The organism is Companilactobacillus muriivasis (genome assembly GCF_036246245.1).
In the GTDB taxonomy this organism is placed as follows: Bacteria; Bacillota; Bacilli; order Lactobacillales; family Lactobacillaceae; genus Companilactobacillus; species Companilactobacillus muriivasis.
In genome coordinates, this window is the sequence record NZ_BTTQ01000004.1 from 1 (window position 1) to 210,196 (window position 210,196).

General features: G+C 37.1%; 170 protein-coding genes, 5 tRNA genes, 1 pseudogene and 1 other annotated feature. Of the genes and pseudogenes, 44 read left to right on the forward strand and 132 right to left on the reverse strand.

All coding sequences use genetic code 11. From position 1 onward, the window contains the following. Positions 1-116: pseudogene (locus AAA923_RS12355) on the forward strand (IS982 family transposase); the annotation flags it as partial. A 388-nt stretch (positions 117-504) separates the two neighbouring features. Here the strand turns inward: AAA923_RS12355 and AAA923_RS05815 are convergent. The 16 genes from AAA923_RS05815 to pth all read right to left on the reverse strand — a co-directional run bounded on the left by AAA923_RS05815 (position 505) and on the right by pth (position 17,633). After that, positions 505-576 (reverse strand) — tRNA-Gly (locus tag AAA923_RS05815). A 10-nt stretch (positions 577-586) separates the two neighbouring features. Continuing rightward, a tRNA-Thr gene (locus tag AAA923_RS05820) sits at positions 587-659 on the reverse strand. Between the two features lie 63 nt (positions 660-722). Next, positions 723-805: transfer RNA gene (locus AAA923_RS05825), tRNA-Leu, on the reverse strand. Positions 806-843: 38 nt separating this feature from the next. After that, positions 844-916, reverse strand: a tRNA-Val gene (locus AAA923_RS05830). A gap of 614 nt (positions 917-1,530) precedes the next feature. Continuing rightward, the gene (gene lysS / locus AAA923_RS05835) at positions 1,531-3,021 is read right to left on the reverse strand and encodes a lysine--tRNA ligase (RefSeq protein WP_338215694.1); all 1,491 of its coding nucleotides are present in this window, start codon (positions 3,019-3,021) and stop codon (positions 1,531-1,533) included. 75 nt (positions 3,022-3,096) lie between these two features. Continuing rightward, the gene (gene dusB, locus AAA923_RS05840; RefSeq protein ID WP_338215416.1) at positions 3,097-4,101 is read right to left on the reverse strand and encodes a tRNA dihydrouridine synthase DusB; all 1,005 of its coding nucleotides are present in this window, start codon (positions 4,099-4,101) and stop codon (positions 3,097-3,099) included. A gap of 363 nt (positions 4,102-4,464) precedes the next feature. Further along, the gene (gene hslO / locus AAA923_RS05845) at positions 4,465-5,346 is read right to left on the reverse strand and encodes an Hsp33 family molecular chaperone HslO (RefSeq protein ID WP_338215418.1); all 882 of its coding nucleotides are present in this window, start codon (positions 5,344-5,346) and stop codon (positions 4,465-4,467) included. Positions 5,347-5,403: 57 nt separating this feature from the next. Then, positions 5,404-7,599: an ATP-dependent zinc metalloprotease FtsH gene (gene ftsH / locus AAA923_RS05850; protein ID WP_338215420.1), complete on the reverse strand. Its 2,196-nt coding sequence runs from the start codon at positions 7,597-7,599 to the stop codon at positions 5,404-5,406. 82 nt (positions 7,600-7,681) lie between these two features. Beyond that, on the reverse strand, positions 7,682-8,227 hold the full coding sequence (hpt, locus tag AAA923_RS05855) for a hypoxanthine phosphoribosyltransferase (RefSeq protein ID WP_338215422.1): 546 nt from the start codon (positions 8,225-8,227) through the stop codon (positions 7,682-7,684). Continuing rightward, positions 8,224-9,558 carry a tRNA lysidine(34) synthetase TilS gene (gene tilS, locus AAA923_RS05860; RefSeq protein WP_338215423.1) on the reverse strand — a complete coding sequence of 445 codons (1,335 nt, stop codon included), beginning with the start codon at positions 9,556-9,558 and terminating at the stop codon, positions 8,224-8,226. Before tilS ends, hpt begins: the two co-directional genes overlap by 4 nt. 60 nt (positions 9,559-9,618) lie before the next feature. Next, positions 9,619-10,035, reverse strand: coding sequence for a S1 domain-containing RNA-binding protein (locus AAA923_RS05865; RefSeq protein ID WP_041501312.1), 417 nt, complete (start codon positions 10,033-10,035; stop codon positions 9,619-9,621). Positions 10,036-10,058: 23 nt separating this feature from the next. Further along, on the reverse strand, positions 10,059-10,451 hold the full coding sequence (locus AAA923_RS05870) for an FtsB family cell division protein (protein ID WP_338215424.1): 393 nt from the start codon (positions 10,449-10,451) through the stop codon (positions 10,059-10,061). A 639-nt stretch (positions 10,452-11,090) separates the two neighbouring features. Continuing rightward, positions 11,091-11,330, reverse strand: coding sequence for an RNA-binding S4 domain-containing protein (locus AAA923_RS05875; RefSeq protein ID WP_041501310.1), 240 nt, complete (start codon positions 11,328-11,330; stop codon positions 11,091-11,093). 2 nt (positions 11,331-11,332) lie between these two features. After that, positions 11,333-12,898 (reverse strand): putative polysaccharide biosynthesis protein, encoded by a 1,566-nt coding sequence (locus AAA923_RS05880; RefSeq protein WP_338215427.1) that lies wholly within the window; start codon positions 12,896-12,898, stop codon positions 11,333-11,335. A gap of 1 nt (position 12,899) precedes the next feature. Further along, positions 12,900-16,424, reverse strand: coding sequence for a transcription-repair coupling factor (gene mfd, locus AAA923_RS05885; RefSeq protein WP_338215428.1), 3,525 nt, complete (start codon positions 16,422-16,424; stop codon positions 12,900-12,902). A 651-nt stretch (positions 16,425-17,075) separates the two neighbouring features. Continuing rightward, a complete protein-coding gene (pth, locus tag AAA923_RS05890; RefSeq protein WP_338215431.1) occupies positions 17,076-17,633 on the reverse strand; it encodes an aminoacyl-tRNA hydrolase in 558 nt (185 codons plus the stop codon). 585 nt (positions 17,634-18,218) lie between these two features. On the opposite strand from pth, the gene AAA923_RS05895 reads away from it, so the two are divergent. Beyond that, on the forward strand, positions 18,219-19,202 hold the full coding sequence (locus tag AAA923_RS05895; RefSeq protein ID WP_041501306.1) for an L-lactate dehydrogenase: 984 nt from the start codon (positions 18,219-18,221) through the stop codon (positions 19,200-19,202). 117 nt (positions 19,203-19,319) lie between these two features. Continuing rightward, positions 19,320-19,982 (forward strand): cyclic di-AMP binding protein CbpA, encoded by a 663-nt coding sequence (gene cbpA / locus AAA923_RS05900; protein ID WP_338215434.1) that lies wholly within the window; start codon positions 19,320-19,322, stop codon positions 19,980-19,982. An 813-nt stretch (positions 19,983-20,795) separates the two neighbouring features. Here cbpA and ald read toward each other — a convergent pair. From ald to AAA923_RS05925, 5 genes are all read right to left on the reverse strand, one after another. Then, the gene (gene ald / locus AAA923_RS05905) at positions 20,796-21,914 is read right to left on the reverse strand and encodes an alanine dehydrogenase (RefSeq protein ID WP_338215435.1); all 1,119 of its coding nucleotides are present in this window, start codon (positions 21,912-21,914) and stop codon (positions 20,796-20,798) included. A 424-nt stretch (positions 21,915-22,338) separates the two neighbouring features. Further along, complete coding sequence (gene alr / locus AAA923_RS05910; protein ID WP_338215437.1) at positions 22,339-23,451, reverse strand: alanine racemase; 1,113 nt, start codon at positions 23,449-23,451, stop codon at positions 22,339-22,341. After that, complete coding sequence (gene acpS, locus AAA923_RS05915) at positions 23,452-23,811, reverse strand: holo-ACP synthase (RefSeq protein WP_041501301.1); 360 nt, start codon at positions 23,809-23,811, stop codon at positions 23,452-23,454. Positions 23,812-24,527: 716 nt separating this feature from the next. Beyond that, complete coding sequence (gene cshA / locus AAA923_RS05920; RefSeq protein ID WP_338215439.1) at positions 24,528-26,078, reverse strand: degradosome RNA helicase CshA; 1,551 nt, start codon at positions 26,076-26,078, stop codon at positions 24,528-24,530. A gap of 83 nt (positions 26,079-26,161) precedes the next feature. Further along, entirely contained in the window at positions 26,162-27,526 is a 1,365-nt protein-coding gene (locus tag AAA923_RS05925; RefSeq protein WP_338215440.1) for a UDP-N-acetylmuramoyl-tripeptide--D-alanyl-D-alanine ligase, read from the reverse strand. Between the two features lie 90 nt (positions 27,527-27,616). Here AAA923_RS05925 and AAA923_RS05930 point away from each other — a divergent pair, with 90 nt between their 5' ends. Next, a complete protein-coding gene (locus AAA923_RS05930; RefSeq protein ID WP_338215441.1) occupies positions 27,617-28,849 on the forward strand; it encodes a multidrug efflux MFS transporter in 1,233 nt (410 codons plus the stop codon). Between the two features lie 23 nt (positions 28,850-28,872). Here AAA923_RS05930 and AAA923_RS05935 read toward each other — a convergent pair whose 3' ends face one another. The 7 genes from AAA923_RS05935 to AAA923_RS05965 form a co-directional block, all read right to left on the reverse strand. Further along, positions 28,873-29,121 (reverse strand): type B 50S ribosomal protein L31, encoded by a 249-nt coding sequence (locus AAA923_RS05935; protein ID WP_041501298.1) that lies wholly within the window; start codon positions 29,119-29,121, stop codon positions 28,873-28,875. A 429-nt stretch (positions 29,122-29,550) separates the two neighbouring features. Next, positions 29,551-31,005, reverse strand: a complete 1,455-nt coding sequence (gene abc-f / locus AAA923_RS05940; protein WP_338215444.1) for a ribosomal protection-like ABC-F family protein — start codon at positions 31,003-31,005, stop codon at positions 29,551-29,553. A 137-nt stretch (positions 31,006-31,142) separates the two neighbouring features. Then, on the reverse strand, positions 31,143-32,639 hold the full coding sequence (abc-f, locus tag AAA923_RS05945) for a ribosomal protection-like ABC-F family protein (RefSeq protein WP_338215445.1): 1,497 nt from the start codon (positions 32,637-32,639) through the stop codon (positions 31,143-31,145). Positions 32,640-32,885: 246 nt separating this feature from the next. After that, positions 32,886-34,166, reverse strand: coding sequence for a UDP-N-acetylglucosamine 1-carboxyvinyltransferase (gene murA, locus AAA923_RS05950; protein ID WP_041501296.1), 1,281 nt, complete (start codon positions 34,164-34,166; stop codon positions 32,886-32,888). Between the two features lie 40 nt (positions 34,167-34,206). Then, entirely contained in the window at positions 34,207-35,820 is a 1,614-nt protein-coding gene (pyrG, locus tag AAA923_RS05955; RefSeq protein WP_338215448.1) for a CTP synthase, read from the reverse strand. Positions 35,821-35,985: 165 nt separating this feature from the next. Continuing rightward, on the reverse strand, positions 35,986-36,639 hold the full coding sequence (gene rpoE / locus AAA923_RS05960; protein ID WP_338215450.1) for a DNA-directed RNA polymerase subunit delta: 654 nt from the start codon (positions 36,637-36,639) through the stop codon (positions 35,986-35,988). Positions 36,640-36,685: 46 nt separating this feature from the next. Next, positions 36,686-37,126 carry a YwiB family protein gene (locus AAA923_RS05965; protein WP_338215452.1) on the reverse strand — a complete coding sequence of 147 codons (441 nt, stop codon included), beginning with the start codon at positions 37,124-37,126 and terminating at the stop codon, positions 36,686-36,688. A 734-nt stretch (positions 37,127-37,860) separates the two neighbouring features. Here AAA923_RS05965 and AAA923_RS05970 point away from each other — a divergent pair. From AAA923_RS05970 to mscL, 4 genes are all read left to right on the forward strand, one after another. After that, the gene (locus tag AAA923_RS05970; RefSeq protein ID WP_338215453.1) at positions 37,861-38,673 is read left to right on the forward strand and encodes a lipoate--protein ligase family protein; all 813 of its coding nucleotides are present in this window, start codon (positions 37,861-37,863) and stop codon (positions 38,671-38,673) included. Then, positions 38,673-40,016, forward strand: coding sequence for an HD domain-containing protein (locus AAA923_RS05975; protein ID WP_338215455.1), 1,344 nt, complete (start codon positions 38,673-38,675; stop codon positions 40,014-40,016). Before AAA923_RS05970 ends, AAA923_RS05975 begins: the two co-directional genes overlap by 1 nt. A 442-nt stretch (positions 40,017-40,458) precedes the next feature. Further along, complete coding sequence (locus tag AAA923_RS05980; RefSeq protein WP_338215457.1) at positions 40,459-42,159, forward strand: glycerol-3-phosphate dehydrogenase/oxidase; 1,701 nt, start codon at positions 40,459-40,461, stop codon at positions 42,157-42,159. Positions 42,160-42,867: 708 nt separating this feature from the next. Beyond that, a complete protein-coding gene (mscL, locus tag AAA923_RS05985; protein ID WP_041501290.1) occupies positions 42,868-43,278 on the forward strand; it encodes a large conductance mechanosensitive channel protein MscL in 411 nt (136 codons plus the stop codon). Positions 43,279-43,861: 583 nt separating this feature from the next. Here mscL and AAA923_RS05990 read toward each other — a convergent pair. From AAA923_RS05990 to AAA923_RS06040, 11 genes are all read right to left on the reverse strand, one after another. After that, the gene (locus tag AAA923_RS05990) at positions 43,862-44,896 is read right to left on the reverse strand and encodes a hypothetical protein (RefSeq protein ID WP_338215460.1); all 1,035 of its coding nucleotides are present in this window, start codon (positions 44,894-44,896) and stop codon (positions 43,862-43,864) included. A 338-nt stretch (positions 44,897-45,234) separates the two neighbouring features. Next, complete coding sequence (locus AAA923_RS05995; RefSeq protein ID WP_041501288.1) at positions 45,235-46,218, reverse strand: ribose-phosphate diphosphokinase; 984 nt, start codon at positions 46,216-46,218, stop codon at positions 45,235-45,237. Positions 46,219-46,232: 14 nt separating this feature from the next. Next, complete coding sequence (gene glmU, locus AAA923_RS06000) at positions 46,233-47,621, reverse strand: bifunctional UDP-N-acetylglucosamine diphosphorylase/glucosamine-1-phosphate N-acetyltransferase GlmU (protein ID WP_338215463.1); 1,389 nt, start codon at positions 47,619-47,621, stop codon at positions 46,233-46,235. A gap of 74 nt (positions 47,622-47,695) precedes the next feature. Beyond that, positions 47,696-48,538: a pur operon repressor gene (purR, locus tag AAA923_RS06005; protein ID WP_041501286.1), complete on the reverse strand. Its 843-nt coding sequence runs from the start codon at positions 48,536-48,538 to the stop codon at positions 47,696-47,698. 781 nt (positions 48,539-49,319) lie between these two features. Next, entirely contained in the window at positions 49,320-49,613 is a 294-nt protein-coding gene (locus tag AAA923_RS06010; protein ID WP_041499861.1) for a Veg family protein, read from the reverse strand. 75 nt (positions 49,614-49,688) lie between these two features. Next, positions 49,689-50,570, reverse strand: coding sequence for a 16S rRNA (adenine(1518)-N(6)/adenine(1519)-N(6))-dimethyltransferase RsmA (gene rsmA / locus AAA923_RS06015; RefSeq protein WP_338215466.1), 882 nt, complete (start codon positions 50,568-50,570; stop codon positions 49,689-49,691). After that, positions 50,557-51,138 carry a ribonuclease M5 gene (rnmV, locus tag AAA923_RS06020; RefSeq protein WP_041499858.1) on the reverse strand — a complete coding sequence of 194 codons (582 nt, stop codon included), beginning with the start codon at positions 51,136-51,138 and terminating at the stop codon, positions 50,557-50,559. Before rnmV ends, rsmA begins: the two co-directional genes overlap by 14 nt. Before the next feature lie 2 nt (positions 51,139-51,140). Beyond that, positions 51,141-51,902: a TatD family hydrolase gene (locus AAA923_RS06025; protein WP_338215469.1), complete on the reverse strand. Its 762-nt coding sequence runs from the start codon at positions 51,900-51,902 to the stop codon at positions 51,141-51,143. Then, positions 51,902-53,920 (reverse strand): methionine--tRNA ligase, encoded by a 2,019-nt coding sequence (gene metG, locus AAA923_RS06030; RefSeq protein WP_338215471.1) that lies wholly within the window; start codon positions 53,918-53,920, stop codon positions 51,902-51,904. The genes AAA923_RS06025 and metG overlap by 1 nt, the downstream gene beginning before the upstream one ends. A gap of 458 nt (positions 53,921-54,378) precedes the next feature. Next, on the reverse strand, positions 54,379-55,080 hold the full coding sequence (locus tag AAA923_RS06035; RefSeq protein WP_435890166.1) for an NAD-dependent protein deacylase: 702 nt from the start codon (positions 55,078-55,080) through the stop codon (positions 54,379-54,381). Between the two features lie 145 nt (positions 55,081-55,225). Then, positions 55,226-56,182 (reverse strand): hypothetical protein, encoded by a 957-nt coding sequence (locus AAA923_RS06040; RefSeq protein ID WP_338215475.1) that lies wholly within the window; start codon positions 56,180-56,182, stop codon positions 55,226-55,228. A 30-nt stretch (positions 56,183-56,212) separates the two neighbouring features. Here AAA923_RS06040 and AAA923_RS06045 point away from each other — a divergent pair, with 30 nt between their 5' ends. Then, positions 56,213-56,719, forward strand: coding sequence for a YbhB/YbcL family Raf kinase inhibitor-like protein (locus AAA923_RS06045; RefSeq protein ID WP_338215477.1), 507 nt, complete (start codon positions 56,213-56,215; stop codon positions 56,717-56,719). On the opposite strand, the gene AAA923_RS06050 is transcribed toward AAA923_RS06045, so the two are convergent. From AAA923_RS06050 to AAA923_RS06065, 4 genes are all read right to left on the reverse strand, one after another. Next, positions 56,720-57,643: a Ppx/GppA phosphatase family protein gene (locus AAA923_RS06050; protein ID WP_338215479.1), complete on the reverse strand. Its 924-nt coding sequence runs from the start codon at positions 57,641-57,643 to the stop codon at positions 56,720-56,722. It lies immediately after the preceding gene. A 346-nt stretch (positions 57,644-57,989) separates the two neighbouring features. Next, positions 57,990-58,754 carry an ABC transporter permease gene (locus tag AAA923_RS06055; RefSeq protein WP_338215481.1) on the reverse strand — a complete coding sequence of 255 codons (765 nt, stop codon included), beginning with the start codon at positions 58,752-58,754 and terminating at the stop codon, positions 57,990-57,992. Then, the gene (locus tag AAA923_RS06060) at positions 58,747-59,391 is read right to left on the reverse strand and encodes an ABC transporter ATP-binding protein (protein WP_338215483.1); all 645 of its coding nucleotides are present in this window, start codon (positions 59,389-59,391) and stop codon (positions 58,747-58,749) included. The genes AAA923_RS06055 and AAA923_RS06060 overlap by 8 nt, the downstream gene beginning before the upstream one ends. A 551-nt stretch (positions 59,392-59,942) precedes the next feature. Further along, positions 59,943-61,031, reverse strand: a complete 1,089-nt coding sequence (locus tag AAA923_RS06065; protein ID WP_338215485.1) for a hypothetical protein — start codon at positions 61,029-61,031, stop codon at positions 59,943-59,945. Between the two features lie 40 nt (positions 61,032-61,071). On the opposite strand from AAA923_RS06065, the gene AAA923_RS06070 reads away from it, so the two are divergent. The 4 genes from AAA923_RS06070 to AAA923_RS06085 all read left to right on the forward strand — a co-directional run bounded on the left by AAA923_RS06070 (position 61,072) and on the right by AAA923_RS06085 (position 65,233). After that, positions 61,072-62,841: an SLAP domain-containing protein gene (locus tag AAA923_RS06070; RefSeq protein ID WP_338215488.1), complete on the forward strand. Its 1,770-nt coding sequence runs from the start codon at positions 61,072-61,074 to the stop codon at positions 62,839-62,841. 165 nt (positions 62,842-63,006) lie between these two features. Beyond that, on the forward strand, positions 63,007-63,780 hold the full coding sequence (locus AAA923_RS06075) for an ABC transporter ATP-binding protein (RefSeq protein WP_338215489.1): 774 nt from the start codon (positions 63,007-63,009) through the stop codon (positions 63,778-63,780). Between the two features lie 2 nt (positions 63,781-63,782). After that, positions 63,783-64,517: a multidrug ABC transporter permease gene (locus tag AAA923_RS06080; RefSeq protein ID WP_338215491.1), complete on the forward strand. Its 735-nt coding sequence runs from the start codon at positions 63,783-63,785 to the stop codon at positions 64,515-64,517. Then, entirely contained in the window at positions 64,517-65,233 is a 717-nt protein-coding gene (locus AAA923_RS06085; protein ID WP_338215493.1) for an antibiotic transporter permease, read from the forward strand. The genes AAA923_RS06080 and AAA923_RS06085 overlap by 1 nt, the downstream gene beginning before the upstream one ends. A gap of 331 nt (positions 65,234-65,564) precedes the next feature. Here AAA923_RS06085 and AAA923_RS06090 read toward each other — a convergent pair whose 3' ends face one another. From AAA923_RS06090 to trpS, 4 genes are all read right to left on the reverse strand, one after another. Next, entirely contained in the window at positions 65,565-66,296 is a 732-nt protein-coding gene (locus AAA923_RS06090) for a DUF4811 domain-containing protein (RefSeq protein ID WP_338215495.1), read from the reverse strand. Continuing rightward, on the reverse strand, positions 66,296-67,798 hold the full coding sequence (locus AAA923_RS06095; protein ID WP_338215496.1) for an MDR family MFS transporter: 1,503 nt from the start codon (positions 67,796-67,798) through the stop codon (positions 66,296-66,298). The genes AAA923_RS06090 and AAA923_RS06095 overlap by 1 nt, the downstream gene beginning before the upstream one ends. A gap of 26 nt (positions 67,799-67,824) precedes the next feature. Then, entirely contained in the window at positions 67,825-68,262 is a 438-nt protein-coding gene (locus AAA923_RS06100) for a MarR family winged helix-turn-helix transcriptional regulator (RefSeq protein WP_338215498.1), read from the reverse strand. 671 nt (positions 68,263-68,933) lie between these two features. After that, on the reverse strand, positions 68,934-69,950 hold the full coding sequence (gene trpS / locus AAA923_RS06105; RefSeq protein ID WP_338215500.1) for a tryptophan--tRNA ligase: 1,017 nt from the start codon (positions 69,948-69,950) through the stop codon (positions 68,934-68,936). 332 nt (positions 69,951-70,282) lie between these two features. On the opposite strand from trpS, the gene helD reads away from it, so the two are divergent. Continuing rightward, positions 70,283-72,556, forward strand: a complete 2,274-nt coding sequence (gene helD, locus AAA923_RS06110; protein ID WP_338215502.1) for an RNA polymerase recycling motor HelD — start codon at positions 70,283-70,285, stop codon at positions 72,554-72,556. Between the two features lie 188 nt (positions 72,557-72,744). Here helD and AAA923_RS06115 read toward each other — a convergent pair whose 3' ends face one another. The 3 genes from AAA923_RS06115 to AAA923_RS06125 all read right to left on the reverse strand — a co-directional run bounded on the left by AAA923_RS06115 (position 72,745) and on the right by AAA923_RS06125 (position 74,634). Beyond that, on the reverse strand, positions 72,745-73,095 hold the full coding sequence (locus tag AAA923_RS06115; RefSeq protein WP_338215504.1) for a bacteriocin immunity protein: 351 nt from the start codon (positions 73,093-73,095) through the stop codon (positions 72,745-72,747). Positions 73,096-73,234: 139 nt separating this feature from the next. Beyond that, positions 73,235-73,882, reverse strand: a complete 648-nt coding sequence (locus AAA923_RS06120) for a helix-turn-helix transcriptional regulator (protein ID WP_338215506.1) — start codon at positions 73,880-73,882, stop codon at positions 73,235-73,237. An 86-nt stretch (positions 73,883-73,968) separates the two neighbouring features. Beyond that, entirely contained in the window at positions 73,969-74,634 is a 666-nt protein-coding gene (locus AAA923_RS06125; RefSeq protein WP_338215508.1) for a CPBP family glutamic-type intramembrane protease, read from the reverse strand. Positions 74,635-75,208: 574 nt separating this feature from the next. On the opposite strand from AAA923_RS06125, the gene AAA923_RS06130 reads away from it, so the two are divergent. Then, positions 75,209-76,282 (forward strand): acyltransferase, encoded by a 1,074-nt coding sequence (locus tag AAA923_RS06130; protein ID WP_338215510.1) that lies wholly within the window; start codon positions 75,209-75,211, stop codon positions 76,280-76,282. Positions 76,283-76,344: 62 nt separating this feature from the next. Here the strand turns inward: AAA923_RS06130 and AAA923_RS06135 are convergent, their stop codons facing one another. From AAA923_RS06135 to AAA923_RS06145, 3 genes are all read right to left on the reverse strand, one after another. Then, positions 76,345-77,697 carry a collagen-binding domain-containing protein gene (locus AAA923_RS06135; protein ID WP_435890164.1) on the reverse strand — a complete coding sequence of 451 codons (1,353 nt, stop codon included), beginning with the start codon at positions 77,695-77,697 and terminating at the stop codon, positions 76,345-76,347. 95 nt (positions 77,698-77,792) lie between these two features. Next, complete coding sequence (locus tag AAA923_RS06140) at positions 77,793-78,221, reverse strand: hypothetical protein (RefSeq protein ID WP_338215512.1); 429 nt, start codon at positions 78,219-78,221, stop codon at positions 77,793-77,795. A gap of 474 nt (positions 78,222-78,695) precedes the next feature. Beyond that, positions 78,696-79,565 carry a DegV family protein gene (locus tag AAA923_RS06145; RefSeq protein ID WP_338215514.1) on the reverse strand — a complete coding sequence of 290 codons (870 nt, stop codon included), beginning with the start codon at positions 79,563-79,565 and terminating at the stop codon, positions 78,696-78,698. A 488-nt stretch (positions 79,566-80,053) separates the two neighbouring features. On the opposite strand from AAA923_RS06145, the gene AAA923_RS06150 reads away from it, so the two are divergent. Further along, positions 80,054-80,431 (forward strand): DUF1828 domain-containing protein, encoded by a 378-nt coding sequence (locus tag AAA923_RS06150; RefSeq protein ID WP_338215516.1) that lies wholly within the window; start codon positions 80,054-80,056, stop codon positions 80,429-80,431. A gap of 333 nt (positions 80,432-80,764) precedes the next feature. Here the strand turns inward: AAA923_RS06150 and AAA923_RS06155 are convergent. Then, a tRNA-Thr gene (locus tag AAA923_RS06155) sits at positions 80,765-80,838 on the reverse strand. A gap of 53 nt (positions 80,839-80,891) precedes the next feature. Further along, the gene (locus tag AAA923_RS06160) at positions 80,892-81,413 is read right to left on the reverse strand and encodes an HdeD family acid-resistance protein (protein ID WP_338215517.1); all 522 of its coding nucleotides are present in this window, start codon (positions 81,411-81,413) and stop codon (positions 80,892-80,894) included. A 116-nt stretch (positions 81,414-81,529) separates the two neighbouring features. Here AAA923_RS06160 and AAA923_RS06165 point away from each other — a divergent pair, with 116 nt between their 5' ends. Further along, a complete protein-coding gene (locus AAA923_RS06165; RefSeq protein WP_338215519.1) occupies positions 81,530-82,180 on the forward strand; it encodes a metal-dependent transcriptional regulator in 651 nt (216 codons plus the stop codon). 611 nt (positions 82,181-82,791) lie between these two features. Here the strand turns inward: AAA923_RS06165 and AAA923_RS06170 are convergent. From AAA923_RS06170 to AAA923_RS06185, 4 genes are read right to left on the reverse strand one after another with little or no spacing between them, the layout of a single operon-like run. Beyond that, the gene (locus tag AAA923_RS06170; protein WP_338215521.1) at positions 82,792-83,595 is read right to left on the reverse strand and encodes a DUF975 family protein; all 804 of its coding nucleotides are present in this window, start codon (positions 83,593-83,595) and stop codon (positions 82,792-82,794) included. A gap of 57 nt (positions 83,596-83,652) precedes the next feature. After that, positions 83,653-84,585 (reverse strand): DUF4097 family beta strand repeat-containing protein, encoded by a 933-nt coding sequence (locus AAA923_RS06175; RefSeq protein ID WP_338215523.1) that lies wholly within the window; start codon positions 84,583-84,585, stop codon positions 83,653-83,655. Next, positions 84,578-85,240: a DUF1700 domain-containing protein gene (locus tag AAA923_RS06180; protein WP_338215525.1), complete on the reverse strand. Its 663-nt coding sequence runs from the start codon at positions 85,238-85,240 to the stop codon at positions 84,578-84,580. Before AAA923_RS06180 ends, AAA923_RS06175 begins: the two co-directional genes overlap by 8 nt. After that, complete coding sequence (locus AAA923_RS06185) at positions 85,230-85,547, reverse strand: PadR family transcriptional regulator (protein WP_041499815.1); 318 nt, start codon at positions 85,545-85,547, stop codon at positions 85,230-85,232. The genes AAA923_RS06180 and AAA923_RS06185 overlap by 11 nt, the downstream gene beginning before the upstream one ends. 762 nt (positions 85,548-86,309) lie before the next feature. Then, positions 86,310-86,530, forward strand: a binding site (T-box leader). Positions 86,531-86,701: 171 nt separating this feature from the next. Between AAA923_RS06185 and AAA923_RS06190 the strand changes: the two genes are divergently transcribed. The 3 genes from AAA923_RS06190 to AAA923_RS06200 are packed head-to-tail and all read left to right on the forward strand — an operon-like array spanning position 86,702 to position 88,880. Next, positions 86,702-87,355 carry an amino acid ABC transporter permease gene (locus AAA923_RS06190; RefSeq protein WP_338215527.1) on the forward strand — a complete coding sequence of 218 codons (654 nt, stop codon included), beginning with the start codon at positions 86,702-86,704 and terminating at the stop codon, positions 87,353-87,355. A gap of 12 nt (positions 87,356-87,367) precedes the next feature. Beyond that, positions 87,368-88,006, forward strand: coding sequence for an amino acid ABC transporter ATP-binding protein (locus AAA923_RS06195; protein ID WP_338215529.1), 639 nt, complete (start codon positions 87,368-87,370; stop codon positions 88,004-88,006). A gap of 19 nt (positions 88,007-88,025) precedes the next feature. After that, the gene (locus tag AAA923_RS06200) at positions 88,026-88,880 is read left to right on the forward strand and encodes an amino acid ABC transporter substrate-binding protein (RefSeq protein ID WP_338215531.1); all 855 of its coding nucleotides are present in this window, start codon (positions 88,026-88,028) and stop codon (positions 88,878-88,880) included. Between the two features lie 618 nt (positions 88,881-89,498). Here the strand turns inward: AAA923_RS06200 and AAA923_RS06205 are convergent. Then, a complete protein-coding gene (locus tag AAA923_RS06205; RefSeq protein WP_338215533.1) occupies positions 89,499-90,452 on the reverse strand; it encodes an ADP-ribosylglycohydrolase family protein in 954 nt (317 codons plus the stop codon). Positions 90,453-91,464: 1,012 nt separating this feature from the next. Here AAA923_RS06205 and AAA923_RS06210 point away from each other — a divergent pair. From AAA923_RS06210 to AAA923_RS06220, 3 genes are all read left to right on the forward strand, one after another. Beyond that, positions 91,465-91,938 (forward strand): nucleoside 2-deoxyribosyltransferase, encoded by a 474-nt coding sequence (locus tag AAA923_RS06210; RefSeq protein WP_338215535.1) that lies wholly within the window; start codon positions 91,465-91,467, stop codon positions 91,936-91,938. Positions 91,939-91,948: 10 nt separating this feature from the next. Continuing rightward, positions 91,949-92,500: a TetR/AcrR family transcriptional regulator gene (locus AAA923_RS06215; RefSeq protein WP_041499805.1), complete on the forward strand. Its 552-nt coding sequence runs from the start codon at positions 91,949-91,951 to the stop codon at positions 92,498-92,500. Between the two features lie 508 nt (positions 92,501-93,008). Next, positions 93,009-94,187 carry a CynX/NimT family MFS transporter gene (locus AAA923_RS06220; protein ID WP_338215538.1) on the forward strand — a complete coding sequence of 393 codons (1,179 nt, stop codon included), beginning with the start codon at positions 93,009-93,011 and terminating at the stop codon, positions 94,185-94,187. 43 nt (positions 94,188-94,230) lie between these two features. Here AAA923_RS06220 and AAA923_RS06225 read toward each other — a convergent pair whose 3' ends face one another. The 6 genes from AAA923_RS06225 to AAA923_RS06250 form a co-directional block, all read right to left on the reverse strand. After that, positions 94,231-95,466: a PTS galactitol transporter subunit IIC gene (locus AAA923_RS06225; RefSeq protein ID WP_338215540.1), complete on the reverse strand. Its 1,236-nt coding sequence runs from the start codon at positions 95,464-95,466 to the stop codon at positions 94,231-94,233. A gap of 16 nt (positions 95,467-95,482) precedes the next feature. Next, positions 95,483-96,484 (reverse strand): 2-hydroxyacid dehydrogenase, encoded by a 1,002-nt coding sequence (locus AAA923_RS06230; RefSeq protein WP_338215542.1) that lies wholly within the window; start codon positions 96,482-96,484, stop codon positions 95,483-95,485. A gap of 26 nt (positions 96,485-96,510) precedes the next feature. Beyond that, complete coding sequence (locus AAA923_RS06235) at positions 96,511-97,272, reverse strand: SDR family NAD(P)-dependent oxidoreductase (protein WP_338215544.1); 762 nt, start codon at positions 97,270-97,272, stop codon at positions 96,511-96,513. Positions 97,273-97,290: 18 nt separating this feature from the next. Continuing rightward, complete coding sequence (locus AAA923_RS06240; protein WP_338215546.1) at positions 97,291-98,853, reverse strand: FGGY-family carbohydrate kinase; 1,563 nt, start codon at positions 98,851-98,853, stop codon at positions 97,291-97,293. A 21-nt stretch (positions 98,854-98,874) separates the two neighbouring features. Beyond that, positions 98,875-99,423, reverse strand: coding sequence for a glycerol-3-phosphate responsive antiterminator (locus tag AAA923_RS06245; protein ID WP_338215548.1), 549 nt, complete (start codon positions 99,421-99,423; stop codon positions 98,875-98,877). A gap of 82 nt (positions 99,424-99,505) precedes the next feature. Next, positions 99,506-100,315 carry a class I fructose-bisphosphate aldolase gene (locus AAA923_RS06250; protein WP_338215549.1) on the reverse strand — a complete coding sequence of 270 codons (810 nt, stop codon included), beginning with the start codon at positions 100,313-100,315 and terminating at the stop codon, positions 99,506-99,508. A gap of 407 nt (positions 100,316-100,722) precedes the next feature. Here AAA923_RS06250 and AAA923_RS06255 point away from each other — a divergent pair, with 407 nt between their 5' ends. The 5 genes from AAA923_RS06255 (at position 100,723) to AAA923_RS06275 (ending at position 104,069) form a co-directional block, all read left to right on the forward strand. Continuing rightward, the gene (locus tag AAA923_RS06255) at positions 100,723-101,376 is read left to right on the forward strand and encodes an HAD hydrolase-like protein (protein WP_338215551.1); all 654 of its coding nucleotides are present in this window, start codon (positions 100,723-100,725) and stop codon (positions 101,374-101,376) included. Continuing rightward, positions 101,369-102,160, forward strand: coding sequence for an ElyC/SanA/YdcF family protein (locus tag AAA923_RS06260; protein WP_338215553.1), 792 nt, complete (start codon positions 101,369-101,371; stop codon positions 102,158-102,160). The genes AAA923_RS06255 and AAA923_RS06260 overlap by 8 nt, the downstream gene beginning before the upstream one ends. 122 nt (positions 102,161-102,282) lie before the next feature. Then, on the forward strand, positions 102,283-102,732 hold the full coding sequence (locus tag AAA923_RS06265; RefSeq protein WP_338215555.1) for a PTS sugar transporter subunit IIA: 450 nt from the start codon (positions 102,283-102,285) through the stop codon (positions 102,730-102,732). Between the two features lie 450 nt (positions 102,733-103,182). Continuing rightward, positions 103,183-103,626: a MarR family winged helix-turn-helix transcriptional regulator gene (locus AAA923_RS06270; protein ID WP_338215556.1), complete on the forward strand. Its 444-nt coding sequence runs from the start codon at positions 103,183-103,185 to the stop codon at positions 103,624-103,626. 8 nt (positions 103,627-103,634) lie between these two features. Next, a complete protein-coding gene (locus AAA923_RS06275) occupies positions 103,635-104,069 on the forward strand; it encodes a GNAT family N-acetyltransferase (RefSeq protein ID WP_338215557.1) in 435 nt (144 codons plus the stop codon). On the opposite strand, the gene AAA923_RS06280 is transcribed toward AAA923_RS06275, so the two are convergent. The 12 genes from AAA923_RS06280 to AAA923_RS06335 form a co-directional block, all read right to left on the reverse strand. Next, positions 104,066-104,554, reverse strand: coding sequence for an NUDIX hydrolase (locus tag AAA923_RS06280; RefSeq protein ID WP_338215559.1), 489 nt, complete (start codon positions 104,552-104,554; stop codon positions 104,066-104,068). The two genes, AAA923_RS06275 and AAA923_RS06280, sit on opposite strands and share 4 nt — an antisense overlap. A 136-nt stretch (positions 104,555-104,690) precedes the next feature. Further along, positions 104,691-105,479, reverse strand: a complete 789-nt coding sequence (locus tag AAA923_RS06285) for a hypothetical protein (protein ID WP_338215561.1) — start codon at positions 105,477-105,479, stop codon at positions 104,691-104,693. Between the two features lie 29 nt (positions 105,480-105,508). Beyond that, a complete protein-coding gene (locus AAA923_RS06290; RefSeq protein WP_338215563.1) occupies positions 105,509-106,633 on the reverse strand; it encodes an AI-2E family transporter in 1,125 nt (374 codons plus the stop codon). 726 nt (positions 106,634-107,359) lie between these two features. Next, positions 107,360-108,223, reverse strand: a complete 864-nt coding sequence (locus AAA923_RS06295; protein ID WP_338215564.1) for a helix-turn-helix domain-containing protein — start codon at positions 108,221-108,223, stop codon at positions 107,360-107,362. A gap of 223 nt (positions 108,224-108,446) precedes the next feature. Next, a complete protein-coding gene (locus AAA923_RS06300; RefSeq protein ID WP_338215565.1) occupies positions 108,447-109,352 on the reverse strand; it encodes a glycine betaine ABC transporter substrate-binding protein in 906 nt (301 codons plus the stop codon). 13 nt (positions 109,353-109,365) lie between these two features. Beyond that, a complete protein-coding gene (locus AAA923_RS06305) occupies positions 109,366-110,226 on the reverse strand; it encodes an ABC transporter permease (protein WP_174795712.1) in 861 nt (286 codons plus the stop codon). Further along, on the reverse strand, positions 110,219-111,430 hold the full coding sequence (locus AAA923_RS06310; RefSeq protein ID WP_338215568.1) for a quaternary amine ABC transporter ATP-binding protein: 1,212 nt from the start codon (positions 111,428-111,430) through the stop codon (positions 110,219-110,221). Before AAA923_RS06310 ends, AAA923_RS06305 begins: the two co-directional genes overlap by 8 nt. 927 nt (positions 111,431-112,357) lie before the next feature. Then, positions 112,358-113,626, reverse strand: coding sequence for a D-alanyl-lipoteichoic acid biosynthesis protein DltD (gene dltD, locus AAA923_RS06315; protein ID WP_338215570.1), 1,269 nt, complete (start codon positions 113,624-113,626; stop codon positions 112,358-112,360). Between the two features lie 3 nt (positions 113,627-113,629). After that, a complete protein-coding gene (gene dltC / locus AAA923_RS06320; RefSeq protein ID WP_338215572.1) occupies positions 113,630-113,869 on the reverse strand; it encodes a D-alanine--poly(phosphoribitol) ligase subunit DltC in 240 nt (79 codons plus the stop codon). An 11-nt stretch (positions 113,870-113,880) separates the two neighbouring features. Continuing rightward, on the reverse strand, positions 113,881-115,092 hold the full coding sequence (gene dltB / locus AAA923_RS06325) for a D-alanyl-lipoteichoic acid biosynthesis protein DltB (protein ID WP_338215574.1): 1,212 nt from the start codon (positions 115,090-115,092) through the stop codon (positions 113,881-113,883). Then, complete coding sequence (dltA, locus tag AAA923_RS06330) at positions 115,085-116,605, reverse strand: D-alanine--poly(phosphoribitol) ligase subunit DltA (protein ID WP_338215575.1); 1,521 nt, start codon at positions 116,603-116,605, stop codon at positions 115,085-115,087. Before dltA ends, dltB begins: the two co-directional genes overlap by 8 nt. A 20-nt stretch (positions 116,606-116,625) precedes the next feature. After that, on the reverse strand, positions 116,626-116,775 hold the full coding sequence (locus tag AAA923_RS06335; RefSeq protein ID WP_041499761.1) for a teichoic acid D-Ala incorporation-associated protein DltX: 150 nt from the start codon (positions 116,773-116,775) through the stop codon (positions 116,626-116,628). A 1,304-nt stretch (positions 116,776-118,079) separates the two neighbouring features. Between AAA923_RS06335 and AAA923_RS06340 the strand changes: the two genes are divergently transcribed. The 3 genes from AAA923_RS06340 to AAA923_RS06350 all read left to right on the forward strand — a co-directional run bounded on the left by AAA923_RS06340 (position 118,080) and on the right by AAA923_RS06350 (position 121,062). Next, a complete protein-coding gene (locus tag AAA923_RS06340; protein WP_338215577.1) occupies positions 118,080-118,907 on the forward strand; it encodes a WxL domain-containing protein in 828 nt (275 codons plus the stop codon). 155 nt (positions 118,908-119,062) lie between these two features. After that, positions 119,063-120,124, forward strand: coding sequence for a GDSL-type esterase/lipase family protein (locus AAA923_RS06345; RefSeq protein WP_338215579.1), 1,062 nt, complete (start codon positions 119,063-119,065; stop codon positions 120,122-120,124). A gap of 215 nt (positions 120,125-120,339) precedes the next feature. After that, positions 120,340-121,062: a GntR family transcriptional regulator gene (locus AAA923_RS06350; protein ID WP_338215580.1), complete on the forward strand. Its 723-nt coding sequence runs from the start codon at positions 120,340-120,342 to the stop codon at positions 121,060-121,062. A 610-nt stretch (positions 121,063-121,672) separates the two neighbouring features. Here the strand turns inward: AAA923_RS06350 and AAA923_RS06355 are convergent. Next, positions 121,673-122,404, reverse strand: coding sequence for a GntR family transcriptional regulator (locus tag AAA923_RS06355; protein ID WP_338215582.1), 732 nt, complete (start codon positions 122,402-122,404; stop codon positions 121,673-121,675). A 69-nt stretch (positions 122,405-122,473) separates the two neighbouring features. Then, positions 122,474-124,132 carry an alpha,alpha-phosphotrehalase gene (locus AAA923_RS06360; RefSeq protein ID WP_338215584.1) on the reverse strand — a complete coding sequence of 553 codons (1,659 nt, stop codon included), beginning with the start codon at positions 124,130-124,132 and terminating at the stop codon, positions 122,474-122,476. Positions 124,133-124,661: 529 nt separating this feature from the next. Here AAA923_RS06360 and AAA923_RS06365 point away from each other — a divergent pair. After that, on the forward strand, positions 124,662-125,204 hold the full coding sequence (locus tag AAA923_RS06365; protein ID WP_338215585.1) for a GNAT family N-acetyltransferase: 543 nt from the start codon (positions 124,662-124,664) through the stop codon (positions 125,202-125,204). 54 nt (positions 125,205-125,258) lie between these two features. Here the strand turns inward: AAA923_RS06365 and AAA923_RS06370 are convergent, their stop codons facing one another. Then, a complete protein-coding gene (locus AAA923_RS06370) occupies positions 125,259-125,942 on the reverse strand; it encodes a GTP pyrophosphokinase (protein WP_338215587.1) in 684 nt (227 codons plus the stop codon). A gap of 378 nt (positions 125,943-126,320) precedes the next feature. Continuing rightward, the gene (codA, locus tag AAA923_RS06375) at positions 126,321-127,553 is read right to left on the reverse strand and encodes a cytosine deaminase (RefSeq protein WP_338215589.1); all 1,233 of its coding nucleotides are present in this window, start codon (positions 127,551-127,553) and stop codon (positions 126,321-126,323) included. A gap of 203 nt (positions 127,554-127,756) precedes the next feature. Between codA and AAA923_RS06380 the strand changes: the two genes are divergently transcribed. Then, on the forward strand, positions 127,757-129,112 hold the full coding sequence (locus AAA923_RS06380; protein WP_338215591.1) for a cytosine permease: 1,356 nt from the start codon (positions 127,757-127,759) through the stop codon (positions 129,110-129,112). Positions 129,113-129,523: 411 nt separating this feature from the next. Here AAA923_RS06380 and AAA923_RS06385 read toward each other — a convergent pair whose 3' ends face one another. Further along, a complete protein-coding gene (locus AAA923_RS06385) occupies positions 129,524-130,942 on the reverse strand; it encodes an MFS transporter (protein ID WP_338215593.1) in 1,419 nt (472 codons plus the stop codon). Positions 130,943-131,012: 70 nt separating this feature from the next. Between AAA923_RS06385 and AAA923_RS06390 the strand changes: the two genes are divergently transcribed. Further along, complete coding sequence (locus AAA923_RS06390; RefSeq protein WP_338215595.1) at positions 131,013-131,537, forward strand: PadR family transcriptional regulator; 525 nt, start codon at positions 131,013-131,015, stop codon at positions 131,535-131,537. A 159-nt stretch (positions 131,538-131,696) separates the two neighbouring features. Here the strand turns inward: AAA923_RS06390 and AAA923_RS06395 are convergent, their stop codons facing one another. From AAA923_RS06395 to AAA923_RS06445, 11 genes are all read right to left on the reverse strand, one after another. Continuing rightward, on the reverse strand, positions 131,697-132,545 hold the full coding sequence (locus tag AAA923_RS06395; protein ID WP_338215597.1) for a DegV family protein: 849 nt from the start codon (positions 132,543-132,545) through the stop codon (positions 131,697-131,699). Positions 132,546-132,550: 5 nt separating this feature from the next. After that, the gene (locus tag AAA923_RS06400; RefSeq protein ID WP_338215598.1) at positions 132,551-133,084 is read right to left on the reverse strand and encodes a DUF1836 domain-containing protein; all 534 of its coding nucleotides are present in this window, start codon (positions 133,082-133,084) and stop codon (positions 132,551-132,553) included. 661 nt (positions 133,085-133,745) lie between these two features. Beyond that, positions 133,746-135,374 (reverse strand): APC family permease, encoded by a 1,629-nt coding sequence (locus AAA923_RS06405; protein WP_338215600.1) that lies wholly within the window; start codon positions 135,372-135,374, stop codon positions 133,746-133,748. Positions 135,375-135,689: 315 nt separating this feature from the next. After that, positions 135,690-137,312 carry an APC family permease gene (locus AAA923_RS06410; protein ID WP_338215602.1) on the reverse strand — a complete coding sequence of 541 codons (1,623 nt, stop codon included), beginning with the start codon at positions 137,310-137,312 and terminating at the stop codon, positions 135,690-135,692. 665 nt (positions 137,313-137,977) lie between these two features. Beyond that, a complete protein-coding gene (locus tag AAA923_RS06415) occupies positions 137,978-138,586 on the reverse strand; it encodes an NAD-dependent epimerase/dehydratase family protein (RefSeq protein WP_338215604.1) in 609 nt (202 codons plus the stop codon). Positions 138,587-138,614: 28 nt separating this feature from the next. Next, entirely contained in the window at positions 138,615-139,535 is a 921-nt protein-coding gene (locus AAA923_RS06420) for an aldo/keto reductase (protein ID WP_338215606.1), read from the reverse strand. A gap of 117 nt (positions 139,536-139,652) precedes the next feature. After that, positions 139,653-140,762, reverse strand: coding sequence for a DMT family transporter (locus tag AAA923_RS06425; RefSeq protein ID WP_338215608.1), 1,110 nt, complete (start codon positions 140,760-140,762; stop codon positions 139,653-139,655). Positions 140,763-140,986: 224 nt separating this feature from the next. Next, a complete protein-coding gene (locus AAA923_RS06430; RefSeq protein WP_338215610.1) occupies positions 140,987-142,873 on the reverse strand; it encodes an LTA synthase family protein in 1,887 nt (628 codons plus the stop codon). Between the two features lie 369 nt (positions 142,874-143,242). Beyond that, complete coding sequence (locus AAA923_RS06435; RefSeq protein ID WP_338215611.1) at positions 143,243-145,126, reverse strand: LTA synthase family protein; 1,884 nt, start codon at positions 145,124-145,126, stop codon at positions 143,243-143,245. 358 nt (positions 145,127-145,484) lie between these two features. Further along, the gene (locus AAA923_RS06440; protein WP_338215613.1) at positions 145,485-146,072 is read right to left on the reverse strand and encodes an NAD(P)H-dependent oxidoreductase; all 588 of its coding nucleotides are present in this window, start codon (positions 146,070-146,072) and stop codon (positions 145,485-145,487) included. A gap of 225 nt (positions 146,073-146,297) precedes the next feature. Next, complete coding sequence (locus tag AAA923_RS06445) at positions 146,298-147,149, reverse strand: YitT family protein (protein ID WP_338215615.1); 852 nt, start codon at positions 147,147-147,149, stop codon at positions 146,298-146,300. Between the two features lie 468 nt (positions 147,150-147,617). Between AAA923_RS06445 and AAA923_RS06450 the strand changes: the two genes are divergently transcribed. After that, entirely contained in the window at positions 147,618-148,481 is an 864-nt protein-coding gene (locus AAA923_RS06450; protein WP_338215616.1) for an NAD(P)-dependent oxidoreductase, read from the forward strand. A 162-nt stretch (positions 148,482-148,643) separates the two neighbouring features. On the opposite strand, the gene AAA923_RS06455 is transcribed toward AAA923_RS06450, so the two are convergent. The 3 genes from AAA923_RS06455 to AAA923_RS06465 are packed head-to-tail and all read right to left on the reverse strand — an operon-like array spanning position 148,644 to position 152,651. Continuing rightward, complete coding sequence (locus tag AAA923_RS06455; protein WP_338215618.1) at positions 148,644-149,573, reverse strand: sce7725 family protein; 930 nt, start codon at positions 149,571-149,573, stop codon at positions 148,644-148,646. Then, entirely contained in the window at positions 149,570-150,286 is a 717-nt protein-coding gene (locus tag AAA923_RS06460) for a hypothetical protein (RefSeq protein WP_338215619.1), read from the reverse strand. Before AAA923_RS06460 ends, AAA923_RS06455 begins: the two co-directional genes overlap by 4 nt. Next, positions 150,276-152,651, reverse strand: a complete 2,376-nt coding sequence (locus tag AAA923_RS06465; RefSeq protein ID WP_338215621.1) for an ATP-dependent DNA helicase — start codon at positions 152,649-152,651, stop codon at positions 150,276-150,278. The genes AAA923_RS06460 and AAA923_RS06465 overlap by 11 nt, the downstream gene beginning before the upstream one ends. A 609-nt stretch (positions 152,652-153,260) precedes the next feature. On the opposite strand from AAA923_RS06465, the gene AAA923_RS06470 reads away from it, so the two are divergent. Continuing rightward, the gene (locus tag AAA923_RS06470) at positions 153,261-153,815 is read left to right on the forward strand and encodes a TetR/AcrR family transcriptional regulator (protein ID WP_338215623.1); all 555 of its coding nucleotides are present in this window, start codon (positions 153,261-153,263) and stop codon (positions 153,813-153,815) included. Between the two features lie 147 nt (positions 153,816-153,962). Here AAA923_RS06470 and AAA923_RS06475 read toward each other — a convergent pair whose 3' ends face one another. The 7 genes from AAA923_RS06475 to AAA923_RS06505 all read right to left on the reverse strand — a co-directional run bounded on the left by AAA923_RS06475 (position 153,963) and on the right by AAA923_RS06505 (position 158,431). Beyond that, entirely contained in the window at positions 153,963-154,796 is an 834-nt protein-coding gene (locus AAA923_RS06475; protein WP_338215625.1) for a methyltransferase domain-containing protein, read from the reverse strand. A gap of 6 nt (positions 154,797-154,802) precedes the next feature. Next, positions 154,803-155,369, reverse strand: a complete 567-nt coding sequence (locus tag AAA923_RS06480; protein ID WP_338215627.1) for an SOS response-associated peptidase — start codon at positions 155,367-155,369, stop codon at positions 154,803-154,805. A 216-nt stretch (positions 155,370-155,585) separates the two neighbouring features. Beyond that, positions 155,586-156,008 (reverse strand): DUF805 domain-containing protein, encoded by a 423-nt coding sequence (locus AAA923_RS06485; protein WP_338215629.1) that lies wholly within the window; start codon positions 156,006-156,008, stop codon positions 155,586-155,588. 12 nt (positions 156,009-156,020) lie between these two features. Then, positions 156,021-156,365 carry a fluoride efflux transporter FluC gene (locus AAA923_RS06490; RefSeq protein ID WP_338215630.1) on the reverse strand — a complete coding sequence of 115 codons (345 nt, stop codon included), beginning with the start codon at positions 156,363-156,365 and terminating at the stop codon, positions 156,021-156,023. Beyond that, positions 156,362-156,781, reverse strand: coding sequence for a fluoride efflux transporter FluC (locus AAA923_RS06495; protein WP_338215631.1), 420 nt, complete (start codon positions 156,779-156,781; stop codon positions 156,362-156,364). Before AAA923_RS06495 ends, AAA923_RS06490 begins: the two co-directional genes overlap by 4 nt. Before the next feature lie 60 nt (positions 156,782-156,841). Further along, a complete protein-coding gene (gene gnd, locus AAA923_RS06500; RefSeq protein ID WP_338215633.1) occupies positions 156,842-157,744 on the reverse strand; it encodes a phosphogluconate dehydrogenase (NAD(+)-dependent, decarboxylating) in 903 nt (300 codons plus the stop codon). Between the two features lie 123 nt (positions 157,745-157,867). Continuing rightward, the gene (locus AAA923_RS06505; RefSeq protein ID WP_338215635.1) at positions 157,868-158,431 is read right to left on the reverse strand and encodes a MerR family transcriptional regulator; all 564 of its coding nucleotides are present in this window, start codon (positions 158,429-158,431) and stop codon (positions 157,868-157,870) included. A 224-nt stretch (positions 158,432-158,655) separates the two neighbouring features. On the opposite strand from AAA923_RS06505, the gene AAA923_RS06510 reads away from it, so the two are divergent. Beyond that, positions 158,656-160,044 carry a hemolysin family protein gene (locus AAA923_RS06510; protein ID WP_338215636.1) on the forward strand — a complete coding sequence of 463 codons (1,389 nt, stop codon included), beginning with the start codon at positions 158,656-158,658 and terminating at the stop codon, positions 160,042-160,044. 216 nt (positions 160,045-160,260) lie between these two features. On the opposite strand, the gene AAA923_RS06515 is transcribed toward AAA923_RS06510, so the two are convergent. The 6 genes from AAA923_RS06515 to AAA923_RS06540 form a co-directional block, all read right to left on the reverse strand. After that, complete coding sequence (locus AAA923_RS06515) at positions 160,261-161,016, reverse strand: class I SAM-dependent methyltransferase (RefSeq protein WP_338215638.1); 756 nt, start codon at positions 161,014-161,016, stop codon at positions 160,261-160,263. Positions 161,017-161,484: 468 nt separating this feature from the next. Next, a complete protein-coding gene (locus AAA923_RS06520) occupies positions 161,485-163,194 on the reverse strand; it encodes a putative glycosyltransferase family protein (protein ID WP_338215639.1) in 1,710 nt (569 codons plus the stop codon). Between the two features lie 49 nt (positions 163,195-163,243). Further along, positions 163,244-164,914, reverse strand: a complete 1,671-nt coding sequence (locus AAA923_RS06525; RefSeq protein ID WP_338215641.1) for a putative glycosyltransferase family protein — start codon at positions 164,912-164,914, stop codon at positions 163,244-163,246. Positions 164,915-165,041: 127 nt separating this feature from the next. Further along, complete coding sequence (locus tag AAA923_RS06530) at positions 165,042-165,389, reverse strand: iron-sulfur cluster biosynthesis family protein (protein ID WP_338215643.1); 348 nt, start codon at positions 165,387-165,389, stop codon at positions 165,042-165,044. A gap of 253 nt (positions 165,390-165,642) precedes the next feature. Continuing rightward, positions 165,643-166,458: a hypothetical protein gene (locus AAA923_RS06535; protein WP_338215645.1), complete on the reverse strand. Its 816-nt coding sequence runs from the start codon at positions 166,456-166,458 to the stop codon at positions 165,643-165,645. A gap of 6 nt (positions 166,459-166,464) precedes the next feature. After that, positions 166,465-167,127 carry an HAD hydrolase-like protein gene (locus AAA923_RS06540; RefSeq protein WP_338215646.1) on the reverse strand — a complete coding sequence of 221 codons (663 nt, stop codon included), beginning with the start codon at positions 167,125-167,127 and terminating at the stop codon, positions 166,465-166,467. 318 nt (positions 167,128-167,445) lie between these two features. Here AAA923_RS06540 and AAA923_RS06545 point away from each other — a divergent pair, with 318 nt between their 5' ends. Continuing rightward, positions 167,446-169,779 carry an HAD-IC family P-type ATPase gene (locus AAA923_RS06545; protein ID WP_338215648.1) on the forward strand — a complete coding sequence of 778 codons (2,334 nt, stop codon included), beginning with the start codon at positions 167,446-167,448 and terminating at the stop codon, positions 169,777-169,779. A gap of 269 nt (positions 169,780-170,048) precedes the next feature. Here the strand turns inward: AAA923_RS06545 and AAA923_RS06550 are convergent, their stop codons facing one another. From AAA923_RS06550 to AAA923_RS06565, 4 genes are all read right to left on the reverse strand, one after another. Further along, a complete protein-coding gene (locus AAA923_RS06550; RefSeq protein WP_157492446.1) occupies positions 170,049-170,204 on the reverse strand; it encodes a hypothetical protein in 156 nt (51 codons plus the stop codon). A gap of 11 nt (positions 170,205-170,215) precedes the next feature. Further along, positions 170,216-170,380: a hypothetical protein gene (locus tag AAA923_RS06555; protein WP_171000486.1), complete on the reverse strand. Its 165-nt coding sequence runs from the start codon at positions 170,378-170,380 to the stop codon at positions 170,216-170,218. Between the two features lie 96 nt (positions 170,381-170,476). Further along, positions 170,477-172,600, reverse strand: a complete 2,124-nt coding sequence (locus AAA923_RS06560; protein WP_338215652.1) for an SLAP domain-containing protein — start codon at positions 172,598-172,600, stop codon at positions 170,477-170,479. Between the two features lie 427 nt (positions 172,601-173,027). Next, the gene (locus tag AAA923_RS06565; protein ID WP_338215654.1) at positions 173,028-174,470 is read right to left on the reverse strand and encodes a glycoside hydrolase family 1 protein; all 1,443 of its coding nucleotides are present in this window, start codon (positions 174,468-174,470) and stop codon (positions 173,028-173,030) included. 281 nt (positions 174,471-174,751) lie between these two features. Here AAA923_RS06565 and AAA923_RS06570 point away from each other — a divergent pair, with 281 nt between their 5' ends. Next, positions 174,752-175,126, forward strand: a complete 375-nt coding sequence (locus tag AAA923_RS06570) for a hypothetical protein (protein WP_338215655.1) — start codon at positions 174,752-174,754, stop codon at positions 175,124-175,126. Positions 175,127-175,594: 468 nt separating this feature from the next. Here AAA923_RS06570 and AAA923_RS06575 read toward each other — a convergent pair whose 3' ends face one another. From AAA923_RS06575 to AAA923_RS06585, 3 genes are read right to left on the reverse strand one after another with little or no spacing between them, the layout of a single operon-like run. Next, positions 175,595-175,876 carry a SemiSWEET family transporter gene (locus AAA923_RS06575; RefSeq protein WP_338215656.1) on the reverse strand — a complete coding sequence of 94 codons (282 nt, stop codon included), beginning with the start codon at positions 175,874-175,876 and terminating at the stop codon, positions 175,595-175,597. A 10-nt stretch (positions 175,877-175,886) separates the two neighbouring features. Continuing rightward, positions 175,887-177,356 carry a glycoside hydrolase family 1 protein gene (locus tag AAA923_RS06580; RefSeq protein ID WP_338215658.1) on the reverse strand — a complete coding sequence of 490 codons (1,470 nt, stop codon included), beginning with the start codon at positions 177,354-177,356 and terminating at the stop codon, positions 175,887-175,889. Next, a complete protein-coding gene (locus tag AAA923_RS06585) occupies positions 177,356-178,276 on the reverse strand; it encodes an ROK family protein (protein WP_338215660.1) in 921 nt (306 codons plus the stop codon). The genes AAA923_RS06580 and AAA923_RS06585 overlap by 1 nt, the downstream gene beginning before the upstream one ends. A 374-nt stretch (positions 178,277-178,650) precedes the next feature. Between AAA923_RS06585 and AAA923_RS06590 the strand changes: the two genes are divergently transcribed. After that, the gene (locus AAA923_RS06590; RefSeq protein WP_338215662.1) at positions 178,651-179,763 is read left to right on the forward strand and encodes a helix-turn-helix domain-containing protein; all 1,113 of its coding nucleotides are present in this window, start codon (positions 178,651-178,653) and stop codon (positions 179,761-179,763) included. Between the two features lie 328 nt (positions 179,764-180,091). On the opposite strand, the gene AAA923_RS06595 is transcribed toward AAA923_RS06590, so the two are convergent. The 5 genes from AAA923_RS06595 to AAA923_RS06615 all read right to left on the reverse strand — a co-directional run bounded on the left by AAA923_RS06595 (position 180,092) and on the right by AAA923_RS06615 (position 186,793). Then, the gene (locus tag AAA923_RS06595) at positions 180,092-180,955 is read right to left on the reverse strand and encodes an alpha/beta hydrolase (protein WP_338215664.1); all 864 of its coding nucleotides are present in this window, start codon (positions 180,953-180,955) and stop codon (positions 180,092-180,094) included. Positions 180,956-180,967: 12 nt separating this feature from the next. Continuing rightward, positions 180,968-182,179 (reverse strand): MFS transporter, encoded by a 1,212-nt coding sequence (locus AAA923_RS06600; protein WP_338215666.1) that lies wholly within the window; start codon positions 182,177-182,179, stop codon positions 180,968-180,970. A 2-nt stretch (positions 182,180-182,181) separates the two neighbouring features. Further along, the gene (locus tag AAA923_RS06605) at positions 182,182-184,986 is read right to left on the reverse strand and encodes a family 78 glycoside hydrolase catalytic domain (RefSeq protein ID WP_338215668.1); all 2,805 of its coding nucleotides are present in this window, start codon (positions 184,984-184,986) and stop codon (positions 182,182-182,184) included. Between the two features lie 431 nt (positions 184,987-185,417). Beyond that, positions 185,418-186,398, reverse strand: a complete 981-nt coding sequence (locus AAA923_RS06610) for a ribose-phosphate diphosphokinase (RefSeq protein WP_338215670.1) — start codon at positions 186,396-186,398, stop codon at positions 185,418-185,420. Positions 186,399-186,412: 14 nt separating this feature from the next. Beyond that, the gene (locus tag AAA923_RS06615) at positions 186,413-186,793 is read right to left on the reverse strand and encodes a YueI family protein (protein ID WP_041501647.1); all 381 of its coding nucleotides are present in this window, start codon (positions 186,791-186,793) and stop codon (positions 186,413-186,415) included. Between the two features lie 644 nt (positions 186,794-187,437). Between AAA923_RS06615 and AAA923_RS06620 the strand changes: the two genes are divergently transcribed. After that, positions 187,438-187,677, forward strand: coding sequence for a hypothetical protein (locus tag AAA923_RS06620; RefSeq protein ID WP_137611264.1), 240 nt, complete (start codon positions 187,438-187,440; stop codon positions 187,675-187,677). Between the two features lie 45 nt (positions 187,678-187,722). On the opposite strand, the gene AAA923_RS06625 is transcribed toward AAA923_RS06620, so the two are convergent. From AAA923_RS06625 to pglZ, 6 genes are all read right to left on the reverse strand, one after another. After that, positions 187,723-188,685 (reverse strand): helix-turn-helix transcriptional regulator, encoded by a 963-nt coding sequence (locus AAA923_RS06625; protein ID WP_338215674.1) that lies wholly within the window; start codon positions 188,683-188,685, stop codon positions 187,723-187,725. A gap of 238 nt (positions 188,686-188,923) precedes the next feature. After that, positions 188,924-189,589 carry a type 1 glutamine amidotransferase gene (locus AAA923_RS06630; RefSeq protein WP_338215676.1) on the reverse strand — a complete coding sequence of 222 codons (666 nt, stop codon included), beginning with the start codon at positions 189,587-189,589 and terminating at the stop codon, positions 188,924-188,926. 70 nt (positions 189,590-189,659) lie between these two features. Beyond that, a complete protein-coding gene (locus tag AAA923_RS06635; protein ID WP_338215678.1) occupies positions 189,660-190,469 on the reverse strand; it encodes a MerR family transcriptional regulator in 810 nt (269 codons plus the stop codon). 24 nt (positions 190,470-190,493) lie between these two features. After that, positions 190,494-192,266: a GmrSD restriction endonuclease domain-containing protein gene (locus AAA923_RS06640; protein WP_338215679.1), complete on the reverse strand. Its 1,773-nt coding sequence runs from the start codon at positions 192,264-192,266 to the stop codon at positions 190,494-190,496. A gap of 214 nt (positions 192,267-192,480) precedes the next feature. Continuing rightward, positions 192,481-194,523: a protease Lon-related BREX system protein BrxL gene (gene brxL / locus AAA923_RS06645; protein ID WP_338215680.1), complete on the reverse strand. Its 2,043-nt coding sequence runs from the start codon at positions 194,521-194,523 to the stop codon at positions 192,481-192,483. Between the two features lie 15 nt (positions 194,524-194,538). Then, on the reverse strand, positions 194,539-197,067 hold the full coding sequence (gene pglZ / locus AAA923_RS06650; RefSeq protein ID WP_338215681.1) for a BREX-1 system phosphatase PglZ type A: 2,529 nt from the start codon (positions 197,065-197,067) through the stop codon (positions 194,539-194,541). A gap of 121 nt (positions 197,068-197,188) precedes the next feature. On the opposite strand from pglZ, the gene pglX (AAA923_RS06655) reads away from it, so the two are divergent. Further along, positions 197,189-199,330 carry a BREX-1 system adenine-specific DNA-methyltransferase PglX gene (gene pglX, locus AAA923_RS06655; RefSeq protein ID WP_435890165.1) on the forward strand — a complete coding sequence of 714 codons (2,142 nt, stop codon included), beginning with the start codon at positions 197,189-197,191 and terminating at the stop codon, positions 199,328-199,330. Continuing rightward, a complete protein-coding gene (locus AAA923_RS06660) occupies positions 199,323-200,414 on the forward strand; it encodes a tyrosine-type recombinase/integrase (protein WP_338215683.1) in 1,092 nt (363 codons plus the stop codon). The genes pglX (AAA923_RS06655) and AAA923_RS06660 overlap by 8 nt, the downstream gene beginning before the upstream one ends. 65 nt (positions 200,415-200,479) lie before the next feature. On the opposite strand, the gene pglX (AAA923_RS06665) is transcribed toward AAA923_RS06660, so the two are convergent. Genes pglX (AAA923_RS06665) through AAA923_RS06680 form a run of 4 tightly spaced genes read right to left on the reverse strand, consistent with a single transcriptional unit; the run spans position 200,480 to position 208,995 of the window. Then, entirely contained in the window at positions 200,480-204,037 is a 3,558-nt protein-coding gene (gene pglX, locus AAA923_RS06665) for a BREX-1 system adenine-specific DNA-methyltransferase PglX (protein ID WP_338215684.1), read from the reverse strand. A gap of 50 nt (positions 204,038-204,087) precedes the next feature. Beyond that, positions 204,088-207,768, reverse strand: a complete 3,681-nt coding sequence (gene brxC, locus AAA923_RS06670) for a BREX system P-loop protein BrxC (protein ID WP_338215687.1) — start codon at positions 207,766-207,768, stop codon at positions 204,088-204,090. A 17-nt stretch (positions 207,769-207,785) separates the two neighbouring features. Continuing rightward, on the reverse strand, positions 207,786-208,367 hold the full coding sequence (locus AAA923_RS06675; protein ID WP_338215688.1) for a DUF1788 domain-containing protein: 582 nt from the start codon (positions 208,365-208,367) through the stop codon (positions 207,786-207,788). 1 nt (position 208,368) lies between these two features. Next, complete coding sequence (locus AAA923_RS06680; RefSeq protein WP_338215691.1) at positions 208,369-208,995, reverse strand: DUF1819 family protein; 627 nt, start codon at positions 208,993-208,995, stop codon at positions 208,369-208,371. A 271-nt stretch (positions 208,996-209,266) separates the two neighbouring features. Here AAA923_RS06680 and AAA923_RS06685 point away from each other — a divergent pair, with 271 nt between their 5' ends. Next, on the forward strand, positions 209,267-210,061 hold the full coding sequence (locus AAA923_RS06685) for a hypothetical protein (protein ID WP_338215693.1): 795 nt from the start codon (positions 209,267-209,269) through the stop codon (positions 210,059-210,061). Positions 210,062-210,196 lie beyond the last annotated feature (135 nt).

Consider the following 210,196-nt stretch of genomic DNA (forward strand, 5'->3'; position numbering starts at 1 on the left):
TTTCTCGTTGGGGAAATATTTTCGATCTGGAAAGAAACAGGGCTCGTTCCCTAGATGGTTTTCAAACAAGAATTGAACAATGTTTATTAGTAGATACTTTAAAACAAATCAACTAGCACCACGAGTACATATCATAGAAGAAAATAAACTAGCCGGAGGTTGTGAGATATAGAGTTATGCAGTGATAGTGGTGTTAGGACGGCGATTTTTCGTTCTTACAGCACAGGACGTCTTTTGAAATTCGCGTACTGTGCGAAGTTCAAAAGCGAGGGTCGAGACCGTTCTTTGGCTCGAGCCGGTCCCACAGCACAACTCTATATCTCACAACCGGAGGCGGCAAAACAAAGAAATAATTGCCTTCTTTAAGAATCGTACCACATTCAAGGAATTAATATACTCAATTAAGATAGACATATATGCTAGATTTATTTTTAGAGAACGAAAAAAAAGTAATCAATCCTAATCTTAGAATTAATTACCTTTTTTATTTATCAAATTCTCTAAAGCGGAAGACGGGATTCGAACCCGCGACCCCCACCATGGCAAGGTGATGTTCTACCACTGAACTACTTCCGCATTATGACGATGCCGACTAGAGGATTCGAACCTCCGACCCCCTGTTTACAAGACAGGTGCTCTGCCAACTGAGCTAAGTCGGCATTATGTCAACAACAATTAACATAATACATAATAATTAATCATTTTGCAAGACTAATTATTAATACGGGTGAAAGGACTTGAACCTTCATGTCCACTGGACACTAGAACCTAAATCTAGCGCGTCTGCCAATTCCGCCACACCCGCAAAAAACTTAAGATATTTCCACTAAGCATTTTGCTTAATGGAGGATACAGGGATCGAACCTGTGACCTCCTGCTTGTAAGGCAGATGCTCTCCCAGCTGAGCTAATCCTCCATATGTGTTTCGTTTGAAACAACTATATTAGTATACCTTTTGAGAAATAAATCTGTCAACAAAATTTTTTATTATTTTTTCTTTTTCCGTCTCCGGTTGCTAGAAGAATGTACCTACCGTGTGGACCGGTGCGAGCCAAGGTCTCGCGCCTCGATTTGAAGCCTTGCAAGTTCGGCAAGTCTCCAAAGTCGTCCGTGCTGTAAGAACGGCATAAAACGCCGTCCTAACACCACCTTCACGGTGGATACATTCTTCTAGCAACCTCCGACTCTTTTATCTGTGCGTTGTATTAGTTGGGAACAATTGTTATTTAATACTAAAAATACTAAGAGGAAAATCAAATAACAAAATACCTTCAGTATATCCAAAAAACTAGCCGGAGGGTGTGCGAGATGCAATAATGCCGTGATTGTGGTGTTAGAATAGCGATTTCCCATTCTTACAGCACGGACGTATTTTGAGATTTGCGGTTTTTGCAAAGCTCAAAATCGAGATTCGAGACCGCTCTTTGGCTCGAATCGGTCCCACAGCATTAATTGCATCTCGCACGCCCTCCGGCGGCAACACCCCAAAGAAAAAAGAGCTAGAACTTTTCGTCCTAACTCTTAATTATTTTATTCTTCGTTATCAGCATTATCTTCTGGTCTCATTGTTGGGAACAGAATAACGTCACGGATTGAAGGTGCATCAGTCAATAGCATAACTAAACGATCAATACCGATTCCTAGTCCACCTGTTGGTGGCATACCATATTCCATGGCTTCAACGTAATCGTTATCGATATGTTCAGCTTCGTCATTACCCTTTTCACGTTCAGCAGCTTGTGCTTCAAAACGTTCTTTTTGATCAATTGGATCATTCAATTCAGTAAAGGCATTACCGTATTCGTGACCTAAGATATAAACTTCAAATCGATCTGTAAAGTTAGGGTTATCCTTGCTCTTCTTAGCTAATGGTGAAACTTCAAGTGGATATTCATAAATGAATGTTGGTTCTTGTAAAGTATCTTCAACAAATTCTTCGAAGAATTCAGCGATGATGTGACCAACACCCCAGAAGTCTTCGTAATGAACGCCCTTTTCGTCTGCTAACTTACGAGCTTGTTCAAGATCCATATCTTGGCTAAAGTCGATACCTGTTTGTTCCTTAATGGCATCAACCATCTTGATACGTTTGAAAGGCTTGCTCAAATCAATTTCTTTGCCTTGATAACTAACAATTTGCGAATTATTAGCTTTCTGGGCAGCATGTCTGAACATTCCCTCAACTTCCTTCATAACGTCTGTCATATCCCAATAAGCGGCATATGTTTCCAATGAAGTATATTCAGGGTTATGTTGTGGATCCATACCTTCGTTACGGAAAGCACGACCAATTTCATAGACACGTTCAAAACCACCAACAATTAATCTCTTCAAAGGTAGTTCCAAGGCGATACGAAGATACATCGTCATATCCATCGCATTGTGGTGTGTGATAAATGGACGGGCACTAGCACCACCGGCTTGAGTATTTAAGACAGGAGTTTCAACTGACATGAAACCTTCACCATCCAAATATTCACGAACAGCTGAAATAATCTTAGTACGCTTCTTGAAACGGTCAAAACTATCTTGGTTAGCAATTAAGTCCAAATATCTTTGACGATAAATTTGTTCAACGTTTGTTAAACCATGGAATTTATCAGGCAATGGACGTAGTGATTTAGAAAGCATTGTAACGTGGGTTGCTTTAACAGTTAATTCACCCATATCTGTCTTCATAATTTCACCATGGATACCTAGGTGATCACCAATATCTGAACGCTTAAAGATGTGATAATTTTCTTCACCGACAACATCTTTACGAACGTAAATTTGAATCTTGCCACTTCTATCACGTAGATCAGCAAAACCAACTTTACCTTTACCACGTTTTGTCATCATACGACCAGCAATTACAACAGGCAAATCTTGTTCTTCAAGAGTTTCCTTGTCCTCGTCACCGTACTTGTCGTGAATGTCTTGAGCCAAAGCAGTTCTTTCGAATCTTGAACCGAATGGATCAACGCCTTCATCATATAATTCTTGAAGTTTATCACGTCTAACCCGTAGTTGGTCATTCATGACTCTTGTCTTCTTTATCTCTTCTTTAGTTGGTTGCTTCTTCTTATTTTCGTTACTCAAAATTTTTCCCCCTGTCTACGAAATTTTTGATGATCTCGCTTCTCGTTGTTCGTAACTTTCAACAAATTGATCTAACGTGTCAAAAACTTCTTGCATTGAATCTTCATTCATTACTTTAGCACGAGTTCTGACTGCATGGGGAATCCCCTTTAGATAATATGCTGCCTGTTGACGAAATTCTGGAACACCAACATGCTCACCTTTTAAGTCTACCAGACGTTGGAGTTGAAGTTTAGCTATATTAATTTTTTCTCCAACACTTGGTTCAGGAAGTATCTCGCCAGTTTCCAAATAATGATTCATTTCATTTAAACGCCAGAGATTGCCAAGCACTGCCCGACCAACCATTACAGCATCAGCTCCAACGTCTTCAATCATTGTTTTAGCATCTTGAGGCGTCTTCACATCGCCATTTCCAATGAAAGGAATGGTTAAATGTTGAGCCACTTCATGTAAGAGTTCCCAGTCGGAATGTCCGGTATACATCTGTGCCTTCGTTCGTCCATGCATAGCCACAGCAGCTGCTCCAGCTTCTTGAGCCGCCAAAGCATTTTCAACTGCCAAAATATGATCACTGTCCCAGCCAGTCCGCATTTTAACGGTAACTGGTTTGTCGACTGCTGAGCTGACTTCTTTGACCATGTTGTACAACTTATCAGGATCACGGAGCCAACTTGAACCAGCACCAATTTTGGTAACTTTTTTGACCGGACAGCCCATATTAATATCAATAATATCGGCGCCAGTATTTTCAGATACATATTTAGCTGCGTTAACGAGTGATGCCGTTGTGCCACCAAATATCTGAATGCTGACTGGATGTTCTTTCGGATCAACGAACATCATGCCCAAAGTTTTCAAATTACCGTATTTAATACCTTGATCACTGATCATTTCACAGACAACTAAGCCAGCGCCAAATTCTCTGGCTGTAACTCGAAAGGACGAATTAGTAATACCTGCCATAGGCGCAACGACAATCTGATTGGGGATTGTGACGTTGCCTATTTTCCATTCCATACTTTTTACCTCTTATTATTCGATTACAACTCGTAATAATAACAAATTTTCTATCTAAAAGGCAATGGTTAACTGCTGCCGCCTCCGGGAGCAAGGAAAATTCCATCTGCTGTGCGACCGGTGCGAGCCAAGGTCTCGCGCCTCGATTTTGAGGTTTGCATAAACCGCAAATCTCAAAATACGTCGGTGGGGTAAGATCTTACGACCTAACGTCACCTGCACTGCTGATGGATTTTTCTTGCTCCCTCCGGCTAGTGTTTCTGTGATAAATAATTTTTTGTTACATCTGATTACTACCATTCAAGCCTAGAACGAATTCACTCACGTACAAACTAATAACCCACCTTCGGCGGCCATCTTCAATTAATCTTTGTTAGCAACGATATCCTTTAATTCAGCTTCAGAAAATTGATACTTGTTGCCACAGAACTTGCATACTGTTTCGGCTCCATGATTTTCTTTGATCATTGCTTGTAGTTCTGCTCTTGATAATGTTGCTAGAGCTTTTGAAAATCTTTCTTTTGAACAGTCACATTGGAACTTAACTGGCATATCTTGAAGATACTTCATTCCAATACCGTTCATAATCTTTTCCATGACATCTTTGTTGCTCAAGCCTTCTTTAAGCAAAGTTGACATATTTGGCACAATCTTTAAATTGGCTTCAATTTTATCAATGTCTGCATCTGTTGCTCCTGGCAATGTTTGAATCAAGAATCCACCAGCTGCTCCGATTGTTTCGTTAGGATTTACAAAAACTGATACACCGATTGCTGAAGGGATTTGCTCTGATTTAGCCATATAGTAGGCAAAGTCCATGCCGATTTCACCGGAAACTAATGGTACTGAACCAGTAAATGGTGCCTTTAAATGTAAATCTTTAGTGATACTTAATGTACCTTTAGTACCAACAGCTGCTTTGACGTCAATGTGACCGTCTTCTCTAGCCTTCAAAGCAACGTGTGGATTAGAAATATATCCTTTGACGTCACCCTTGGCATTAGCATCAACAACAATTGTGCCAACTGGTCCATCGCCCTGTACTCTTGTCGTCAAAACTTCATCTTCTTTCAAAGTTGAAGTGGCAACTAGTAGTGAGCCAACCATAGTTCTACCTAAAGCGGCACTAGAGTTTCTCCATGTATCGTGGCGTTTTTGGGCTTCCTGAATCATTTCTGTAGCGTTGACGACGTAAGCACGAAACTTACCATCGGTTGAAACGGCTTTAGTTAAAGTATCAGTCATATTTGATTCCTCCGTTCAAAAAAGCGACTCTCACGAGTCGCTTTTTCTGATTAATTATTATTCTTGATTGTTATTATCATCATTCTTGTCACTATTTGAATCTTCAGAATTATCATTCTTAGATGCATCAGTATCAGACTTTGTATCGTCAGCTGGTTTATCTTTGCTTTCTGAAGGATACGTTGTTTCATCAACATCAGTATCATCTGATTTTGGTGAATCATCCTTAGTTAATTCTTCTGATTTTTGTTTAGCAGCATCTTTGGCTTCAGCAGCCTTCTTAGCTTGTTCAAATGTTGCAGCACTTTCACTTGGGAATTGTTGATTTGCATCGTTAGCAGGCATTGCTCCTGTGTTATACAAACTCAAGATTTCCTTTTCATCAAGTGTTTCATACTTCAACAAAGCTTCGGCAATAATCTTGTGTTGTTCACGATGTGATTGAAGAATTTCTCGAGCACGTTCGTGATCTTCATCGATAATGCGTTTAACTTCTTGATCAATAGCCATGGCAGTATCTTGTGAATATGCTGGTTCAGCACGATAGTTACCACCACTAAATGGTTGACCATTCTTTTCAAGTTGAACAGTACCTAAGCGGTCTGTCATACCATATTCTGTAACCATTGTACGAGCAATCTGAGTTGCTTGTTCAAAGTCATTTGAAGCACCTGATGATGGTTGACCGACAATAATTTCTTCGGCTGTACGACCACCAAGTAATCCAGTAATTTGTTCGTTCAATTCCTTCTTAGTAGCAAGGTTTTGATCGTCCTTAGGAAGCATGATAGCGTAACCACCGGCACGTCCACGAGGCACGATAGTAACCTTTCTAACAACTCGAGAATCACTCAATACTAAACCAATCAAAGCATGTCCTGCTTCGTGGTAGGCAACTGTATGACGCTCTTGTTCAGGAATAACACGATTCTTCTTAGCTGGACCCGCAATAACACGATCTTCAGCTTCATCAAGGTCAGTTGGGTCAATCTTTTGCTTACCACGTCTTGCAGCAACAAGTGCAGCTTCGTTAAGTAAGTTTTCTAGATCAGCACCAGCAAAACCTGGAGTTTGTTGAGCAATTGCTTTCAAATCAACATCATCTGTAAATGGTTTGTTCTTAGCGTGAACTTTAAGAATAGCTTCACGACCTTTAACATCAGGACGACCAACAAGAATCTTTCTGTCAAAACGACCTGGACGTAGCAAGGCAGGATCAAGGACGTCGGAACGGTTAGTAGCAGCCATAACGATAACACCTTCATTACCTGTAAATCCATCCATCTCAATCAATAATTGGTTAAGAGTTTGTTCACGTTCATCATTACCACCACCGGTACCAGAACCACGTTGACGACCAACAGCATCAATTTCATCGATAAAGATGATTGATGGAGCGTCCTTTTTGGCGTTTTCGAACAAGTCACGAACACGTGATGCACCAACACCAACGAACATTTCAACGAAATCTGAACCAGAGATTGAATAGAAAGGAACTTTAGCTTCACCAGCAACAGCCTTAGCTAGTAAAGTTTTACCAGTCCCGGGAGGACCCTCTAAAAGAACACCAGCCGGTATTCGGGCACCTAGGGAGACAAATTTTCTTGGATCTTTTAGAAATTCAACAACTTCAACAAGTTCTTGTTTTTCTTCTTCAGCACCGGCAACATCAGAAAATCTAACTTTGTTTTTCTTTGGATCTTCTGGTTTAACCTTGGATTTACCAAAGTTCATGACACGGTTTGCACCGCCACCACCTTGGCCTCCTCGGCCCATCATCGCAAAGATTATAAAGAAGAATAATGCAAATGGAACAATAACCGTTAAGATCAATGAGATCCATTGTCCGGATTGTGACTTAGGAGCAGCAGTAGTCTTAACTCCCTTTGCCATAGCGGCACTATTAATCATCTTTAACGTATCATTGTTAGGCAAAACAGTTGAACTGAATGAAGTTACTTCACTAGAAGTCGTAGCTTGGTTACGGCTGAACAATGAAACGGAACGTGTTGTTTCAGCTTTTTGAGCTTTCTTGTATTCACCAGTTACTTGATAAGCTCCTCCAATAGGTTCTAGTTTGAAATTCTTCACTTTGCCTTGCTTCAATTGTGTAATGAATTGGTCTTGGCTTAATGTTTTTGATTGGTCTGAGGATTGACCACCAGCAAACCAACTCGCTGCAAGAACCAAAACAACAAAGAGCAAGATGTAAAACAGGCTATTATTGATTAACCTATTTCGATTATTTTTCATACATTTCCTCCTAATTACTTAGACGTTACATATTGTAACATTGGCGAACAGTAACACAATAATAATTGTAACTCTAACTAAATTATTTTGTACTATATATCTCTCGTTTCAAAACGCCCACATAAGGTAAATTACGATAATGCTCGTTATAATCCATTCCGTAACCAACAACGAATTCATCAGGAATTTGAACTCCGACATAATCTACTTTGACATGCTTGATTCGACGAGCTGGCTTATCCAAGAAAGAAACAATCTTAATGGACTTAGCATGACGAGCATCGAAGAGTTCCTTTAGACGATCCAAAGTGTATCCAGTATCAATAATATCTTCGACAATTACGACATCACGGTCACGAAGTGGTGTATCCAAATCCTTAATAATTCGAACATCACCAGTCGTCATGGTATTTTCACCACCATAACTAGATACGTCCATGAAATCATATTCCATTTCAATATCAAGTTGCTTAACTAGATCCATCATAAACATAGCTGCACCACGTAAAATACAAACGAACAATGGATTCTTACCACGGTATTCTTCGGTTAGTTGTTTTCCAAGGCGTAGGTTTGCGGCTTCAATCTCCTCTTTGGAAACTAAAACTTTCTCAATATCTGAATTCATTCTTTTACCTCAACAAAGTTAATTTTGTAATGATTTTTACCTTTTTTTAAATAATCACCCAAATTATAAATTTTTTCAACCCAAACAATCCGATTATCAAATAATAAAACCAAATAATTGTCACGTTCATAGGCTGGAACTTTTTCATTTATAAATCGTTTACTTAATTTTTGATGGCGACCATTTGATAAAAGCAGTTTATCACCGTCACGGCGCGTTCTCAACGTAATCGTTTGGGGAATATTTTCTGTAGTTAATGTGTAATCGTTATCGTCAGTCGTAACGGTCAGCTTTTTATGTCCCCAAGACACTTCTTTGCCAACAGCAACATTCACTTCATCCAAAACCTGTGGTGTCGACTTTTTAACGACAAATTTGTCATACGTCCGGATAAATTCCCACGAATCTTCCAAATTAATGGAAGCATTAGCATCATCTGAACTGACAATTTCAATAATTTGATTGATCTGACGATTGCTGATGGAAATGTCCAGCCTTCGCTTTGTAAAAAAATTGCCCCAGAACAACGTTTGTTGCTCCGGATCTAAATTTAATATCGGTTTTATCCAACCGATAATTTGTTGCGGTGATTCTTCCAACGACATATCTGTTTCAATTTGACTGAACTGCTTTTTAGCCAAACTAACCAATGCCGTCACCTGCTGATCAAAGAATCGAAAATGCGCCAAAAACTGTCCATTTTCCTTCTGTAATTCAGGGAAAATATTGTTCCGAAGACGATTGCGTAAAGTTATATTATCAAAGTTTGTTTCATCCTGAACATGTTTTATATCATGGATATCCGCATATTCAGCCAATTCTCGTTTTGAGAAATCCAATAATGGTCGAACTATTTGGCCATTCTCACCAAAAGGACGCTGTTCTTTCAAACTGACTACTTCATAAGCGTTACCGGAACGAATCAATTTCATCAAAATATTCTCGGCTAAGTCATTACCATGATGCGCTGTCAACAAAGTATCGAACTGTCCCGAAACCATAATTTGCTTGAAGAAGCTATAACGAAACTTTCTAGCTGCGGCTTCCATACCGATATCGTCGCTTGGTTTATCTTCCCACTTGGTAGTAAAAAATTGATAGCCGTTCTTAACACAATTTTTTTGAACAAACTCTACTTCAGCGCCGCTCTCCGGTCGTAAATCATGGTCAACGTTTACAACTCCAAATCTATCTTTCGGTAAAATCTGGGCAATGACATTCAGTAAAACCATTGAGTCAACGCCTCCAGAGACTGCAATCAGAACTTTTTTAGCCTGATAACGTTGTAAAACTTTTTTAACTGTATCGGTGATTCTGTTATCTAGTTCCATCTGCCCCTCCATTGAATTAAAAAAGGCTGAGACATAGTCCCAACCCCTGATATACATTTATTAACTACGGCGTCCGCCACGGCCACCACGCTTGCCTTCGGTATTCTTCTTGATAACACTGAGTCTTTCTTCACTCTCTTTCATGAATCCAGACATCATATCATCGAAGCTTTCTGGCTTATGTTGTTGTGGCTTTCTATCATTACGTTCGTGTGAACGATGTGCATGATATTTTGGCTTTGGCTTATCTGAAGCTTGTTTAATTGAAAGTGCAATTTTATGATCCTTCTCACTAAGAACTAAAACCTTAACAGTATCGCCAATGTTTAACACATCATGAATATCTTTGACATAACCGTCAGCAATTTCACTGATGTGTACCATTCCGCTTTGTCCTTCTCCAAGGTCCACGAAAGCCCCAAAATTTGTAATTCCCGTTACTTTACCTTCTGTTTTAGCTCCTACTTCAACTGTCATCTAATTAAAAATAATTCCTTTCCCTATTTTTGAATCGTAGTGGTCTTCACATCATCAGGCAAATTGTAGATTTGTTCACCTGGTTTGCTGTACATGTACTTTTCACGAATATACTTTTCGATATAGTTCGTGTCACGAAGTTGACTAACCTCAAGTTTCAAATCACGTTGCGTCGACTTTTGTTTATCCAGCTTCTGTTTGCTAATTTCTATCTGTTCCATTGTATTGGCGTATGTTCGGTGAGAATTAAAAATCTGAACGCCAAATACAACCAAAATTATTGCAAAAACAATTCCAATCATAGCCATCCGTCTACGATGCACTTTTTTAACATAGTTATGATGACCAGGATTAGGAGTTGGTGCTTTTTTTGGTTGTAATACAGAAACGTTAGAATTTAGTTTACGTATTTCCATGCCACTACTCCCCTAGAAATGATTACTTTGAGTATAACAAGTTTAAGCCATTATTTGAATGATTAAATTGCTAATTTTAATCCATTTCTAATTTTTAGGTTGAATTATTTTATTTAGAACTGCCGCTTCCGGTTGCGAGGGAAAATCTATCTGCTGTGCGACCGACTTGAGCCAAGGTCTCAAGTCTCGATTTTGAGCTTCGCATGGACCGCAAATCTCAAAATACGTCGGTGGGGTAAGGTCTCACGACCTAACGCCACCTGCACTGCTGATAGATTTTTCCCTCGCTACCTCCAGCTAATGCATTTTTTAATACATAAATATTCAATATAAGAAATTTGATGTTTCTTTATTACTTTAGTTGATAAATAACCTTTATGATATTTACCTACTTTTTGAATAAACAATTTGAAATAAATCCAATTAACTTAAATTCAAAGACACACTAACCTCCGGGCGTCAGTAATATAGTCCTGCTATGGAGGTGGCGTTATGGCTTTAGCCATTACACCACGGGGCGAGCTTTGAAACTTGCGAACTATGCAAGGTTCAAAGTCGAGGTTCGAGACCGCACTTTGGCTCGGGCCGGTCCCCATAGCGGACTATATTACTGACGCCCGGAGGCGGCCATAACTAAAATTAAACTTCTTCATACATATCTGTAGAATCAGTTTTCTTAGTTGTTTCTTTGATGTTGAGAACACGAACTTTCATAGTTCTCTCCCCAAAGTGTAATTCTAATACATCCCCTACTGAGACTTCACTAGACGATTTGGCAACATGATCATTGATTGATGCACGACCATTGTCCGCAAACTCCTTAGCAACGGTTCTTCTCTTGATAATACGACTTACTTTTAGATACTTATCTAATCTCATAATTAATCCTCTATTTTCATAAACTTCGTAATATATTTGCCCATGGGTAAAATCTCCCACTCTTCTTTGGTCAACATACGCCAACGTTTCGAAAGTCTTAAATAAACGACTGCTCCCAACGGTATGGCAATAATATTGATCAAAACGCAATTAGCTCGAGTCATCACTAGATAACTGGCTAGAATTTTAACGACGATTCTGACAAAAATTGCCATAATCAATCCAAGTTTGATCATATTACGAACAAATTTCTTATCCAACGACAAGAATTTGCGATCAAACTTGTAAATCGCCATGATTCCAAACAAAATTACGCACTCACTCAAAACTGTGGCAATGGCTCCACCAGCAATTCCAAATCTTGGTACCAAAATGATGTTCAACGCTACCTTTGTTACTAGAGACATTCCGAACAAAATTAACTTATGAAAGTTCTTTTCGTCATCGCCACTTGTAACAGCTATTAATAAATTAATAAAGGAAACGATTAAAATCGACAGCATATAAATGCTCAAAGTTCTGGAACCATTAGTATTAGTGAACAACATCGTGTTAATTTCTGGCATTAATGCAATCAAGCCAGCCGTTTCAGCAACTGACAGCCAAAGACAGACACGCACCATTTTTTGAATTGTGCTCTTATTTTGTTGAACTCGATTGGTTTCTTTCAACTGCGGCATGATGGTCGAAACAAATGATAAGGAAATGACAATTCCTAGTTGTAACAACGGTTGCCCACGATCGAAGATACCTTTTTGAATCTCAGCCTGGTCCAAAGCCATCCCTGTATGCAGCAATAACCGCACAGTTGAGAAGGAATCGATAAACTGATAAAAAATTGTGATACCTGTAAAAACTACGATTAAAACTATCTCTAACGCTAATCCATGCTCCAGTTTAATCGCTTTATCAGCATTAGGAACTTCTACTTCAGTTGCTCTATTTTTTAAAAATTTCCCAACTAAAATCACCACGGCCAATAATCCACCGATAAACGCACCTGAATTAGCCAATGTTCCCATTTGATAGACATCCAAAACACCATGTCCGAACAACAATGCACTCGCAATAATAATTACGATTCGGAAGAATTGCTCCGAAACTTGTGAAATAGCACTCGGTTCCATAATTAAATCACTCTGAAAATAGCCTCGTAGACTAGCTTCAAAAGGAACTAATAAAAACGTCAACGCCACTACTCGTACTTCCCAGTACAAATTTTGGTCTCCCATCATACTTGCCAAATATTTTGAAGATATCCACAGCAAAGCAGTAATGACCACACTTCCAGCCATTAAAATACTGAAAGTTTTCTTCAATAAATTATGTTTGGCAGCAATCGACTCCTGCTGTGCAAAAGTTTTCGAAATCACAACCGGCAAACCAGACAGCGCCAAAACGGAGAAAATACCGTAAATGGGATAAACCTGTTGATAAATAAAATAACCACGATCCCCAACAATATTCTGTAATGGAATCCGATAAATAGCACTCAAAAGTTCCGAGAACAGTGAGGCAATAGTCAGAATCCAGGTCCCCTTAATAGCCCTAGACACTTCTTTTTGCATATTAGTTTTTAATTTTTTCTTTCTTTAAATTATCGAATCCCGCTGCCATCTTCTTGGCAAACGTTTCTAGCTGTTCAAACCACTCGTCTTTTTTGACACTACCGGAATCTAACGTAATCGTAAATTCACCGTTCTTATCATTAACCTTAGCCTTCATAGTTGTGTTAGCTAAGAACTTAAAGACTAAATCGCCAGTTAAGTAATCGCTAGCTTTCTTAGAAAACTTAATTGCAATCATACCATTTCGCATGATGACACTCTTAACTAATGACTCGTCGAAAGAGTTTTTCAACAAGCTAATATCTAATAAGTTGCCAACTTCTTGTGGATAATCTCCAAATCGATCTAACAACTCTGACTTAACTTCTTGATAGTTTTCCAAAGAATCAATCTGTCTGATACGTTTGTACAACTCAACTTTTTGACGTTGATCGGTAATATAGTCAGCCGGCAAGTATGCTTCCAATGCCAAATTAACTTCAGCATTAGTCTTCTCAGCCTTAGTATGACCACGTTTTTTCGCAACCGCATCATTTAACATCTGTGTATAAAGGTCGAAACCAACTGAATCGATGAAACCATGTTGTTGTTTACCTAACAGATTACCAGCACCACGAATCGACAAGTCACGCATCGCAATCTTGAACCCAGAACCTAATTCGGTAAAGTTCTTGATAGCTTCCAAACGTTGTTCACCGACCTCTGTCAAAACCTTATTAGGCTTATACATCAAGTAGGCGTATGCAACTCGATTGGAACGACCGACACGTCCTCTAATTTGATAAAGCTGTGATAAACCATAACGGTCAGAGTTTTCCACAATCAATGTATTGGTGTTAGGCATATCCACACCGGTTTCAATGATAGTAGTCGTAACCAACACATCATATTCACCAGCCAAATAGTCAGCAATAACGCCTTCCATCTGGGTTTCAGTCATTCGTCCATGAGCTGTCGCAATTCGAGCCTCCGGAATCAAAGCCTGCAGTTGACCTGCCACTTGATCCATATCTTCAACTCGATTATGTAGGTAAAAGACTTGTCCACCACGAGCCATTTCACGTTTGATAGCACCCGCAATAACTTCATAATTCTGTTCCATTACATAAGTTTGAACTGGATAACGGTTGCTTGGAGCTGTTTCAATCAATGACAAATCACGCACACCGAGCATCGACATATTTAAAGTACGTGGAATTGGTGTCGCAGTTAGCGTCAAAACATCAACGTTAGCTTTCAACTGCTTAATCTTTTCCTTGTGCTTAACGCCAAACCGCTGTTCCTCATCAATGATCAACAAACCGATATCGCTGAACTTAACATCCTTTGATAACAAACGATGTGTTCCAACGACGATATCAATTGAACCGTCTTCAAGTTGTTCAATCGTTTCCTTACTTTGTTTACGAGTTTGGAAACGTGACAAAACTCCGATATTGACAGGAAAACCTTCAAATCGGTCTTTCATAGTTTCGTAATGTTGCTGAACTAACAAGGTTGTTGGTGCTAAGAATACTACCTGCTTGCCTGCTTCCACAGCTTTAAAGGCTGCTCGTAAAGCAACTTCAGTTTTACCGAAACCAACATCCCCAACTAACAAACGGTCCATTGGATGTGGCTTTTCCATATCACGCTTAATTTCATCAACCGAACGCAATTGATCCGGTGTTTCTGGATAAGGGAAAGCATTATCGAAATCGTGTTGCATCTGATCATCTTTTGGAAAGGCAAAACCTTTTTCAGCCTCACGTTTAGCGTATAGGTCAATCAAATCATCCGCGATATCTTCAATATTAGATTGAACCTTGCGCTTAGTCTTTTGCCATTCGTTACCACCTAATTTATTAATCTTAGGCGACTTGCCTTCAGCTGAAACGTATTTCTGAACCATGTCCAACTGTGTAACCGGAATGAACAAACGGCCATCGTCACGATATTCAATCGTAATGTAATCTTGGTGCTTGCCGTCAACTTCCATCGTCTGCATACCGATAAATTTACCGATACCATGGTTGACGTGAACGACATAATCGCCAGGTTTTAATTCGTTATAACTCTTCAAACGTTCCGCATTCGCCAAAGTTTGATGACGACGCTTCTTAGGTTGCTTGTTAAAGAGTTCTTTTTCAGTAATAATGGCAACTTTTTCATCTGGCATTTCAAAACCAGCACTCAAACTAGCATTCAAAATCTGCGTTTGGTCTTCAATAACCTTATCTTTGCCAGTCAATGTCGCCTTGATACCGAAATCGACCAAAGTATTATTGATAGCTCCGATACGTTTCTCATTGTTGATTACCAAAATAACGGTGTAATCCTGCTTTTGCCAACGTTCAACTTCAGACTTTAATAATGGCATCTGACTGAAGAACTGTTGCATCGAACGAATCGACACATTATGCAATTGATTGAGACGAATATGTCCCATCCCTTGTTGAAAAGCCGAAACATAAATTTGTGCGTGGGTATCATCCTTAACCAATTCAATAAAACTCTGACGAATCTTCTGTTCTGGTAAAGCTTTACCAAATTCCAACTGACTAGCTAACCATGATTGATTTTCGGCAGCACTGTCATTAGATTGTTCAATCAAACGATTATATTCATCAAATAAAATAATATCGTCATCATTCAAATAATCGAGCAAGCTACTAGGGTGTTCAAAAATATAGTCCGCAATTCGACCGATATTTTCTGGACGCATACCCTCAGATAATTCTTCAATCGTCTGACCAAAGTTAACTTCCAGATTATTCTTAATATCCTTATCTTTAGTTGCCCCAAGTTGACGTTGATAACTTTTCTGTAACTTTTTCAAACCAGCTGCAACTTGTTCATCATTCACAATTCTATCTTTAGCAGGCAAAACTTTAATTTCATCAAGTTCTTCCATACTACGCTGTGTCTCAGTGTCAAAAAATTTAATTTTCTCAACTTGGTTGCCAAAGAAATCTATTCGGACAGGATTATCCACATTTAATGGATAGATGTCGACAATATCCCCACGGATTGCGAAATCCCCGGGTTTAGCAACTAATTTATCCTTAACATATCCCATCTGCACAAATTCTTGATTGAGATTTTCAAGGTCATATTCTTCATTTACTTTAATATCTAATTGTGCAGCCTTGAACAATTCCTTAGCTGACAGCTCATATTCCATCCCGGCAATCGATGTTACCAAGATACCTGACTCATCACTAGCCAAGAAACTCAATGAATCAAGTCGTTGACTCAATTCGTCTGGTGAACTAGTTGCCAATTCAGTGGAAATAGATTCTTCAACTGGGAAAATATGCACCGCATCACTGTCTAACAAATTAAGGTCATCGTAGACCCTATTAGCGTGAAAGTTAGTGTTTTCCACAATCAGAATTTTTTTACCTTTTTGTTTCAAAGTTTCCAATGCAAAAAGGGAAATCGTTGATCCCGTCAAACCAGTCAATAAATTTTTCGTACCTGGCTTAACTTGATTAATAAATTCCCCAAGGTTGAGCTTATTCGTAATGAAATTTATTAAATCCAATTTTTGCCCCCTTGCGTATTTAAAAAGTTTATTAGTTTATTAAGTATGCCGTTTCCAGAGCTGAGAGTATTCATCTGCTGCGCGGTACGGTCTGAGCCAAAATACGGTCTCGAACCTCGGTTGAAGCCTTACCACGGACCGGTAAGTCCCCAACACGCCCGGTGGTGTAAGAGCTAAAGCTCTAACGCCACTTTCGCTGCATATGAATACTCTCAGCTCTTCCAACTTATTTATTTTTTAATAACTAAATAATGACTGTCTATTGTCTAAATATATATATCTATTAGAATCGCAACGGCAATGTCATCTTTCAAATTTTAGTATTTAATTAACGTCCTACGTTTATTGGTAATCTGTTATAAATATTTCACTGTTTTATATAACCTGAATACAAACACACTTGAATCTTTTTGCATTCAACTAATAACGATTAACTAGTCGGAAGAGCTGGGAAATATTTGTGTGCCGTGGAAGTGATATAAGTACGGGAGGTTTATCCCGTACTTATATCACCGGACGAGTTTGGAGACTTGACGAACTATGTCAAGGCTTCAAACCGAGGTTCGAGACCGCACTTCGGCTCGGACCGTTCCGCACAGCTTGAGAATATTTCCCAGCTCTGGAGACGGAATATTTAACTAACACCACTCATTAATTATACTTATTCATTAATTGATCAATAGATGTACCACTGACCCAATCTTGGACCATTGCAGCCGCTTGATCGATACCGGCTAAAGCAACGGGCTCTTCATCTTTAGAAAATGGTGTCAAAACCCAATTAACAACCGATTGTTTAGCTGGATGTTGTATACCAATTTTGATACGGCTGAAGTCTTTCGTACCTACAGCAGAGATTATACTCTTAATACCATTGTGACCACCAGCAGAACCCTTTGTGCGTAATCTGACTTTACCAATTGGCATGTCCAAATCATCGTGAATGACCATCAATTCATCAGGTTGAATCTGAAAGTAACCCATCAAGAAATTAACAGCACGCCCTGATTCATTCATAAAAGTTAAAGGTTTAACAAGAAAAACAGTCTCGCCATCAACTTTGAATTTACAGTATTCAGCCTCAAAGTCTTTTTTCATTTGTGTTTGACCATATTCATCCATCAATTTATCGATGGTCATAAAGCCCATATTATGCTTTGTACGATCGTATTTTTTACCTGGATTTCCTAGGCCAACAATTAGTTTCATATTTAATACCTCATTTCGAACTTACATTATATCATGTTAGTTTCATATGAGCTTGGAGTTTATATTGAAATATTCCTTTTAATAAGGAAAAAGTTAACAGCAATATTAAATTCTCATTTTTAAACTTTTAAAGATCAATCATAAATATTTCACCGATATTTTCATTAAGAAACTACATTAAATAAATCATAATCATAACTACTATGAACATTCATATACCGTCAAAATCTCAATCCTTCATAACTCTAAATAACATTTATATATTGCCCATTCAAACACATTATCCTCCGGTTGACAGTTAATTATCCTGCAGTGAAAGTGGTGTAAGACCGGCGGTTTTCCGGTCTTACACCACAGGACGTATTTTGAGATTCGCGGTATTTGCGAAGCTCAAAATCGAGGGTCGAAACCGCACTTCGGCTCGAGTCAGTCCTCACAGCGGATAATTAACTGTCAACCGGAGGCGGCCCCCCACCATAATTTCACTAATTTTTCACTTTTTTCACAATCAACTTGTTAATTACCCTTAATTATTTGTATAATGAACCACGGAACATATTATTTTCGAAGGGATGATATTTTATAATGACAACTCCAACAAATGAAAAGAATCACCAAAAAGTACTTCTAGTTGGTGACGGTGCTGTAGGTTCAACTTTCGCCTACGCAATGACACTTCAAGGTATTGCACAAGAACTAGTTATCTGTGATATCGCAAAAGACAAGATTAAGGGTGACGCAATGGACCTTGCTGATGCACTTCCATTCTCATTCCCTAAGAACATTCACGCTGGTGAATATTCAGATGCTAAGGATGCTGATATCGTTGTTATCACTGCTGGTGCTCCACAAAAACCAGGTGAAACAAGACTTGACCTTGTTAACAAGAACTTGAACATCTTGAAGACAATCGTTGACCCAATCGTTGAATCAGGATTCAATGGTATTTTCTTGGTTGCTGCTAACCCAGTTGATATCTTGACATACGCTACTTGGAAACTTTCAGGCTTCCCTAAGGAACGTGTAATTGGTTCAGGTACATCACTTGACTCAGCTAGACTACAAAAATTCGTTGGTGAAGAATTAGACATCGACCCTCGTGCAGTTAACGGATACATCATGGGTGAACATGGTGACTCAGAATTCGCTGCATGGTCACACTTGTCAATCGGTGGAGTAACAATGGCTGAATGGATGGAACAACACCCAGAAGTTACTAAAGATACTCTTGACGCAATCTACAAGAAGGTTGTTAACGCTGCTTACGACATTATCAATACTAAGGGTGCTACATTCTACGGTATTGGTACTGCACTTGCAAGAATCTGCAAGGCTTTGCTAAACGACGAAAACACTGTTCTTCCATTATCAAACATGATGACTGGCCAATATGGCGTTTCAGACATTTATATCGGTTCACCTGCTATTATCAACCGTAAAGGTCTAAAACAAATCATCGAAGTACCATTGAATGATGAAGAATCAGCACAAATGAAGAAATCAGCTGCAGAACTTGAAAAAATTCTTAAAGATGGTTTCGAAGCTACAGGTATCAAGGGTCGTCAATAATCCAAAATATCACGCTTCAAAAAAAGCCGAAACAAATGAATAATTTGTTTCAGCTTTTTTTTTGCTCGGAATTACTGTATTATTAATTCAATTATACTTGATTGGATGTGAATATATATGTTAGTGAAATCACTTGTACTGAAAAAGGACAAGCTTACTACAGTTAAAGAAACTGTAACACTCGAGGAAGCATTAAAAGTCCTCGAAGATTCTGGCTATCGTTGTGTACCAATTCTTGACGAGAGCGGACAAATATTTAGGGGTAACATCTATAAGATGCACATCTACCGTCACAAATCACGTGGTGGCGACATGAGTTTACCAGTAACAACTTTGATGAAGAATGCTACAAAGACGATCAGCGTCGACTCACCTTTCTTCAAAGTATTTTTCAACATCAAGGATTTGCCATATATCGCTGTCCTTGATGAAACTAATCTTTTCTACGGTATCTTGACTCACTCAAGACTCTTGAGCATGTTGTCAGACGCTTGGAACCTCGACATTAGTAGCTACGTACTAACTGTTAGTTCTTCCGGCGACCGTGGAGATCTAGAAAAAATGTCAAAGATCTTTGCAAAGTATGTTTCAGTTGCCGCATGTATGACCTTGGATGCCAAATCAAATGAGGTTGTCCGTCGGACATTGTTCACATTGCCATCAGGAACAGATATTGATACATTGAAGGAAATCATCAAACGTTTGGAAAAGAAGAGTTTCATCGTTTCTGAAATTGATGATTTGAAGTCAGGTAAAATTCTCGACAAGAATACATTGTAATTCGTTCTAAATGTTTCTAAAAACAAAACCAGTTCTAAAACAAAACCTAAAAAAGCAATACCGACGCAGCCGGTATTGCTTTTTTTAATGTACTGCCGCCTACAGGTTACGGTGATAGAGTTCGCTGTGCGACCGGTGCGAGCCTTGGTCTCGCACCTCGATTTTGAGCTTTGCACAAACCGCAAATCTCAAAATACGTCGGTGTAGTAAGAGCGGAAGTTCGCCACTCTAACACCACCTTCACTGCTGAACTCTATCACCGTAACCCTCCAGCTAAATAATTTATCAAATTAACATCTATCAAGAAAATTTTAGGTTAGTAATATCACTAATATCATTAATTCTATATATTCAATTAGCTGTACAAACCAAGACAACTAATTAGTCGGAAGGGATGAGAATATTCACCCGCTATGGATGTGGCGTTATGGCTTTAGCCATTACACCACCGGACGAGTTTGGAGCCTTACCAATTCGTGGTAAGGCTCGAATCGTTCCGCATAGCAGGTGAAATATTCTCATCCCTGTAGACGGCCTACCTCTTAAAGCTAACCCCAGACCGCCGATTAAACTCGTCCTCAAATGGATACTGACGGAAATACTCTAATTGATACTTCTCCATCAGCTTTTTTTGAAGATCATTTACATAAGGTCGATTTGAATTTGCTTTATTTTGATATTTCTTATACTCGACTTTTTTCATAAATAATTGCCACTGTTTTTTAATCATGACAAACACTTCTTTCTCCATGCAATTAATTTTTCACACAGAGAATACTACCTTGGATAATTAACTGCCAATTAAATGAATTTCTAAACTTCTACTGCATTCATAACGTCATCTATGTTCATATATGGCATCTGTAAACTGTCTGCCACAGCCTTTTCAGTTAAATGACCTTGATATGTGTTGATACCCGTTTTAATTGTCTTATTATTGATAGCTTTATCTAATCCTTCAGCAATCATAGCCGCATATGGCATTGTTACGCTAGATAATGCCTCTGTTGCTGTTTTTGGCACTTCCCCAGGTATATTTGCCACTGTGTAGTGAACTACGTCATGGACAAGATATGTTGGATTGTCATGGGTCGTTGCTTTGACACTTGTCTCAAATAATCCACCTTGATCAATTGGAATATCGACCACAACTGAACCAGGTTCCATCGAAGCAATCATTTCTTCTGTCACTAGTTTTGGTGTTGCAGCACCTGGAATCAATACAGCACCCACTACTAAATCGGACTCTTTAACAGTTTTAGCAATATTTTGAGAGTTGGATATTAATGTTTGAATCTTACCGTCAAAAATATCTTCAATCTCAGCTAATCTTTGGGCATTAATATCTAGTAATGTCACCTCAGCGCCCATACCGATAGCTATTTTGGCAGCATTTACACCAACGGTACCACCACCGATAATTGTAACTTTACCTTTTCTAACTCCAGGTACACCACTCAGTAACAAACCTTTTCCTTGATGTGGTTCTTCTAAGAAATGAGCTCCAACTTGAACAGCCATTCGACCGGCAATTTGACTCATTGGATATAGCAATGGCAAGCCACCATTAGGTCCAACTATAGTTTCATAAGCAATTCCGGTTGTATTACTCTTTAAAAGTGATTTGGTTAAAGTTTCATTAGCGGCTAAATGTAAATATGTATAAATAATTTGGCCGTCTTTAAAATATTTATATTCTGAAGCAATTGGTTCCTTAACTTTGATGATCATCTCTGAATTCCAAACATCATCGACATCACTAATCTTGGCACCGGCATCTAAATATTTCTGGTTAGTATAGCCTGAACCAATTCCTGCATCCTTTTCCACCAGAACTTGATGACCAGCATTAACTAAAATAGCCACTCCATCAGTGGTTGAACCTACGCGCTCTTCTTGATTCTTGAGTTCTTTCGGTATACCAACTTTCATAAAAAGTACTTCTTACTTTGTGAATGTTTTATCAATGTAATATAATATAGCATATCATGTATCCGTTTTCTTCTCAAACTATAGCCTAATGCTAAAAGTTTCAGAGACGACAAAAAAGAGAATCTGCAATCTCAATTGATTACAGACTCTCTTTTGCTTTATTTAGACAGATTACTAATTATTCAAATATTTGGAAAGGTTGCTTTGAATTTTATCCATTCAAAAATAAATTAGTTGGATGAGCTGAGAGTATTTATCCGCAGCGAAAGTGGCGTTATTGCTTTAGCAATTACACCACCGGACGTGTTGGAGACTTTCCGTTTTTTGGAAAGGCTTCAACCGAGGTACGAGACCGCCCTTTGGCTCGGACCGTGCCGCGCAGCAGATGAATACTCTCAGCTCTGGAAACGGCATATCATCCAACCTAGTTCTTATAAACTCTTGGCAAACGTTCGCTCAATGCACAAAGAACTTCATAATTGATTGTGCCTGAATATTGGGCAGCATCAGTAGCAGTAATTTCTTCATCACCATCTTTACCCAAAATTGTGACCTTAGTTCCGACAGGCAATTCTCCTGGCAAACGAACCATAAATTGATCCATGCAAATACGTCCAACATTTTGACAGCGTTGACCATTGATCAAAACATCTGAACCTTGCATTCTTCTCAACCAACCATCGGCATAACCAATTGGAACAGTTCCAATCCACTCGTCTTTGTCGCTTGTATATGTAGCACCATAACCGATACTGTCTCCGGCCTTAACCTTCTTAACGAAAACTAATTCAGAGTACAAGCTCAATGCTGGTTCTAACGTATAAGGCAATTCAGGAATATCAGTCTGTGATGGATTTAAACCGTACAAAGCAATACCGTATCTGACCATATTGATTGCCAAATCTTGGTGCCATAATGCAGTGGCTGAATTAGCACAGTGAACATAAGTAAATTTAGTTGGTAAATCACTCGACATTTCTTTGAAAGTCTTAACTTGTTTTTCAAAGTATTTTTCATCAGGATTATCAGCTGTTGCAAAGTGTGTGAACAATCCTTCAGGAATAAATGCCTGTGGATGATCATTCAAATAGTTGCAAGCTTCAACCAAGTCAGCTTTCTTTTGAAAACCAATTCGACCCATACCACTGTCAATTCCTAGATGAACCTTCAAATTGGTTGTTCTTAACTGAACAGCAATCTTCAACCAGTCCAAACTACCCACAGTTAGCGAAATATTGGCACGTGCAGCGACTTTAGCATATTCGACAGGAACTATACCTAAAACAAGAATCGGTGCGTCTACGCCGTTATTACGGATTTCTAAAGCTTCATCCAAAGTGGCAACGCATAAACCACTGGCTCCGAATTCAATTTCTGCCTTGGCAACACGAACTAAACCGTGACCATAAGCGTTGGCTTTAACAACTGCAAAAACTTTAGTGCCTTCTGGAACAGCTGCCAGTTCATTTTGGAGATTTTGGTGTAATTTCTTCAAGTCTACTTCAACATAGGCTGGACGATGGATTGATGGTAACATTTAATCTTCCTCCTCTAGAATAACTTCAGTTATTACTAGTTCATCTGTATCCGAGATTGAAACATGAATATTGCCTTTAAAAATATCAGTATTAATGTATGGCTGACCCGACTCATGATTCAGAACACTCAAATCATGAAAGCCAATGCCACGCAAGCCAGTTCCCATAGCTTTTGTGAAAGCCTCTTTAACTGAAAATCTAGCCGTTAAGTAGGCCATTTTCGATTTTTCAGTATTCATAGAATTAAAAACTTCAATTTCATCAGCATTCAAAATCTTTTCTAAGAATCTTGGATGACGACCATAAATTTTACGCACACGGTCGATTTCTGCAATATCGATACCCAAACCTTTGATCATATGTTTTTCTCCATTTTATAAGATTCATAAAACTTAATATCTAAAGTATACCCATTTTTTGGGTTGCCGTCTCCAGATTAGATAGCATTTCATCTGCTATGCGGACCGGTCCGAGCCAAAGTACGGTCTCGAACCTCGGTTTGAAGCCTTACCAAAGTTCGGTAAGTCTCCAAACTCGCCCGGTGGTGTAATGGCTAAAGCCATAACGCCACACCCACAGCGGATGAAATACTATCTAATCTTCCGACTAATTTGTTACTTGTGGATAACAGATATATTATTTCTAAAAGTTATCCACTAATTTAATATACATCCTTAGTAAACTGCAACTAATGCTATTATAGCAACATCTATATTTAACTTATTTAATTTTTCCAACTGATATTTATACTTAAACTTTAAACAATCATTTTAAAATACCAATAATATCAGTATCCAAAAATACACTAGCAGGCGGTAGCCGGGGATGAAGCCTGCAGTGGTAGTGTTGTTAGGCCGGTGATTTTCCGGCCTTACAACACAGGACGTATTTTGAAATTTGCGAATCTTGCGAAGTTCAAAATCGAGGGTCGAGACCGCACTTCGGCTCGAGCCGGTCCCACAGCTGGCTTCATCCCCGGCTACCGCCTGCGGCCTTTCCAATATGCCAACTACAATTCTACTGTACAAAAAAAGACAAAGTAAAATAATTTACCTTGTCTTTATTAAAATTCTAATTATTTTTCAAGATTTGTTCTGATCTTGAATGACTTCTTGCTACGACCATTACGTTTGTTGTCATGTTCGCGGCGTTTGCCACCCTTATCATCATGATTACGACTGCCACTACCGTGACGATCATTACCACGTCTGTTTCCACCACGATGATTACCACCATAACTGTGATCACCATTGCTTCTACCACCACGACGGCCATGGCCTGAACGGCTGTGACTAACTTTTCTTGATGGAAGTGGTCTTTCAGGAGCAATCTTAACAGGAACACTTTCAGCATCCTTGATTGATTCGCTCAAGAAGATACGAGCAATATTATCAGCAGAATATTCTGACAACAATTCTTCAACTGCATCGTTGAAACGATCCAAGTGCTTGTCATGTGCCAAAGTATCTTTGATATCTTCCTTAACTGATTCAAGTTGTCCCTTAAGAACTTCTTTATCAGTTGGTGGAGCTAATGGTTCCATACGTTTCTTTGTTAGGTTTTCAATTGTACGTAAGTAACCCATTTCGTTTGGTGTAACGAAAGTTACTGACACACCAGAATGTCCGGCACGACCAGTACGGCCAATACGGTGAACATAACTGTCAGGATCTTGAGGAATATCATAGTTATAAACATGTGATACACCAGAAATATCCAAACCACGAGCAGCAACGTCAGTTGCAACAAGGAACTCTAGTTTACCGGCTTTGAACTTACGTAAAACGCTAGTTCTCTTATCTTGTGATAAGTCACCGTGAATACCTTCAGCATTGTAACCACGAGCTTGCAAACCACGTGTCAATTCATCAACACGACGCTTTGTACGACCGAAAATCAAAGCAAGTTCTGGAGATTGAACGTCGAAAAGACGTGTCATCAAGTCAAACTTCTCAAATTCCTTGGCTTTTACAAAGTATTGTTCGATATTGTCAGCAGTTAATTCTTTTGACTTGATCTTAACAATCTTAGGTTCTGTCATGAACTTGTCAGCAATCTTAAGGATTGGCTTAGGCATTGTTGCAGAGAACAACAATGTTTGGTGCTTGTTAGGAACGTTTGATAAGATACTTTCGATATCTTCAACGAATCCCATGTCCAACATTTCATCAGCTTCATCAAGCACAACTGTTTTAACATTGTGCAACTTCAAAGTGTGGCGGTTGATATGGTCAAGCATACGACCAGGTGTACCGACAATAATTTGAGGATGACTCTTCAAAGCACGAATTTGGCGTCTAATATCAGAACCACCATAAACACTTTGAACCTTAACTTTCTTCTTACTACCTAAACGATATAACTCTTCTTGAGTTTGAATAGCTAATTCTCTAGTTGGTGAGATAATCAATGCTTGAATTTCGCTTGATTGAGTATCAACGGCATTTAGTAATGGTAAACCAAAGGCTGCCGTCTTACCTGTACCAGTTTGAGCTTGCCCAATAACGTCATCGCCGGTCATAACTAGTGGAATAGTTTGAGCTTGGATTGGTGTAGTTTCCTCAAAACCAGCTTCGTCTACGGCACTCAATAATCTGGGATCTAAATCTAATTCTTTAAATTTCACAAATGTCCTCCATTTTTTAAAACACGATAAATAACAATTTGACTACTTTACCACGTTTTATACACAAACTCAAATGACAACTCCTACATTAATTCATGTAAAACGTTTTCTAAGTGAATTCCATGACTTGCTTTTAACAAGACAGTGTCATTTGGTTTTAATTCTTTTTTCAAATCTGTGGTCAAATCTGCCAGTTGGTCTTTGTCGTACCAAAGCAGATCATTTTGGTCATACTTGGAACTTAATTTGTCACGCAAATACTTCATATCAGGACCAACTAGATAAACTTTTTCAAAGTCTGCCCCATCAATGTGTTCAGCCAAAGACTCATGCAACCGCTTGGAAGCATCACCAAGTTCCAGCATGTCGCCTAAAACAATCAGCTTACGTCCGTCAGTCTTAATATCTTTGAGACTGTGTAAAACTTCAATGGCTGCAGTGGGATTAGAGTTATACACATCGCTCAATATGTCAGCCCCATTTTGGGACTTCAGCCATTCGGTTCTGTTTTCTGTTACAAATAATTCACCCAAAGCCTTTTGCATCGCTACTGGTTTGATATGTAAAGCACGACCAACTAATAGAGCTGCCAAAGCATTATTGACGTTGTACTCACCCATCATTGGAATTTCAAACTTAACGTCAGGCCATTGATTGGTTGTAAAACTTGTCGTTGTTTTACCTGCTTGAATTTCCGTTGCATACAAATCATTACTGTCATGACTGCCAAAACTCAATTGTCTTTGTTCAACATTTTTAGCACGTTCCAACAATAATGGTTCATCCCCGTTATAAACGAAAGCTCCATCTTCATTCAAATGATCAGTAATTTCCATTTTGGCATCAGCAATTTTATCGCGGGTACCAAAGAATTCGATATGAGCTTCCCCAATCATTGTGATTACTGAAATATCGGGGTTAGCAATACTGCTCAAATGATCAATCTGTCCAGGACGGTCCATTCCCATTTCGATAACCAACACTTCAGTATTAGTAGGCATGTTCAAAATTGTAAAAGGCACACCGATTTCGTTATTGAAATTCTGTGGAGTTTTAGCGACATTATTACTTGTACTCAAAATCTTAGCAATCATATCTTTAGTGGTAGTTTTCCCGTTACTACCAGTTACAGCAACAACTTTAGGATTAACCTTGTTCAAATAATACTTGGCCAATGTTTCAAACGCGTTCGAAACATTCTTAACGACAACATAAGGTATTTTGTCATTAGGAATATCATGATCACTTTGCCAGATAGTTGCACTTACTCCATTTTCAATGGCACTGTCGATAAATTCGTGTCCATCACGGTCCCCTTGTAATGGAAAAAACAAATCACCTTTTTTAGCTTTACGACTGTCAAAACAAACGCCAGTAATTTCAACGTCTTCAATCGTATCGCTTTGAATTTTTAATGCTGAGTAGACTTCCCTTAACTTCATTTTCATGAATAAACTTCCTCAATTATATAAAATTAAATATGTCAGATATAAACAAAAAAAGAGTATACTAAGATACTTAGAAAGGATTTGATGTATATGACATCTAATACAGATGACAGTGCTGAGCCGAATAATTATTGGAAGAGAAATCTAATTGTTCTTTGGTTCAGTACTTTTGTATCCGGTATTGGCTTCAGTATGATAACACCCTTTATGCCATTATACATTAACCAGTTAGGTAATTTCACAAAAAGTCAGCTCGTAATCTGGAATGGTATCGCCTTTTCATCAACATTTCTAGTCATGGCGATCATCTCACCCGTTTGGGGCAAAATTGCTGACCGTCGTGGTCGGAAGCTGATGTTGATTCGAGCATCACTTGGTATGGCCATCGTGATTTTCCTACAAGCCTTTGTCTCTGCTCCTTGGCAATTGGTTGTTTTAAGACTCCTACAAGGTGTCTTCTCAGGATTCGTTAGTAACTCTAACACCCTGATAGCTTCAACCGCACCAAGATCTGAAAGTGGTAAAGCCTTGGGAACTCTGAATACCGGTGTAATTTCTGGTACTCTGTTAGGTCCATTGGTCGGTGGTGTTATCGCTCAATACTTCGGTTATCGAATTCCATTCATGATAACTGGATCATTACTATTTATAGCTTTTATTCTCGTGACGATTTTTATTAAGGAAGATTTCAAGCCTGTTCCGAAAGGTCAGGAAGAGTCGACAAAAGAAATTTTCCACAAGTTAAAAAATCCCAATTTAATTTTGGCTATGTTTGTTACAACAATGATCATCCAAACTTCTAATAACTCAATTAATCCGATTATCAGTTTGTATGTTAAACAACTGATGCACAATTCGAGTCAAGTTACTTTAGTTGCTGGGGTCGTCGCGGCCATGCCAGGTATCGCTAATATTATTGCCGCACCAAGATTTGGTGCTTTAGGCGATAAAATCGGTACTGGGAAAATCCTAATCGGTGGTTTAATTTTCGCCATCATAGTATATATTCCCCAAGCCTTTGTTACCAACGTTTGGCAGTTAGCTGCCTTGAGATTCTTAGTTGGTATCTCCGATGCCTGTCTGGTTCCACAAGTACAAACAATTTTAGCCAAATACACTGATCCCAAATATACTGGTCGGATCTTCGGTTATAACCAGTCCTTCCAGTCAGTTGGTAACGTCTGTGGACCATTGCTTGGTTCATCAATATCAGGCGTACTAAGCTATTCAGCAGTCTTTCTAAGTACTAGCTTCCTAGCTTTAATCAACTTCATTTGGGTATTTTCACACCTGAAGCCAAAGAATACGAAAGCAAAAAAATAAGCCATCCGAACGGATGACTTTTTTTATTTGTTTGCCAAACCATATTTCTTGTTGAAACGATCGATACGTCCATCTGCTTGAGCAAACTTTTGTTTACCAGTGTAGAAAGGATGTGAATCTGATGAAATTTCAACACGAATCAATGGGTAGTCTGTACCTTCATAATCAGTTGTTTCTTTTGAGTTCATTGTTGAACCAGCTAAGAACTTCTTACCTGTTGATGAATCCATAAATACAACTTGACGATATTCTGGGTGAATTCCTTGTTTCATTCTATGTCGCTCCTTTGCCATAAATCCTTAACGGAAATATAGATTATATTAACTAACAGTGTTTAATAATATCATGAGTTTGTTAAATATTCAATATAATTCTGGAAAATGTCACCTTGTATAACGCTGGAATTAGTGATAAATTCCGTCTCCGGTTGGAAATTAGAAGTGTCCACAGTGGGACCGCCTTGAACCTAGGTCTCAAGGCTCGATTTTGAACTTCGCAAAGTACGCGAATTTCAAAATACGTCCTGTGCTGTAAGCACGAGACGAACCACTCGTACTAACACCACTATCACTGTTGACACTTCTAATTTTCAACCTACGACTAAGATAGTGGTTCTTACATAAAAATATAAATACAAAAAAGTGGATATTTTAAATTTAAGAGTTTTAGTTACAACGTTAAAGCAGGCTACCTTTCTCTAACTAAACATTTTCCAGTCTCACCACTTGATTGGCTACTGTCTCAATCAAGTCCTGATCATGATCAACTAATAGCATTGTTGGATGTTGTCTCTCTATAACTTCAATAATTTGTTGTCGCGTGATGACGTCTAAATAATTTAACGGTTCATCCCACAAATATAAATTAGCTTCTTCTGACAAGCTCACTGCCAAAGCGACTTTTTGCTTTTGACCTTGACTCATTTTTTCGACTGGTTGATCAAATAGCGCCCTTTCAAAGCCTAGTTTTCTCAAATTGGAATAAATCAACTCTACTTCCAACTCTCTTTTCGTGGCTATTTGCTTAATGGTTCCCACTAATTCATTTTCTTGTGATAAGTAGGATATCTTAATATCTTTCACAAAATCAATTGTGCCGGTTTGTTTAAATGGCTGTGCTATTCCTAAAAGTTGTTTAAAAATCGTTGTCTTACCGATACCATTATTTCCTACTAGCGATACAACTTGATTAGCTTCAATTTCAAAACTGATGGTTGGTGTTGTTATTCGATCGCATTGTAACGATAAATTATTAACTTTTAAGACCGTTTGGTGATGTAATACTGGATGATAATTTAATGTTAAAGGCGCTTCTACTTCAATATTCTTTAGTAATGCCTGTTTAGCAATGATTTTTTGATTCACTCGTTTGGCAACGGTTTGGGATTTTTTCATCATCTTTTTCCCGGTGCTATCTGGATTCTGGGCTTCTGATTTCTGCGCCCAATTTTTTCGTTCCACAGCGGTTTGATGTAGTCGCCTAATATCATTTTTTAACTGTTTTTTCTGGTTCTGTTCCAAATTATTTTGTTGGTCAATTGCTGTCTGCCATGTATCAAAGTTACCTCTATAAATTGAGACATCCTGTCGATCAATCGATATTACGTGATCAATAACTGAATTTAAAAAGGCTTTATCATGACTAATAACTATGAAGCCTTGCTTGTTTCGTAAATAATCTGCCACTACTTGACGTCCGGTTATATCCAAGTGATTCGTTGGCTCATCTAATAATTGGAATCCTGATTCATCAGCAAACATGACCGCTAACAAGACTTTAGTTCGTTCTCCTGGACTAAGCGTCGCAAATTCTTGATCTAATATTTTAATATCTAATTGTAGCTTTTCTAATTCAACTTCGATTTTCCAAAGATCATATTCTGCTAAGCCGCTTAGTTCTTGCACAACTATTCTGGTTGGCAGTTTTTTATTTCCAATTGTTTGTGGATAATAATAAAAATTTAAATCTGACGTAATTTGACCTTGGTAAGTTAATTGGCCTAAGAGAATTTTTAAAAGCGTCGTTTTCCCCCGACCATTACGTCCGATTAAACCTAGTTTCCAACCAGCATCGATTTTTAAATTGAGCGACTCAAAAATATTATTCACCATCGCTGGATATTTAAAACTGACATTCTTTACTTGTATTGTTCCCATCTGAAAACACCTCGTTCAGGGTGTAGTCCTAACCTTCCGATACTCCTTAAACTAATAAGTTCAAGTTAAACTACACATATTCGTATAATTTAGATTCAAACTTATTTTCTCAGTTGTGGATTCCCCTCTTTTTCAAATTAATGTTTCAGAACTACCTTTTTAGTAGCAACTGAATCAATTAAATCCTGATCATGATCAATCAAAAGCATCGTAGGTTGTTGTTTCTTTATGGCATCAATAATTTGTTGACGTGTAATAACGTCCAGGTAATTCAACGGTTCATCCCAAAAATATAAGTTAGCTTCTTGTGATAAACTCAAGGCTAGAGCAACTTTTCTGCGTTGTCCTTGACTCATCTCTTCAACTGGCTGTTCAAATAGATAGCGTTCAAATCCCAATTTTCTCAGATTAGAGAATACCAATTCTGGTTCGATCTTTTTGACTTCTGCTAATTGACGGATATTGCCTTGTAATTCATTATCTTGCGCTAAGTAAGAAATTTTTAAATTGTTCGGAATATGAATTTCTCCATGTTGTGTGAATGGTTGTGGTAATCCTAAGATTTGCTTGAAAATCGTCGTTTTTCCAATACCGTTTTGACCAATTAAGGCTAAAACCTGATGATTCTCAACTTTGAAATTAACGGTCGGTGTAACTATTTCATCATGTTGTAAGAATAAGTCATTCACTTCTACCAGCACCTTAGGATGACTGACTGCTTGATAATTTAAAGTAATCGGTTCTTCAATTTCAATATTCTTCAACAAGCCTTGCTTTTCACTAATAGCCGAATCAACTCGCTTAGCTGCAGTCTTTGCCTTTTTCATCATTTTAGCTGACTTATGTCCCAGAAAACCTTTATCCAAATTAACTTTTTCGGTATAGTGTTTCTTATTTTTTTGCGATTCAGCTTGTTGTGACCAGTTCTCCCACTTAACGGCTGTTTCATGTAGGCGACCAATGTCTTTTTGAAGTTGCTCTTTTTGATCTTTTTCATATTGATCTTGACGGTCTTTATTATCTTGCCAAGTATCAAAGTTACCCTTATAAACCATAACGTCTTGACGATTGATTGAAATCACGTGATCAATGACTGGGTTTAAGAATGACTTGTCGTGGCTAATAACGATAAAGCCTTTTTTACTTTTTAGATAATCAGAAACAATCTTACGTCCTTCAATATCCAAATGGTTGGTTGGCTCATCAATCAATTGAAATCCAGATTCATCAATAAACAAAATGGCTAATAGTACTTTAGTTCTTTCGCCCGGACTAAGGGTCGCAAACTCCTGTTGTAAAACATCGGTACTGACTTGTAATTTTTCCAATTCAATTTCAATTTTCCAAAGATCGTAATCTTCCAAGTGAGCTAGGTTCTTCACTACTTCAACAGTTGGAACATTTTTATTTGCCACAAGCTGTGGATAATAATAAAAATTGAGATTTGACACGATGGTTCCAGAATAATCTAATTGCCCGAGTAACATCTTCATCAAAGTGGTCTTTCCGCGACCGTTACGTCCAATCAGACCTAACTTCCAGCTCTCATCAATCTTCAAATTCATTGAACTGAATAGATTATCCATCATTTGATCATATTTAAAATTCACGTTTTCTATTTGTATTGTTCCCATTTAAAAACACCCTCATTCAGGTGCAGCTGATCTGGCGATACGAAATTGCGTACAAAAAAAGGACGCTAAACAGCGTCCTTAATTATTTTTAAGGAGACACTGTTGGGAAAATAAGCCAAATCAAACTACACGAAATATTATTATTAATATATTTGTATAATTTAAAATTTGAACTTAATTTCTCAACGGCGCACTTCCTCTCTTGTTTTAAACTATTAATTAATTTATCAGGTTAAATCATTTCTGTCAAGACTCGATTAAGTCATCTTCACCGATTAATTTAACATCTGCACCTAGACAGTGTAATTTCCAAACGACTTGATCGTAACCACGCAAGATGTTTTCAGCATGATCGATAACTGTTTGACCGTCAGCCAAAAGGCCAGCAATCATCAAACAGGCACCGGCTCTGATTTCATCAGCAGTTACATTAGCACCTTTTAACTTGGCACCACCGTGAACAAAAATCAAATCATTTTCACTTGTGATATCGGCACCCATCTTAGCCAATTGTGAAATATGCTTCACACGTTTGGGATAGATAGTGTCAACAATCATTGCTTCACCACTTGCTCTCATCAAAAGCGGAGTGATTGGTTGTTGAAGGTCAGTTGCAAAACCTGGATATGGCATCGTCTTGATATTGACAGCTTTTAAATCAGGAGATGGTTTAACGTAAATACTGTCTTCGCCAACTTCTAAATTAACGCCCATTTCATCCAACTTAGCTAAAAATGCATCTAAATGTTCACTGATAATATTTTTAACTAAGATATCTCCACCATTTGCGGCAGCTAAACTTAAATAAGTCCCTGCTTCAATGCGGTCAGGAATAATTGTATGTGCATTGTTTGAACGAAGCGTATCAACACCTTCAATACGAATCGTTTCCGTCCCAACACCACGAATAACAGCACCCATGTTGTTAAGGAAAGTTGCTAAATCAATAATTTCTGGTTCTTTGGCAGCATTTTCAATCACGGTTGTTCCCTTGGCTTTAACAGCAGCGAGGATAACATTGATTGTTGCACCAACTGAAACCATATCTAAAAATATTTTTGCTCCCTTAAGGCCCTCTTCAGGAGTTGTAATAATGATTTGTCCATGTTTGTTCTCAACGTGTGCACCTAATGCTTCAAATCCCTTGATATGTTGATCAATAGGACGTGGTCCAATATCGTCGCCGCCGGGAAAACCGACTACAGCTTTACCAAATCTGCCGAGCATGGCCCCCATAAAATAATATGAGGCACGTAAACTACTTACTTTACCACTAGGCAATTCAGCAAATTGGATCTCTGTCGGATCAATTCGCAATACATCATTATTCATTTCTGAAGTAACGTTCATATCTTTCAAAATAGAACGTAAATTTTTTACATCTCTAATTTGGGGAACGGAATCTAACACTACAGGCGTATCAGATAAAATGGCTGCAGGAATCAACGCTACGGTACTGTTTTTAGCACCACCGATTGTCACTTCACCCGATAATTTCTTTCCACCGTTGATTACAAGTTTTTGCATAAGCTTTTTCCTAACTATATTTGACTACTTCAAAAGAAGACTACATGTTGTCTTCTTCAAGGCCTGAAGCTGCACCGATAAATCCTTTGAACAAGCCTTCTGGTTTAGTAGGTCTTGACAAGAATTCTGGATGGTATTGAGCAGCAACGAAGAACTTGTTTTCAGGGATTTCAATAACTTCGACCAAACGGTTGTCGGGTGAAACACCTGAGAATACTAGGCCAAGATCTTCAAATTGCTTGCGATATTCGTTGTTAAACTCATATCTGTGACGATGTCTTTCTTGGATAACTGATTGATTGTCATAAGCAGCAGCTGCTTTTGAACCTTCTTTTAGTTTACATGGATAAGCACCCAAACGTAAAGTACCACCACGATCTTCAACATCTTTCTTATCAGCCATGATGTCGATAACCTTGTGTGGAGCATTAGCATCAACTTCACCAGTTGTAGCATCCTTGATACCAGCTACATCTCTAGCAAATTCGATACTTGCCATTTGCATACCTAAACAGATTCCAAGATATGGAACATCATGTTCACGAGCATACTTAACTGTTGTAATCATACCTTCAAGACCACGGCTACCAAAACCACCTGGAACTAGAATACCATCAGAATCTTTAAGATAATCAGCCACATTGTCTTCTGTAATAAGATCAGCTGAAATCTTTTCTAGTTCTATTTCTGTATTATAAGCGTATCCAGCAGAACGGAGTGCTTCTGTAACTGAAATGTAGGCATCTTGTAACTTTGTATACTTACCAACTAGAGTGATCTTTGTCTTGTGCTTCAAATTGTGAACACGGTCAACTAACTTGTTCCAGTTAGCCATGTCAGCTTTCTTAGTATCTAAGTGCAAGTAACGACAAACAATATCATCAAAGTTTTGAGCTTGTAGGTTCAATGGAATGTCATAAAGTGAACTTGCATCACGTGATTCGATAACAGCTTCTGGATCAACATCACAGAATGAAGCAATCTTATCTTTCATGTTTTGTGGCATTGGCAATTCAGTTCTAACAACTAAAATGTTAGGTTGAATACCGATTCCACGCAATTCTTTAACACTGTGTTGAGTTGGCTTTGTCTTCATTTCGCCAGCAGCCTTCAAGTAAGGTACTAGTGATGTATGGATGTAAACAACGTTTTCTGAACCAACTTCAGCTTTCATTTGACGCAATGCTTCTAGGTATGGTTGTGATTCAATATCACCAACAGTACCACCGACTTCAGTAATGATAACGTCTGAATCAGTTGTTGTAGCAGCACGCATAATTTTTTGTTTAATCATATCTGTAATATGTGGAATTACTTGAACAGTTGCTCCGTTATAATCACCGTGACGTTCGCGACGAATTACTTCGGAATAGATTTTACCAGTTGTAACGTTTGAATACTTGTTCAAATCGTTATCGATAAATCTTTCATAATGTCCTAAATCAAGATCAGTTTCTGTACCATCGTTGGTAACATAAACTTCACCATGTTGGTATGGACTCATTGTTCCTGGGTCCACGTTAATATAAGGATCGAACTTTTGCATTGTCACCTTTAGTCCGCGATTTTTTAGTAGTCTACCAAGGGATGCGGCAACAATTCCCTTACCTAATGATGAAACAACTCCACCTGTAATAAAAATGTACTTAGTCATAGATTTCCTCCACATATTAATTCTAGGGATTTCTTACTCGCAAAAATAAAAAAGTCCCCTATTCTGCATGAACAGGGAACTTGAATTTGTCTATCTAATAGAGCCCGAACTATATAATACCGTGATATGTTCGAGTCGTCAAACTTTTAATTCAAAAAAGTAAAGTTATTTATCTTCGTCTTCTTCGTCATCATCATCGTCTTCGTCATCATCGTCATCAGAAAGATCGATATCTTCATCGTCGTCGTCAGCGTCAAACTCTGATAATTGGCCTTCGATACCATCTTCAAGACCGTCATCATGTTCGTCATCATCATCGTCGTCATCAACAGATGTTAAATCAGAATTAGTAAACTTAGATAAGTCAGGACCATTGTCTGATGAACCATCAGTGTCATCGTCATCATCCATATCAGTCACATTCAAATCAGTGTCATCATCGTAATCGACAACATCATCATCTACATCATCGTCACTCAAGAAGGCATTAACCTTTTGAGCAGCTTTGTGAGTATTTTCAGTACCATTATCCTCAGGGTGATTTACTTCTTCATCGACTGAATCATATGGATACCACTTACGTAGACCCCAAACATTTTCGCCGAGTGAAAGAAAACTACCATCGTTATTTAAATCTGTATAGAATTGAGGAAGTGCTTCCTTAATATCTGTATCAGACTTACCCAAATAATCTTGAATTTCATTAATGATATCTGAGAAATTCATTACTTCTTTTTTATTGTTGTTTAGAATCTCATAAGCGACCTCGATCAATGAGAGTTCGTCTTTGTTTTGATCCTTGAATTTGTCAAACTTCAAACGTGTACACGTCCTTTCGCAGCGTCTTACTTATAATGATATAGACCTAAGCGCCAAAAATCAATCTAAACTTATAATTACCTATTACATTATTGTCGTAAATCAAGTCATAATCAATGTTTATTTTTCCAGAAAGCGGATTACTTACAATTTGGACCTTCGAATCCTTGGTATAAGTGTCTAAAGGTAAAACACCATATTCTGTTTCCAAGTGACCAGTGTTGTGTTCTTGATGGGTGAAATAAAGTAGTGAGGCTAAATTTGTTGATTTGGCGACACGTTTAACATGAATTTCACCCTTTTCCGTAATTTTAACTAAGATTGAAGCCTTATCATTATTTTCTAGACTTTCGTTAAATCTTAAATAAATCGAATTTCCAATTTGGGTAAATTTACCCGGTTCAGAAATTTTAGTATGTGTTAATTCTCCCGATTGCAATGTCTCAATATTTAATTGAACATTTATATCAAAACTATTATTTTCCAATACCCTACTGCCTCTACATGATAAAATTGTATTTGTGTAAGCCGTCTCCGGATCTGAGAGAGAAGATTCAGCCGCTATGCGGACCGGTCCGAGCCACAGTGCGGTCTCGAACCTCGGTTTGAAGCCTTGCATAGTTCGCAAGTCTCCAAACACGCCCGGTGGTGTAAGAGCTAAAGCTCTAACGCCACACCCACAGCGGTGAATCTTCTCTCTCATCTCCTCCGACTAATTTATTGAACAGATGTATTAGCTTTAAACTTATACATCCAATCTTCAATGAATATTTTACTATTAATAAATTCGTTACGTTCCTTACCAGCAAGTGCGTTCTTACATCAATTCTCTGACATTGCAGTCGATTCTAAATACTACGAAATTGCTTATCTCGTATCATTTGGAATCGACTGCAACTAAAGAAGTGTTTTATAAAACACCCGAGTTGATTAATCCTCAAATAACTACTAATGCATCAAATCCAAGCAAGGAACGGATGAATTTTTTTAATACCCTAGCCTCCGGTCGTCAGGAATTTCACCAGCTATGGAAGTGGCGTTAGAGCTTTAGCTCTTACACCACAGGGCGACTTTGGAGACTTGACGAACTATGTCAAGGCTTCAAAGCGAGACTTGAGACCTTGGCTCAAGTCGGTCCTCATAGCAGGCGAAAATTTTTGACGACCGAAGGCGGCATCCTTCAACAACAACAAAATAACAAAAAAACGAAGAAGTGATCAAGTGAACAATACTATTATATTATACGACCAAAAAATAAGCTCTAACAAAGATATGCTTGTTCCATTTTCAGACACTGGTGCTATCTTAAAATTTGTCTCTGAGAATCGTCAACCGGTGCTTCACTTCTGGACAACTCCGCCTACCGTAATACTAGGCATGCAAGATAAACGATTGAAAAATTTACAAGCTGGTCTGGAAATGTTGTCGGAAAAAGATTATCTCTTTTACTTACGCAATTCCGGTGGCTTGGGTGTCGTGACTGATGAAGGTATTCTCAACTGTACGATTTTTTTGCCCGACAAGGACAATCTCTTAATCGATGATGCCTATGAAAAAATGTATTCCTTATTAAAACAAGCTTTCTCGACCCAAATTGAAACTGGTGAAATTACTCATTCTTACTGTCCCGGAACTTACGATCTCAGTATCAATGGTAAAAAATTTGCCGGAATTTCGCAACGTCGGGCTGGCAATGCGGTGGCCGTCATGGCCTACATTAGTATCAATGGTGACCAAAAGCAACGTAGTCAACTGATGAAAGATTTTTATGAAGTCAGCAACTTTCCCAAACATGAAAAGTTTGAATATCCAGAAATCGACTTGCAGGCAATGGAAAACCTCGACACTTTGTTGAATCGAAAGCTTTCCATTGCTCAAGCTAAGCAACAAATTCTCGATGTTTTGGCTGCCCACTATCAAATTAGTCGTGAAGAATTTTTTATTATTCAAAACTCCGAACCTTACCAAAAGGCTTATAATACTACATTAATCGATTTAATAAAACGTAACAAAATTATTTTGGAGGAAAAATAATGCCATACAATATCGAAATGTTACCACGAGAAAAAGTTTTCCGCGATCCAATTCACAACTACATTCACATTCAACATAAAGTTATTCTCGATTTGATCAACACTAAGGAATTCCAACGTCTTCGTCGTGTTAAACAATTGGGAACATCATCTTTTACCTTTCAAGGTGCTGAACATTCTCGTTTCACACATTGTATGGGTGTTTACGAAATCACACGTCAGATTTGTGACAACTTCCATCGTAATTATCCAACTAAAACTCCGGGCGATGGTCTCTGGGACGATAACGAACGTATTGTAGCTTTGTGTGCTGCCTTGTTACATGATGTCGGTCACGGTGCTTATTCACATACTTTTGAACATATTTTCAACACCGACCACGAAATGTGGACTCAAAAAATTATCACTTCACCCGAAACTGAAATCAATGCTGTTTTACGCCAAGTTTCCGATGACTTTCCAGAAAAAGTTGCTGGTGTCATTGCCCACACGTATCCAAATCCCCAAGTTGTCCAAATGATTTCTAGTCAAGTTGATGCTGATCGAATGGATTATCTCTTACGTGATGCCTACTTCACTGGTACTAAATACGGAATGTTCGACCTCACACGTATTTTACGAGTTATGCGTCCGTACAAAGGTGGAATTGCTTTTGACAACGATGGAATGCATGCGGTCGAAGATTATATCGTCAGTCGCTTCCAGATGTATCAACAGGTCTATTTTCATCCCGTCTCACGAGGTATGGAAGTTGTTTTGACTAAGTTATTGCAACGCGCCAAAGACCTCTATGAGCACAACCATATGAACGGATTCGAAATGCCTAGCCTCTTAATCCCATTTTTTGAAAATAAAGTTACAATCAACGATTATTTACTGCTCGATGACGGCATCTTGAATACTTACTTTACCCTTTGGCAAAGTTACCCTGATGAGATTCTCAAGGATTTATCCTATCGTTTCTTATCTCGTAAACCATTCAAATCTGCCGAATACGATAATAAGACTGAGCACATGTTGCCACAATTAGCCCAAATAGTTGAAAACGTCGGTTTCGATAAAGATTATTACACTGCTACTAATACTAGTTACGACTTGCCATACGATGTCTACAATCCTAACTCTAATAAGAGTCGGACTCAGATTGAAATCATGCAAGACGATGGTTCATTAATTGAGCTTTCAACAGTCAGTCGTCTGGTCAATGCCTTAACCGGTAAAATTTTAGGTGATGAACGTTTCTACTTCCCTAAATCAATGTTAATCCAGCATTCTGATGATATTTTTAGTGATGATTACGAAAGATTCCAGAAACATATCCATAATGACAAAATCGTTTACTAAAACGCTTTCAACTTTTACATTATTTTATTAAACTAAAGACTGAAAGTTGAAGATATGATATGACCGTTGCTATATCAGTTCTAACAGTAATTTATTTAATGTCTCTGGCACCTTCATTTGTTCATCATCGATGGAATAATTAGTTGGAAGAGCTGAGAGTATTCATCTGCCGCGAAAGTGGTGTAATGGCTTTAGCCATTACACCACCGGGCGTGTTGAAGCCTTTTCGACCTTTGAAAAGGCTTCAACCGAGGTTCGAGACCGCTCTTCGGCTCGGACCGTACCGCGCAACAGAATGAATACTCTCAGCTCTGGAAACGGCAACTTTCAACTTTCAGTTATTTAGAATAAAACTAGCCTATTTTGATATTTTATTTGTGCAATTACTGGCTGATGAGATTATGCTTAATTTGCCAAAATGTGTGAAATACAGGAGGGTATCATGACAGAATTTTCCAACAAAACGAGATCAGATAACCTGCAACAAATGCAGGACCAAGTATTGGATTTGTTAGTAATCGGTGGCGGTATTACTGGTAGCGGCATTGCACTCGATGCTCAAACAAGAAATATTCAAACCGGATTAATTGAAATGCGTGATTTTGCTTCCGGTACCTCAAGCCGTTCGACCAAATTAGTCCACGGTGGACTCCGTTACCTCAAACAAGCTGCTATTAAAGAGGTTCATGAAGTCGGCAGCGAAAGAGCTCTAGTTTACAACAATGCCCCTCACGTTACGACTCCGCTAAAAATGATGTTGCCATTTTATGACGATGGAACTTTTGGACCATTCTCAACTGCAATTGGTTTGGACGTTTACGACCGTTTGGCTGAAGTTAAACGTTCCGAACGTAAATACATGCTCAATCCCCATGAAACTTTGGAACGTGAGCCATATTTAAAAGGTGAAAATTTGAAGGGTTCCGGCGTCTATGTCGAATATCGAACTGACGATGCCCGCTTAACACTGGAAGTTTTGAAGAAAGCTAACGAAAATGGTGTCCTAATTGCCAATTACGTTAAAGCAACCGGCTTGCTGTATGATGCCAACAATAAAATCTGTGGTGTTATTTTCAAGAATCTGATTGATGGCTCAACTGGTGAAATTCATGCTAAAAAAGTTGTCAATGCTTGTGGCCCTTGGGTTGATGAAATTAGACAAATGGATGACTCCAATAAAGGCAAACATCTGCACTTAACTAAAGGTGTCCATCTAGTTATCGACCATGAAAAGTTTCCAATTTCTAATTCAGTTTATTTTGATACACCATTCCATGACGGCCGGATGATGTTTGCCATTCCACGTGAAGGTAAAACTTACATCGGTACTACTGATACAACCTGGACTGAAGATCCAAAAGAACCAAATATCACCGCAACTGATGTGACATATATCCTATCTGCTGCCAATGAAATGTTTGATTTGCCACAATATTTAACACCTGATGATGTCGAAAGTGGCTGGTCAGGAGTCCGTCCTTTAATTCAAGAAGAGGGCAAATCACCTTCTGAAATTTCTCGTAAAGATGAGATTTTCCAATCCGACTCCGACCTACTCTCAATTGCTGGTGGTAAATTAACCGGTTATCGAAAGATGGCTGAAAAGATTGTCGACCGCGTAGCACAACAATTGGCATTTGAAACCGATTATGAATTCAAAGCTACCATCACCCAAGATTTAGCTTTATCCGGCGGTGATGTCGGTGGTGACAATGGCTGGATGGATTTCTTTGATCAAGAAGTTCACGAAGGCATTATCAACTACAACCTCGACCGTGAAGATGCCGAAAAACTAGTTCAACGTTACGGTTCAAATGTACTCGATGTTTATCGACTATTGCCCGAGACAAAAACTAAAGCTCGTTTACCACGAATCGACTGGGCAATGTTGAATTATGAACTTGAGTTTGAAATGGTTGAACACCCAATTGACTATCTACTTCGTCGCAGCAGCCAGATGTTGTTTGATATTAGTCACATGAAGAGTGTCAAAACAGCCGTTATTGACTACATGGCAAAGTATTTTGACTGGGATGATGAAACTAAACAGGATATGACAGATGAAGTTAACCAGAAGTTAGAGTTAACCGATTTGAGCGATGTTAAAAAGAAATATGCGGAATATCTTAAAAATAAAATTTAAATATGCCGTCTACAGAGCCGGGAAATATTCTCAAGCTGTGCGGAACGGTCCGAGCCAAAGTACGGTCTCGAACCTCGACACACAAATATTTCCCAGCTCTTCCGACTAAAGTATTCGTTATTAATTGGAATGTAGAAGTATTCAGATGTGTTTATATTCAATAAGTTTGAAACTATGAGATATGTTGTAATAAGTTATCAACTGGCACAATGAGTTAAATAATCAAAAAGCAATTCACTAGAATTCAATTCTTGTGGATTGCTTTTTTTCGATATCTCTAAAAATGGTTCAGACGGGAAAAATGCTTGGAATCCGACCATCCTTGCATCCACTCTCTATTAAAATTTAAATAAAAAACAATTACTGCTCTTTAATTTTTCCAAAAATATAGTAAAGTGAGTCTTGTACTTTGAAACAGGTACTATCTGAAAGTTGAAAGAACTAAACCAGATTTCACATCTGCAAAAATAGTCTTAATTAGGCGGAAGAGATGAGAACATTTACCTGCTGTGGGTGTGGCGTTACAGCTTTAGCTGTTACACCACTGGGCGTGTTTGGAGACTTACCGGTCTTTGGTAAGGCTTCAAACCGAGGTTCGAGACCGCACTCTGGCTCGGGCCGGTCCGCATAGCAGGCAAATGTTCTCATCTCTGGAGCCAACCGTCTAACTTTCAGTTAGATACTATCAATAAAGGAGATTTAGCGAGAATGTTTAAGGAATTCCAAGAATTTATTTCCCGTGGTACTGTTGTTGACTTAGCTGTCGGTGTTATCGTTGGTGCTGCCTTTAATAGTTTAGTATCAGCGACTACTACTTACCTTTTGAATCCGCTAATCGGACTTTTTATTGGACAAATTGATTTATCAGATATGAAATTTCAAGTCTTAGGAGCCAATTTTTTGATTGGTGATTTCATTAACGCATTAATCAATTTCCTAATCATTATGTTTGTGGTCTTTATGATTGTTAAGATGATGAACAAAATGCGCCGTGACGGTTCACGTAGTAAGTTTGATCAAAATGGTGATGAAATACCTGATCCACAAACTGAATACTTACAACAAATCCGTGATTTATTAAGATATCAACAAAGAAACGACCATAACAATAGGTATTAAACTGCCACTTCCGGTTGCGATTGAGTTATGCCTGCCATGGACCGGTGCGAGCCAAGGTCTCGCGCCTCGATTTTGAGCTTTGCACAAAACGCAAATCTCAAAATACGTCAGTGTTGTAAGAACAGAAAACCACTGTTCTAACAACACTTTCATGGCTGGCAAACTCATCGCACCCTCCGGCTAATGTATTAATATTATATTTTGGATTAATAAAATCAAAAATATAAAATGCCTATCAATTTAGTAAATAATAAATAAAAATTCTAAGTGAAGAATCCAATCCTCACTTAGAATTTTTTTGTACTTAAGAATATTTTATATCTAACATATAAAATTAGTTGAGCATAAAGGCAATTTAATACTCTTACATTCAATTAATACAGAGCAACTTGTCGGAAGGGATGAGAATATTTACCAGCTGTGGTAGTGGTGTTAGAGCTTTAGCTCTTACTCCACCGGGCGAGTTTGGAGACTTACCGGTCTTTGGTAAGGCTTCAAACCGAGGTTCGAGACCGTACTGTGGCTCGGACCGGTCCGCATAGCAGGTAAATGTTTCTCATCACTGGAGACAGGATACTTAAATTTACTTTAGCGGTGTAACAACTTTCAAATCGAGTGCTTGTAAAAATCCACTGTCACCGTCAACTACCATTGGAATTACGTTAACACTTGGTGCAGCGCTTGTAACATAACTTTCATCCAAAGGCATCATGCCATCAATCTTGATATCCAAAGCTTTTGGCATGCCTTCGATATGAATCTCATTATCAATTGCTGGTGTTTTAACGACATCATCACAAATCTTGTGAACGTAGATCAAGCTTACTTTAGCTTCACCATTTACCATGCCGCTCATCGTAAACTTATGACCACAGAGTGTACCCTTCTTGACCGTTCCAAATGATGGATGCAAATCTTCGGGTGCTGTATACCACTCATGTTCAATCTTCATATCATCAAACTTAAATCCTAAACGCTCGCCCATTTCGTAAACGCCTGAAACATAATACGATGCAATTCCCAATTTAAGTTTATCTTGTGGGAACTTATCTGGATCCATTCCATAACCAAAGACTTTTACCCAACTTGAATAATTGTGTTGATCATCTTCGCCTGATTGAACCGTAATTTTATCGACATGGCCCATTAATCCTGCCAAAACCGTTGGAATATATGATGCATAAGCACCTGGCAACAAACCAGTTGGCAAGTATGAAACGCCATTTTCTTTAGCGGTATCATTAATCATCTTATAAAGGTCAGGTGTCGTTGCTTGTGAATAATATATTGGCAAAGTTGTAATAACGTTCTTTTTAGCTTTCAAAACACGACAAACATCTACTGCACTAGGTGTAAAGCCGCCTTTTTCATCACGAACCAAAGGTGTGTAATCCAAAACTACATCCGCATCAAGTTTCAATGCCTCATCAATATCAGAAGTTACGGTAATGCCAGTTTTTGGAAAATCAAAAATTTCACCGGCATCCTTACCAATCTTCTTTGGATCAACATCTACTGCAGCAACTAATTGTAAAGATTTCTTTTCTTGAATCATTCTAATTGCGGCCCGGCCAACATTGCCGAGACCCCAAACAATTACTTTATACTGTTTCATCATATCACCCCAATTTGGTCTTGAATCGGCCTATCTATTGCTCATAATATCACGAAGTCTGACGTTATTAAATCATTTATGGAAAAGGTTTACATTTAATATACTTAATACATACACAAAAAGAGAGTTAGTAATCTTCATCTTCAAAAGATTACTAACTCTCTTTATTCTTTTTTAATTGAACAGTTATAAAACCGCTACTCTGCAGTGGCTCTAAAACGAGTTACACAAGCCAATTTCTTCCGCTTTGCCTAACTTCCCAAATCATCCGCAAAGTTCAGCGGATAATTCGTGAAGCTATGCAAATGCTCGGAAATTCCCGGGCTTGTTTCACTCTCTGTCTATTTGCTCTTTCTTTCAAATCGTGTATTGAACAATGGACTAACTGGGTCATTGTCGTGGACACGTTTGATAGCTTCACCAATAAGTGGTCCAACTGAAACTTGAACCATCTTGTCGATAATTTTTTCTTTAGGAAGGTTGATTGAATCTGTAACAACTAAAGTCTTGATTGGTGATGCTTCAATTCTTTCGATAGCTGGACCTGAAAGGATTGGGTGTGTACAACATGCGTAAACTTCAGTAGCACCGGCATCGATAAGTGCTTGTGATGCTAATGAAATTGTACCGGCTGTATCAATCATATCATCAATGATGATGGCACGTTTGCCTTTAACATTACCAATAATGTTCATAACTTCGGCAACATTGGCACGAGGTCTACGTTTATCAATAATAGCAATTGGTGTCTTCAAGAATTCAGCAAGTTTTCTGGCACGTGTAACACCACCATGATCAGGTGAAACAACAACTGCACCTTCTTCAAGATGGTTTGACAAGAAGTAATCAGCTAATAATGGAGCACCCATCAAGTGATCAACTGGAATATCAAAGAATCCTTGGATTTGTGCAGCATGGAGATCAAGTGCAAGAACACGGTCAACACCAGCGCGTTCTAACATATTAGCAACTAATTTAGCAGTAATAGGTTCACGTGAACGTGACTTACGGTCTTGTCTAGCATAACCATAATATGGAATCACAACGTTGATAACTGAAGCTGAAGCACGTCTCAAAGCATCAACCATGATTAAAAGTTCCATCAAGTTATCGTTAACTGGAGCTGAAGTTGATTGAATCAAGAATACTTCAGAACCACGAATACTTTCATCAATATTAATTTGGATTTCGCCATCACTGAAACGTGTAACTGATGACTTTCCTAGTGGTACGCCAACCTCTTTAGCAATTTTTTCAGCTAAAGGCTTGTTTGAATTCAATGCAAAAATCTTCATTGGTTGTTGTTCGTTATTTTGAAATGACATTTAATTATTCACCCTTATTTCCAATCTTCACTATTTGATAGTGGTAATCTATCCCAAAAATCTTCTTTATTTGTTTGTCTTTGACGCGCAATAGCCATTGCATGCTTAGGAATGTCGTTCGTAATTGTTGAACCGGCAGCGATAAATGAGTGATCAGACATTTCAACTGGAGCAACAATGTTTGAGTTACTACCGATAAATGAATGGTCGCCAATATTACTGTGCCACTTCTTAACACCATCGTAATTTACAAAGACAACTCCACAGCCAACATTGATGTCAGTTCCAAGTGTAGCATCACCAACATAAGTTAAGTGGCCTACCTTAGTTCTGTCACCAATTTTAGCATTCTTAATTTCACAGAAGTTACCAATGTGAACATCGCGACCAATTTCAGCGTTAGGTCTGAGATGTGAATTAGGACCGATATTGCTCCCCTTGTGCATAATAGCATTTTCAATCGTAGAACTAATTACTTCAACATTATCTTGAATCTCTGAATCAGAAATTCTTGAACCAGAACCGATAATACATTCTGAACCAATCTTAGTCTTACCAAAAATCTTAACGTTAGGTTCGATTACAGTATCATTGCCAATTTCAACATCTACATCAATGTAAGTATTGTCAGGGTCAACGATTGTAACACCATCACGCATATGTGCTTCGTTGATTCTTGTTTGCATAATTTTTTCAGCTTTAGACAAAGCAACACGGTCATTTACACCCATTGATTCACTAAGGTCAGCCATTTCGTAAGCTGAAACTTTCTTGCCTTGTTCTTTAAGCATTGAAATTACATCTGGTAAATAATATTCGCCTTGAGCATTGTCATTCTTAACATCGTGCAAGTTCTTGAACAACAACTTATTGTCAAAACAAATAACACCAGTATTTATTTCTTGAATTTCTTGCTCACTTCTTGAAGCATCTTTTTGTTCAACAATCTTTTCAACATTGCCATTTCCATCACGGACAATACGACCGTAACCAAATGGATCATCAGCGTGGGCTGTCAAAATTGTGGCAGCAGCGCCTTCTTTTTCATGAAAATCAAACAATTTTTCAAAAGTTGCAGCTGTGAATAATGGTGTATCACCAGTAGCAACTAAAGTAATACCATCTTTGTCACCTAAATCTTTTTCGGTTTGCAAAACAGCATGACCTGTACCTAATTGCTCAGATTGCAAAGCATACTTTGTTCTGTCACCAAGTAATTCTTTAACCTTGTCAGCACCATTACCAATAACTGTTTCAATCATGTCCGGTTGGACCTTTTCTACTTGAGTTAGGACGTGGTCGACCATAGCCTTACCTGCAACAGGATGTAAAACTTTGTATAATCTCGACTTCATTCTTGTGCCTTTTCCAGCAGCAAGAATTATTACATAACGATTCGACATCAGAAACTCCCTTCAGTCATTCAAATATCCTTATATATAATAGCATTATTATATATGACTGCTCAATCAAGAATTTATTCAAAATAACTGAAATCGGTATTAGCTAAATAATTTCCTGGTTCAACGTTCAAAATTTTATTGTGTGTATCGATTTTAGTTACCTTAAATATTGATGTGATTTCGGCATCACTAAATTGACTATGAATGTTAATGTTCTCAGCAAAGACTGTAGCACCAACGAAAATAGCATTAAATTCAGAAATCAAACTCTGCAATCCGTTGATAGTACCGCCGCCTTTCATAAAGTCATCAACAACAAGGACACGTGATCCTTCATCAAGACTTCTTTTTGAAAGTTCCATTTTTTCAACACGATCAGAAGATCCCGAGGCATAGTTAACACTAATTGTTGAACCCTCAGTAATCTTCGAATCACGACGAACAATCACAAATGGAATGTTCAAGAAATTAGCTACACTTTGGGCAATTGGTATACCCTTAGTGGCTACTGTCATAACGACATCAATTGAGCTTTGTGAATATTGCGTTGCAATCATTCGACCGACAGTTCTTAATAGTTCGGGATCAGCCAAAAGATCAGTCAAATACAAATAGCCACCAGGTAAAATTCGGTTAGGTTCAACCAAACGTTTCGATGTGCTTTCAACAAATTCAGTAGCTTCTTTCTTGGAAATTCCAGGCGTGAAAATAACACCGCCACCAGCGCCAGGCAATGTTTCCAGAACTCCGATGCCCCTAATCATAAAAGTTCTGCGTAAAATTCCTAAATCCTCAGATATCGATGACTTAGCTGATTCGAAACGATCAGCGAAAAAGGCCAAAGAAATCAGTGTATGTGGTCGTTCCAGTAAATAGCGAGTCATATCAATTAAACGTTCGCTTCTTCGTGTTTTCATCTTTTTTTCTCCTAAAAGCTTATCTTCCTACAAGATTATAAAGCAAAACAATGAACAATTCATGTTTTTTTGGAAGTAATGTTAAATATGCCGTCTCCAGAGCTGGGAAATATTCTCAAGCTGTGCGGACCGGTCCGAGCCAAAGAGCGGTCTCGAACCTCGGTTTGAAGCCTTGACACAGTTCGTCAAGTCTCCAAACACGCCCGGTGGTATAAGGACGGGAGAATCTCCCGTCCTTATACCACTACCACGGCACACAAATATTTCCCAGCTCTTCCGACTAAGTAATCGCTATTAATTGAATGTAAAATTATTCAACTGTATTTAGTTTCTAAAGACTTAAAAGTTCATATAAAACTTCATACCACAAATTGAAATCCATACTAAAAATAAATAATTTCATCAAATAATAGTTCTAACAGATCTAACCTAAATCACTTGGCACCAAATTATTCATGAAGTCCCAACCAAATAGTCCATTATTAAATAATTAAATATTATTAATACAAAAAATTGAATTTTTTTAAAACCCTAGCCTCCGGTTGCCAGAAATGTAGTACCGCTGTGAAAGTGGTGTTATGGCTTTAGCCATTACACCACGGACGAATTTGGAGACTTGCCGAACTATGGCAAGGCTTCAAATCGAGGCGCGAGACCTTGGCTCGCACCGGTCCCACAAGCGGGTATCTACGTTTCTGGCAACCGGAGGCGGCATATTTCAACACACAAAAAAAGGCTCGAACAAAAATGTTCAAACCCATCTAATGAACGCTTATTATATTTATTCAGCTTCAGCTTCAACGTCTGAATCTGATTCTGAATCTGCTTCAGCAGGTTCATCGCTATCAAATTGAATATCGATAGATTTTGTTAATAAATCGGCATAGCTGTATGAAACTCTTTCAAATGAGTTTTCATTTTGATCTAAATCTACGACAAAAACTGAATGGAATGTTTCTGATAAAGTTCCGCGTCGGCGGACAACCTTTTTACGACCTGCTTGTGCGACAATGGTCAAATTCTCACCTAAGTGTGAATCCAAACGACTCTTAATTGTCTTCAATGATGTTGGCATTATAATAATCACTCCTTAGGAGTGAAATTTTACCACGTCTCACTGAAAATTACAATAAAATAATATATTTGTAATCTATTTTTTGCTAAATTCGATAGCCATTTGCTTAAATTGTTCGATTGAAACCTGCTCACCACGGGCGTTTTCCGCAATTCCACATTTTTCAAAAACTTTTTTAATTTTTTCACGATTTTCATCGGTACGGCCTAACCAATTTAGCATATTGTTCATTAAACTCTTGCGTTTTTGCATAAAAGCTGAACGAACTAACTTGTTGAAGAATTCAGGATCTTCGATATCGATTTGTTCTTTAGGCAATCTGTCCAAAACAGCCACGGCTGAATCGACTTTTGGTCTAGGAATAAATGATTTACTACCGACGATACGATCAATTCTTGCATTCATTTGTGTTTGCACGGCGATTGTTAATGAACCGTACTCACGGTGCCCCGGATTAGCAGTAATACGTTCGGCAACTTCCTTTTGCATCATCAAAACTAATGTTTGGAAAGGATAGTCGCTTTCAATCAAGTTTAACATGATTGGTGTTGTGATGTAGTAAGGCAAGTTGGCTACAACTTTGATAGTCTTGCCTTCTAAATTGTTTTCCTTAACGAATTCGTCGAGGTCAACTTTCAAAATATCTTGGTTGATTACGTCAATATTATCGTAATATTGCAATGTATCGGCCAAAACTGGTATCAACTTATCATCGATTTCAAAAGCATAAACGTGTTCAGATACTTGAGCTAACTTTTCTGTCAAAGCCCCGATACCAGGTCCAATTTCAATTGCAATTTCATCAGACTTTAAACCACTGGCATCAACGATTGCGTCCAAAACTTTTTCATTGGTTAAGAAATTTTGTCCTAAACTTTTCTTTGCACGTAATTTATATTTACGCAAAATGTCATTCGTGCGAATAGGATCAGCAATACTTAATCTATTTTGTGTCATGAGTACTTCCTTTATCAAAATTTTTAACCGCAGCTAGTAAATCAGCTGGAGCAACTTGAAACATATTTAATCGATTCAAAAATTGTTTGGCATTCGTATAGCCGATTTTTAACTCGGAACCGACTGCTAATCGACGTTGGTGAGAATCTGGTTCACCAATCAAACCTAGGTTGACCATATCAGCGTGATTATATTCCGCAAATTTTTCATCGGTATGAGTATAAACAGCTGCTAAAGCGGCTTTAATATCAGCATCTTTAGCGTGTTCAATCCCCAAACTGCCATCACTATGCTTGGGAACAGCCTTGTTACGCGGTAAAAAGGCCTGTTTAGCATCAGGAACAGCTTTTTGAATGATAGTCCGCAGACGATTACCGTTAAAATCGGGATCAGTAAAAATAATTACGCCCCGTTTCGCTTGAGCAATCTTGATTCGTTTAACTGTTTCTTCACTCAGAGCTGAACCGGTTGTTTCCAACGTATCAACACCTTCATCGCCAAAACAGTCTTTCAAACGATTCGTATCGGACTTACCTTCAACTACAATAATTTCTTTTATTTTTTTCATAATTATAGATTATACACTTTGTGAGCATTGTTAAATGTATGTTCAGCAACTTCATTGGGTGTAATACCTTTATATTTGGCAATGGCATCAACAACATAACGCGTATATGCTGGTTGATTTGGACGACCACGATATGGTTCTGGTGTTAAATATGGTGCATCAGTTTCAACAAGTAAACGATCAAGTGGCGTATTCTTAGCAGATTCTTGAACTTCGGGAGCGTTTTTGAAAGAAACCACTCCACTGTAAGAAATCCATAAACCTAAATCCAAGAATTTATTGAGCCAATCAAGATTTCCATTGAAGCTGTGCATGATAATACCAGATTTTGACATATCATGATCTTTCAAAATTCGATACATATCATCAAAAGCATCTCGACAATGAATTGACACTGGCATGTTGTATTGTTGTGCCACATCCAATTGTTGGATCAAAACCTTTTGTTGAATCTTAGGGTCTGGATCCTCTTCCCAATGATAATCGAGTCCAATTTCACCAATTCCAACTACTTCGGGCAGCTTGATTTGATTAACCAATTGCTCTTCGTTATATTCCTTAGCAAATTCAGGATGCCAGCCAATTACCGCATGTAAAGGTTGATAGTTTTGAGCTAAACGAATGGCTTCAATATTGAATTCTTCGTTCGAACCGATGATTGCCATTTCAACAACATCCAACTCTTTAGCATTATCAATGTATTGTTGAGTTTTCCCGGCAAAAGCCTCGTCATTTAAATGTGTATGTGTATCAAAAATTTTCATTAGCCTAAAATAGCTCCATTTTTGTGTGAATTGTCAACGATAGCTAGTTTAACTTCGTCACCCATTTCAGTTGAAAGCAACATTCCGTTACTCCATTCGCCAACCATCTTTCTTGGCTTCAAGTTAACAACTGCAAGAACTTTCTTACCGATAAGTTCTTTGTAATCTGGGTAGAACTTGTGCATTCCTGAAAGAATTTGACGATCAACGCCAGTTCCATCATCAAGTTTAAATTGTAATAGCTTGCTTGAGTTTTCAACTGGTTTAACATCCAAAATTTCAGTTACAACCATCTTAACTTTGGCAAAGTCATCGAATTCAATTTCTTTAGGGAACTCGTCATCGGCTTCTTTTTGAGCTTTAGCTTTGGCTTGGGCTGATTTACTCAACTTGCCGCTACCATTTTTAGCTTGTTCTTCAGCCATCTTATCCTTGATATACTTAACTTCTTCTTCAGTATCAAGACGTGGGAAGATTGGTTCCGGCTTAGTAGTAACAGTTTTACCAACAACTGTCTCACCAAAATCAAGTGACTTATCTGTATCATAATCCAAGCCCAATTGAGCAAACATCTTAACTGGAGCTTGTGTCATAACTGGACTGATCAACAAAGCAATCAAACGTAATGATTCTGCCAAGTGACCAAGAACTGATTGTAATTCAGCTTTCTTACTGTCGTCTTTAGCTAGAACCCATGGCTTTGTTTCGTCAATATACTTGTTAGCACGACTGATGAATGACCAAACACTAGCTAAAGCATCTGGGAATTCAAACTTGTCCATGTGATTGCGATAGTCAGTCAATGTGTTAGCGTAAGCTTTCTCAAGATCTTTATCCAAATCAGTTGCGGCTTTGACAGTGATAATCTTACCATCGTCATATTTGTTGATCATTGAAATCGTTCTGTTCAAAAGATTTCCCAAATCATTAGCTAAATCGTAGTTAATCTTATCAACATAATCTTCTGGAGTGAAGACACCATCACTACCAAATGGCATTGCGCGCATTAGATAGTAACGTAATGAATCAAGACCATAACGTGAAACTAACATTTCTGGATAAACGACATTACCCTTAGACTTCGACATCTTACCGTCTTTCATCAACAACCAACCGTGACCAAAGACTTGCTTAGGTAGATCAATATCCAAAGCCATCAAAATAATTGGCCAATAGATTGTATGGAAACGGACGATTTCCTTACCAACGAATTGAACATTAGCTGGCCAATATCTGTTAAATAGTGACTCGTCGTCGCTGCCATAACCAAGAGCAGTGATATAGTTCAACAAAGCGTCGACCCAAACATAAACAACGTGTTCAGGATTGCTTGGAATTTTAACACCCCAGTTGAAAGTTGTACGAGAAATTGCCAAGTCTTCAAGACCTGGTTTGATAAAGTTATTAATCATTTCATTCTTACGAATTTCTGGTTCGATGAAAGTTGGATTGTCTTCGTAATACTTCAAAAGACGATCAGCATACTTACTCATTTTAAAGAAGTAACAAGGTTCTTTAACAAGTTGAACCTCGTGACCTGAAGGAGCTTTACCACCAGTAACATTACCGTCAGCATCATGATAAACTTCGGCCATTTGTGATTCAGTGAAATATTCTTCATCGTCAACTGAATACCAGCCAGAATATTCTCCTAAATAAATATCCCCTTGTTTAATTAGACGTTCGATAATTTTTTGAACAGCTTTAACGTGATATTCGTCAGTTGTACGGATAAATTTATCATTAGAAATGTCCAATGACTTCCAAAGTTCTTTGATACCTTTAGCCATCATGTCAACGTATTCCTTAGGTTGCATGTGCTTTTCTTCAGCTTTTTGTTCAATTTTGAGACCATGTTCGTCAGTTCCTGTTAGGAAGAAAACGTCGTAGCCTTCATTACGCTTGTAACGAGCCAATGTGTCCGCTGCAATCGTTGTATATGAGTTCCCAATTGTTAATTTTCCTGATGGATAATAAATGGGTGTTGTAATGTAAAAAGTCTTTTTCTCTTGAGTCAATATATTAACCTCCACCGCTACTAAATTGATATTAAGTATAGCATTTTTTTATATTTGTTACTTCTGGGTGTCTACAGGAATGAGAACATTTACCTGCTATGCGGACCGGTACGAGCCAAAGTGCGGTCTCGAACCTCGGTTTGAAGCCTTGCACAGTTCGCAAGTCTCCAAACTCGCCCGGTGGTGTAATGGCTGAAGCCATAACGCCACACCCACAGCTGGTGAATATTCTCATTCCTTCCGACTTATTTGTTTTCTATATATTCAGATTAATTAAACGTAACAAATAACTGAATAAAGCATGGTGCTAGTTAATAGCTTATTACAAATATTTCATAATCTATGAGTTGTCTGAGTATAAATACATTTGAATAATTTTACATTCAATTATTACCAATTAACTAGCACCACACACGTTAAATAAAAATAGAAAACTGCCTAATTTACTTTTTCCACTTTTATATCTGTGAAAACACATTCGTGGCATCGTCTGAGATTGCCAGAATTGATGAATCTAAGTTTAAATCTTCTTTATTAATGACGACCAATTTAGCTTTCGGTGAACTGTATTCCAATAAACCTGCAAATGGATAAACTTTAAAACTTGTTCCTACGACCACTAATAGATCAGCTTTTTGTACTGCTAGTGCCGCATTTTGAAAGTTTACTGGATTGATATTCTCGCCGTATAAAACTGTTGTTCCGGGACGAATTATTCCGTTGTCTTCATGGTGCCGATAATCTTTTAAATAATCTTGATAATCAAATTCTTTACCACATGTTAAGCAGTGAATATTATCATATAAATTGCCGTGAAATTCCACGACATTTTTGGCACCAGCTTTGGTATGCAACTTATCAACATTCTGCGTGACGATTGCACCCTTTTGATTGCTGATCTCGGCCATTTTTGTATGGATGATATTTGGTTGAGCCTCTGGAAAGTACATATTATGAATAACAAAGTCATGAAAAATATCTGGATGTTTGACCAGATTGTCATGACTCAACATGTATTCAGGCGGAAAGTCATATTTCTCCCGCTTGTACAATCCATTCTTTGAACGATAATCAGGAATCCCTGATGGTACAGATACACCAGCACCAGTTAGAAAAGTTACAAACTCAGCTTGCGCTAGCAATTCTTTAAACTCTTCAATCTTATCGGACATAGGTTCTTCCTCCTATATATTGCCGCCGGAGTGAGCGAGAAAATTATACCTGCTGTGCGGACTGGTTCGAGCCCTTGGCTCGCGCCGGTCCCACAGCAGACTTCATCACGCACAATCGAATGCAGCACGAAACCTAACGTATCAAGTATTTTGTGCCCTGTTCCTTAAACACTTCTTCAACTGTATATTGATAAAATGTCTTATAAAATTCAGGGGTTACTTTTTCAGGATCCAAATTCAAGGTTGTGACACTTTGACCATCATTAAGTCCTATCAAAGCAAATCCATCACGACCGGTAGCACGATTTTTATATTCAGAATGCTTGATTTGATAAACTTGATTTAAGCTCAAACGCAATTGACGTGCTGACAAAACTGGTGTGATATTCAAGAATGTATGAAAGTGCAATCCTTGATAGCCATTAGAAATAATTATTTCGTTGTAAGCATCTAGCATATTAACTAATGCTCGACGGAATTGGAATGGAACTGAAAGGTCATTATCTTCCGCAATCTTGGCCAATTTATTAGCGTACTTGAATGACACTGCAAAATCTTCTTGCCATTCGGTATCACGGCTATGTTCACCAAAAATAATTCCGTCTAACATGATCAATGTGCGATAGAAACGCATATTGGCACGGTCTAATTCAACCTTTGGATGCAATGCAGCTTCAATACCTTTTAAGTATTCAGCTTTGATTTCATCAGTATAAGTGCCGTCTTCTTTTTGACGTTTTACTACTGTCACATGTTCAAGCGTTTCAAACATTGAATTAGCGAATGCTAAAACTCGGCCATCACGATCTGGTTGTCCAGTTGTTAGAGCTGATGAAATGCTTGGTTCGTCAGAAAGTTCTAGTTCAATATGATGTAATTCATGACTTAAAACAAATTCTGAGTATTTTTCATTAGTAATCGTAACTTTGATTTTATCGCCAGCCATGCTGTGGTCAGCTTGATCTAGCGTTAAAACATCTTGTTGTAAGTAGTTCGCAAAGATTTCTATTTTCTTATTATATTGTTGTTCAATACTTTCGACCTGCTTTACAATAAGTTCAGGTAATTCATTAATTTCTAATCGTTTCATTTTTATACCTCAATATAAGGAGATTTTTATATGGAAATAACAGTATCTCTACCAAATAACCTTTTGCCTGATAAATATGGCAAATATGCTTCATCTGACGATATAAAAAATGGGAAACCTATTATCAGTTTCCCAATTCAATTATCAGATATTCCGGCAGACGCAAAAACTATTGCCTTAACTTTCACCGATCCTGATTCAATCCCTGTTTGTGGTTTTGAATGGATTCACTGGACAGCCGCAAATATCCCTAGTTCTCAAGTTGAATTACCTGAGAATTTCAGTCAAACGGCGACTCTTCCAATCGTGCAAGGTAAGAATAGCTCTGCCAGCCCATTACTCAATGGTCCTAAAGATGTGGCCACTGGTTACAATGGACCTTATCCACCCGACCAAACCCATGATTATGTACTCAAGGTGTTTGCTCTGGATGACAATCTTGATTTGGAAAATGGTTTTTGGATGAATGAATTGCTACACAAGATGGATGGTCATATTGTCGCTACTGCGCAAAAGACTATCCCAAGTCGTGCATAATTACTGTTTATCCTGAAGATTCATTTTGTGGAAATAGTTAAACACATAACCTTCTCTAACACCGAAGTTCGAAAAACGAATTTCCTTAGAGGGGGTTTTTTTAATAATTTCCGATATTATCAAAATTCCACCTAAAATGACTTCATATCTGCCATCGCTCAACTCTTTGATCTGACTTCTTTCTTCCAAAGAGGTATGAATCAACTGATTAAATAATTCATCAATTTGGTCACGCGAAATAACAGAATTGTGTAGGGTCTTTTTATTTTTGCCTTCACGATTCAAAATGCTTGTCACAGCCCGTAATGTCCCACCTAAGCCAACAAATGTTGCTGGGGCTTTCATCCAATTGAGACTTTCTAAACGTTGACTGATATCTTTTCTTGCTGCTTGTAATTGGTTTTCCTTGATTGGATCACTCGCTAAATATAAATCCGAAATTGAAATAGCACCAATCGGTATACTCAAGCCATGCTTTAGACGACCTTTATTAGCCAGACTGATTTCACTGCTACCGCCACCAACGTCGACAATTAAAGCATCTTTGATACGCATCGTACTTCTGACGGCAACGTAATCATAGTAAGCTTCTTCTTTTTCATTGATGATTTCTAGCTGTAAGCCAGTTTCTTTAAGAACAGCGAAGATCAATTGATCTTGATTCTTAGCCATTCGCACCGCGGCCGTAGCGATTAAACTCGTTCGGTCAACTTGATATCTTTCAATTCGAGTTTGAAATTTCTTTAAAACATCAATTGTTTCTTCAATTTGATCATTGGTCAAAAGCCGACTCTGAGTGATTGATTTTCCTAGTCTAACAGGCTCACGCCAACGATCCAAAGTCTTAAAACGATTCTTTTTTGAAGATCTATACACTGATGTTCTAATGGAGTTAGATCCAATTTCTATAACTGCTAACTTCAAATCTACATCACATCCCATTGTATCAATTATATAAAAAAATAGACCTGTATAGTAGGTCTATTTTAATATTCCTTATAAAGGTTGAAAGTTAACCGTCTCCAGGGATGAGAATATCCACCTGCTATGCGGACCGGCTCGAGCCAAAATACGGTCTCGATCCTCGGTTTGAAGCCTTACCAAAGACCGGTAAGTCTCCAAACACGCCCGGTGGTGCAATGGCTAAAGTCATAACGCCACACCCACAGCGGGTGGATATTTTCATCCCTTCCGACTAATTAATTTTCTATATTATTCAACTTATTTACACAAAATTTTTAAATAAATTGCCAACCAAATACTCAATGAATTATTCGTCACGTAACTGTTTTCTATCGTTGAAAAATTGTTTATATCCCAAATAACAAGAAATAATTGAACCAATACTTGTTGATGCTAATAACATAAATGTCACCATAATTTGATATTTGATAGCCTTTACTGGATCAACTCCCGCAAAAATCAAGCCTGACATCATCCCTGGTAAACTGACTAATCCCAATGTTTTGATGGAATCGATTGTTGGCTGCATGCCACTTTTGATTGAATCTCGCAAAATATCTAGTGACGCTAACTTAATATCAGCTCCTAAAGCTAACTTTTCCAAAACTTGTTGATGTCTATCTGTATAAGTCTGCTTCATGTTGCGGTAACAAAGTCCGATGGCGACCATGATATTGCTGGCAATCATCCCTGTCACTGGCACGATTTGCTCAGGAACATATTTGATTGAACCGGTCAAAACTAATGTTCCTAACGTGACTGTCGTTCCCACAAAAATTGCTAGCAATGAGGATTGGAATGCCTTGGGAATTCCGTTACCTCGTTTGCCTGCGTTCCATGACGCATTGATTACGATGATGATAAAGCAGGCTAACGTTAGCCAATTATCATCTGCTTTGATAACAAATTTTAAAACATATCCAACAATTGAAAGCTGAACAATGGCGCGAATAACACCAATTATAATATCTTTATCTATCCGTAATTTTTCAACGTAGCCAATGATCAACGCCACAACTACCAAACTGAATCCTAACATTAAGGTGGAATTGGAAACTGTTAAATTAGACATTTTGCAACACCCCATTTTTAATCGTAATTTTATCTGTCGATGCTTCAATTTCTGATTCATCGTGGGTTACTCGTAAAATTGTTAAGCCACGTTCGTTAAATTCGTTCAACATTTTATGCACAATCGCCTTATTTTCAGTATCCAAACCAGCGGTTACTTCGTCAGTTATCAACACCTCTGGTTGAAAAAGCAAATTCCGTAGCAATGCAATCCGCTGCTTTTCACCACCGGAAACGTCATTAACACTCTTGTCGATATAATCTTGGCTGAGATTGACCATTTCCAAATATTTAATAACCTTTGCCTCATCGAATTCCTGTTTACGAACTTCAAATGGAAAAGCTAAATTATCTCGAACGGTCTTTCCAAAAAGTGTTGGCTGTTGAAAAGCATATGAAACTTTTTGACGATATTCAGTTGGTTCAAATGTGGCAATATCTTTGCCATGAAACAATACTTCACCAGTTGTGGCACTGATCATTGATGCCAAAATTCGCATAAAAGTACTCTTTCCGCTTCCGGAAGGACCAACAACTGTCAAATATTTTCCTTGTTCTATTTCTAAATTAATATCTTTTAAAATCTTGGTTTCTCCAACTTGATATGACAAGTTTTTAACTTCAAATATTTTTTCCACAATCACACCTCTTCTTGAATTGTATTGATATATTCTTTTCTGATTATTACATGTGGTGCTAGTTAAATGTAAAAGTATTCAAACGTATTTAATATAAGCAATCTTAGACTATGAAATGTTTGTAACGAGTTATTAACTAGCATCATGCGTTATTTATTATATTTTGAACTAAAACACCTCATTTATATATGTCCAATTTATCTAAAAAAATGCGAGCATTTACCTAAATATTCAATAATTAAGTCCACTACAAATTCATTGTAATAACGTAAATTACTGTTTATTTAACGGACTTATCAAATCGTTTTATAGAACACATTAAAACATCAATAATCAACAAATTAGTCGGAAGAGCTGATAGTATTCACCGGGCAAGTTTGGAGACCACATTTTGACTCGGAACAGTCCGCATAGCAGGTGAATACTATCGACTCTTTCAACAGCTCCATAGTTAGCTTACAAAACTATTCATACAAAGCCAATTAGAATAGCTTTTTTGCTCACGTTTTTTTGTCGTCCACTTTGTCTAGCGCTTCTATTATCAGTTTTGATCAATTCGAAACTAATATAGGGGCAAATTTAAAACAAAGAAGGATGAATAAAATGTTATTAAATAAAAAATGTGTATATTTAGGTGTTTCGTTATTTTCTGCCATGATTCTTGGAGCCACGACTTTACAAACCGCTAAAGCTGACACGACGTCCGCTTCAACGACAAGCACTCCTACTACTTCAAGCACCACGCCTACAACGACCGCAACAACTTCAGCGCCAACTAGCTCAACTATGAGCACCACAACCACAACGAGTACAGGAACAACAGCGGCGCCAGCTTCTACCAGCACAGTGACACCAACTACATCTAGTTCAACTACAACAGCAGCCACTAGTGCTACAACCAAGCCAACTGCGACTACAACAAGTCCTACTCCTGCGGCTACAGGTACTACAACAAGTTCCTCTAATACAACTGCACCAACATCTACAGCCGCTGAAACTCCTCCAACAAGCACGGCAACATCTACTACTCCTGCTACTAGCTCCACTTCTACAACACCAAGTTCTCCTACAACTACAGCATCAACGACTACTAGTTCTGCACCTGCAACTTCTGGTACCACAACCAGTTCTTCCACAACTACAAAACCAGCTACTACCAGTCCAACACCTGTAGCTACCGGAACTACAACAGCCACAACGCCAGCCTCTACTAGTTCTGCACCTGCGACAGCTAGTTCAACTACAACAACTTCTTCTACTGCAACAACACCTACTCCTACAGGTACGAGCGCAACAAGCTCCTCTACAACTACAGCACCAGCTACTACTAGCACAACTGCCTCAACCTCTGGAACAACAGCTACTGCTTCCACAACCACGACACCAGCAACAACTAGTTCAACTCCTGCCACAACAAGTTCTACTACGACAGCATCAACTACTAGCGGATCCACAACTAGCTCATCTACGTCAACAAAGCCTGCATCAACGACTACTCCTACTGGAACTACAACTACTCCCGCCAAAACCGGAACTGCAACCACACCTCCAGCTACGACAACAACTACCACGGCAACCACAGGTTCAGCCACATCTCCATTTGCCATCCCTAGTGATGTAACTAATGATACGGTCATCACATTTACTGATCCTAATTTGGAGAGCGCGGTAAAATTTGCTTTGAAAGTTCCTTACACTTCTAACTTAACTGTTGGAGATATCAGATCATACACAGGTGGATATTTACTTGTATCAATGAACTCTTATGAATTAGCTCACCCAAATGGTCCAACATCATCCCCTGTACCTGGAGCTTATATTGCTGATGAAGACAGTACTCCAATTGAAAGTCTCGATGGTATGCAATATCTAACACTCTTACCTGCCAAATCAACAGTTGGGGTTCAAGTTAACCTAGCATCTGATCCAAAAGCCAACCCTGATTTAACTCCATTGGAAGGCATCAAATTAGCTAGTTTGGACTTAGCTGGTAACTTCAGTGATTCAACTGCCAAAGAAATTGACGTCAGCCAAATCAGCAATCTCGATTTATCCGTGGCCGGTACTCTAGATTTGGAAGGTAACACCGATACTAACGGTATTACTCAAGCAGAATTGGATGAAGTGGCCCCAACAATTAACAAGTTTGCCAACAATGGTCAAGGTTTCAATATGATTGAATTCGACAACTCATCTATCAGCGATTTTTCACCTTTGAAAGGTACTGAAACTGGCAAGAGTGTCATGATTGATGCCGTCAGCAACACTATTACTGACAAAACTCCAGTTTACGCTGTCGATGGTGAACCAATTAGCTTTACTGCTCCAAAGTTTCTCGACCCTAGTGGCGTGGATCTAGCACCGCAATACACTTATTCCGGTTCAACTACTAGCGCTGACTTGAAGAACGGTAACCTAACAAGCGATGGCGGTGACAAATTTACTTTAACTAACGCTGACCCTACCGCAAAAACCTTGAGTTATGGTAACTATGGCTTTCACAACGGGTTTACTAAAGGCTCTATGATTCAAGAAAATGTCGGTAATACCTACTTTGAATCGGCCACAACAGTTAACCAACCACTCATTTGGCAAGCTCACCCAACCGTAACTATTAAATATGTCAGCTCCACTGGAACTCCAATTATGAAAAAGAAGGGCATTCCATTAACTAAGACTCTTAGTGGTACCAAGATTGGTTCAGCCTTTGATTTAGCAGCTGACAGTAGACTTGATGGCTACAAGTTAACTAGTCCAGCTAAACTACTAAAGGGTGCCTATACTCAAGACCCACAGACAATTACTTTGAAATACAGAAAAGTTGCAAAACCTCACACAAAACCAGTTGCTGAATCTACAACTCCATCTGTAAAACCTGCCGTAAAACCAGCTAAGAAACCAGTTTTAAAGACAAAGCACCCTGCTCCAACTCGTGAAGAAGTCGTTATCCATACTTTGACCAACGATCCAGATTTAACTGAAATCGGCGTTCACGGAACAACAGTTATCAACGGCAAACCATTCTATCTCCTAACTGACGGTGAATTTGTCGAGGCTAACGATTACGATGCTGTTGCTTCAACTAAGACAGGTATCCTTATCACTCACAACGTTCCACTCAAACTGGTTGACGATAAAGGAATTCCTGTTAGTGAAAAACTTTATCCAAGTACTAAATGGAAATATGACAAATTAGTTGCTATTGATGGTCAAGCATACTATCGCTTAGCTAGTGATAAATATTTGGCAGTTGATTCAGCTACCGTCTTTACCCCTGCTGCCGCTAAAGCTAAAGTTCACCTAAGCGCTAAAACTGCCGTTTATGATTCTCAAGGTAAAAAGCTCAGATTAACTCTACCAGCTGGCAGTACTTGGAGAACCGACGGTTATATTATGGTCGATGGCGTCAAGATGTATCGTGTCGCTACTAACGAATACGTTCCTGCATAATGTATTCAATAAAGGAATCGGTAACCGAAACAAGATTATCGGTTCCTTTTTATGTGATTATTTGTAATGAAATTAGTCTAATTTTAATCTCATCGTTGAATTATCACTTTCAAACCTTATAATTAACTCAACAAGCTGGGCTTTCCCAGCTACTTATTAAAGGGGATGCTTATTATCACATCTGTTCTTTCTGTTCAAAATTTATGCAAAACTTTTCCATCGCACGGGGACGACTTCAAAGCTGTTGATGGCATTAGTTTTGATATTCACGCTGGCGAAATAGTTTCTCTACTGGGACCAAATGGTGCTGGCAAAACTACTACCGTTTCGATGGTCGGTGGCTACTTAATCCCTACCAGCGGTCAAGTTATCATCAACGGAATCAATCGTTACCAAGATAAATTCGATTCAAAAGTTGGGATTGTCCTCGGTGGTGAACTAGGATTTTACGGTCGTGCTAGTGCGGCTGACAATTTGATGTTTTTTTCAGATTTAGCCCGAGTTCCACGCAAAGAACAACATACTGAAGTTGCCCGCGTATTAGACCTAGTCGAATTAACAAATGTTGCCAATAAAAAAGTTCAATTCTTCTCTCGTGGTATGAAACAAAGATTACACATTGCTCGTGCATTATTAGGCAATCCACCGCTTTTGCTATTAGATGAACCTACATCTGGACTGGACGTTGAAATTTCAGCTGAAATCCATCGGATCATCAAGCAATTGGCATCCCAAGGCGTCGCAATCTTATTAACTAGTCACACCATGAGTGAAATCGAATCCTTGGCCGACCAAGTTTTATTGATTGGTGCTGGAAAAATCTTTTCTTCTGGTACAGTTGCCGACTTTATCAAGCAATCTGACGTACATCACATTGACCGACCTGCAACTCTGGAAGAATCATATCTGGCCATTGCACCAAAACTGCGGAGGCCCTAATTATGAGATTTATCAGACTCTTTTGGTTTCATTTAAAAATTTACGCAACTAATCAATATTTTATTTGGCTGACAATCTCCAGTACCGTTTCAATCTTCTTACTGCAATTTGTAATGGCGTACTCAACGCATAATCTCAACGATCCTAGTCTATGGTTACGAAGTGGCGTGTTTGGCTTATGGTCATCAGCAACAACTTCTGCGGGATGCATTGGTTTCCAACGTTTTCAAGGCACTTTGCCTTACATCACCAACACTAGAATTGACAGTCGAATTTCTCTGATGGCATTACTATTACCTGCTTCTAGTTTTGGATTATTGGCCTTTCCGATTTCATATCTTCTAGCAATTATTCTCGGAGTCAATCATGCCAATTTATCATGGTCAATTGTCCTTTTAGTCCTAGCTCTATGGGTATCGGCATCATTGATGGATTTTCTAATCGCTGCCTTTTTCCTACTAACAACCAATGCTATCGTTTATGAAGAGTTGGTAACAATCCCCTTATTATTAGTATCTGGACTATTCTCAACAGCACCTGTTTTAAAGCCAATTCTAGCTCCGTTTCAATGGCTAGTACCTATTTCAGCACCAGTACATGCCTTACTTAATCAACCTGCAAGCTTCAATTATTTGGCCTTTCTAACTAGTTGTATTTTGTGGGTTGTCATAACATGGTTCGTCGCTAATCGAGTGATCCTCATCGCAAAACGGACCGGAAATGTGGGGTTGATGTAATGAAAGTTCAATTTTCTTCATTATCATATTTACAAAATTGGAAGACACGTTTTGTATATTTCATACTGATTCCAATGATTAACCTGTGCCTATTAGTCTTAATCAACGCTCAGTATACAAACACCTTCAATTGGTCAGTCGCAATCGCCACAACAACTTTATCCGGTGGTTCCTTAGCAATGTCCAGTATTTCCCAGCTTTTTGTTATGGATCGAACTTTAAAAATCGACCGTGAGTTGGTAGTTAATCGTCCATTCTCAATCAAATATTGGGGTGATAAAATTCTCACATCTGCTCTAGCTGGGCTGGTTTTAATAATTACTAACTTAATTATCTTAGAACTTTTACAGGCTCCAATTGCCCTACTACTTAGATCCATCGCAATAGCTCCACTCATCATTATTTCAGGTATCATTGTTGGCTTCTTAGCTGCCATTGCCGCTTGGAAGATGAACAATCCTTACTTTTATATGAACTTGATTGGTGCTTTGACAACCATTGTCGCTGGAACATTGGTTTTGGTTGAAAAATATCCACAGTGGTTACGAATTGTCAGTTACTTCTTCCCATTTTCACAGACTATCCGTTATGTTGTTACTGGTCATGGATTGATTTACTGGGACTTAGTTGTTGATCTAATTTGGTTGATATGTGGAATTATTTGTTATCGAGTGCAGATCAAGAAAATATTGAAGGCACCAGAGCAGATTTTCTAGCAGCCGCCTCCAGTTTTTGAGGGAGGCAGGTCTGCTGTGGGACCGGCTCGAGCCAAAGAACGGTCTCGACCCTCGCTTTTGAACTTCGCAAAAACTGCGAATTTCAAAAGACGTCCTGTGCTGTAAGAACGGAAAAATCACCGTTCTAACACCACTACCACTGCTGTCCTGCCTCCCTCAAAAACCTCCGGCTAATTATATTTAATAAAATTTTATTACTTCAATTCCAGAGTATAGACAAACGATATAGTTCATTAACATTAATAATCAATATAAATCCAAAAATAAGGTTCAGAACTCCCATATGCTAGGAATTCTGAACCTTATTTAACTATTTTTGAGCTTTAATCTCTTGAATAAGTTTAGCTTGAGCTTCAGCCTTAAATGCTTTTTCAGCTTGTTGGGTAACTTGCTTTTGTTCATCTGCTGTCATCTTAGGGTTAGCCTTCATGGCCTTCATAACAGCTGCTTTAACGTAAGTTGCGCCTTCTTGCTTCATCTGTGCTTGGAAAGCTTTACTCTTCATCTTCTTTTGCAATTGACTTGCTTGTGTAGTTGTTAGAACTAACCAATCATTGCCAACTTTAAAAGTATTTGTCTGCTTAATGAATTCTTTGTTATTGTCAGAAATTCCGAACAAGAATGAATAAAATCCGTTCTTATATTCCCAACGTGTTGTCTTTCTTTCCAAAGTTGCGGCTGAATAATTTCCAGTCTTAACTTTGTTCGTAACATTCAAATCAACTTTAGTTGTTGTAGGTTTCTTCTTATTAGATGTTTCAGGTGTACGGTAAATGTAAACATCTTCCTTACCCTTAGTACCTAATTCTTTCTTTAATAGAAGATTTGAACCTTTTTGAACTGATTGAATCTGATAAGTCTTTTCACTGACTACTTTTTCCATACCGAAATGATTGTACTCGTTGGAAACCAATAGTATCAATCCCACGATGAATAAAGCAATGAAGGTGAATGATAATGTGTAACCGACTTTCTTATTGTTCAAGAAAACGGCGAAGTAATAAGCTAATATCGCAAAAACTAAAATAGAAATAAGAACCATTATTCTTCACCTGCCAATCTTGTTTTCTTCAATGTATCAGTATCGATAGTCTTTGATTTAGAACTGTTTGTAACTAACAAACTGATCAAATAACCGACGACACAGAATAGAATGGCTACGGCAAAAGCAGCATGATAACCGCTCAAAGTAGCGTTGAAAAAGTCGTTTTTATATTTAAGTGGTGTTTGTGTAAGGATTGCCTTACCTGGTTTCAAATTGTTTGTAACGTTAGTCAAGACACTGACCAAAATAGCTGTACCCATTGAACTGAATACCTGACGAACAGTATTATTTACGGCTGTACCATGACTCATCAAGTTGAATGGCAAAGCGTTCATACCGTCAGTTGTAACAGGCATCATAACCATGGAAATACCGAACATACGAACCATGTAAAGTACTACGATATCGAACACTGGTGTTGATTTTGTAAGGAACAAAAATGGAATTGTACCGGCAGTTAACAAGAACATACCCATACGTGCCAAGTCTTTAGGTCCATATTTATCAAAAGCATTACCAGTAATTGGACTCATGATACCAATCATCAAAGCACCAGGTAGCAATGTTAAACCTGAATGGAAAGCTGACATGCCTTTAACGATTTGTAGGTATAGTGGAAGAACCATTTCAACACCAATCATTGCCATGTTAGTAACAGATGACAAAGCGGCGGCGATGGCGAATTTCTTTTCTGTGAAAACACGTAATTCCAAGAATGGTGTCTTCATGTGTAATTGGCGGTAACCAAATAATAGAATGAAAATAATACCGACTGCGATTGAACCTAAAACAGTCAATGAACCCCAACCGTCGTCACCAACTGATGAGAATCCATAAAGAATGGCACCAAAACCAACTGTTGATTCGATCAACGAAAGAACATCTAGCTTTGAACGATGAGTCTGAATAACAGGTCTCATAAAAAAGAAAGCTAGAATCAAAACTAGGATAACGATAGGAATGATCATTCCGAAAAGATCTCTCCATGTCCAGTTATCAATGATGAAACCTGAAAGTGTAGGTCCGATAGCAGGAGCAAGTCCAATAACCAAACCACCAAGTCCCATGGCAGCACCACGTTGGTTAGCCGGGAAAATTGATAACATAACAACTTGCATAAGTGGCATTGTGATACCAACACCAACCGCTTGAATCAAACGACCTGCAAGAATAACTCCGAAAGTTGGAGCTGTGAAACACATAATTGTACCGACTAAGAAAGTCGACATAGCGATAATATATAAAATCTTTGTACTGAAGTTATTGCTCAACCAAGCAGTAACCGGAATCATAATACCGTTAACCATCAAAAATCCAGTTGTTAGCCACTGAACATCTGAAGTTGTAACACTGAATTCTTTCATCAATGTTGGGAATGCGGTTGTCAAAATTGTACCGTTTAAAACTGTACAGAATGTACCAACAAGTAATACCAAAACCAATAAGTTACGGTTAAATGGCTTGCCGTGTGCATCCACAATTGCTTTATTACTAGGCATAATTGTAAATCCTCTTCTCCAAAAAATTATTTAGAAGGTATCTCGATGCTGTCTAAATTCCTATAAACCTTTTCTAATATACTCTCCAGTTGTGCTTGTTCCTCAGAAGTAATACCCTTAAACATCACTTCATTGCTCGCATGAAAGTCACGACGAACTTTATCATAAAGCTCTTCACCCTTCTCGGTAATCATGACGACCTTTCGTCGACCATTATCGGGATCAGGTTTGCGTAAGACATATCCATAATTCTCAAGTTTTTTCAATGAACGGGCAACAATCGCACCGTCGGATACAGTGATTTCAACGATTTTATCCTGAGTGCAAGATTTATTTTTATAAACGATTGATAAGAGGATACCTTCAAAAGCATTTAGCCCCTTATCCTTCAAATAACCGGATGCGATTCGTCGTTTGATTGACGTATATTTCATCACAAAACCAATTAAATTATAATCGTCCATAAATTCACCTCATTTTATTTAAAAAAACTTTTTCTTTTTTAAGAACAAATGACATCTTACACCCGACTCTTGACAATATCAAGAGTTAACCCTGATTTATTTTCATAAATTTTATTATTTGTTTTCAGAAAACGTTTTACTGGGGCCACTCCGGTTGCCAGTGATTTTTGTCTGCTATGGGACCGGCTCGAGCCAAGGTACGGTCTCGACCCTCGTTTTTGAGCCGAAACCCGCGTCTCAAAAACGTCCTGTGTTGTAAGAGCTAAAGCTCTAACAACACCTCCATAGCGGACAAAAATCACTGGCAACCTCCGTTCATTGTTCTGGATATTGTTTAACTCATTACTTTAATACAGTGAATAATTCAAAAAAGTTCAAAAAAATAGCCCGATACAATATAACTAAAGTTATACATACCGAACTATTAAACATTTTTCTATCATTATCAAATATATTAAAAATATAAACCGTAGTTCCAAATACACTAGTCGGAGGTGACAAATAATTCTAACAGCAGTGCAATTGGCGTTACGGCTTTAGCCGTTACACCACAGGACGTCTTTTGAGACGCGGTTTTCGGCTCAAAAGCGAGATTCGAGACCGCACTTTGGCTCGAATCGGTCCCCACAGCAGGCAGAATTTATTTGCCACCTCCGGCGGCATTACAAAAACTAATCAAAGTAGTTAACACCAATTGCTTTTCTAACTTCTGACAGTGTTTGGTTAGCTACGACGTTGGCATTGTCGCTACCTTTTTTAAGAATGTCATAAACGCCAGGAATATCTTTTTCATATTCAGCACGTCTATTACGAATTGGTTCAAGGATTTCTTGTAATACATCATTTAAATAACGTTTAACTTTGACATCCCCTAGACCACCAGCTTGATATTGTTCCTTCAATTCAGCAATCTTCTCTGTATCTGTACCGAAAGCATCTAAGTATGTGAAGACTGTGTTGCCTTCAATTTTACCTGGATCTTCAACGTGTACGTGATCTGGGTCAGTATACATTGACATAACTTTCTTTGTGACAACGTCTGCTGGGTCTGATAGGTAGATACAGTTGCCTAATGACTTACTCATCTTTGCATTGCCATCGATACCAGGTAGTCTTCCTTGGCCCTTTGGTGGAAAGTATCCTTCTGGTTCAACTAATGTGTCAACGTTATAAGTGTTATTGAATGTACGAACGATTTCACGAGCTTGTTCCATCATTGGTTCTTGGTCATCACCGACTGGAACTGTATCGGCTTTAAATGCTGTAATATCAGCTGTTTGACTGACAGGATATGTTAAGAATCCAGCAGGAATACTTTGGCCGAAACTCTTTTGTTTGATTTCAGTCTTAACAGTTGGATTTCTTTCCAAACGTGAAACACTTACAAGGTCAAGGTAGTACATTGTCAATTCGTTCAAAGCTGGAATTTGTGATTGAACTAAAATATTAGTTTTAGCTGGGTCAATACCGACTGAAAGGTAGTCGAGTGCAACTTGAATCAAACTGTTACGAATCTTTTCAGGGTCACGTGCGTTATCTGTCAAAGCTTGCATATCAGCAATCATGATAAACATCTTGTATTTGCCTTCGTTTTGAAGCTTAACGCGGTTCTTCAATGAGCCTAAATAATGTCCAATATGTAACTTACCTGTAGGACGGTCCCCAGTTAAAATTGTATTTGTTTTCATGTTTTTCCTCCTGGATTCATTAAATGCAAAGATATTTTTAAGGTGGTATAATAGCTCTCTTGCTATAAAAAAAGCGCCCTATTATATGTAAAAATATAATAGGACGCTTTAGCGTGGTGCCACCTGTTTTGTAGATTTTACTCTACCACTCAAAGTTATAAGGTGACTACCCATACCATTTCCTAAAACAAGGTTGATAACTTTTTCAGACAGGAAGTTATTCTCTGGACCAACTTACTTGAATTAGTACTCAAAAATGTCTATGCTTTAATGTACTCTAATTGCTATTAGCATAATTAAAAATCGACAAATTGTCAACGAGAGGTATTTTAATGACGATCAATCAATCTAAACAAGAAGAACAAGAACGTGTCAATGCAGTCGCTGAAAAGATTGACAAAAAAATTGAACGTGTCGATGCAAGTATCGCTCAAGCTCATCAAGAAACCCACCGAATTGAACGTAATTACGGCGAAAATACAAAAGTTAATACTACTGAAATCGATGACCAAATGGAAACTAACGCTTCCGTTCAACAACAGAAGCAATTGGTTGAATTGGCCGTTGAAAATGAAAATATTTTAAATAACAACAAATTAAAACTCGAGAACCTTCAAGGCTCACCTTACTTTGGAAGAATCGATATCGTTGAAGATGGCGAAGAAGATACACTCTACATCGGAACGTCAACACTTCAAGATGATGATGGAAACTTTCTAATTTATGATTGGCGGGCTCCAATTTCTGGAATTTATTACAATGGTGTCTTAGGAAAAGTACATTATCAAACTCCGAACGGTCCCACAACAGTTGATTTGAAGAAGAAACGTCAATTTCAAATTGTCCACAATCACATTCGAACGATGTTTGATACTAACGAAACGGTTGGGGATGAAATTCTCCAATCTGTTTTGAGCGAATACAGCGATGAATATCTTCGAAATATCGTTTCAACCATTCAACGTGAACAAAATACTATCATCCGTGACACCCACTCTGACGTCCTATTAGTTCAAGGTGTGGCGGGTTCTGGTAAAACATCTGCTATTCTCCAACGAGTTGCCTACCTGCTCTATCATAGCCGTTCAACGATGAATGCGGACAACATCGTCCTCTTCTCACCTAATAAACTCTTCAGTAACTATATTTCTGAAGTCTTACCAAGTTTGGGTGAAAGAAATATGCGTCAAGTTACATTGAATGAATTTATTTCTCTACGACTAACTGGTGTGCACGTGGAAACACTTTTTGAACGTTATGAAAAAGATGAACGTAATTTACCAGAGACGACTGTTAAAATCCGTCTATTAAAAGAAAGCGGCGAATTTCTCGACCAATTGTCTGAACTTGAAGAATCACATCCTGAACACATTCTCCACTTTGAAGATGTTATCTTTGACGGTAAACCTTTCTTTACTAAAGAAGAGATTTCGGAAATTTACGACCGCGTCAATCACGCTTATCACATCCCTGACCGTTTCTTAAAGACAAAAAATGTCTTGATTAAACGACTACAAAAACGAATTCACAACGACCGCAATAAAGATTGGGTTCAAGCTGAAATTGATAACTTGTCTGACGAAGATTTTCAACAGATTATCACTGATCACAACATTGAAGAGTCCGCTGACCAACGTGATATCATTGCCGAAGAATTCTTGCGTGAACGTTACGCTCCAATTTACAATGCCTTGGTCAATAACTACTTCTTCAATCCTTATAAGGAATACTCTTTCCTATTGAATGAAATGGATCAAGACCTTGTGCCTAACAATGTTTGGCAGACAATGGTTGAATCAATTGACGACCACATTGAGTCCCATAACCTTAACCTCAGCGATTCAGTCGCCGTACTTTACTTGCGTGACTTAGTTACTGATGATGGCATCAACCATGCTATTCAACATATTTTTATTGATGAAGTTCAAGATTACACGATGGCACAGTTGAAATACATCTCCCACGCTTTTCCAAATGCCAAAATGACTTTGTTGGGTGACCGTGCTCAAGATGTCTTGACGAGTTCTTATCGTAAAAAAGATTTAGTAACCGAAGTCAACGAATTATTCAGTAAAAAGAAAATCACAACTATCACACTCAACCAGAGTTATCGTTCAACTGCCGAAATCACTAACTTTGCGACAAGACTGTTACCAAATGGCGATGAGGTCAAAGCTTTCTCACGTCAAGGTGAAGACCCAGTTATCAAAGTTTTCGACAACAACGATTACTATCAAGGTTTGAAAGATACTGCTCGTGAGTTGAATAAAAAATATGATACTGTGGCGATTTTGACTCGTAATCAAGCTCAAGCTGAACAAATTTATACCCATTTCAGTGACGAATCGATTATTACCTTGATTGATGCTGATTATCGTTCCATTCCAAAGGGTATTCTCGTATTACCGATTTACTTGGCTAAAGGCTTGGAATTCGACGCTGTTATCGGACATGATGTTTCAGCAACAAACTATCCAGACGAACGCAGTACTGATGTGTTGTATACAATTTGTACGCGTGCTATGCATAGTTTGACGTTATGTGTTGATAGAGAAATTTCACCATTGTTGAGTCATGAACCAGCTAATTTGATTTCAGAACCATAGATTAGCTTTTTTTCAGAGCTGAGAGTAAGCCTTCCGAATATTTGAATGATTTATCGACAATTACCATAAAGCCCAACATATCCAAACAACTAAAAATCCCAATGCAATCAATCTAATGATTACATTGGGATTTTTTATCTATATAATTAAATATTTGTTTTCTCTATGACCTTGTATCTTCAACTCTATTAAAGGCCTTTAAAAAAATCATCTTTAGTATCAAAACTAGCATAGTAAAGTCCCGTATTACCTGATTTCTGAGCAATAACTCCCAGATTATCAATTAATTTTTCCTGATCTTTGGGAAAATATATTTTATGTGCTGGACCCATGCTATAAATATATGAAACCAATTTACTGATTAATCTTTCTGGATATTTACTGCTGTCGATAGTCTTTTCCACTTGAAGCAAAACGTCTGTAATATCATGTAGAGAATGTTCCATTTTATAATCATTTCTCTGAACTATTAACTCATATAGTGATTTGATAATTTTCTTACTCTCAATAACATCGCTTTGTACTTTAGAATTACCCATAACGAATCCTCCCACCAAATTTATTGCTTGTATAACTTCAAGTTAAGTTTAATTGGTAATCTATACAAGCTTACCCTTGCAGACAGTGGGGTCTCACTATTTAAGACATGACTAAGGTACTTCGTTATAACGGTTAAAATTACTTGTGACTATGTACTAACAAGCGAAAATCTGATAGCAGTCTGTCTGGAACAAGAAATACTAAAATACACAAGGATACACTTAACACGAAGTCAATGAATAAGGCGCCAACTATAATTCCCATACTCCAATATGGATCTGCATCTACTTCTAAATTACCGGTTACCACAAATAAAATCATATTAATTACAAATACAACTATAAAAAAACAAAAAATTCCAAAAAGGCTCTTAAACGAGTTAACTTTATGAGCATTTGGACCAGTGATTACATACATAATCAGAAAAATCAAAAGCGAAATAATCGCCACATGATATGGCAATTTAAAATTACTTAAAAACTGGATTAATAACAAAATGAAACTCATCCAAAGAAATAAATATAGAATGACGGTAATCTTTTTGTTTTTTCGATTGTTTGCTACTTCAGTTTGGTAATGCTTAATGGTATTGTCCTCTTTTAACAAATTATCCAAAGAAATATCAAAAGTATTACTTATATTTACCAGTGTTTTTATATCTGGAAAACTTCGACCATTTTCCCATCCGGACACTGTTTTTCGAGAAACGTTAAGTTTCTGTGCAAATTGTTCCTGCGTCATTTTATTTTCTTTTCTACAAATTTTAATCTTATCCGAAAGATCCATTAATACCATCATCTTCTTTTAACTATAAAAGGCTACATCCACTAAAAAACTGGATATAGCCTCTTTTGATTTCACTATAATTTAACTTAAATAATAATTGTACCAACTGCGGCACTGACCATCGCAACAAAGATAGCCATTTTTTCATCTTTTGTATATAGGTATGTTAAAGCATAGCACCAGCCCAAGGCCATCATCATCATGAATTGGAAAAGTGAACCTGGTAAACTGATCAATCCACCAACGACACCACTGAGAATGATTCCCATAACAGCGCTGTATGCAGAAGTCTTTCTAAAGAAGTAGTTAAAGAAAAATCCTGTCTGAACTAACTGTTGTTGAACCGCTACGATAAAGACGTTAGCAATCATATTAAATAGAAAAACATTCTGGTCTGAACTCAAAACATCATCGTTAGCAAATCTAGGTAATTTACCAGTAACTTGCAAATAACTCACCATGATTCTTAACAAACAAACCATAACAATCATCAAGCTGACTAGTCCGATATTCGAAACTAACGAATAAACAAAACCATCAGCTGTGTCTGAAAATGACTTCTCTTCACGGACATATTTTCTAATCATCAAAAATAATGTGAACAAACCGACAACAAAGAATGCAATGACCACAGGTGTATCGAGACCTTTTTGGTTGGCAGCATTATTTTTCAACATCAATGTTCCAATCGAAAATGCAATCCAAATTAAATATCTAACAAAATCAGTCCCTGGGGATTCTCCTACGCGCATAATAACTTCTTCCAATCAATAATTTTACTTTGTCATTATATCATACGCTAATACTTCATTTTCAGTCGGTTTTCAACTATTATTAAAGGGTGCCGTCTCCGGAAATGAGGTTAGTTAGTCCCACTGCTGTGCGGACCGGGCCGAGCCAAGGTCTCGTCCCTCGGTTTGAAGACTTACCACAGTTCGGTAAGTCTCCAAACACGCCCGGTGGTGTAAGAACGGCAAGAATCGCCGTCCTAACGCCACTTTCACTGCAGTGGACTAACCTCATTTCCTCCGACTAATTTAACTGGTTATAATCTGATTATGCTAAATTAGAGATTGGACAAATTTTACAAATTTATTCAATTCTTAAACTTTTATCACCCTATATTTCCAGAAAATATATATATCGCAATTTTTAATACTCTAGCCATCGGATGTAAGTAACAAAGTCTGCAGTGGTAGTGGTGTAAAATTCGCGTACTTTGCGAAGTTCAAAACCGAGGGTCGAGACCGCACTCTGGCTCGAGCCGGTTCCACAGCGACTTTGTTTCTTATATTCGATGGCGGAAGCATTTGGAGGAATTTCTTAATGAACAAAAATCACCGGATTTTTTATCTCGATTTTATTCGTGTTATCGCTATTTTTTTGGTCATTTTCATTCATGTTTCCGCAATCGATACCATCAAAAATATCGGTACGGGACAGTGGCAGATAACTAAAATTCTTAATTATTTTGCCCATATCAGTGTGCCAGTTTTCTTCATGATCTCTGGCTCGTTGCTACTAAATAGTAAAAAAACTACTTCGCTTAGTTATACGTGGAAACAACGAATTCCGCGAGTTACGATTCCTTTTATTATGTGGTCGGTCATTTCGCCAATCGTAGTTGGAATTTACGCCCATTCATTGTCTTTCCACAATGTCTTCAGCGTTGTAAAAACGATTCTCTATCATCCCACATCTCCAACACTTTGGTTCATGTATCCCCTAATTGGAATTTACATTCTGTCACCGGTTATTAAAACCTTCGTGCAAGATGCGACAACTGAGATGTTAGTCTATGTCACAGGTATCTGGCTTGTCACCTGTTCACTTTTACCATCGTTAGCAGTACTTCTACCTAAAGACATGCAAACTATCTTAGAGCTTTCGCCAGTCGCTAATTTCTTCTTAGTTGGTGGCTTCACAGGTTACTTTATTCTTGGATATTTATTGACTAAGGTAAAAGTCGAAAACACTAATAATATTGTTCTAATTCTAATTTTCTTAATTTCTGGAGTTGCTGGTAATTACGTTTCCACTGCCGTTCCTCAAATTTATGACGTTAATAATGGTTACTATGTCACTTCAATATTCATCCCCATCATGTCAGTTGCAGCGTTCATTCTTTTGCAAAAATGGGGCAGTCGCATTAAATCACCTACAACAATTAAAACTTTTGAATTCTTATCACCATTAGTCTTTGGAGTTTATCTAATTCATAACCTCCTGATTCTATATGTGGAACCTTGGTTCACTAATCACGTGGCAGTCCGCGGATTGGCAGCCACTTTCATGCGTTACATCGTTGTCAGCATTTTATCAGTTGTAATTATCTGGATTTTCAATTTGATTCCGGGTATTAGATATTTGTTAAATGGTAATTCTAAAAAGAAAAAATAATCACTAAAAAATCGTAACAGCCGAATTTAATGGTTGTTACGATTTTTTGATTTCTATGAAATTTAATTTTCTTTCTTAATGTGTGTTGCTTTCAAAACCAAACCAAAGGCTAACAAGATCAATCCACCAATTGTTGCTAGAATACCTGTGGTTGCACCTGTTTGTGGCAATAAACCAGAGTTTGATGTCGTACTTGGTGTTTGAGATACGTCACTATTTTTACCAACAACATTTGGTAATAGGCCATTATTCAAATCACCAGAAGTACCGGGATCAGTTCCTTCAGAACCACCGTTAGTGATTATATTTCCGTCACCATCAGTATTTTCATCGGTCTTTTCATCGGTACCGTTGCCTTCTTCATTGCCGTTGTCATCTTTGTCATCAGTTCCGGGCTTTTCCGTACCTGGCTTTCCAGTATCTGGTTTCTCGGTACTTGGCTTTTCGGTATCAGGATTCTCAGTACTTGGCTTTTCAGGATCAGTCGTGTTGCCAGTTTCTTCGCCTTCATTGTCATCAGTATCTTTGTCTTCTTCACCAGTACTTGGTTCCTCAGGTTCAGTAGTATTTCCAGTTTCTTCGCCTTCATTACCGTCATCGGTATCTTTGTCCTCTTCACCCTCATTATCATCTGGATCAACTAATCCACCAGTATCAGGGTCAACATCGTTGTCATCCTCTTCATCAGGATGATCAATATTAGGATTCTCTACTTCTTCTTTATCTAGCTCCCCAGGAAGTGTTACAACGTGGTCAAAATCAGTTTCAATTTTAGAATCATCTTGCAGGTCCCATCTGTGAGTCTCTGCATTAATAATTACTCTGTTAGCAACAATGTTGCCATCTAAATTTTGGTGAACGTCAACAGTTGCTCTAGGTGCTAGAAGACTGCCCTGGAAAGTAGCATTGATATTAATTTCACCATTATAAAGTCCGTCACTATCTGTATCTGTACTATCATAAAAATTCCATAATATATGGTTATCATCAAAGTACTCAGTTTCTTGATTAGGCCGGTCCTTAATATCATTTCCCTTCCCATCAGTATAAATCAATTTAATTGGGGAGTTGACGTCATAAGGACTTTCACCTTTAGTATCAACATTAATGATAATATTAGTTCCACCCTTTTGTGAAGATAACCCATAAATATATAGCGGTGTGCCTTGAGTAAGGACAGTTGGATCTAAATCAATTACCGTATGATTATCATCAGTATCCTCATAATTCTCTAAGTTGATCTCTCTTTTATTTGGATCCTTAAAATCATCATTAGTAACTTTTCTTTGTGGATTTATCTTTGTTAAATCACTTGATTTAGCGCTCATATCACCACTAAGATAACCTTTTATATCAATATATGGCTTATTTTTATCCTTGTCTTGGTAAACTTCTCCTTCTTTAAGATGATCCAAAAATTGATTATTTATCTTTGGACGACTGGCATCTGAAAGGTCTATTTCATTGTCAAAACCAAAAACAACCTTATTTTCTCGTGTATTTCCACTTTCTACGAAAGAACTACTAGAAATATTTCTGGAGTCTGAATATATGAGACTTCTTTATCCAGTCCGCCATCTTTAATATTCGTACCAAAATTAACATTCCCATATAATTGGCCAACAGCCAAATTACCATTAGTATGTGTATTCAAAGTTGCTTCGTTAGCAAAAATATGGAAATTAGATGCATATCCCAATTGATTCTTAGCTGCCGAATAATCATCTGAAACATGACCACCATCCCGAGGAACAGTATTGGCAGCTTGAGTTACTGCCTGCTGACCATTATTTACAGATTGTGTTTTTATAATCGAATTATTAACAGTATCCCCATTATTAGTTGCGTCTGCTTGAACAGTAGTACTGATTCCCATAAGTACAGCTGCACTAAGTGCAACACATGATAAAGCCCATTCTTTTCCCTTTTTATTTAACATAATTAACTAAACCACCCTCATTAATTTAGAATAATTATTATCTGTTATAAATATGGTAATAAATTATTTATGAAAATTATTACGCTACTCTAAAATATTGTCAAATCAGGTTTTACATCACTATTAATGTATTTAATGGTCTATACAGTTAAAAAATAAAAGACATAAAATATCCCATCACTTTGAATTAGCCCTCTAATATAAGAACACAAATTAGTCGGAAGAACTGAGAATATTTACCCGCTGTGGGTGTGGCGTTAGAGCTTTAGCTCTTACACCACCGGGCGTGTTTGGAGCCTTACCTGTCTTTGGTAAGGCTTCAAACCGAGGGGCGAGACAGCACTGTGGCTCGGTTCGGTCCGCATAGCGGGTAAATATTATCGGTTCTGGAGACGGCATAATAAAAACGCCTAACAATTTGTTAGACGTTCATTTTTTTATTTCTAAGTCGTTAAATCGGGGAGGAATTTAACATTAATTTCTTGGTTCATCACCCATAGCAAAGACTGCCACGCAACCAAATCCTGTGTGACTAGAAATTGTCATACCAATCGGATAAATTTGAACATCAGCTGTACTAATATGTTCAATAATCCGTGCTTTGACAACTTCTGCAGCTTCGTAATCGCCACTTGTCGTGACAATCACCGGTTGTGTTGGGTCACTCTTCATTGCTTCTAACGTTTTATCGGCTAGTTCAAACAATGATTTCTTGCGCGTTCTCGTTTTAGAAACCATTCGTAATTTACCATCGGGATCAACATCTAAGATAGGTTTCACCTGCAATATTGTCCCTAAAGCGGCTGAGGTTCTGGAAATGCGGCCACCATGATAAAGATAATTTAAATTATCAACTGTAAACCATGATTGTAATAACATTTTATTTTCGTCAAACCATTTTACAAATTCATCTAAAGTAGCTCCAGATTTTTGTAATCTGATAGCTTTAAGAACCATCAAACCTTCACCACCACTGGCAGCGAGCGTATCAACAATGCGAATATCAGCGTCAGGATAAGTTTCTAACAATATCTCTCTAGCTTGATTAGCACTCGACAATGAGCCACTGAGTCCGCCAGAAAATCCGACGTAAACAATTGGTGTTTTACTTTCAACATATGGTTTAAAGAATTCCAAGTATTCACCAACATTGACCTGTGTCGTAGTTGGCATAATGCCAGCTCGAATTTGTTTGTAGAAGTCATTGATATCATAACTTTTTCCAAAATCGTTGATTAAATCTTGATCACCAATCTTCGTATGAAAACTGATAGCGGCAACGTTACTTGCCTCTAAAGTAGCTAGCGGTAAATCGCATTCTGAATCAGTCAGTATTTGATACATTCTCCCGCCCCCTATGGTTGGATTAGTGAGTTAATTACAGTTCGTATTTAAGCCACTGAATAATAATACCATTTATTTTAGTTTTGCAAACTGTGTTATCTAGTTTTTAAAACTAGGTGTATTTTTTGTTTAAACTCAAGGCCATCTCCAGGTCTGAGAACATTCACCTGCTATGCGGACCGGTCCGAGCCATAGTACGGTCTCGAACCTCGATTTTGAGCTTCGCAAAGTACGCGAATCTCAAAACTCGCCCGGTGGTGTAATGGCAAAAGCCATAACGCCACTACCACAGCTGGTGAATATTCTCAGACCTTCCGACTAATTTATTTTAAATAAAAAGTAATAAATCCCCTCTATTTAACAATGGAACTACTTTATTCTAACATTTATAAATCATATCAACTGTTTTTCATATTATGAATTTTATCCATATCGCTACCAGTTAGCGGATTTCATATAATATAATTATTTTTACGTAGGAATTAATCATGGACACTAACGAATGGATTATGGACGACCATCAAATTAAACCATTTGATGATGGAGATGAAATAATGACTCTCTTTACAAATATAATTGGTGATCGAATAACAATCTACATTTTTAAAATAAACGATAATAAAATACAATTATCAGACGATGGCAACACTCTTAATGATTTAGTTTTACTGGGTATTGATATAAAAAATAATGAAAAATCAAAAATCATTAAAGATATCCTTTACTCATCCAAAGTCCAGCTGACGAATAATCAAATTTTAAAAATTGATGGTCAAAAAGAAAACCTTAAGATAATGGGACAAGATTGGATTCAAACTATTATAAAGCTTGATGATTCGCTAACAACCGAAAATAACCAATATTGATTCAAATACCAGGTTTGAAAAAAATATTCATTAGTCGTCATTTTCATCTGTAAATTTCAAGCTTATCTGTTGTGCATCTTTTTTATGCTTGCTGGTTCAACAGTCATACGTGCAAAGAACCGATTAAATCAACGTTTACAGATGATTAGTTTGCACACTCTATATTTTTGAAACTTTTCTAAAACTCTAAAATGCAAAGAAAATGCAAACTCGTTTGCACTTTTATGAAAATTGGCAATTGTGCAAAAAAATGAAATAGCCCCTCAAACGTTATAGTATCAACGCTTGAAGGGCTACTATCATTACTCGTGAAACTATGTGAAACAGATAAAAAGCCGTCTATCGGATTTGAACCGACGACCCCCACCTTACCATGGTGATGCTCTACCTATCTGAGCTAAGACGGCATAAACACTTTCTACATTTTAGCAAATTTCCTAAACGTAGAAAATGCTTTTAATTAAAATGCTTCGATAATTTCGGAAATTCCAGTGGCAAAGAAGAAAAATGCCAACATGAAGACGATGAAACTACCGGCCAAAACTGGGTTGAATAATAAGATTATAGCGAATAGCAAGTTCAAGCAAGCTAAAATCACAATCAAAATGTAATACTTTTTTCCAAAGAAATGGTAGAAACGTGATGTTAAAATTTGGAAAACCGCATCTATCAAGAACCAGATGGCAAACATATAGACGATTACTGCGACTCCCACATTCAGGTGAGAAATAAAAATAATACCAATAATAATATTAATAACGGCTCCCAAAATCGTCCAACCGCTACGAACACCTAGAAAACGTGTCATCTGTGATCCAAACCACAATTGATAGACCCCACGCAAAATAACGAAGACTCCAAAAATTACGGCCAGAGTTGACAAACTCTTTAATGGATACCAAGTAACTAAATAACCAGCGTATAAAGAAATCAATCCGATAATAAAGCCGAACCAGTCAAAACGACGCTTTGGTTCACTCATAAATATCCCCTCCTCTCCTCGAGAATATTTTAACATTATCCATTATCAAAGTTGAATGATATGCGCTATAATAGAAAGGCTAAGAATATTATTAGGTTAAGCGAAAGGTTGTAAAATTGTCCCCTAACAAAGAAAATTATTTAAAAACTATATATGAACTAAATTATGACTTTACCAAAATAACTAACAAACGCATCTCCGAAATCATGAATGTTTCCGCCCCATCAGTAACAGAAATGTTGAATGCGTTGGCCAGTGAAGGCTATTTGACTCACTCCCCATACAACAAAATCGTGTTGACTCCAAAGGGAAATAAAGTTTCCGAAAAACTAGTCCGCACGCATAGATTATGGGAAGTCTTTTTGCATGAGAAGCTTAAATATCCGGTTGATAACGTGCATCATAACGCCGATGCCTTAGAACATTCCTCAGATGACGACCTAGTTGACCATCTAAACGACTTTCTAGATCATCCGCAACGTTGCCCACATGGTGGAATTATCCCTGGTAACGGTCAAGGTGAAACTGACGCTGATGATAAATTACTAAGCATGGTTCCCGATGGCGCTAAAGTTCAAATCGTCAGAGTGTCTGACAATTATGATTTCTTACAATACTTTGGCAGCTTGAATTTGGAAATCGACGATACTGTAGAAATTATTAAACACGAGAAGTTTGATAATTCATTAGTAGTCCGCAAAGCTGATGGTACCAACATTACAATCGGCGCAAAGGCTATCGATTATATCTTCGTTGAAAATAGATAAATTAGAGAAGTTCGGCAAAAGCTGAGCTTCTTTTTTTGTTGCCGCTTCCGGTGGGCAGTAATGCAGTTCTGCTATGGGGACCGGTGTGAGCCAAGGTCTCACACCTCGATTTTGAACTCCGCAAAAACCGCGAATTTCAAAACTCGTCCCGTGGTGTAACGGCTAAAGCCGTAACGCCACCTCCATTGCAGACTACATTACTGCCCACCTCCAGCTAGATATTTTTACCTGATAAATTAACAAGACTCAATTTTCAGTATTCATAGTTTTAAATACTACTGAACCTGTTTAATCAATAATTGAAAGTTTATATCACCGTTACAACGAATCAAACATTTCAGTCTATAGACAAAACCAGACACCAGGTGCGAGTGATTGGGCTAGCCGTGAAGGTAGTATAAGTGCGTAAGCACTCATACTACGGGACGACTTTTGAGCCTTGCCGATTTTGCAAGGCTCAAAAGCGAGATTCGAGACCGTACTTTGGCTCGAATCGGTCCCCACAGCCAGCCCAAATCACTCGCACCCGGTGGCGGCATCCTTCAATACACAACAAAAAAATCCCAATGAATAAAATATATTCATCGGGACCAAGATATTAGTTTTGCGTATTAGTTTTGTTGATTTTTTTGATTATTCTCTAACACTTTTTGATAAAAAACAGACATCGTCAATTGCTCGTAAGGTTGTAACCAAACAGACAACAACTCATGTGTCATAGCGTTCAAAATTTCCCAGAAGAAAAATTCGAAACACAATGAAAAGTAAGTCCACTTATATCCTCTCATCAAAACTGAACTACGGCTGAAGGTTGAAAATGCCATTCGCAATGACCACTTGCCTTGTTGTTCCTCAACGTCATCCTTAAACACTAAGAATACCTGTGAAAAGATCAATAGGAACCAGACACCTGGAATGAAATATAGCATAAATCCAGCTTCTAAAAACAGTCCAAACAGTGCCGTAATGAAAATCATTGGGAAGAAATAACGTCCCGAGAATGCCTGCAAACTATCGCGCAATGCATTGATTTGATAATCTGGATTTCGTAATTTATCAAGTATTGTATAGGAAACTCCGACACAAGCCATGATAAAGAAAAACATGAACGCGTAGACGATAACACTTGTTTGTGGTGTCAAAGTTAACATATATTTATCAACTGAACTTGGATCATTCGCCATATTAGACGAAATTTCAGATAAGCGTTGACTAGTCTGATTTGGATCGGCCAAATTAACGTTCAGATTAGCCATCCAAGAAGTATAAAGTTTTGTTCCAAAAAACACTGCCAAGAATCTCAATAAGATTGGAATTACATTTAAAGAAATATTTCCTTTAATATCTTTTCGAAAAGCTCTATGAGCCTCACGACGAATTTCCATGGCAGATATTCGATTAAAGTTAGTATTCATCAATATCCCTCACAATAGATAACGCCATTATAACAAAGATGACTACAACAACCTAATCTACTTAACTGTAATAGTTCCTTTAGTAGCTTTCACATCAAGCAAGTTGGCAGCGTCAGTTTTATTTTCAAAACTGGTTCCATAACTCTTGTCAAAATAACGGACAATTCCCTTGTCAGTGCTGAGTTTCAAGCCATCAACAGTTAACTTTTCACCGGTAAAACGACCAGTATTGAAGAGTCTCACAAGATTCTTATTCATCATAGTTGTCTTATCAAATTCGACTTTACCATGGTTAACAAAAGCCTTCATTGAGTCGATATTAGATGATTCAATATCCAAATTTGATTGATCAAGGTTGATATTGGCATTCTTCAATGTTGTATTTTCGGCATCAATTTCTGAATGTGCACTGGCTGTTAAGGAAAGATTCGTAATATTAGAATTTTTCATTTCCATATCAGCGTTATACAAATTAATTTTATCGGCGTTATGAACCGTTACATCGCTCAAGGACATATCGGCATCATAATCCATGTCTTTCGACGTTTTAACCAAACTATTTATCGTTACATCACTAATATGAATCTTACTATTGGCAGTTCTCAAATTAACATTGTCCAAAGTTTTATTCATTGGAATTGTGATTGTTACCTTTTCACGTCCGAGAACATCGACACCAATACGACCTTTTTTGTTGCTGCCAGTCACTGTCAAAGTACCATCTTTAACACTATAAGTTGGAGCTTGAGACTTATCACCGTCGATATGAATCTTATAACGGTCACCGAATTTAATATTAATATCCGTGTCTCGACCTTCAACATAAATATTGTCAAAGTCAGATAACGGATAAGTTTCATTTTTAACTTGGGCTACTTTGAAACCATGATCCCAAACAACTGAACGATTGGCGCCCATTAGGATTCCACCGAGCAATAATAAGCCACCGGCAATCAATAAATAAAATCCTGTCACGAAATACTTACGCATTTTCTTTTTCCCCCTTCATTGGAGTTTTTCTTCCACGTAGCATCTTTTTACCTAACCAACGGAAGAAAATCACGATGACACTGAAGAACCATTTGAGTAATGCAACGATGATTGGAATGATGAAGAAGTCGACACCTAGAATCAATAGTCCGACACCAACGTAGAAAACGGTTGTCGCAAATGATTGAAACATTACCGATAATCCGATAAATATAGCTCCAATTCCACCAACTACTGACATGGCAACCATGAATAGGAACAGAAGAATGAACAGAACTCCTAAGCCTAGGAACAATAGAATTAATGGAATCAAGATAATAGCAATCAAAATTGCCACTGGTGATGCCATTAACGCCAAGATAACTAAGCCAATCATCTTCAAATTTTTGGAAAAACGTTGATTGCCTGTCATCTGTCCATTATCGACACTTTGATAATTTTCCTCTGACATCTTAATCGAATAGTCTGCCAAAACCTTACGTGCCAAATGCTTTGGTGTTCCCAACTCATTAATAATGGCATCTGATGATTGCAAATTAGCATCAATGATATATTCTCGATAAAATTCAAGCACATCTTGTTTTTCTTTATCACTTAATTGATGTAAATATATTTCAAATTCATCAATATAAGTATCAATCGCTTTATTCTTCATTATTCCCCTCCAAGATAGCATCCGTAGCTGCCTTTAATTCTTGCCAATTGCCTCTGATTTCATCCAAACGTCTTAGACCCTGATCGGTAATCTTATAGTAGCGACGATTTCGACCTTCATAAGCCTCATCGTAGGTACTCAACCAATCCTCTTTTTTCAGGCGACGCAAGATGGGATACATAGTTGATTCTGATATGGGAAAGACTTTCTTTATTTCCCTAGTAATCGCATAACCGTAGTAATCCTCTTTGGTCAACAGAGCTAAAACTGAACCCTCAAGAATCTCAGTCGAAACTTGAATTGCCATATTATCTCCTCGTTTCTCAATATTATACGTCGTATAATATGTTTTCATTAACAATATATTATAAAGTATATGTTATGTCAAATTTTCCGCCGGAGGGTGAGAGGGAGTCTCGCATGCTATGTGACCGGTGCGAGCCACGGTCTCGCGCCTCGATTTTGAGCTTCGCAAAGTACGCGAATCTCAAAATACGTCAGTGTTGTAAGAGCAGAAAACCACTGCTCTAACGACACTTTCATGGCATTTGGACTCCCTCTCACCCTCCGGCTCTTGTATTTTGGATTCAGATATTTAGCATTCTATAATTATTAAATATATGGTCAATTCGAGTTTGTTGATCATCAAGTGGAAAAATATAATTGAACTAGGCTATTGATTGATTACAAACTTCAGATTCAGGTGTGTATAAAAATAAAATAATTCTAAATATTTTATTCTTATCAAGAAAATTCACTGATATAATATCAATTTACCTGTTTATCCGTAAATAAATATCATTAACATTGCAGCATGCTAATAAAATAGCCGGAGGTTGGCAGTAATTTAACACGCTGTGGAGGTGGCGTTACGGCTTTAGCCGTTACACCACGGGGCGAGCTTTGAAATTTGCGGTCTTTGCAAAGTTCAAAGTCGAGGTGTGAGACCTTGGCTCACGCCGATCCCCATAGCGAGTTAAATTACTGCCAGCCTCCGGCGGCAAAACAAAAAAGACTTGACTTTGGTTTTAATCCGCATTAAGATAACTTCAACATTTTAAAACAAATATAAAAAGCGACGACAGAAGAGTAGTCGAGTAAATCAGTCCAGAGAGTCAACGTTGGTGCGAGTTGATCTGATCCTTGATGAAACACATCTGTAAGTTAAATGATTGAAACAAGTAGGTCATTTCGGTAGCCCCGTTACAGCTGAAGTTATTGTAACTTCATGAGTCTAGTATCGTGAGATATTAGTAACCAGAGGTGGTACCGCGAATATTCGCCCTCTTAGTCTTTTGACTAAGAGGGTTTTTTGTTTATTTGCGAACCTTTTTACAATAACTTCCTGAGGTCAGTATCGTGAGATACTGACAAACTCGAGGTGGAACCACGTCAAGACGTCCTCTAGCATATTTGCTAGCGGGCGTCTTTTTTTATATTTAACAAAGGGGAGAAAAAATTATGATGAATTATATCTTTGAGATTTTACCGTCATTATTAAGCGGTACAGCAATGACATTAAAAGTTTTCTTTTGGACAATCATTTGTTCATTGCCATTAGGGGTCTTGGTATCACTCGGACGCAGCTCCAAATTTAAACCACTCAGCTGGTTATTATCATTTTACATTTGGGTCATGCGTGGAACTCCATTACTTTTGCAATTAATTTTCGTATTCTACGGATTACCAAACATGCCATTCATACATATCGTTTTTGAAAGATATGACGCCGCACTCTTTGCTTTCATCCTGAACTACACAGCCTACTTTGCTGAAATATTCCGTGGTGGTTTTGGAACTATCAGTAAAGGTCAATTCGAAGGTGCTAAGGTGCTTGGATTGAACTACTGGCAAACAATTAGAAAAATTATTATTCCTCAAGTTGTCAAAATTGTGCTTCCTTCAATTGGTAACGAAGTCATCAACTTGGTCAAGGATTCATCTTTAGTTTACGTAATTGGATTGGGCGACTTGTTGCGAGCCGGAAACATTGCCAGTTCACGTGATGTAACTTTACTTCCACTAGTCTTAGTTGGTGTCATTTATTTACTATTAACTTTGATCTGTACTTGGGCTTTGAAAGTCTTAGAAAAACGCTTCAGCTATTACCGTTAGGAGAGAGAAAATATGTTGAAATTAGAGAATATTACAAAAAGTTTTGATGGCAAAACCATCTTAGATAATTTAAATCTTGAAGTGGAGGATAATTCAATCCTCAGTATCGTTGGCCCTAGTGGTGCCGGTAAAACAACCCTCTTGCGCTGTATCGCTGGTCTTGAACGAGTTGACTCCGGAACATTCACTTTAAACGGCAAATCATTTGACCCCTTTGATGAATCAGTTAAGGAACGTGTTGTCGGCGTTGTTTTTCAAGATTTCAACCTCTTCCCTCATCTATCTGTAATGGAAAATGTCGCTTTAGCACCTGAAATGGTACTAAAACAAGACAAGAAAACTGCTGAAAAAAATGTTTCTGATTTACTAGCTCAATTAGGTTTGACTAGTCTCAAAAATCAATATCCATTCGAATTATCAGGTGGTCAAAAACAACGTGTTGCCATCGCCCGAGCTTTAGCAATGAAACCAGAAATTCTCTGTTACGATGAACCAACATCAGCGTTGGATCCAAGTTTACGTGATACCGTTGCTCAAGTTATTCTTGATTTGAAAAACACCGGCATCACTCAAATCGTCATTACCCACGATCCCGACTTTGCCAAAAAGATTGCCGATCAGTTACTCGAAGTTAAACCATTAAACGATTAATCATAGGGGGATTAATAATATGAAGAAAAAGATATTTATATTCTTGAGTTTATTAGCCTTCTTCAGTCTGACTCTAGCTGGTTGCGGCAATAGTCAAAAATCAGTTGCTCAAGAAGCCAACACGACTGACACTTGGTCACACATCAAAAAAAGAGGCCGTGTCATCATTGGCCTTGACGATACCTTCGTTCCCATGGGTTTTCGTGAGAAAAATGGTAAATTAGTTGGTTACGATATTGATTTAGCCAAAGCTGTATTCAAACAATATGGTATCAAAGCTGATTTTCAACCAATTGACTGGAATATGAAGGAAACAGAACTTCGTAATCGGACAATTGACCTAATTTGGAACGGTTATACCATTACACCTGCTCGTAAAAAGCAATTACTATTCTCTAGACCTTACATGGCTAACCGCCAAGTTTTGGTAACGAAAACTGCCGAGAATATTACGACATTTAAAGGTATGCAAGGCAAAACTTTAGGAGCTCAAACAAGTTCATCCGGTGCCAGTCTTCTAGACGAAAAACCAACCATGCTGAAAGATTACATCAAAGGCAAGACACCAGTTCTTTACGATTCATTCAATAATGCATTGATGGATCTTGATGCTAACAGAATCCAAGGACTTCTAATCGACAGTGTTTACGCTGGCTATTACATCAGTAAGGAAAAAGATCCCGCATCATACCGTGTAACCCGTGGTGGTTTTGATGGCGAAGACTTTGCTGTCGGAATGAGAAAAGGCGACAAGACATTGAAGTCTAAGATTGATAAAGGATTACAAAACTTAGCCAATACTGGTGAACTACAGAAGATCAACAAGAAGTGGTTCGGAAACTCAGACAACTCATTGATACAACCTGAAAAGTAGGATTTTGGTATTTGTTCACTGCCGCTGGAGGTTTCGAGGGAGTCTGGCATGCCATGCGACCGGCGCGAGCCAAGGTCTCGCGCCTCGATTTTGAGCTTTGCATAAACCGCAAATCTCAAAATACGTCGGTGGGGTAAGGTCTTACGACCTAACGCCACCTGCACGGCATTTCGACTCCCTCGAAACCTCCAGCTATTTATTTTTTTAATGATATATACAATACAAGCCTCAAGTTTATCTTCATATTTAATAATATGTTTGATGAACTTGGGGCTTATTTTTTAACTTTGAATTCATCAGATTAATTAATTTAGTACATAATTTGACTATTCAAAATCAAAATACATAAAATCATGACCGAATCTCTAAAGCAATTATCCAGACTAACTTATCAACGAAAAACTTAGCCTCCGGTCGTGCGCGATTGAGTACGCTGTGAAGGTGGCGTTACGGCTTTAGCCGTTACACCACGGGGCGACTTTGGATACTTGCCGAACTTGCAAGGATTCAAAGCGAGGTTCGAGACCGCTCTTTGGCTCGGACCGGTCCCCATAGCGGACTGCAATCACGCACGACCGGAGGCGGCCATCCTTCAATACCAAAATAAAAAAGAAGCTTCTAGACAAGTGCTCTAGAGGCTTCTTTTTCAGCGAATCGATCAATAATCTTGCTGAGAAGTTCAGGATTTCGTAACTGACTTCTCCACTCATCACTGACATGATAATTTAAATTTTCACAACTGCTAATTGTTGCAGCAATGCTGGCAATTGTATCGGTATCGTCGCCTAAATTGACGGCAAGAATAATAGCTTTATCAATACTAGTACTGGCCAAGACGCTCCACGTACTAGCTAACAATGTGTCAACTACATAACCCGAAGATTTAATATCTTTGCGCAATGTCATGCCAAAATTATTTTTGAACATTTCATCATATTGAGGTAATTCAGCCAACTCGTCTGGTCGATTTCGTAAAGCCTGATTCAACTGTTCAGGTAAATAATTCAAAATAGCTCTCAAGGCGCGGCCATTTAATAATCCATGTAAAATTTCTAAATAAATATAACTGCCGACGATTGCTCGTGGGTGGCGGTGTGTTAAGCAAGTGTATTCATACGTTAATTGAAGTCGTTTGTTCAAATCTATCTCATCAACCAAATGAATTGCTAAAGGTGCTAGGCGCATCAAAGCACCATTTCCATTAGCCTCAACGCTTGGATCTCCACATTCCAAAGCTGGATAGTGATTAACTGACCAATTTCTAACCGCCTTAGCACAGGCACTCCCAATACCAAATGCTAAATTGTCAGGTGTATATTCGTTGTGAAACATATAATTCTCGAACTTTTGCATCAATTCATCGTAACTACCATTTTCGGTTAAACTTTCCATTAATGGCAAAGTGAATGATGTATCGTCCGACCAACTCCCTTTGGCCTGTTCCCACGTTCCGCCCGCAGTCATCGAATCAATATAATAAGAATCACGCTTGGAAAATTCGACTGGAACTCCCAATGCATCCCCAACTACACCGGCGTACAAAATATTTTCTATCTGACGCTTATGCAACAATTCTCATCTCCCGTTTAAAAAACTGGGACTAAATTATTCATTTAGTCTCAGTCTTAGTTTAGTCTTCTATTTAAGAATACTACAAAAATTTTTCCCATCTATAAGCACGTTTAATCCTAAAAAATTAATAAAGCAAAAGCCAAAAAGATGCCCAACATAGCGAGCAAACTAACCTTCAACTTATCATCGCGAATATTCCGCAAATTTTTATTCATAAGCATATGCCTCCGTGCCTACAAGTGTTATATCATCTAAAAGAAAAAATGAAAAGGCTTTTTTAAAAAACTTAATTTTATTTTTTTGATTATATTTTTGTTTAATTATGCCGTCTGAAGAACCGAGAATATACACCTGCTATGCGGACCGGTTCGAGCCAAAGAACGGTCTCGAGCCTCGGTTTGAAGCCTTACCACAGACCGGTAAGTCTCCAAACACGCCCGGTGGTGTAACGGCTAAAGCCGTAACGCCACACCCACAGCGGGTGTATATTCTCAGTTCTTCCGACTAATTTAATTTTACCTTGTTTGAGATTATTACATCCATTTTGAAATTTATCTCCCTTAAAATAATAGATAGTAGTTAAAATACCATTACAACCTTATCAATTATTAACAATTACAAATGACTGATTACAATAAAAGTCATTATATAGAATTATTTATACGAGCATTTCCCGAACATTTCAGTATAATTAAGATATAACTAACGTGTAGTAACCACCGTCCAAAGTTTAAAGCAAGTTACATTTAATAAAAAATAACCCAGTTGGAAGAGCTGATAGCATTCATCAGCAGCGAAAGTGGCGTTATTGCTTTAGCAATTACACCACCGGGCGCGTTGGAGACTTGCCGGCTTTGCAAGGCTTCAACCGAGGTTCGAGACCGCTCTTTGGCTCGGACCGTTCCGCGCAGCAGATGAATACTATCAGCTCTGGAAACGACATGCTTAAATAACCTTTCAAACATCGACTGGCACACACGTTATAAATATAAAGGAGTGCTCACATACACCTATGGAAAAAAAGAATCGTGTTTATTTAGCCGGACCATTTTTTAGTGAACATCAAATCAAGCGTCTCGACGAAATTCAAAAGCTTTTAGAAGCTAACCCAACTATCGGAGATATTTTCCGCCCTGGTAAAGATGAATATAGTGATGCTGAGTTTGGATCATTTGAATGGCAAACTGCCGTTTACAAACATGATATTAATAATATTAATGTTTCAGATGTTGTGGTCGCAATGTTAGACTATAAAATAGAAGAAAACGAATTAGAGCCTGACTCAGGAACAATGTGGGAATGCGGCTATGCAATAGCTAACAATGTCCCAGTTATCGGTGTCAGAAATATGACTGAAGAACCTTTGAATTTAATGCTTGCTGGTAGTTTAACAGCTTTCTTCAATGGTCACGATAGCATTCAAAAAATTAAAGACTATAATTTCAACACATTAATGACACGCTACGAAAACGTTAAAGTACTTTAGGAGGAACGACATGTCACAAGTAACTCAACGAACAGAAAAATCAATCATCACAGCAATGGTTTCTTTACTACAGAAAAAGCCGTTCGAAAAAATCACTGTCGGTGATATTTGTGACGAAGCGTTGATCAACCACAGTACTTTTTACCGTTATTTCAATGATAAATATGCTTTGTTGCACGCAGTATTTTCATACCTATTAGATGACTTGCTCAATAACACTTCTAATGCCAAAACAGTCGTCTACCAAATAGCCGATTTTATGGAAAAAAACAGTAGTTTCATTCACCATATTTCACCACAGTACCAAACAAAAGCTAACCTATACCCTGAATTTCGAAGTATCTTGCAAGATATTGTTAAAACTAAGAGTAAGGATCCAGCCAGTCAAAATGATCCATTGATTAAGATGATTACTAAATCGGATTCACCTGAGTTGATGATTAGCTTCATTGTCGGTGGATTGATTGGTTTAGTCGAGTATCTCGAAGATAATGATTTCAACGTCTCACGTGATAAATTTATTGAATTTACTGCCAGTTTCTTTGAGAAATGGTCTAACTAGACTTTTTGGGGCCGCCGGAGGTTTCGAGGGAGTCTACAGCCATGCGACCGGTGCGAGCCACGGTCTCGCGCCTCGATTTTGAGCTTCGCAAAGTACGCGAATCTCAAAATACATCGGTGGGGTAAGGTCTTACGACCTAACGCCACCTGCACGGCATTCCGACTCCCTCGAACCCTCTGGCTAATGTATTGATGTGCTTCTTTATAATATGAGCTTTATTTAATAATCATTAAAATCACTAAAGTTAACTCTGAATTTCCGAAAATATAACTTATATCACAAAATTATAGACTAAAAATAGTCTATTTTTTTTACGCTTTTTTTACATTAAATAGATTATATATATACATTCCGTCTTCATACTATAGCTACTGACTTATTTGACGAGAAGTTCGAAACTGCAATCACGTGAAACCAGAGGCGGTATCCTTCAACGCATAACCATATTTGTCACAATAACCTGATAAGTTTACAATTGTAATATTGTGTTTATTTTAAGGAGGTAACGATGTCATCAGGAAAAATCAATAAAAAATGGTTTCTTCTCAGCATGATGCTGGTTGCAGCCAACTTGCGACTTCCTATTACTATTATTCCGCCATTATTGAGTACCATTGAAAAAGATCTGGGTATTCCTAAATCATTGGCCGGTTTAATTACATCTATTCCATTAATTACTTTTGCCATTATTTCACCAATTATTGTTAAAGTTGCCAAAAAAATTGGTAATGAATTGACGATTTTTGTTTTCTTTATTCTATTAATCTTCGGTAGTTATTTAAGAATTATCCCGACTGTTTGGGCTCTGATGCTTGGGACTTTCCTTGCTGGAGTTGGTATCGACAGTGGTAATGTTCTCGTCCCTGCAATAATTAAGGATCACTTGCCTAACCAGATTCCTTTGGGAACTAGTCTCTACACAATGTCGATGCTCTTGATTGGTGCAATTGGAACAGCCCTATCAGGTATTTTGATTACGAAAGTCAATTTGCAAACGACACTGGCAAGTTTATCAGTCGTTGCTATTGTCGCTTTAGTTTTCTGGGTTCCTAATTTGAAATACAATCATCGTGAAACTACTACCATCCAACATAAAACTAATTATCGTAGTGTCTGGACGCAAAATCTCGGTTGGTTGATTACAGCATTTTTCGGATTACAATCAATCGTCTACTACTCACTTATAACTTGGTTACCCTCGGTTTTGGAAAATCATGGCATTAGCACTATTTTTGCCAGCAACCTTCTGACGCTGTTACAACTAAGTGGATTGCCTTGTTCATTCATCGTACCTTTCTTGTCCGTTAGAAAACACGGTATGAGAACACTGTTGATTATGCTATTTGTCGGCTATGTCATTGCCCCACTGGGATATCTAATTTCGACCAGCAACGCCGTATTCTTGACAATTATCACTATCGTCACAGGCTTTGGTTCTGGCCTAGCTTTCAACATGGCCATTGTTTTCTTCACGGAAAAGACCACCAATCCTTATCAAACCGCTGAAGTCTCTGGTATGGCTCAATCCGCCGGTTACTTATTAGCAGCTATCGGGCCAGTGCTATTTGGATTTATTGAAAATTCAGTTGGATCCTGGAATGTAATTATTTTAATTCTTGTTGTCCTATCAACATTATTAGCAATATCTGGATTACTTGTTGCACGCCATAAACCAATTGCAGAATAAAAAAATCATCGTTTATCAAAAAAGATAAGCGATGATTTTTTAATTAAAACATTCCTTGAACCAATTCAGCCAATTTGATAAATATCCAACCTATCCAAGTTGTAGCTGATCCAACAATATTAGTAATTGCTGTAAAGCTCTTAACTGAACCGATATTACTCATAACAGCTGCTTTAGTAAATTCTGGAGCAATTGATGTTCCAGCATAAAATACAACCGTCACAATCAAAATACCTGCTATCAACATTCTAAACATATTTCTCTTACAGAATGGAGCAACTAGAGCAAATAAGAACATTAGAGATGCTAAATCTGCGAATGGTAATACTTTGTTTCCTGGTAGAACAAAGGCTAGGATAATTGCAAATGGTAATAGTAACAATCCAGTTGCTAATACAGATGGATCATCAATTAGTAACGCAGTATCCATACCAATAAAGAACTTTCTTTTTGGGAACCATTCCTTGAGTTGCGCATCAACACGGTCACGTACCATGACAAGGCCTGAAACCAAAACATCAACCATAATTGGAAGTAAGTACATAGCTGCAGCAATATTAATACCTAAAGTAACAACTTTGCTTACGTCATACCCTGCTAAAATACCTAAAATAACACCGATAATCGCACCGAATGAAATTGGTTCTCCCAGAGTACCTAAACGTTTATTAACTGCTTCTGGCTGCAAGTTAATCTTGTTTAATCCAGGAATTTTTTCAATAATCCAATCTGCAGCGATACCAAATGGTATCCAAGCTATACAGGTTAGATGTGGAAACGATATTCCCTTTAGATCCTTATTTGGAAATTGCTTTTGAATTATCGGTTGTGTCAAATCTGCAACAACAGCAACCCAGAAATTATTAGTCCCTGCATAGATTACTGCTCCTAACAATAGGAAAATCCAAAAGTTGAAAATATCAATATCAACTGTCTTAGTAACATTCAACACTAAAAGAATAGCATTGATTACTAAGAATCCTACAACTGCAACAGGCATGATTGGAGATCCCCACCCAATTGTTGAAGCAGTTGCCCAGCCAACATCTGTAACTGTTAAATGTAATCCTAAACGTGCGACCATTGCTTTTGAGGCCGGACCTAAAGCATTTAAAAGAAGGTTAATAACCATTGATACACCTGTAAAACCAACACCTACAAGCATACCAGCTTTAAACGCTTTAGCTGGTTTCATCTTAAAAATGAGACCTACAATGAAGAAGATAATGGGCATCATGACACTCGCACCTAAAGAAATAATGCTGTTAATTATTGCCATAAGTTACCATTCCCTTCTATTCTTCTATACTTTGTAAGAAGCGACTTGCAAACAATTTTGGAGTATTCTTAAATGCATCGGCCGTTGAACCTGCCAAGTGAGATGTTAATGTGATATTGTCTAATGCTAAGAATGGACTATCCTTTGGCAATGGCTCTTCATCAAATGTATCAACGGCAGCGCCAGCAATCTTATGATTCTTAAGAGCATCAATCAAAGCACTTTCATCAACAAGTGCAGAACGTGCTGAGTTAATGAAATAAGTTCCTTCTCCCATCAAATCAAACATATGCTTGTCAATAATATGATGTGTTTCTTCAGTTGCACGCATATGAATTGAAATAATATCGGCTTGCTTAACCAAATCTTCCAACTTATTTACTTTTTCAAAGCCTTCTACTGAGTCAACATATGGATCATAAAAGATAACGTTAGCATCCATACCCTTCATAAATTGAGCTACTAGTCGTCCAATGTGTCCAAACCCAATAATACCCATAGTCTTTCCACCAACTTCGGGAATATTATCTTTGTTAGGGAAGTCCTTTAACCAAATATCTTTATGCATTGCTGCAGAAGTTCTTGCAATATTACGTGTTTCTGACAAAATCAAACCAACGGTAAATTCAGCAACAGCTCTGGCATTACGACCAGCAGTATTCATAACCTTAATGCCTTGGCTTTCAGCATAGTCTTTATCTACATTCTCAATTCCACCACGGAGAACACCAATATATTTCAAATTCTTAGCTTTATCAATTAGCTTCTTGCCGATTGGTGTAAATTGTGTAATAATAACATCGAATTTATCAATATCTTTTAACAAACTTGGGTCGGTGATTTCGACGGCATCAGCCCCTTGTTGTTCTACCAGAATATTATCATTTTGTAATGACTCAACTGAGTCATGACTCCAGTCACGGATTTCAACTTCGAATCCGTGATTTTTTAGTTCTGTCAAACCATTCTCCAACATTTCTGGAGTAATCAAATTATCACCAAATGCTAAAACCTTCATAATAACAAATCCCCTTTTATAAAAATTTAGTGCATTAACATACCACCAGTTAAATCAACTGTTGCACCTGTCATATACGAATAAATATCTGAAGCAAACAATGTACCCATCTTTGCAACTTCTTCAGGCTCTACAACTCGTCCCATAGGAATACGATTTACATAATAATTTGGATCTTTATCCAAGTTTGCTTGAATCATACGTGTATGCATAATGCCAATACACAAGTTAATAACATTAATTCCATTTTTGGCTTGTTCACGTGCTAATGATGCGGCAAATGCAATCAATCCAGCTTTTGAAGCTGCGTAGTGTGAGTGACCTGTTGTTGATCCATAATATGCTGCTTGACTTGTGATGTTAATAATGTGACCACCGTGCTTCATTGAATTAGCATCACGAATAAATTCCTGACTCAAAATAAACGGTGCACGTAAGTTTGTTTCTAGTTGACGATCCCAATCTTTAACTGAAATTTCATCAACATGACCAGTTAGCCAGATACCGGCATTATTTACCAATATATCAATCTTTGATAATTTTTCTTTTGCTTGCTTGAAAAATTCACGGCATCCTGATTCTTGAGATAAGTCAGCTTTTATACCATATGCTTTAACATCAGTTTCTTCAGCAACAAGCTTTTCAGTTTTTTCAGGATGTTCACTTTCACTGTAGTAAGTAAAAGCAACGTTTACACCTTCATTAGCTAGAGCAATTACAAATTGTTGTCCTAACCCAGTTGCACCACCGGTTACAATCGCATTTTTACCTTTTAATCCTAATTCCATAATATTTCCTCCACTTCATTACTTATTTTCTAGAACAGGTTGTTCTAATTCTGTATCCTCCATTGTCTTCCATGCACCATGCATGCCTTGTAATTCTTCTTTATACAATGCATATTTTTGTTGATAGATCTTGGCATTAGCTGGATTTGGTTGAATTGTTCTTGAAATTTTCACCATCTTATCTGCAGCGGTTGCAAAGTCTGGATAAACGCCTGACATAACGGCAGCTGCCATCGAAGTGCCTAGAGCTCCATTTTCTGATACATCAACTAATTCTAATGGACGTTGGAAAACATCTGCGAACATTTGAAGCCAGGTGTTACTATTAGTAATACCTCCAGCAATACGGATAGGACCACTAATATCAGGATTTATTGAATTCAATTTTTCACAGTGTGCCATATGTGCAAAGACAACACCTTCATAAACTGCTCTTACAAATTCACCCAAACTAGTTGATTTAGTTGCTCCGACAAAACCAGCAGTAGCATTAGCGACACCAGCATTTGATCCAAAAATGAATGGGAAGAAAATCAGCTTACTATCAGCGGGGTCAACACTATTAACCAAGCTTGAACAGTAGTCATAAATTGACATTTTCCCTTCTTTTTTCAATTCTGCCTTAATTGGACCCATGAACGTATTAATAAACCAAGTTAAATTACTACCTGATGTGGGACTAGCTTCTGTAATAAGATGATATCCAGGAATTGGATAATCAGAAGTCATAAATAAATCCTTAATAACTTTAATTTCTTTACTGATGTATTGGTTAATACTCCAAGTACCAGTGACAATTGATAGATTATTTCCTTCTACAAGACCAGTTGAAAGTGCACTTGCAGTGATATCAAACAATCCGCCTGCTACTGGTGTTCCCTCGATTAATCCTGTAGCTGTGGCAGTTTTAGCTGTAACTTGACCACACTCATCATTAGCATTAACTAATTCAGGCATTTTTTTGAGCCAATTCTTAATTCCAAAGAAATCAAATACTTTTTCATCATAATCTTCTGTTTGTTGATTAATCATTGATGTTCCAGATGCGTTTGAAAGTTCAAATCCTGCCTTACCGGTCAACCAGTAACGAACCAAATCGGTAATCATAAATACATATTTAGTTTTGGCATAAACATCAGGCTCATTCTCATCCAACCACTTTAATAATGAAACCGGTTGTGATGCCCAAACCGTTTGATACGTTCTTGGACGTACAATGGTTTCATATTCTGGATCAGCAAGCCATTTATCAACAATTCTATGTGCTCGGTTATCAGTCGAAATGATACCATTACGAACGACACTGCCATTTTCTCCCATTAAGTACAATCCATTTCCATGGCCTGTACATGAAATACCAACAATATCGTGAGCATCAATTCCGGACTTCTTTAGAGCTCCTCTAATGGCTTCAAAATTAACTTCTTTTAATTCATCCATATCACGTTCAGTCCAATAATGGTGCGGTGTCAACATGGTAGTGTACGTAGTATGCTTCGCAATTTCGTTACCATTAATATCATAGATAGCAGCTTTACTAGATGTTCCACCATTATCTATTCCCATTAAATACTTTGTCATGATTGAATCTTCCCTTCTGAATCATTCCCATAACTCCACCTTACTTGTAGTGACGGCAGAGATACCTACGTCAAAAATCTCTTTGATCATTTCTTTATCTCTAACAAAACCACCGGCAATATAATTGTGTTTATCATTCATCTGTGTTAATTGCTCAATTTCTTGTACACCACATTCGGCTGGAAGAACCTCAATAGCATCAAAGTGGTTATTTCTTAAAATATTGGCCGACCTTTTTAAAGACCGAGAATCAATCATGAACAATCGGTAGACTACTATTATTCCTAATGCATAGGCCATTCGAGCTGCATTTACATTTGTTGTAAAAATTCCGTCCAAATGATACATGTTCTTTAAAAGTTTCATGCCAGTACTATCTGGCTTAAATCCCCCAATCAATTCCAAATCAGCAAATACCTTTTTACCGTGCTTATGTACAAATTCAACTTGCGACATTAAGTTTCCAATATTTGTATCACTGATGAAAACGATTGGAGAATCAGCCTGACATGCTCTTCTTAAATACTTAATTTCTCTAACCGATGGTATAACGACTGAATTCAATAACATTTTATTTACCTCAAAAAAGTTTTGTCTGTGAGTCTAACGACTTATCAGCTACTTAAGCTTATTAAATTTGAGGTTGTATGGGCTACTTTTCTGACTCAACTTCGTTATAAATCTTAATTGCTTCATCAACACTCTTGTCGTCGTGAATAATTGCAGCCAATGCAGCAACTTTACCAACAGGATTTGGATCTTGAGTGATATTACGTCCACAAGCAATACCTTTAACACCAGCATCCATTAAGTTACGAACAAATTGGAAATACTCTTCATTGCTTGTCTTTGGACCACCTAATGCAACTACTGGACGATGAGTATTTTCTACAATCTTCTTGTCTGTTTCAACATCGCCTGTCATTCTTGTCTTAACTACATCTGCACCATATTCAGCACCAAGACGAGCACCGGTACGTACATTCATTGGATCCCCTGATTCTTCACTGATTACTGGGTAACTATATGGTAATGTTTCAGCCAAAACAGGCATGTTCCATTCCTCACCTTGTTTTGCCAAATGAGCTAACATCTTGTGTGAAAATTCTTCACGTCCTTCAGCTCCTGGGAATGTCATACAAACAACACCATCAGCACCCAACTTCAAAGCATCAGTTACATCGAAAAATTCTGCGGTTTCTGGTACTGTCGGATCAAATACATTTACTGAACCATCAACACGTAATACTGTTGGAACATCAAGCAAATCTTTTTCAAACATTTGAGCCTGACCATAAGTTACTAGTGCAGCATTTAGACCATATTTCAACAGGTTTTTAACATTTTTAACGCTGAAATCGACACCCTCGGTATTCTTTGAAAAACCAAATCCATCCAAGGCGACAATGATAGTTTTGCCATCCTTTCCAAATAGTCTTGACATACGTTTTTGCTTATCCATAACAAATTCCTCCTAAAAATGTACAAAAAAATAAAGAGCGCCTCAGAAATTGCCTATAGCATCACTGCCAAAGGTCATTTTCCAAAGCGCTCTTTATTTCTTGCTTTGTTGTTACTTATTTTGTTTACGACAACAATATAGCTCTTTATGTAAGCGCTGTCAAGAATCTGCTTAAATTTTGTTCAATATTTTAATAAATTAATACCTAAATTTAGTACATAATTGCCCGTGCAATCATGTTTTTTTATTGGAACTAAAATATCAAAATAATTTATTTTTTATTAATAAACTGTCCAAATTCAGTTCCATTTAAGTTGAGTATCTTAAATTCCCAGCTAGTTCCAGCAATAAATAAGTTATATTATAAATAAAGATTCATTATCATTTAACGGGAGAAAAACACAAATATGAAAAATTTATTTTTTGATTTCGATGGCACTATTGCTAACACTCAAGAAGGCGTCATCAATGCACTTAATTACATGGCTAAAGAAATGGATATGAAAAACTTAGGAAAAGATATTTACACGAAATTTATCGGACCATCCCTCCCCGATGGTTTGGCTAGATATTACCCTGACTTTCCCAAGTCACGTTACCAAGAAGCAATCAAAACCTATCAAGCTTTCTACAACACTAAAGGTGTTTACCAACTAAAACTCTATGATCAAATGGAAGAGACACTCGCAAAGTTACAAGCTGACGGATACAAATTATACGTTTCTACAGTTAAACCAGAGTCTCTAGTTAAAATTCTCGTACCTCATCTCGGCCTTGATAAGTACTTCTCAGGCGTTTACGGTGCATCTGATGACGAGACTACCCGCAACACCAAGAAAGCCATTCTACGTTATGGTATGGACGACGCCGGTGTTTCCGCCGCTGATACTTTAATGATTGGTGACCGAATGACTGACATGGAGGGCGGTTTAGAAAATCATACCCATACTCTCGGGGTTCTCTACGGTTTTGGCGATAAAAAGGAATTGGCTGACTCTGGTGCTGAACACATCGTTGAACACGTAACCGATATTCCTGCTGGAGTTGAACAATTTGCTTAGCCAGATGGATCTCGAAGCATTCAATACCTTAGGAGAATTTTGTGGTCAACGTGATATCTCTGAGCTGACTACAACTTCCCTACAACAAAATTACGAAATTACTAAAGCTGATGTCTTCGTTTTATTTGGTGGCAGTATTCTTTATGGTGTTGATGTTCTAGCACAAGCCATCCAAAATAAGATTGCTAAAAAATATCTTATCGTCGGTGGCTATGGTCATACAACTGCTACATTGCAGCAAACTGTTGGTAAGCAATATCCCGACCTAAAGACAAGTGAGATGCAAGAAGCTGACTTATTTGCAGCTTTGTTGAGGAAACGATTCAATCTTCAAGTAGATTACTTAGAAACTAAATCAACTAATTGTGGCAATAACATCACTTACTTGTTGGATCTACTCAAACAAAAACACATTGATTTTCAATCAATTATTCTGGCTCAAGATGCTACTATGCAAAAGAGAATGTCAGCCTGTTTAGCAAAATACGTTTCAACTGATGTTCAAATAATTAATTTTGCTACTTACCAAAATCAGTTGACCATTAAAAATCAAGAATTAGCTTTTACCAAAGACATCCCTGGAATGTGGACTCCTGAACGTTATATGAAATTACTGATGGGTGAAATTCCACGGCTGACCGATAATACTGGCGGCTATGGTCCCAAAGGTAAAAATTTCATCAGTCACGTTGATATTCCCGAAAAAGTTCAGAAAGCTTATCTTTTTTTAAACGACAAATACCCACAGATCAACCGTCCCAGCAATAATTTGTATTCTTCCTAAAAAAGTTCAACTTTTCCCTTGCTATGAAACGCGTTCGATAATATATCATACTTTGTGTAGAGAAGTTAAGACATGTCGAACCGCTTCGTTGAATTTATAAAAATGCAAGGGAGATATCAATTATGTTTAAAATTTTTAGAAAGAACCACACAACCGCAAATATTGAATTAGAAGATAACAATCAAATGAGTGCTTTGAAATTAGCTGCTAAGAAAGCCGCCGACGAATTTAGCGTTGATGAACAAACAATTCAAAGCAGTATCTTTGCTAGTGCTGCCGCCGGTAATACTATTATCGAAAACCGTGCCGTATTCATGTACGCAACTAGTGAAAAGAAGAGCCGTGTTCACACAATGATGTTGACGTTCAAGAACCCTGTTGCTTGGGGTAATGACAAGACACCTATCGATTACTTGATTGTGGGCATGTTCCCAGAAGATTCAGACCAGAATACCGTTGATGCCGTTACTGAAAAAATCACTAATATTATGCATGATAAGTCAGAGCAACTTGATGATATTAAGTTTAATGATGGTGATTTGAACAAGCTTAACCAAGCATTTACTGACTAGATTTATAAAATATAGATAACTACTAAAAGAACTGTTCCCAATCGAGCAGTTCTTTTATTTTGATAAAATAGTGGACTTTGTCCACTAAAATGCTATAATAAATTCCATTAACCCTTAGGAGACACGCATGGTGCTAGTTGATAATCCATAACAGATACTACATCATTTAAATGGTTTGACTGTTAATGCATTAGTATACTTTTACATTCAATTATCGATGATTAACTAGTCGGAAGAACTGGGAAATATTTGTGTGCCATGGTAGTGGTATAAGGACGGGAGGATTCTCCCGTCCTTATACCACCGGGCGTGTTTGGAGACTTGACGAACTTTGTCACGGCTTCAAACCGAGGTCCGAGACCGAACTTTGGCTCGGGCCGTTCCGCACAGCTAGTGAATATTTCCCAGTTCTGTAGACGGAATACTTAACCAGCACCAAGCATTTAGGAGATGAATTATTTGTTAAACAAATCCGAGATATCTTCCATCAGAAATTTCAACCGAGATTACACCAAACTACTCGGAATCATGAACAAAAAAGTCCTCAACACCCCACTCAGTTGGACTGAAGGACGAGTATTACTGGAAATTTCGTTCAATAACGACAAAACTCCTATCGAAGTCGCCACAAATTTGGACCTCGATAAGAGTTATACAAGTAGAATTCTCAACCGTTTTGAAAAAAATGGCCTCATCAGCAAGTCACCTTCCGCCACCGATTCACGTTCAGTCGAACTAAGTTTAACCACTGAAGGTCAAAAAATGGTCAAGGAGTTGGACGACCGTTCCGACCAACAGATCAAAGACTTGTTAGCTGACCTATCACCAACTGAGCAGCAACAATTTTTCCAATCTATGGCAACCTTAGACAAGTTACTATTTACTAGAAAGTAGGCATCATTATGTGGGAAACAAAAATCTTTTCAGAATTAACTACCAAGGAACTTTATGAAATTCTTTATCTCAGAACTAAAATTTTCGTTGTTGACCAAGAACGGATTTACCAAGAAGTTGATGAACATGACTTGGAAGCCATTCATATTTTTGACATGATTGATGGCAAAGTCGCCGCTTATGCACGTGTTTTCCCACAAGAAAATAACGTCACTTTTGGACGAGTAGTTACTGATCCAAAGTACCGCGGACAAGGTTTAGGCAAAGAATTAATGGATTACGTCCTAACCGCGATTCAACATAACTTTCCTAACAAAGAAATTGAGATTGAAGCACAAGTCCAAGTTCAAGATTTTTATAAAAAATTCAGTTTTGAAAGTCACGGCAAACCATTCTTATTCAATCACACGCCACACATCAAAATGACCCATCCAGCCATCTAATGCAAAACATTCCAGTGGGTATATTTCGTATCAGTTGCAACAAATTTATTCAATAAGATGTACTCTTTCGCCTTCAAAACTAATGGCGAACTATTTTCCAAATTCAAATCTTCAATATCTACCCACTTAGAACCATTAGCATCTTGACCGATAAACTGCTCATTTTTAATACGCGGAGTACCCGAATAATCGTCAATCAAATAAAACGTGCAGACATGATTATTCCAATTAAAATGTTGATACGTCCACGGATAAATAAAACTAATCGTCCCTAATTGTTGGAAATGCAAAGTTTCCAAGCCAGTTTCCTCTCTGACTTCACGAACAACAGCCTCACTGATTGACTCGCCTTCATCCAAACTGCCACCGGGCAAATCATATCTTTTAATATAGGGTCCACCATTCTTGCTAATAACTAAGAGTTTATTACTAGCTGAAATGATACCGTATGCCCCAAAAGCAAAATGAACTTTTTTATGACTCATAAATAAACACCTCAAGTTTAATTATATTAATTTCTTCTGTTATAAAACCCATACATCCATTTTAAACATTTCAAACATAAAAGTTCCAAATAAAAGCCCTTGAGATCATAGTCTCAAAGGCTTTTTGCATATCTCTCTAGTTAAAAAATCCCAATACTTTAATCACACCCATCGACAGAACGATACTGATAATGGCATGAAACATGAACAAGACCGAAAAGGCAATGAAATACACTGAACCGCTAATAATTGCTGTTCTTATATGGAAAACATAGAAAATTGAACCAAACACAATCAATGTCACGACCCAAGGCAAAATTCCCTTATTAACTGTCATAAAATCGTTGCGGCTTAAGTCATAACCAGTACTGGCAATCATAATCGTCAACACAATATAGAGGATAATCATCCCCCACGAAGCATTGGCAAAACTGGATTTCAAATTATCCAACACCGAGTCAAATATCATACTTGCCGACAAAGTAGTGTTGATATTCAAACTCTGTGTCAGTGAACTGATACTGAATTGGGCGTTTAACAAATATTTTTGTAATATAAACAATGCCAAAGAACACATGTAATACGGCGCTAAGCCAATGAAAAAGTTTCCTAACATCTGATAAACGTTACGGTCATTCCAACGATGATCAACTGAACCTAAAGCACCAGACTGTCGATAATTCAAATTCAATAACTGGACGTGGGTCACTTTATGTCCAAACAAATAGGCAAAAATAGCGTGACCTAACTCATGAATAATTACCCCGAGTCCACCCACAACTAATTGACTATTATTTCCTAAATTATCAACCAAAATTATTTTTGATAGATGACCTAACCACGAAGTTATCAGTGACGTCAGGTAAGGCACCAAAGTAAAGATGGCTACGAAAGTTATCACAAATCCAAAATAGCTATTCCACACACTAATCTCCCCTTGTGTAATTTCGCCAATTATACCTTAGCTGGATTTTCTAAACGACGATTTGCTTCATTCTTAACTAATTGATAAATAGTTGCAGCAACAGGAACACCTAATAGCATTCCTACAATACCACCAAGTCCACCACCAACTGTAATGGATGCCAAAACCCAAATACCTGGTAGGCCAATTGATGTCCCGACCACACGTGGATAAATTAAATTGCTTTCTAGTTGTTGCAAAACAATAATAAAGACAACGAATAGCACAGCTTGTAATGGTGAATCAACTACGATCAACAAGAAACCAACAGCCCCACCAGCCCAGGCACCAAGGATTGGTACCAATGATGTAATACCAACGAAAGCTCCAACTGATAATGCATATGGAAACTTGAATAGTAGCATCCCTAGGGCACAAAGCGTCCCAAGAATAATTGCTTCTGTAACCTGTCCAACAATAAAACTGCTGAACATATTATTAGTAATATCTAAAACATATTTAATTTTTTTACGAGTATTTTCTTTAATAAAAGCTTTACCAGCCTTATTAACTTGACCAATCAATTTTTCTTTAGTTGCCAAGATATAAACGGCAAACGTGACAGCCAGAATAAAGTTAAAAATACCTTTGGCGAATCCCGTCACAATTTTGAAAGTTGAGCCAAACAGACCACTGACACCAGAAGTCAGAAATTTCATAACCTTAGATTGAACCGAAGTCCAATTAATATCGATAGCCTTCAATTGATCAGGTACAGCCGAATGACTATTTATCTTCTCTGCCAAATTAGAAATATCAGAGAACAACGCTGGAATCGACTTGAAGAATTTCGTCAAAGCCAGAATAAACTGTGGCAATACCAAACGAAAGACACCAGTCATAACTAAAATAACAATCGCCAAAGTAAGCAAAATAACGATGCCACGGCGACTACCGTTTATCCATTTCGACTTACTATTAGGGAAAAAATGTTTCTCCAATTTAACAACCAACAGATTCAGCACATATGCCAAAACACCACCTAAAACTATTGGCAGCAAAATTCCAAACAGATTTAAAAAGATACTGTAAATTTGAGCAGGATAAATGAGTCCAACCAAGACAAGTACAACGATTATGCCGTATCTAATAATATTCCGACGATTTATTTCCAAGAGCGTATCCCCCAGATTTATTTATATTGAAGTATTCCGTTTCAAGAGCTGAGAGTATTCATCTGCTGCGCGGTACGGTCCGAGCCACAGTGCGGTCTCGAACCTCGGTTGAAGCCTTTCCACAGACCGGAAAGTCTCCAACACGCCCGGTGGTGTAATGGCTAAAGCCATAACGCCACTTTCGCGGCATATGAATACTCTCAACTCTTCCAACTAGTTTGTTTTTTTATAAATGATTCTGACTTTTTTAACTTAACAACTAGACTGTTACAACAACAATCATATCAGATTCTAATTTTCTAACCTTCAATTAATAGCGGTTATTGATTCAACTATCTTAACAAATTACAAGTACAATTTGTAATTACCAAGAATAATTTAAAAGTAAATATAACAATTCATCCAACAGATTAACCCGTACTTCCTCCATAAAAGAAGAATAAATTTAAAAATTCCGACATATAACTGATAACTTTCATATCATAAATAACCTAGCCTCCGGTTGCCAGTGAATTCAACCGCTGTGGAGGTGGCGTTATGGCTTTAGCCATTACACCACAGGGCGTCTTTTGAGACTTGCCGAACTTGCAAGGCTCAAAAGCGAGGTTCGAGACCGCTCTTTGGCTCGGACCGGTCCTCATAGCGGGTGAAATTCACTGGCAACCGGAGGCGGCCTTCCTTCAATACAAAAAAAGACCATCACACCAAAAATGTGACAGCCAATATTTAAAGCTTATTGCTGGCAACCCAGCGTTTTATAACCTCAATCTCCTTGGCATTCTGATTAAACTCAGAAAATACCAGCGCCTTGTTCATATAACCACGAACCTTCTTATTGCTGCCGTTAACTCGACTTTCGTTCATAGCCAATTGAGCATAAATTCTCGCAATATAATAAGTAACATGATTTTCTGAACAGATCCTAACGCCGTAATTTAACAAAGCATTAGCAGTCTCTAAATCGCTGCGTTCGGAATAATACAATGCACAGTAGAAAATAATATTGATATAACGCCAAATTTTCGACACATCATCGATTGACATTGTATAAATATCATTGAAAACTTTGCTGAAGTAATACTCACTCTTACCGTCATCACCTTGTTTGGCATAAACCATTCCCATGCCAACAAATGACAAGAAAGTAAAAATCGTCTCGCCTTGAGCATCTAATTCTGACAAAATCCGATTAAAGTCAAACACCGCATCGAATAGATCTCCGCCATCTAGGACATTCAAATAGCCTTTTAAGTAATAGTATTGCATTAAAGCATCTTTATCATTTTCTAGGTCGTCAACATTGATAGCCTTGATAATATTCCAAGAATCTTCGTACTCCTGAATAATTAGATTAAACTCAGCCTTATTCATTTGTTTGATAACCTTTTGGCTCTTACTATCAGTCACACCAATGATGCTATCCAGAGATAAACCTAGACGATTACAAAGTTGAATTAAAATTTTTAGTGATGGTATTTTACCGTTATTTTCAAACTTACTCAAAGTTGCTTGTGTGCAGATTCCGTTACTTAGTTCCTTCTGTGAGAGACCTAACTCTTTTCTTTTATCAATAAACGTCTGTATATCCACGCCATCGCCCCTATATAAGTATTTTATATATTGTTTAGATACAATTATATACCCTAGTTTATGCCATGTCATTGTTCGATAAATTCTTGTAACAATTCGTATTGTATATAAATAGCATCTTATATGATATATAGAATAAAATCTTCAGTAATTATTCCAATACTACATAGAACAATAATTTTGGCATAAAAAAAGTCGGAATTTCTTCCGATTTTTGAGTTTCTTATTTATTTTTTAAGTCTTCAATGGAATTAATATTTGTCATATATTTTGGTACGGCTAATCCCACTTTGGCACCCTGTAAATTAGGTCCTAAATCTTCAAATCTACCCTTATAATCTTTATAAAAGAGACCTGAAGTCTTAGGTAACCAAGCACTAACTTGTGCATCGGCAGCTCCGGTAGCAATTGAAGCCCAAACGGGTTGAATTTCCATTGCTTGAATCGTGACTTTATAACCTTGATTTCTCAAGACTTGTGCAATCACATTGGTTGAGGCAATTTCAGAATCCCAAGCCACATAAGTCATCTTCAATGATTGACCATGAACTTTTTTAACACCCTTAGTCCATTCGTTAACCAATTTTGGATTGGCCTTAATCCACTGCTTGGCAGCTTTATTAGGATCCATTCCGTCATTGACCTTTAACATGACCTTAGACATCTGTGCGGGATTCCAGTGGAAACGGTCTAAAATTGTGTAAGCTTCCGGCTTATCAGTCTTCAAACCTTTACGAACAACGGTATTGATATGTTCAGCTTTACCATAGACATTCTTTGGATCTTTCAAGAATTTGATTGGATATTTAGTAAACATCCAGTGCGGTTGCCAACCAGTTACGACGATTGGACGCTTGTCTTGAATGGCTTTGTCCAAAGTACTAGTCATAGCAGCGGTTGAACTAGTTTGTAGCTGCCAGTTGTTCTTTTCCAAACCATATGATTTCAAAGCAGTTTGAGTTGATGACATGATACCAGCACCGGCATCGATACCAGTGATGGTGTAATTGACCTGTGAACCCAATTTTTCTTTACTGTTGTATGGAGCAGTTTGAGAACTGCAGGCGGAAATAATTGGGATAATCAGTAAAGCTAGTAAGAAAAGTTTAATAAACTTTTGTTTCTTCAAATAATCCCTCCTATTATTTTCTGTGTGATCTCGTTAATGATTGTGTCAAACGGTCCAAAATGATAGCTAAGATAACGATAGCCAAACCAGCGGCAAATCCATTACCAGCATCATTTCTACCAACGGCAAAGTAAACTTTTGTTCCCAAGCCCATTGCACCAATCATTGAGGCGATAACAACCATTGATAATGAAAGCATCATACTTTGGTTGACACCGGCCATCAAACTTGTTTTAGCAATTGGAAGTTCAACCTTGAATAACTTTTGCCATTCAGTTGAACCAAATGAATCAGCAGCTTCAATCAATTCATCAGGCACTTCGCGAATACCCATGTTAGTCATTCTAACTGTTGGAGGCATGGCGAAAATAACTGATGCGACGATACCTGGCACCATTCCGATACCAAACAATGCTACGGCTGGAATCAAGTAAACGAAAGCTGGCATTGTCTGCATGAAATCAAGAATTGGTTTCAAAATGACTTCAGCAGTGTGACTCTTAGCCATCAAGATACCCAATGGAATCCCGATTACTAAAGCAATCAAACTAGCTGTTAAAACTAGCGTTAATGTTTGGGTCATATCACGCCAGAAATCTAAGTTCCAAATCATCAATAGACCAAGGAATTCAAATATCAGCAAGCCCCAGTTTTGTTTATCACGATTAACATAATATGTTAGAGCTAAAACTAAAATGATAAATAGCCAGATTGGAATCAAGTCGAATACCCATTGAAAGGCATTGTTGATTGAACCAATAAAATTAGTTATAGCGTTGAAAAATCCTGTAAATTGAACTAACCAGTCGACAAAACCGTCGATCCAGTGAGCTAATGGAAGTTGTGGAATACTTTCTAAAATTAAACTATTCAAAATCGCTCACCTCATTTCCGGCTAAAGCGCCAAGTACGGCACCACGCACGATAATTCCCAGTAATTGCTTCTTATCATTTATAACAGCAAATGGAATCCCTGTTTGTGAAATATCATCCATCAAGTCAGAGATAGGTGTATCTTCTGTAGTCGTTGGAACTTTAGTTTGAACGATCGATGTTAAATCACCATTCTTTTCTCGAACCAACTTAATCACATCATTAGCATCAACAATTCCGAGTAAGTTACGACGGCTATCAACAACATAAGCAGTTGAAACCTCAGTATCCTTCATCATCTTCAAGGCTAAGCGTGGACCAGCTTTTTCAATGTTAACGATAGTTGGACGAATCATAACGTTTCCAGCAGTAAGAACTTTACTACGGTCAACATTTTCAATAAATTGTTCAACATATTCGTTAGCTGGATGAGTCAAAATATCTTCTGGAGTACCAGTTTGAATTACCTTGGCATCCTTCATAATCATGATTCTGTCACCAATTTTTAAGGCTTCATTTAAATCATGACTGATAAAGATAATTGTCTTGTGTAATCTTTCTTGAATATCCAATAACTGATCTTGCATATCAGTTCTGTTCAATGGATCAAGGGCTGAAAAGGCCTCATCCATTAATAAGATTTCGGGATCATTAGCTAACGCACGTGCCAATCCCACACGTTGTTGCATACCACCTGATAATTGGTCAGGATACTCGTCGTTATATCCAGTAATCCCAACTGTTTCAAGTGCCTCATTGGCTTTTTGTTCACGAGTGGTTTTATCCACACCTTGAATTTCCAAACCATATTCTGTATTTTCCAAAACTGTTCGATTAGGTAATAATCCGAAATTTTGGAAAACCATACTCATTTTCTTACGACGAACTTCACGAAGCTCTTTCTTATCAATCTTCATTAAGTTCTCACCGTCGATTAAAACCTCACCTTCAGTAGGCTCAATCAAACGGTTGATCATTCTAACTAAAGTTGACTTACCACTACCAGATAGACCCATGATAACGAAAATTTCACCATCATAAATTTTGAAACTTGCTCGGTCAACACCGATTGTGGCACCCGTCTCTTTAAGTATTTGTGTTTTATCTTTTCCTTGACGGCTTAACTCCTTGGCTTTATTAATACGTTTACCAAAGATTTTTGTTAAGTTTTTGACTTCTACTTTTGTACTTTTTTGAGTACTCATTAAATCCCCCATTCTTGGAATTGAAAATGCATACCTCTTACTAGGCATGCATTATATGGAAATAAAAAGGCTATTACTTAACCTATGTAAATAACAGCGACCTATATAACCCTAACAAATATAATTTTCTTATGCAAATTATCAGTTTTATTGTAAGCATTTTAGTTGACAATATTGACCTATTTTTTAACTGCTCAATGGCAATGGTGGTATACGGTCGCGAGTTTTATCATTTTTGGATAAAAAATTTTTATTTATTTTTTTATTTAACATATAGGAATAGTTAAATATGCCGTCTACAGAGCTGGGAAATATTCACTAGCTGTGCGGGACGGTCCGAGCCACAATACGGTCTCGAACCTCGGTTTGAAGCCTTGACGCAGTTCGTCAAGTCTCCAAACACGCCCGGTGGTATAAGTACGGGAGAAGACTCCCGTACTTATACCACTACCACGGCACACAAATATTTCCCAGCTCTTCCGACTAATAAATTATTGTTAGTTTAATGTAAAAGTATTTAAGCAATTTTAAACCATGAAACATTTGTAGTATGTTATCAACTAGCAGTGCGTATTATTAATAGATAAAACCGATAAGACTATTTCTAGCTACGTATTAAAAGTTCTACAACACCCTTCATTCTAATTCATTGCAATTCTAATTTATTTAATAGACATATGTAACCAGATTATTAAAAACCAAACTAGTCGGAAGAACCGTGAATATCCACCTGCTGTGGGTGTGGCGTTATGGCTTTAGCCATTACACCACCGGGCGAGTTTTGAGCTTCGCGTACTTTGCGAAGCTCAAAATCGAGGTTCGAGACCGCACTTCGGCTCGGACCGGTCCGCATAGCAGGTGGATATTCACGGTTCTGGAGACGGCCACACAAAAAAGCTGACAAACATTAATTTGTCAGCTTTTTTGTTATTTATTGTTTGAGAAATCAGTATTGTTAGCCCAAGTGTCAGTTAAGAAATAACTGTCCATCTTATACTGGGTATTCTTAGGATTGGCTTTCTTATCTTTGTAATAATTCTTCAAATGGTGATCAAGCATTAACCAACCACGCCATCCCATGTGAATTGTATCTTCAGCGATATAATTAGGGTCCTTAACATGCGATAGGTCAACAACATTGTTGAAACCTTGTGACTTCAATTGATACTTAATCTTAGTATCAAAGTTAGTGATTGTGCTCATTGGCATACCAGTATATTTAATCCAGTGCGGATTAACTGGTTGAATTACAAACATTACTTCAGTTTTGTTTTGAGCAAACATGTAAAGCAAAGCTTGGAAATCATTATATTCTGGTGAATGTGTGTAAGTAACGTGACGGTGAGTATTTCTATACTTAACGATACGTTTCTTCAATTGCTTCTTATAGAAAGAATTACCAATTTGCATATCATTGTCACTTGAATGCTTAGCAGCTAATTCAGTTGCTAATTTATTCAAATTTTTATAATTGTAAGTATCAGGCAATTGACTGGCTGCATGATTGATCTCTTTTTCATGATCATTCATTGATATCGAACCAAACAAATCATCCTGACTTTGAAGACTTGAACGAGAAATTCTCTTAATGTAGAAACGTTGGAAACTCGTAATCTGTTTACCTTCAGAAATACGTTGCAATGCGTTATCTTCGATAGGTCCCTTGTCGACACCTAGGTCGAGGATTCTGTTAGCAATATATTTATTCATTGCCTTATCGCCGTGACTGGAATTTAAGATAAATCCAGTCAACTGTAATGGTGATAAGAAATACTTAAATGCATCAGATTGGACACCGGATTTGGTAAACCATTGTGGGGAAATAATGAAAACTGCTTTATTTCCCTTAAGATTAGTCATCCCACCGACATTCATTGCTTGTGTCAACGAAGCCGTTCCAGGATTACCTTGCAAAAATGGCTTATTCTTCCAATGATATTTCTGCGCCATGGAAGATGGATGGAACGGATCCATTCTAGAAAGTTCCGATGAACCAATAATAGGAATATAATTCTCCTTCTCGGCAGCATTTTTGACGCTTTCACCCTTTAAAACACGGACATCCAACGAAGTCGAAGCTTGTTGTACTTTTTGTGGAGTCACCGTTTTAAAATTGATTGGAGCCCAGAGAAGAATTAACAAGGCAGCAATAGCAACTATAACAGGTCCAAAAATCATCCATAACTTTTTTTTCATAATCTATTCCAATTCTTGTACTTGTTGAGCAATTTTGTTAACTGTTGACCATTGTGAACGGTCAAATTCTGAAACTGGTACGGTAATATCAAATTCATCCTGTAAGTTAACCAAAACTTCTACTGTTGCCATTGAATCAAGAACGCCGTCTTTAAATAAGTCTTGATCCTTGTCTTGACCTGCGTCATCCAAACCTGTTACATCTTTTAAAATATCGACAATCTTTGTTGTAATTTCATCCATAATAAATTCTCCTAACTAAACCATAATTTATTTAAAAATCCTGAGAAGATTAAGAAACTGAAACATACGATATTGAACGTCAAGAAGACGGCAAACGCATGTGTGAACTTGTTGCTAGGAATACTTTCACGATGCTTCTTCTTGTATCTCAACCAAGCATCGTTAGTGATCATTGCAATGGCGTGGAAAATACCATAAACAATGTAGTACCAGGTTTCACCGTGCCAGAATCCCATGATTAGAAAGAGTGCCACATAACCGACATTGGCAATTGCAATACGGTTCTTCATCCACTTATGTTTAATAATCGTAAACATCAAACGCATGTAGATAAAATCACGGAACCAGAATGAAAGTGTCATGTGCCATCTGTTCCAGAAATCTTTAATATTCTTGGCCTTGAATGGCGCATTGAAGTTCATTGGTGTCTTGATACCCATGAAGTTACTGATTGCTACCGCGAAGAGTGAGTAACCAGCAAAGTCAAAGAACAAATACATACTATAAACGTACATGTAAGCTAATACCCACCAAGATAATCCTAGTGGAGCCTGGTGACGGTAAGACATTGCCAAAATTTGAACCTTTGGCAAGAGCAATGTTCCAAAGAAATAACCGATAATAAACTTATAAAGTAGACCCTTCATCAGCTTATCAACACCACTGTGTAAGAGTTCAACGTACTCATCACGGCTAGGAACTTTGTTAACATCTTTTTGGAAACGTTTGAAACGGTCAATTGGTCCGGAAGTAATGGTTGGGAAGAATAGCAAGAAACGGCCAAACTCATATGGCGATATTTCTTTGATCACACCATCACGAATTTCCATGATGATTTCAACTGACTTGAAAGTTAAATAACTGATACCCATGAAGCCAAATAGTGAAATGGTTGGGTTTTGTAACAATGGATCCAGTTTGACGAAAACCAGCGGTATGATTGCAAGCAAGACGAACATCGTAAAGATCCAGAAACTATTGTGTTTCTTGCGGTACGCCAGATAGATAGAAACTAAAACTATCTCCAAGAGTACGTAGCACAGTAACGATATTCCTTGCGACATATTGCCACCGAAGAAAGCAGTGATCAGAATAACGACTGTTGCGAAGAAGTCATATGTTCTAAAGCGTTTACCAAACCATAATCCAATGATTATAGGTAGTAAAAGGAGTAATAGGTAGATAAAGTAATGCGGACTACTGTAAGGCGTAATGTTATTCATTAATCTCGCCTATTAAAGTCTTTCTATCAATTTTTCCATTTTTACTAATTGGTAGTTGCTTTACAAACTTCAACACATTAGGAATCATATATTCCATTGTTGTCGCCTTCAATGAATCTTTAATATCAGCTGCTAAATCTTTTTCGTCATCGTCAATAAAATCATTTTCAAGCACAATGCAAGCAATCATTTTGCTGACTTGTTTCTTGTTGTTATATAAAGGAACGGTACATGATTGCTTAATTTGTTCAAGATTACCCAACATTGAATCTACTTCTTCAAGCTCGATTCGGTATCCGTGCATCTTGATTTGGAAATCAGTTCTACCGTGATAGAACAAAAGTCCGTCGTCAGCAACACTGATCATATCCCCTGTGTGATAGAACATTTGACCATCAATCGTCTCAAATGCTTTTTCTGTTTGAGTAGGATTGTTCAAATATCCTTTGGAAACGTCTGGTCCACTGACTAGCAATTCACCTGTCAATTGACCAGTAGTTTCATCAACTAGACCGTTGATTCGGTAATCCATGTTGGATTTCAAATAACCGATTGGTAAACGATCAAATTTTTCTAGAGACTCTTGATCAATTTTGATTGAAGTAATGGCAACAGTATTTTCTGTAGGACCATAAGTGTTGTAAAGCTCAGCATCAGGGAATTTCTTCAATAATTTCTTAGCTGTTGCGTGAGTTAATTCTTCACCACAGAAGATGAATTTGTTCAATTGTGGCATGTGTTCAGCATCAAATCCTCTAAACAAAAGACACATTTCGAAGAATGATGGTGTTGATACCCAAGTGTTGAAATCTGAGTTGATAATAGCTTCTTGTAATTTACCGAAGTTTTTAGTCGTATCTTTATCAACAATATTGAGTGTCACACCGCTCATCAAGCCTGGATAAATATCGAAAACTGATAAGTCGAATGAGAATGGTGCTTGCAACAACATTTTCATTTCACCGGAATAGTCGAATTCATTTTCGGACCAGTCTGAAAAATCTAAGATATTGTTAGTACTAATTTGAACACCCTTTGGTGTTCCGGTTGTACCTGATGTAAAGATGATATAAAAGTTGTCATCAGGACCGACACTGCGATTGCTATCATAAATATTGTTATCAGATGCCAAGACTTGCGTTAACTCTTCTTTAGTAACTTGTGGAGTATCAACGCCAAAGTCTTTAATGTCACTCCAATTTAAAATCAAAGCTGGCTTAGCAACCTCATTGATTTGGATAACGCGTGATGGATCAGAACCATCATCAACTGGGATGTAGGCATGTCCAGCTTTAATAGCGCCAAGGAACATGACTAGCATTTCAAATTGTTGTCCACCAAAAATGATAATTGGACTCTTAGCAGGCAAAAATTTATCTTGTAAAAAGCTGGCTATACGATCAGATTTTTGCAATAACTCCTGATATGTATGTGTTTCTTCACCGTTCTTGTAGCAAATCTTTTCGGGTGCTTGCAATGCTGTGGTGGTAATTTTTTCAATAATTGAGTTCATATATTTTTCCCTTCTTCCTGCTAAAATTCGTTATAAATAAATTTGGCACTTCCCACGCCGTTATATCCGTAAATATATAAGAGCACTAAGAAAATAGCGAAAAATACAACTGTTTTAATAATAAAAAATGTTACTGGTTTCTTTAAAAAAGTCAGCAAATTATTTTTCATAATCTACACCTCACTGAAAGAGTTTGCTTATGCGGAAACTATCTAACCATTGTCAATAAATGGTGTCAAACCCGAAATTGAACCGAAATTATTAAATATAGTTATTTCTATATAACCTGTATAAACATTATAATAAAAAATTGAGTAGTACTAATCAGCATATTTGGTAAAAAAAATTTGTCTTTTTTAATGAAATACAGTAATAATGCGGGGTTTGAAACCATTTGTTTAAACAAATTCATTATAAGAAATTGTTAGACATTTTTCAAAGTATACGCACTGTACTAAAGCTCATTAATAATGGACTAATATGCCAAACGGACAATTAAGCTGAAGCAATCTCAACTTCATTACCGGTTTTCATTATTGAGCCCCGTCATTTAAAAGTAAATAAGTAATCATTACAATGACCAAAGTGTTAGTCTCATGTGACAGTTCTGTAAGATAATACGCTTACATCAACCGATACTTGACCCCAATTATTTATCAACAATAATGAATATAACTAGTTTGATGAACAATTATTGTTTTAATATTTTCAACATAAAAAAATAGACTTCCTAAAGGAAATCTATTTTTATAATTACTTATTAATGGATGGGCATCTCCACTCACCAAGTATGTGTATTTTTTATTTTATATTCAGTATTTAATATTTGATTGAAATCCTCATTCTCAACCTACGTTCAGAACAAATTGATATTCCAGATATAGATTCTATCTTATACTAATGATCTAAATTCACTGGCTTGTTAATTGAATTTCAAGTCATTAAAAAAATGCAAGTTAAATCCACAAACAAGTTCCACTATTTTTCCAATTTTCGTATCAGCTCGTGGAAATAAATTGATTGCACGACGATCGACACATCATCAGCAAGAGAAGCTTATATACAGATACTACCTTCTAATACATTTTCTAGTCGAAAATGTGATTGAACAGTATTCCCAATAGTCAAAGTAATTCCTTATATAAGGGGTTCGCTGTCATTGTAGATTACAATTTTTCGATAAACTTCTATTCTAGCAATTAACAATAATTTGCAGTCAAATTGTTTAATAGGAAATAATTGATTTATTTTTTAGATTTCAGAGAAAATATTGCCAAAATATGATTATCGGTCAAAATTATTATTTTAAATATCAGCAAAATTATTTATAGCCTTTGATATTCTAGACTTATTTCAGTTTAGATAAAAAACATTTATAAATTACGATACAATCTGTCTGTTATATTTTGCTAAACTTTAACCATGGAGCGGGTCTGTTATAGATTCGCATTAATTAAAGTAAGGGGGACAGATAATGAAAATGTTTAAAAACATCGTAAGATTATTGGTATTAACAAGTCTTAGTCTGTCCTTCACACCCCTAACTACAGCTAAGGCCGCTAATGCTATTCAAGTTAAAAAAGAAAGTCCTGAATTAGCAGTTACTTATAGTGCATTATCAGCAACCCCCGTAATTGAGGCTGATTCTACTGATACAACTACAACGACCGATGCAGGAACTCCGGCCACATCAACTGTTAGTGTAAATGTTCTTTCAGGTATCCTTACATTGGAAGCTGTCCCTGATTTCAACTTCGGTACTATGACAGTCGGATCAACTGGTAAATTAAAGAATAATACTGCTAGTACAGATAGTTTCACTCTTGACAATGGAACAAACACATCTGTTGCTACCGCTGGACGTGATGGCAACTCTGATGGTTTACTTGAAGTCGTTGATTCACGTAACAGCCTCAAAACAATGCCTGGGTTCACACTCTCAGCTTCTATGGGACAATTGAAAAATACAATGCTTAACGAAGATGATCCAAGTTTGGATGCTATTTTACATTTAAACCCAGTTCCACTTTTGGACGATGAGAATAATAACGTTTCAAGTACAGGCACAGATTTAAAGACTGACAAAGCTTCTATCAGTAGTGCTGAAGGAAACACTGTTCCAATTATGAATATGACTCCTGGTTCATATAATGGTGGTCTTATCAAAGCTACATTTAACACACCTGATTCTGCCAGCTTAGAAATCCCTGGTACGGGTAATAATACAAAGGTCTCATCTAAGAAAATGAACGCTGTTGTTACATGGACTTTGAACGCTGCACCAGCTGTTACGACAAATTAATAATAACCCACAGAATTCTGAATCAGAATTTTATGGGTTATTTTTTAACAAAAAAATTTAAATAATCTAATCATAAAGCCAATATATCATGTTTAAACATGATACTATAACTGTAGAAACTTATTGGCGGTTGAAAGTTAAAAGAGGAAATAATTATGATTGCAACTACAACTTGGAAACACAACTTAACTAACTATGAAAACATCAATAATATCAACGATTCAGGGTTTCAACATCTTGAAATCTTTCAGCCATTAGCTACTAACAAGATCCGTTTGCAGCTGAATAATTTATACGATGAAATTCCTCTAGAAATATCTAAAATAGAAATCTATTCAAATTCATCCGATAAAAAGATTATCACCTTAGATGGCTCCTCAAGGTTTCAAGTCGAACCACGATTAATCGAGTGGTCAGATTGGATTGATATCAATCTAACAGCAAATAGTACTCTGTCGATTGACATTTATTCATCGAACAAAACCATTCACACCGTTGGTATGACAATCTCTAATGACATAGTTAAAACAACTGAAACTGATTCCAAAATCCCCAAGTATTTCTTTGGCATCTCGGCCATTCAAGTCGAAACAAAATCAACTTATAAGAAAATCGCATTTTTCGGCGATTCTTTAACTAACCAAGGTAACTATTCAGCTCCCCTATCTTTGGATCTCGAAACTAACTTTCACATCATGACTGCCAATTACGGAATCTCAGGCAATCGATTACTTCGTCCCGGTCATAGCACCTCACAGTGGTCTACAAGCTTTGGCGAAGCTGGTTTTACACGATTTGACCACATGCTTACCAATTATCAACCCAACCTCGTTGTATTTATGGAAGGGCTTAATGACTTGCTACACCCAGGTACAGGGGCACCAATGAACGAATTACCAACAGCCGAAGCAGTCGTTAAAGCAATTTATATTTTGAAAGCCAAATGCCGTAAGTATGATGCTAAATTTGTACCAATGACCATCACACCTTTTGGAAATTCAGATGGTTGGACACCTGGAAAAGAAGCAATACGTCAAAAAATCAATAATGAACTACTAAAAATGCCTCACATCCTCGACATATCAGCATTGGTAGGCAAAGATAATCAGCTATTGCCTGAATTCGATTGTGGTGATCACGTTCACTTTTCCGCAAACGGTGGCAAGATTATCGCCGATTATATCAAAGAACAGTTAATTAGAAAGAAAATGATTTAATCATTCCAAAATTAGAAGAACCATTAAAAAAATAAACTAGTTGGACGAGATAAAGCTCAAAATATTCCTAGAAGTCACCATTAATTTGTGATAATGGAATATATGTTTATTAATTTTATTTTGAATTACAATATCCCATTATTATGTTTAAATCATTTTCAATATAATATATTATTGAATAGTATATACAAACAATTGTATTGGAGCGTCGAAATATGGCTGAAACTACTAACAAGGATATTTATCAAGAACTCAAATCACGTGTCATCAACGGAAAATATAATATCAAAATGCGCCTGCCAACAGAAGAAGCACTAATTGCCGAATTTAACGTTAGTCGTTACGCTATCCGTAAAGCTATCAAGCAATTATCCTATGAAGGTCTAGTATACAGTGTTAAAGGAAAAGGTGTCGTTGTTTTGGAACATACACCTCAAACTCAAGAAATTAATTTGAGTCTCAAAGAAATTGACAGTCTTCACGCCTTAAACAACTCCGAAGACATCAATCGCACGACTATTATTGCTGACTTTCAACAAGTTATCGTGGATGAAAAACTCAGTCACAAGACTTCATTTGCAGTGGGCATCCCCGTCTACGCTATCAAACGTGTTCGCCGAATCAATAACAAGAATGCCGTTTTGGACCTCAATTACTTTAATGCCCAAATCGTGCCTGACATAACAGCAGAAATTGCCAAAGAATCAATTTATTCATATATCAAAGATACATTGCAAATGAAAATTGCCGTTGTTAAACGTCAGTTACGCATTGAACATGCTGAACAAGTTGATTATGAACATTTAAATCTGGGGATTAACAATTGTGTGGGAAATATGATCAGTTTTGCCTTCAATGATGATGGAAAGCAATTTGAATACACTGAATCACATTTCATACCAGATAACTTTATTTTTAACCAGATCATCAAATTTTAAGGCCTACGGTTGTCAGAAATATAGCTCTGCGGTGGTAACCGGCGCGAGCCAAGGTCTCGCGCCTCGATTTGAAGCCTTGCAAAAACCGCAAGTCTCCAAACTCGCCCCGTGGTGTAATGGCTAAAGCCATAACACCACCTTCACTGCAGACTATATTTCTGACAACCTCCGGCTAGCGTATGATCCGTTTCATAGTTAACTAAATATATCGAATACATTTATTCAGAAAATGGCTACAAATTATGAAAAATAAATATAAGGTGCTTTGATTGTCGATTCTTATCTATCAATAGTCAAAACACCTTTTTTGATTTCAAAAATAAAATGAAACTCAAAAAGAGTAGTACAAGTAATCAAACCAGATTACCTGTACTACTCTTTTCATTTTTAAATTTAAAATTAATTACACACTGTAAAATTACAATACAAGAGCCGGAGGGTGACAGTTGATTTTTCCTGCTGTGGGAGTGGTGTTAGGGCTTTAGCCCTTACTCCACTGACGTATTTTGAGATTTGCGGTTTTTGCAAAGCTCAAAATCGAGGTGCGAGACCTTGGCTTGCACCGGTCACATAGCGGATAAAATCAACTGTTACCCGGAGGCGGCGAAGGCTAGTAAGATTCAAATCCCACCAATGAATAATGATTAGGAATGTACTTTGTTTCGGTGCATTCAAAGAGACTACCTAAGTCAGTGTAAACATATTTCTTCAATACACCAACACAGTTAGCATCATCAAGATCCAAATTGTCGAATTCTTTCTTAGTAGCTGATTCTACTGATGCGATTGAACGTGCAGCAGCAATTTTGAAAAGATTTTCATCACGGATATATTGATAAACTGAGCCTTCAGCATCTTCGATTGATAAGTCAGGAATATTTTCTTTTCTGAAATAACTAGTATCAATTGCCATTGCTTTTCCATTGACCATTCTCAAACGTTCGACATAATAAGCTTTATCGCCAACAGTAAAGGATGTGTGCTTTGAAAGTGTATCGTCAATTTCGATTTCTTTAAATTCTAGTACCTTAGTTGTTAGCTTTTTGATGAATTTATTTTGGGGAAAACTCATCAAATCTTGGAATCCAAAATGATTGGCAGCCGAAAAAATAACTCGGTTGTCAACAATTGGCTCCAAAACTACTACGCCACGGCCTTTAACAGTATAAACTAGTCCATCGGCTTGTAACTTCTTTAGGGCACGGCGAATTGTATTTCTCGTAACGCTGAAACGTGACGACAAATCTTCCTCACCAGGCAAAATTGATTTTGGTGGATAGACGTTGCTATCAATTTCGCCTTTTAATATATGGTATATATCTGAATATAAGTTCTTTGGCATAATGTCTCCTCAATTAGTTCTACAGTTTAATTAAATTACCCTCTAATGTAAAAATTTTTAAAACGCCCCTCACAAGCGCTTCTTATTTTCCAGCATTACAGATTCATATGGTCGTAAAGTTACTGTTCCGTCGTTCATTTCGATGCCTTCATAGTTCCCCAACAATAAATCGAAACCATCAGAAATTTCCCTCTTTTGGGTTTTATCAGTAAAATTAGCCATTACTAAAATTTTACCCTTGTCATCATATCTTTCATAGCTATAAACGCTATTATCTTGGGCATTTAACAATTTATATTCCCCATCTGCTAATAATACCTTATTTTTACGTAAGAATATCAAAGCGCGATAGAAATTAAAGACGTTATTTTTCATTTTTAAAACTTTTTCAACTGAATAATCGTCATGATAAAGTGGCTCCAACCATGGCTTACCAGTAGTGAATCCATAATATTTACTAGAATCCCATTGCATAGGCAAACGAGAATTCTCACGTGACTTCTGTTGCAATATCTTGATAGCTAACTTTTTATCGACACCTTTTTTAATCAAAGCATTGTAAGCATTGATTGATTCGTGATCTTGATACTGACTAATATCAGTGAAATAAGCATTCTTCATCGCAATTTCGTCACCTTGATAAATATAAGGTGTTCCTTGCAAACCGAATTCAACCATCGCCAACAACTTAGCTGATTGATCACGATATTTATCATCGTCAGTAAAACGGGAAATGGCTCGAGGTTGATCATGATTATTCCAGAATAATGCGTTCCAGCCACCTTGATGATTCATTTTGACTTGCCAATCACTCAAAATTTTTGTCAAATCAGTTAACTTGTAGTGGCCCAAAGTCCATTTGTTACCGCCAGTATAGTCGACTTTAACATGGTGGAACGTGAATGCCATGGAAAGTTCCTGACGTTTAGGATTGGTATACTTAACAGCTTCAGAAATTGGTGTAGATGACAGTTCGCCAACAGTAATGAACTTATTAGGTCCAAATACCTTCTCGTACATTTCGTGAATATATTCGTGCACGTGGGGTCCATTGGTATAGAAATTACGACCATCATCTAACGGTGTATCGAAAGAATCATTTGGTAAATTCTTATCCTTAGAAATATTATTGATAACGTCCAAACGGAAGCCATCAATTCCCTTATTAGCCCAGTATGTCAGCATTTTGAAAATCTCAGCACGTAATTTTTCATTACGCCAATTTAGATCTGGCATCGTTACATCATACAAATGCAAATAATACTGATCTAATTCGGGAACATATTTCCAAGCACTACCACTGAACTTTGAAACCCAATTATTTGGTTCATGTCCATCAACTGGATCACGCCAAATATAGAAATCATGGTAAGGATTGTCTTTTGATTTCAACGCTTCTTGAAACCATTTGTTCTCATTTGAAGTATGATTCAAAACCATGTCCATGATGATTTTTATACCACGCTTATGTGCTTCATTCAATAATCTTTCAAAGTCATCCATCGTTCCAAAAATAGGATCAATTTGATAATAATCAGCAATATCGTAACCATTGTCATTACCTGGTGAACGATACATAGGTGTTAGCCAAATTAACCCAATACCTAGTTCTTGCAGATAATCTAGACGAGAAATGATCCCGTTGATATCACCGACACCATCACCGTTTGAATCCTGAAAACTGCGTGGATAAATCTGATACACGGTTTCTTTTTGCCATTCCTTCATAAAAGTCAATACTCCTCATTTTATTGAATATTAATTTAAGTCTACTTGACGCGTAACAGTTTATAATATGTTTATACACCTGTCAATCGCTTGAGAATTTAAAATTTTCAAAAAAAGCACTTCCATTAGTATTATAATAGCTATTTTGTTGAGATTTAGCACGTGAAAAATTTTTTTGAAATTCTCAAAAAAGGTCAATTTCACTAAGTCCATTTTTGAGTTAAGAATATTCCATCCAACTTATAAAATCCTTAAATTCCTATGCGAATAATATAATTAGATTTTTTTAATTGAATCATATATAAGACGTTATAACGTCAATTATTCCTATTATGAGTAATTATCCTCATGGCACTATAACTTATGTTAGAAGCGTATATATTAACGATTAAGACTACTTGAAAGCAAAACTTGATTCCTGTCAATTTTTCTATAATTTTGGTCCAATTTTTTCCGAAATAAAATTGTTTACAGCGGCCAAATAATAGTTTATATTCAAATTCTAATTTATGATTTGGAGATAAGAAGGATGCGTCAAATTACAACAGAGAGATTAATCATTCGTCCGCTTCAAACAGTGGACCATGATGCATTAGAAGCGATTTTGTTGGACCCAGCAGTCGTTCGATATACACGGTATCGTGACGTCAAAACGCCAACTAATTTCACTGCTATTTTTGAAAGCCATTTTTTGAACACGGCTTATACATTTGGAATCGAAACAAAAGATGAACATAAGTTGATCGGTTTCTATGAATTCCATCCTGAAGATGCCACTGGCATTTTAACTTACGCTCTAGCACAAAGTGCTTGGGGCAAAGGCTACGTCGCTGAAGTGGGCAGCGCCATGATGGCCTATGGTTTTAACGTTTTGAACTTTGAAAGAATTGAAGCTCACTACGCCAGCACTAATCCACGTTCTGGCAAAGTTATGCAAAAGATGGGCATGCGTGACCTAGGTTCAATGGGCACCTTCCCTTCACCACACACTGGAGAAGTCCGCCAAGTTATGGCTTACGAATTAAAAAAAGCCGACTGGATTATGGACAACCAACAAGTAGAAGCAGTCTAAATAAAAAACTCTCTGTGATAATCAAATGATTATTACAGAGAGTTTTTTTGACTTTTAAATTAACTCCTTGTGAATGCCTTGCATGCCACGTTCAATTTGTTCTAGTTCTTCAGCGTAACCCTTCAACTGGTTGCCATATTTATCAACTAATTCTTGATTGGCGTCAGTTTTATAGCGTAATTTATGTTCCAAACTAGCCCACATATCCATGCCAACAGTTCTAATTTGAATTTCTACTGGTACATCAACTGGCCCTTTAGCTTGAAAAACAGGTACTTTAACAACAATATGCAAACTACGATAGCCACTTTCCTTCGGATGCTTGATGTAATCCTTACGGCGCAGCAACGTAACGTCAGTTTGATGCGTTAACAGTTTTTCGATATTATAAATATCGTCAATATAATTAGTGATCACGCGAATTCCAGCAATATCATAAATATTTGCTTGGATACTGTCAGCGGTCAATTCATAACCTTTCCGCTCAGCTTTTTGGATCAAACTCTGGACATCCTTCATACGTGATTCCATATGATGAATGGGATTGTAATCATAATTAACTTGAAATTCAGCATCCAAATTTTCCAATTTAGTACTGATTTCTCTTTGTCCAGCCTGATAAAGCTGATACATCTTAATCATTTTAGAAAGTTCCTCAATATCAGGGCGATTGGCGATACCACTCAATTGAGTTTGAAGTTTATTTAAATTAATAGAATTCGATCTTTCTAGTATCATACATTTTTCCTTTGTTTGAATTATTGTCAGTTCCGCCTCCGGGTTCAAGGGAGAAAAGTTGCCTGCTGTGGGACCGGCTCGAGCCAAAGTACGGTCTCGACCCTCGTTTTTGAACTTCGCAAAAACCGCGAATTTCAAAAAACGTCATGTGGTGTAATGGCTAAAGCCATAACACCACTACCACTGCTGGCACCTTTCTCCCTTGAACCCTCCAGCTAATTTATTTCTTGAATTTATATTCTAATTTAACAATATGCAAATAATAATACTTTCTCTGATTTTATAACTTTAATCTTTTCATTCCTAATTAAATCAAAAACTTTCTCACAACAAAAAGACAACCTCAACTCGGTTGTCTTTATTCTATACTTATTTGGTTTAAATATATAATTCTGTTTCGGCGGGCTTTGTTTTGCCAATAATCTTACCGTTATGAACTGACAATAAGACTGAAGCCCGTTTGTTCAAAGCATCATAGAAGTTATGAGCATTGATCAAGACAAAGTTAGCTGGTTTGCCGACTTCAATTCCATACTGATCTTGAACATGCATGGCACGGGCACTGTTAGTTGTAATGAATTTGTATGAATCCATAATTTGTTGGTGACCCATCATTTGTGTAGCGTGCAATCCTTCTGCCAAAACATCGTACATATTACCGTTACCCATTGGATACCAAGGATCTTTAATATCATCTTCACCAAAGGCTACATTGATTCCATTTTCGTTAAGTTCCTTAACACGTGTTAAACCACGGCGTTTTGGATATGTATCAAAACGTCCGCCAAGGTACATGTTTACTAATGGATTTGAAATAAAGTTCATGTTTGACATCTTCAAAAGACGCATCAACTTGTACATATAAGCATCGTTATACGAACCCATAGCGGTAGTGTGTGACGCCGTTACTCTTTCGCCCATACCACTTTCATAGGCAAGCGTTGCAAGGGTTTCGAGGCTTCTAGAACTTGGATCATCAATTTCATCACAGTGTGCATCGAACAACAAGTCATTTTTTTGTGCTAAGTCAACAGCAAAGTGGAGTGATTCAACTGAATATTCACGATTGAATTCAAAGTGTGGAATAGCACCGACAACGTCAACACCCAAGTCAACAGCTTTTTCCATCAATTGCTTGCCATTTGGATAAGAAAGGATTCCTTCTTGTGGAAAGGCAACCAATTGCAATGTCATCCAGTCTTTAACAGACTCACGTACATCAATCAAGGCTTTGAGAGCTTTCAAACTAGGATCAGTAACATCAACGTGTGAACGAACGAACTGAATTCCGTGACTAGCTTGCATCTTCAAAGCTAAAGTAGCACGTTTTTTGACATCTTGATAAGTCAGGTCTTTTTTACGTTCTGACCAGATACGAATGCCGTCAAATAAAGTTCCATTTTCATTCCATTCTGGCTGACCGGCAGTCAAAGTGCTGTCCAAGTGAACATGTGGATCAACAAATGGTGGCAAAAGTAATTTTTCGTGACCAACAATAACTTCTTCACCATCTTTGGGTGTTAAATGATCAGCAATTTCGGCAAATTTGCCATCTTCAATTCTGATATCTTGAGCCGGCCGATTTTCGATTTTGACTTGTTGTAATAACATTGCGATACACTCCTTCGAATTTTTGATATAGTATACAATTTTGAGTTGACAATGCCAAATTTCTACTTTAGACTTTACAGCAATATAGATCTTTTTAAGGGCAGTCCAGCGAGGCTGACAAAAGAGCGGTAAATTTTGACAATCGAGGGGACTGCTCATCCAAGCAGTCCCTTTTTTTACTGCTCACATATGGGGGTAGAAAAATGACAAAAAAAGAACATATTGAAGCAACTACACCAGATCAGCGGGCAATGTCCAAGTGGGATATGTTTGCGACTTGGATTGGCGCTAACGCGAACAACGGTACTTGGTATATCGGAGGCGTTATCGCAGCTGTAGGTTTAATCAAAGCGTCTACTTTGTTAGTAGTCGTTGGTTCACTTTCGTACATTTTACTAGGCTTTGCATCATACATGGGTTATAAAACGGGTTTACCTGCTATGGTACTAACTCGACCATCCTTTGGTATCAAGGGTTCAATCATTCCGTCAATCGTCAATGTTGTTCAATTCATTGGTTGGGCTGCTATTAATACTTTTATCGCTGCAACGTCAATCAGTATCATCCTCAAAGACATCCTTGGTTGGAACAGTTCTTCTTTCCACAACCAATTCAGTATTATCATCGGCATTGTCGTTATGTCCATTCTACATCTAATCTCGATTTCATTAGGTGAAAAATCTGTTAAATGGATCGAACGTGTCGGAATTATTCTTGTTATTATTCTAGTTACTTGGGAATCAATCGTTGTTCTAAAGACTGTCCCATTCCACGAAATCGTTAAATATGAACCAGCTACTAAGTTCCAATTGCCTAGTGGAAAAATTGTTGATATCTTAGCTGCCTTTAACTTAGCTTGGGTAACAGCTGCCGCGGACTTCAGTCGTTTTACAAAAGACAAACACGCCGCAACTACAGCTTCATTCTTAGGTGCTAATGTTGGTTTGTTCTGGTTCGCTTTCATCGGTCTGATTGCTACTATCGCCACAGCCATCACCATCAACAAGTTTGACCCTAATAACGCTGATCCTAGTACAATCGCTGCCAAACTCGGCTTAGGAATCTTGGCCATGTTGGTCATCGTTATCACTAGTACAACTGCTAATGCCGTTAACCTGATGGCTGCAGGCTCAGCTTTAACAAATATTTTCCACCACTTAAAATTAACACCTGCACTTTGGATTGTTACATTAGTCGCAACAGTAATGACATTCATCCCTGTTTACGTTGCAAGTTTCCTAACAACTTTTGAAACCTTCCTCGATGGGATTGGCATGTTCTTGGGACCAGAAATTGCAATCTTCCTAATTGACTTTTTCATCATTAAACACAAGAACTATCAAGTTTCTGAATTCTCTAAAGTCAACGGTAGCTACTGGTATACCAAAGGTGTTAATCCAGTCGCCATCGTCACATGGGCAATCGGTGTAATCAGTTACCTTATCTTGAATAAACTAGGATTCATCATCGCTACAACCGGAGCAACTTTCCCAGCAATGTTTATCACAGCAATCTGTTACTTAGCTGCTAACAAAATGGTTAATAGTAAACAAAACTAAAAATAGACTAATACTTATGATTTCTCATTATAAGTATTAGTCTATTATTTTTGTATTAATTAACGGTTAATTTAATGTAAAAATTTAGTAAATCTACCGTTTAGAAGACTTTGAAATATCCCGTCTACAGAGCTGGGAAATATTCTCAAGCTGTGCGGAACGGTCCGAGCCAAAGTTCGGTCTCGAACCTCGGTTTGAAGCCTTGACACAGTTCGTCAAGTCTCCAAACACGTCCGGTGGTATAAGTATGGGAGGATGCCTCCCATACTTATACCACTGCCACGGCACACAAATATTTCCCAGCTCTTCCGACTAATTTGTCAGTAATAATTTAATGCAAAGATATTCAAACGCTTTTATATCTATTCATAAATACAGCAGATGAATAATCTCAATTCTGGAAACGGCAGCTTATTTCTGACTAGCTTTACGATGCCATAAGAAAATTCCTAGCAACAATATCACACTAATCAAACATGATAAGCCAAAGGTCATATGCATCCCGTCAATAAATAACTGTGGTTTGCTAGGTATATATGACTTAACTCGGCTGCCGTTCAAAATTGACATTGAACCAAATAATAATGTTGTCGACATTGCTGAACCAACTACCATCCCGACTGTTCTGGCTAAACTGTAAACACTGCCGGCTGAGCCATAGTCTTTTTCATCGACGTTGCCCATAACTAAAACATTATTTGGAGAATGGAATAATCCGTTGCCTAATCCGGCGAAGGAAGCTCCTATAGCAAAAATCCAGATTGGATTGTGAAGTCCACTAATAACATAGAAAATCTGTCCAAAACTGATGATTGCTAAACCAACTAACGTAATTTTAAATGGATCGTGACGGTCAGCTAAGGACCCTGACATTGGGGCAATAAACAATTGTACAACTGGGAATATCAATAAGAAGAAGCCACTAAATAATGGGCTGAATCCACGAGCATTTTGTAGGTAAAATGGGGCCAAAACATCGAAGAAGAAATCAACGATAAAGACCATGAAACAAGCTAATAATTGCATCGTAAACCATTTATTTTTGAATAATGAAACTGGCAAGATTGGTTCAGATTGTTTGGATTCGTAGCGATAAAGAATAACTAACAAGATTAAACCAACAATCGTCAAACTGAGAATGCGCCAATCGGCCCAACCCCATTGTTGACTCAAGAGAATTCCGATAAACATGCTAGTAAAACCAACTAACAATAAAATCGAACCTGTTAAGTCAAATCCATCATTAGCAAAGGTTTTATCCAACTTACTAGGTAAATATTTAACTAAAATATACGTAGCAATAAATCCTATTGGAACATTCAACCAGAAAATAATGTGCCATGGGAAAAAGTTTAATAGAATTCCGCCCAAACTTGGTCCAATAATACCACCGAGTGAAACGAATGAACCCATCCACCCTAAGGCTTGACCGCGACGATTATCTGGAAAAACTTCTACAATAATCCCGTTTGAAGTAGCCATCGTCATCGCTGCTCCAATTGCTTGTAGACTACGTGACAAAATCAACGATAACCAATTAACTGATAAAGCACAGAGTGCCGAACTGACAACAAAGATAACTGTTCCCCATTTGAAAAATTTTATCTTGCCATACTTGTCACCTAATTTTCCAAAAATCATCAGAGTACTGCTCATAACAATTAAATACATCGTCACGACCCAATTAATCAGGCTCATGTTGGTATTCAGCGCCTTGCTCAAGACTGGTAGCGCAACGGTGACAATGCTACTATCTAGAGTAGACATGAATATCACAATTCCAACACCAATCAAAATCATTGTTAAATTTTTATTCTCAACTTGTTTCATAATTCCCCTCGATGCTATATATTAATATATATAGTTTAATACATAGTTTAGAATTGTAAAGGAGATTCATATGGCACGATCTAACACGTTACAATACATGATTCTAGGACTACTGACACGTACACCATTAACTGGTTATGACATTAAGCAAACCTTTGACAAAGAAAAAGCCGAATTTTGGACGGCACCTTTCAGCCAAATTTATCCGGAATTAAATCGGATGCTGAATGATGATTTAATTAGTCTCTTACCTACTACCGATATCAATACTCGTAAGAAGACTTACCAATTAACTGAGCATGGTCGCGATACCTTTGAAGAATGGTTAAAATTGCCACTATCTTCGCCTGAATCTACTTTAGATAACGATAACTTTATTCTGCGGTTACACTTCCTAGGTCATACAGACTCAGCTCTTTTGAAACAGTTATTAGCTTTGCGAGTTAAAACACTCAATCTTGAGATTGCGCAACTAGAATTTGAATTAGCCGAGGTCGTCAATCATCCTGAGCAGTACGGACGTGAATTGATTATCAAAAAAGAACTAAGTAATAAGAAATCTGACGTTAAACTTTGGAAAAAAGAATTAAAGTAATCGGACTGTGACATAACTATTTTTGCATTAAATATACAGCCTAAACGTGCTACGAAACATATCTCTTTCCGCTTAAAACAAATAGAGCAGTAATCCAAAATCGGATTACTGCTCTATTTGCCTTAATGCTCGAAAGCTGACCATGTTTTGTCGCACTCTCTAAATTTTAACGATTCCAATACCAATCAAACCTGGTCCGGTATGAACTCCCAATGCAGGTCCAACTTGACCCAAGAATTCTTCCTTACCTTTAATTCCATTATCATGTAATAAATCAAGCATCCTTTGACCACCAGGTTCATCAGCACCATGTCCAACTGCCAAAAGACAATCACTACCATCACTCAAGAATTCCTGAGCAAAGTTCAACAACATCTTTTGGCCCTTTTTCATACCACGAGCCTTGGCAGCAATCGTATATGAGCCATCAGTTTTACAAGTAATAATTGGCGCTAATTTCAAGATTCCACCAACGGCAGCGGCAGCAGCACTGATTCGACCACCAGCACGCAAGTATTCCAACGTTGGGATACAGAAGTAAACAACAGTTTTGGTAATCATCTCAGCAACTTTAGCTGTAACATCAGCAAATTCTTTGCCGTCATCAATCATATTTTTGGCCCCAACAGCAATCAATCCCGCTGCCACAGCAACTTGTTTTGTATCAAAATAAGCTGAGGTGAATCTATCGTCATCATCGAGAAAGACTTTCAAAAAATTAAATGTCCCGCTCAAACTTGATGAAACTGAAATTGAGACAATGTGATCATATCCATCCGCAGCAATCTTATCGAGTGTCTCTTGAATCGACTCACCTGAAGGCAATGAAGTCTTAGGAATTTCGACCGGAAGATTTTTATAAACTTCTTCAGCTGAAATTTCTACACGATCAAGGTATGTCCGGTCATGGTAAGCAATTTGCATTGGTAATTCATAGATACCAGGTTTTTCGAGATATTCTTTCGGTAAATCGCAACAAGAATCTACCAATACAGCAATCTTTTCCATTATAATTAACTCTTTTCGTCTAAATTATTCGTTTCAATCATTAATATTTTTTTCGTAATTAATTTTGTAGCAAAAGCCATCGTGACCATTTCCACCAACAAATAAGCTGATGACTGGTTTTTTTCGGAAAGCACTTGACCTTCTTCACGATGATTGAGCATCTTCAATGCCAATTCCTGCTTGTCACAGAAAAAGTCATATGCTTTAGCAATACCACCTTTTGATCTCGTTTGAATCTCTAACCCATCTTGAATGTCATTGATAGAAACTACTTGTTTCAAAAAAGTAATGGCAATCAAATAGGCTAAATGTTCACGAGTATAGCGTTTCTTCTCAGGATGTGGCAACAAGCCATTCTTAACATAGTTATTAACCATTGAGGTTGTGACAACTGGACTATCCTCCAACCAAACTGGACCGATATATTTATCAACTAGTGTTAATAATTGATCACGATACAAGTCCAATTCAGGTAGTTCCTCAAATCTTGGCAAGTGATAGTTTTCCATATTATCTAACCATGTTTGCAATTCATCCATAAGTAACCGCTCTCCTTTTGTAATTACCATTATAATTTATCATAGTTATTCTAACTATTCAATCTAGTTTCTAAAACTAGGTGTAAAAATATTATATATGTGTCTGCCGTTTCCAGAGCTGAGAGTATTCATTCTGCTGCGCGGCACGGCTCGAGCCAAAGAACGGTCTCGAACCTCGGTTGAAGCCTTTCCAAAGGGCGGAAAATCTCCAACACGTCCGGTGGTGTAAGAGCTGAAGCTCTAACGCCACTTTCGCTGCAGATGAATACTCTCAGCTCTTCCAACTAATCTTTTCTTTATGAAGAGTAATTAATGGGGATTTTGTTCATCTTTAAATCAAAAAATACTGTAACGGCAATAATTATATTCAATTTGAATTTCATTAGATCAAAAAGACTTATACTCAAACCCAATTAGGAGCTTCCAAAATATAAAATTCAAAATGAAGAATAAGTGAAATAACTAGTCGGAAGGACAGAGAATATTTACCCGCTGTGGGTGTGGCGTTATGGCTTTAGCCATTACACCACCGGGCGTGTTTGAAGACTTACCGGTCCTTGGTAAGTCTTCAAACCGAGGTGTGAGACCTTGGCTCACGCCGGTCCGCATAGCAGGTAAATGTTCTCTGTCCTGGAGACGGATAGCAAAAAAGCCCTGAATACTATTCAAGACTTTCCTTCAAATCATGTTCGCGCCAACCCATTGCTATTACTAGCGCTAAGCCCGCGGTTGTCAATAAAATAATATAACCAACATTACGACCGAAATTCGTGTCACCTAAATACAAATCGCCTAGTAACGTTGCCAAAACTGCTACCCAGATACCAATGCGCTGTACTTTGGTAAAGGCTGTTCCAGTTTGACTCCGTCTTTCTCTCTTCGTAATGTATGGTAATACAAAACCTAACCCAATTAAAACAATAATGGCTACAAAATTAATAACTAATTCATACCACCACATTGATGAACCGAATGGGACATCTTGTGGCCCTACGGCAGCTATTGTAGCTACTCCTGTTAGGAGCAAACACCACCAACCGACAATTAATGATAATTTTTTATTTTTAATATAAACGTACCCTGAACTGAACTTGTCATCATGCCATCTGACTTTGATAAAGGACCAGAAGATCCAACAAGTTACACCAGGTGAAATAATTCCATTCAAGTTTAACAGCCAGTTGAAAATATCTTTCATGTTTGGCAATAAAATACCTAAGAACATGATAAAGGCACTCAAGCCAACTGTTAACAAATACCCGTTGATAGGTAACCCTGCGGAATTAGTTTTGCGCAAAAACTTGGGCATGTACTTATTGCCTGTATCAGAAATCAACATTCTCGTCATTGCATTCAACAAGACGGCCAATAAGGCAGCTAAATAGAAAATTTCTGTAAAGGCAAAGAGATACATCAATGTATTCCCCATATGGAATCGATTGCCCAAAGCTTGGAACGCATAATAGGATCCGTTGATTTTCAAATCATCTGGTAAATGATAGGCGTTGAAAAAGACACCTAATGAGAATGATCCAAAAATTGTTAAGAATCCAGTCATCACTGACAACATAATCATGGCTTTTGGAAAGTCACGGTTAGGATTACGCATCTTCGTTACAAATGGCGCAATTCTTTCAGCACCATTAATAGCAAAGATCAAAAATCCTAAAGTCGTCAGATAATGCAGATTAAATGTAGGTACAATTGTGTGGACGGTCAACGGCTTGGTCGCAATGTGACCACCCATCGAAAGAGCCGTTACGGTCATCAAAACGAATAAGACCGTCATTCCAAACATGGCGATTCCACCAATAGTACTCAGTATTTCAAGCGATCGCTCGAAACGGGATTGGATGATTATGAAAAAGATAAAGATCAACAATGTAAATAGTGCAAAATGACTGTTTGACATCTGTGTCTGTAGCTTTGCGTTACCGTTAACGACCCATCCTAATGCCACCGCGATAGTATTTGCGGTATCAACAACATAAGGAATTGAGGCAGCCCAATATGTCCACGCTGCGAAATAGCCTAAGAACTCTCCACTAGTTTCTCTTACCCAAGATGTTAATCCACCACCGTCGTCATCGAACGTGGACCCCAACTGGCCCACCATCAACGAGTACGGAATAACATAAAGGAGAATCATAATGATCCAGGACGTTATAACGCCCATTCCTTGGTTTTGGAAGTTGTAAGTCAGGTCATCAAACCCAACAACTGTCACAAAATCCATCAGGGCCAACACTGGCCAGCTGATATACTTCTTCTTTGTATCTAATTCTGTCATGGCGTTTTCCTCAAGTGAAAATAAATCATTCTTTCTAATTTATTCACCTAACGGTTACTTCAAATATACAATATTTAAAAATAAATAGTAGAGAAATGATTTAAAAATATCAAAAAAATTAAGCGCTTACTTCCCCGACATGACCGCAATCATACAGATTGACCTTTTGGTATACATTATGGAAAGTTAAGCAACTCGAAATATTTTACCATAAAAAAACTGGCTAGCATACAGAAATATTTTATGTAACCTTTTCTAAATGATGCCGTTAAAAAAAGAACGTGATAAAAGTTAATTTACCACGTTCTTTTTGAATTATTTTTCAGCTAAATTATATTCTTTCCAGCCAAATGCTACTACTAGCGCAATTCCCAAAATACTTAACATAACAATTGAAACGATGTTGTGCTCGTAATTAGAACCACCCAAGTATAAATCACCAACAATTGTTAAGAACAATGCAGCTAAGATACCAATCCATTGTAGACGTGTAAAGGCTGAACCTGTTGTACTACGTGTCTCACGGCGAGTAACGTATGGCAACAAGGCCCCTAATCCAATCAAGACGATCAGAGATACAAAGTTAATAATTAACTCATACCACCAAGTTGATCCACCAAAGGTAACATCTTGAGGTCCGATACCAAAAATTGTCGCTATGGCAGTGATAATTAAGCACCACCAACCAACTGACAATGCTAATTTATCATTTTTGATATAAACATAATCAGATGGGAACTTTTTACTATCTTGACGAATTTTAATAAATGCGAAGAAAATCCAGCAAGTAACACCTGGTGAAATGATTCCGTTCAAGTTTAATAGCCAATTGAAGATATCATTCATACTTGGCAAGAAAATACCAAGCAACATGATGAACGCGCTCAAACCACAAGTTAATAAATAACCATTAACTGGCAATCCATTACCATTAGTTTTACGTAAAACCTTTGGCATGTATTTAGCACCGGTATCTGAAATCAACATTCTTGTCATTGCATCCAACAAAACTGCCAACAACGCTGCTAAATAGAAAACTTCTGTCCAAGCAAAGATGTACATTAACAAGTTACCTAGATGATATTGTTCACCCAAAGCTTGGAATGCATAGTATGAACCATTCATCTTCAAGTCATTTGGTAAATGATAAGCGTCAAAGAATACACCCAATGAGAATGAACCAAAGATAGTTAGAAAGGCCGTCATAACGGCTAACATAATCATAGCTTTAGGAAATTCACGTTTAGGATGACGCATTTTCGTAACGAACGGTGCAATCAATTCAGCACCATTAACGGCATAAATCAATAAACCAATAGTCGTTAGATAATGTAAATCAAATTTTGGAACAATTGTATGAATATTCATTGGTTGCGTTGCGATGTGACCACCCATTGATAAAGCGGTGAATGTCATCAGAACGAATAACACTGTCATTCCGAACATAGCAATTCCACCAATCGTACTCAATACTTCCAATGAACGTTTGAAACGAGACTGAACAAAAATAAAGACGATAAATGTTATCAAAGTCCAAAAGGCAAACCAGCCGTTCGACATATGACTTTGCAAACGTGCATTACCATAATAGGCCCAGCCTAAACCAACAACAATTGAGTTGGCTGTGTCAACAACGTAAGGAATTGACGCTGCCCAGTAAGTCCACGCAGTAAAGTATCCTAGAAACTCCCCACTAGTTCCACGGACCCATGAAGTTAGTCCACCACCTTCGTGATTGAAAACTGATCCTAATTGACCAACCATTAATGAATATGGGATGACATATAAAAATAGCATGATAATCCATGAAGTAATAACACCCATACCTTGGTTTTGAAAGTTATATGTTAAATCATCAAAACCGATTACGGTAACAAAATCCATTAAGGCAAGAATTGGCCAACTAATATAGCTCTTTTTTGGTTCCAAATCTTCCATAAATAATCTCCCCGATAAAATATTTATATATAAAACACAAGTTTATATTTTACAACTTATTAAATTACAACAATAGGGGTGAAAACACTTACTTTAGATTTTATTTGCCGTCTCCAGAGCTGAGAGCAAGTATCACCTGCTATGCGGACCGGTCCGAGCCTGGGGGCGGTCTCGAACCTCGGTTTGAAGCCTCGCAAAAACCGCGAGTCTCCAAACTCGCCCGGTGGTGTAACGGCTAAAGCCGTAACGCCACAACCACAGCAGGTGATACTTGCTCTCAGCTCTTCCGACTAATTTATTTTTTTATAACTAGATCAATAAAACTGGCAATACAATATATGAATTCCTTTAAAAATACGATAACTTGTATCAGCAAAATGTTAATACAAGCATTACATAAGACAAATTTAGAATCCAAATTAAATTAGAAACAAGGCTATACCCTAATCGGAGGTCGTCAGTAATATAGTCCAGCAGTGAAAGTGGCGTTACGGCTTTAGCCGTTACACCACAGGACGAATTTTGAGACGTGGTTTTCGGCTCAAAATCGAGGGTCGAGACCGCACTTTGGCTCGAGCCGGTCCCACAGCAGGACTATATTACTGACGACCGGAGCACCCTAAATAAAAAGAGCATCTCAATTATGAGATACCCTTTTTCAAAAGCTATTCATTTACTTCATCGTTATCTAATTCTTCAATTCCTAATGTAACGTTCTTCTTAGAATTTTCAACAGCATCAATTCCGACTAAAGCCACCATATCAACTGTAATACTGTGATACTTTTCGCTTGCATCAACTTTATCGTCGCTCGTTACCATGGTCGTTGGACGGATAACAACTGTTCTAAAACTACGTTTGTTCAGGTTATCTTCTGCATCACGTTTTGTTTGGATATAACGTTTGTTAGCTCCAGGAATATCTTCAGCTGAAATGTAAACGAAGACTGGAACTTTGTTTGCTTCGGCTGCATCCGCAATATTCAAAGCACTTTGATAGTTAACTTTTTCGAAAGTTAAATTCTCGTTTGGTTGTTCTTTATATTCACCGATCGTATCAACTACGACATCAGCGTCTTTCAAATTTTCAGTCCAGAATCCTTTTGACAAAGCATTGCCGATTTTCCAATCAACTTGTTTGTGCCATGCGTCATTGCCTAGTGGTTCACCCGTTCTGGAAACACTTGTTACTGAATCTCCATTTTCAATAAATGCTTTAGCAAACTCACTACCAACAAATCCGTTTGCACCAAAAATTACTACTTTTTTTGCCATAATTACTATTTCTCCCTTATTCTAAGTTCTATTCGAAATCGGAAAATGCTTCGTCAATCGCATGATAGTCGGTATTTCCTAGATCCACGTTTAATGCTTTAACATTTTGTTCAACTTGTGCTGGTTTTCTAGCTCCTGGTATAACGATTGAAATATCAGGATTCTTCATGTACCAAGCCAAGATAACTTGCGCTACTGTGGCATCGTACTTCTTAGCCAACTTGCGACCTTGGTCAATCGCTGCCAATACTTTATCAAACTGCGCTGGTGTGTATTGACTGAATTTCTTGGCATCTGCTGCACTGTACTTTCCCGTCAACAAACCTGATGCTAATGGGAAATATGGTACAAATGAAATATCGTTTTGGCGCAAGTATGGGAATAATTCTTTCTCTGCATCCCTATGTAGCAGACTGTAATTATCCTCAACGATGTCGACCAAGCCATCCTTGTTAGCCTCTTTAATCTGAGCCAATGAGAAATTCGAAACACCAATTGCCTTGATTTTGCCAGCTTGTTTAAGTTCATTCAAAGCAGCGACAGCCTCATTCTTTGGCGTTTGTTCATCTGGAAAGTGAATGTAAAAGATATCAATATAATCTGTTTTGAGACGTTTCAATGCCTCATCAACAGCATTCTTTAAAAATTTTGGATCATTATTATTCTTTAAATCATTGTTTGAATCCTGAGCAGCCTTAGTGGCAATCACTAACTTACTCCGATCATAGTTTTGAATCACATCACCAATAATCTCTTCGGAACGCCCCAAACCGTACATGTAAGCCGTGTCCAAAGTTGTAATTCCACTCTCAATTGCTTCTTTAACGACTGCATAACCGTCCTCATCTTTCAAATTCGGGAAGAGATTATGTCCTCCAACCTTGTTAGTACCAAGGCCGATTTTCTTACTCGTCACATCTGTGTTACCAATTCTAATCAAATTCTCCATTAACAGCGAGCCTCCTCATTACAATCGGGTTGTTTTGAAACCGTTACCTTTATAATAGCTCAATGAAAACAAAAAAAATAAGATTATGCATATTTAGCATAATCTTATTTTTATATTTTAATCTTCAGAAGGTACTTCGCGACTTTCACGTTTCTCTTCTAAGGAGTTACGAACAGCTGCTTCCGTAGCTTTACGGCGCTTAGCAAGCTCGCTATTTTCAATTTTATCTTTAACAACTTCCAATTCATCAACTTGTGGATGTGCTTCAGGATTGTTACGTCTGAAGATAGCCATAACACCATAAGCAATCTTTTCGCCAATAAGTGTAATCAATGAACCAAATAGGATTACGACAATACCGAAAATAGTATTGGCGTTCATTGATTCGCCTAAAATGAACAAAGCTAGAACGGGAGCCAAAGCTGGTTTAACAAGGAAAATCAATGATGCTTGTAAAATACCAACTTTTTCCATTGATACGAAGTACAAACCGAAAGCCACACCAGTGACAAGCACGGAAATGTAAAGAATCAATGGCAATGTTTGAAGACTGATGCCTTGGAAATATGGAATTCTAGAAAATTCAGAAAAGCCACTAGGAATAGCGTTAGCAACAGCTGGAATATGAGTAATACCCATTAAAATACCAAGCTCTGTAGCACCAAACAAGAAAGCTAAACAAGTCATTGAAAGACCATTCAAGCCTAACTTGCCGCCATAGACACGTGACATAACTCCATAAATACCAAAGATAATTGATGACAAAAGACCTAAGACGATCCCCATTGCCCCGGAAAGGTGGAATGGATTGATGATAATCAAGAGACCAACTAATGTTAGGATCAAAGCCAAGACGTTGGTTCTGGATAATTTTTCTTTTAGGAACACGAAGCCAATGATCAAACCAAAAATTGGGTTGGCACTCAACATAATGGCAATGACAGAAGCTTTAGTCATTCCGATTGATAGTTGATAAAGTGTCATACTCAAAACTACGATAACAAATCCAGTTAGCGCAATTTTTCCCCAACCTGATCTGTCGATTCGAACATTATTCTTCTTTAGGTAAAGAATAGTAAATGGTAATAAAGCCAATCCACCAATCAAGAATCTAATAAAATTCAATTCGATTGGATTAAACTGTCCTCCAGCAATCTTCAACGCAATTTCCATTGAGCTGAATAAGAATGTTGGTATCAATATGTATAGAAAACCCTTTAAATTCAAAACTTAATGTCATCCCCATTTTTTATAAGTGAATATGTTTAGTGTACTCTCATTTTTGGGTCGTAAAAAATGTAAGTGTTTCCAGTTATTAAATATTCCGTCTCCGGAGCTGATTTATTTTTTAACTGATAATAATAGGAATATTTACGAATCATTTTCATATATAAATAGACTACAGTCCGTCCTCTTATGGAAAACTGTAGTCTATTCAATTTCAATATTCTTTACTTATTAATTGTTGCTTTACTGTAGCCTTTTCCGAACGTTAAATCGTATTGGACTAATTTATAATCATGCAATAGTTTCTTCTGTGATTCTGTTAAATCTTTCGTTGAAACTTGTTTACTATTGGAATCAACATAGAGGTTTTCGTTCGTTCCAACACTGTTTTTCGCCATTGCTGGTATCTTCTCTTGAACCTTTGTTAATAGCGCATAGTAAGGCGTTACTTGTTGATTCATCTGCTTCAAAGCCAATGGAATGAATCCGTTTGGATCGGTTATCTTGGTTGAGTCAGTTAACTTCTTTGTCCCGTAACCATGGTTGATTGCGTACTTATTACTATATATAAAGTAATCTGTTTCGTGCTGAATGACGTTATAATCATTCATTGAATTTTTAGCGTACAAACCTGGCAAGTGATCGCCATACCAAACAACGGTGATTGGTTTTTTGATTGCATCTAATTTATCCAAGAAATCTTGGGTCGAATTATCAGTGAAGTTAATACTTTTAGCATAGTTTCCTACTTGTAGTGGAATCTCCGCACCCTTACCATTCGTGACAGTAAACTGATTATTGTCATACATAACGTTATAAGGCATATGATTTTGCATTGTGACCAAACTTATAAATTGACCACCTTTATTTTGATTAACTTGCCACAAAGTATTTTTGTAAGAGGCTTCATCGCTGACATAAGGGTTGTTACCGATTGTATCGGTGTATTTGAGTGCTAGTTTTCCCTTAGAATCAATATTTCTAAAACTTTGAAAACCAAATTTTGGATATACCGTCTGACGATCGTAAAAGTTTCCGTGGAATGGGTGAATGGCTGCCGACTTCTTGAAACTATTGACGATGTTGACTGGGTGATCTTGTTTCGTAACTAGCTGTGTATATGGCGATTGTAGCGATTTCGAAAATTGATTGAATGCCAAGCCGGTGAAAGTCATATATTCCATATTGGCAGTTCCCCCACCGTAACCTGAGCTGAGCATCAATCCAGAGGTATTTTCCTTTTTAATATTCATAATCTTGGGAGCAGCTTCTTGGCTAATCTTAATATTCGGTACTCGACTAGGATCCGCAAAACTTTCGCTCAAAACAAAAATCAATGTCTGGTCACTCAAATTATGATTGGGACGATTTTGATTAATATTGTCAGCAACATTTTGATATTTGGTAACTAAATTTTTCATTGCTGTCTTATTATAACCGCTTGGTTGATCCATAATATCGACGTGCATATTACCTAAAAAGGTTAATAGTGGACCATTAGTTGTGGCCGTCATACTAATATTAGGCGTGAAATTAGAATAACCCGCTTTGGTCATCAATTTGTTGATAGTCGAGCCTTCCTTATTAACGTTATAAAAGACACCAATACTTGAAATTGCCAAAACCACTAGGACAACTCTTGTAACGATGTTAAAACGCCATAACTTATTCGAGAAAATCTTCTCCAAAATTACACAGACCGTAACGACCAGTAAAACGACGGCAACGACAATCAAAACCACTTTGCCACTGATCATTGAAAGCATTTCTTTTGCGTTGGATAGAAATCCCAGATCACTTGGTAACACTGGCTCTGAACGGTACATAACTTTTAATTTATTTGCCACAATATAAATCGCGAAGAACACGTAAAATACGGCAGTCGCATAGAAAAAGCGATTAAACAGCCCGTACACACCTAAATACAGCAACGTCAAAATCAATGCCGTTATTAAATATGGAACGACATTGGTTTTGAACAAAATGCCGTTAGTCATTTCAAAAATTCCAGTCTGCGAATAGTTCAGTAAATAACCGACAATAAAAGCCGATAGAATAATAAAGAATATTTGTAGACAATGTAAGAAGATATTAGATTTATTTTTATGCATAATAAAAACACCCTTATTTGTTAATTCAATAACTTATATAGTAACTCATTTTCAACAGTACTCTGAAATTAATGTAATAAAAAAATGTGAATTCCAATAAATGAAATTCACATTTTTAATTATTCTCATTAAATCAATTTCTTTAAATGATACGCATATAACCTATTAATTTAATCCAGATATACATTAGCTGGAGGTTTCAGGTGAATGGGGTACGCTGTGGAGGTGGAGTTAGGACGAGCGGTTCTCTCGTTCTTACTCCACAGGGCGAATTTGGAGACTTGCTGCTTTTGCAAGGCTTCAAATCGAGGGACGAGACCTTGGCTCGGCCCGGTCCTCAACCCCATTTACCTAAAACCGGAGGCGGCCCTACTTGTTAATAGTAGCCTTTGAATAATTCTTACCAGCTGTTAAATCATATTGAACCAATTCATAATCATGAATCAATTTCTTTTGTTTAGCTGTCATATCCTTGGTAGTTACTTCCTTACTATCTTTGTTGACATACAAAGAATTGCTACCCTCGGCAACGTTTTTAGCCATCGCAGGTACTTCTTCTTGCACTTTAGTCAATAGAGCATAATATGGTGTAACTTTCTGATTCATCTGTTTCAATGCCAATGGAATAAATCCGTTTGGATCGGTCACTTCTGTTGAATCAGTTAACTTATCCGTTCCGTAATTATGATCACGGGCATACTTGTTACTGTAGATAAAGTAGTCTGTCTCATGTTCGGGAACGTTATATTGATACATATTATCATTGTCATAAATACCAGGCAAATGGTCACCGTACCAGACCATTGTAATTGGCTTTTTAATATTATCCAATTTAGCCAAGAAATCCTTGGTTTCAGTATCAGTAATACTCATACCTTTAGCATAATTGTTAACTTGGTCACGTGTTTTATCTAGAACCCCTGCCCCAGTATTCTTAAATTCATTTTTAGCATATTGATTCAAGTATGGCATGTGATTTTGCATAGTTACCAAATTGATAAATTGGCCACCACTTGTTTGATTAATTTGCCAAAGTGCATCTTTATAAGCTGAATCATCACTGATATATTCCATTCCCGGAATAGTGTTGGTGTATTTAAGCGCTGGATTTCCTTTAGTATCAAGGTTTCTAAATGATTGAATCCCAAAGGTTCTATAAACTGAATTTCTATTATAGAAATTACCATGATAAGGATGGATGGCTGCAGAAGTCTTAAAGTTATTCGAAATATTGATAGGATTTTCCTGTTTGTTAACAACCTGTGTATAAGGCGATTGCAAAGTGTCAGAAAATTGATTCATTGCCAAGCCAGTCAAAGCCATGTATTCCATGTTGGCAGTACCACCGCCGTAACCAGAACTCATCATCAATCCTGAAGTTGTATTATTTTTAATATTTCTAATATTAGGCATTGGATCTTGGTTCATCTTAATATTAGGCACACGAGTTGGGTCAGAGAAACTTTCACTTAGGACAAAAATTAATGTTTGTTTGCTCAAATCGTTGTTATCACGGTCTTTATTGATACCCTTAGCCTCTTGACGATACTTTTTAACAATATCTTCCATTGCTTGTTTGCTGTACCCCTTGGGTTTATCCATAATATCAACGTGGATATTACCTAAGAACGTCAACATAGGGCCATTCGTATTAGCCGATTTATTAATGTTAGAATCCAAATTTGTGTAACCCGTTGCAGCTAAGATTTTATAAGTTGCTGAATTTGTATCACTGGCTGTATAAAATATCCCGATACTGAAAGCAGTTAATGCAATAAAAATCAGCCTTGTAACGGGTCTAAAACGCATCGTTAATTTTCCAAAATGGTGTTCTAATAATATGAACACGCCAATAGCAACGATAAATACGACAATCATCGCAACAATTAACTTGGCCGTTACCATCGACATCAAACTCTTAATATTCTTCAATAATAAGAGATCACTTGGTAAGACTGGTTCAGAACGATATGTAACTTTCAAACGATCGGCCACAGCGTAAATCAAAAAGAAGATAAAGTAGAACGCTGAAGCGTAAAAAAATCGATTAAATAGTCCATACAACCCCAAATAAATTATAAATAAAATCAAGACAGTTAATAAATACGTATTCAAATTACTTAACAGTACGATTGACATTGTGAATAGAAAGTCATTAGTTTGAGCGTAGTTTAAAACGATCCCCACAGCGAAAGACGACGCTATCATAAATAATATCTGCAAGATTCCTAAAACATTAATTTTTTTATGCATTAAATAAAACACCCTCATCATATAATCATAATATGTATTTTAAACCAATTATTTTTAATATCTAGGGAAATATTATAACGCCCATCAAATAATAGCAACATTGGTCGGAGTTATATTAAGTTCATGCCATTTTCCGTTTCCAGAGTTTAGATTATTCATCTGCCGCACGGTAGAGTTATAGTCAAGGCACAGTCTCAAGCCTTGGTCGGAACCGTGCAAAATAGGCAAGCTTCCATAACGACGCTTTCACAGAAAATTAATAATAAAATACAACCATATTTGTCGTTAAAACAGTTATGGTTGTACTTTTTTACATTCAGTCACAAATAAATAATACGAGAGCTTTATTTCCTCCTTATTACTTAATATCATCAGCATAAAGCTGCGGTATTTCATCTAAAAACTTTTCTCTCTTTTCATCAGTCGTCACATTAGCTTCACCAAAATGGATCCAATTAACTGTCTTAGGGTCAATTCCTAAATCGGCTAAGGTTCTATTAATAAAAACATCCTTGATTGGATTGCCACAGTCTCTTTCCAAATATGATGCAGGTACGGTCGACGTCGTTATAACGGTGACTCGTTTAATGTACGTTAATAAGCCTTTCCAGCCGTTATCTTCGTTATACGCAAATCCGTTTAACATTGTTTTGTCTAAAAAGCCTTTTAACATTGCGGGCATCCCTTGCCACCAAATGGGGAAAATGAAAATCAATTCATCAGAGGCCGCAATTCTACGTTGATACCTGCGAACTAATTCATCGTCTGTTTTGCCCTGACTGTATAGCTTTAATTCTGCATCGGTCAAAGTCGGATTGAAGTTGTCGGCATAAGGATTGATTATTTCAAATTCCTCATCATTTTTAGAAAAAGAATTCGACAATCTATTTAAAATCTCATGGTTGAAACTCCCTGCATATGGATGAGTATAAATAATTGTTTTCATATTCAAAATCTCCTTGTCACTTCATACCGTATAGTATATTATCTTTTGACCCGTTGCCGGACCCAATAAAGGGATAATTTTATGGTCTAATTTGACTTTGGTATACCCATCTCAAGAGTCGCTTAGATAACAAAAAAATTCGAGTTCTCCCAATGTAAATTGAAATTACTCGAATTTTTACTTTTTTGACTATTCAAAATAGCCGAATATTAATTAGCAACCTACTTAATTATCATTGAATTTTCCAGAAATAGACATTGTTGGTTGGATATTGATAAATGCATCTGGATCGACGTTCATAATAATTTTCTTTGCAAAGAATAGTTGATACTTTGTCAAAACAGTTGTAATTGATCCGATTTCTTCACCTGAATAAGCACCTTGTAAGTGATAATCCAACGTTAATCCACGATTCAATGACTTTAATAATTCTTTTGAGATATCATCGATTTTGTGTGAATAAATCGTAACGGTGATTTTTTGTTGTTGAATATACATTTTATCAATCACTACATTTGTAATGTATATTGAAATAATTGTATACAAAGCTAATTCCCAACCGAATGCAAAACCAGCAATTGTAATAATGATTGCATTAATAGCAAAACTAACTTGACCAACTGAACGACCGGTACTCTTTTGAACAATCAAAGCGATAATATCGGTCCCACCTGTTGAAAATCCATAACGGAAACATAGTCCAATCCCAGATCCTGAAAGGATTCCCCCAAAGACAGCTGATAAAAGCGGATCTTTTGTTAATGGATATAGCGGAACAATCAAAATGAAAAGCGATGCTGAAACAACGGATATAATTGATAATATCGTAAACTTTTTACCTAATTTGAACCATGCCAACAATATAAGTGGCAGATTCAACAAGGCGTACCAAAGATAAACTGGTGTATCCATATGAGCAAATTCATTTAACAAGTTGACTATCAACTGTGACGCACCAGTAACCCCACTGGTATAAAGCTTGGCCGGCTGTAGAAGTAATTGAATACCTAAAGCCGAGGTTATTCCATAAAATAAAGCTGCTAAAATACTTTTATAATAGTTCTTCACAAATGTCATGAAATCCCCTCCCACATCTATTTAGATTTGATTACTCATCATCTGAATTATAGCAAACAAGGCACCTGAAAAAATACCTTAAGCAGATTATTGTTGATAAGTTTTTCTGCACTCTATAATTAGTCTAATCTTGGCCAATTCCAGGGCTGAGAATATTCACCTGCTATGCGGACCGGTCCGAGCCAAAGTACGGTCTCGAACCTCGGTTTGAAGCCTCGCACAACCCGCGAGTCTCCAAACTCGCCCAGTGGTGTAATGGCTAAAGCCATAACGCCACAACCACAGCTGGTGAATATTCTCATTCCTTCCGACTAAATTATTTTTCATTAATTAATAAAATAGTGGCTTAGTTTCCTAATTATACATATTTACCAATCGAATTATATTTCATGCTCTCAGCATTTATAATAGACATAGTGAATAAAAGTAATTTAAATTTCTGAACTAACTTAATGGAGGTCACATACAATGCAAAAAATTGGTTTTATAGGTACTGGCGTTATGGGTAGCGGTATTATTAATAATCTTCTCAAAGCTCATTACGATGTTGATATTTATACTAGAACGAAGTCACGGGCTGAACATTTGATCAATAAGGGTGCCAGATGGTTTGCTAATCCTAAGGACATTGCTGAAAATGCTGACATTATCTTTTCAATGGTCGGTTTTCCCAAGGACGTTGAAGATGTTTACTTCAATGACAATGGTATCATCGCTGGATTGAGTGAGGGCAAAATTGTCGTTGATATGACAACAAGTACACCTACTTTAGCTAAAAAAATCGGTGAGAAGGCTGAATCTATTGGTGTTGAGTGTATTGACGCACCTGTTTCCGGTGGCGATGTCGGTGCTCGTGATGGCAAGTTAACTATCATGGTTGGCGGTTCGAAAAAAGCCTTCGAAACACTTCAACCAATTTTCAATATTATCGGTAAAACTAATCACTACTTTGGTTCTTACGGTGCTGGTCAACATGCTAAAATGGCTAATCAAATTATGATTGCTGGAACTATGACTGGTCTAACTGAAATGTTTGTCTATGCTAAAGCGGCTGGACTTGATCTTTCATCAGTCTTAGAAACTGTTGAAGGTGGTGGCGGTGACAACTGGAGTTTGGAAAATTATGGTCCTAGAATTCTAAATAATGATTTCAAACCTGGATTTTATTCCAAACATTTCTTGAAGGACTTACGTATTGCACTTGATGAAAGTGAAAAAATGGGTCTCGACCTTCCTGCAACTAAACAAGCTAAGAAACTTTATGAAACGTTAGTTGACGAACAAAAACTCGGTGATGATGGTACACAAGCATTAATCAAATTATGGTGGTAATGAAAAAGCTGAGGCTGTGACATAACTATTTTTGTCTTAAATATGCAGCATAAACGTGCAACAAAACATAGCTTTTTCCGCTTAAAACAAATAAGACTAGCAATCCAAAATCGGATTTACTAGTCTTATTTGCCTTAATGCTCGAAAGCTAACCATGTTTTGTCACACTCTCGATTTTTTGTCCAGATTCAATAATTGATTCATTAATTCTAAATGATGCATCAACGATAATTTTTTGACCATACCCAAGCCAGGAAATTTATCGTGATTGCCGTACTCCAATAATTCTGCCAAAGCTGGTGTCGCGTTCAATCCTTGAATATTCTCTGAACACCAATCAATCATCTTCCGTAACGCTTCGAAAAATTTATCCTTTTGACCACTCATCCGCTCATTACTGTCTGAAACAAAATGATGGATTCGTAACGTGCCATCCTTAGTGACATAAATTAAATGCAACGCAATGGCACGTGATGGCATACCTTTATCAAAATAAACATGTCCAACCATTGAATAATCGCCGAAGCCATCATAATTTCCAACTTGATGATACCAATCTGCTGGTTCAAAAAATTCATCATCTAAATCCGCATAATCTTCCACGTGACGAACGAATGTCAATGGATCAGTCAATAATGCAGCCTGCTGTCCGACTATTTTATGTATTCGTGCAACATCAGGTATCAACACCTTATCCACAGCCTTCAAAACAGGCGTACCTTCATATGCTTTTAACAATTCATAATTCTTAGCTATCAATAACGACTGCTGATTTTCTCCAGTTTTAACGAAATCACTACTAAAGTCGGCCGCCAAAATGGCACTTGGATAATAAAAATCTAAGTTATTAACAGCTGGCAGTGGATAAAGTTTCGTATCGTTTAATCCGTACACACTGACCTGAGGATTAGCTATCACACTAAATGGCTGGTCATAGTCAATAAAAGTCTGAACCGTCTGCTGCAGCTCCTTGGAATCACGGACTGGTTCAATAATTGGTACAATTTTGGAACTCAATTGCCCTTGTTCACATAACTCCTTTAAAGCCATTAAATCATACATTCGACCACGAAAATATGGAAAATAAATCATATCTTATCCTCCAAGTTTGGCTGTTGTAATTGCTGCAATTGTAATTTCAACTCTTGATACTCCGCATTTCTGGCATCAAGTTCATCTTGTAACGCCGTTACAGCATCACTTTGAATGTCGTCCACAAAACGGTCGTAAATATTGTGATCTGGCGTATAGACATCATAACCTGCTTTGGCACGCTTCTTTAATTCTTTAAATAATTGGTCATCACTATAAAGTTGCAAGCCTTTCTCAACTCGCTTGGCCTTATCAACTTCACGGAATAACGACGCTACAAAGTGACTAGTCAATTGCTTTTCATCAACTTGTAAATCTTGATACTGTGCTTTTTTAGCAACTGTTAAAAAGCCCGGTGCACGCAATGTTTGTGGTGAGGCCTCCATGGCTTTCTTGTCAAATGCACGATAAATTAAAACGCCGATATGACTGGGAATTTCACTTTCAACTTCTTCATATAACTTCTGTGGTAAAACAAAATAATTATAGTTTCCGATAAATGACAACTTAGCTTTGGAATGGAAATCAGATTTAGTAACCTTTAGCTCATAGCAACGCCATTCAATCTGATTATCAGCCAACTGTTGATAACTCAAAGTGTCGACAATACCTTTTTTATCAGGCATGGAAACTTCCTCGACCACATATGAACCTTGCTCAAAACAATATTGATAGAGTGTACTTTCTAACTCTTTCGTTAACTTAGTTTTCATCTTGTCTTCCCCTCCAAAAGTTATGCACAGCAGCATCCAATTGTGGCAATGAACTAACTCTGCGATAGTTTTGCCAATGCTGTGGAAAAAGTTGGGTATATCTGCCACTTCCAAAACGTTGATCTAATAATAAAATTATCCCTGCATCGTGACTGCTCCGAATCAAGCGCCCCGCCGCCTGTAAAACATTGTTAAATCCTGGCATCTGATAGGCATACTCAAAGCCGCGACCATTTTCGGCATCATAATAATCACGAATCAAATTATTCTCCGCACTCAATCCTGGCAAACCAACGCTGACAACCGCCACGCCAATCAAGCGGTCGCCACGTAAATCAATTCCTTCTGAGAAAATTCCACCGAGCACACAAAAGGCAACCAACGTATGATCGGGATCTTCACTGAATTGATCCAAAAAGTCTTGCCGAGCTTGGTTATCCATCGCACCTTCCTGAGCAATCACATCTACCTCTGGATAAGCGATTTCAAACGCATCTTTGACTTGTTTCAAATAACTATAGGATGGGAAAAAGCACATATAGTTTCCCGTCTTGCTAGAAATCATCGTATTCAAACTCTGCACAATACTGTCTTGACTATATTGCCTTTGTCGATACGTTGTCTGAATATATTGCGTTATTAAAATTTCTTGGTTTTGTACAGGAAATGGTGATGGCAGTTGATAGGCCAAACTATTATCAATTCCACCTAAAACACTGCGGTAATAATCCATTGGCGACAGTGTAGCGGAGAATAATACTGCCCCTAGGCCAAGATTTAAAGACTCATCAATAAAGTGGCTTGGGTCAAGACAGAGTTCTTTCACAACCAAATTCTTGTCATCTAAAACGATTCTGGTTTTATAACTGTCATCAAACAACGCACCGATTTTTACAAATGTCAGTGAATTGAAGAAGTAATCTTTCGTATCATCCAAAAAATCTGATGGCTTTTGTTCCGCCATCCAATCGCCCATAAAATCATTGAATTTACCCAAAGTATTGATCAACTTGTCAGGTGCATCCGCAGTGATTTTTTCCTCTTGATTATCTTCTTTTAAAACCTTTTTCATCTGTGTAAAAACTCGGCGAACTTTTTTCAATTGTTTCTGAAAATCTTCACTTGCTTTAGTATCGACAGCCCTAGCTTCCTTCAACAATTTAGCAATCGGAGCTTCAGTGATTTCAGCCGAATACATATCTCGAGAACGACTGACCAAATTATGAACTTCATCAATTAGGAAGAAATTATCCGTATCTTTTTCTACAAAGAAACGCTGCAAATACACTAATGGATCGAATAAATAATTGTAATCGCAGATAATTAAATCACAGAATAATGAGGCATCAAGCGAAAATTCAAACGGATCAACTGTATGTTTCTTGGCATATTTTTCAATTACCGACCTAGTTATGGCATCCTCGTTAGTCAATAAATCCGATAGCGCTGGTTTAAGTCGGTCATAATAGCCAATCATATAAGGATTTTCTTCAGGTGGAACGTCTTGTTCTTCTGGAAAACGAATTTTATCTTTAGCAGTCAAAGTAATACTTTTCAACTTCAATCCTTTACCCGCCATCAATTCAACTGTTTCTTCAGCAACATGCCGGGTACTCTGCTTAGCAGTTAAATAAAATAATCGTTGAACTTTTTCTTCTCCCATCGCCTTAATCGCTGGGAATAGTGTGGAAATAGTTTTACCAGTTCCAGTGGGTGCTTCAACAAAAAGCCTTTTCTCCAACAAAATCGACTTATACACAGCCGCAGCCATTTCATGCTGACCAGCTCGAAACTTATCAAATGGAAAAGGCATTTTTTTAATCGAATCATTTCGAGTTTTACGTAATTTAGCTCGTAGAGTAATCCAATATTCATATTCATTAATCAAGTCCTCGAAGAACTTGTCTAATTCCTCATGTCCGAGCGTTTGTTCATCTGTAGTAACTTCTTCATTGCTGACTTGAAAATACGTCAGCTGTAACGTTACGTGCTTTAATTCAGGATGTTCTTGCAACAGGATGTAGCCGTAGACTTTCACCTGTCCCCAATACAATTCCAACGTATTATCACTCAACTCATCATAAGGCTGATCAGATGTCTTAATTTCTTCAATCAAAGCTTTTTCCTTGGTCAAAGTTATCCCATCCGCTCGACCAGAAATAACATACTGATCATCATTCATTGTGACATCAGTTTTTAAATAAACTTCACTTTCATAATCTTCATTTTTAGAACGTACTTTTTGGAGTCGACGATGGATTCGGGCACCATTCAGAGCCGTATTCTGACTATTTTTTGATTCAACTAAATCGCCACTACGTAAAACAAACTCCACCAACTGGCGAATCCCAATCTTAGTCGTCATATACTTTCTCCCTTGCTTTAAAGTTAGCCGTCTACAGGGCTGAAAACATTTACCTGCTATGCGGACCGGTCCGAGCCAAAGAGCGGTCTCGAACCTCGGTTTGAAGCCTTACCAAAGACCGGTAAGTCTCCAAACTCGCCCGGTGGTGTAATGTCTAAAGCCATAACGCCACACCCACAGCTGGTAAATATTCTCAGCCCTTCCGACTAATTTATTTCATATTCTATTAATAGAATAATTCTGTTGATAATTTTTACTTTGATTTTTCTAACTTGATTTGAGATTAAAGAATAAAATAATATTACTTACCAATCTCATATCCCACAAAAACACTAGCCACGGGTTGCGAGGAATGGAGACCACAGGACGTATTTTGAGACTTGCTGGTTTTGCAAGGCTCAAAATCGAGGGTCGAAACCGTACTTTGGCTCGAGCCGGTCCCACAGCAGGCTCCATTCCTCGCAACCCGTGGCGGCATAAACCAAACAGCTAAATATCATTGTAAAACATGTGTTCGTTTTTGTCTTTAAACATTTTTTAACCAATGACGTTTTCATGAAAAAAATATATAATAAAAGGCACTGAACTATTTGGGGGGAATTAAATTCAATGTCATCTGATACTAAAAACGTCTTACGTGCTTCTCTTTGTGCCGCTCTACATCACAAACCTATTGATAAAATTACAATTAAAGACGTTGTTAGCGAATGTAATTTAACTCGACAAACTTTTTATAATCATTTTTCGGATATTTACGACCTAGTTGAGTACTCAGCGAGTCTAGTTGCCAAAGAAGTTCTAGACAACAAAGCTGATTACGATAATTGGCAAGAAGGATTTTATCAGGTCATGGTCCTGATAAAAGATAATCATCGTTTAGCAAAGAACGTTTATCTTTCAGTTTATCGCGACGTTATGCACAAGTATATCTATGAGGTTATCTACAAATACATCATCGAAATTGTGGAAAAACAGGCCATTGGCATGAATGTTGCCCAAAAGCATAAAAACTTTATCGCCCACTTTTATACCTTAGCTTTTATTTCACTAATTTTTGAATGGGTTAACAACGATATGAAAGAAGATCCTCAAGATATTGTTAATGAACTGGCCGTTTTGGTCCAAGGAGATTTTCAGAAGGCACTAACAAAATACGCAAAATAAATGAGTTGGATAAAAATAATCAGCTTTTAAACGCACGCCAAATAGGGACCGTAATCCAATTTTTGATTACGGTCCCTATTTGATTTATCGCCAAAAAATTATACTTTGACACAAATTTAGCGAATCTCGTACTCTTTCATAACACCGTTATGCTCTAATCTTACCTACTAAAATTGTTGAGCCAACAGTAATTTGCTTAACTTTATTCCAATCAATCAAACTGTTATCAACATTGAATAATAACGGTGTCATATTGATAAATGCCGTCCGTTCTTCATCAGAAACATCATAAGTCTTGGTTGCATCGATTTGATCAACCAAATCATAATGCTCTTCAAAATAATCCAAAACTTTCTTATTGTAATATTTCTCTTGTTTCAACTGGTCTTTAGCTTGTTCACGTAACTCCTGCACATGAAATTCATTGGGAATCACCTTCAAAACATAGCCACCTGGCTGCAAAATTCGATTGAATTCTTGATAGTTGGCTGGTGAAAAGATATCGACGATTCCATCAATACTCTGCTTTTGAATTGGCAAGTGAGCTAAATCTCCAATAAACCACTCGACCGGTGTGTTGGGGCCTTTGGCAGCTAGCTGAATTGAATCCTTTGAAATATCGAATGCTAAAACTTGGCGATCAGCTAATTCAGCAATCTTTTTTGAATAGTAGCCTTCACCACAACCGACATCCAAGATACTCTTCAAATTTAACTTTTCAATCAAGGCCAACATTTTTTCAGCGATATGGTCGTACATACCATGTTCCAAAATGAGATGGCGATTTTCAAAAGAAGCCAAATCATAATTTTTCTGTTGTTTATTATTCAAAACAAAATCGACAAACCCTTTTTTGGAAATATCAAAGTTATGGTTTTGTTCACAAACCAAGCTATTGCCCACGAGAACTAGTCTTTCTCCACAAATTGGACATTGAAAATATTTGTTACTATTACTAAACTTTTGAATTTTACTATTCATACGCACCTATTCTTCTGCTCGCGATATTAGCTGTGGCATTGCACTATTCAAAAAATTCTTTGCAAAGTCATCGCTATATATCCAAGCATTAATTTGATTTTTAGCCAATATTAACGGCATGCGGTCGTGAATCTCAATCATCGACTCATTGGGCTGTGTGGTAAATAAAATACTCTGTGCCACATCATCAAAATAATTATAACAACCTGCGATGAATAAAGTTTGCGGATCGTTACTAAAATTGAATTTATATTTCTGCTTAGCTTTACTCCACTCAAAGAATCCAGTCGTTGGATAGACACAACGGCGTTTCAAAAAGGAGTCCGCAAACATGGACTTTTGTTGAACTGTTTCTGAACGAGCATTGATAATCGATTGACCAGCTTTAAATCCAGGAAAGCCCCATTTCATCGCAACTACTTTGACTTGTCGCTCTCCTGCTACAATCAGCGCCGTTTCATCAGTCGGAAATACTTCACCAGTTTTAGGACTATAACCGGCATCAACAGCCAATTGATAGATGCGTTTAATCTCAGGATTTTTATCAGGTTGAAACATATAACGTCCGCACATAGCCTTTCACCTCACTAAAAGTATTACATAATTTATCTGTCTAAAACAAATGGAGCTGTAACACAACTATTTTTATCTTAAATATGCAGCATAAACGTGCAACAAAACATAGCTTTTTCCGCTTAAAACAAACAAGACTAGCAATCTAAAATCGGATTACTAGTCTTGTTCGCCTTAATGCTCGAAAGCTGACCATGTTTTGTCACACTCTCTATCTTATATTTGTTTAGGCCAGCGATTTCCAAAGTCACGTTGTGGCAAGCAAAGTAAGACTATCAGTCCAATTTCACCAACGAATGGTATCAATCCAACTAATACCCACCAACCACGTAATTTACGGTCATGCAACCGTCTGATCATAGCTGTGAAAATTGAAATCCAATAGTAACCTTGCGTAATTGCCATAGCCACGCCCACAATAGAACTCCAATAGAAGTCATCTACTGGCATTTTGGTAATTAGCCACGCTAACAAACTAACTATAACGCCCGCAACAATGGTCATTCCTAAGAATCCCCACCAAAAATCTTTGCGACTCATACGTTTTGCGCCAACGAATAAATCTTGGAAATATAATCTCGTTGAAGAAATTATTCCTGGGCGAAAACTTTCATTCCATACTGATTCTCTCATTTGCATATTAAATTTCTCCTAAATGTGGATACCAACGACGAATCCTAAGATTCCAAATACATATGTCAGGGTAAAGTACCAGAAGCAGCGCCATCCTTGATGCTGAAACCATAATTGACTCAACTCCATATTGAAAGTTCCATATGTGGTAAATCCTCCACAGAATCCAGTGCCTAGCAATAATAATATCGCACCATTCTGAATTTGTGCAGTGAAAATACCCAGAGCAATCGCTCCAGCAATATTTATCAATAGCGTTATGACGGGAAAATCAATCTTAATCTTAGATTGAATCAGCGTCAACTCATTGCGTAAGAAGGCTCCCACAGCGGCGCCACAACCAACAATCATAAAATTCATCATTTGTGTGACCCCTTTTCTTTCATATAATCATTGAATGCACTGGAAGCCGCCCAATAATTACCGAGTAATGCTATAAAAAAGCCGCCAAACATCGTTATGGTCATATAAATCAGAAACGACCACCACTGACCGCTGGTATATAAGCGATATGCATCTGCCGTGAATGTGGAAAAAGTTGTATACGAGCCCAGCATTCCCGTACTCAACGTCAAAATCATTTTAGACGACAAGTTGAATCGATCTTGTAAATAATGAATCAAAAATGGCAAAAATAAAGCCCCACTCAAGTTAGCAATTAATGTTCCCAAAGGAAATCCATGACTAGTTTTAAAAATTAAACTTTCCAAATAACGTAAGTCGCTTCCGATAAAAGCACCAATAAATAAAAATACGAATATCTCGCCTCTTTTTTTCATAACTCAATAAATTCTCCTCTAAAAACAAAAAAACTTGTCATCGACAAGTTTTTTTATAAATTAATCTTTGCTATCAACAGCGTGTCCACCGAATTCATTTCGTAAGGCCGCAACAACTTTACCAGTGAATGTATCGTCTTCTAGTGAACGATAACGCATCATCAATGAGGCAGCAATAACGGGTGTTGGAACTTGAAGTTTCAAGGCTTCGTCCAAAGTCCACTTACCTTCACCTGATGAATGCATAACGCCTTTAATTTCATCTAATTTAGGATCTTTTGAAAATGCTGACTGAGTTAATTCCATCAACCATCCACGAATAACGGAACCATGTTCCCAAACCTTCGCAACGGCTTCGTTATCATATTCGAATTGGCTGTGTTCCAAAACGTCGAATCCTTCAGCAATTGCTTGCATCATTCCGTATTCGATACCGTTATGGACCATCTTCAAGTAGTGACCACTACCGGCTTTTCCGGTGTACAAGTAACCATCAGTTTGTGCAATACCTTTGAAAATTGGTTCAATATATTCAAAGGCTTTTTCATCATCTCCACCAATCATGAAGTTACCATCACGATTAGCACCGCTCATACCGCCTGATGTACCAACATCGAAGAACTTAATATTTTTAGCAGTCAAAATTTTGTTGTGTTGCAATGAATCTTTGTAAAATGAATTTCCACCGTCAATTACGATGTCATTTTCATCAAGAATTTCACTCAAGGTATCAATTGTTTGATTAGTTGGATCCCCAGCAGGCAACATTACCCAAACAATACGTGGTACACTTAAAGTCTCAACAGCTTCTTGTAAGCTCTTTTTAACTTGTGCCCCAAGTGTTGAAGCATCATTTCTAGCGCCATCACTTAAATCAAAAGCAACCACTTCATTACCATTACGAATCAAATTCTCGGTTAAATTGATTCCCATCTTACCGAGCCCAATCATTGCTAATTTCAAAATTAATCCTCCTAATTTGTCCTATCACAAGTTCTAATTATACATAAAAAAGTCGCACCAAAACTAACATTTTGGTACGACCCGATTACGTAAGAGGTTGATATCATAGGATTAATTGGCTGACTAGCCTTTAAATCTGTTCCACCAGTGACCTTTTTTGTCGTCATTAACTTTTTCATTTACACGTTCTTTGATGTTTTCATCAATTTTGACGTCTTTATTTTCAGCTTTTTCAGCAGCTTGCTGCTTCAAAGTATCCAACTCAGCTTGGAGTTGTTCCTTTGCTTTTTGAGTATCAGCTAGCTCTTGTTGAAGATCTTTGATCGTCAATTCGCGTTTCTTATTCTCAGATTCCAATTTTGCGACAGTTGTTTGTAATTCCACAACTTCATCGTTTTGCTTTGTTGTATCGGTGTCAGCTTTAGCATCAGCGGCTGGATAAATTTGAACGGCAGCAGTTTCCAGAGTCATCTTTGGACCATGGCTCAACTTAACCATTTCTTTAAAGTCTTCGATATTTTTTTGAGTATATAGACGATTATTTTGAGTATTACGCTCAAAGTATTGGCTATTCTCAGTTGTTCTTTCTACTATCAAAGAGTATTTACGTAGCGTTGCAACGCTGATTCCTAAGTCCTTAGCAGCTTGTGCAGGAGTTAATAAATTGTTCGTTTTTACTTTACTCAAAAGGATTCCCCCAAGGTTGTTCATTCTCTTCATTATAAAAATAATGATTGGTAAGTTCAACTACAAAATTGTAGCGTTCCAAATTAAAATCGTCATAACTACATTTTAACCATAAAATTGGATATACTAAAGATGTAAAAATAAAATATTTACTCTCAGCCGACGCAGTCGGTTTTTCTTTGGTGTATAATTCGTCTTACAAGAATAGAAGGGGAAATCATATATTGTCTAGTTCTACAATTACAACTAATTTTATCATCATTTTGATAACCTTTATCTTTGCCTTCTTCTTCGTGGCTGCTGAATTTGCCCTCGTGCAAACTAGATCCAGTCAATTGGAAGATGCAATTCAAAAAGGTACTGGTAACAAAAAGAAATTACAACGAGCACTCATGATGGTTAACAACTTGAATGAATACTTGTCTACAACACAGGTCGGTACTAGTATCGCTGGTATCATCTTAGGTTGGATTGGTGAAGGTACGATTGAATATCTTTTAGTAGAAGTTTTCGGTCTCGTTCACCTGTCAGCCAGTGGTAGTGGCGGTCTACACGCACTGAGTTCCATTATTGGTGTTCTTCTTCTAACATACTTAGAAGTTGTTCTAACGGAAATCGTGCCTAAGAATATTGCGATTGACATGCCTATGACAACATTGATGTTAGTCGTTACACCATTACGTTTCTTCCATTTAGCTGTTTATCCGTTCGTTTGGTTGTTAAACGTTTCAGCATCCGGTATCGTTCGTTTACTAGGTATGAAGCCAGCTGACTCAGAAAATGAAGTCTTTTCACAGTCAGAAATTCTCAGACTTTCCAAATCGTCAATTAAAGGTGGCGACATGGAGCCTGACGATGTTATCTTCATGCAACGTGCCTTCGAATTAAACGACAAGGTCGCTAAGGATATCATGGTCGACCGTACAAGTCTTTATGTAGTCGATATCACTGACAAAGTCAAAGATGTTATTAAAGATTACTTACAACAAGGATTTTCAAGATTCCCAGTTGTTGCGGATAATGATAAAGATAAAGTTTTAGGTTACGTTTATGCCTACGATATCGTTCGTCAGAATCAAGTAGACGGCGACGTTGGTATCAGCCGAATTTTAAGATCAGTCAATACCGTTCCCGAAACAATGCCTATCCAAGATATTTTGGATAAGATGATTAAGAAACAAACACCTATCGTTGTGGTCGTTGATGAATACGGTGGGACAAGTGGTATCGTTACAGATAAGGATATCTACGAAGAATTATTCGGTACTGTTAAAGATGAAATCGATGACGTTTCCGATGAATATATCGTTAAAAATGATGACGGTTCATATAACGTTTCAGGTAAAACGACGTTATACGATTTTGAACGTTACTTTAGAACCGACGTCAAGGAATTTCAAAAATCAGATATTATCACCGTTGGTGGCTATTTGATTGAGAAGTACCCTGACCTACACAAAGATTCCGAAATCACAATGGGCAACTTCAGATTTGTAGTAGCCGAATTCGATCACGGATTTGTTAATTGGTTTAAAGTTTCAGTCGATAAAAAAGCCGTTACGAAACAAGATAATTTAGCTTCATTGACAGATGTGGATGATCTAAAAGATTAGAGAGTGGAGAGAGTGGAGACAGGGCGGTCAGCTCCCGAGCATTTTCGTTGTTTAGTGAATTGCACGCCGGTTTTGCGGGCGATTTACTAAACAATGAAAAGCGGAAGGAGTTGCCCTGTCGGAACTCGTTTTAGAGCCACTGCCTATATAAAAATACAAACAACCAAAAGAGCCAGCAATCAAATTTTTCATCATTTGATTACTGACTCTATTTTTTTATCTCTTAACAACATAACTAGCCCAGAACGTAGGGACATTAAAATCATGCAATCGACCCTCACTATTGGTATCCTCATACAAATCAACAATCTGGAATCCAGCCTTAATTTGACCACGCAACTGTTCATTCAAAGTATGTGAGAACTGAACGCCCTCCTCTTCAATTGGAAACTCCTTATTAATCGAAGGATCCTTCAAAGGATTATAAGGCAACTTTTGAAAGAGCTTAGTTTCAGCTTTATCAAAAATATAATTAATACCATTATCCAAACCAGTAATCATCCGACCACCTGGTTTTAAAATACGATAACATTCATTCCAAACAGGCTGAACATCCTCAATATAACAGTTAGCGACTGGTTGAATAATCATATCGAAACTATTATCAGCAAATGGCAAAGGTTTCGTCATATCGCCACGAACAATATCAATATCGTAACCTTCTCTTTCAGCAACCAATTTTTCAGCATCCAACTGTTTTTGTGAGTAATCAAAGACAGTACAAACACCACCTAAAGCAGTCAAGATAGGCATTTGTTGCCCACCACCAGAAGCTAATCCCAGAATCTTTTTACCCTTAATAGGATTGGGATACCAGTCATCAGGTATAGCAATATTAGGAGTCAAAACCAGCTTAAAATCACCTTTAGTAGCGGCCATATATTCTTCATGACTGACCGGTTTGCCCCATTCCCAGCCTTCTTCAACCCAACTATCAACAATCTTAGCGTTGTAATCTGTATAGTCTTTCATTATTAATCCTCTTTTCGGTACATAATCGCCAACGATTATACTCCAATTGGTTAGCCCGTTTCCAGAGCTGAGAGTATTCATCTGCTGCGCGGAACGGCCCGAGCCAAAGAACGGTCTCGAACCTCGGTTGAAGCCTTGCAAACCCAGCAAGTCTCCAACACGCCCGGTGGTGTAATGGCTAAAGCCATAACGCCACTTTCGCTGCGGATGAATATTCTCAGCTCTTCCAACTAATTTATTTTTTGAATAAGTCGCTGTGACGCTCGTTCAAAATTTTAGTTTTCCAATATTTAATATACTAAAAAAATAAAGGCTGTGACATAGCTATTTTTATCTTAAACATACAGCATAAACGTGCAACAAAAACATAGCTTTTTCCGCTTAAAACAAATAGAGCAGTAATCCAAAATCGGATTACTGATCTATGTGCCTTAATGCTAGAAAGATGACCATGTTTTGTCACACTCTCTACCTAGTTTTATTACTTCTCAAACCTTCAATTTTATTAAAATCAACGAGATTCAATTTATGAATGAAACTGATTGCGATAATAACTAATAACGTCAAGAACGAAATCCGCCGGCTGGCTTTTTGTAACATCGTTTCAAAGTAATCGACCGTTACTTTACCGCTGCCATTAATCGTAACTTGCGCCAAATTGTTGTTATCTTTATCCATCGTCAACTTAGAAACTTTTCCCTTTGATTGAGTTGACTGGAATCCGTAATAAGCGATAATTGGTAGATCAACTTTAGCATTTTGGGCATCCTCAAAGTCAAAGCTCAAGCGAGTACCGTACTGCTTGAAATTGCTAATCTTAACCTTACCACTCTGAATTTCAGGTTTGTGAGCCGTTCGTTGTAGCTCACCGACACTTGTATCAACTGGCAAATATTCTTGCCCAGCACCGATACTGAAAGGCTCCTGCTGATTATAAGTAGCATAGTCGTTTAGTTGTACCTGCGAACCGTTGACCAAACGATAACTGCTAGAAATGGCAAATAAGAAAACTACACTCATTAACCCAACCTTGGCATACTTACTGGAAAGAAATCCCAACGGATCAGCCGCTATAACGATGGACAACAATAGCGTGACAATCATGTCAAAACGCCAAGGATATTGAATCATCTTGAATGGCGTGTGGTTAAAAATCACCCAAGGCATAACTTTCGTCGTACACAATAACATCAAAAGTCCGATAACAGAAAACTGCTTTAATATCGGATTTTTAATTTTGGTAATCGAAACTAATAGAATGAACGCCGTTACGATAAATATCAAACCGACACTTGGTTGACCGATACCGTTATTCAAACTAAACGTCACCATATCGGCAAAGTCGGTTGCTCCATTTGGCAAGAGACTCTTTGTTTGCGTCAAAATAAATTTGGTGTGATGCATCTGCTCCATCATCGGAACAAAATATGCCAAACTCAAAAGCCCCGAACATAACGTTGCCCACAACAGTGACAACCAACGTTTTGGATTAGCTTTCAATTCAGGAATTTGTGCAATAGCGATTAAGATAATCAAAATAGCTACCAAAATTGGTGATATTGCATGTGAATATATAATTCCTGTCATACCAAAAGCTAGATACAACCAGTGTTTGCGTTCACCGTAGAAAATTTCATAAATACCTAACATTGCTAATGGTAGAAAAATAAACGCTCCAACTTCACCGATATCTTGTCGGAAAAGCATGTCATGCAAGCGATATGTCGATAACGTGTAAACGAAACTGAACACTAAACTATTGAGGTATTTAGGCATAACTTTGTAAAAACAGAGAAATGATACGCCAAAAGTTAAGAAGTTCAATAACCAGAAGTAACCTACAATTGTTTGGGCACTAGAAAAGCCTAACAAACGTAAGAATGCCGCTGGATATAGCAAGAAATCTGAATAGAAAATATTAACGATATAACCGAATCCGTTCATAAACGACATATTGATAAATGGGAAGAATTGGTGCCGCTGTAGCGAATGGTACAATCCTTCAATTCTCATCATATGGAAACGATTGTCGCTGCTTCCTAGAAAAGCCCAGATTTTACCGTGAGAAACCTCAGTTTGATAAATTGCTAAAAAACTAACGAGGGCAAATAGTGCAATGGTAAAGATTACTGCGGCAATTTTCTTTGTATTCTTATTTTTCAAAAAAGTTAATTGCATAAATATTGATACCTTCCTTTGTAACATGCAATAAACCTTATTATACTAACTACTTCTCAAATAAAGATACTCTATTTCGCATTCTTTTCTGAAAAATAATTGCAACCATCAAAATTAATAAACTAAAAATTGAGAATAACCGACTGTATTTTTGAATAGCCGTCTCATAGTAATTGATCCGCACAGTCCCAGTTCCATTGACAATCACCTGTCCCAAGCCATTGTTATTCAGATCCATTTTAAATTTAGAAACTTGCCCAGTTGAATCCTTAGCTGAATAACCATAATAACCAATAACTGGAACATCAATTTTTCCATTGTTGGCATTTTGGAAATTAAAACTAAGTTTTGAACCTTGCTGAGAAAAGTCCGTTATAACGGCCGTACCACTCTCCAATGTTGGTGTATGTGGCGTTGACATCAAGACACTCAAATCAGCATTCATTGGCAAATATTCTTCACCACTACCAATACTGTAACTATCCAGTTTATTGAACGATTGATACGAGCTATATTCTTGCGGATAATCGACAATTAATTTCTGTTCCGCTCCAACAACCAATCCCAGAGATAAACTGACCAACAAAACCTTTTTCCACCAAGCAATGAACCAATTCAACGGATCACTGGCCAGAAAAATTGTGAATAAAATCGTCACTAGTAAATCAAAACGCCAAGGAAATTGAATCATATTAAGCGGCGTGTAATCAAAATATTGCCATGGAAAAAATTTAGTCGTCATGAACAATAGAATTTCACCGATAATCGCAAAGTCTCGTAACGCTGGATTTTTCACGAACCAAATCGTTACCGGAATCAAAATGGCAACTACTAACATCAGCAACCCTATATTTTGATTGAATAAATCATCAGTCACACTGCCATGAATCAAATCGTACAACGTCATACCACTCTGTGAAACGTAAATTAACGGCGCATGTGTTAATTTGAATTGTGTCCAGTGTAATTGTTCGACCATTGGCAAAAAGTACGCTAACGTCAACATTACTGCCCAAAACGTAGCTTTCAATAATGACAAAATTCTTCTAGGCTCTTGAATCAATTTATTAATCCGAAAAACAATTACCATACAAATAAACATAACAATCAAGACTGGCGACAAAGCATGAGAGTAAATTACGGCGACCATGCCAAACGTCAAATACAACCAGCGATGCCGATTCCCATAAAAAATTTCATAGACTCCCAGTACAACCAAAGGTAAAAATGCTAACGTCAACGCTTCCCCAATATCAAACCGCCGTACCATATCAAAGATTCGGTAAAACGAAACAGTATAAAGCAAACTGAAAACTAAACTTTTATCGTATTTACGACTAACTTGATAAAATGACCAAAATGAAATCACCAATGTACAGAAATTTAAAATAACGTAAAAACTGACAAAAGCCTGAACAGTCGTAAATCCTAATAATCTCAAGAATGCTGCCGGATAGAGCCACAAGTCAGAATAAAAAATATTGGCAATATATCCGAATCCATCCATAAATGACATATTCACACTAGGAAAATAAACGCCACGTTTCAGTGATTGATATAATCCTTCAATCCGCATGACGTGAAACCGACCATCATCGTTCATTCCCAAAAAGGCCCAGATATGACCGTTCAAATCAGTCAGATATATCGAGGCAACGCTGACAAAGGCAAATAACAATAAAATAAACAATAATTTATGTTGAGAAAATGATTTTTTCATAATTTCCCTACCTTGACGGAAAAAGGGAGCCCGAAGACAAACGTCTCCAAGCTCCCTCAATATTTTACATTTATAATCTATGCCAGCCCATTCCCCAAAACCAGAGCTAACATATCCTCAAGATTAATTATTTAGCATCAATTATATTAACACTTTTATCGATAATTTCTTTCGTATTAGAAAAGACCAACAATTGCGTTTTCGGATCAACCTTCAAAGACATCCCATCATCCAAAAAGGCTTTAGCACTATCCTTAAAATAAATAGTTCCAACTGGACTTTCAAGATGAACCGAATAATCACTCAAATCAGCACCCTCATCAAGCACAAGAATCCGAAATTTAGTTAACAAAGCACAAGTACCCTCATCCGAATATCGACCAAAGCCATCATCAAGATCCAACAGAATCTTCTTACCAGCTTCAACATATTTTTCCAATTTAGCTTGTGCTTGTTCAGTAATTTCAATTTTCATAAATAATTTACTTCGACTTTTACGTAGTTAGTATTTAGTTTTAGAAAATATCAAGCAAATTATACAATAGCCGGATGTCGACATTGATATTAGTCTGCAATGGAGGTGGCGTTATGGCTTTAGCCATTACACCACGGGACGAGCTTGGAGACTTGCGATTTTTGCAAGGCTTTAAGTCGAGGTTCGAGACCGCACTTTGGCTCGGACCGATCCCCATAGCAGAACTAATATCAATGTCGACCGGAGGCGGCCACTAATACTTATACTTGGTAGTACTACCCCAATCCAACAAACTAACAATAAAGACCATGAAAATGATTGAGATATAACTAAGCAAAATACCATTTAACACATTATATAAGACATCACGGATATTGTAATCGATGTTGCTTACAATTAAATCCTGAAGCGGATAATAGGTACATCCAAGCAATATTAATAACAGAATTGACGTACAAATACCGACAGTTCCCAAGTGATGGAAAAATAACATACTTGAGCCAACTTTTATCCGTAAACGAATCGCCAACAGCACAAACATAACCGCCGCAATAATCATAACCATTTTTATCAAACGTTTAATGGTTTGAATCTGCTCAATCACTTGCTCAATCTGACCTAAATCATTGTCGACAATTTGGTTCATGATGCCCTCGTTGCTATGAATGACCGTATCAATTTCACTGTCAATATTTAGGCCATTTTGCCTAGCTTCTTTTTTTAATTTAGAACTGATTGTTGCTAAAATAGCAGTTCCAACAGTTAATTTTGAGTCATCACTGTACACTTCATCCACAGATGTATTAATAATTTTCTTAACATCATTATTAGTCAGAGTAACCGCTGAAAGATTGGATGACGCGGAGTAACTATTTACCAAACGTCCCAGTCTTTGATTGGTATAATTTCTAATCAACGTAACATTAGTTTCACTGCTGACCACTTTTTTGACATAGTTACTGTTCAAAACGGTTGAAAGAGTGATGCCTAAAAATACGATTACCATCAAACAAATTGATAATAAAACTAATGTGAATCCGTGTCTGTTATATGACAATGACTTGCTCATAATTTTCTAATTCTCCATAGCTAGTTTAGCAATCTCCTGTGGACTATTTACGATCCATTCAGAGTTAGCGGCTTTTAGTTCGTCGTAATCACCAAAGCCATATGTCACCCCGATAGCTTTGAGATTATTCTTATGTGCCCCCACAATATCACTGCTACGATCCCCAACCATAACAAGATTCTTTGTATCTAATTCAACTGAAGTTTTTTCAATTCCGTAAGAAATTACGTCCTCTTTTAACGAACGAATCGATTCATCTTCAGCGGCGCCAAAAACGTGTCTAACATAATCTTTCATATTTAATTGATCGATAATCTTTTTCGCAAAAATTTCTGGTTTCGAAGTTGCGATAAAAATCTCTTTATCAGCATGTTTCAAGGATTCCATCATATCATATATACCGTCAAAAACTGTATATTCTTCCCAGCCCTCAACTTGATAATACTCACGGAAGGCATTTATACTTTGAGTAATAAACGGATCATCCGGCGCAACGTGGTCATATTTTTCAATCGAAGCTCCAATAGTTGGGCCGATAAAAGTATGTAACGTTGCATCATCGTGTGGCACATAGCCTAAAGTATGGTTATACATGTACTTCAGACTCTTCATAATTCCAGCTTCAGAATTAATAATCGTCCCATCTAAATCAAAAAATAAATTGTTCAAATTAAATTCATCCTTTTATGTTAAATTTAAGTTATACAACGTATTTGCCGTCTCCAGAGCTGAGAAGTATTTCGCCTGCTGTGCGACCGGTTCGAGCCAAAGTTCGGTCTCGGGTCTCGATTTTGAGCTTTGCAAAAATCGCAAATCTCAAAATACGTCGGTAGTGTAATGGCTAAAGCCATAACGCCACTGCCGCTGCTGGTGAATACTTCTCAGCTCTTCCAACTAGGTTTTTATTAATCGAGACCACCGCAAAATACGTTTATGTAAAGAGTATATAGCATTCCATAGAAAATAACTAACAGGCATAGGTAGAGTATGGTAAAAATAAAAAAGCCTAATGAATACACTGACCTCAAAACCGGTTTAACTGCTGCTCAGGTTGATGCTAAGGTCAAAGCAGGACTGACAAATGTCCAGATTAAAAAGCTATCACGACCCATCCCCAAAATTCTGGCCGATAACTTATTCACATTATTTAACTTTCTAAATTTAGTCATTGCTATCCTAATTTTCTTAACTGGTTCCTATCGAAATTTATTCTTCTTAGGACCTGTTGTGGCCAATATCATTATCGGAAGTTATCAAGAAATTCGTGCCAAAGTGACGATTGATAAAATCAGTCTGGTCAACTCGGCTACTTTTACAGTCACTCGAGATGGTACTGATCAGGAAATTGATATTGCTGATCTTGTTGAAGATGACATTGTTTCTATTAAACGTGGCGATACGATTCCAGCTGATGGAATTGTTCGTTATTCTAACGGATTGCAGACCAATGAATCAAGTATTACAGGTGAAGCTGACACGATTAGTAAGAAAACTGACGATGAAGTCTTCTCTGGTAGCTTTGCGATTGCTGGTCAGGCTAAAGTTCAATTGACTCAAGTCGGAACCGAAAGTTTTGTTTCTTCAATTTCCGCAGCCGTTGGTAAAGAGAAACGTTCCGTCAGTGTCTTGATGAAAATTATCAATAATATCATTAAAATTTTAACATATACGATTATTCCTGTCGGGTTAATGTTATTCTTCCGTTCATTCCTAAAAAGTGGCGACTTTGCCAAAGCCATCCTAGGTACTTCAGCATCCGTTATCGGCATGATTCCTGAAGGATTGGTTCTATTAACTTCTGTTGCCTTAGCGACTGGTGCCTACAATTTAACCAAACGTCAAATTCTTGTTCGTTCCCTCAGTGCTATCGAAACATTGGCCCGTGTCGATGTTCTCTGTTTGGATAAAACTGGGACTATCACAACTGGAAAATTAACTGTTAAGAAAACTGAGACTTTTGGCGTTAGCGAACAACAAGTTCATGCAATCGCTCAAAAAATTGTTGACGCTACTCAAGAAACCAACGCCACCGCAATGGCAGTTGAGGCTTTAAAGGCAACACCACTACAACAAGAAGTCAAAGAAGTTATTCCTTTCTCATCTGAAACTAAATATTCTGGATTCGTAACTAATGACAACGTCCGTTATATCATGGGTGCTCCTGAATTCATTATTAAAAACCCTACTCCAGAAATTACGCAAACAGTTGAAAAAGCAGCCGAACATGGATTTCGTGTCATTGCTATTTTGAAAGAATCACCTGAACAAACATTGTTGGGATTGCTAATGATCTCTGACGAAGTGAGAAAACAAGCTCCCGATACCTTCAATTATTTGCGCAATCAGGGTATCGACTTACGAATTATTTCCGGTGATAATCCTGTCACAGTTGCTAACGTTGCTGCTCAAGCTGGAATTGATTCTGGTAAAAACTACATCGACATGAGTACTGTTACTGAAGACGACGACTATCACGACCTAGTTAAGAAATATAAAATTTTTGGTCGTGTCCGTCCTAGCCAAAAAGCTGAGCTCATTAAGGCCATGCAAGATAACGGTCTAACCGTTGGTATGACAGGTGATGGTGTCAACGACGTTCTAGCAATGCGTCAATCAGATTGTAGTGTTGCCATTGCCGGAGAAAGTGACGCTGCCGAGGCTTCAGCAGATTTCGTACTATTAAATAGAAACTTTGATTCAATGATCTTTATGCTCAACGAAGGACGTCGAGTTATCAATAACGTTGAACGTGTAGCATCCCTATTCTTGATCAAGACAATTTATTCAGTCGTTCTCTCGATTATCTTTATCATTCTAGGGACAGGCTACCCATTCCAACCTTCACAATTAACACCAATCAATGCTTTAACAGTTGGTATTCCAACCTTCATCCTGGCATTGGAGCCAAATTACACCCCACCAGCCGGAAGGTTTATGCGAAACGTTATGGAAATCGCGTTGCCAGCGGCCATCTGCAATATACTGTTAATCATGACCATTTCAATTTTAGGCAACCATTTAAACTTCAGTTACGAAACAACTTCAACCCTAGCCGTCTTCACCATCGGATTGATCGGCTACTGCGCATTAATATCCATCAGTAATCCTCTATATTTGCGAAAGAAGATCATGATAGGAATATCATTTGCGTTATTCGTAGTAACATTTATCTTCAGTGGCAATGCTTTCGGCTTACAGAGCATTTTAAGCTGGCAGTACACTTATATTTACATAGCGTTACTGTTAGTCTCATGGCCATTATTTATGTTTATGAGGGAAGTATTGGGAAGAAGAGTGTTCTCTAGGATTAACTGGAAGTGACAGAGAGTGGAGACAGGGCGGTCAGCTCCCGAGCATTTGTGTAACTTCACGAATTACGCACCGAACTTGTGCGTGATTTGGGAAGTTATACAAAGCGGAAGGAGTTGCCCTGTCGGAACTCGTTTTAGAGCCACTGCCTATATAACAAGGTTTAAAAAGGCCAAAATAAATCTAACCAACCAAAAATAGGAGCCGTAATCCCCAATCGGATTGCAGCTCCTATTTACGTTATAACCGAAAGTTGAACACATTTTGTCCCACTATATTTTTTACGACTTCATTCTTCTCAAAATAATAGTACTAATAATCAAAATAACCAGCAAAGCTCCACCGATTACCGTTTGACTAACATGCAACATGCTCAAGCCAAAGATAACGACAAAAGCTACGAAACCTAAAACCATTCCTTGTGTCATTCTGTCCATGGTTTTTCCCCCTATTTGTGGATTCTCATAATCAAGGCGATTGCATAGATGACTAACCCAACTAAAACGGCATAGATAATACTTTGTAAAATTCCATTCATGTGTAAAGTCGAAACAATGGCAACAACTAACCCAGCTACCAACGCAACAACTAACATTTCAATCATCTGACGCATCCAATCAACCCCTTTACTTTAATACCAAGTGTACTCTTTTGTGAAAGCGCAGACAAAAAAATACACCAATATTTAAATTAGTGTATTTTCTAATAATTATCTTAACGTTGAATCGGAAGCTTTGATCCATTCATCAGTAGCAACACGATACATCTTTTGTCCCCTGATAGTTGCAGAACGGTCTGTGTACCAAGGAGTATTTGTATCAAGCGCACGGTCAATGATTACTTGACCACGACTGTTATAAACAGGTGTCAAATTCTTACCATTTGTTGTAGCAACAGTTTGTAGAGGTATGTACTTATAAACATCACTAGCCTTTACATATTCGTTAGTAGCAACACGATAGTATTCAGCACCATTAATAGTCAATGACTTGTCAATGATCCAACTTGAACCTTCTGAAAGGACGACATCATTGTTCAACTTACCTTTTTCGTCATAAATCTTGATGTAACCATTCTTTGGATAACCTGAAACAATGTTATCTTCAGTTTGATCAGATTTTTGAACGTAAACAGTTGATGTTGGTGTGTCCTTGTCAATTGTGTAGTTGACATCATCGGCGTTAACAAATGCATAGTTTGTTGGAGCCTTTAGAACAATCTTAGAGCCATCAGCACCCTTGCCTGCTTCAGTACCAACTTCTTTACCTGTGTCTTGGTCGACATAGGAAATACTGTATGGTGTGTCAGCAGCAACAACATATTTAGTTACGTTTTGATTGTTCTTGAGTAGTAAGAACCCATTATCAAGAACGGAAGCAAAGGCATAACCATCTGGCGCTGTTAATCCGATGTAATCGCCTAAAGCTCCTTCGCTCTTAACAGGTGTTCCTACAACTTTACCAGTAGTCTTATCTCTGTATGTAACAGTGTATGAAAGATTGCCAACAGTGTTTTGAGTCTTCTTAACATAAACATCTTTGCTTGTTTGATCAGCATTCAATGTTTGCATGAAGTCACCCAAGTTAACTAATTGATAACCTGATGGAATGCCCTTTAGATAAGTTGATGAACCATTATCACCAGTTAAGGGATATGTTCCGACTGTCTTACCAGTTGTTATATCCTTATAATTTACAGTTGTATTTACAGGTTTTGTAACTGTAAAGTTAACTTCTGTTGTTGATGCATTCAGCGTAGCTGTTTGATCACCACTTAGTTTGTAATTAGTACCCGCAAGTAATGCATTTGCAGCATCACTATCGATAGTATCTCCAGATTTTCCTGTTGTATCTTTTGTGAGCACAACATTGCCAGTTTTTGCATCTTTAAATACCATCGTATAATTAATGACATCAGTAGTATTTTCAGTTACAGTTGCTTTTCCTGTTACTCCTTTAAATATTATTGCATCACCAGTTGCTGAATCATTTACTGGATTACCGGCAGAATCAATAGCTGCAACATTATATTTAATTGCTGTAAGGTCACTAGTATCTGTTGGCGTTGCCAAGAATCTTTGCTCATTGGTAGCAGTAAATGCAATTGGATTCTTTGCAGCCTCAGCAGTCGATACTGCACGAGCAGGTACAGTTGGAGCACTATATAAATTTACTGTTCCAGTAGCTGGAATACCGTCTCCATAAATATCACTTGGTGTAAATACAACTGCACCACTAGCAGTAACTGAAGCAGGATTTGAGCTCAACTTAGGTGTATTAGTATTACCATTAGCATCATCACCATTTGTTATTTTAGCAGTAACTAACTTAGTTAAATTAGTATTAGCTTCAGAAGCAGACGTAAAGTTCATTGTTGTTCCATTACTAAATGAAACCGTTGGTTTCTCCAAATTATAACTGACTGTTACTTTCTTAGTCGTTCCATTTAGAGTGTAACTAACATCCTTAGCAAAGCCATGATTATCACTTTCAGTAACAGTCATAGGAACTAATTGTCCTTTATCATCTACAATATTCAGTTCACTTTGTAGAGTACTTGAAAATTCACTCGAAGACTTCTTACCAAAAATTGGTGTAGCAGTTAAAGTACTACCATCTACCAAATCCGAAAATTTAGTTTGAGGATTTACCTTATTTGCTGTTGTTTTTGAATTTAATAATTCATTAATAACTTGAATAACATTATTAGCAATTGCACTTGTATCGACATTTAGCGGATCGCCACTTGCAGCTTTAACAACTGAAGTATTTGCCCCTAAAACGGCACTGGATAGCAGAACACCAGCTAAAACCATCTTTGTATATTTTTTCATAAACACATATCTCCCTGATAAAATTAATATATATCTATACTCCTATAGCATATCAGTAATGCATAAAAAAAGAAGGCATTTTTTGTCAAAAATGTCCTCTTTTTTCAATATTCTTAAATAAATTTTAAAGTTTCTTACGTAATTTAGGAATCACTCTTTACGACGGTGATGCATGAACTTGTCATGGTTCTTTTCCATGCCGCATAAATACACAGCTGACAACACAATCACGGCAAATAATGCCAACATCGCGTTAGGTTGATTAAAGAAATAGAGTCCTATCGAAATTAATATCAGTACAATTATCGATACTCTCAGCGTGACCCTAGGTACTTTGTCTTTCATAAGTAATTACCTCTTTGCTTGAGATTGTACTACATATTATGAAAGATTTTTTTCTATCACGCAATTGAGAGGCTCAGAAATTTTACAATTCGTCACCATTTGATTCGATAACCTTCTTATACCAGTAATAGCTTTTCTTTGGTTTACGACTAAAGTCACCTTTTTCATCATCGTCACGATCAACATAAACGAACCCATAACGTTTAGCCATTTGACCAGTACCTGCGGAAACCAAATCAATACAGCCCCAAGGTGTATAACCAATTAAATCAACGCCATCTTTGATAGCTTCCTTCATTTGTTCAATGTGGCCTTTAAGATAATCGATACGATAGTCATCATTGATTGAGCCATCTTTTTCAACTGTATCTCGAGCCCCTAGTCCATTTTCGACAACCATAATCGGAATTCCATAACGGCCATAAACGTCGTTTAGATACCAACGTAAGCCTTTAGGATCCATACTCCAGCCCCATTCACTGTACTTCAAGTAAGGATTCTTAACACCAGTTGAAAAGTTTCCGGCAGCCTCACCTTTACTCTTATCAGTAGTCAAAGTGTTTGATGAATAGTAACTGAAACTATAGTAGTCAACAGTACCTTCCTTTAAAACTTCAGCGTCTTCAGCTGTAATATTCAATTTAACATTGTGTTCATCCCAGAAACGTTGTGCAAAGTGTGGATAAGCACCACGAACTTGAACATCGCCACAGTAATAATTGTTAATTTCGTTAGCTAATTGAGCTTTCAAAATATCGTCTGGATTAGATGTTAACGGATAATTGACGTTACCAGCAATCATGCAACCAATCATATTGTCAGAGCTGATTTCGTGACCAATTTTAACAGCTAAAGCACTGGCAACAAATTGATGATGCAAGCCTTGGAGGTTATTTTGAATATCGGCATCAGTCATTTCAGTATTGAAAGGTGCTGAACCGTCTTTAACTGGCAAACCGAGTGACATATAGCCACCGAATAACATTCCGATATTGATTTCGTTGAAAGTTAACCAATATTTAACGAGACCTTTGTATTCGTTGAACAAAGTTTTCGCATATTTAACGTAGAAGTCAATAACCTTGCGGCTACCCCAACCACCATATACTTCAGTCAAATGATAAGGCATCTCGTAGTGAGAAATAGTTACCAAAGGTTCGATCCCGTATTTGTGGCATTCTTCAAAAACATTGCGATAAAAGTCTAGTCCCTTTTGGTTTGGAGTAGCATCATCGCCATTAGGGAAAATTCTTGTCCAAGCAACTGACATACGGTAAGTTTTATATCCCATACCGGCTAGCAATTTAATATCTTCTTTATAGTGGTGATAAAAATCACTACCTTGATGAGATGGATAATAAGCACCCTTTTGAACCTCTTTAGTAAAAGTACGAGGTTTTTCGTAAGTTCCACCTAATAAAAGATCGGCTGTGCTGACACCTTTACCGTCAACATTCCAGGCACCCTCATATTGATTGGCAGCAGTGGCACCACCCCATAAAAAGTTCTTTGGAAATACGCTCATATGAATTACTCCTTCTTTTTAAACTATATGCCTATGGTAACGCTTTCTATACTTTAAAATAAACATTGAATTTTATGGAGAACTTTGACCAATAAATATCCTATCTACAGAGCCGGAAAAATATTTGTGTGCCAACCCCACATTTTTTTAAAATACGTCCCCGACGAATCGTCTAGCTAATCCAATTCGTTTAACTTCACAAATTAGTCACGCTTTCATTAAAATAAATGAAAATACCTGTGATATGATGAACTTAAAGCTAAATGAAAGGAGTCTTAAAAATGTCGAGAAGAGTTGTCACCGTTGCGATTGATATCAAAAAGATTCCCTATGTTAATGACACAGAAGTTATTTTTACACCTGGGAAACAAAGAATTTGGTACACTGCCAATACCGTTTCAATTGAAATCCCCAAAGTTGTCCAATTTGGAGATGTAATGATAAATAAGTTTATAAATAAATTTTTGAAGAAGTCGAAAAAACAAGATATTCTGAAATTAAGATATTTCACCATGCAAGTTGCAAAACTTTTAAAGAAATCTGATTATAACGAAATTATATTTGAGAATGACGAATTAAAAAATCGGATTTCTTCCAAGTTAACCAAAGAATATGTCATTAGAGATGCAAAAGGAGCTTTATCCACTGAAGGATAGGCTCCTTTTTTTGTGGTGCTGTCTCCGATTGTCAGTAATGCAGTCTGCTATGTGACCGGTGCGAGTCAAGGTCTCGCACCTCGATTTTGAGCTTTGCAAAAACCGCAAATCTCAAAATACGTCAGTGGAGTAAGAGCTAAAGCAATAACACCACTCCCACAGCTGTCTGCATTACTGACAATCGGAGGCTAAGTTTTTATATACCTGCTAATTAATTTACACTTCTAATTTCTTAATCAACGAGAATAAATTCTATTTTAGAAAACACATTGAATAAACAAACTAGTTGGAAGAGCTGAGAGTATTCATCCGCAGCGAAAGTGGCGTTATTGCTTTAGCAATTACACCACCGGACGTGTTGGAGACTTACCGGTTCGTGGTAAGGCTTCAACCGAGGTTCGAGACTGCTCTTTGGCTCGAACCGTGCCGCGCAGCAGATGAATACTCTCAGCTCTGGAAACGGCATATTTAGAGTGCTGTGATAAATGTTAATATTCCTAATACGATTCCTGGTAGATTGGCTATTATTACTGGCCAGTCTTTTTTTCGTTTCAACAGTCCATATGAAACCCACAAGGTACTATTCAACGCTGCACACAACGGCTGCAATGGATTGCCTTTACTGCCTGCTAAATTGTTCATTATTTGAGGAATGTAGGAAACATACATCAAAATTGAAAATAGTGTTGCTAATCGACTGACATAGAATAATAGATCTTTATCGACTTTTTGAACTTTTGGTTGATTCATTTTAATTTCCTCAACATTTTAAATTGTCACTGGTCAAAACTCGGCCGTTGGTACTGATTACTTGTTTGTACCATTCGAATGATTTTTTCTTCTTACGCGCTAAAGTCCCTTGTCCATTATCATCAAGGTCGACATAAATCATGCCGTACCGTTTTGACATTTCACCTGTTGAAGCACTGACTAGATCGATGCAACCCCAAGGTGTATAACCCATAACTTCGGCTCCATCTGCAATTGCTTCACCGATAGCTTCGATGTGGGCCCTTAAATAATTAATTCGATAATCATCATAAATTTTGCCATTGGATTCTACTTTATCTTTCGCACCTAGACCATTTTCGACAACAAAGATGGGTTTTTGATAGCGGTCATATAATTCATCTAATGCAATTCTCAAACCAGTGGGATCGATTTGCCAATCCCAATCGCTGACTTCTAGGAATGGATTTTTCACACCACCCATTAGATTACCGGCCACTTGTTCGTCAGTGATACCAGTAGTTTCAACAGCTGTCGACATATAATAGCTGATAGAAACGAAGTCGACTGGATAAGCTTTCAACTCTTGTAAGTCATCCTTAGTAATATCTAAATCTGCTTTCGTGAACCCATATTTAGCAAATAAACGTTTCGTATAAGCTGGATATTGACCACGAATTTGAACATCACCACAGAAATAATTAAAGTCCTGATTATTCTGCAAGTTGGCAATTTGATTCTTAGGGTCAGAATTGTAGGCGTATGATGTGGCGTACAGCAACATACAACCGACTTGAATATCAGGGTTAAAATCATGCGCAATTTTCACTGCTTTGGAACTGGCAACAAACTGATTGTGCCAAGCTTGGAAAACGTTCTTTTTGTCGTTGCCACCATTACTTGGAATCAAACCTTGTCCCATAATTGGGTGTTGTGAAGCTGAATTTATTTCGTTAAAAGTTAAGAAATAGTGGACTTTGTTACCAAACTTTTCAATAACAGTCTTGGCATATCTGGCGAAGAATTCGATCAATTGACGATTCTTCCACCCACCGTATTCTTTTGCCAAAACTAGTGGCATCTCATAATGAGACAATGTGATGACTGGCTCAATTTTATATTTCAAGCATTCATCAATAACCTTTTCATAGAAATTTAGGCCGGCTTGATTGGGTTCCTGTTCATCCCCACGAGGATAAATTCGACTCCATGAAATTGAAAAGCGATAAGTTTTGAATCCCATTTCGGCAAACAAACCGATATCTTCTTTATAGTGGTGATAATAATCGATGCCTAAATGATTCGGATATTTATACTTGTCTTCATCAATCTCCCAATTAAAATCTGGAGTTTGAACTATCTCAAATCTTTTTTTACCACCAGGAAGTGCATCCGCAATCGAGAGACCACGACCATCTTGATCAAAGCCACCTTCTAATTGATTGGCTGCAGTAGCCCCACCCCATAAGAAATCTTTTGGAAATTCATAATTATTTTCCATTACATATTACCTACACTTTTCAACTCGTTAGTACTCTCAGTTCCAATTTCAAATTTTGAAATTGCTCCATATAAATTGGCTGCGTTATACAATTTAGAACTGACAATTTGTGGTTTAGTTAAAGTATTATTTACAAAATCACTTTCAGCACGCAATTCTTCAAATGCTTCATTGATACCTTCGACGACAATCTTTTGATGCGATATTCCACCACCAATGACATATCTGTCAGCATCCAAAACAGTCTGCATATTGTGAATCAATAGTGCGACATTTCGACAGAATTTTTGGAATCTTTCTTTGGCATAAGTATCGTTATTTCTAATCATTTCAAATACTTTCGGACCATCATCGATATCATCTAACCCATAATGACTGGCAATATCTTGAATTAGTCCAACGGCTGATCCACGACCACCCATCATGTCGTCCTTATCGAATTTTCCAAAACTCATAAAACTGACTTCACCAGCCTGTTGATGGCTTCCATAAACTAGTTGATGATTTAAGAGAATCCCTGAACCAATGCCTGTTCCTAAAACCAACATCACACCATTTTCAACATTCATTAATGAACCTTGCCACATTTCAGCCAGTGTCGCCGCCTTGGCATCATTCTCAACGAAGATAGGTAGTTTGGTGTGCAACTCTTTATTAAAGGAAACTCCATCTAAAAATGGCAGAGCACCACCAAAGCTAATACTTTGATCCGTTGCATTAATTTTTCCAGGTACACTGATGCCGATTCCAGAAATTTGAGCCTGAAATTTTTGAATGATTTCGTTAAAACGATTTAAAAATTCTGTCTGAGAAGTCTTAACAGTATTCTCAGAATACTTCTTTAAAAGTTGTCCTTGATCATTGATCAAAGCGTATTTAAGTTTGGTTCCTCCGATATCAAAAGCCAAATAGGTCTTCATTATATATATATCTCCTAATTTATTTCTAATTGCTACATGTTGTTCAAATACTCTGTTTTATTAAATTTAAAAATTTAAACCATGATTAGTCGAAAGAGATGAGAAATATTTGTGGGCAGTGGAAGTGGTGTTATGGCTTTAGCCATTACACCACCGGGCGTGTTTGGATACTTGCGGTTTTTGCAAGCATTCAAATCGAGGTTCGAGACCGCTCTTTGGCTCGGACCGTTCCGCACAGCCAGTGAATATTTCTCATCTCTGTAGACGGCATCCATAAACTATTACCATATTTTTATTATCGCAATTCTGTTATTATTGATTTGTTGATTATCACTTTTTTTTGACTAATAAAGCTTTTTAAGTGAGGTATATCCATGAATTTTAAAGCGGTTTCAGATTTCTTCCACAGTGCTACCAATCTGTCAGTTTTTATCTTTAATTCTCAAAACGAACAAACTTATTCAGCGAAGATGACAGTCGCACCAACGTTACCGAATGGTCTGCAAGAAAAACTATTAAATCATGTCAATCAAGATATTACGATTTCCATCTTCTCAAGAATTGGTTCCATCGCCACTTTCAGCTTGAATGACTCCAAATTTATCGTTTGGGCAGCCTCAAGTGCTATCACTGGTAATGGTAAATATGGTGACAAAGTTCCATTGATTGACTTCAATACGTTCAAAGCTCAATTGAATTTGTTTTACATATCTTTAACTCAAAAGGTTCCCAACTTTTCCAGCAACCAATTGGATCTGACGGATTATGACATTATCGACCGCCCCAACCAACAACTTGAATCATTCAACGAGCATAAGCCATCGCACAATGGTTATTTGGCTGAACAAAAGATGTTGCTGGGAGTTGAACATGGTAATCTCAAGGAATTCAATGACAATTACGTCACTTTCATGAATCAAGGTAATTTCGGTATTCTGGCCCCCGATGATCTCCGTAGTAAGAAAAATATTACTGTCGCCGCAACAACTCTCTTCACTCGAGCAGCGATTCGTGGCGGTATGTTTGCGGAAGATGCTTATAACCTGAGTGACGAATGCATCAAAAAAACTGAAGCAATCCGTAATATCACCAATGTTTACGAATACACTCGAACAATTGGCGAAAGATTTGTTAAGAATGTGGCTCAAATCAAACGGCAAAACATCCCTTCAATCATCTACCGTGCTCAAGAATATATTTACGATAACCTGACTACGGTGGAAGATGTTTCCGAAATTGCTCAAAGCGTTGGTTGCAGCAAATCCTACCTAATGCACCTTTTCAAAGATACGACCGGCATCAGCGTAGTAGAATTTCTAACAGTTCAAAAGGTCTTGTCAGCCAAACAGTTACTGCTATTCACCCAATTGCCAATCAGTGAAATTGCCACATTAGTCGGCTATAAAAACCAATCGCAATTATCCAGAACATTCAAAAAAATGACCGGATTATCACCATTAGCATTTAGAAAGAACCAACATATTTAAAAAATACTCAATTCAATTTTGAATCGAGTATTTTTTTTGATCTTAATTTTCATCATGTATTAATTAATCGCAATTATTCTGAATATAAAAACATTTGAATATTTTTACATTCAATCAATGACAATTAATTAGTCGGAAGAGCTGGGAAATATTTGTGTGCCGTGGTAGTGGTATAAGGACGGGAGAACCCTCCCGTCCTTATACCACCGGGCGTGTTTGGAGACTTGACGAACTGTGTCAAGGCTTCAAACCGAGGTTCGAGACCGCACTTCGGCTCGGACCGGTCCGCACAGCTTGTGAATATTTCCCAGCTCTGTAGACGGAATATTTAATTAAGAAACTTTGCAATTTTACTTAACGCTTGATCCGTCTCAGGCATATCGAAAAGTACAAAGACATGGAACAAGTCTTGCCAAACATCCCAAGTAACATCGACTCCAGCTTTTTGGCAGAGATAATTCAAAACTTTCGAATCATCGTACTTAACTTCCTCGCTACCACAGTTGATCATCAATGGTGGAAAACCAGTGAAGTCACCGTAAATTGGTGAAACCAACGGATCTTTAGCATATGGATCATCGAAGTAAGGTACTGGGTCTCCAGCTCCCAACAACATCGGATCTCTTTCTTGCATCAAAAATTCTGAAGCCATGACATTGATTTGAGTAATTACTGGTGAAAAGACCGCAATTTTGTCAGGTAATGGTTGTTTTTCTTTTTTCAATTGCAACGTTAATGTCAGTGCCAAAGTAGCACCAGCAGATTCACCGAATACAAAAACGTGATTATACTTTTGCTTTAAAAATTTATAAGCGGCAATAACGTCTTCTTGAGCAGCCGGATGTCTAGCTTCAGGCCATTGACGATAATCAACTGAAAAGCCATCGCAATTCATCTTATTCAACAATCCAAAACAAAGGTTACGACGAGATTTTACTGATCCAGTAGCGTAAGCACCACCGTGGATAAAGAGTAAGACTGTATCATATTTACTATTTTTTAGTTGATAATACTCACCTTTGACTTCATCGTGAAATTCTTCCATCTTTATATTGTCAGGAATAGGAATTCCATTATGTTCATCAGCATCTTTTCTCAAAAAGACTGCTGTTTCAGGTTTTAATTCTTCAGATATTTGTTTCTTAATACCTTTTGAAATTTCAATTGCTTGTTTTGCTTGTTCGCTTAACATAATTTACGACCTCTAATTTTGAGCTTTCATATTATTTGGTAATTTATCAGTATTCTTGTATTCCAATTTCGAATAATTTGCACCAGCCAAAGCAGCAACGATGAATAATACAGCGAAAACTACTAGTCCAGCTTCAAAAGTGAAACCTGGTTCAAGATTATTGAATAATGATGAGATACCTTTAGCAAAATATGGTGAAAGTAGTGTTCCGACATTGGCACAAGTCATAACAACTGAAGTTGAGAAAGCAACTTGACTAGCGGAAGTCATACGATTGATGTTGGCAATCATTGATGCCATAAAGATTGAAACGGAAATTCCGAGCAAGATAACACCAATGGCACTCAAGATCAACGAATGAGAAATTGTTAGTAGTAAGAAAGCTACCGTAGCGAATCCTAGTCCAATGGCAGTTGTGTATTTAAACCAGTGTTTTTGAACATACATGAAGATAAAACCACCAGCGGCCATAGCGAAAGCCATTAATCCTAGTAAAGTACTTGCATCGGAAGCAGTTCCGTAATTACGTGAAACAACTAGGAGAGCAAATTTAATAGAAATAAAAGCGAAGGTTGCGTTAAACATGAAAGCAAAGAATGCTAATAACCAAATTTTACCGTCAACTTTTTTACTGTCATTAGTTTTACTTTCACCTGAATGAGAATCTGAAATCATACCGACAGTCTTTGGAACATAAATACCTACTAGAAGAACGATTGGTAAAACAATCAAATAGATCCAGTATGACATTTGCCAACCACCGTTCAATAAAACTCCGGCAGCGTAAGTCATAACAAACATTCCTAAGCCTTGGAAAACACTTGATAGCCCTAACATCTTCTGTTGATCATGACCCTCATATAATTGAATAATAAGAGATTGTGAGAATGACATTAATAAACCAGTTCCGAGTCCTAAGACGATTCTGGAAGCTAAAATCAATGGGAAATTCATTGTAACAGCTGGAACAATTCCCCCAATAAAAATCAAAGCTAAACCAGTCATGATGGTTCTTTTAACACCGATAAAGTCGGCCACAATATTACTAATTGGTGTAAAGATAATGATTCCAAGTGATGGAATAGTCATAAGTAATTCAATTGTTGTCGCACCGATATTGGGGAAACTCTTCATCATCAAAGGTATAGTAGCTGCCGTAGCACCACCACTTACCGTAAAGACAGACAATATTAAAATTGCAAAACGCGTCATTATTTTTTTCATAATTAATTATCCTTTTTTATTTGTTCTGTTTCATAATCCATAAACATCTGATTAATTTGAGTTACTTGTTCTTTATTCAAAGGTGAAAAGCCAATGCCCTTCATTTCCTGACTCAACTGTAAGATTGAGTAATCTTTGAAGTGATCCATGTTGCCAGGTAAATTCAAGAAACCCCAGAATGGAACTAATTGGTTGAGTTTATCAGTAATATTCTTATCATCAATGAATTTAACTAATGCTGTGTGAACGTCAAAGTTATTTACAAATGGCGTTGCTGGACGGTAACTAATTTCATGATGACCAGCTGGTAGAATATCGCCGTTCTGATGTTTAACACCATCAGCAATCCATTCATCAGTTCTAGGTAGATTAACGACAGCTGATTGATTGTATGGCAAATCCAAAGTCACTTGTACTTCACTACCTGCTTTATCCACAATCTTCCAAGCGACTTTCACTTGACCAGTAACCAACTGTGTATAACCTTCCATTGAGCGGAACTTAGGACTAATCGCCGGCTTAATTTCTAGTTGTTGACCCTGCTTGATACCCAATAAGTATTCGTAAGCCCACTGCATAACAGCACCTGTTGAATAGTGATTCAATGAATTCATACCGTTATCATTAATTTTTCCATCAGGTTTAACTGAATCCCAGCGTTCCCAAATTGTTGTCGCACCCAACTTAACTTGATAAAGCCAACTTGGATAATCTTCATTCAAGAACATTTGAACAGCTAATTCATTCTGACCGTTCTGTGATAAAGCTGGTAATAACGCTGGTGTCCCAACAAATCCAGTTGTTAAATGATTCCGATCTTTTTCAATTCTTTCCACAAGCTTGTCGGTCAAATTTGCTTGGTCGCCTTGTGGATAAAGTTTAAATTTCAAGCACAATGCCAAAGCAGTCTGTGTATCTGTTATCAAACGACCACTAGCTGTAAAGAATTCACCAACAAAGGCTTCCTTAATCTTGTCAGCTAATAATTGATAATATTCGTACTCCCGTTTGGCATTCAAAACCTTAGCACTAGCGGCAACTATCTTAGCTGATTGATAGTAGTAAGCACTGGCAATCAATTCATCCGGTGTCTTACCTTTCAAATGCATAATATCTTCGGTATCGAGTGCCAACCAATCACCTAACTGATCCGCATCCAACCACAAGAATTCATTATGTGTTGTTTTAGCATAATCGTGAACCCAATCGACCCAAGACATCATCGCACCAAAGTTTTGACGTAAAATTGAAGCATCTTTAGTTCTGGTGTAATTTGTCCAAGGAATAATTGTTGCGACATCGCTCCAGACAGCTTTTCCACCATCGTCACAATCAACCGCAGGCACATACAATGGAACTTTTCCATCATTGATACTCTGCTCAACTGCGACATCATAAGCAAATTTTCGATTAAATTGATAAGTGTCCATGTTATAACTGGCAGTTTTAGCAAAAATAGCTGCATCTCCGGTCCAACCAAGGCGTTCATCACGTTGCGGACAATCTGTTGGCACATCCATAAAGTTGCTACGTTGTCCCCATTGAATATTGCTGAATAATTTATTAACTAATTTATTGTCGGAATGAACATTGCCAATGGTTTCCATATCTGAATAAAGTGCTTGAGCTTGAAAATCGTTAATATCGAAATCATTAGGAAAACCGATCAATTTAACGTATCTAAAGCCAAAGTATGTGAAGTGTGGTCTAACCAAATGTGACTTTCCATCACTGACATAAGTGAAAGTTGCTCGAGCTGAGCGTAAGTTTCCGCGATATAGCTCCCCATTTTGCATGATCTCACCGTATTCTAATTCGACTTTAGTTCCCTTAGGTAGATTATTTTTGAACGCTACCCAACCAGCCATATTCTGACCAAAGTCGAGCACGACGCCATCACTCGGTGTGATGATTTTTTCTTTAACATTGAAAACCTCATGTTGCTTAATTGGTAAACTCAAATGGTCCTTGAGATGTTTTGTAGGTTGATCAAATTGTTTGAGTGGCAAAGCAACGGTCGAAACAGTCTCGTCGAAATCTTCACCATAATAAATTCCAGAATGGCTAACTTGCGAAGTCTTAGCTTGCCATGAATCATCAGTTCCAATCGCATGTTCAATGCCACTGTTGTCAATGTAATCAATTTCTGCATTGGCCATTAAGGCATTGCCATATTGATTGGCTTTACCACCATGTTCCTTGATACCAAGCTTTCCTCGATACCATCCATCACCTAGACTGATGCGAATTGTGTGAACACCAGGAGTCTGAATAAATTTGGTAATATCATGTGTCGCAATTTGAACGTAGTAATTGTAATTAGTAAAACCAGGTGCTAAATATTCGTCGCCTACTTTTACATCATCGATATATACTTCATAAAGTCCTAATCCACTGACGTACAATCGACCTTGCTTAATTTCTTTAGGAAAATTGATTTGCTTGATCAAATCCAAGCCATGAACACTGGCATCGTCAGTTCCAATCCAATTGCTCTTGTCAAAACCAGTCATCAGACCAGTTTCAAAGAACGCTGTTTTACTAAAATTTTCTTGACCAGTGCGTAATTCAAAGTTCACATCATATCTAGTCTTGCTTTGTAATTTGAAGACCGGTTTAAAACTCAAATCTTCGGCAGCTTGCCATTCTGTTTCAAAGACAGTCTTATTATTTGTTGTAATTGTTAATTTCTTTTCTAAATCTTCGGGATATTTATCGGCATGAATCGTACAGTTAATGAATAAATCATTTAGCTCAAATCCAATGGGATTATTCATATGGTTTATCTTTACTTGTTTAATTTCCAAATCACGTTTCCCCCATTTTTCTTTTAGTAATCGCTTTCACTATGTATAATATGCGCTATTTTTAGATAAGATTTACATATCGTGTCATTTTTTTACAAATTAAGCTGTTCATTGCAAAAAAAATAATCCCAACCAAATTAATGATTGAGATTATTTTTTATAACTAAAGGTTCCAAATAGATAACATAACCGTCGTATTAATCGTAATTAAAATTCATTTAGTACATTTATACTAATAAAATTAAATTAGTCGGAAGATATGAGAATATCACCCGCTGTGGGTGTGGCGTTATGGCTTTAGCCATTACACCACCGGGCGAGTTTGGAGACTTACCGAACTGTGGTAAGGCTTCAAACCGAGAGACGAGACCTTGGCTCGGCCCGGTCCGCATAGCAGGTGAATATTCTCATATCTGGAGACGGCCGAGTAACTATTTGATTTCTGTATAGCTATCACGTACTTCAAACAATGAATCGATTGATTCATTCATTTCTGTCATACGAATGGCATCGCCAACTAGATCTGTCACTGACAAAATCTTAAGTTTGTCGAATTGACATTCATCTGGAATAACGATTGAGTCAGAAACTAAAACTTCCATCAAGATAGAATTTTCTAGTCTCTTGGCAGCATCTTTAGAAAAGATTGGGTGTGTTGCTGCAGCAGAAATAGTTTTGGCACCAGCAGCTTCAACAGCTTTAGCACTATTAACCATTCTTGTTCCGGTATCAATCAAGTCATCAACGATAACACATTGTTTACCTTCAACATCACCGATAATATCAGGAACAACTTCTTCATCTTCTGTCGATCTTTGATCAACAATTGCAATTTGTGAGCCAAAGACTTCAGCCAATGAACGAGCACGTTTTGTTGAATTGTGATCAGGAGCTACAAAGACGAAATCGTCTGGGTTCTTGATTTTCTTTTCGAAATAGCTAGCGAAAATTGGCATTGCACGCAAGTGATCAACAGGAATATCAAAGAATCCTTGAATTTGGTCAGCATGCATATCAAGTGCCATAACACGATCAACGCTACCTAATTCCAACATATTAGCAAATAACTTAGCTGAGATAGGTTCTCTTGAACGAGACTTTCTATCTGAACGAGTATATGCAAAATATGGCAAGACACAAGTGATTGTTGCAGCACTAGCACGTCTCAATGCATCAACAGCAATCATCAATTCCATAAAGTTGTCATTTACGGGATCTGAAACTGAATGGATAATGTAAACGTCTCTTCCACGAATACTTTCATTGATTTGAATGTTAATTTCGCCATCACTAAAGTGTGAAACGGAAGCATCCAACAATGGAACTCCCATGTAATCAGAAATTCTCTTAGCTAATGGTTTATTACCATTTAAAGAAAGTAAAGCAATTTTATCTAATGCATTATTAGACATATTGTCCTCCAAAATTATATAAGCACTGGTCTATCAACAGGTTTACCCTCGTTAGCAATAACCAATCCCATGTCATTATCAGTCAATTGACGGTCTCGATTACGCATTCCCGATTGTGAAACTATTGTAAACTTATACTTTAATTTTACACTCAAACGGAGGTAATTATCCAGTATATATGAATCTATTTTTCCATTTAGATAAAGATGATACCCTGGATATTTTTTCATAACGCTTTCAACTGTCGCTTGATTTTCCTCGTTTTTAAGCTGTGCAACCGTTAAAGCGATTGCAACACGTTCGGCAAAGTTACCTAAGAATTTGTTCTTCTCATCAGGCTTTAATTGCGGTTTCCCAAAAATATTATCTTTGATGTAATCTTCAACGTTAGTCATATTTGCCCTCCATACGCCATAGTATATCTAAAATGTTGTTGTATTAAAAGAAAACTCCTTTTTATTGCCGCCTTCGGGTGTGAGAAATTCTGCCTGCTGTGGGACCGACTCGAGCCAAAGTTCGGTCTCGAGTCTCGCTTTTGAGCCGAAAACCGCGTCTCAAAAGTCGTCCATAGTATAAGGACTTGCGTCCTTATACTATCTTCACTGCTGGCAGATTTCTCACACCCGAAGGCTAATTGGTTTTTAATTCAACGGATTTGGATATTACTCTCATTGAAATATACTTCTTAATTTCTTTTAAATTCTATTAATAAACATATCCGAATGAACTATACAAAAAAGAACAAATTATTTACATCCAATTTATTAAAAAATAGCTGATAACTAGTCGGAAGAGCTGAGAAATATTCACCCGCTGTGGGCGTGGCGTTATGGCTTTAGCCATTACACCACCGGGCGTGTTTGGAGACTCGCGTTTTTTGCGAGGCTTCAAACCGAGGTTCGAGACCGCTCTTTGGCTCGGAACGGTCCGCATAGCAGGTGAATATTTCTCAGCTCTGGAGATGGCCATAATTGTAACGCTTTGTATGTCCTAAGCCTTTAGCTGTATAATAATGGCAAAGAGAAAGGATGTGTTACTTATGGACGAAATGGTATTTTTTAATCCCGGCGATGCAATTGCTAATTCAAAAGATTACGGCGAAGCTGTCCGTGGAGCACAAATCTACAAGGCAAAAGATCCGTATGAATCATCCCTAATTATCGCTGAGGATGTTAGCGATAATAAGAGTTTTGCTGTTTACTTTGCTAAAGATGAGAAATCTCACCTTAAAGATTCTGATTCTAGTATTGTTCAATATCACTTGAAGAAAAAAATTTAGATTATTAGTTCAAAAACTCCAAATCCTGTCGGATTTGGAGTTTTTTTATTTATCATCTGAATAGTATTCCAAAGTTTTCTTCAATTCTTTACGCAATCTCTCGATTAAAGATTGTGGTCCTAGAACTTTAACCTGTGCACCCTGACTCAACACCCACAATAAGGCTCCTTCTGAGAACAAATCCCCTTCAACAATTGTCATATCTGTATTCTCTGGGTCATCATCACTAGAAAGATGTGAATTAGGCACGTTCTCCAATGTCACCTGCTCATTACCCTCATAACTAAATTTATAATGAATATGATTTCCGCCGCTTAACAAAAAGGTTTTATTAATCATGCGACCAATATCAGGCCGTTTATCTGCCGGGACGTTGACTGCCTTTCCATTAGGAACAATTTTTCCAAACTGATCCATGCGGTAAAGAAAAGTTTTGTCGGCATCAATCAAATACATCATTATATAAAAATGATGGTTATCATAATACATGCTCAAAGGTACCCCTACTTGCGACCCCAAAACATTAGCTCCGTTGGAAACTCCATTATATTTGAAAGTAATCGACTTCTTAGCAATGATCCAATCTGAAAATTGCTTGACTCTTGGAAAAATTAATCCGTCCACAGCTGGAATATAACTTTCACTCGTCGTTGTTAAAAGTGTTTTTATATTTGATTGATCCTCGGTCGCAACAGACTCCAACAATTGTTCGGTTACATCGTTTAATTCCTTTTTACTTAAGGCTCGGCTACCAATTAAAATTTTCAAAATAGCCAAAACTTCAGCTGAATCTATAACTCCAATATTAGTAACATAATATTTCTTTTGGACAGTATTGTAGTGCAATACATATCTGGCTGAAAAATCCTCGTTATTCCTAATTGCCTCCAAATCCCTGTGGAAAGTCCGTCCAGATTTTCCATAGGTGGCTCGGTAATTATCGAAATCGATTTTCCCGCCTCGTAACATTCTCATCAATATATTAACAATCCGTTCACTACTGTTCATTTGTTTATCCCCACTTTTTGATACTCAGGATTTCTCAAATGGCTTACTGATTAATCCTTGTAACAAAATTCAGACTATCATCTGGGGGTGTCACATTATGGCGATACAGATGGCTTAACAAAATTTCTTCAAAAAATATTAGTTTAATTTGAAAAAAGGCGAGATTGGTTTTTGAATATTAACGCAAATAAGAGCTGCAATCCGATTGGGGATTACAGCTCTTATTTGTATCAGTACGTTAAATTGTTATGAAATCTAACAATTTATAAAGCGTTTGTTTATTATCATCAGAAATCTTAGTTTGTAAAATTTCTTTACTTGTTTGATTCAAAACTGAATCTTTTATATATGGAAAATCATTCACAACCATTTCACGCACATTGTCAGCCTTAGGTTCCAAGTGGAATTGTAAACCAACAATACGATGATTCATTATGAAACCTTGATTCTCCAACTTATCACTTGAGAATAACAATTGAGCTTGAGCAGGAATTTCAAACATTTCTTCATGCCAATGTAAGACATTTAACTCCTCAGGAATATTAAGAAACTTTACATCACGTCGATAAACCGGCGCAAAACCAACTTCTTTAGCTGGAGCCTTGGTAACGTCATATCCCAAAGTCTTAACAATCTGTTGGGCACCGTAACAAACCCCAAAGATAGGTTTTTCCTGATCCATCAACGTTTGAATCAACTCACGCTCTTGTTCGATCCAAGGTAAATCATCATTAGGACTCATGGGTCCGCCTAAAATTACAAGCATGTCAGTTTCTTCAGCGGTTGGTAAATAACCGAATTGATAAGGATGATAAATATACATTTCATGACCATTCTTTCGTGACCAATCCTGAATCATCCCTGGTCCTTCATTTGGTGTATGTTGCAAAACGTTTATTCTCATAAGAATCCTTTCACATCAACGGCAATGTTTGATTTGGGTATCGCCAATATCCCAAGATGAAATAAGTATATCACGCTGCCTCAATCAAATATTCTAAAAACGCAAACTTGGTGCCGCCATGCTCTTTCAATGATTCATCTCCAGTATCCATTTGCCATAAATCAGAATTCAATTTGTAATTGTTCTTTACACAAAATTCATTTAATTGTTTCAAACCTTTACAAATTCCCGGAGTATTATTCTCAACTTTAACAACTGCATATTTCCCAGCCTGCTTTTCAATCTTAGGCATAGCTTTCCCACTGTTATTAGTCGTGGATTCCTTGATTACTCTAAAGCCAGCGTCTGCGTATAAATCAGCTTGTGCTCCAGGTAAATCAGTCAAAAATCCTGATTGTGAACCATCCATCAAAGCCAAGGTATCTAATTGTTGATAAAAACTAGAGAATAATTCAGCAACTTCTTCAGCGGTACAAGATACTGATGCTTTTGAACACCAAAATTCGACTCGGGGACGTTGGAGTGCCATTGCCTGATACAATGGCACTTCTAACTCAGTTTCTTTATTCAATTTTTGCGCTACAACATTTTTAATCTTCGATAATTCATCAATTTTAGAATCGATACTTGCTTGAACATCCAATAATTCATTGACCATAGCTTTATCCGTCGTGGATTGTAATTCTTTGATGCGACTCAAAGACACACCCATTTTCTTTAATCCTAAAATGAATAACAAATCGTATAACTGACTGTATTCATAATAGCGATAGCCAGCAACGTTGCGGGATTTGGGTTGAAATACTCCCTCTTCATCGTAAAAAATCAGAGTTCGTCTAGTTGTGTTGGCTAGTTTGGCCATTTCACTTATTTTTAGCATAGTTACCTCCTAACTTTAAAAAAATTATAGTGTTGTAAAGTACTGTTTAATCTTAAGCGACATCAAGTGACGTCTATTTTCAAGAAACTTATTGTAATCATTAAAGTCGTAATTCATTAATTCCTTGGGAATAGCATTTTTCTCAAATGATTCATCACTCATAAATTCTGTCACTTGTGTATCATGCAAATATTCTTGTGGTGCTTTATCGCTTATTAACAAATTACGAGGTTGTGTTAACCAAGTATAATTAGCTACCTGATTATATTGCTGTTGTGAAAAGTTCTTAGCTTTTAGATATGCTTTTGGAAAAATATGATGTACGTTTCCTTGATTCTCTATCAGACTAGAAACACGATGATCTTTCTCTAGCCAAGCTAAATCGTTAGCACGTACTTGTGACATTTGGAAAATTCTCCAAACATTAGCTGCCGTTGATGATGTTTCCAACTTATTTGGCAAAGTTACGTTCCAAAAATCATCCGACAATTCTTGTTTGGAAATTCTATCAACAATCTCTTGAGGATCATCATTGATAAATAACTTAATATCCATCTCACTCTTTGATTCTGAAGACCCACTATACCTATTAGTTAAAGCTGACATGACAACCCAACGTTTAACGATTGACTCTATTTCACTTTCAGATAAATCATTCTTATTCTTTAAAAATAAATAAAGTGAATATCCAAAATTCAATACACCCATACCGTTCAAACCAAGCACACCATTATCGCACATACCTAAACTTTTAAGAATCATAATGTATCGTTCAAAATTAGATTGATTTACCATTTGTTCGACACCGTGTTTTAAATGAGTATAGGCATCAGACATAGCTTCCGCTGTAAAGGTTCTACTCTTAAACTCCCGTCCAGAAATCAAGCTTACTAAATCTGAATGTTTACCACGTCCAAATTCAAACCCTAAAACGACATGAAATAAATCTCCAAATCTTGGATTGTACAAGTTTGAATTTTCATTTTTAGCCCATTTGATTAATGAAAAATATTCAGTATTCAAAAATTCTTTATCATTATTAGCTATCGAATCAATCGATAATGGATCGGCTAACAAACGGGAAAAATATTCAACACATTTTCGGATATTGTTGCCATCATGCTCAGTATCGGACGAAAGTTTTGACATTATAAAATCGGCTGTCGATAACTCAGTTCCTTTAGAATTTATTCTATTAAATATTTCAGTAACAGATTCAATCGGCAAACTTGCATCTAATTCAATATTACCAATATCATTGTTGATCAATTGCAAAATCTTTTTAACTGCTTCTGCAATATCGTTGGGATCAGTTCCACTATTTTTTGCAAACGTTGGAATAAAATCCCATTCATGAAATTCACTACTGAACAGCACCGAAATATCGGGAATCCATTGTGGATCCTTAGCAATTGCACCATTGAATGTTTGAAATTTTTCTTCGATAGGATTAAATGAAATTCTAATACGTTTATATTGAAACTTGGAATTCATAACCTTCTCGCCAGCAATTGCCGCACGTAGAGCCGTAACACGTTGTTGTCCATCAATCATGATTTTCTTACCCGTTGAGATACTGCCATCTTTCAAATGAATGCTCGGGTTATTCCAAGTAATGATATATCCAACCGGAAAACCATTATATAGTGAATCTATAAAATCGCGAACCTTAACAGAACTCCACACAAAAGGTCTCTGTAATTCTGGCAAGCCTATCTCACCACTACTGATCCAATTTAACAATGTTCCAACAGAAGTATTTTGAACTCTATATTTTCTTGATTCTATATTATTCATCTTGCAAATCCCCCAAATTAAATCCTCAACATCAATTTTATTACATTTTCGATAAAAAAATACCGTCACAATTAAGTAACGGAATAAATATATATCTGGACATAAAAAAACCTCCATTAATCAGGACGTACCTGCCACAAATGTGGGAATGGAGGGATTGGCTTTTACAAAAGTAATAATATCACGTATTACCTTTTTCAACCAATATTTTAATTTATTGTAGTCCAAATGCCTTAAACGCTACATCTTCCACAGTATCATAGAAAATTAAGGTAAACGATCCCATTAAATCCGCTGGAACAGTCGACAAATCAGCAGCTGATGTATTAGGCAGCAGGACTTTCTTAGCTCCACTATCCAAGGCAACTTGTAATGCATCAGCCAAATTGTCAGGCTTTTTAATTGACCCGCCAATCGTATGCTCACCTAAAATAACTAAGCTATCAACCGTAGGCTTACCAATTGAGATTGAAACTAAGGCAATATAAGTTGAGAGTGATAAATGTTCTGTCATCTCAGCATTGTTTAAATTAACAGCATTAACAACATAATCATGGGTACTCAAGCTGATTTTTGAACTAATTGAATGAGAGTTAGCCTTTAAATATTTATAAGCAGTGTCCATTGCCTCACCTGCTTGACGATTACCAGCAATACCAGTCTTTTCAAATTTTCCACTACCAGAAATCATCTGTGATTCAATTTCAAATAAACTCAGTCGTTCATTCTTATCATAATTAACAGTATAAATTTGACCCGGCTTCTCAGTACCTTCAGGAATTAAACTCATTGAACCCTTTTCTGGTACAGCAACAAAATGTTCTTCGAAAGTATCATTGTCGATATAAGAAAAATTAACATCGAAAAATTCCATACCACCGATTTTCTTCAATTGTTCTTTAACACGACGGCGCAATTCCAAAGCAAACTGCAGAACTTGTTCTACATCTTCTTTTTCATATTGCTCGTTAGGATAAATCAGCTTCAACATTCCTGAAACAGTCTTTCTTACAGCAATCGTATCCCGTTGATTCAACTGACTACCTAATTTGAAATACTTATCAATTGCATCACCAAATGATTGTTTACGTAATTCACGCATAACCTCGGCAAAATAATCGGTAATAAGTCCATATCCTTTCGTGAAGAATGATGGTTTATACTTTGGTATTTCCCAGCCAGGAATATAAGCATGAATTCGATCTAGGAACGCTGAATCATTAGCCATGACTTCAGGAAATGGTTCAAACAAATGTGAAGTTCTCATAATAACATCAATACTTTGATTAATATTACCCTCAAAGACCATTGATGCACTGGCTTGAATCTCATCTTTACCACGTGAAAATGAGCCCGATGCCATATAATCCTTCATAATCTGAACACCATCATTATCTTTAAACTTAATACCAGCAACTTCATCAAAGGCAACGATGTCCCACATACCAACTAATCCAACTTGATGACGACTCATATTGTAAAAAAGATTAGCGACAGTAGTCTGTCCCCCAGAAACTAAAATTGAATTAGGTGATAGTTCTTTATACACATGTGACTTTCCTGTCCCACGAGGGCCTAGTTCAACCAAGTTGAAGTTGTTCTCCACGAATGGAATCAATCTAGCTAAGAACAGCCATTTTTCGCGTTCTGTAAAGATTGTCGGTTCCATACCGATGGTACGTAAAATTAAGTCGACCCACTCTTCAGTTGTAAAATGTTCTCTCGCATTAAAGATTTCTTTCATATCCAAACCAGCAACTTGAATCGGTGTCAATGAATCAATAATAAAGGGCGATTTATCGTGCTCACTCTCATCATATTCGTAATTCAAGCGAACAATTGACCAAATACCGCCACCGAGTAAACGTTCAAATTCTTCAGGATAGCGGCTATCAACAACCACATGGTCGATACCTAAATTGCTAAAGACCGCTTCATAACGATCAGCCTTTTCATTCAACTTTACGGTTAATTTATCAATGACAGTGTAGGAACCCAGTTCACGTATTTTAGACTTAACTTTTTCAGCCTCATCCGGACGGACATAATTATTAGCTAGCGTCTTCTTAACATTTTCAACACCACGTTCAATCTGTGTTTCATCAGTACTGTTGGCGTACAATCCCAACAAATATTCCAAAACATACGTTGGAACATTGGCACCTTCTTTAATGCGGTTAGTTAAATCTTTGCGAACAAATCTTCCCGGAAGAAATTCCAATAATTTATCTAATAGATCGTCATTTTGACTAGTCATGCGCACCCCATCCAATTAGATATCGAATCCGAAACCACCCTGAATTGCGATATCCATAATGTATTCAATCTTATTTCTAGTATCATTTTTGGTATTTTCAATCACTAGGTAATATTTCTTAGACTTATCATATTTCTGATCTGCTAACGTTACACGAATCTTATAGAATCTATCCTTTACATCTTTGGAATCACTATTGGCATTAACTGAAACAGGACCTGATATTGCTCGTCCATCCTCATCTTCAAAGTAAACACGATATTCAACCGGATTTACCGTAGCACTAATTGGTTCCACTTGGTTCAAATTAATCGGTACCTCAAGTGATGTAATTCGATTAGTGGTATTCGTTAATCGTAATTCCACATCATGTGCCATTGATCTGTTTGAAGTCGTCTTAACATCCAATAAAGGTATAATCATCTCTTGCATCGAGGATCCACCATGAACATAGTTAAATGACCCTGCAGATTTAAAGATATTCTCAGCCTTAGGATAATAGACAAATCGTTTGTCATCATTATTCAAAACATCAGCCATTTTTTGATGACCAACACCTGGTTCATTAATATCTCGCTCTGATATTAAATAACGTTGCGATTTGATTTCATCAGCATTAGTTGAAATTTCAATCTTATCACCAGAAACAACTTTGTCATTACGATAAATATATCCATGATCAGCTGTAACAATGATATGGGAAACACTATTCGTCCGTAATCTGGCAATCAATTTACTTATCTCATCAATTGCATCAGCTGTGGCTTTGAACGTATCATCCTCAGTTTTGTTATTGTCAGAAATAGCATCAATCTGATTATGGTAAATATAAATCACTTCTTTACCTGAAATCTTATCCTTAATTTCTTTACTAGAGGCCCCTTTTAAGTCATCAAAAGCATAGGCAGCACTATTTTCATTCTTGTCACGTAAAATTTGATCACGCATATTTAAATTAACAGCTTCTTTGCCATCAACTAATAATTTTTTATCTTGAAAGTCTAGCTTTGAGTTGGGCAATAACGATGGCATACCCATATAAGTTACAGATGGTAACCCGGTAATCATGTAATCCATTGATTGACTAGTAATCTGATCATCGCGACTTAATAGAGTTTGCAAATCCTTGGCCGCTTCAAATCTAAAGGCATCGGAAATAATTACAACAACACGATTTGTTTCTGGTTCAATATGGTTCTTATAGAAATTGCGTTGTAAATGACGAGAATCGACTGAAGAATACGAAAACTTTTCATTCCATGCGCTGATGTATTTATTCAAATAGTCATTGATATAAATATTCTCGACTAAATCCTTAGTTTCATTGAAGTTTTCGGGACTATTAGCCATTTGATATGAATAAATAAATTTACGATAATATGTATCTTCTTTATATCCATCATTGTTAACATAGTCATTGATCATGTCCTCTAATGTATCGGAAGGCATATTTTTATCTCTTCGTACAATATGCCAAGCATTACGCATGATTTGATAAAGTAAGTCATATTTATTTCCATAATGCATTTCACTACGTTGCTTAGCAATTTTAGAAATATCCAAGCCATTAATTTCAGCGGCAACATCTTCCAACTTCAATCTATCCTGGATCCACATGAGAATCTTCTGATCGAAATCTTCAAAAACATCTGATTTGGCTAAATCATCAATTTTGATTTTTGAAAAAGCAGACTTGCCGTCAACAAAGCTCCAAACCTCTTTGGCTATCTTGGCAAACTCGTCTACCTCAGCATCATGATAAACATCACTGTATTGCTGCATAAAAGTTTGAACATTAGCCCAACGAGTACTCAAATCAAATTCTTTATACTTAGTTGGCACATCAAGCTCCATTTGTCTAAATGCCATCGTCATATAAAGTCCAGCTGCCAATTTCAACATTTGTGGTTTTTCATCAACGTAACCGAATTGTTCGGAAATATAATTCCAGAAGTCAGTTTGAACCCCATATTTTTCAAACTCTGCTAAATATTCATTACTATCAAAAGCATCAATCAATACTTCTTGAAAAATATCAAAGAATGAAATGACTTTCTTTTTAGACTTCACGATTGAAGCCATAATTGCTAATTCAGGTTTTGTTTCATAACTTTCGAGATCATACTTCATAAATTGTTTTTGACGCTCTTTACTACCAAAGAACGTTTTGTGATCTCTTAAAAAACTACGTAAGTTATTTGGTAAATTCAAATCTTTACGTAATATTTCAATAGCATCAGCTTTAAAAGTCTCGGAATAAGAAATCATATCCTTGAGATGGTTTTGTTCCAATTCAGGTTGTGGATATGGAGCGTAAACCAGAACCTTCTGTTTATTATCTACAGCTAATAGATCTAGCTTAGTTTGAACTTGATGTCCAGGTTCCATAACTTTGACTTGTGCCACACCGTCTAAGGCATTAGTTAAGTCAGTAATGTTATCAGAGAACTCCCCATCGTCATCAAACCAAAAAATAAATTGATTGTTTCCGGCAAACTTATCTTTAAGTGTTACCACAACTTGATTAATATCCACATCGGCCATATTTGTGCCTCTTTTCAATAAAATAGCTATATTAATAATACAATAATTTATCTAAAACATATACGACTGGATGCATAGGTTATCGTTCACTCCAAACTATCATAATGGTGTTATTAAGCACTTGATTGATGATGTGAATGTTGACGATTTTGATGTTGAAAAAGGTGGCCAGGTTGAAATTATTGGGTGGCTTTATCAGTATTACAATACTGAACCTAAAGACTACGTAATTGGATTACCCAAGTCACATAAATATCGCGATACTGAAATAGCATCAGCAACTCAGATATTTACGCCTGACTGGATTGTAAAATATATGGTCGAAAATTCGTTAGGTAAGTTATGGATTAAGTCCTTGATACAAAAAGGAGATTCCAGATCAGAATTAGAAATTGCTGGTCAATTTGGTTGGCAATATTATATGGAAGACGCTAAACAACCAGAAGATGTGGAGTCACAGTTAAAGATCTATGACTATAAACTAGAGAATCTAAATGTCGAGGATATAAAACTTATTGATCCTGCTATGGGATCAGGTCATATTTTAGTATATGCATTTGATGTGTTGATGAAAATCTATGAGGCTGAAGGATATTCTAAACGAGACGCTGCTACTCGTATTATGGATAATAATCTTCATGGATTGGATATTGATACTAGAGCTTTCCAACTATCATATTTTGCCGTAATGATGAAGGCTAGACAATATAATAGGCGTGCATTAACACGTGCCGTGAAAATGAATATTTATGATATTCCAGGTGCAGACGATTATAAAATGGAAGACTTTGAAATTTTACTTTCTAAATTATCTCCCGAAATATCCGAACAAGTTAAACAGCTGATAACCGATTTCAATTTTGGTGATGAATTAGGTTCTTTGATAAGTGAGAGTAATCTTCAGATTGAAGAAATTGAGGCAGAACTAAAAAGAGTTAATAGCAATCAACTATCCTTCGAACTATTGCCTCTTATCAAAAAGGTGCAAGAAATATTGGATTCCGCAAAACTATTGATGAACAAGTACCATGTCGTGGTTACTAATCCTCCATACATGGGATCTGCGAGAATGGGGAAAACACTCAGTAGTTATGCTAAAAAAAATTATCCTAATTCTAAATCTGACTTCTTTGGTATGTTTATGGAAAGGTGGAACAAATCTCTTTTACCGGGTGGATATAATTCAATGGTTACTATGCAATCCTGGATGTTCCTATCGAGCTTTGAAAAGATGAGAGTTAATTTATTAAACAATTTTACTATTTCTAATCTAATGCATATGGAAAATAATGTCATGGGTATAGCATTTGGTACGGCTGTGACAATTGTTAGAAATATGCATATACCAGCGTTTGTTGGAACCTATCATCAAATAAAAACCGCCGATGCTACGTCAAAGGTCCCACAATCTGTGCCAATCTCTGGCAATAGATATAATCGAACTAACCAAGCGAACTTTAGTAAAATTCCAGGGATGCCTATTGCCTATTGGGCCAGTAATATTATTATAAATAAATTTAATGATTTAAATATTGGAAAATACGTTGAATCTAAGGCAGGAATAGTAACTGGTAAAGACTCAAAATTTATTTTTAGATGGTATGAAATAAATTTTAGTGATATAAATTATAAAATCGAAAATAATTTTGAAATAGGCAATTTAAAATTTGTTCCCTATTCAAAGGGCGGGGATTACGCAAGATGGTTTGGAAACGATGATTTCACAATTAACTTGAAAAAGCTTTATACGCCAAGTGAGGTTAATTCAGCTGTTAGACGTGGGGATAAAAGTAGTTATTTTAAAACTGCAATATCTTGGTCGTATGTAACTTCAAACAAAGCTTCATTCCGTATTTTTGATAAATTTGTATATGGTACTGCGTCTCCAGAAATTATTCCGCATGATATGAGTACAATATATTCACTATTAGCACTTCTGAATTCCAAAGTTAGTGAATATGTTTTTAAGTTCTTAAATCCCACAATAAATTTACCAACGGGATATGTTTTAAATATACCTGTAATTCCGGGAGTATTCAGAAATGATGTACTAGAGGTATCACGTTCAAATATAGATATCGTAAAAAAACAATATTTTTGTACTGAGGAATCTTGGCATTTCGAACATCATCCATTGCTTCTTCACATCGCTGACGATAAGAAATTATCAGCTTATAAATGTCCTGTAAAATCAAACAAAAGTGCCAATATTGTGCCAAAATTATTTCAGATTGTGAATAATGGAGGTCACTTTAATGGTTAGCTATCAAAAAAGAGGAAATGTATGGCAATATGAAATTTCTTACAAAGATAAACTCGGAAAATACAAAAAATTAAGAAAGTCCGGATTCCAATTAAAATCCGATGCAATCCTTGCTGCCAGTAAAGTGCAAGCTAATAATCCAAATTTAAATGTAGTTAAATCCGGTGATGAAACGCTGGTTAATTATTTTGAGAGATGGATAAAATTATATAAATTAAACGTGGTAACCCCCATTACCTACAATAAATATCAAAACACAGCCCAACATGCATTCGAATTATTTCATAATATTAAACTAAAGGAACTGACCAAATCACTTTATCAAGAAAAACTAAATGAATTTGCCCAGACACATGCCAAGAGAACTGTATCATGCCTACATAAACAGCTTCGTGCCTGTATCCTTGAAGCCGTTGATTCAAAAATCATTGCCACTGATCCAACAAGAAAAGCTGTAATAACCGGGCGAGAAAAACCTAAAGTATCAAAATTCCTAAATTACAATGATTGGAAAAAATTGTTACAAAATCTGAATACTTACAGTACCGATGAAATGATAATTTACTTAGCTGCTGTGACAGGTATGAGATACGGCGAAATTGTTGGTTTAACAATTAGGGATATCGATATAAAAAATAAAAAAATTAATATCAATAAAACCTGGGACTATAAATATAAAACAGGGTTTATGAAAACAAAAAATGAAGCATCTGTGCGACAAATATCAATTGACGATACTACATCGGCAAAAATAAAAAGCTTTATTGATCTTAAAAAGCCTTCTAACGAACGACCAATATTTATGGATAATAAAAATCATGTTATGGTCAGTGCTGAAATAAATAACTCACTTACCGATATTTTAAATAGGCTAAAAATACCTAGGATAACTTTCCATGGTTTGAGACATACACATGCTTCGATACTTCTATACGAGGGTGTAAGCATCTTATCTGTCTCAAGAAGATTAGGTCACAGCAATGTTACGACTACACAATCGACCTATTTACATATCATTAAAGAACTTGAATATCAGGATCAAGATAAGATTATTACCATTTTAAATAAGGCGAACAATGACTAAAATTTAATTGGCACATTTTTTGGCACAAAAGAGGCTTTCTCACAATGAGAAAGCCCCTTTTTATACTATATTTTGCTTAAGATATTTTCACCATTTTGCAATTTATCATAATTAACTACAACACCATCATCTAGGTCAAGACTAATTTTTTCATTTGCTAAATGTTGAATAGATTGGTCATATTTGCGTATTTCATCCAGCTGTTTCGTAACATGTTTAAGTTCTTTTTCAATATTCTTCTTTTCCTTGGCAATCGTTTCTACCTCATACAAAGAATTCAATTGATTTAATCTGGACTCATAGCGTCCTTGCAATGGATGTAAATAATCAGTTCTTAGCATTGCCAATTCATTTTCATCGTATCTATGTAGATACATCAATGCTTTAAATCCGTTATTTCTACCACTTGAAAATTCCCAGTAAATTGGACGTTTTTGATATATCTTTTTATGGTCCTTGAAAAAGTCTTCTACAAAGTATCTACGGATTGAATCCTCAGGATTGTCAGCCTTTTTACCAACAATCGATGCTATATATTTCAAATTCGTACTCAATGATTCTTCACCAAAAGTAACCTTTAAAAACTCTTTCAATCTATTAATAATATCTCTAGAATCATCAAAGTATTTTTCATCGTTTAACATCAAGATATTATCCTTATTTGGCACAAATGAGCGATACTTGTCACTATCCCAATCGCCACCAGCAAACGCTAATCCGTTAGTATCTAGTGAATAACGTCCAAATACAACTCCAATGAAATATGATAAGAAGGATTTAATATCTCTTTCTTCATCTGCCAAACGAACAGAAACATCCTTATCTTCTACTTCTGGAGTTAATTCATCGTTTAATCCATATAAGTCTATGAATATTTTATTAAGTTCTTCTTCGTTAGACTTTAATTGATCAAACCTTGATTGAGCTTCATCTTTCCAAATGCCGAATGCATTTTGAAGCTTACCATCAACTTCATTTTGCTTATCGTCAGCGATGTGAAGAAGTAACGGATGACGTTTAAAATTCAAGGATTCGGAGTATGAATTCCACTCTAATTTTGATAATAATACAGAATCATCGGTTATTGCTCCTGCTTTTGAACTGAATTTATACGGTAAACTCAGTACATTGGATACGTTTGTATTCAATGTTGGATTTAGTAAATTCAAAATATACTGTGAAACTTTAGAATTCAAGAATCCTAGTTCTGAAAATGTTTCGTTGATGTCCTTCGATGTTGCCACTATCGTGGGAGCTCCCGAACTATTTGGTAAAAATTCTTCTTTAAATCTAAATCCAGGGGTAGATGAGGTTATTAAGTTCCAAGTAATTCCAAAGCTTGACGATAACTTTCCTATATCTCCACCATGTTCATGATAATTTGCTAAGGCATTATTTGAATAATCTACGAGTTCTAATTCATTTCCGTAAAATTTTCTAAATATTCCTCCATTATGAATTAGTTTCCATTTTTTTGTCGGTAGAATAATCTCCCACCAATATCGGAGATATCTTTTATTATCATGTGTTTTTAATCTTCCAGTTGAAGCAAATTTAGTTTCAACTTTATCTAAAAGAAATTCATCAAAAAGTCTATCGCTGGCCCAATAAGCAATAGGCATCCCTGGAATCTTACTAAAGTTCGCTTGGTTAGTTCGATAAATATAATTTACAGAACTGTCATTTACAGCGTTCAAGTAGGCTGCTTGCTTTTTTTGTTGTGAATTGAAATCAACCAATCTCTCATATGTACCAACGTAATTTGGCACTTCTTGATTCTTATACACAAAAACAGTTGATTGAACTACTTCGCCACCGATCTCTTCAAATGCACGTGTTCCCAAGTGTGCCATATTAATTAGAGTTTTCTGTTTTAAGTGATTACGTAAGGATTCAAAACTTGATAAGAACATCCAAGCGTGTTGGGTAACCATTGCATAATAACCGTTGTTCTTCGTCAATTCACCCATCCGTTCCATGAATGTGGCAAATAGATCCGATTTGCTATTTGGAAAAATCTTCTTTACATATTTACTTAAGATCAAGTCCATCTTTCCTGATCCCATATAAGGAGGATTTGTAACACCAATTGAAAATTTGGTATCAAGTATTTTAGCAACAGAAATAATATTATAAAGCTCTTTTTGTTTATTCATTAAATCTATTGATTCAAGGGAAAGTTGCCTATGTTCATTTTCTTCATGAGTAATTTCAAATAATAAATTCCAATTTAAACGTTTTTTGAAAAGTATAAGAGATCCATATTCATTTCCATTTTTAAACAAATCCAAAATCGTCTTTAAATCATTTTTAACAGCTTCATCAGAAATAACTGAATCAAAATCTTCGACTTCTAAGTTAGTAGACTCGGGAATATCAAATACATTAGGTCTGATATCCAGTGTTAAAAATCTTCTATGATATTGTCTAGCCTTCATCATTAAGGCAAAGTATGATAGCTGGAAAGCCCGTGTATCAATATCTAAGCCAAAAAGATTTTTTTCAATAATAGTTTTAGCAGCATCACGTTTGGCATAACCTTCAGTTTCATAAATTTTCATGAATAAACTAAATGCGTAAATTAAAATATGTCCGGATCCCATGGCTGGATCGAGAAATGTAATGTCTTCAGGCTGAACATTGGCTAATTCATCCACATTTGAATGAATTTCTAATTTTGCTTCATCAGACTGTTTTGCTTCAGGCATAAAGTATTTCCAGCCGTACGATTCAGCAATTTCCTTAGAACTTCTGGCATCACCTTTGGCTTGTAGAATATCTATCCAATAACGACCGAGTGAGTTTTCGACCATATATTTAACTAGCCAATCAGGAGTAAATAATTGTGTAACAGCGGGAATGTCGGATTCAGTATATTTTTTCTTCTTGAAAGCCAAGTCTTTAGGTTCAGTATTGTAATACTGATAAAGCCAACCAATAATCTCAACCTGACCACCTTTTTCAACATCAAAATCATCAACATTCACATCGTCAATTAAGTGTTTAATAACACCATTATGATAGTTTGGAGTGAACAATAATTCCGCATAATTATTAGTTTTTTCGAATAGATATGGCAGATTCCTGTTCAAAGCATTAGCTTGCTTGATGAAAAGCATATGATATAGTTCATCCATATCATTAGGATCTAGCGTGTCATTAGCCTTCTCTATTAATGCCTTCTCAGCATCATTAAATCCGCCTAGATAATCTTCAATACTCAATGGATCCATCATAATATCAGGTTCATTTCGGTTTTGAGTACTTGATAAAACATTGGTTCTACTTGGCAAATAATCATTAACTTCCATGAATCTAATCGCAATAATCCGGTTAAACCATGTATAAGCTACTTCCTCAACTAAATCTTTGAAGGCTGTCTTAAAGTCATTCTTTTTAGCTCGTCTATTTAGCTCTTTAACTAATTGTTGTCTTTTACCAATATCTAACCCTGTAACTGGGTGAGTATCATCAATATAATATTCAACTTCGGTTGTTGAAATATCTAATTTTTCACGAACTCCGTCGGCCGTAATACCTAATGTTTCAGCCTTTAACTTAATCTCACTAATTAGCTTCTCACGAGAATCAATAGCAAACTTTTTTATTGCTGTTTTATCCATTACTTTCCCTTTCTCACAAATAGGTCATCCAAGCCGGATGACCTATTTTTTTATAAATCGATGTTAATCCCATCACTATCTTGTAGTTGTTTTAATAAAGCATTCTTCAATTGTTCAAGCTGAACATCAAGGTCCTCTTCATTTTTAATTCTCCACGAGCGTGAAATAGGTAAATTATTAATATTAATATGCTTAATTACAGGTTTCTTTTCTACAACAGGATTTTTGCCCACATCAACTACTTTGTGAGTTTCTGTGTCATTACTGTGTTTTTCAGTTTCTTGATTCTGTTTGCTCTTTCTTTCTTCCTCAGCCTTACGTGCTTCTTCAATCTCATGCTTTGAAACAAATTTATCAATCTGTTCAAGTAACATTGAAGTACGTGAATCAGAAGTAGCGGGAACAATGGCTACAACTTCATTGAGCGTTTTTGACTCCACAGCCTGTCTAATTAAATTATCAAACTCACTATTAATCCTATTCTCAAATTCACCATTAGCACCGTTCTTATCTGCATAAGTCAGTACATTATTTCGATCCGCATTAACCTTATCTTCAGTCTCTTGCAATCTTGCATCAAATTCTGCCATAAATGCATTATCAAAATCAGTAACCATCTTATTAAGATTCTGAACTTTTCCTTGTGGTCTGTTTGAGCCAATAATTTTATTCATCTCAGCAACAATCTGTCCAACTTCTTCATGCTTGAGAAATTCTTTAGAATTGGCATAAACATTTAATCTTGAGTTGGCATTCTTCCAAATATCCTTTTGTTCAGTACTACTATAAAACTCACTAATACCAAACTCTTCCATATCATCAGACCAATCTAGAAGTTGATCTCTCTTATCACTAATATATTTGAAGTAGCTTTCAGTATCTAAACCGCCTTGATCAGTTCTAGTAAGTGGTTGGATTAAATCTTGACCAGTTTGTAGTATATCTTGTCCGGGATAATAAGAAGCCTCACCTAGATACGTTTTAATAGTATCCAATAAATTTCTAACACTACTCTTCAACTCATCAACCAGAGCATCGTCTTCTTTGTTAATAAAGGTTCTCTTGTGGAATACCTCATCAGCAACTTCGATAAAGTCCTTTTTAATCTTAGGGTCAATTTCAGTTCTTGGCTCTACTTGAACTTTGTCGACATATGTTTTCTTAGTAAAGTAATCAGCAATCTTGGTTGGATCTGAAGTTGTACTCAAGCTGATTGTCTCGCCATTTACATATAACTTAATCTTGGCTTGGACAAACAATTTGGCAACTAACCACTTAATTTCAATATCACGGTAACCAAATGGAATATCTGTAAACTTATCCAATATTGATTTCAATGACACACGATTGTGACCAGAATATAGTCGATTAATCTGATCATCTACTGCTTGCAATGCTTGAGCATTTTCATCAGTATTTAAATTCATCGCGTTATCTTTTTTAAATAGTCGGGCAATTGATTTATCGTCCTCAGTAACATCAATATAACTAAGATTACGGTAAACTTCATCAACTAGTAAGACTTGAGCATCTTCCAAACGTTTGAAGAAGTCCTTACCGGAAGCTTCATATTTTTCACCCTGAACATAAATATCAGCATCCTTCAACGCATCCTTAACTTCATCTCTAGCCTTTTCATTCAAAGTATTACGTTCCAGACCCTTCAAGTCGATAATACGTTTTGAACGTTCATCATTTGGCTGGCTGTTAGCATCCATCAAATACTTTTGAATTTTCAATGCTTGACGTAAATCATCTACATATTGACCCTCAGTTGGAAAGTCAACAATCACTTGTGGTTGATCTGGTGATAAGGAAATACGTTTCAATTCATTTTCCTCACCATTGAAATCACCTTCCATAGTATTCAACTTAATACTCAAGGTACTGTTAACCGATGACATTGGTTGATCATCTACAAAACGATCAAAGTTGAATGTATATTTCTTATTCAGTTTAGGATAAATGAAGCTTCTACTGATATCCTTACTCAAATACTCACCAATGGCCTTAGAAATTTCACTGTAATCAACACTACGACGGTTAATTTGCTTACTGATATCTTGTTCAGCATCCGTCAAAAATTCATAGCCATGAGTAGTTTTTTCAATCAACTCCTGATTCAACAGAACACGCAAGGCATCTTTAACTTTGCCTTCCAAAACAGTTCTATCAACATCAATGGAATCAATCATTAAAGTGACAATATTATTCAATGTGGCATCAAAATTCGAAACATACTTAACCATGAATAATGTTTCCAAAACTTGCACTGCAAAAGGATTGTCCTCACCGTTAGGATTAATAACATCATTATCAATCGCATGTTTAATAACAATCAAGTGAGTGTGATCGAGGAACTGATCTAGTCCCTTGTAGAAAATGCTAAATGGCACGATGGTATTTATATCGCGTTCTTCCAATAATTGTGCTGATTCTTGGAAAACAGCCAACATTGAACGTTCACCATTAGCCAAATGCTTACCATCAGAACCATTCTCACGAATAGCCGTCAAAGTATCCTGCAATAAATTAAATTGATAAGGAACAAATGGATACACATCAGCATATGTCTCTGGACTATCGAATCGCTTCCGTTCAACATCCCCATCAAACGTCAAAATATTATTAATACTGTGTTGATTCTTAACGTAGATTTGTTCTAATTCAGACTTACTTTCAGGTGTCTTTGCCAACAAACGTTTCTTAATAACTTCGTCAACGTTAGCCGATGACATAGCAATACGTGTATTAAAACGACCCTGAATCTTAGAAAAATCTTGTCCTTGTAGGTGATCCGTAACTTCGTCGATTGCTTGCTGACTTGTAACAACTACCCATGCTTTTCCATGTGTATATGTTCCCAAATCTTCAACAATACTTTGCAGATTTAGCATTCTATTAGGGCTATCACCAACATATTGACCTACTTCATCAACCAAGAAAATCATATGATAATCGTCCGCTTGTTTTTCAATATGTTTATTAACCATCTTGGCAAAACTTTCAACACTAATTGGGTAGACTGTCTTAACTTGATCAATTAACCCTGCAGCATCTTCTTCACTCATATAACCAATTTCAACCAAGGACTTTTTAATTGCTCCAAGGTAAAAGGCAAAACTATTTCTAGCCTCAACCCAATCTTGTCCATTGATTTCTTTAAACTTATTCTTGAAAGCCTCATAAACTTCAGGGCCTTTCTCAATAAGTTTACGTTCCATATCAGCAATCCAGAAGTTAGTTCCTGTAAGTCCTTGTTGTTCATTAAATACTTGCAAGAAGACGTTCAAAATGGCTTCTTCTTCAGATTTATTTCTATCTTTGGCTTTTGAATCAATATTAAACAGCATGACATCGTTAGGAACAGTTGTAGCTAGTTGCATATCATTGATGGTCATCTGATCCTTGATTTTATCGTCGTCTAGGAAATAATCAATGGCACGCTTTCCATTAACTTCTCTATTCTCAAGCAAATACGATAGAATTTTTAAGAAGTGAGATTTACCAGATCCAAAGAAACCAGAAATCCAGACTCCCATATTTGTCGTATCATGATTGATACTTTTTGCATAAGCACTGAAAAAGTTTCTAAAGTGAGTTTCCAACTCTCTAGTAACAACGTACTCTTCCAACTCTTGTTGGATATTGCTATCTTGATCATCACCGATTGTAATAACGCCCTTGATATTACGATTAATCGGTTTCGAAAATACGTCTTTAATTTGCATTATTAATCCCTCTATTTTTAATTAATCTGAAATGCGCGATAATAATTATCTTCCTTAGCTTCCCCGAACATACTCAAGCTAAGACTGTCATACTTTCCTGGGTAGAATAATACCACCGGAATATCACTAATAATTTGATGCATGGTATTAAGAATCTTATGTGCTCTGATTAATGGATATATTTGGCCTAATCCTGTTACAAAAACCACAACATCGGTTCTATCTGCCAACTTATTTTGCATATATTGAACAAATTTATTATTTGAATCAGTCATCTCAAAAGCATTGTTTAGTTGTTCAGCCAAATAATCGATTCCATCTTCAGCTTCCATACCAATTACTGCATCCCGAATACCCATCTGATCAATCAATTCCCACATAATTTGATAAACGTTGAATTCTACAATATCTACGCCAACCGTTTCTCGGTTTAATTGCGTCTTCATATTATTAATATCTTCAACGACTATCGGCTCATCCTGTGGGTCATAGGCCAAGATATAGTAAGAAACTTCATTTGATAATCCCCTACTATGTTGAAAGTCACTGGTTCGAATTTTTTCTCTTAAATGTTCTAGTTTCTCATTAGTATCAGTCATGTTATCTCCCTAAAAGTGATGCTAAAGCCACATTGTCATTTTGTTCTACCATCAAGTCTTGTAATCTTAAATCTATTAAAGGACGCTTTACATCATCGTATTCGCCCTCATCTGTCAGTAAACCAGCTTCTCTTAAAAATGCTAGATAAGAACCAGCCAACCTTTTCACAGTAACATCTGTCCAACCAGCGACCTGTTCATTCTCAGCTTGTTTACGATCGAAGAATGATTGTACTTCGTAATCATATAATTTCGAATCGCCAAGCAATAGCTCATTTCTGAACGATTCATACATAAATTCACTGAAGAGCTTGTCTATATTCATAATTGAAACTAAATTGATTATTTTTTGATTTGATATATCTAGAGATGAAAATAATTCTAAGTAATCTGTATCCAGTGTATCAATACGCAATTTTAACTGTCGATACATATCTAAAGACCTTGCTTTAGAACTCTGTTTAAAGTAATTATCCTCAACTGCCATAGATTTTATTTCCGGCCAAGTATTTCTTTTAACAACTAAGTCTACAATTTGAGAAAACTCGCTATACCAAAAAGATACTGAGACTACATTCGCGCTATATTTTGCCATTAAATTATCACCTCTAAATAATTTACTTTCCATATAATCATTATATCCAATCATATTACCTATTTAACTATATTTAAAAATTTACCATGATATTTAATCCAGCCTCACCAAATAATTATATCAATTGTGAATCGCACTTTGTTCAAATCCCTTTCCAAAAAGTATTGTATTAAATGCATTCGTAAAACAAAAAAACTAGTAATGAATATTATAATTAAATAATATTTCATTACTAGTTTTACGCCATATTATGTCATAACCACTTGTTATAATGAACCTATAAACAAAAACATGGGGGTCAATTATGAAAACAATTAACGTTAAAACTGACTATGAATTATATAATGCAATCCAAACCGCTGACAATGGTGACACAATCTCCTTAAAACCTGGCGAATATTTTGCAACTCACTCAATATTCTTATCCCTTAAAAAAAGCCTAACTATCAAAGGCCAATACGCCAATGCTAAAGCCACAAAAATCAATGGTGGTCTCTTCTTTGGCAAAAATGTAACTCTAATTCTCGAAAATCTAGTCATGACTTATGATGATGAAACAGGCAATACGCTCGCATTATATGAAGGCGCAAAACTTTACTGTAACAACGTTATTATTGACCGCTCAAACGACACCTCTTGGGACACCATTTATTGCTCTAATTCTTTTCTTTCTCTCAAAAATTCTGACATCCGTTCAAATCGTCAAAAAACTGCCACCAGTACATCCCTCGAAAATAGTCAATTGATTTCCATTGGCTCAAACATGCATATGCCAAAACTAATCAATTCCACTGCTTACTTGAAAGACTCATTCGTTTCCTATTCGCTTATTCTTAAAGAAAAGTCCAAATTGTTCTTCACCGATCTCGCCATTGATTCAACTCAAAATAGTGAATACAGTGATTTCTATGTTTCTGGCGAATCAACCGTTAATGGCGAAAACCTTGACTTTTACAAAGATGAACCCTTTATTGACGTCGTAAATAGTGATTTTGAAGGCAATAATTTCTTTGCTGGAAAAGATAAAGTCCGTTGGCGCTACGATAATGATTCAAATGTTCTTCTTGATGGCGCTCAACCATTCAATAACGCTTTATAAAAAAAAAAGGTTCTTTGTCAAATCGTATTGATGAATGATTTTGAGCCTAAAGCACCTCTTAATTGAGGTGCTTTTTCTATGCACAAATCAGTCTTATTCTTTTAAGCAAGTGGTCAAGATTTCTGAACCCATAGC

What these genes read in the sequence shown, in the direction of transcription:
- lysS (WP_338215694.1), bottom strand. Translation starts at nt 3,021, where the DNA reads ATGAATGACCAACTACGGGTTAGACGTGATAAACTTCAAGAATTATAT.
- dusB (WP_338215416.1), bottom strand. Translation starts at nt 4,101, where the DNA reads ATGGAATGGAAAATAGGCAACGTCACAATCCCCAATCAGATTGTCGTT.
- hslO (WP_338215418.1), bottom strand. Translation starts at nt 5,346, where the DNA reads ATGACTGATACTTTAACTAAAGCCGTTTCAACCGATGGTAAGTTTCGT.
- ftsH (WP_338215420.1), bottom strand. Translation starts at nt 7,599, where the DNA reads ATGAAAAATAATCGAAATAGGTTAATCAATAATAGCCTGTTTTACATC.
- hpt (WP_338215422.1), bottom strand. Translation starts at nt 8,227, where the DNA reads ATGAATTCAGATATTGAGAAAGTTTTAGTTTCCAAAGAGGAGATTGAA.
- tilS (WP_338215423.1), bottom strand. Translation starts at nt 9,558, where the DNA reads ATGGAACTAGATAACAGAATCACCGATACAGTTAAAAAAGTTTTACAA.
- AAA923_RS05865 (WP_041501312.1), bottom strand. Translation starts at nt 10,035, where the DNA reads ATGACAGTTGAAGTAGGAGCTAAAACAGAAGGTAAAGTAACGGGAATT.
- AAA923_RS05870 (WP_338215424.1), bottom strand. Translation starts at nt 10,451, where the DNA reads ATGGAAATACGTAAACTAAATTCTAACGTTTCTGTATTACAACCAAAA.
- AAA923_RS05875 (WP_041501310.1), bottom strand. Translation starts at nt 11,330, where the DNA reads ATGAGATTAGATAAGTATCTAAAAGTAAGTCGTATTATCAAGAGAAGA.
- AAA923_RS05880 (WP_338215427.1), bottom strand. Translation starts at nt 12,898, where the DNA reads ATGCAAAAAGAAGTGTCTAGGGCTATTAAGGGGACCTGGATTCTGACT.
- pth (WP_338215431.1), bottom strand. Translation starts at nt 17,633, where the DNA reads ATGAAACTAATTGTTGGCCTAGGAAATCCAGGTAAAAAATACGATCGT.
- AAA923_RS05895 (WP_041501306.1), top strand. Translation starts at nt 18,219, where the DNA reads ATGACAACTCCAACAAATGAAAAGAATCACCAAAAAGTACTTCTAGTT.
- cbpA (WP_338215434.1), top strand. Translation starts at nt 19,320, where the DNA reads ATGTTAGTGAAATCACTTGTACTGAAAAAGGACAAGCTTACTACAGTT.
- ald (WP_338215435.1), bottom strand. Translation starts at nt 21,914, where the DNA reads ATGAAAGTTGGTATACCGAAAGAACTCAAGAATCAAGAAGAGCGCGTA.
- alr (WP_338215437.1), bottom strand. Translation starts at nt 23,451, where the DNA reads ATGTTACCATCAATCCATCGTCCAGCCTATGTTGAAGTAGACTTGAAG.
- acpS (WP_041501301.1), bottom strand. Translation starts at nt 23,811, where the DNA reads ATGATCAAAGGTTTGGGTATCGATATTGCAGAAATCGACCGTGTGCGT.
- AAA923_RS05925 (WP_338215440.1), bottom strand. Translation starts at nt 27,526, where the DNA reads ATGAAAATGAAGTTAAGGGAAGTCTACTCAGCATTAAAAATTCAAAGC.
- AAA923_RS05930 (WP_338215441.1), top strand. Translation starts at nt 27,617, where the DNA reads ATGACATCTAATACAGATGACAGTGCTGAGCCGAATAATTATTGGAAG.
- AAA923_RS05935 (WP_041501298.1), bottom strand. Translation starts at nt 29,121, where the DNA reads ATGAAACAAGGAATTCACCCAGAATATCGTCAAGTTGTATTTATGGAT.
- abc-f (WP_338215444.1), bottom strand. Translation starts at nt 31,005, where the DNA reads ATGGGAACAATACAAGTAAAGAATGTCAGTTTTAAATATCCAGCGATG.
- abc-f (WP_338215445.1), bottom strand. Translation starts at nt 32,639, where the DNA reads ATGGGAACAATACAAATAGAAAACGTGAATTTTAAATATGATCAAATG.
- murA (WP_041501296.1), bottom strand. Translation starts at nt 34,166, where the DNA reads ATGCAAAAACTTGTAATCAACGGTGGAAAGAAATTATCGGGTGAAGTG.
- pyrG (WP_338215448.1), bottom strand. Translation starts at nt 35,820, where the DNA reads ATGACTAAGTACATTTTTATTACAGGTGGAGTTGTTTCATCATTAGGT.
- AAA923_RS05975 (WP_338215455.1), top strand. Translation starts at nt 38,673, where the DNA reads ATGCCATACAATATCGAAATGTTACCACGAGAAAAAGTTTTCCGCGAT.
- AAA923_RS05980 (WP_338215457.1), top strand. Translation starts at nt 40,459, where the DNA reads ATGACAGAATTTTCCAACAAAACGAGATCAGATAACCTGCAACAAATG.
- mscL (WP_041501290.1), top strand. Translation starts at nt 42,868, where the DNA reads ATGTTTAAGGAATTCCAAGAATTTATTTCCCGTGGTACTGTTGTTGAC.
- AAA923_RS05990 (WP_338215460.1), bottom strand. Translation starts at nt 44,896, where the DNA reads ATGATGAAACAGTATAAAGTAATTGTTTGGGGTCTCGGCAATGTTGGC.
- AAA923_RS05995 (WP_041501288.1), bottom strand. Translation starts at nt 46,218, where the DNA reads ATGTCATTTCAAAATAACGAACAACAACCAATGAAGATTTTTGCATTG.
- glmU (WP_338215463.1), bottom strand. Translation starts at nt 47,621, where the DNA reads ATGTCGAATCGTTATGTAATAATTCTTGCTGCTGGAAAAGGCACAAGA.
- purR (WP_041501286.1), bottom strand. Translation starts at nt 48,538, where the DNA reads ATGAAAACACGAAGAAGCGAACGTTTAATTGATATGACTCGCTATTTA.
- AAA923_RS06010 (WP_041499861.1), bottom strand. Translation starts at nt 49,613, where the DNA reads ATGCCAACATCATTGAAGACAATTAAGAGTCGTTTGGATTCACACTTA.
- rsmA (WP_338215466.1), bottom strand. Translation starts at nt 50,570, where the DNA reads ATGACACAAAATAGATTAAGTATTGCTGATCCTATTCGCACGAATGAC.
- rnmV (WP_041499858.1), bottom strand. Translation starts at nt 51,138, where the DNA reads ATGAAAAAAATAAAAGAAATTATTGTAGTTGAAGGTAAGTCCGATACG.
- AAA923_RS06025 (WP_338215469.1), bottom strand. Translation starts at nt 51,902, where the DNA reads ATGAAAATTTTTGATACACATACACATTTAAATGACGAGGCTTTTGCC.
- AAA923_RS06040 (WP_338215475.1), bottom strand. Translation starts at nt 56,182, where the DNA reads ATGAAACGATTAGAAATTAATGAATTACCTGAACTTATTGTAAAGCAG.
- AAA923_RS06045 (WP_338215477.1), top strand. Translation starts at nt 56,213, where the DNA reads ATGGAAATAACAGTATCTCTACCAAATAACCTTTTGCCTGATAAATAT.
- AAA923_RS06055 (WP_338215481.1), bottom strand. Translation starts at nt 58,754, where the DNA reads ATGTCTAATTTAACAGTTTCCAATTCCACCTTAATGTTAGGATTCAGT.
- AAA923_RS06075 (WP_338215489.1), top strand. Translation starts at nt 63,007, where the DNA reads ATGCTTATTATCACATCTGTTCTTTCTGTTCAAAATTTATGCAAAACT.
- AAA923_RS06080 (WP_338215491.1), top strand. Translation starts at nt 63,783, where the DNA reads ATGAGATTTATCAGACTCTTTTGGTTTCATTTAAAAATTTACGCAACT.
- AAA923_RS06085 (WP_338215493.1), top strand. Translation starts at nt 64,517, where the DNA reads ATGAAAGTTCAATTTTCTTCATTATCATATTTACAAAATTGGAAGACA.
- AAA923_RS06090 (WP_338215495.1), bottom strand. Translation starts at nt 66,296, where the DNA reads ATGGTTCTTATTTCTATTTTAGTTTTTGCGATATTAGCTTATTACTTC.
- AAA923_RS06095 (WP_338215496.1), bottom strand. Translation starts at nt 67,798, where the DNA reads ATGCCTAGTAATAAAGCAATTGTGGATGCACACGGCAAGCCATTTAAC.
- AAA923_RS06100 (WP_338215498.1), bottom strand. Translation starts at nt 68,262, where the DNA reads ATGGACGATTATAATTTAATTGGTTTTGTGATGAAATATACGTCAATC.
- trpS (WP_338215500.1), bottom strand. Translation starts at nt 69,950, where the DNA reads ATGAAAACAAATACAATTTTAACTGGGGACCGTCCTACAGGTAAGTTA.
- helD (WP_338215502.1), top strand. Translation starts at nt 70,283, where the DNA reads ATGACGATCAATCAATCTAAACAAGAAGAACAAGAACGTGTCAATGCA.
- AAA923_RS06115 (WP_338215504.1), bottom strand. Translation starts at nt 73,095, where the DNA reads ATGGGTAATTCTAAAGTACAAAGCGATGTTATTGAGAGTAAGAAAATT.
- AAA923_RS06120 (WP_338215506.1), bottom strand. Translation starts at nt 73,882, where the DNA reads ATGGATCTTTCGGATAAGATTAAAATTTGTAGAAAAGAAAATAAAATG.
- AAA923_RS06125 (WP_338215508.1), bottom strand. Translation starts at nt 74,634, where the DNA reads ATGCGCGTAGGAGAATCCCCAGGGACTGATTTTGTTAGATATTTAATT.
- AAA923_RS06130 (WP_338215510.1), top strand. Translation starts at nt 75,209, where the DNA reads ATGAACAAAAATCACCGGATTTTTTATCTCGATTTTATTCGTGTTATC.
- AAA923_RS06140 (WP_338215512.1), bottom strand. Translation starts at nt 78,221, where the DNA reads ATGTTAAATAAAAAGGGAAAAGAATGGGCTTTATCATGTGTTGCACTT.
- AAA923_RS06145 (WP_338215514.1), bottom strand. Translation starts at nt 79,565, where the DNA reads ATGTATCAAATACTGACTGATTCAGAATGCGATTTACCGCTAGCTACT.
- AAA923_RS06150 (WP_338215516.1), top strand. Translation starts at nt 80,054, where the DNA reads ATGGACACTAACGAATGGATTATGGACGACCATCAAATTAAACCATTT.
- AAA923_RS06160 (WP_338215517.1), bottom strand. Translation starts at nt 81,413, where the DNA reads ATGAGTGAACCAAAGCGTCGTTTTGACTGGTTCGGCTTTATTATCGGA.
- AAA923_RS06170 (WP_338215521.1), bottom strand. Translation starts at nt 83,595, where the DNA reads ATGAATACTAACTTTAATCGAATATCTGCCATGGAAATTCGTCGTGAG.
- AAA923_RS06175 (WP_338215523.1), bottom strand. Translation starts at nt 84,585, where the DNA reads ATGCGTAAGTATTTCGTGACAGGATTTTATTTATTGATTGCCGGTGGC.
- AAA923_RS06180 (WP_338215525.1), bottom strand. Translation starts at nt 85,240, where the DNA reads ATGAAGAATAAAGCGATTGATACTTATATTGATGAATTTGAAATATAT.
- AAA923_RS06185 (WP_041499815.1), bottom strand. Translation starts at nt 85,547, where the DNA reads ATGGCAATTCAAGTTTCGACTGAGATTCTTGAGGGTTCAGTTTTAGCT.
- AAA923_RS06190 (WP_338215527.1), top strand. Translation starts at nt 86,702, where the DNA reads ATGATGAATTATATCTTTGAGATTTTACCGTCATTATTAAGCGGTACA.
- AAA923_RS06195 (WP_338215529.1), top strand. Translation starts at nt 87,368, where the DNA reads ATGTTGAAATTAGAGAATATTACAAAAAGTTTTGATGGCAAAACCATC.
- AAA923_RS06200 (WP_338215531.1), top strand. Translation starts at nt 88,026, where the DNA reads ATGAAGAAAAAGATATTTATATTCTTGAGTTTATTAGCCTTCTTCAGT.
- AAA923_RS06210 (WP_338215535.1), top strand. Translation starts at nt 91,465, where the DNA reads ATGGAAAAAAAGAATCGTGTTTATTTAGCCGGACCATTTTTTAGTGAA.
- AAA923_RS06215 (WP_041499805.1), top strand. Translation starts at nt 91,949, where the DNA reads ATGTCACAAGTAACTCAACGAACAGAAAAATCAATCATCACAGCAATG.
- AAA923_RS06220 (WP_338215538.1), top strand. Translation starts at nt 93,009, where the DNA reads ATGTCATCAGGAAAAATCAATAAAAAATGGTTTCTTCTCAGCATGATG.
- AAA923_RS06225 (WP_338215540.1), bottom strand. Translation starts at nt 95,466, where the DNA reads ATGGCAATAATTAACAGCATTATTTCTTTAGGTGCGAGTGTCATGATG.
- AAA923_RS06230 (WP_338215542.1), bottom strand. Translation starts at nt 96,484, where the DNA reads ATGAAGGTTTTAGCATTTGGTGATAATTTGATTACTCCAGAAATGTTG.
- AAA923_RS06235 (WP_338215544.1), bottom strand. Translation starts at nt 97,272, where the DNA reads ATGGAATTAGGATTAAAAGGTAAAAATGCGATTGTAACCGGTGGTGCA.
- AAA923_RS06240 (WP_338215546.1), bottom strand. Translation starts at nt 98,853, where the DNA reads ATGACAAAGTATTTAATGGGAATAGATAATGGTGGAACATCTAGTAAA.
- AAA923_RS06245 (WP_338215548.1), bottom strand. Translation starts at nt 99,423, where the DNA reads ATGTTATTGAATTCAGTCGTTATACCATCGGTTAGAGAAATTAAGTAT.
- AAA923_RS06250 (WP_338215549.1), bottom strand. Translation starts at nt 100,315, where the DNA reads ATGGATAAGCAAAAACGTATGTCAAGACTATTTGGAAAGGATGGCAAA.
- AAA923_RS06255 (WP_338215551.1), top strand. Translation starts at nt 100,723, where the DNA reads ATGAAAAATTTATTTTTTGATTTCGATGGCACTATTGCTAACACTCAA.
- AAA923_RS06265 (WP_338215555.1), top strand. Translation starts at nt 102,283, where the DNA reads ATGTTTAAAATTTTTAGAAAGAACCACACAACCGCAAATATTGAATTA.
- AAA923_RS06270 (WP_338215556.1), top strand. Translation starts at nt 103,183, where the DNA reads ATGAATTATTTGTTAAACAAATCCGAGATATCTTCCATCAGAAATTTC.
- AAA923_RS06275 (WP_338215557.1), top strand. Translation starts at nt 103,635, where the DNA reads ATGTGGGAAACAAAAATCTTTTCAGAATTAACTACCAAGGAACTTTAT.
- AAA923_RS06280 (WP_338215559.1), bottom strand. Translation starts at nt 104,554, where the DNA reads ATGAGTCATAAAAAAGTTCATTTTGCTTTTGGGGCATACGGTATCATT.
- AAA923_RS06310 (WP_338215568.1), bottom strand. Translation starts at nt 111,430, where the DNA reads ATGAGTACTCAAAAAAGTACAAAAGTAGAAGTCAAAAACTTAACAAAA.
- dltD (WP_338215570.1), bottom strand. Translation starts at nt 113,626, where the DNA reads ATGAAAAAAAAGTTATGGATGATTTTTGGACCTGTTATAGTTGCTATT.
- dltC (WP_338215572.1), bottom strand. Translation starts at nt 113,869, where the DNA reads ATGGATGAAATTACAACAAAGATTGTCGATATTTTAAAAGATGTAACA.
- dltB (WP_338215574.1), bottom strand. Translation starts at nt 115,092, where the DNA reads ATGAATAACATTACGCCTTACAGTAGTCCGCATTACTTTATCTACCTA.
- dltA (WP_338215575.1), bottom strand. Translation starts at nt 116,605, where the DNA reads ATGAACTCAATTATTGAAAAAATTACCACCACAGCATTGCAAGCACCC.
- AAA923_RS06335 (WP_041499761.1), bottom strand. Translation starts at nt 116,775, where the DNA reads ATGAAAAATAATTTGCTGACTTTTTTAAAGAAACCAGTAACATTTTTT.
- AAA923_RS06340 (WP_338215577.1), top strand. Translation starts at nt 118,080, where the DNA reads ATGAAAATGTTTAAAAACATCGTAAGATTATTGGTATTAACAAGTCTT.
- AAA923_RS06345 (WP_338215579.1), top strand. Translation starts at nt 119,063, where the DNA reads ATGATTGCAACTACAACTTGGAAACACAACTTAACTAACTATGAAAAC.
- AAA923_RS06350 (WP_338215580.1), top strand. Translation starts at nt 120,340, where the DNA reads ATGGCTGAAACTACTAACAAGGATATTTATCAAGAACTCAAATCACGT.
- AAA923_RS06355 (WP_338215582.1), bottom strand. Translation starts at nt 122,404, where the DNA reads ATGCCAAAGAACTTATATTCAGATATATACCATATATTAAAAGGCGAA.
- AAA923_RS06360 (WP_338215584.1), bottom strand. Translation starts at nt 124,132, where the DNA reads ATGAAGGAATGGCAAAAAGAAACCGTGTATCAGATTTATCCACGCAGT.
- AAA923_RS06365 (WP_338215585.1), top strand. Translation starts at nt 124,662, where the DNA reads ATGCGTCAAATTACAACAGAGAGATTAATCATTCGTCCGCTTCAAACA.
- AAA923_RS06370 (WP_338215587.1), bottom strand. Translation starts at nt 125,942, where the DNA reads ATGATACTAGAAAGATCGAATTCTATTAATTTAAATAAACTTCAAACT.
- codA (WP_338215589.1), bottom strand. Translation starts at nt 127,553, where the DNA reads ATGTTATTACAACAAGTCAAAATCGAAAATCGGCCGGCTCAAGATATC.
- AAA923_RS06380 (WP_338215591.1), top strand. Translation starts at nt 127,757, where the DNA reads ATGACAAAAAAAGAACATATTGAAGCAACTACACCAGATCAGCGGGCA.
- AAA923_RS06385 (WP_338215593.1), bottom strand. Translation starts at nt 130,942, where the DNA reads ATGAAACAAGTTGAGAATAAAAATTTAACAATGATTTTGATTGGTGTT.
- AAA923_RS06390 (WP_338215595.1), top strand. Translation starts at nt 131,013, where the DNA reads ATGGCACGATCTAACACGTTACAATACATGATTCTAGGACTACTGACA.
- AAA923_RS06395 (WP_338215597.1), bottom strand. Translation starts at nt 132,545, where the DNA reads ATGGAAAAGATTGCTGTATTGGTAGATTCTTGTTGCGATTTACCGAAA.
- AAA923_RS06400 (WP_338215598.1), bottom strand. Translation starts at nt 133,084, where the DNA reads ATGGATGAATTGCAAACATGGTTAGATAATATGGAAAACTATCACTTG.
- AAA923_RS06405 (WP_338215600.1), bottom strand. Translation starts at nt 135,374, where the DNA reads ATGACAGAATTAGATACAAAGAAGAAGTATATCAGCTGGCCAGTGTTG.
- AAA923_RS06410 (WP_338215602.1), bottom strand. Translation starts at nt 137,312, where the DNA reads ATGGAAGATTTGGAACCAAAAAAGAGCTATATTAGTTGGCCAATTCTT.
- AAA923_RS06415 (WP_338215604.1), bottom strand. Translation starts at nt 138,586, where the DNA reads ATGGCAAAAAAAGTAGTAATTTTTGGTGCAAACGGATTTGTTGGTAGT.
- AAA923_RS06420 (WP_338215606.1), bottom strand. Translation starts at nt 139,535, where the DNA reads ATGGAGAATTTGATTAGAATTGGTAACACAGATGTGACGAGTAAGAAA.
- AAA923_RS06430 (WP_338215610.1), bottom strand. Translation starts at nt 142,873, where the DNA reads ATGCATAAAAATAAATCTAATATCTTCTTACATTGTCTACAAATATTC.
- AAA923_RS06435 (WP_338215611.1), bottom strand. Translation starts at nt 145,126, where the DNA reads ATGCATAAAAAAATTAATGTTTTAGGAATCTTGCAGATATTATTTATG.
- AAA923_RS06440 (WP_338215613.1), bottom strand. Translation starts at nt 146,072, where the DNA reads ATGAAAACAATTATTTATACTCATCCATATGCAGGGAGTTTCAACCAT.
- AAA923_RS06445 (WP_338215615.1), bottom strand. Translation starts at nt 147,149, where the DNA reads ATGACATTTGTGAAGAACTATTATAAAAGTATTTTAGCAGCTTTATTT.
- AAA923_RS06450 (WP_338215616.1), top strand. Translation starts at nt 147,618, where the DNA reads ATGCAAAAAATTGGTTTTATAGGTACTGGCGTTATGGGTAGCGGTATT.
- AAA923_RS06455 (WP_338215618.1), bottom strand. Translation starts at nt 149,573, where the DNA reads ATGATTTATTTTCCATATTTTCGTGGTCGAATGTATGATTTAATGGCT.
- AAA923_RS06460 (WP_338215619.1), bottom strand. Translation starts at nt 150,286, where the DNA reads ATGAAAACTAAGTTAACGAAAGAGTTAGAAAGTACACTCTATCAATAT.
- AAA923_RS06465 (WP_338215621.1), bottom strand. Translation starts at nt 152,651, where the DNA reads ATGACGACTAAGATTGGGATTCGCCAGTTGGTGGAGTTTGTTTTACGT.
- AAA923_RS06470 (WP_338215623.1), top strand. Translation starts at nt 153,261, where the DNA reads ATGTCATCTGATACTAAAAACGTCTTACGTGCTTCTCTTTGTGCCGCT.
- AAA923_RS06475 (WP_338215625.1), bottom strand. Translation starts at nt 154,796, where the DNA reads ATGAATAGTAAAATTCAAAAGTTTAGTAATAGTAACAAATATTTTCAA.
- AAA923_RS06480 (WP_338215627.1), bottom strand. Translation starts at nt 155,369, where the DNA reads ATGTGCGGACGTTATATGTTTCAACCTGATAAAAATCCTGAGATTAAA.
- AAA923_RS06485 (WP_338215629.1), bottom strand. Translation starts at nt 156,008, where the DNA reads ATGCAAATGAGAGAATCAGTATGGAATGAAAGTTTTCGCCCAGGAATA.
- AAA923_RS06490 (WP_338215630.1), bottom strand. Translation starts at nt 156,365, where the DNA reads ATGATGAATTTTATGATTGTTGGTTGTGGCGCCGCTGTGGGAGCCTTC.
- AAA923_RS06495 (WP_338215631.1), bottom strand. Translation starts at nt 156,781, where the DNA reads ATGAAAAAAAGAGGCGAGATATTCGTATTTTTATTTATTGGTGCTTTT.
- AAA923_RS06515 (WP_338215638.1), bottom strand. Translation starts at nt 161,016, where the DNA reads ATGAAAGACTATACAGATTACAACGCTAAGATTGTTGATAGTTGGGTT.
- AAA923_RS06520 (WP_338215639.1), bottom strand. Translation starts at nt 163,194, where the DNA reads ATGCAATTAACTTTTTTGAAAAATAAGAATACAAAGAAAATTGCCGCA.
- AAA923_RS06525 (WP_338215641.1), bottom strand. Translation starts at nt 164,914, where the DNA reads ATGAAAAAATCATTTTCTCAACATAAATTATTGTTTATTTTATTGTTA.
- AAA923_RS06530 (WP_338215643.1), bottom strand. Translation starts at nt 165,389, where the DNA reads ATGAAAATTGAAATTACTGAACAAGCACAAGCTAAATTGGAAAAATAT.
- AAA923_RS06535 (WP_338215645.1), bottom strand. Translation starts at nt 166,458, where the DNA reads ATGAGCAAGTCATTGTCATATAACAGACACGGATTCACATTAGTTTTA.
- AAA923_RS06545 (WP_338215648.1), top strand. Translation starts at nt 167,446, where the DNA reads ATGGTAAAAATAAAAAAGCCTAATGAATACACTGACCTCAAAACCGGT.
- AAA923_RS06550 (WP_157492446.1), bottom strand. Translation starts at nt 170,204, where the DNA reads ATGGACAGAATGACACAAGGAATGGTTTTAGGTTTCGTAGCTTTTGTC.
- AAA923_RS06555 (WP_171000486.1), bottom strand. Translation starts at nt 170,380, where the DNA reads ATGCGTCAGATGATTGAAATGTTAGTTGTTGCGTTGGTAGCTGGGTTA.
- AAA923_RS06560 (WP_338215652.1), bottom strand. Translation starts at nt 172,600, where the DNA reads ATGAAAAAATATACAAAGATGGTTTTAGCTGGTGTTCTGCTATCCAGT.
- AAA923_RS06565 (WP_338215654.1), bottom strand. Translation starts at nt 174,470, where the DNA reads ATGAGCGTATTTCCAAAGAACTTTTTATGGGGTGGTGCCACTGCTGCC.
- AAA923_RS06570 (WP_338215655.1), top strand. Translation starts at nt 174,752, where the DNA reads ATGTCGAGAAGAGTTGTCACCGTTGCGATTGATATCAAAAAGATTCCC.
- AAA923_RS06575 (WP_338215656.1), bottom strand. Translation starts at nt 175,876, where the DNA reads ATGAATCAACCAAAAGTTCAAAAAGTCGATAAAGATCTATTATTCTAT.
- AAA923_RS06580 (WP_338215658.1), bottom strand. Translation starts at nt 177,356, where the DNA reads ATGGAAAATAATTATGAATTTCCAAAAGATTTCTTATGGGGTGGGGCT.
- AAA923_RS06585 (WP_338215660.1), bottom strand. Translation starts at nt 178,276, where the DNA reads ATGAAGACCTATTTGGCTTTTGATATCGGAGGAACCAAACTTAAATAC.
- AAA923_RS06590 (WP_338215662.1), top strand. Translation starts at nt 178,651, where the DNA reads ATGAATTTTAAAGCGGTTTCAGATTTCTTCCACAGTGCTACCAATCTG.
- AAA923_RS06595 (WP_338215664.1), bottom strand. Translation starts at nt 180,955, where the DNA reads ATGTTAAGCGAACAAGCAAAACAAGCAATTGAAATTTCAAAAGGTATT.
- AAA923_RS06600 (WP_338215666.1), bottom strand. Translation starts at nt 182,179, where the DNA reads ATGAAAAAAATAATGACGCGTTTTGCAATTTTAATATTGTCTGTCTTT.
- AAA923_RS06610 (WP_338215670.1), bottom strand. Translation starts at nt 186,398, where the DNA reads ATGTCTAATAATGCATTAGATAAAATTGCTTTACTTTCTTTAAATGGT.
- AAA923_RS06615 (WP_041501647.1), bottom strand. Translation starts at nt 186,793, where the DNA reads ATGACTAACGTTGAAGATTACATCAAAGATAATATTTTTGGGAAACCG.
- AAA923_RS06620 (WP_137611264.1), top strand. Translation starts at nt 187,438, where the DNA reads ATGGACGAAATGGTATTTTTTAATCCCGGCGATGCAATTGCTAATTCA.
- AAA923_RS06625 (WP_338215674.1), bottom strand. Translation starts at nt 188,685, where the DNA reads ATGAACAGTAGTGAACGGATTGTTAATATATTGATGAGAATGTTACGA.
- AAA923_RS06630 (WP_338215676.1), bottom strand. Translation starts at nt 189,589, where the DNA reads ATGAGAATAAACGTTTTGCAACATACACCAAATGAAGGACCAGGGATG.
- AAA923_RS06635 (WP_338215678.1), bottom strand. Translation starts at nt 190,469, where the DNA reads ATGCTAAAAATAAGTGAAATGGCCAAACTAGCCAACACAACTAGACGA.
- AAA923_RS06640 (WP_338215679.1), bottom strand. Translation starts at nt 192,266, where the DNA reads ATGAATAATATAGAATCAAGAAAATATAGAGTTCAAAATACTTCTGTT.
- brxL (WP_338215680.1), bottom strand. Translation starts at nt 194,523, where the DNA reads ATGACTAGTCAAAATGACGATCTATTAGATAAATTATTGGAATTTCTT.
- pglZ (WP_338215681.1), bottom strand. Translation starts at nt 197,067, where the DNA reads ATGGCCGATGTGGATATTAATCAAGTTGTGGTAACACTTAAAGATAAG.
- AAA923_RS06660 (WP_338215683.1), top strand. Translation starts at nt 199,323, where the DNA reads ATGGTTAGCTATCAAAAAAGAGGAAATGTATGGCAATATGAAATTTCT.
- pglX (WP_338215684.1), bottom strand. Translation starts at nt 204,037, where the DNA reads ATGGATAAAACAGCAATAAAAAAGTTTGCTATTGATTCTCGTGAGAAG.
- brxC (WP_338215687.1), bottom strand. Translation starts at nt 207,768, where the DNA reads ATGCAAATTAAAGACGTATTTTCGAAACCGATTAATCGTAATATCAAG.
- AAA923_RS06675 (WP_338215688.1), bottom strand. Translation starts at nt 208,367, where the DNA reads ATGACTGATACTAATGAGAAACTAGAACATTTAAGAGAAAAAATTCGA.
- AAA923_RS06680 (WP_338215691.1), bottom strand. Translation starts at nt 208,995, where the DNA reads ATGGAAAGTAAATTATTTAGAGGTGATAATTTAATGGCAAAATATAGC.
- AAA923_RS06685 (WP_338215693.1), top strand. Translation starts at nt 209,267, where the DNA reads ATGAAAACAATTAACGTTAAAACTGACTATGAATTATATAATGCAATC.